The sequence below is a fragment of the Pseudarthrobacter sulfonivorans genome, from assembly GCF_001484605.1.
In the GTDB taxonomy this organism is placed as follows: domain Bacteria; phylum Actinomycetota; class Actinomycetes; order Actinomycetales; family Micrococcaceae; genus Arthrobacter; species Arthrobacter sulfonivorans_A.
The window spans coordinates 3,262,085-3,492,155 of the sequence record NZ_CP013747.1 but is presented as its reverse complement, the minus strand read 5'-3'; the positions used below and the strand labels follow the sequence as shown (position 1 = coordinate 3,492,155).

Below are 230,071 nucleotides of genomic sequence, written 5' to 3'. Positions count from 1 at the left end.
AGGCTATTGGATCCACGCATTGCCGCCTGGCCCACGGGGCCAAGTCGCTGCGGGCGTTTACGGAAGACGAACTCAGCGCCGTCGCCAGGGATTTCCGCTGTGCGGGGCTGACCCCGGCCGAAGTAGCCATGATGGAGTACGCCGAAAAACTCAGCCTCGACGCGACAGTCATGACCGACGCCGACACCCTGGAATTGCGCAACCACGGCTTCACGGACCGCGAAATCATGGACATCACCCTTGTGGCGACTGCACGGAACTTCCTGAGCCGCACGCTCCTTGCCTTGGCCGTAGACGTCGATGTTCCGCCAACCCTCAGCCCGGAACTTCAGGACGCTCTCCTGGCGCCGCTGGCCTCTCGCCGCCCCATGTAGCTCGCATTAATGTCATGCCATTAATCCATCAAATAGATGGCATTATGCCCTGACCTGCGGAAACACCGCAGACCTTGACAAAATCTTGAGGAATTACCCGGGTGTAAGTTGCGTCTGGTCCGGGAAGGTATCCATATCAGAGCCTGGGGGCTCGCAAGGTCGGCGGAATACCGCACAAATTCTAGGGGTCTCACATGAGCAAAATAATCGGACATAAGAAGCGCATCATCGTCACCACTGCTGCAATGCTGGCCATCGGCGGCGGCGCAGCCTTCGCTTACTGGTCGGCTGCGGGGACCAGCAACACCACGACGACCGCCGCTGCCGCTGCGGAGAACTTCACAGTCATCAGCTCGGTTGCAGGCACAGCACTCTCGCCGGGCAGCGCAGCCCAGACCGTCACCTTTACCGTCACCAACGACAGCGACGGCGGCCAGCGGCTTGCCAACGTTGCAGTCAGCGTCGCCAATGTGACCGGCGGCGCCTGGACGGCTGTTGCAGGCTGCTCCGCCGCCGACTTCACCGTCGGATCCCCCTTGGTTGACGGGGCACCGTTCGCTGCCACCGAGATCGCTGCCGGGGACAGCGTTACCGGCACCGTCACGCTTCAGATGAACAACCGGGTCGGAGTGGACCAGAACGGTTGCAAGAACGCTGCAGTGCCCCTGCACGTCGCAGCCAGCTGAAGAGAGTCAGGCCTGACGGTCCTGGTCCACACGGTCAGTCACATAGCCCGATGGTGACCTGACCAGTTCGCCCGTATTTGAGGCACACCCCGGAAGGTCCACATGTTCTGCAACACCAGCTCCCGCCAAGGTCCCCCCGGGCCTAGGCGGGGGCTGGCGTTGTTTGGCCGCATGTTGCGCCGCGGAGCTTTAGCTGTCATCGCCCTGGTGCTCTCCGTGCTTGTCGGGGCGGTCGCCGCTTTTGCCTATTGGCCGGCGTCGGGAACTGGAAGCACGACGGCGGCAGTCGCCACACTGGCGCCTCCCACCGGCGTTTCCGTCCCGGCGATCAGTACCTCCGACGTCTCGGTCAGCTGGACAGCTCCTACAGGCGCGTTGGCGCCCACCGGTTACTACGTCACCCGCATCACGAGCGGCACACCGGCACCGGCCTGCAGCTCGAGCCCTTCGGCGCTCATTGCGACGACGTCGTGCACAGACATTTCAGTGCCGACAGGTCCGCATGCTTATGTGGTCACCGCTGTTCACCATTCGTGGACGGCAGTGAGCACAGCCAGCAACAATGTCGGCGTCATCAGCGCGAGCAACCTCACTTTCGAGTCACAGCCCGCCGGAAATGTCACTGCGGGTTCGTCGATTGCCACGCTCCGCGTTGCAGCCCGGACCCTGTCGGGACTTGTCCCCGTGCCGGATGTCCCCGTGGCCATCAGCATCGGGGCAAACCCCGGCGGCGGCACGCTCTCCGGCACACAACTGGCCACCACAGATGCCACCGGCGTGGCCACTTTCAGTAACCTTTCCATCGATAAGGCGGGCGCGGGGTACACCCTGGTCGCCTCCAGCCAGGCATACTCCGGCGCTGTCAGCACGAGTTTCAGTGTCACCGCTGGAACGGCCACGCAACTGGTGGTTACTTCCCCGGCTTCGGTGATCGGCGTGGCCTCGGCGACAGCGAACATTGGGCCGATCTCCGTTGAACGCCGCGATGCCCACGGAAACCCGGCGTCAGGAGGTGCCGTAGATGTCTCGTTGGTCTCCGGCACATCTGGCATCGGCGTCTTTGCCACAGCGCCCGGCGGCACATCCGTAGGTTCAGTGACTATTTCTGCACAGTCCACGTCAACTTCGTTCTACTACGGCGACACCAGGTCTGGATCGAAGTCATTCACGGTCTCAGGCATCGGTCAGCCGCTATCCGTGCCGGTACAGATCACGGCCGCAGCCGCGAGCCACCTGAAGTTCGGTCCCATCAGCTCTCCGGTACTGAAGAGCGGGTTCAGTGTCACGGTCTCGATTCTTGATGCGTTTGAAAACCAAATCCAAAGCACGGCGACAGTAACGCTCACGTCCATAGGTCAACCGCCTACAGGGCCACAGAACAAATGCACCGTGCTGATTCCGCCTCCCGGACATACCAGTTCGGGTACGTTCACCGGCCTGACCGTCAACGGTGTGAAGCAGGACTGTCAGCTTAAGGCCAGCAGCCCCGGCCTCCCCGACGTCCAGTCCATTCTTTTTGCTGCCTCCTGACCTGATATTTCTTCCGCGGGACCAATATTGTCTTGCAATACTGTGATTATTGCAAGACAATATAGCGATGGGCATTGTCTGGGCGGCGAGTGCAGATAAACATGGCATCGACCACGAAGATGCTTTGTATGCCATCCTGAATCAGACCTACCACATACAGCATTTCGATGAACCTCGGGTCGATTCGGGTACCCGGCCCGACCTGTTTATTGGGCCCACCCGGGACAGGAGCGGGCTCCTTGAAGTCATGGTGGTGATCACGCCTCCGAACCACATCCTTATCTTCCACGTGATGGAAGCACGCAGGAAAATCTGGACATCGCAGAAAGGCAGGCTGGCAAGTGAACGAAACAAAAAAAGCCCAGGCACCCGAGGAACTCGATACCGAGGAGCGGGCCCGCTACGCAGAGCTGGCAACCTGGGCGGAGACCGCAGACATCGGGCCTGAAGCCCGCATCAGCAAGGCCGATGGTCCGGAGGCGGGTCGTTCCCTCCTCGAAGCCGCGCTTGGCTCCACTGAAGCAGTCCGGCGCGCCGTCGGCAAACCCTCACTTAGCGCAAAAGGAACTTCGCCGTCCCGTTCCCTCAGGCTGCCAGTGGATTTGGATGCAAAGCTGGTGGAGCAAGCTCAAAAGGAACACCGGAACCCGTCAGCCATCATTCGGGATGCCCTGGCCGAATATCTCGCCAAAGCATCCTGAGCAAAAGTCAGTAATTCCGCCGGTGCCTCAGCCGCGGCAGCACAACAGCAAACACACCAGCCGCCGCAAACCCAAAGCTTCCTGAAAGACCCACAGTGGACAAGTTCTGTTTGACACTAACGTTTTCTCAAGGGAACGTTAGTGCATGAGCACTTTAACCACTGGAGAGGCCGCAAAACGACTCGGAGTCACACAGGTGGCCGTTCGTAAGCTGATTGGCACCGGCCAATTGATCCAGGCCGGCACCGTTGGTAGGGCCATTTTGGTCGACACAGTGTCCGTGGACCAGCTAGCCCGGATAGGCACTCGCCATGGCCGTCCCTGGACGGCGGAAACCGCTTGGGCAGCTCTAACCCTGTTGTCCGGTGAAACGAAGGTCGGCTGGATCCGTTCCTCGCAAGCATCCCGGCTCAGGGAGAAATTGCGCACCATGGAACCCACGGAGCTCCCGATCCTGGCACGTCGTCGTGCCTGGGTGCGACACTTCCGGGGCACGCCCGACGTCGTGCAGCTGCTGCGCAACCACTTGCTTCTCAGTGGCGCTGCTGCCTTGCATGACGACGACATCGCCAAACGGTTCGGGCTATCCGGCGGCTCTGGAACTGCAGACGGCTACGCGCGGTCCGGCGACGCCGAAGCCCTGCAGGACGCATACGGCCTGATCGAGGATCGGGAGGGCAATGTAACGATCCGGGAAGTCACCGTCACTGGAGCATTCGCTGACGGAAAAGTCCCCGTTGCTGCGATCGCGCTGGACTTGCTCGAATCCCCAGCCACACGCGAACGCAGCGCTGGCCGACGTGTCATCAAGGAGCTGTTGGATGCCTGAGAACGATTCATCGATGGATCGTTCGCTGTGGGAGGCCCCGGCACCGCCCGGCGGATGGGGACGACCGTGGCCCCAATGCGTTGAGCTTGCCCGCGCGCTGCCCTCCAGCCAGTGGACACTCGTCGGGGGCCTCATGGTGCAGCTACATTCGGCCGTGGCCGGCCTGGTCGCCGATCACCTGGCACCGAAAATGATCCCCCCGCATCGGCGGACGCAAAGCATTCCAGGTCACCGGCGGCGCTCAGGCACTCCGGCGCACGGTGAACTGCCGAGTCGCTGTCGACGGCGGGGAACACGTACTCATCAGCATCCCAATGCGCTAGGAGCACTGATACTCAAGGGCGCCGCATACCTGGAGGACTCGCGGGACGTTGGACGACACCTCGACGACGCAGCTGTCCTTTTGGCCACCATCACCAGTCCGCTGACTTTGGTCGCCGATATGAAGGGCAGCGATCGGTCCCGGGTTCTGGCATTGAACCGGGCACTCTCGGACGCCGGTCATGAATCCTGGAAGGTCCTCGACATCACTGACCGGGCCAAAGGCGCCAGTAATCTCGCGGTGCTTTGCTCCAATCCGGACCGCCTCCCACCTAGGCGTTTGGGCACCTGAGTTATCCGGGCGGGGAGGCGGAAGGAAGGCCCTTAGTAGTTCCGCCGGTGCCTCAGCCGCGGAAGCACAACGGCGAACACACCAGCGGCGGCGAACCCCAGCAGGCCGGTGGCTGAGACCCCCGCACCAAGGTTGGCCAGCGCCGTCACCCCGGAGAGCAGGACGGGCCCGCCGGTGGATCCTGCATCGGCGATGAACCGCCACAATCCCAGGAACTGGCCGCGTCCGCGGTCGGGCGAAAAGTCGGCGCCGAGGGTCATGATCAGGCCGGAGCTGATGCCGTTCCCGAAGCCGATAAGCAGCGACGCCAGCAGCAGCCCGCCAAAGGACGCAGACAAAGGGATGAGCAGCATAGCGATGCCCATGATGATGGTGGACGGGATGGCCACAAACAGCCTGCCGCGGCGGTCCATCACCTTGCCCGCCGGGTAGAACACCAGCATGTCGATCGCCCCGGACAGTCCGTAAATCACCGAAGCCTGGGCCGGATCCATGCCCAGATGGTCCGCCCACAGCGGGATGACCACCTGGCGGGACGCGCGCAGCGCGCTGAGCAGCAGGACCCCCACACCCAGCGTCAGGAAGACGCGGGCATGCGAAACCGCCACATTCCGCAGCGTCGGCTCCGGACCCTTATGGCCGCCGTCGGGCGCTGGCGGGACCACCAGGTCCGGGATGGTCACCGCCAAAACGGCGGCCGCCGCCATGCCCACCACCCCCACCCAGTACGCTCCGGCGATCCCGGCGAACTGCATCACGCCGGCACCTATGAACGGCCCGATGAAGACGCCGATCCGGCTGACCCCGCCCAGCGTCGACAGCGCCCGCGCCCGGACCTGGACGGGCACCGCCTCGGTGAGGTACTTCTGCCGCGCCAGGCTGAAGACACTGGCGGCCATCCCGACGACGGCCATCGCCACCGCGAGCAGCCACAGTCCGTTAGGAATCATGGACGACATGGCGGCGGCCGCGAGCGCCAGGGCACCCACTGCGGCAGCGCCGACGATGGACCAGCGTTCGCCGAACTTGAGCGTGATGAGGGACGCGGGAAGGTTGAAAAACCACGAGCCGAGCCCGATCAGGGTGACGATCAGCGCGGAGACCGCCACCGAGGCGCCGAGGTCACGGGCGGAGAGGACCACTACCGGAAGGACCGCGCCTTCGCCGATGCAGAACAGCAGTGCCGGCCCGAACGCGGGTATGGCGATGCTTCGGAAGTTGAACGGCTGTGGGGTTCCGGGCGAAGTCATCAGATTTATCTTATGCCGCCGGAATTCGCCAGCTTTCAGGGGGTCACAAGCGGCCCCGCGAGGACTAACGTTTGCCTTGTGGGGCACTTTCGCCTGCCCCGCACAGCCAAGGAGGTCTCATGGGTGAAGTGTGGATCCGCACCATCAACAACGGTTTGGTCCGGGCCGACAAAGTTACGGAAATCGCGTCCACCCGGGGGTCTCTGCATGAGGACCAGGGTTTTGCGCTGAAGGTCATCGTGGACGGCAAGGCCCACGTCGTCATTGACGACGGCGATCGGCCGGGCAGGCTTCCCGAGCGGCTGGAGCACGCGCAGCATCTGGAGGATGCCCTGCTGTTCGCCCTCGACGAGGCCCGCGAAGCCGACGCATCCATGGTGGTCTTCTTCGAGCCGGAGAGCGACCGCTGGGCCCTCGCCGCGGCGGCGGAGCTGGCCGGCGGGATTCCCGCCGTCGGATAACCCCCGCGCGAACGGACACTTAAGCTCCGCCTTCGAGCGCGAACGGACAGTTAAGGCCCTTCGAAACAGGGCCCCGCCTTCAAGCGCGAACGGACAGTTGAGCCCCTTCGAAACAGGGCCTCAAGTGTCCGTTCGCGCTAAATGGAGTGCGGGTCAGGCTGCGGCGTGGCTGAACTCGGCCGCATGGGTGGTGGCACGGCGGGGCGCGAGGATGCTCAGCGTGCAGTGGGTCTGCTGCGGGTCAATCCTGGCGGGCAGGTGATGGGTCTCGGAGCAGACCTGAAGCTGCCGCAGGGCTTCGGGATCCACGCGGGCGTTTCGCACGTCCAATTCCAGGTCCAGGTTGTGCTTCAAGGCGTTGGCCCGTTTCACCACAACGTAGAGGGCCTGGATGCTGTGGACGGTGACGTGACCCTTGGCGAGAACCTGGGCCTTCGCGTGGTCGAGATCTACACGGACAAGAATGCTGAGCTTTTCGGACAAGATGATCATGCCTTCCTTGCTTGGCTGCGACGCTGCAGCCGGGGAGGCCGCGACGCTGCGGCCAATGGCCGCGCCTCTGCAGCCTCATCCAGAGTAGGCAACGAATGTGATGTGCGCAACATTTGAGCTCAGATATGTCGCGGACACCGCAGCGCGCACCGCGGCACCTGTGTCCCGCCTCGGTCTTGCTGGCAAAAATCTCAATGGACGTGGGAACCCATGAGTCTTCGTCCCGCGTCTCACTGTTCGACTTCATCTCGTTCGACGACCCGTCGAATCGCGCCCTTGGAAGCGAAGGTCGCTGATCACGGTTTTGTTTTCCGAAACGTCGTTCTGAGCCAGGGCCACCCGGGGGGCCATTGAAAAGTGACATTTTGAGTGCGCTTGTACCAGAGAACGACATTCTTGAAGTGGACTATCCCTGTCACGGCCTCGAAGATAATGTGATTCTCGCCCTCCGTCAGGTAATGACCAAGGAACGCCTCCTGAATGCAGCGGTCATCGCCGTCGGAAAGCGCCCTGTCATATATCTGCCGACCATTAACGGTGATCCTGAGCTGTGCACCTTCTGTCTTTTCCGCCACAAAGGAAAGCACAGGAATGTGAATCGACAGGCTCGGTGGAAGCACAAAGTGTTCATCGTGCGTAGTGCCATGTGAGGGCCCGATTTTTTCCCTCGACATCTTAAGTACCTGGTAGTCGGGCGCATCCTCAATTACATAGCCAGCCATGGAGTCATGGTATCGAAGCCAGCCTGCTGACGGAATAGGTACGCATTTGTCGCCGTTCATGTCGGCGCCCGCCGCGGCACAAGCCCGGAGAAGACGCTTTTTGTCACAGACGATTAAGAATGTTTGAACTTACTGACGCGCGGCTGGAATTAGTTGTCATACCGCCATAGCCTGAGGGTGTCATGCTTGGGGGCCAGCGAGACGCTCCGGATGGATTCGCTGGACGGACCGGGCAGCAGACACGAGTCGGCCTCACAGCAAGGGTCTCAGCCATGAAAACTCCTTCCTCGCGAACACTTAAAATTGCCTGCTCGCCGCAGGGCCGCTAGCGGTCCTGGTGGCCAGCAGCATGGTATGGCAAGGATCGCAGGCCGCTTTCACCGCCTCCACCCGCAACGCCGGCAGCTCCTGGAGCACCGGCAACGTGACCCTGTCGCCACAACCCGCGCGAACCGGCAGTTAATGACCTCAAATCCCGGATTTGGCGTCATCAGCTGCCAGTTCGCGCCTCAGTGGAGGGGCTTAACTGTCCGTTCGCGCTTAGTGGAGGGCCGCCCTGTTCAGGACCTTCCGGATCGATGCACGCAGGAGGCCGAATCCGGAGACGGTCGCGATCACGGCGATCTTCCGGCTAACGCCCTCTGGGTCTAAGCCACCGGTCAGGGCGTCGAGTTTCTGGATCTCGCGTTCGGTACGCCGTGCCCGCCTGCGCCGCCGCACTCTTCGGTAATTGCCTCGTTCCATGGTCAGAGACTAGGGATGTACAGCACACGCGCACACGAGTAGCGGCTACCTGTCTTCAGTGTGGCCGACCGCGGGCCGTAGGATCTGGAGCATGCATATTGCCGTTCCAGGAGGTACCGGGACCGTTGGCCAACATGTCGTCTCTATTGCCAGGGACCGCGGACATCTTGTGACAAGCCTGACCCGATCAGAAGGCGTGGACCTGTTCACCGGCCGCGGGCTGCACGAAGCCCTGCAGGGTGTGGACACCGTTATTGATGTCTCTGGAATCCAGACGATTTCCACCAGGAAGGCCGTGGACTTTTTCACCGCCGCCACCCGGAACCTCCTCGCTGCCGAGAAAGAGGCCCAGTCGAGGCACCACATTGCGCTCTCGATCGTGGGCATCGATAAGACTGCGTCGGGACTGTACGCCGGGAAGCTTGCGCAGGAGGATACAGTCCGGCACGGAGAAGTGCCGTGGACCATCCTGAGGTCCACTCAGTTCCACGAGTTTGTCCCCATGGCCATCAGCGCCGCCTCAATTGGCCCGGTGGTCCTGGTTCCACAGATGATCACGCAGCCGGTCGCAGCGCGGGAGGTGGCTGCGGCGTTGGTGGACGCAGCCGAGCAGGGACCCCGCGGACGGGTTGCTGATCTTGGCGGTCCCCGTCGGGAGCAGCTCTCGGATCTGGTCCGCAAATACTTGCGGAAATCCGGGCAGCGGAAGCTGGTGGTGAAGGTACCGGCACCCGGCGCCATGGGTCAAGCCATGCGTCGCGGTGACCTGGTCCCGGCGGCAGGCTCCGCCGTCGGGCGCCAGACATACCAAGAGTGGCTGGAAACCTGTCTTCCGATCCACTAGTGGCGCTGCCTATGGCGCATGACCGCCGCCGCGAGCCCCATGGTGCCCATAAGGGACCCGAGGATGATTGCCAGGCCTGTGAGGTATTCAAGAATGGTCATCGTTGACGCACCTTTCATATGGCTGATGCGCTGACGCTAGTGATTGATGCTCAGGATCAGCCAAAGATGGCAGGGTGCATTCCCGCAAGATTGTCGCCCACCCAAAGTAGGTAGCGGGGGGGAAGGGAAAAGCTACCGGTACCCGTCCACGATCGACGCCGCGATTTCCTTGTACGCCCGCCGCGTCTCGGGCTTCAGCACGTCCAGGGTGACCAGGTCGCCGTCGGCCACACCGCGGTCGTGCGGTACGGCGATGAGCTGGCGGCAGATCCCGGCCAGGTGTTCCTCGATGGCGTCCTTGTCCACGCGGGAGGAGACCTCGTCCTTGTCGGTGATGACCACCACGGCGTTCCGGGCCAGGTCCTCGTACCCGTGGCTCGCCAGCCAGTGCAGGGTGCTGCGGGCACGTTTGGCCCCGCTCACCGCATACCCGGCGGCGATGATCAGGTTGTCCGCCGACTGCAGGATCCCGCTCATCGCGTTGTGCGTCACGCCGGTGCCGCAGTCGGTCAGGGCCACGGAGTAGTAGTTGGAGATGAGCTTGCGGATCCGCAGGTACTCGGCGGCTGTGAGCGAGTCCGAGACCTCCGGGTCCTGCTCCCCCGCGATCAGGTGCAGCCGGCCGGCGTGGTGCATGTACCGGGCCAGGGCGGTGAGCGAGTCAACGCCCTCGATGTTCGCCAGCAGGTCCGTGATGGTGCGCGGGCTGGCCTGCTGGTAGATGCCCTCGCCGAGGGCGCGTTCCACGAGGTCGCCGGAGTCCGGGTTGGCGTCGATGGCGCAGGGCGGGTCGCCGCGGAATTCGGCCAGCGTCAGCCCCACGCCCACCGTGGTGGAGGTTTTGCCGATGCCGCCCTTGAGGCTCAGCACCGCCGTGTTGTAGCTGCCCTGCAGCTGGCGGGAAATGCGGCGGCCCAGCTCGTCCTCCTCGCGCTGCTTGGCGCTGGGGCCCATGTTCCAGGCCCCGCCCGTGAGCGAGTAGAGGGCGCCGCGGACGCCGCCCACCGGCCGGGGCTTCTGCTCCTTGACGAACAGGCCCGGGGAGCTGATGAAGTCGGGCATGGGGCTGTCGGCGATGATGTCCGCGGTGGTGGGGCGGATGCGCCGGAACGCCGGTGCCGGCTCCGGTGCTTCCTCAGGAAGGTACGACGACGGCGGCGCGGCTTCGTCGCCGTCGTACGCCAATGCGGGGGTGCCAAAGTCCGGCTCGGCCGGCTGCCCGCCCTGCGGCGTCACCTGCGGCAGCGGGGTCACCGGCGGCCTGGCGGGCCGGCGGGTGGGCGCCGGGACAGAGCTGATGGGAGCAGAGGTGATGGGGGCAGAGGGTGCGGGACTGGCCTGGTCGGCGGCGGCCGCCGCCTCCGCCCAGGAACTGCGGCGCGGTACCGGGGTGCCGGAGTCGGGCGTGCCGGCGTCGGGAGTGCTCGAAAGATCTGGCGTTACGGCTGGCATGGTTCCTGTCTGGGCATCCTGCAGCGCACTGTCGGCGCGACGGAGGTCACGGCGTCGCCGGGGCGGTTGCGGTAGCCCTGCATCTTCTGCGATGGGGCGTGCGTTCTGATCCGCCGGATCGGGCATGTCTGTCCCCCCAGGACTTTCGGCACAAGGTTCTGCGGCACTTTACGGACTGATTCAATCTGTAAGTCTAGGCGCTGGGGCGGAATTACGAGGTCAGCCGCGGGTGAGCGCGGCGATCACCACGACGCCGGTGAGGACCAGAAGCACGGCCAGGATGGCGTAGGCCTGCCATTTGGGGCGGCCTTTATGCGGGTTGATATCGATATAGGGCATGGCTAGCTGCGGATACTCCTCGTGGCGGTCACCCGCACTGCGCGTCGCTTCCGGCGCAGCACGTGGTACATCGCAGAGAAGGGAATCAGCAGTGTGCCCAACAGTGCGCACAGCGCCAGGACATAGTCAATGAGAGCCACAACGGTCTCCGAACGTTAGAGTGATCCCCCATGCGATCAGAGGTCACGCTATCGGTCCGTCACGGGATTGACAAATCGCGTCGTTGGCGCGGCGCGCTCCTTGACGATTCAGCTGCGGACGCGGCGACCTGAACGATCCGCAAAGGAGTCCAGGGCGGCAAGGATCTCATCCGAGCGCCAGTGGCGGCCACGCTTGAACTTGTCGAACCCCTGGACAACACCAGCTTCTTCCAAGACCTGCATCTGGCGCCAGATGGTTGCCGGCGAGATTCCAAGCCGCTCCTCTAACAACTCGGCGTTCACCACTGGCTGGCGAGCGAGGAGGTCAGCGATCGTCCACGCCGCAGCATCCTTGCGGGCCTTGATGGCCTCTTTCCACCGTTCTCGGGCCGCGGTGATATCGCCCGCCAATTGCCGGCCATTGTTAATTGCACGGAAGGTCGCCTCAGCGGTAAGCAGGATTATCGCGTCCGGTTCCCCCTTCCTGTAGGCGGTCAGGGCGTCGTGATAGCCACTCACGTCGTTGAGGAGGCCGGCCGACACAGGTACGGTTACCGTGCGCGTCAGGCCCTTGTTGCGGAGCATCGCGTGCAGTAGTGCCCGGCCCGTGCGGCCGTTGCCGTCGGTGAACGGGTGAATGGTTTCGAACTGGGCATGTGCTATCGCAGACTGGGCCAGGATCTGGACATCGTTCCGGCCGACATAATCCATCAGGTCATCCATGAGTTCAGGGACGCGGCGGGAATCCGGGGCTACGAAGTCGGCCCCGGCCGGGCTGAGGCTGGAAGTGCCGATCCAGACCGGCTCCTCCCGGAACCTGCCTGCACCCCGCGGATCCGCATGACGCATAAGGGCGCGGTGCATTTCCAGGACGGTCACCGTTTCCAGGGAGTCGGCGGCGGCCAAGGCGGCGTTCATCGCTGCCACATTGTCCACAACCAGGGTGGCATTTCTTTTGGAGTCATCACCCAGTTCCGCCATCCCGATACTGCGTGCATTGGCGGTGACATTCTCAATCTGAGAGGAGGACACGGACTCGGTGCGCAGCAATATGGCCGAGAAGGGGGCAACGTCACCGCCGAAGTCGTGGTCGAAGTCCCGGATGGCCAGGGCTGCATCTTCAACTGCGGCAGTCACCTCACCGGAGGGCGTGTAACGGATGGACGCGATGAACGGCGGGACCGCTGCCTTGTACGGCACGAATGGGTTTTCAGTCATGGTCCGCGGGCCGGCGCCGATCCTAGTTTCCCACTCCAGCCGTTCCCACCCCAGCGGCGGCCAGCCGCCGCCCGTCTTTGCTTCGACCGTGACGTCAGCCTCGGCGGACGGCGTGAAGTCTTGTTCTCCGAGCCTGTGTGGCTGTTCCACGGTCTCCTAACTCAAACTGAGAATCTTTGTTGCAATGTCTTTCACATCAATCGGAAGTGAAAAGGTCAACACTCAACTATTTCACTTCTTGCTGGATGTGAAAAGATCCGCGCCGAATAATTACAGATCTTTGCGGGACTCAAGCCCTGAGGTTTGCGACAGGACTTCGGCTGCCCCGTGGGCGACTGCACGGTGGCCGTGGCGGCCGAACAGCTGCCGCTCACCGGTTGAGCGCGAGCACCACCACCGCTGCCGCGGCCGCTGCCAGGGCGGCCAGCGCAACGTAGGAAACCGCCTGAAATCGGCGACGGCGGAGCTCACTCCGTGTGTCGCGCGCGTACTGTGTACCCCCATACTTACCCATGCCGCAAGGCTATGAACACTGGCTCAAGGTTTGCTCAAGTCGCGCCGAATGTGACCTCCGTGGCTGCCGGAGGCGCGATGCGGTTGACTGTCCAGATGGAATCCCACGGGTTTGCCGATCTCGCCAAAAAGGACGTAACGCCCGACGCCGGGACGGTCGCCGAGGTGCGTCCCGCCGGTCCTGCGGACCTGGAGGCGATCGCCGCGATCGAGCAAAGCAGCGGCCGCGGTCCGTTGAGCCCTACGGCCATGGCTGCCGCTGTGGCGGACCCGGACAGGCATGTTGTTGTGGCCACCGTTGACGGCGCCGTTATCGGTTGGGGAAAAACGCACCACTGGGACCACGACGACGGGCCGGCACCTTCCGGGCATTACCTCGGCGGGGTGACGGTCCTGCCGGCGTGGCGCAGGCGCGGGGTGGGCGCGGCGCTGACGGAGGAGCGGTTGCGGTGGGTCTGGGCCCGGGCGCCGCAGGCCTGGTACGTGGTCAATGCGGACAACCTCGTGTCCATCGAGCTGCACCGCCGCTGGAACTTCACCGAGACGGCCCGAGGGCCACGGTTCCACACCACCACATTCACGGGCGGGCTGGGCCTTCTGATGTGTGCCGCGGCGCCCGGAACGCCATCGCCACAGACCATACGCGGCAGTACAATCCGGTCATGACCTAGGCTGCAGGGCAACCCACCATGTCGTTCAGCGATGCGATCCTCGCGGGCTTCCGGCAGTATGCCGAGTTTGGGGGCCGCGCCGGCGTGGCCGAGTTCTGGTGGTTCATCCTCTTCGTGACACTGGTAACCAGCGGCCTTGGCGCCCTGAACGTGGCCACCCCAACGGAGTGATCGGTGTCGGTTCCAGCCTTGCCTCGCTCTGGGTGATCGGCACGATGATCCCCACGCTCGCCGTCGGCGTCCGCCGCCTCCGTGATGCCGGCCGCCGGTGGACGGAGCTCTTTTGGCTGCTCATCCCGATCGCTGGCCTGATCGTTATGGCCATTCGTATGTCGGAGCCGTCCAAGCAGTAGCCGTCCAAGCAGTAGCCGGGCGGCCGTAGTAGGGCGTAAGCCCTCAGGCTTTCAGTACAACAACACGCTCATAGTGCTCCACGGTGGGAAACGGCGCGTAGAAATGATGCAGGAGCGCGCGCCATTCCTGGTACTCTGCGGATCCACGGAAACCCTCGGTATGGTCCTCCAGCCGCGCCCATTCCACCAGCAGCAGGTACGTGGATGGGCTCTCGATGCAGCGGGACAGCGTGAGGCCTTGGAATCCGGGCATGGAGCCAATGATCGACTTCGCCTTGCCAAAAGCAGTCTCGAATTCCTCCTCCATGCCGGGCCGGACGGAGAGCAGTGCATGTTCGGTTATCACCCACCCATCATGCCTGAGGTCTCGCTGGGCAGGGGCTCGGTGAGGCACGGTCCGCGGGAGGGCCATTGGACTTCGCGGGAGACATGCTAAGTGCCACCCTCCTGTCCGGCAGCCCCGCCGCCTGACGTGCTCATCCCTCCCCAGGGTTAACGACGACGGCGGGAGAGTAGGTGCCGCCCTCTTGCCCCGTGCGAGGCTTGGATTCTTTGCCACTCCGCCGGGGCAACGGGCGGATGGCGGAGTGGGACAGTGACTTGTCAGGAGGGTTGTCGGCCAGTCACTGGCGGCAGGGTTCAGACTGCCCCGGCCCACTGGGGACCGTTAGCCGCCCGACGGATCACCGTGACACGAGCGCGCAGGTCGGCCGCTGGAATGCGCCGGACCTGATGGACCTGCGAACCCGAGATGTCAGGTGCCCCCGGCGGGGCCGCGTGGCTGGCCGTCGGGGAAAGGTCCAGAATCAGTCCCATGCCGGCGTACTCGCGCAGAGGCTTCGCGCGTGGAAGTCCCAGCGTAACGTCAGCAAACCATGTCAGAGTCTCTGATGCACGCTTGTTGCCACAATGCCCAGTCGGCGGGGTGGATGGTGGGTCTGCCCAGGAAGTAGCCCTGCCCGGAATCATGCCTAGTTGCGTGACGGCTGTGAGTTCCGCCTGAGTTTCGATGCCTTCAGCCACGATCTGGGCGCCGATCTGATGAGCGAATTCAACCATGGCTGCGCCGAGCGCCCGTTGACCCTGGTCGCCGTCGAGTCCGGCGATGAGGCTTCTGTCGAGTTTGATGATGTCGGGCCGGAGCTGCAGGACATGGCGCATGGATGCGAAGCCTGATCCGGCGTCGTCTACGGCTATCCGCAGGCCGCGCTGACGCATGGGTTTCAGGGAGGCCAGCAGCGGTGCGTATTCATCCACAGCCATGCGTTCGGTCAATTCCAGAACGATCCGGTCGAAGGCCAGACCAGATCGTTTCAGCAGCCCGGGCAGTCTGGGGTCCAGGCATGTGTCAGGTGAGAGGTTGAGCGCGACGTACAGGTTTTCGGGGGGCTTGGGGGTCTTGCGGAGTGCCGCTTCGAGTGTGGCGAATTCAAGGTCTCCGCCGAGTCCGACGCTGGTGGCTTCGTTGAACCAGTGGTCTGGACTTCGGCCGTCGTCGCTGGGGAACCGTGCCAGCTCTTCGACGCCGGTCATGGTTCCGGTGGTGAGTTCGTAGATGGGTTGGAAGGCCGTGAGGATCATTCCGCCCTGGACTGTGCTGTCGATGCGTTCCATGGTGCGCTTTTTGAGAAGTGCGCGGACCGTATGGGTGGGCAAGGGCCGGCTGGTTCCTTCGAATCCAGGACCCAGCCCGTCCGGAGTGGGGCGTGACCTGCCGGATACTTCCATCCAGACGGGTGCGCCGTTGCGGTGACGGCAAGAGACCGTGACCCCGGACCAGTCTGAACCGTGATCACCCAAGACCTCGGCGACTGCCTTGCGAGCGCCGGCGAGTTCATCCTGATCGATCACCATGCTGATGGGCCTGCCGATCAGCTCGGCAGGTTCGTAGCCGAGGAACGTTGCGCTGGCCCTGCTCGAGAAGGTGAAGTTTCCGTGGCCATCCACGGCCCAGAGCCATTCCTGGCTGGTATCCCATACGGTTTCCATGAGGTCGGACACGGCCAGGCTCCGGTCACGTTCCCTGCACTGGGTGCGTATGCCCCGCACCGCGGTCCACGCCGCAAGCAGGATCAGACCGCCCGCGATGGCGCCGAGTAAGCCGGCCACGGCTGGAGTCTCCGAGCGGCCACGAGTGCAGTGCGGTGACTATCGCGAGGGCGAAGGCGGTCTGCACGCTGAGCACGCAAAACAGCAGGTGGCTGCCGATGAATGACAGAATGTTTGCCTTGCCCACCGGCCCCATGTTGTTCATGCTAAGCGGGACCGGGTTACTCGGAGGCGGAGGCCCGCGGGTGCCGCATCCGTGATCGGTGCCGCTGACTGCAGGGCCGGGCGGGCTGCGGGCGTCATGGCTGGACGTCAACGAGGTGGGGCTGCGGTTCAGCCTGTGCAGGGTCGGATCCCGCGCGGTAGCGGTAGGTCATGTTTTCGTCCTGGACGACGAAGGTCTCCACGCCACTGCGGGACCAATGCAGGACGAGCAGTCCGTACCTTTCAGCAAGTTTCGCTAGGGTCGGGAAGGTGGTGACGTCGATGACGGGCCGCCCATGGGGCGCCGGCATCGGATGGACGCGCACCAGCAACGCGCCGTAGCGGCGGCGGATGGCCGCGCCTTCGTCGCCGGGCGTGGTGCGGCGCGCGAAAATCATGATGATTGCCCCGATGGCGAGGGCTGCCAGAAGGAGTACAGCTGACACGACGCGGGCCGCAGCCGCGCTGATGCGCGTCTCGTTCAATCCGAGCATGCGGGGCGCGAGGGCAGTCTGCTGCGTCGTGGTTGTGTCAGTGACGGTGAGGGTATCCGGCGCGCCGGCGAGGGTGAGCTGGAGGGGCGTGAGGTTGAGGTTGAGTTTTGGCCGGAATTCGGCTCCCGTCACTGTCGTGACTTGGGGCGTCACCGCGATGGTGACCGGTCCGACCGGGAGACCCGTGACGGCCGATGCTGCCTGTGCCTTGGCTTCGAGAGTGCCCAGGTCCAGCCGGATGCTTCCCTCATAGTCGTTGCCTTTCAAGGTGGCGGGCCCGTCAAGCGGGACGGTTGAGTGCCAGCCGCCCGGTGTGGACAGCTCCGCTGTCACGGACACCGTTCCGGGCTCGCCGTGGTAGGTGAAGTGGACATCAACGGTGTTTGCGAGTTTCCGGAAGACCGGCTCCGGCGAGTTCGCGGTGGTCCCGTCGTAGGCCGGGCTTTGTCCAACATCGGCGGTGTAGGAGAAGTCCATCCGCGTCCCGTTCTTAATCTGGGAGGTCGTGGGTTCCTCCAGTGGCCCGATCCAGGCCAGCACGCCGAGGGCAACGCCGGCGACGGCGAGGATCGTGCCGAGGGCGATGGAAATCCGCAGTGATGGCAGAAGGCTTGCCAGCGCCGGGTGTGTTGCGGGCCGGGTGCTGATGTGGCGGGACATGGCTGCTCTCCTTCGTTTGCGTCGGTGGCGGGTTGTTGCGGCGCCGCCTCCGGCCAGCAGGGCGAATGCCAGCAGACCCAGGACTGGAGGACTCGTGAGGGTTTGGAGCCACAGGCCGCCCTGCGGGATATGGAGCACCGCCCGGCCGGCGAGGTCGTCGCCGCGGGGCCGGAGGGGGTCAATGGACTGATTGTTATCGCCTTTGAAGACGAACGCGCTGTCGTCGCCCCCGATGATCCGGTGAAGGGCCACCTCGTCCTTGCCGGGAAGGTCGTAGGCGGCGATGTCGCCCACTGAGTAGGACGCGGCCCGGGCAACGATGACCAGATCGCCCTGATGGTAGAGGGGGTTCATGCTGACGCCGTGCGTGATGACCACTGCAGCCTGGCCGCTGACCAGGATAGTCCCTGCGCATGCCACCAGAACGGCTGCCGCCACAAAGGAGGCGGTGCGCAGGCGGTAGGTCAGCCGCTGTGCCAAGGCAAACCTCCTATCGGGACGGAAGGGACCGGGACAGGGAGAGCGGCCAGCCCTAATCGGGCCGGCCGCTCAAGGCACTGACTAGCTGACGGTGACGGCGGCGCTGGTCACGCCGGTCTGGCTCGTGGCTGCGGCGGCGTCGCACACGGAAACCCCTCCGGCGTCAATGGCACCGCAGGTGAATGTCGCTGCAGAGCCGCCGGTCAGGACCACCGTGGGGGTCTTGCCGAGAACGCCTGCAGCGAACGTGAGGGTCACCTGATCGACGGCTGTCTTGGTGGCGTCATCGACGAATCCGTATTCCAGGTTGGTAAGCGTGGCGCCAGTAACGGACTGGGTCACGGTACCGCCGACGAACTGGGCTGAGCCTGCCGTGGTGGCGAGACCCGTACCGGTGAAGGCAGAGCCGGCAGCAAGGGCGAGACCTGTAACGGACAGGGCGGTGATGATCTTTGCAGACTTGCGCATTAGATTTCTCTTTCGGTTTTTGGGAAGCCCGGCACCCCTGAGCGGGCCCCGCGGCGGTTGCAACCCCAGCTACAACTGGATGCCGCTGCCAACGAAGACACAGACCGGACTGCGATCCGCATTCCATCGACATCTCGAAGCTAACAGTGCGGAGGCCGGATAAATCCGTTCCTTGGACTAACCTGCGGAAACCCTTGTCAAGGTGCGAAGAATCAGGGGGAACACCAGCACGGCACGGGGGAAACTGCGGAACGGAGGGCAGTCGGTTATGCGCTCTGCTACACATGCTGGACGTGCATTCACCGGCAAGGGCAGATCCTTCACGCGCTCAAGGGAGGGCCAAGGTTTGCGCAGTATCACCCGAAGTCGGGGCTTTATCGTCGCCGGGGCCGTAGCCTCAAAGGATGGTCTTTTCAGCATCCGCCCCCTTCGGTACCGCAGGGGGTGCGAACTCCGCAAGTGCCCTCGAGACTTCCGCGCCGGCCGGAACTTTGACCCCGTTTCCTGGCAGTGAGGAGTTGCCGTTGGTGGACAGGACCGTTCTGCAAGCCTTGGAAGAACAGCTGGGGCAACCGGATATGGCACGGAACTTTGCGAAGGATTATTCGGCGCTATGGGGGCAGCGGGAGCGCCGCCTCGTCGACTCACTGGAGCGAGAGGATCAGGCCGCAGCGCTTGACGCGGCCATCAGCCTGAAAGTCTCCTCCGCCATGGTCGGCGGGTTACGCTTGGCATGTCTCGCTCAGATATTGGAGACCGCCGTCCGGCATGGCGACCTCCGTCGCGGAGCGTCAGCCCTGGCCCTGATTTCGATCCATGGCCCTGCCACGGTGAACGAACTCCAGCACCAGTACCTCCGGCAAGGACGGTAAGTCACGCCTCCGTCGCGGCGGCTGCGGTTACGCGGACCCGCCGGGCGTTGATGGGCTGGCCAGCCGGTAGCCCGCGCCGCGGACCGTCTGCAGCCACAGCGGCGATTCCGGATTATCGCCGAGCTTACGGCGGAGGTTGCCGATGTGTACCTCGACAGCGCGTTCATCGGAGTCACTGATGTAAGCGTCCTCGCGGTAGTACTCGCCCCGGGCGGCGCGGACGAGCTCAGCTCGCGAAAGGACTGCTCCCGACGCGCGGAGCAGTTCGTGGAGGAGATCAAATTCGCTTCGCGTCAGTTCCACACCTTTCCCGCCCACTGCGGCCGTCCGTCTCCGGTAATCCAGCGCCAACCCGTTGTGCCGGAAGACCGATTCCCCCACTCCGGCCTCGGGAGGCAAAGGTTCCGAAGGGGACACAGCCGCAGTAGTGTCCAGCGTCTGCGGACGTGGCCGGCGCAGCATCGCCGCCATCCGCGCCCGCAGCTCCCGGGGCCGGAACGGTTTGGTGATGTAGTCATCGGCCCCTGCCTGGAGTGCTTCCAGCAGATCGGGCTCCTCCGTCCTGCCGGTAAGCATCACGACATAGGCGTTGCTGAACTGGCGGATCCGGCGCAGAACCTCGAACCCGTCAATATCAGGCAGACCCACGTCCAGGGTCACGACATCCGGCCGTATTTCCCGGACCGCCGCTACGCCTTCTCTACCGTCGCTTGCCGTATGGACCTCAAACCCTGATTGACGGAGCACACCCACCAACAGGTTCCGCATGTCCAGGTCATCCTCTATTACTACAGCCACACCCAGGTCGCTCATGGCCCCCCCACGTCAATCTGAAGAATCCCTGTCAGCCCAGCGCTGGCGCGGTATTCAGACCCACAGTCCCTAAGCTACAAGGAACGCCAAGGATGTGCATGAACTTTCATCGATCAGGCATCCGTCGGCTGCTGCATTTTAGGGCCGCCGGCGCACGTATCGTACAGTAGGGCCGTAACCTGGGATGTCCCCCACATCCCGGGCCACATTTCAGAGTTCTTGGATGCGCCGCCAGCGGCCCCAGTCAGGTTCGCGTCCGCAGGTCGCTGTGGGCTCCACTGCTTCGGAGCTCAGCTGGAAATTTCGGCCGCCCAGGCCCTGATCTCCTGGGCGGTGAACCGCACTCCCGGGAGAAGAGTTTGAAGTCTTTCAGTCAATTGCGCTTCCACGGCGAAGAGCGGCATTCCGTTCGCGGTAGCTTGTGATTCCGCAAGCGCCCCTTCCAGCCGCCGCAGCAGAGCGTTCAGTATGGCGTTCGAGGGCAGACGGGGGAATGTCGGGCCAAGTAGAAACTGACTATGACGCGGTCCACCGGTGAGGTGCCCACAATGGCAGTGCGCGTCAGCGGCCAGGGCGCGGCAAATATTTCCCGCGCCTTGTGCTCCACGCCTTCCATTCTGGCCATGTCGACGAGCATAGGACGATGGCGGCCGGAACACAGGTACCTGACCTTGGCCATCACGGCGCGCGCGTCTTTTGCAGTCACCATTGCGCCAGGGGTCCAGCGAAGGTAGACGACGCCGTCGTGAAGTTCCACCGCGGCCTTCTCGCTGTCCAATGGGTGAATCCCCACAAAGTCTCCAAATAAAGTTCCCCGACCGTGGCGGTGAAAGCCACGGATACTCCGTTGGGAGCAACGCAAAGCAGTGATGCACTTCCGATCACTCTAGCTCCACACAATAGGCCAGCCCCGGCATATGGGAGAGAGGGATGGTCCGAATGGCCGGCATATCGCGGGCGTGAGAGCATTAAATTGCCGGACGGAAGTCCATTTGTCTGTGACGCTCCGGCTGGCTGGGCATCGTAATTTTTGGAGGTGGTGTGTTCGGTGGGTACTGAAGCGGAGATCTGGCGTGTCGATCCTGCGACGCTGCGCGATGTTCTGCTGGACAAAGCCGCGGTGGAGAACCGGCTTGAGGGATGTCCGGCCCTGGAACGGGTGTGGATCCTGTCCCTGCTCGGACGGGACGACGAAGCATTGGCCGAAGGACGCCGCCTTCTGGCGGGCTCGCATGACCCGCTTCGGCCGCTGCTCGTCCTTGCCCATGCCCACCAGCGACAGTACGGCTGGCATGAAGCGGCCACATTGCACGAACAGGCACTCCGCCTGGCCGCCACTCCCGCCCGCGAAGCGCTGGTCCGGCACCAGATCGGCCGACGCCTCTTCCAAGAGGCAAGATACTACGACGCCGCAGCCGAATTCGAGTGGGCATCGGACCTGTACAGAACCGCGGGCCGTGACAACCTCTCAAAGAGATCCCACCAGGCCATGAAACGTGCCCGGGAAGTTTGCAGCCTCAGCTGAGCCTACCCAGCCACGGAGACCGGCGAATTCCCGCCCGCGTCGAACTGTCAGTTTCCTGCGGCAGAGGTCATGGATCCTGCATGATTGCCCAAAGTTGGCCAGTCAGTGCAGCGGCCGTGTCTCCTGCAGGCGCTTGATGAACCAGCGTGACTGCTCCGGGCCGTAGGGCAGCACAGGGATGGCCTTCGTGGCGTCGGTGGGGGTTTCGCGGATGGACTGCTGGGCCTGGCGCACGGCTGTGGTCATGGTGTTGGCCATGGTCTTGACGAACTGGTCGCTGCAGGGCTGGCCGTGGCCGGGGATCAGGAACTCGTACCGGTGGCGCAGGGCCGAGATGTGGCGCAGGGAGTCGGCCCATTCCTCCGGGTAGGAGTCCTCGAAGGACGGGTGCGCGCCCTGCTCCACGAGGTCGCCCACAAAGAGGGTGGTGGGGGTGCCCACCAGGAGGTCGCCGTCGGTGTGGCCGCGGCCCAGGTAGAAGAGGGTCACGGTGATCCCGCCCAGGTCCACCAGCACGGGCTGGTCCTTGACGATGGCATTGGGCACCACCAGTTCCACGTTCTCACCCTCGCCGGTGGACATCTCCGGCTCCAGCGTTCCCACGAACCGGCGCTGCAGGTCCCCGTGGTCGTCGATCTCCTGGGCGCAGTTTTCGTGTGCCCAGAACTCGGTGGCGCCGTCGGATGCGAAGACAGCGTTGCCGAAGAAGTGGTCGTAGTGCGCGTGCGTGTTGACCACCACCAGGGGCAAAGAGGTCTTCTCCCGCACCGCGTCCAGGATCTCGCGCCCCTGCCGCGGCCCGCAGCCGGTATCGACCACCATGGCCCGCTCGGAGCCCACAATTAGGCCGGTGTTCAGCAGTGATCCTTCGGTAACCAGCACGTAGTTGTCCGCGCCGACGTCGAGCCATTCTGACATTGTTTCTCCGTACCTCCGGAAAGCGACTGCGTTCTTCTTGGCCCCGATTCTACCCGCGGGCCCTTGGAGTTTCCGGGATGCGGGACGCGGTCCGGGCCGCATGTGGAGATCCACATTCCTGGCCGGGATCTCGCCTTAAATCCATCGAACTGCGTAACATCTCGCTATGCAGACAAAACAACACGCGTGCTTCTGTGATCACTGCGGCAGGATCACGAACCACGTGACCCACTATGTAAAGGCCGACGGCGGTGGCCAGCTGATCGCGACGGTGCGGTGCGCTGAACATGCGGAGGAAGCCGTCTGACAGGACAGGTGCGATCTTGCGGGCGACCGCGCTTCCCGGCCCCGCGGTGAAGGCCATATGGGCCTCCTTACGGCCATTCAAGCAAGCCGGGCAGGGGTGAGGCGTACGACGGCGGCACGCGCCGCCGTCGTACCCCTCACCTCCTCAGCGGGTCATCTGTCCCGCCGTACGCGCTGATTATGAAGTCGCCTTTGCCTGCTTCTTTTCCGTGCCTGTGTTGTAGGCGCCATAGTTCATGACCTGCGATCCCGACAACGATGCCCCCACCGCTGTCACGCGAACGGATCCCTGCGGGATCTGCTTCTGACCGGTCTCAAATTCGTAACTGCTGGATGAGCCCGGTGCAATGTCTCCGAGGTTTTTTGCCCCAAAAAGACTGTCCAGTGAAAGCGATTTGACCTCGGATGAGGAGTTCGACACCCTGACTTCCAGGATCACCTTTCCAGATAGGAATTTCGGGGTTACAACAGCACTAATCCCGTCCGGAAGGACCTGGGGAACCACCACCTGGGACTGGAGAACCACAGGTGGTTTACCTGGAACCGCCGCGGTGGCTGTCACGGTCCCGCTCTCGGCTGTAGGAACGGGGATAACCGACTCGGCGTACCCCTGCGCATCACTCAGGACCTTGTATGTCTGCGAGCCTCCGGTGAAGGATGCCGGCCCCTCGATCCGGAACTCCACTTCTGCGCGGGCGACAGCCTTACCGGCGCTGTCCAGCAGCCTCACCGCGTACGGCTTGAGCAGGTTCTCGGGGGCAACGACCGTCTCCGGGATGATCTGCGCTACAGCCGCAGCCCAGCCAGCACGGACTTCAAGGGTGAGGAACCTCTGTCCCTGCCACGCGTGGCCGATCACTGACACCTGGAACTTCCAGAAGCCCGGCGGTACACGCCCGCTGACGGCTCCTTCGGGAGTGACCTTAAGCTCAACACCAGCAGGCAAAGGCCCGCCAGCGAGTTCCCAAAGTGCCGTGGCTCCCTCAAGCGTTTTGGTGGTGAATTGAGTCTGAAATTGGCCATTGCCTGCCGCTTCAATCCTGTGCGGGTCAGCCTCCGGAATTGCAACACTCATGAGCCGATCACGCATCAGACTCGCAAATTTCAGCAGTTCCGTTTCTCGCCTTTCCTTGTAACTCGTGTGCACGCCCAGTCCCTTGGTGATTTCAGTGCCGTCACGTTCAAGGGCAGCCTCTCCAACAGTTGCGACGGTGTCGCAGACCAAGTCGTTCTCATCGCACAGAGAAAATGTGTGATCAGCAAGGTGGATGGGAACTTCCGGCTGCCAAACAGGCCGTGCAATCCCGTACTTGTATTGGGCCGTACCCCACGTGCGCCCTCCAATGAATGGGCTGTTGGCGCCGTTCGCGAGGAGGAAGACCCCAGCGACTTTGCTCGATGGAACCAAGCCGGGAGACTCGGAAATGGCACGTGAGACAACGATGCCGCCCTGAGAATAGCCGCCCAGAACATACTTTTCGTTCACACAGTTCTTTTCTTGGCGATTAGCCAGGAAGCGCTTGAGTTCGATCACCCCAGATTCAATGCTGCTCATGTAATCTGGGGCGTCGACAGTTATGTCGCCGCCGACAAGCGGGACCGCCGCGGCAGGGTAGTCAACACGAACCGCCTCATATGTTCTGCCGGAGTCGCGTAGCTTCACCAGATCTTTTGCCACATCCTTCAGGGCCGATCCCAGCAACGTTTCGCCGGAACCAGCTGCACCTATAAACAGGACATCCTGGCATTGTAAATCCGCTGTGCTGTCAGAAATGCGGAGGTCGGGGTCTGTCTCGGGAGTATGCGGCGGAGGAGTCACCGGCATCTCGAGGACCCTGTGCATGGGTGTCACGTCGCCGTTTTCCAACTGGGTAACCACTGCATAGTATTTCCCCAGTTGGCTGCTGGCGGCAGCCAACTGGCGTACAAGGGCGCGCTCCGAAAATTGCCCCTCGGTCACCAGCTTCCACTCCCCGGACTCCAAGTTGTTGCGGGAGTACAGGAAGTATTGAGCGGCGCCCGTGCTGCGTTGCCAGCCGATGGTCAGCTCCCTGTCAAACCAGAGGCCTCCCCATATGCCATCCACGTTTGAATTCGGCGTTCGGGACGAGTGCGTCGCTACGGGTGCGTAGTCAACCTCCACGCTTCCACCGGTTGAGACTATGAAGCTCTTCCGAAGGTCGTCATCGTCAACCCCAACGTCTCCTGAGCCGCGCGAGTAGACAATAAAGTCCTTCTCCAGCACCTCACCAGGCAGGAGCGCGGCCGCTGACATCTTGTAGCTGACATCAGGAGCCAGAAGGTAATTCGTGCCCGCGGAAACCTCGAACGCCGGGTTGTAGACCGGTATCCCGGAGCCCTCCGGCGTTTGGTTGCGCAGCTTCACCGTGACGCGGAACGGGTGAAGTTCTTCCGCCGACGGATCGGCGATCACTTCCATCTCCAGTGCGGAGCCGCCCCAAACCTTCAAGGGCCTTTCCGTGCTGGCCTCGAGGCGGACCGGCGTACCTACAGGCTCCAGCACACCCGTGTAAGTAGCACCGATGTTGTATTCGCCTTCGGTGTCACCCCTGAGGGTCCAGTAGATTGTGGTGCTTTCGCCGCCCGGGATGTCCCCTGCCGGGACGAGGGCAGTCTGCAGGGCCGACGTGGGGGCAAGGCTGATCCCTGCGGGCAGGGCAATTTCAGCCTGTCCCTTGGTGAAGGTGAACGCCGCGTCCGAAAGGTTCTGGACAACGAGGCGGGCCTCAAAGAACTCCTTGAGGTAGCTGCCACGTGTCGGCACAATCAGCCACTGCACGATGCGCTGGCCGCCAACAGTCGTGGTGCTCGGAGCGAAATCGTAGTTTCCGATTGTGATACCGGTCGTGTTGGAGTTGACCCAGTAGACCGGCTGCGTTGGATCGCTTCGGACGCCGACCTGGTCGTCGAGGTTCCAATAGACCTGAAGTGGTGGCACCTCGGCAGCTTGTTCGCCGTTGACGGCAAGGTGGATTTCAGATTCGAACACCTGCTGGTTCTCAGGCGCCGCGGGGTCGATACCGAGGTCCGTTATTTCACCGATGGTCAACGTGCGCGTATCAAGAATTGCAGAACCGACATCCCCGGTTGTCAGTACCGCCTCTACGGCGCCTGTTTCGCCGCTAACAACCGCCTGCACCACAAGGGGAAGGTGGCCGCCGGCGGACACGAAGACACTGTGCCCGCCGTCGGGCAATCCTCGAAGGACGGCGATGCCGTCCGTACCGGAGGTGGCGGTAACGCGCCGGCCGTCGGAAAGGTTGGTGGTCACGACGGCCCCGGACAGGAGGCTGGCGCCCGACTTCACCGTCACCGCGAGCCCTGGCAGGACACTGGCCTGTTCGACTCTGACCGTCGTGGAGGAAGTGGCTGCCTCGCTGCCGTTACGGACAGTCAGCGAGACAACGAACTCGCCGGCTGCTGAGTACACGTGCTGGGCCCTCAATCCGCTACCTGTACTGCCGTCGCCAAAGTCCCAGTTGAATTCGTGAATCAATGCCAGTGGCTTGGAGCGGCCCGCATCAAACACCAACGGCTGGCCGGTCTCGGCCTGTTGCGGCTCGCCGGCGTCGGCTAGCAGAGGCTCCGGCAGGACTGCGCTGATCCTTGCCGTCGTGGAAGTTGACCCGGCAGCGTCCCGTACGGTGGCGTGCACCAGGTAAGAGCCGGCCTGGGTGTAGGCGTGGCTGATCGTCTGGCTGCTTGGATAACTGCCCTGGACGCCCGCGCCGTCGCCGAAGTCGATGGTGTAGGAAAGTGCATCACCATCAGCATCGGTCGCGTCGAGCGTGTACGTCACCGCCTTGCCAACCTCGACGGCGGCGGCTGAAGTGGACAGCTCAAGCTGCGGTGCCGTATTGGGATCTTTAATCGTGAGGTCGTAGGCGAACGGAGCAACACCGTCTGCTGTGGCAATAATCGACAACGTGCCGGCCGACGCCCCAGCATTTACCAAGGGCGAATAGATCCAGCCGTCCGCATTCGTCGTCCCCGTGTAGGTTACAGAACCGTCGGCGAAGCTTGACCCGCTCGAGTCGGTGACGGTGAAGGTGACGCTGACCTGCTCAGTCGGGTTGCCCTCGGCGTCCAGGGCACGAATGCCCAGCGGGACCGGGAAAACACCACGTGCGGTCGCTGATTGTTGGTTACCCGTGGCTTCGGTCAGGACCGCTGGCGTCGCCAGCGGCTCTGTGGTCAGCGTAAAGGTCTGCGGTGCCAAAGTTCCAGACGCCGCCGTTATGGTGGCTCCGCCCGTTTCGGTTCCTGCGGTGATCGCACCGGAGCTCGCCCGCCCCTGGCTGTCGGTGATGGCGTAGGTCCTGAAGGTTCCCGCGAAGTTCGCCCGGCTGGGTGTCTCGGCTGTGAAACGGACGCGTTGGTTGGCTACGGGATTTCCGGCGTCGTCCTTAACAACTACCTGTACCGGATCAAAAGTCTTGCCGACCTTCACAACCTGGCCATCGCCCGAGATTTTTTCCATGATTCGCGCGGAGCTGAGGACGGCCATGTCAAAGACTGCCGGAGATATTCCCTCGGCGGTTGCGGTAACCATGAAGCTTCCGCCTTGGCTTCCCGCGAAGAGTGCGGGTGAAACCACGTATCCTGCCGCGTCCGATGTAACGACGGCCGAGGAGGTTCGCGCGCCATTGTCGAGGACGAAGTACGCGTCTGTAGACCCTTCAATGGCCCAGGTGACGGGAACATTGGGGATGCCTACGGCCACATCCGCGTTGGAGACCCGGGCTGAGAGCCGTGAAGGGAAGCCAGCGTTTGGTTGAACGTTCTGGTTTCCTCCACCGGGATTGTCCAGCACGTTCGCAGCCGGGAATGCAAGGGCTTCAAGGCTGAAGGGCGTATAGATCTGGCCGCTGTGCTCCACAGTCACGTTGAATGGCCCGGTGGTGTTACCCACATAGACGCCGGCGTAGTGGGAGTATCCCGGTGCCGCTTCGCCGTTGGCGTCTGTCATAGCCGAAACTTCGGAGGACCAGGTGTAAGCGAACCGGTGTTCGAGCTCCGGTGGCAACCTGAAGGTCACCGCCTGGTTTGGAACGGCGTACCCGTCCGAATCCTTGGCCACTATGCGCAACCCGGACGTGTAATTGTTGGGGTAGAGCTTTTGACCGTCACCGGCTATGGCCGAGACGGTAGCGACCGGACCAACAACGCGAAGGCCGTCCCAGCGCAGCTCATTGGATTCGCCGCTCTTGGCTGTAACCGAGAACGTACCCCTGACTTCGCCTGCGGCGATCGTCGGTGAGGGCAGGTTGCCCCACCGGTCTGCTGTGAGGACTACCTGCTGCTCCAGGCTGACCGCCCCCGTTGCGGGGTCGGTGATCTTGAACCGGGCCTCGGTTTCTCCTTCGATGGCAAAGGTGACCTGGGCATAGCCTGCAGCATTGCCGCTGCTGTCACGTGCGTAGGCATAGGGGAAACCATAGAGGTCGTCGCCGGTCTTAATGTGGGGTGCGATTTGGGCCCAGGTCTCCAGGACAGCGGCCGCCGGGAACGCTTTCACTTTGAAGGTGAAGGATTCGGCCTGTATCCCAGCCGCGGCGACATCGACGATGACGTCGCCCGGGGCTTCAGGGCCAGCTTCAGCGCAAAGCGCCACGGACGTATATGCCTGCCCGAAGGCATCGCTCCTTACGGTTAGGGTTTTGTTGCCGCTTATCTGACCACCGCAGTAACCCCACCAGTACCCGGAGAATGAAGCGCCGCCTTCCCGGACAGTGAAGGTGACTTCCTCGTTGCTGACGGGGTTACCGGCTTCATCCTGGACACGGACACTGAGATAGCCAAAGCTGTCCTCGGGAAGTGCCTGAAGGCCATCCTGCGAAATCTTGGTGATGCTGCTGGCTCCGCCACTGACTGAAAGATTGACCTGTACGTCGGGAACGCTTGGTGCGGATACTTTCAGGTTGACACTTCCGGGTGTGTCGCCGGCCACGATGGTGGGGGCCTGCGCGTAACCGTAGCGCGACGCGGTGACAGTCACAGGCCCGTCCACCCGCTGGCCCTGTCCGTCCACAAAATAGCTTCCCGTGCTTCCGCCAAGCTCAAATGTCACGTCGGTGTAGCCGGCGTAAGGCCAGGTCTGGCTGTCGGCAAGGATGTCTACCGGCCCAAACATTTCACCCGGCTTCGCCGAGAGGCCTTCGCCGCCAACCACCAGCAGCTGCTTGACGGCCGGATAGCTCACAACCGTGTACGCCGCGTCAGCCCGCTGCCCGCCTGCAAGGGTCGCGCTGAGGGCACCCGGGCCGTAGGAAGTCTTCCCGGCGCCCGTGTAAAGAGCATCCCCTGCGTAGGCAACGCCGTTGGAGTCGGTGATGCCCGTGCGGCTCTTCTCACTGCCGTCGGTGCCGCGGCCAATCCCGATCGCGCCGCTCTCGACCGTGAAGGTGACCGTCTGGTTGCCCACGGGCCGTCCGTCGCTGTCGGTGACAACGGCGTAAGGCCAGCCGAGGCTCGAGTCGGGGTACGCCGTGGTGCCGGTCTCTGGATAAATCCGGATCGACGTCGGCTGCCCCACCACGTCGAGGTCGAAGACGAGTTCGCCCGCGAAATCGGGCGTGGTTGCTTTGACGCTAAACCCACCCACTGCCTCCCCGCTCCAGAGGACCGGGGAGGCAGCCCGACCGTAACGGTCCGCCTCGACCGTCAGGGACGTGACCCGGGCAGCATTCGGCCCTTCAAAGTAGGCACCGCCGCCGTTGACGATGCCGAAAGTCACGGGCGCATACCCCGCCGCCCGGCCTTGTTCGTCCCGGGCGTAGACACCGAGCGGCGAAGCAAAAGCTCCGCCGATGGCAGTGGTCTGCCCTCCACCGTATTCCTGCGTCAGGTTCCATGCCCTGGGCTGCTTGGCAACCTTGAGGTGGAAGTCTGTGGTCTTGCCGCCGCTCGAGGTGCCAACGGTAAGGGACGTGCCCGACGCCGCGTGGCCTGCATTTGCGCGGAGCGTGTACCTCGGCACGGTGACGGTGCCATCCCACTGGCTGGAGGTATCAAAGGCCTTCTGGGCCTCACCTGTGTTCGTGAAGCTGGCTTCACCGGTTACCAGAAACGTAGTTTTCCTGTAGGCCAAGGCCTGGCCGTGGATATCTCGAAGAACTGCTTGGAGCGGTTGATAAAAGTCTTCCCCTGCTACTTCCTGGTTGTCACCGGTAAGAATTTCTATGCTCTCGACGGGAGCCAACGGGATGGAAAACGGAACGGCGTCAGCGCCCGCGAGCCTCGCGTCAATTTCTGCAGCCACGGCATACCCATCAGGGCCGAGTCCGGATCGGAGCACCTGGTAGTAGTTTCCGCCCTCACTTGTGGAGGCCACGCCATCCTGATTGGTCGTGATCGTTGCGGTGGGATATGACCAGGCGAAATTTGCTGTGCCGTCCTTGGCGACAAACTCAATCTGGGTGTCAGGAACCGGATGACCGTCGCCGTCGACCGCGCGAACTGAGAGCGGCTTTATTACTTCGTAGGGGCTGTGAAGCTCCTGGTCGCGGCCTGCAACGTATTCCAGCCTTTCTGCAACCGTTGAATGGATCTGGTCGAAAGTGAAGGATGCGGAGGAGCCAGTCACGCTGGCCTCTACCGTGATGCTGCCCGCGTAATTCCCGCCCGCAACGAGGCCGCTCATCGCTTCGCTGTAGCGGCTGCTGGCAGACGCGACGCCTTCCGCGTTGGTGGCCGTCTCCATGGTGGTGGTGTTGGTCCGGTCAAAGAAGGCGTCGCCCGCGGTGACTTCGAACTTAATGGTGGCTCCCGCCACCGGAGAACCAGTTTCATCAGCCAGTCGCACTGACAAAACTTTGGGGCTGTAATTGCCGGGTCGCATTCGTTGATCGGTTTCGCTCTGGTTCTGCGCAACCATTGTCCAGGCAGGCAAGACATCGCCCAATGCAGCCGGTTCCGGCGCCGAGGGGCTTGAGGGTGCGGTTGAGGACTCCGACGGGGAGGGAAGGGGTTCCACCGCACCTGCTGGGATTACTGAGGCCGGCAGCAGGACCATGTATCCCGCCAGGAGTGATGAGGCGACACCTACAGAGACGGCGTGCCTCAGGCGGGCCATCCAGGACATGTTCGAAGCAGGACCTTGTTTCATGTTGTTCCCCCAAATGCGGCAGAAGCGCTATCGAATGGAAGATATCAGAAACAGAAAGAATTACGTCATCCGGCGATATAAGTCGGATTTACCCAAAAGAGCTTTCCTGGGCGCGTGTGACAGAAATTGTCACCAACTTCTTCTTGCTATTTTTGTTCCAGCGCTATTGCGTGACGAAAGATTCATACGGTGATTGATTTTTTGTCAGGTGTTCTCTTGTCGGCGGAAATCCAGCGGGCCCCCAATATGACCGCTGATTTCCCGCCTTTACTGAAGTAGCAACCGCAGGCTCGCTACCTGAGCTCAGTGGTTCTACTCGACTCTAAAGCCGGCCCGAACACCCGGCACCAGCAAAAGCAGGATGAATCCCGGCGGTGTCCCCGGAAGTGGGGACACCATGTAGCTTCGGGACGCGCCGGAAACTAACCGCGTCACAGTTGGAACATTTCATGTGGAACCCCAAACTGAAATTCTTCGAAGGCTGCCAGAAGACACAGGGGGCAAGGATGGAAACAGTACGAGCTGGGATTATCGATGACCACGAAGCTGTCCGGCTCGGGTTTGCGGCCTCGGCGACCCGTGAAGCCGAAAGCAAAACGCCCTATGTCCAGGTAATTGGTGGCGCCCCTACCGTTGATGCCTTTCTTAGTGCAGGACGAGACATTTGCGATGTTGTCGCCCTTGACCTATCCCTTGCTGACGGCTCCCAGCCGGGTGACAATGTTCCGAAACTGACGGCCGCCGGCTACAGAATCCTTGTCTTCACACTTGGGGACAACATCGGACAGATTCAGGACGCCATCGCGAACGGAGCTATGGGAGTGTCCCTGAAGTCCGAACCAATTTCCGAGACGTTTGCCAAGCTCCGGCGCATTGCGCTCGGCGAAACGATCGACAGCCAGGAGTTGGCTGCGGCCATTGAGATCGACACAGACTTCGTCGAAGCAAGCCTGTCGGACCGCGAACGCGAATGCATCGCCCTCTATGCCGCAGGCCTGGGCCAATATCAGGTGGCACGGCGCATGGGTATTGCCGAGAGCACCGTGAAGAAGAACATCGACCGTATCCGCGAAAAATATGAGGCCGCCGGGCGCCCTGCCACCACAAAGATCGACCTTTACAGGCGCGCCGTCGAAGACGGCATCCTCCCCCCTCTGCTTCCTTTGCGGAAGCGTTGACTCTCGTGCCCGCCCCCTCCCCAACTGGTATTTCGGCCAGAGACACCCACCGATTGATGGCCCGCGGCATCGCAGCCTTCGCGCTTCTGCTGCTGCTTCAGGCTGCCAGTTCCGTGACCAGCCAAACGCCGCAGGCTGCCACGTGGTGGAATAGCATGTTCCTGTGGCTGTTCCTCGCCCTGGTGGCGGCTTTCGCAGTCGCCTCCGTGCGGGGCCGTGGGCTGACGCCCATAGCTGGCACGCTCGCACTGCTGGTCCTTGCCGGTCTGGCACTTTGGCCCTTGGCCGTGCCGCAGTCTGTGCCGGAAAACTTCGGGACGCCCTGGCTGTGGTCCATGATCAATGTCGGCGCGGCGTGGTCTGCGTACGCTTTCGGAGCCCGCAAAGGGTGCCTCTACACGCTGATTATTGGCGGCGTGTTCAGCGCCGTAAGAACAACGCCACAGGGCGGATCCGGCGGGTGGCTGATTGCCCTCGAGGACGCTACATTCGCAACCGTGCTGGGGCTCATCATCTGCGTCGCGATCGGGATACTCCGCCGGGCAGCGGAGCGCGCAGATACAGCTGCGGACACAGCTATCGAGCATTACAGGGAAGCTGCGTCAGCCACTGCTCTCAGCAACGAGCGGCTACGCCTTGACGGCCTGCTACATGACAGTGTGATGACGGCGCTTCTAACGGCGGCCCACGCCGGATCTTCGGAGGAACGCTCGGCCAGCTCCAGGTTGGCGCAAAGCGCCCTAACTCGGCTCGACCAGCAAGCGACGGAAGCTTCAGAATCAACCCCTGCCGCGGTTGCCGAGATTGCTGCCCGGATCCGCTTTACTGTTGGGTCGGGTACGGCAGGTGCGATCGCGAGCGTCACTTGCGAGTCTCCGAAGCACCTGCTCCTGCCAGCCGACGTCGTGAGGGCTGTCCTCGAGGCGACAACGGAAGCTGTGCAGAATGCAGCTCGGCACTCCGGGGCTAACCGCTGCGACGTCAGCATCACCGGAAACCGTACTGACGGGCGCGCGAAACTGAGGGTTTCCATCAAAGACACCGGGTCCGGTTTTGATCCGGGCTCGGTTTCAGACCGTCGCCTCGGGATAAAGGTCTCAATTGTCGGGCGGATGGAAGCTGTTGGCGGCACAGCGAAAATCATCACCGCTCCCCGCGCCGGCACCGAGGTCCGGCTTGGCTGGGAAGGAGTGGAACCATGATTCGCGCCATATCCACCAAAGTCATGGCGGCCTTATGTGCCGCGTTCGTCGCCGTGCACATAGCACTGGGTTTGCTTTCTTTGGACATGGTGTCCGCGGTATGGCCCGTGCTGTTGGCCATGGCAATCTATCTCATTGCCGTCGTCGTCGTCCTCAGGCCCTGTTCGGGCCGGTTGCCCCTGCCTGCCACCGTCTTTGTGCTCATGGCAGTCACGGCACTCACCCTCCTCATCACCAGTGTCCTGCCCACGGACAGGTGGCCGGGGTATGCTTCGTGGCACCTTGCCGCGACATACACCGTGCTCGTGGCTATCAACATCCGTGGGCAAGTGCTGCTGTCATGGATCGGGGTACTGCTCTCCGTCGTTCTGAACACCCTATGGGCCTCGCAAACCACCATGGGATTCGTTGGCGGTCTAATGCTGAACATCGCCACGGTCGGGTGGGTAACCGTCAGTACAGGTATTGGGCATCTGCTGCGCACCAATGACCGCAAGGTAGGCCAATACCGGGCCGACGCCGAAGCTGCCGCCGACTGGTTCGCAGCCGAACAGGCTCTGCATGTGGCCCGAACAAATTGGCTGGAGCATGTCCGAACAGTCGCCGGTCCAGCCCTGGGCCAAATCGCGGATGCGAACCATGACATCACGGAAATCCACCGGATTGAGTTCCAACTCGCGGAGGCCCAGTTCCGTGATGAGATTCGCGGCCGTGTCCTGGCGACGGCAGAAGTGGTTGAAGCTGCCCGAAGGGCACGCCAACGCGGGGTCACGGTTCAACTCCTTGATGACCGGCGTCAAAACCTCACGCCACGAACGCTGGCCGCTGTCTCTGAACGCGTCGTCAGCATCCTTAACCAAGCTCGTACCGGCACCGTCACCGCCCGCGCCAGGCCGCAAGGCGGAGACCAGGCAGTCACTATCTATGCCGCCCCCGAGAACCCGGACGAGGCAACTTTCGTGGAGTTCACAGACAGGTCCCCCGAGCCCTAAGCCCGCCTGGGCGCCACAAAACACCGCACAGCCCAGCAGCGGTGGTGGTCCGCTTGCCGCTGCAATCCGGTGAGATGTCCCCTCTTCCGGGGACAACTGCTGCCAGGAGCGGACCGCTGCAGGCCAGATACCGTCTTGGCTCGCTAGGTTTATGACGACCGCGAACAAGACCTAGAACAAGGGGGAATGATGGGAAAAGTTCCAGAAGTCAAGATTGTGGAAGCTGTCAAAGGCCTAATTATTGCGGCAGGGCTCGCAACTAATGTCGCACAGGCAAACGTCAGCCAGGCAGCAGCAACGCTTGCCAAACAATACGGCGTATCGTCCAGCCGCGAAGTCGAAGCTGAAATCGCCCGCCATCTCCGTAACAAGGGATAGCTCCAGTAGCGCGAGCATTCACAGCTTTTCATCACGAAAGGAAGAGTCCGTGAAGACCGAATTAAGTTCGTATCCAGCAGGACTAACCTCGGCTGACATCGAGTACATTCTGCAAAATGACGCAGATGTAGTGTCGCTGGAGCGAATCGACGGCGCAAAATCGATGTGGAAGATGTCTGTTTCCGTTAACGGAGCGGAACCGGTTGAAATGATTGCCGACAATGGCATCAACGAGATCTACTTCCAAGTCCTGATCGCCATCGATACAGACCACATCTTCGAAGCCCTGACCGCAATCGCGCCCTACGCCGTCATGGGCATCTCCTTTGTTGGCGAAGGGGGCCTGTTCATGCGAGCTGCCTTCTACGTGGAGTTCTCCAATATGCACGCAATAACTAACACATACCGTGCAGCCGCACTAGCGTATGGGGCGTATGCGCAGGCAATCACGGCCTAGCTCCAGTAAAGCTGTTTGTAAAGAGGAAGGAGGAAAGCAATGTGCAACTGCAACTGTGCTTGGTGCCTTGAGGCCAAAAAGAATAACTTCTCAAACCACCGCTGCTCGCAACTCCCCAAGTGTCCAAAAACCAAGTGAGGTACAGCAAGCTGTCGGGGAGGCCCGGCCGATATCGCGGCCCAGTCTCCCCGGCCACTTGCGGAATCCTTCCGTTACCCAAGTCTTCTAAATCAATTGCTATCGCATGGGGGAAGCCCGAGTGGATATTTTTTCGGTTTTTTGTTTTTTGGTGATTGCCGGCGTCGTGGCAGCCAAGGTGATTCCCATGGTCAAGCGGCGGAACGCTGAGGCCGAGGCGCGACGAAAGAAGGAGGAATATGAAAATTCAATTCCCACTGCTTCTTTCTCCGTCGTCCACGATCCGCAGGAGATGTTGGGCGTAATCCTTCAGAACTTGGAAGTCGAAGACCTGCGCGAAAATGCTCCCCTGCTTGAGACGATCTACTTTAGCTCGGTAACCAGCGATTCATTGGTTATCACGGCCGGAAACAGGACCATAACGCACTGGAACATGACGATAACAGCCAAGCCGTCGAAATCCGGGGGGACCCAAGGTTTTATCACTTTGGACCGTGCGCGGAATAAGGTCCTTCGCTGGCAGAGCAACATAAATGACACATTTTTCAAGGTGCGATCAGTTGTCGCCGCCTCTGATGTGAACGGGACGTATGAAGGCGAGATGGGCTCTCCACTGGTCTCAAAGTAGCAGCGGGTACCTCAGAAGCGGGAACTGCATCCGTCCCTGTCTTGGAATTCTCTTAGCCGTTGCACCCGTAGCCTGGGTTCTCTTGATCCTCAAGATGAACCCGTACCTGAATCTGGCGCATCCCTGTCTGTTCCGCCAAGTCAGTGGGTACGCTTGCCCAGGCTGCGGTTTCACAAGGGCAACGCATAGCTTCATAACTGGCGACTGGGCCGGGATCGCCAGCATGAACGCCGGCTTTCCACTCTTTGGATGCCTCTGGCTGTGGTGCGTTTTGATGCTGCTGAGCAGGCAAGCGTTGCTCTCACACCGTATTGATGAAGCCATAACCGACGTCCTCATAGCCGCAATATTGGCATTCGGCGTCGTTCGAAATATCGCGATGTGGCCTTGGCCCCTACCCGGCTAAAGCCGGGGCTCCAGGACGAGCCCCGGCTTTCGGGTTTCCGTGGTCGAGCATCTGAAGCGGAGGATCCGGCCGCGAATTCCTGCGACCAGTGCGGAACAAGCCTGAGCCCCTACGCTGTTCCTTCCGGAGGTGCCTGTCTTAGATGTCAGCCAGCACCGACGCCGGGTTCTCAATCGCGTCGGCTACGAACCGCAGGAACCCGGCCGCTGTGCCGCCGTCGCACACGCGGTGATCGAACGTGAGCGTCAGTTCGGTGACCTTGCGGACCGCAAGTTCCCCGCCCACCACCCACGGCTTGTCAATGATCCGGCCAACTCCAAGGATTGCCACCTCGGGGTGGTTGATGATGGCTGCGGAACCGTCCACCCCGAAAACGCCGTAGTTGTTCAGCGTGAAAGTGCCACTCCCAGCTGCTCCGGCGTCGCCTTGCCCTCACGTACGACGACGGTGAGCCGGCGGATCTCCACGTCCAGTTCGCGGGCACTGAGTTTGTCCGCGTTGCGGATCGAGGGGACCATCAGCCCCCGGTCCGTCTGGGCCGCGAATTAGTTAGAACGACTCTCAGCTCGCTGCCGCGCAGTGCGCGACAACGTTCGCCATCGAAGCCTTCGCTGCGGAAGGCTGACCAGTAGCAACGCAGAAAACGGTCGGAAGGCAGCCACAAATCCGAAAGACGCAGCTTTGCCGTCGCTGGTCGCGGCGTTTCAGTGTCCCTTCGAAGGAAGATTGCCCCAGCCCTTGCCGAGCTACATAGGCCACTAGGAGAGGCTGACGCTACCTCCAGTGACCGGCTGAATGTGCCCGGCGGGTGATGGAATCAAGCCGATGCCAATGCCCAAGCACCCCGGCTTCCCGGCCGAGGGGAACAATCTGCCACTTATGTCCCCAAGTGGCGACCGCCGTTACGAGTGTCGGGGGCCGCTTCTTATCCTGTATTCGTCCGCAAATCCGCTCCGCAAGAGAATGTAGAGGGGCTTTGCGGCGGAAAGGGTTATGTGCGCCACTTCCTTAAGCTGACCGACTGGAGAGAGTCGCATTATCTCCGCTGGTATCTCCTCGGATAGGAACCAACGAGTGGGACGCCTTAGTGATTTTTCGACAGGGGTTGACGGAGTACCGGCGTGAACGCCGCCCTCAACGTGGCTTGTGAATTTAATGAGATCACGAACCGTAATGGGTCCAGCCGGGGTCACGCCGATTCTGTGCGTGAGCCATTTCCTTAGGTCGTACGAGCGAAGAGGCGTCTTGTCGTGTCCCGGCACGATAAACGCGCCCTGCATCCAGTAGGCCCAGTCCTTGCTGGCACTGTCTGGCCCATGAGGGTTCGTCTGCTTCAACTCGTGGGCGACGAAATTCATGGGCAACTTGAACTGACTGTTCGCCTGTTCCAAAAGTGGATGTCGGTCCATGAGCAATTTGCGCAGCAATGGCGCGCACCCCAAGAGCGTGTATCTGTCGTCTACCTCCTGCGCGGTACGTGCCTCAAGGTCCTCGAATGTATGGCAGAAGAGCCATTCGGATATGGCGATGTCGTCTGTGTTGTCGTAAGGCACATTTCCCCCAATTTTGATGGTCCCCAGTTGCACCATACGGATGAGCATAGGGGCCAATAAGACCGGTTAAGTTCCCTCGTCGCCCTACGTCGTTTACATGTCAGCGAGCACCGAAGCCGGGTTCTCAATCGCGTCGGCCACGAACCTCAGGAACCCGGCCGCTGTGCCGCCATCGCACACGCGGTGATCGAACGTGAGCGTCAGTTCGGTGACCTTGCGGACCGCGAGTTCCCCGTCCACCACCCACGGCTTGTCAATGATGCGCCCGACACCCAGGATCGCCACCTCGGGGTGGTTGATGATGGCTGCGGAACCGTCCACCCCGAAAACGCCGTAGTTGTTCAGCGTGAAAGTGCCGCTGCCCAGTTGCTCCGGCGTCGCCTTGCCCTCGCGGACGACGGCGGTGAGCCGGCGGATCTCCGCGTCCAGTTCGCGGGCACTGAGTTTGTCCGCGTTGCGGACCGAGGGGACCATCAGTCCGCGGTCCGTCTGCGCCGCGAAGCCCAGGTTGATTCCGGCGAAGCCAACTATCTCCTGGGCGCCGTCGGCTGCCGTTTCGATGCGGGTGTTCAGGTCCGGGAATCGTTTTAACCCGGCAGTGACAAAACGCGCGATGAACGCGAGGAGCCCCGGCGTATTGTGCGCATCAGACTTCTTGAGGCCTGCCCGGAGTTCCACCAGAGCCGTGGCATCCACGTCCACCCAGACGGTGGCCTCAGGGATCTCCGAGCGGCTGCGGGACATGTTGGCGGCCACGGCCTTCCGGACACCCTTGACAGGCGTCCGGGAGGAAATGCCCAGACCTGTGCGGGTGTCAACGCCGCCGTTGGTTGAGCCTGTCGAAACCTCAACCACCGGGCTCGCCTCAACCATCGGATGGATGACGGCTTCAACGTCCCGGCGCATGATCAGGCCGCTGTCCCCGGACCCGTGAATGTTGCCCAGGTCCACGCCGTGTTCCCGTGCCATGCGCCGGACGAGCGGTGAAATGACGGCGCCGAGCTTGCCGGGGACGCGGGTACGTAGGAGCGAGATGTCCACATCCGGGATTTCGACAGGCTCAATCACCGATGCGACGGGCGCAACCACCGTTCGGGGAGCCCTGGTTCGCCGGGCAGCGCCACTGCCGCCGGGAGTCCCGTACCCGATCAGCACGTTTCCGGACCCGGCTTTCTCCTCCTCGCGGTAGGCCTCAGCAGCAGCCGGCGCGGATGATGCCGCCCCGGGAGTGGCATCGGGCCTGTCGGAGCCGGACGGCATGCTGCTTGCAGCAATGCCGTCCGGCGAAGGGGCGGGGGCGGCATCATCCGCGCTGGCCACCCGAGCCCCCACCGGAAGCACGGAGATCAGCGGCTTGCCCACGTCCAGTGTCTGGCCGGGCTCGCCGTGGAGCACCGTGACAGTGCCGGCGTACGGGGACGGGACTTCCACCATGGACTTGGCCGTCTCCACTTCGGCGATGGGCTGGTCCACGCGGATCTCATCGCCCACGGACACGAGCCAGTTGACCAGTTCGGCTTCGGTCAGGCCTTCGCCGAGATCAGGGAGCAGGAATACTTTCGGTTCACTCATGGTCAGTTCTCCCACTGGAGGTCGTCTACGGCGTCGAGGATGCGGTCCACGCCGGGCAGGTAGTAGTGCTCGAGCTTCGGTGCGGGGTACGGGACGTCGAATCCCGTTACGCGGCGGATGGGCGCGGCGAGGTAATGGAAACAGCGTTCCTGTACGCGCGCCACGATCTCGGAGGATACGGACGCGAAGCCGTGCGCCTCAGCGATCACCACGGCCCGGCCGGTCTTCCGGACGGAGGCGCACACGGTCTCGTCGTCGAAGGGAACGATGGAGCGGACGTCGATGACTTCCAGCGAGCGCCCCTCCTCAGCGGCGGCAGCGGCCGCCGCCAGAGCGGTGGGCACGGACGGTCCGTAGGCGATGAGCGTGGCGTCGGTCCCGGGACGGGCGACGGCGGCCCGGCCTTCCGAGGAAGTCCCGGCTGCCGCGTTGGCGGCGTGCTGCGCCCCAAGGTCCTCAAGGTCCACCAGGTCCTTGGACCAGTAGAGCTTCTTGGGCTCCATAAACATAACGGGGTCGTCCGAATCGATGGCTTCGCGGAGCATCCGGTACGAGTCGGCCACGGTGGCGGGCGTGAACACCTTCAGGCCCGCGGTGTGGGCATAGTAGGACTCGGAGGAGTCGCAGTGGTGCTCCACTCCCCCGATCCCGCCGGCATAGGGAACCCGGATCACCATGGGCAGCTTTACCAAGCCTCGGGTTCGGTTGTGCATCTTGGCCACGTGGCTGACGATCTGCTGGAACGCCGGGTACGCGAACGCGTCGAACTGCATCTCCACCACCGGCCGCATCCCGTTCATGGCCATGCCCACAGCCATGCCCACAATGCCGGACTCGGCCAGCGGCGTATCGAAGCAGCGCTGCTCCCCAAAGGTCCTGGTGAGGCCGTCCGTGATGCGGAAAACCCCGCCCAGCAGGCCCACGTCCTCGCCGAAGACCAGGACGGACGGGTCCGCGTGCATGGCATCCGCCAGGGCCGTGTTGAGGGCCTTGGCCATGGTGACGGCCTGCGGTCCGGAAGCTTCAGCCACAGAAGCGGCGGAAGCCGCCGCCCGGGCAGTTGCTGCGCTGACGTTGCCGTTCGCCTCGGACGATGTGGTGATGGTCGGACTCATTTCGGCGACTCCTCAGACGACGCTTCGCGGGCAAGTTCATCGGCCAGCATGGCTGACTGTTCCTTCAGCTGCGGTGTGGGCACCGAGAACACGTGCCGGAAGAGTTCCTGGGGGTCCACCGGAACATCCTCACCCAGCCCCTCACGAAGTTGAGTGGCAACGTCCTCAGCGTGAGCAGCGATCCGCGCGGCGCCGTCGTCGTCCAGCAGTCCGCGCCCGGTGAGGTACGTCTTCATCCGGCTGATGGGATCCTTGGCCAACCACTCGGCCACCTCGCTGTCCTGCCGGTAGCGGGTGGCATCATCGGCGTTGGTGTGTGCCTGCATCCGGTACGTGTGCGCCTCCACCAGGAGCGGCCCGGAACCTTCCCGTGCGAGCTTCACCGCCCGGTCCAGCACGGCGAGGAGGGCCACCACGTCGTTGCCGTCCACCCGCTCGCCGGCCATGCCGTAGCCCACGGCCTTGTGGGCGAGCGACGGCGCCACGGACTGGTGCGCCAGCGGAACCGAGATGGCGTACTTGTTGTTCTGGACGAAGAAGACAACGGGCAGGTGGAAGACGGCGGCGAAGTTGAGGGCCTCATGGAAGTCGCCTTCGCTGGTGGCGCCGTCCCCGCACATGGCCAGGACTACTGTGTCCTCACCGCGGAGCTTTGCCGCGTGCGCAACACCCACGCCATGGAGCAGCTGGGTGGTGAGCGGCGTGCACTGGATGCCCACCTTGTGTCTGGCCGGATCGTAGCCGCTGTGCCAGTCGCCCCGGAAGATGGTCATGGTCTCCACGGGATCAACCCCCCGGGCCATGACCGCCACGGCGTCGCGGTAGGTGGGGAACAGCCAGTCGCCGTCGGAGAGGCAGAGTGCGGCTGCCACCTGGCAGGCTTCCTGGCCGTGGCTGGACGGGTACACAGCCATGCGGCCCTGGCGGACCAGCGCCGAGTTCTGGTCGTTGACGCGGCGGCCGACGACGAGTTGCTCGTAGGCAGCGAGCAGTTCCTCATCCGCGGGCAGGGGGTACTCGTGGCCGGGCTCTGTGCCCTGCTCGCCTTCTGCTTTGAGCTGCCCGTCCTGGTCCACCATCTGGATCTGGTGGCGGGCCGGCAGCATGTAGTCCTCCACCGTGATGCCGAACTTGCGCACCGCTTCCGATGCAGCATCTTCAGCCGGCAATCTTTGGGCCTGGTCCGGCGCAGTGTGGTCCGCGGAGATCGTCATTGGTCCGTCCTTCTGTAGCCACTAGTCACTCCCAGTATTGTCCTGAAGGAACTTTCGTATCCAGTACTTCGCCGAATCGTGGAAGGTTCGGCCGGATGGACCTAGTCTGGAAGACGAATTGGAATGTGATCTGGATAACGAGCGGGAGCGGTGGACGAATTGGCACGACTTGAAGGCGAGCCCGGCGAGGTGCCGCTGGACGACGTCGATCGCAGGATCATCGGCGAACTCACCCGGGACGGGAGGATGTCCGTGACCCAGGTCGCTGAGAATGTCCACATCTCCCGGGCCCACGCGTACACCCGCATCGCCAGGCTGACCGGCGAAGGTGTGCTGACCAAATTCACGGCCCTGGTGGACCCCATCAAGGCCGGGCTGAAGTCCTCCGCCTACGTGACGCTGAAGGTAAGCCAGCATTCATGGCGTGAGCTGCGCGAGCAGCTGCGCGCGATCCCGGAGGTCCACCACATCGCACTCGTGGGCGGCGATTTTGACGTGATCCTGCTGGTGCGCGCCATCGACAACACCGACCTGCGGCGCGTGATTTTCGATCAGCTTCAGGCGATGCCGGGCGTTCAGGACACGCAGACTTTTCTGGTGTTTGAGGATGTTGATACGCGTTAGTAGATGGTGTCCAGGAGGCATCGCCGCGTCCGCAGGAGGCAGCTCACTGAATCAGCGTGGCCCAGGACTCCAGGAACTTCTCTGCAAGATGCGCGTGCCCGGCGGTGTTCGGGTGCGCCCCGTCAAAGTCGAATCCCGGGCTGTTGGCACCCGTGAACCAGCCGGCCTCGTAGGCGTCGATGAACGGAGCACCGGCGGCTGCGGCCCCGGCGCGGACGGCGCTGTTCGCACCTTGCAGTTCCTCCGCTAACGGATGGGGGGCCGAGGGCCCAAGAACCACTACCTGGACGCCGGGCCACAACGTGCGGGCCGCCTCGATGGTCTGCGCCGTGGCGGTTTGGATTTCATCAGGGCTGGTGATCAGGGCGTCGTTCTGGCCGCCTTGCAGTATGAGGACGTTGGGGACGAAGGTCGGGTTCGCAGCGATTTCCTGCAACCGGACTTCGTATTCCTGGGCAAGGTTGTCCTGCTCGCCACCGCCCCACGCGAACCCGGTTCCGCCTACGCCGTCGATGTTGGTGGGGTATCCGAGTGCGTTGGCAACAACGTACGCCCACCCCTGGTCTGGCTGGTCCGCGCCGTCACCGGCAGTGTACGAATCGCCAAGAATCAGGAGGACGGGCTGGGCGGGGAGCTGGATTTTCAGCTGTTGGGCCGTTGCAGCGACTGTGGGTGCGGGTGTTGCCGTAGCAGTCGGCGTGGCCACCGGGGAGCTTGCCGTCACAGGGCTTACGGCTTCGCCCGGGCCGCGCGGATTCGTCAGGGCGATACCTGCCACCCCGAAGGCAACCACGGCCAGCAGAAAGAGCGCACCGTACTTGAACCATTCCTGCTTGGTCACGTTAAGTCCCCACCGTTTCTCGTCACCCGGCACATCATACCGGCGTCGTCGCGGTGCCAAGGAGCCTAGGTCCGTCCGGCGAGTTCCAATTCCCGAACGGGCTCCGGGACGGGACGGACGACGTCGGGCTCCAACCTTCAGGAGGCCCAGCGGCGGATGGGCCGCTCCACAAAGCGGAAGGACCCATACGCCATCAGCACGGACAGGGCTGCCGTCAGTGGTACGCGGACGGCGAGCGATGGGACGAGGGGAATCAGCAGGATAAAGACCGGCAGGTGCCAGAGGTACATTCCGTAGGACAGGTCCCGGCCGGGGCGGGACAGCCAGCGGTGGCCCAGGATCTTGGAGATGAGGCCGTCCGGCAGCAGGACAAGCCAGCCGATGACCAGCCCGGCCAGCAGTGCCAAGGCAGTGGGGCCGACGGTCCAGAAGACGTCGAACCAGGCTCCGGGTGTGGTGGGCTCCTTGAGCAGGAACACGGCGAGCAGCAGGGCGAGCCCCGCGAACGGGCCGCCGCGGCGCACACCGGTCTGCAGCGAGACATGGAGCCGCGAGCCCGGGCTGATGGAGCAGAACACGAGTGCCACGGCGCACCCCAGCAGCAACTCGTCAGCCCGTGTATCCGGCCCGTTGTACAGCCGTGCCAGTGATGCCCCGCCGGAGACCAGGAAGAACCGTGAAACCAGGAGCACGGGCCGGACCAGTTGAGGAACCGAAGGCGTTCGGCACATTCATAACATTAACGGTCGCGCAATACGACAATTTCCTAAATTGGGATTTGGGTCTGGTTCAGGAGACGAATGATCCAAGCTATGTCCCAGTGTTCTGCGTCTCGGGCGCCCACCACGGGACCACCAGCCTTCGGAGCAACACCATGGCTTAGGCGACCGGGCCGGACAACAGATATCGGAAGATCCGGAGCGACCGGAGCGCCGACGTAAACTACCAGGTCCGAAGGATCATCGTCGCCATGAGGTGACCGAAAGACTGATTCCGCGAATATCTGCAGGAGCTGGATCGCACGAGACTTGCTCAGGCCGAGCAGCTCTCGCTGGCCTGTCGCGCGAACAACTTCGACAATGCAGTCCTCACCATCCGGATACAGGTAGATTGCTCCACCGGCAATTTCTGCAACGTCTTCAGCCGTGCCGACAAATGCGGTCACCCCAGGCGAGGAAAACACCGGCCTGAGGCCTCGGATCAACCGCGAGTCGATCGCGATGCGACCGCTGTCCACGTCGGCGAGTCCGCGGGAAATGAGGGAGCGGGTACCGTCCAACACGAATTCCTGGAGAAGTTCCTGGTTTCCGTAATCCAGGCCAATTACCGCGGCGGGCCAGATTTTCCCGGAGTGCGCAGCGAGCGCAACAACCTCGGGGCCGCTCAGTTCAAGTCTCATCGGCTAAACAACCCTAATTTTGCGGGCCAAACATCCATAACGAGATTTGGGAGGAAATTCATTTCTGCTTCTACTACAGCATCTAAGGCATCCCACGGGTTTTGGGTAGCGTAGTCCACTACTTGAAGTCTTGCTTCCTCGGACCAATCGGCCTTGCTGGCTTCGTTGACCACATCAGTCCACACGGAAATGTTCGCGCCGACAAGGTAACCGACGGGACCGAAGTTCTTTATCGTGTCGCCGGCGGTCTTGGTGAGGACACTGGCCGCATCGCCCCACTCGCCGTGGCTGACCGCATCGACCAGATCGGCGGCGTCCACCACATATCCGGCCTTCTCAAGGAAACCACCGCCTATGATTTTCCCGACCATTACCGCCTCATCGGAAATGGTGAGGCCGCCAAGCTTTAGCTGCCTCAAATCGTGGTACATCTCTATCACGGCCCGCTCATCAATCGCGCCACCTTGGCTATCGCCGGGCGCACCGGACGCGGTCATCGACGTCTGGCTACCACCAGGAACAGAACCATGTGAGGATGCGCCGTTTGCTGCGCTGGCTTCTTGCTGTTCCTCGGCATTCCGAGCCAGCGCTGATGCTCCTTCAGTGAGAGCTTCGGCAGAACGCGTCACCGCGAGCCTGTCGCGTTCGTTCCAGTTGGAGCGGAAACGTTCGGCGTCAGGCCCCCGCCAAGCATCCGTGGAGTTGATGTAATGGTCCAAAGTTCTGATGACATTCAGCAAGTTGGAACCAGACGTTTCGAACTTCTTCGCCAAGGACCGAAGCTGTTCAACGTCAGCCCCATACATTCCAGCAGCCAAAACAATCCTCCTAAATTCGATTCAGGCCTCATTTGTTGTCCGGCCACTATGCGAGAGGACAACAAATGAAAAGAGACACAATTAGCGGGAGGCGTTTCCTACTCCATGGCGTTCTGCTGGGCCTTTTGTGAAGCACTATCACGTAGCTGCATCGTAGTATGCAGATCTATCTAAGACCCACCGCCTCGGCAACAATCTATCCGCATCTGTCACACGGTGTATCAGAAGGCCGACGACGGCGGCCAGTTAATTGCGACTGTGTGGTGCGCTGAGCACTCGGGTGAAGCCGCCTGAGCTTGGGCACGCACAAAAGCAGGGGGAAGGAACCTTGGGTTCGGCCTTACTTCCCGGATACCCCGGCAAGCTCCAGCTTCCGGGCGGGCTCCGGGACGGGACGGAGGACGGCGGGTTCCAGCCTTCCGGAGGCCCAGCGGCGGATGGGCCGCTCCACAAAGCGGAACGATCCGTAAGCCATCAGCACGGTCAGGGCTGCCGTCAGCGGTACGCGGACGGCCAGTGACGGGACCAGCGGAATCAGCAGGATATAGACCGGCAAGTGCCAGAGGTACATGCCATAGGACAGGTCCCGGCCCGGGCGGGAAAGCCAGCGGTGGCCCAGGATCTTTGAGACGAGGCCTTCTGGCAGCAGGACAAGCCACCCGATGGCCAGCCCGGCCAGTAGTGCCAAGGCAGTCGGGCCGACCGTCCAGAAGATATCAAACCAGGCCCCGGGCGTGGTCGGCTCTTTGAACGTGAACACGGCCAGCACGAGGGCGAGCCCCGCGAACGGACCGAACCGGCGCACACCGGTCTGCAGGGAAACTTGGAGCCGGGAGCCCGGGCTGATGGACGACAACACCAGAGCCACGGCGCACCCCAACAGCAACTCGTCAGCCCGTGTATCCGGCCCGTTGTAAATCCGGGCCAGCGATGCCCCTCCGGAGACCAGGAAGAACCGTGAAACCAGGAACCCCGCCGCCAGAACCGCGGTGATCCAGGCGACCGTACGGACCTTCCAGAACCGCAGCATAACCAGAAGGAGCACTGGCCAGACCAGGTAGAACTGCTCCTCGACGGCGAGCGTCCAGGCTGGGCTCAGCGCACCGCCGCCGGTCGAGGAACCGAAGGCTCCGAAGTTGGACAGGTTCATCACGTAGCCAGCGGCCGGAATGGCATCGGCTGCCTGGCCGCCCCACCCCGACGTTGGAAAGATCAGGCCGACCATAACCACCACAGCACAAAGAACCAGCAGCGCAGGCCAGAGCCGGGCAAGCCGTTTGGCGTAGAAAACTCCAACGCGCAACCGGCCCGTGGAACGGTACTCCTTCATGATCAGGAGCGTGATGACAAAACCACTGAGCGTGAAGAAGACGTCCACGCCAATGGATCCACCGGGGGCGAACCCGGTGACGGTGTGGAAGAGAAAAACGCCGGCCACCGCGATGGTGCGCAGGCCATCGAGCGCGTGCTGCCGCCCGGACAGCAGTCCGGATGCCGGCGCCACCAGGCGTTCCTTCATGTTCGGGATTCCGCTACTTGACCAAGAATTCACCCATCGAGCATAGGTAAGGTTCCATATGCCGAGCTGACTGAAGGCTGGGCGTCAGCTGGATGCGGTGAATCAAAACCTCTACCAAGAGGACGACGGCGGCGGGCCGCTGACTGCGCCCGCCCAATGGTATGGGATCTCAGCGCCGAATAGCGGAGACGCACGCGCCCTGGTTCGCGAAGCCGAATTTCACGTATCCGCCCTTTCGCAGTCCTTCTTGAATGTGGGGTGGACCGCCGGAAGTGCAGGGTTGGGTGACTCCGTGGCGTCTTGGGCGGACTGGCAGCCGGGATCGGCAGGATAATCCGTCATGCCGTCGGCGTCGTTGTCCGTTCCATCCGAGCACTGCGCCAGAGACACACCGGGGCCTACCGTCACAAGAATGTCACCGCTGGCCAAAGGGTGATTCGACCTCGTAACGCCAGTTGGAGCCGGTAATCAGCACACTAATGGCGGCATTGGCGCCGCCAGGACCGCCGTCCGCTACCGTCAGGGACATAGCCGAGCCAACGGGAAGGCTGGCGAAGTCGACGTGGTCACCGTCATGCCCATTATCGCCACGGCCCCTTACACGTCGAGGCAGGAGACGGCACTTTCGTAGGCGTGGGTGGACGAAAGGCAAGTGATTGATACCAGTCCGGTGGCCGTTTCCCGGTGGAACCTTGGGCCGAAAATGCCAGCTGGGCGTCGGAACCATCCGGACAGTGGGACCAAGCCACGATGACGGCCGAACCGGAAACGGCGTCTCCCGCCGTCGCCGACGCCGTGGTCGGCACAGCCAGCATTGTCCCGAATATCAGGGGCCGCAATAAGTATGAATCTGGTGCGCACGGCAATTCTCCCTAGGGTTCGAGTGAAAGAACACGATCGATTACTTTCAGGCTCCCCAGGATTTATCTACTTCGAGCCCAGAGTGGCACCCTACGCCCGGCCGGAGTGGCGGTCAACAAGCAACAATGGTGGCGCCGCCGGGGCAGCCGGTCATGGCCGCCGCGCTCGTTTACATGCAGGAAACTCGATCCCCCTACAATGCTCGATATGGGGACAAAACAACACAAAACCTTCTGCCCGTCGTGCGGCAAAACAACCAATCACGTAACGCGCTACCAAAAGGACGACGGCGGCGGGCCGCTGATCGCGACCGTCCGGTGTGCTGAGCACACGGAGTCCGTGGCAGCCCAATAGCCAACCGCAGCAACCTGAAGGCGGAGCGCCGTATCCGCCGGTCGAGGCCGAGATCACCTCGGAACGTGGGCCCATTCGATGACTCGATTTCGTAAAACAACTTGATTGAATGTCTGGACAGGCCGCAAGCGGGAGGACTAGGCCGAGCATCGCCAGCTCCGGATTCGGCAGCACATTCCGCTTCGCAATTTAGCTAAAGCGCGGCAAAGTCTCCTTATTCTTTTGCAGTTCTTGGAGTCAAGATGATTATCTCCCCCAGGATATTTGGCCCTCGCCGCTACCCGTCTCCTGGCTGGCTCCAAATGCAGACCAGGTCGAGCTCCGTATCCCGGCCACCGCCAGTCGCAAAGGCCTCGACAGCACCCCGGTCAACGAACCGCTTTGGAGCCCGCCACCGGTTTCCTTCACCTCCTAAGTCTTTCGGGTCGGTCTACCGCGCCCACCAATAAACGCACCGGCACGTCGACGCTGACGTAAGAGACAAGGAGCGAAAGGCATGGGATTCTTCAACGGCGGCAGGTTCAACCTGACCGTATCGCTGCGCTATATGCCGCAGCCGAACGAGATCGCGTTCCTGTGCGATCTGTTCAACCGCGCGTCGCGCAGCCTGCACGACGCGACGGACGGCACTCACTCGATCGGGACGGTGCTGTACGCGGCCAACAATTTCGGCGGCGCGGACGCCAGCATCTGGGTGCATCCCAACAGCGACGTCTGGCCCAATTCCACGTCCGCCCGGCTATGGCTGCCAACGGAGTCGACGGACATCTCGCAGGACTTCCTGATGCGGCCCACCATCATGGCCCACGAGCTGTCCCACTATCTCTACGACCTGCTACCGGCCCAGCGTTTCGAGTTGGTGTTGGATCGCTCCGGCAGCATGGCCGGAGCCAAGTTCAATCAGCTGAAGATCGGCGCGAACTTCTGGGTGGACTACGTGAATCCGATCGAAGAGCTCGGCTTGTCACCTATGCGGGAAGTCCCACCACGGTCGGGGCACGAAGCGAGGTGCCCGCGGCGGGACCGAACCAGACCACCTGGCGCAACGCTCGACACACTATCGTGAACAACCTCCTCCCGGGCGGCCAAACCGCGATCGGCGACGCTCTGCGGCAAGGACTGAACGCCATCATCGCTGCCGGGCGTGCGGCGAGCCAGGTCATGGTGCTGTTCACGGACGGGCTGCAGAATGCCGGAGCAGAGACCGCCGAGCAGGTGCTGCCAGACCTTCGCGCCAACGGCGTTCGCGTCTACACCATCGGCCTCGGGGGCGATCAGGACTCGGCCTTGCTCGAGTCGGTCGCCACTACGACGGGGGCCAGCTACCTCCCGATCTCGGGTAATCTCCCGGCAGCCCAGGCCGAAGCTGCGGAACCCTCCTGCTGAACATCAAAACCAAGACCAGCTGCTGCTGTCATCGCTTCGATGCCTCCAGGCTGCGAGCCGTTGACCAGTCGCCACCGAGGGTCGTGAGATCTTCGATGAAGGGAACCGTCCAGTGGAGCTTTAGGTCTGCCCGTAGCCGTTGCGGTTGGAGGACTGCCAGCGCCAATGGTCTTCACACATTTGCGCGAGATTTCGGCGCGCTGACCAACCAAGGTCGGCAAGCGCAGCGGATGCATCGGCATAACTAACTGCTGCATCGCCGGGCCGCCGGGGCACAAATTCGTACGCGATGGGCTGGCCAGCAGCCGTGCTAAAGGCCGCGATGACCTCCAGGACGGATGTTCCCTTGCCGGTTCCTAGATTCCAGCGGAAGGTCCCAGACCTGCTCTCAAGATAATCCAGAGCCGCTAGGTGCCCGCCGGCAAGATCCATGACGTGGATGTAGTCCCTTACCCCGGTTCCGTCCGGCGTTGGATAGTCGTTGCCGAATATCCTGACTTTCTCGCGACGTCCGACTGCGACCTGCGCAACGAATGGCAGCAAATTGTTGGGTGTTCCCTGTGGGTCTTCGCCAATGCGTCCAGATTCATGGGCGCCGACGGGGTTGAAATAACGAAGTAGGGCGACGCTCCAGCGGTCATCGGCTGCACAGAGATCCGAGAGGATGTCTTCGATTTGTTCCTTAGTCCGACCGTAGGGGTTCGTGGCGTCCAGCGGGGACTTTTCGATGAGGGGAACCTGTTCAGAGGCGCCATAGACCGTTGCGGAGGAACTGAAAACCAGTCTCCGGACGTTTGCGCTTTCCATACTTTCGAGTAGGTTCAAAGTCCCCACGACGTTGTTTCTGTAGTACCAAAGAGGCTTCGCGACGGATTCACCCACTGCCTTTAACCCGGCAAAGTGGATCACTGCGTCGAATTTATCGTCGCGGAAGACAGCGTCGAGAGCTTCGCGATCCAGCAGGTCGCACTTACGGAAGCCCAGCGTCCGAGCGGTGAGCTCCTCAACCCGCCGCATCGACTCCGCATTAGAGTTCAGTAGGTTGTCCAGAACCACGACCTCATGGCCGCCTTCGAGCAGGCAAAGCACAGTGTGTGATCCAATATAGCCGGCGCCCCCGGTCACCAATACCTTCATGCCGTTAGTCTAATTGGCAGCGGACAGCCCTCCCAACTGGTGCGCGTCACTCGGGTTAATGAGACGCAGGCTCCATCGTGGCAGCGACACAGTCTTAATTCAGCAGCTGCCCCAGTACCACATACATGCGGCATGGCGCTGGCATTCACCGGCGGACATGCACAGGCAGAATGTCAATCAGCCCAGGCGCCCCAGAACGTTTATATCTCCCGCGCTCACGGGCGCTCTGCTACCTAAGCATCCATGGCCAGCACCAAAACAAGCACACGCTTACGCGATTCCCCAAAAGTCATGTGCCGAAGTCTAGGGGGTACAAAAGACCGGACAATCCGCACCCTGTAAAGTTCCTACAGGCATCACGCCCAAACTCGCAGGGGGAAAGGTACAGACAATGAAGATAGTTCACCTCATGGGCGCATTGAAGCCGAGCGGTATGGAACGGATGTTCGTTTCGGCGGCGGAGCACTTCAGGGACGCGGGCCTGGACACCCTAATCGTCGGTCAGGGCACGGAGCACCCCTTCGCTCCCGAACTTGAATCGGCAGGCTATCAAGTCGCCGCAGTCCCGTCGCTCAGGACCGCTGCTGGCGCTAAGGCATGGGCCACCCTACTGAAGTCCGAGAAACCAGATCTGATACACATCCACACTGAGGGCGCATTCGGGCTCTCCACCCTGGCCGCCAAGGTTGCGCTTCCTAAGACGCCCATCATCCGGACCATCCACAGCTATTTCCGACCCCAAGGTAAAGCATTGTTAAGCCGGAGAGCCCAGGCGTTCGTCGCCGACAGGTTCGTCAAGCAGTTCATCGCTGTATCTCCGGACGTCCAGGACAATGAACGAGCCTTCAAACGGGACCCCACGCTCATTTTAAACTGGGTGGAGGATAGGTTCTTCACTCTGCGCGATGTGCGAACGAATCTCCCCAAGAGTGAAGCTGCCGCCGCTGTTATCGTCGGCAACTCATCGCACATCAAGAACCACGCCCTAGCGCTGCGAGCCGTCAAGGCCAGCAGCCTCGACCTGTACTTCCACGGCGACGAAACGGGAGCCACTGCGGAAGAAAAGGCCATCCTCGACGGGCTGCAGGCCGCTGGCCGTCTTCGCCACCGAGGTGTGAGCGATCCTGCGGAAAGCCTATTGAAGGCTTCCGTGTTCCTGATGCCCAGCCGCCACGAGGGGATGCCCATTGCCTTGTCAGAGGCACTGGTGGCCGGAGTCCCAGCCATCGTGAACCACGCCCCCGGAATGATGTGGGCTAAGGAGTTCCCCAACGTCATGAAGATCGGAGCCAACCAGGCCGAATGGAATCGGGCGCTGGAAATTTTCGGCCTCCCGGACTTCCGCGCCCAACTACAGCCGGCACCCGCTCCGCTCGACCTATCTGCACGCCGAGGCGTAGGCGAACTCGTCACCGCATACCGGAGCGCCGTAGCGGCTCCATAAGAAGGGACCACGGCGGAGCTGGCGGCGGCTGGTACCTTGCCCGCTACCGGGGCAGCACCAGGGGGACCTACAAGGTGTCGCTGAAGATCCTGTTCGGCTGGTGCGGGGCCTAGACATCGACGTACTGGAGGGCATGCGCCGGCCGGTGCTGGAACTCTTTGCCCGCTACCTCGAGGACGAGCGGAAGAACTCACCCTCCCACCGTGGCCCACCACCGCCCAATCATCCGCGGCTACTACAGCTTCGCGCAGATCAACGGCTACATCGATCGATCCCCTGCCGCTCTCATCCGCATGCTGCGGGTCTTCATCGACGCGTCCCGGGCGATGGGGCTGGATCGGATGGAGCTGTGCGCCGTCATCCAGTGCGCCCGGGCATCCTCGCGGTCCGATTCCGCACTCATCGCCCTGATGGGCATGCTGGGCTTGCGCGTCACTGAGGCGTGCAACGTGAAGATCGAGGACTACCAGGACATCGAGGGCGGCCACCGGGTGCTCCGCCTCGTCGGCAAGCCCGCCACCATCCCGCTAGCCGTCCCGGTCTTGCGCGCATTGGATGCAGCAGCCGGTGAACGGACGTCCGGGCCGCTGCTCCTACGCAACAAGTCAGGTGAGGCCGTGAACAATCCTACCCACAGACGCCGCGATCAAGCAGGCGATCACGACACCTGGCACCGAAACTGCATCGGCACTTTCTGCCACTTATGGGACGCCAAAGCTCGATAAGACTGAGGCGGCTACGACTTATGCTGCCATCGCATCCCCAGCCTCGGCGGACGCGACGGGAGCAGCCGAGGCAACGGCCGCTACACCATCCTCGGCGGCGGCGGTAACGCAATCTTCGTCCAGCCCGCGGCGGTCAACATCGTAGACCCTGTTATCACAGGCAACTACGTGGACCGCACTGATCAGGGGACAGGCATCGTTGAGGGTGGCATCAAAGTCCACAACCAAGCCGCGCTGACTGTCACCGGGTCGCGCATCACCAACAACAGGGTTATCCTCCCCATCGGACCAACCCTGGCCCCGCCCGTGTGCATCGAAATGTTCCGCCATCACCGGGAACACTGTCACGGGTGGACGCATCGGCATTAGCATCGCCAACGCCAAGGGCGCGGCGGTTGCCGGGAATACTTGCACATCCAATAAGGACTACGGCATTGAGTTCTCCGGCGCAGCCCGCTTCACGGCCAGCGGGAACACAATCGACGGCGGCGGTACTGGCTCGACGGGCATCTCCTGCAACTCGGCAGCTACCAACTGCGCCATCAGCGGGAACACCGTAGCCGGATGCACGGGCAGCAGCCTCAAAATTGAGGGCGTGTGCACCAACATCAGCGTTTCTGGGAACGTCGTCAATGCAGCAGCGCTCTACGCAGTGGAAGTAATCAACTCCACTCACCTCACCATCAGCGGCAACATGCTCGACGGCAACGCCACAGCACTCAAAGCGGTCATGCTGGACAAATCATTCCCGGCAACCGTCTCGGGCAACACGGCGCGGCGGTTCACCCAGAACGCCGTATTGGTCTCATCCAACGGCGCCCTCGGCACGCAGTTATCAGGCGGTGCAACTTTGGGGCCCGGTGTGCGAGCGACAGGGAACATGCCGTACACGGACATCCTCAATGCCGCCGGCGATGTTCGCCAAATATCCGGGGCCGGTTCGCCCGAGAGCGCATTCGGTGGTGGCCCCGGCTCCGTCTACCTCCGCACGGACACCGGCACGATGTACATCAAAAACAGCGGCACAGGCAGCACCGGCTGGAAGCTCGCGACACAGGCCGCTTAGCGCGGTTCGCCGGGGCCAGACACGGCGCTGGTCCTGGCGATGCGCTGCGCTGTCAACGCGCCCTCAAGTTTCGCAAGATGGGCGTCCTGACGTTCAGGCAGCGTTGGTTCAACGGAACCCGCAGCGGACCGAACAGTAGGCCCAGGAACAAGGATCGCAAGCAGCAGCGCGGCCAGCACCACCACGTAACTAAAGCCGTAGTTATGCAAGGTGAACGGGACTTCGGTCATCATGAAGAACAGGCACATGATGGTCACAGCCACATACGGCGCGTCCCGCGCTTTCGTCAGCGACCATGCGAGCGCGACGGCAACGCCTCCCATTAGGAGCAGCCCCACAGTTCCACCCTCAATCAAGGCTTCGAGGAACTGGTTGTGCGAGTTGTTGAAGAAAAGCGCTGACAGGGGGGAGCCTGTCGCGTTGTCGAAAGTGAAAGCTCCCCAGCCGAAGACCGGGCGTTCCGTCCAGTTGGCGGCAACCAGATCCCACACCAGAGTCCGGGAGTTCAGGGTGGTCACATCCGACGCGAGGGACGATTCATCGAACGAGGACACGATTGCGGGCCACAGGAAAACAGCAATGGGGGCACCGAAAATCGCTGTATTGATCGCCCGGACCATTCGGGACTTCCGGGCATTGACGATCCAATATCCGGCGCCAGCGACCAAAAGACCAACGGTGAGTGTCCGGGCCTCTGCAAGAAAAAGTATGGCAAGACACGCGAGGAGGTGAAGGAGCCAGAACCTGGGGCGCGCCCGCATCGTGAGGAAGAAGGCGATTGCCGCCGTGAAGGCAAGCAGATTGGCGTGGGGCGTCACCCCGGCTAGTCGGAATTCGACTCCAGGCAGGACGATCCTCCGTGGAAGGTCTCCTAGGGCGTGGGTTAGATCGACGGCGGCGTAAGCGAGACTCAGCCAAACTACGCTGACGCTGATTCTTCGGACGGTTTGCCGGATGCTTTCGCGGCTGGCGCTGGTTTTCCAGATCGCGAGAACGAGGCCTGGCAGGTAGAGCACCCCCAAGGCTACGCCCCAAGTCACTTCACCTATCTGGCCATTTATTACGGCAGACGAGGCGACAACACCTGAGAACGCGAGCAAGCCAGCCGGCACCAATGGATGGGCAGCCCTCCCACGGATCGCCAACGTTCCGAAGATCCCCGCCAGCATCACACAGGGGAAGGCAAAACCCGCGATCGCACTGATCGACCGCGACACGCCATGCAACCCTTGCGATTCAAGGACGCTGCAAGCCACGGCGGTAATGGCTACGGCCCAAAGCAACATGTGCATGGGGCGCCCTGCATGCTTGCCATCCAACGATGGCCAGGTCCGGATGGCAATGACCCCCCAAACGAGCGCCACAGCACCAACCAAGGCAAAAAGCAGCAGTGTAGACATAGTTCCCCCATACGGATTCGGTGGCGCCCGATGAGTCTACCGGGCAAACAAACAGGGGGCATGATTGATGTCATGATCGTCTCAACCACACTCATCGCACTCGGCTTCATCGTTGCCAACGTCGGGAGGGCGAACAGCGAGAACGACTCGATCATCTGGTTGGGTATAGCCTGTACTCGGCGGCGCCGCCCGGCGACGCCGCCGGGGGTGCGGCCGCAGTCCCGGCGCACGGACGGTAATCGTCAAACCCGCGGCGGCACCGGTCGCAGCATCCAGCGCAGGAGTGGGCGGACGATCCGCACCCAGCAGGGGTAGCCACCGGCACCAGCCCGCAGACAGCGAAAAGCAGCTTCAGCGCCGCCCTCGGTCAGCGGCACAACCCGGACAAATTGAACACTCGGCAACGCACCCCGGGAATGAGGGTCCGGAAACGCACGTCCCCGCCTCCGGCCGGCTCGGACACCTCACCGAGGAAAGTAACGAGCTGCTTATCCGCAAAGCCCCGCCCGCGGCATGGAGCAGAACGCCAGCCGCCGTGCGTCGCCGAGGTAGACGCGGTGCCGGGCAGCACCTAAGACGTAACAGCTGCCAGCGGTGTTCCCAATTGCTACATGTCCTCAGTGACTACGACGGGGAGCCCGAGTGCTTTAGTCCGTAGGCAGTGTCGTAGATACCGCGAATCCCTTCCACCCAAGGCGTTTCGCGGTATCTACGCTCGAACACATCCCGGCAGTGAGAACGCATCGACGGAAACGATGTGTCGGCTGCCTCAAGGGCACCGGCAAGCGCCCCACTGACCACGGCACCCGTACTATCCTCCCTAATGAAGGACGCCACAACAGAAGGCTCCCAGGCAAGAACCGGCGTACCTGCGGCGAGGGCTTCCATGTATACGAGCCCGAAGCCCTCCAAGCACCGCGACGGGAAGACGACGCCCACAGCGCCCCGCATGAGGTCCATCAGATGGTCACGCATAACAGCACCGAGCATCCTGACGTTCTTACCCTTAGAGGCAGCGGTAACTTCAGCTTCAAGTTCGCCTTGTCCCGCGATCAGGAGGGGACGCTCTGACGGCCACTCTTGGACAAGAGGCAGGATGCCCTTCTCGTGGGAAAGGCGGCCTCCGTAGAGCCAGTAATCGCCGCCAGACCCAGCGCCGCCATCCAGCGCGTCGGGCAGGAAGTGCGGAAGCACGTGCAGCCTCTCGGGGGGTACGCCGTAGGACGCATAGGTCGAACTCATCTGACCGCTGAGAGCCACAATCGCGGACGCCTCAGCCAGGAATGGATCGCGCTCGAACTTCTGCCCTAGCGCGACTGGAACGGACGCTATCCGACCCCTGTAGCAGCCATGCTGAACTGCGGGCAGGGAAGACTTGCTATCGGGGCAGTCAGTGCAGACCTTGCCGTCACGGTAAAACGTGCCAGCGGCGCACATCGGCCTGTAGTTGTGCAGAGACGAGATGACTGGCGCGACCGATTCTACGAGCCACTGCTTCCCATAATTCGGGAACAGGTTGTGCACATGAATGATGTCGGGGTTGAAATCACTTAGGCGTTGCGGACTCGGACCCCTACCTGTGGCAGCAGTCAGTGCCGCCTCTAATGGGTAGAGCCTACTTCGCTCCCTGTCGTCCGTGCGCTGAGCGAAAACCTCGACTGAGTAACCAGCTCGTCGGAGTGCGTCCGCCTGCTGTTGGACAACTACATTCTCCCCACTCGGCACTCCGGAAGAGTAGAAGCTGTGGACGACAGCCACGCGGTAAGAGTTGTTCCGGTCATCATCTGCAGCGCTAGTCGTCCCCATGCCCCCAATCATAGGGTCTTCGTACTGGCCCATGAAAACGCTGACCACTGGAGGCGCCAATGACTACATAACGCCGGCCAAGTGCGCCCCAGGCCCGTCAGCTCAACCAGGCCCGAACACAAGCGCTGCAGCCACGGCTACACTTCTACAACAACCACCGATCAGACGGCGGCCTCGGAGGCCAACCACCGATCAGCAGGTGCAACTCAACTACTGGCTGAGTAAACCTAGACCTGACCGGAACAACCAGTCATGGCATCCTGTTGCGGCAGATGATGCAACGCAGGTGTCGCAGATCATGCCACTCATGCAGGGCTGTTTCAGCCAGCGAGCTTCCCGGTGCGCTGACGGCTGCTTCTGCGCTCGGCGCTGCGCTGGGCAGTCCGGGGACGGTAGTTGCGGCGGATCTCCCTGCTCACGGTCCACCGACTTCGCCCGAGCTCCATAGCAATCGCACGGATACTGTGACCGGCGTGCAACAGGTCCGCGATGGTTATGCGTTCCGACTCGGAGAAAAACCGGGCTGAGATTACCGCTGGCCGCTGGTGGGAAATCGGAGGGTACTTCTTGATGTCGCCGGACTTGAGGACGACTTCGTGGCCGTGCCGCCAGCGAGTGCCCGAGCTACGGCTGATCCCTACGATCCGACAGGGTTCTGAATTGCCCATTCCCTGTTTCATCAGCTGATCATTGTGAGCCCGGCAGCGTTCTTGGAAGGGTGCCCCGGGACTTTCTTGGTCTTTTCATCTCTCCCAATTGCAACTCCTAAAAGCTCGGGTTTTGCAACGACTACTGGACGCCAAGCCGTCACAATGGCTCAGTTTTCGACCGTCACCGACAAGGCTACGGCCCTCGCACCTGGGAGCCAGCATGCACTCACGATAGAATCGTTCAGGCAAGGGGACTAAAGCGCACCAACTTCGCAACGGTTGCTGCAACAGTACCAATAGGATCGGGAGTTGTCGGCTAGTTGGCGCTGGCGTGGCATTCTGATATTTTTCCTCTTCCCACCACCGGCATGTTCGGATGTGCCGGTATTGTCGACCGCCGTCTCGAGATGGAGGGCGATACTCAAAACGAATCAAAGGGCTTCGAATATGCAGACTGTCGTAATTCTCCAAGAGTACGTTCCCCAATACAGGGTTCCATTCTTTGAAGGTCTGATTGCCCTGGGTGCGGCCAATTCTATTCAGATTAAGGTTGCTGCCGGACAACCAAACAATAAACAAAACAAACGACAAGACGGCGTTGCCGCGGGCTTTATATCCCCGATTCGTCAACGCGAATTTCGCTTAGGTAAACGTAGGATTGTTATCCGGGACACGCGCCCTGTCATTCAGTCCGCTGATTTGATCATCATGGAGCAGGCAAGGCGCAACCTAGATGCCTATCGGCTCCTACTTAGGCCTTGGCGCAGCCAAAAAGTCTGTCTTTGGGGCCACGGGAAAGACTTCGTTCTGAGCCCCTCCTGGTTCAGTCGCACCCTGTTGACGCGGCTTACAAACGCAGCAGATTGGTTCTTTGCCTACACGGAGGGTTCTCGTGCGGCTGTAGTCGGGGCCGGCTTCCCCGCGGAACAAACCACTGTCGTTAGGAACTCCATCGACACAAACGAGCTCCAGGAGCAACTGCTCGAAATCTCGAAAGAAGAAATAGCAGAGTTCCGCAGAAGATACCAGTTGACCAGTTCGACAGCTGTCTTCATAGGAGGCCTAGACGAGTCGAAACGTTTGCCCTTTCTTTTCAAAGCCGGGAGACATGCCTATGAGAAAGATGCAGAGTTTCGCCTGATTGTAATCGGAAGCGGACCTCAAAAGGACTACGTTGAGTGTCTGGCCAATGAGGAACCTTGGTTAAGGTACTTGGGACCACGATTCGGCAAAGAAAAGGCAATTGCTATAGCGTCCTCAGAGGTCATTTCCATGCCCGGTCGAGTTGGCTTGGTCGCCGTCGATAGTTTCGCTGCAGCACGACCAATCGTCACGACGACGTGGCCATGGCACGGACCCGAGTTTGAATATCTGGTTGACGGGCAAACATGTCTTGTCACCACCGACAACGAGGAAGCGTACGCGGATGCTTTGGTGGCCTTGTTGCAGGATAAAGGAAGATTGGCTGCCATGCAGGAATCTTGCCGCGATTCAAGGGCGGAGTATTCAATCGATGCCATGGTCTCTAGATTCTTTAAGGGGATTCAAATGGCGCTGGCGTCACTGGATTAGAACCCACATTTAGCCGTTCGACAAGCCGAGCCTAGGTTCGGGAGGCGCAAGATGGCGAGTCAAATGAACAGGACCTCCGCCCGGGCTCAAGGGCCCTCAAACCGACCACCTATGCCCCCTCTCGCACCTACTGCAGACACGGCGCCAGCGGATGAAACTTCCCTGTCCCGCCAGCGTTCTCGGCTCTTCGCCCGAAGAACCGGAGTTGCACCCCCTCAAGCAGGGCGTCCCCCAACAAAGGCTGGGAGCCGCACGCCTCGGCGACTAAGAACGCGATTTGTCTCGTGCCAGCGGAATGTCAACAGCCAGGCAAATGCGGATACAGTCCCGGCAACGCTAATCTGCACTGCAGCCTCTGTAAGTCGACCCGCTGGTGAAACGAGCCTGGCCGCCTCGAGTCCCGCGAGCAACCCAACGACGGATAATCCAGCAGACCACAGTGCAAGTGATGCCAGCCGCCGTACGAGGCGACTCCTCATCCTTACTCTGAGCCCGCTATGCGAGGTGGCCGACGATATCGCCATGACGAACAGGCCAACAAAAGAAGAGATAGTAACGGCCGCGGCGGCCCACCAAATCGCATGGGTTGTAAACAACAGAAAAAGCGGTATAACCAGGGAACCTGCCATAGACCACTGCGCACGTCGTACGTGCCTAAAATTGCCGCGCATTTCCTGACCGCTGGCCAAGCCACCGAACGGTACGGTGAGTCCAGCACCAATCGTTAGAAGAGTAGCTAGGGCCCCAGCTTGTTCCCAACCATCCCCCAGCCACAGATCCACAAGCGCCCCGGCATTCACGGCAACAATACCGAAAATCGGGAAGGCAAATCCCGCTGAAAGAGTGGCAGCGTCATTCATGGCTCTATCCGCAACGTGTGGCCGGGTAACAAGACGCCAGTATGGTTGCATGGCACGATTTAGTGCAGCACTAAGCGCAGTAGCTGGCATCTGGGCCAAGGAGGCTCCCCTGGTAAATTGACCCAAGGCGCTAGAACCCAATAAAGCACTCACGATCCACTCAGGCACTCGCTGTAGTAGAAAAAAACCGGTATTTTGAGCTGTTATTTTCCGCGTGAATCCCATTACGGTGCGATATAATATTGGGCTCCCCTGAACGCGTTTGTGGGATTGAAATAACCTAGAAAGAAACGCCAGCAGGAGTAACTGCAAGGCAACCACGACTGCCAATGTCCAGCTTTGTTTAGTATGTAAAGCCAAGAGGGCCCCGCACCCGCTAGCCAACATGAAGCTTATAAGTAGTGCAAGCGCGTCCTTCTTTGGCTGCAGTTCACGGCGAAGTAGCGCCGACTCGATAGACGCAGAGGGTCCTATGGCTTGGCCCACAGCGAGCAGAGCAATGTACATGTGACCTTCTGGGGCGCGCAGTATCAAGAGCCAACCTGGAACCAGGACCACAAAGACGACGGCCGATAAAATTCCTCCCAGGAGGCCGCACAGACGAATGGTTAGGACGGCACGGCCTCCGAGCTCAGATTCCTTCAATACGAACGACGGCAACCCTGTTGTCGTGAGAAGGGCGAGTAGGCCCATAAGGCTTAGAGCCGCCGCAAAGCCGCCAAATTCAGTAGGCGTAAAAAGCCTCGCAGTCAAGGCTGCATAGACCAATTGACCAGCGCTCATAATCATCTGAGCTGTCAACGCCCACGACAAACCCCGGGAGACACTTCGAAATCGGCTCACTTTACGGCCCTTGACGCTAGTTTCATCTCAATCTTTCTGCAGCGATCAGTTGGGCTTCGTTTATGAACGCATTGTTGGATGGCTCGACGGTATTTCGATCTGCCAAGACGCCCCCAACTATACGAAAAACGGCATCATAGCCGCTTCAAATAGCCATCAGTCAAATAGCGATGCTCGACGAAGCTCTTCCAAGTAGGCCGTAGTCACGTTCTGTTTGCTATGTCTGTCCGTGACCAAGCGCCGTCCATGCTCGACTAGACGATCAGCGAGAGGGGTGTTCTCGTGAAGATCGCGAAGCGCAGAAGCAATCACCTCTGGACGGGAAACATCAACAAGGAGTCCTGCCTTGCCGCCATCCAAGGTCCACGGCACTCCGCCCGCGCGGTAACCGCCTATAATAGGCACGCCCGCCGCCATCGCCTCTAAAAGGCACATCGGTTGGCTCTCCTCCAGAGAGGGATGACAGAATAAGGAGGCTTCGGCTAAATGACGAGCTATTTGAGAACGAGATTGCTTGCCAAAAAAACGAACCCCTTCGGACAAATTCCGGGCCGCAGCCCACCTCGCCATCTCGTCATCTTCCCCCAAACCTGGACCGACGAGTCGCAACTCATATCCGTGCACATCCCGGTTGAAAATGCCAAAGGCCTCGATAAGTCGCCGCACGTTCTTCAACGAACTACCATCAGCAATGTCAAGGATTACTGGCATTCGTCTCGGCTGAGGGTCGGCAATCGGCAACGGAGGCGTCATGTTCGGTATTACTCTAATGGCCTTTGGGAACAGCATCTGCCGCCGCCATGTCTTGGCAAGATACGGTGATACCGCGGTAACACAGGAGGCAGACAGTCGAACCCGGTAAGCCATAAGCGTTCTAATAAGACGGTAAGCATCCGGAAGGTTCCGGAGAATCGTCAGAGGTGCATCGTGGACACTGAGAACGCATGGTTTTCGAGAAGTAACACCCACCCAACCAAACTCATATGACCAGTGTGCGCTTACCACTTCGGCGTCACTGGATGCGAGCTCACGTGCCATCAGATTCCTCTCCTTGCGGAACAGATCGAGGGCACGCTCTTTCGCCCGATTCCTGAAAGGAACAACAGAAATGGAAAATTGGGGCCCCTCTCCCCGCCAGACAGAGGTCACATCCGGAGACGCACTTATCAGGTGAACATGGTGGCCCAAGTCCAGAAGTCCGCGTACAAGATCATTGATCGGCGTACCACCGAGCCCCTCCGGCAGGCCCGCACGAGACGACTCGATATCTCCAATAAATTCCGATGGCCGACAGGGACCAAGTACGGCAATCTTCACTACGCCGGCCGCTTAGAACGACGAGATGGAGAAACTCTAAGGAAGCCCTCGCGAAGGCGGCGCGCCCACCAGAGTCCATAGCTGGCCAGGTAGTAGGCTACCCAGCTTCGGGGGGCTGCCAGTCGGAGGATTTTCATCATGGACTTCGGATTGCCAGCCCCCTTCGGCCCCACGAAGTGCTTCCATTCCGTCGCTATGGAACGCCAAGGAGGGATAGGATTCCGCGCACACGTTCCGAGGGAACCGGGCGCCAGTTTTGCACCAATAGATTTCGATTTGGCCCGGAAGCCATAATCAATGTCAGCCAAAGCATGCGAGTATGCACCATCGATGCCGCCGATCGATTCAGCAGCGAATGCAGGCACCAAGACTAGGTTCCCGTTAAAGATCTCCACTGACTCGGGAATGGACGACATCGGGCACACCTCAAAACTTAGAGGATGGAGTCCACTTCTTCTTAGGCCGGAGTACGTCACTGCGGACGAAAGCGGATCTCGCATTGGACCCACCAAGATCTGGCCAGGATATTTCAGAGACAGGTCGTGTAGTCGCTCGAAGGCATCCAGATCAAGAACGACGTCGTCGTTTATCCACGCAACATAGGGATTCTCTTTGTTATCCCGCCGAATGGCGTTGAGAACCGAGGCCTCGGCGATTGCCATACTCTTGGCCCAATATTCTGACCCAGTTCCGGTCAGTATCTCCGTGTCTGGAAACCGCGCGGAAACGGATTCCGCCGTCGAATCGTGACTGCCATCATCATAGAGAGTTATCCGCATCCCCACGTCAGCCTTTTTAGCTGCATCGTGAGCGCTCTGAATGCACTGAAGCGTAGACTCTCGTCTGTTATGGCAGGCCATAATGATATATAGATTCACATTTGCACCTAAATTAAGACTAGAAATACCAAATTACAATATTCAATGAAGGGCAGGCTTAGGTTGCCTGACTGTGGTTGCCCTCGCCCGCCCAATGCCTTCATTAGCGAAACCAGACCACATAGAATTGGAGCTATCGTGTGCACTTGATACGCTGGCTCGCGCAGAGAATCTCCCTTGGTTTACCGACGTGCGTACCGCTCGCTGATAACAGTTCTGATAAACGTCACGTTTCCGAATACGTAGCGCCGCCAGAGTCTTCGTGGCTCGCTAAGCAAGCGGAACAGCCACTCAAACCCAGCATTTCGCACCCATGCAGGCGCCTCTCGAACCGTGCCAGCAGCGAAATCAAATGCTGCACCCACCGCCACTGCAAGTAGTCCTGTTGCTTCAACCAGGCGGCGAGCCTCAAAATCCTGCTTGGGCGTCCCTAATCCGACCCAAACAATGTGGGCACCAGACCTGACAATCCTGTCGTCTTGAGCCGCGTATTCCTTAGCGGTAAGCTGTCGAAATGGAGGACTCTCCATACCAGCAATTTGTGCGTCAGGAAACTGTTTCAGCAGGTTATTACGCAGCTTTAAAAGCACTTCTTCAGTAGACCCCAAAAGAAAGTGCTTGATACCAGCAGACTGACCAACGTCAAACGTGTCAAGAAATAATTGCGGACCGCGTATCTGCCGAATAACGGGGTTCTGCCCGAAAAGCTGTGAAGCCCATGTTAGCGGTTTACCGTCAGGAAGATTTACTGCGGGCTGCTGGAGGCACTCACGATAGACCTCGGATTGGCTGGCCAATGCAACAGTGTAGGCGTTCACCAAGTGCACGTGTCTGGGCGTTCCTTGGAGTGCCATACAACACAGCTCCGAGGCCGCTTCTCTTGGGCTTGTCGAAACTACGTCGATAGTCCCAAGAGAGTGTTTGGTGCGAAGCCGTGTGGCCCCACCCGATGTTTGGTTCATGTCAGTTTCCTGCGGTTCGGGGATACGGCGCTGATTCATCTCTTGGACAATCGGCCGGCCGGATACTTGGTCGCCGGTCTAGGACCGTCATCTTGTAGCACCTCAGAGCCAGCTGACGCTGCCCCATGTACCTTCCACCCACCATTCTGGTTGCCCCTAGCCCGACGGCGGCTAGTCCCATCGGCCGCCAATGGAGTCTCATCATTCGACAATGTTGCGTCATGACCGCCGTAGGAGTAAGAATACGCGTCAGGCCCCTTCGGCGGAAGCCTATTGAGAACAACTCCCAATAGATTGGATCCAACCAGTTGCAGAGCCGCAATTGACTTGACCAAATCTTGGTGCTTGAGCTTCTGTGTTCCAACTACAAGCACCACACCGCCTACGTGTTGCGAAAGTACTGCTGCATCCGTTACCGGCAGCAGCGGCGGCGCATCGATGATGATCGTGTCGAATGCTTGTTCCAGCCTCATAATGAGTTGCTTCATCTCGGTCGATCCCAGAAGCTCACTGGGATTTGGCGGAATCTGACCAGAGGCTAGGATAAACAGATTGTCATCGCCCCACGGCTGCAACAGATCGTCTACATCGGCAAGACCTACAAGTGCGGTGGTGAGACCTGCGCTCGCGTCGATACCCATGTAGTCACCCACCATAGGCCGACGAAGATCTGCATCGATCAGACAAACGGATTCACCCGCCTGAGCCAGGGCTATCGCCAGGTTTGTAGCAGTGGTGCTTTTTCCCTCGCCAGGCAAGGACGATGTAATTAGGACGGTTTTCGCGTGCCCCGACACATTAGCGAATTGAAGGTTCGTGCGTAGTTGGCGGAACGATTCTGCTCTTGGGCTCTGAGGTGCAACCTGTGTTAGGAGAGGCTTTTTGGTCGCCTCAGCGTCAAAGGAAATGCCGCCCAATAGTGGAGCATCCGTTATGTTGCGCATATCGGCTTCGCCCCTGATACGGGTATCCGTAAGTGTCCTCAGAACGGAGAGGCCGATACCCAACGCCAGCCCAACTACCAGGCCGAGGAGCAAATTTAGACGCGTATTCGGACTGGAAGGCGCATCTGGCGCGACTGCCGGTTTGATGATTGAAAGACTCACAGGGGATGTTCCCCCCGTCTTTGGCCGCTCAAGGGAATCGACCGCGCGAATCAGGCTGGTAGCTACCGCCTCCGCCGTTGCTGCTGCCCGAACCGGCGAACCGTCCTCAACAGTAATGTTGATCAGGACCGTATCAAGGTCACTGCTCGCCGTCACTACCCTTGATAATTGGGCGGGGGTCGTCTCGAGCCCAAGGGAATCGATAGCCGGTTGAAGCACCAGGGGCGACCCAACCGTCTTCACATAAGATTGAACTCGTGCCTGAGTAAAAGTGTTACCCTGCAGGAGTTCTTGGACTGACCCCGAACTATGAGTAGCTACAAAGAGCTCTGTATCGGCTTTGTAAATGGGTTTGGCTAGAACCGAAAACACCCCTCCGACGAGGAGACCAGCCAGCGTTGCGGCAACTACTAATATCCAGTTGCGGCGCAAAATGCGCAGGTAGTCGCGTAAATCCAAAACCGGAGTCCCCCTGTAAGTTTCTGGCGTTGCCCCCACCGGCATGCTCAAGAACGGCAACATTCGTCGTCTCGGTAATTATAGCCGCCCCGTCGGGGGGGCTCAGGCCGCCGTTGTAAATCGCCATACTTGGGTAGGCAGAGCAGCCCTTACCAGTCAGCCTTCGGGCAAGCCCCGCTGACTAAGCAAGCCGCCGACATGAAAATTTAGAGGAGTGAGGCCGGACGCCAAGACGTGACCTTGCGGCTGCGCAGTCCTTCTCTGCACCCCACGCTGCCGGCTTCCACTAGCGCGGAGCCGGATTTCATGGGATAAATCCTGTCGTGGACGCCCATGGTGAGCCCACGGCCGCTTCACAACTAACTCCGCTGAGCGATCGCGCCCCGTAGCATAACGGTGTGTTTAGCGGCTTGCGCGGCTGCCCACTATGATGAGGTCGGTATTCAGCCGAGCCATCAAGCGCCCGTGGGCGCAGTATCACTTGCATTGTGGGGGCATCATGACAAAACGCGCACTAATTACCGGTATCACAGGCCAGGATGGCTCTTACCTTGCCGAGCTTTTGCTGAACAAGGGCTACGAAGTTCATGGACTCATTCGCCGGGCTTCGACTTTCAACACGGCGCGGGTCGATCACCTTTACGTAGACCCGCACGATCCGAAAGCCAAGCTTTTCCTTCACTATGGAGACCTGAGTGACGGCGCCCGGTTGGTGACGCTACTGGCGGAGATAAATCCTGACGAGGTCTACAACCTGGCAGCCCAGTCTCACGTACGTGTCTCATTTGATGAGCCTGAACACACCGCTGACACCACGGGCGTTGGTACTATTCGGCTGCTGGAAGCAGTGCGAATGTCCGGCATCAACACGAAGTTCTACCAAGCCTCGTCTTCGGAGATGTTTGGTGCGACACCACCGCCGCAGAATGAGGAAACGCCGTTCTATCCCCGTTCGCCCTACGGAGCGGCAAAGGTCTACAGCTACTGGATCACCAAGAACTACCGTGAGGCATACGGGATGTTTGCAGTCAATGGAATCCTCTTCAACCACGAATCACCTCGTCGAGGCGAAACATTTGTGACGCGTAAGATTACGCGCGCTGTGGCGGCCATCAAGGCGGGCAAGCAGGACCTGCTGTACATGGGAAATCTCGACGCCGTGCGCGACTGGGGTTACGCTGCGGAATACGTCGAAGGGATGTGGCGCATGCTTCAGGCAGACGAGCCCGATGACTTTGTCCTAGCGACGGGGGGCAACTACACGGTTCGCGATTTCCTCCAAATTTCATTTGAACACGCTGGCCTAAATTGGGAAAACCATGTCCGCTTTGACGAACGCTACCTTCGTCCCACGGAAGTTGACGCTCTTGTCGGAGACGCATCGAAAGCCCAGGAGAAGCTCGGCTGGAAGGCCTCGGTTCATACACCTGAACTGGCCAGAATCATGGTCGACGCTGACATCGAAGCCCTTAAGCATGCTGGGAATCACTGGATCGACACGGTCGAGCTCGAAAGTTGGAAGAACTAGTGTCTGAGGACGGTGTATTCGAACCAACTGCGCTGGACAGGTCGTCAAAATTCTATGTGGCGGGCCACCGCGGTCTGGTGGGCTCCGCGATCTGGCGAAACTTGGAAACCGAGGGCTTCACTAATCTTGTTGGCAAGACATCATCGGAGCTCGACCTGAAGGATCGCGACGCCGTATTCGCGTTCTTTGCTGAGTCGAAGCCGCGCTACGTGGTTCTTGCTGCTGCCAAGGTTGGTGGAATCCTCGCCAACAATACTTATCCGGTTGATTTCCTCAGTGACAACCTCCGCATTCAAGTCAACGTCCTCGACGCTGCAAGGGAACATGGAGTTGAGAGACTCCTCTTCTTGGGATCCTCCTGCATCTATCCGAAATTCGCTGAACAGCCCATACGCGAAGACTCACTGCTCACCGGCCACCTGGAGCCAACTAACGACGCCTATGCAATTGCCAAGATTGCAGGAATCATGCAGATCCAAGCTATTCGCCGGCAGTACGGCCTTCCATGGATCTCGGCCATGCCGACTAACCTGTACGGACCTGGAGACAACTTCTCGCCCACGGGTTCCCATGTCTTGCCTGCTTTGATAAGGCGCTACGACGAGGCTGCAAAGTCAGGGACCCAGGTCGTGACTAACTGGGGAACAGGATCACCGCGGCGGGAGTTCCTGCACGTGGACGACATGGCGTCAGCCTGCCTTCACCTTCTGGAAAACTACGACGGCCCGTCACAGGTCAACGTGGGCACTGGAAGCGACGTCACCATTCGTGAGCTTGCCTCGATGGTTGCATCAGCGGTCGGCTACACAGGCGAAATCGCGTGGGACACCACCAAGCCTGATGGCACGCCCAGGAAGCTACTCGATGTCTCCAAATTGGCCGATGCCGGCTGGTCTGCGTCGATCGGACTTGAAGAGGGAATTCGCAGAACAGTCGAATGGTTCAGAGAAAATTCACTCTCCGTTCGCAGCTAAGCAGCTTTTGGGAATGGGGGATGCTCGGTGAGTGAGGACGCCAATTGGCGCAGGCGTTCTTCGCGGCGCTTACGGATAGTTGACGCCTTCGTCGTCGTTTGGGCTGTCGTGGGTGCGTTCCTGATACGGTTCGGACTTGACCCAGAATTTAGTTCTGCGGGCCAGGACATCCCGTACGTATGGTTTTCGGTGGTCCTCGCTGCCGCGTGGTGGTTGATGCTGGGCGCTTGGAATAGTCGTCAGAGCCGTATCCTCGGGTCCGGACCGGACGAATATAAACGCGTAGCAGCGGCGTCTCTTTGGCTGTTTGGCATTATTGCAATTGTTTCCTACGTATTCAGGATTGACACAGCACGCGGATACGTTGGTTTAGCGCTTCCCGTCGGGCTACTTGGACTCCTGCTTGGTCGATGGCTCATCAGGCAACACCTCAGCATCAAGCGCGGACAGGGCTACAGCATGTCCCGTCTTCTCTTGGTGGGCGGACCCGGTGCTGTCGCGCACCTGGCATCCTCATTGAAAAGCGCAAAGCATGCCGGCTACCTTCCCGTCGGCGTTTACATGCCTGGGACCGAAAGCGACCATGGAGTCGAACCAAATTCGGGACTTGCGATTATGGGGCACAAACCCGACACACGTTCCATAGTCGCCGCTTTAGATGCCTGCGGGGCCGATGCCGTAGCCGTCTCCGCAGGCGTTCAATTGCATCCTCAGACGCTCAGACAGTTGGGCTGGGAACTGGCTGCTCGGAATATCGGGCTGATAATGGCACCAGCGCTCACGGACATTGCTGGGCCTCGGATTCATACACAGCAGGTCGCAGGTTTACCTCTGATCCATGTCACGACGCCGACGCTTGAAGCAGGCCAACGTGTCGCCAAACGGCTTTTTGACCTCTTTGCAGCGGGCCTTCTGCTCTTGCTGGCATCACCCGCAATGCTCCTCGTAGTCGCCCTGATAAGGATGGATAGCGCGGGTCCGGTCTTTTTCCGTCAGGAACGAGTAGGAATGGAAGGGAACCATTTCTATATGCTCAAGTTCCGCTCTATGGTGATCGACGCCGAAGCCCGCCTTGCAGAATTAGCACGGAAGAACGAAGGCAGTGGCCCGCTATTTAAGATGAAGAATGACCCACGAGTGACGCGCATTGGCGGCTTCCTGCGGCGATTCAGCGTCGACGAATTGCCGCAGCTGCTAAACGTCCTCAGTGGATCAATGAGTCTTGTTGGCCCTCGCCCTCCTCTTCCCCGGGAAGTCGAAGCATATGAAAGCGACGTTCGTCGTCGTCTGCTGGTCAAGCCCGGGCTCACGGGGCTGTGGCAGGTTAGTGGCCGCTCCAATCTGTCGTGGCAGGACTCTGTCCGACTGGACCTGTACTACGTAGAAAACTGGTCGCTAGCCGGCGACCTCGTAATCATCCTCCGAACAGTCCGTGCTGTCTTTCGCAGCACTGGCGCCTACTAATCTCGCTGAGCTCGTTTCGACGCGACGCGGACAACTGACCCCTTGGGGAAGGAATCATCACAATGCGCATATCGGTAATCGGCTGCGGGTATCTGGGAGCTGTTCACGCGGCGTGCATGGCGAAGTTGGGCCACGAGGTGGTCGGCATCGATGTGGACGCGCGGAAAATCGAAGAACTGTCCGCAGCACGTGCACCCTTTTACGAACCGGGACTTGATGACCTCCTGCGGGAGGTTCAGGAAACGGGACGGCTATCGTTCACCAGCGAGCTCTCGGCCGCTGCGGGAAGCGCTGTGCATTTCATTTGTGTCGGCACGCCTCAGAAAAAGGGAGAAAACGGTGCTGATCTGACGTACGTGGATGCCGCCGCAACAGGACTTCTTCCCTATCTTTCTCCAGGTGACGTCGTGGTAGGAAAGTCGACAGTACCTGTGGGAACGGCCTCACGTCTGGCGGGCCTTCTCCGCGCAGAACAACCCGATGCGCACTTGGTTTGGAATCCAGAATTCCTTCGTGAAGGCCATGCCGTTGCGGATACTCTCCACCCCGACCGATTCGTTTATGGGGTTTTCGACGGTTCTGAGGACCATCCTGCCGTTGCCGTTCTGGATGACGTTTACGCGGCTCCGCGCGCAGCGGGCACTCCCCGACTCGTCACCGACCACCCGACCGCGGAACTCGTGAAGGCTGCGGCAAATTCGTTCTTGGCCACCAAAATTTCTTTCATCAACGCCATGGCTGAAGTATGCGAAGCGGCCGGAGCAGACGTTACCCAACTCGCTGACGCTATCGGCATGGATGATCGGATTGGTCGGAAATTCCTCAATGCGGGAATTGGCTTCGGCGGAGGGTGCTTACCGAAGGACATCCGTGCATTCATGGCCCGCGCCGGAGAGCTCGGCGCCGATCAGGCGCTGACGTTTCTTCGCGAGGTAGACGCCATCAACATGCGTCGCCGAACTCGTGTAGTAGAGCTTGCCCGCGACTTGTGCGATGGCTCCTTGCTTGGCAAACGGATCACGGTATTGGGCGCCGCATTTAAGCCTGAAAGCGATGACGTTCGTGACTCGCCGGCGCTCAGCATTGCCGCGCAGCTCCAATTGCAAGGTGCTGTGGTGACAGTGACGGACCCGAAAGCGCTGGCAAACGCCGCGCGCAGGTTCCCGGAACTCCACTACGAAACCGATGCGGCGACAGCCGTCCAGAACGCGGATGCTTTGTTGTTACTAACTGAATGGCAGGAATACCGAGACCTAGATCCCTACGCGTTAGCGAGGTCGGTCGCACTGCCTCGCGTTCTTGATGGCCGAAACGTCCTGGACGCCGATAAATGGCGTGCGGCCGGGTGGACCTACCGCGGCCTAGGGAGACCCTGACGATGACGGAAAACGTCGGTTCCAGCACTCGGAATCCTCCAAGGTCTCGCCAGAGGCACAACCGCCGACCTCTGCTGCTGCCTCTGGTGGCCGTGGGCGTCTTGTTGCTCATCACAGTTACGGGAGCGGCTTGGTTGGCAAGCAAAGCGTCCGCGATAGACTCCGAACTCAACGCGGCAACTCTTCTAATCCAGCCGCTGAAGGAGGCAATTACTGGTGACAACCCCGGCGACGCGGCTGCTACAGTCAAACAACTTCGCGCTCACACCACAGCAGCGAACGAAGCTGCCAACGACCCAATCTGGAAGTTAGCATCGAGCTTGCCCGGCCTCGGCTCCAACTTCAGCGCTGTGTCCGAGGTTGCACGCTCGGCGGATGACGTGACCAGCCTAGGTCTCGAACCGCTAGTGAAGGTTTACAGCACCCTCGATTGGCAGGCACTTCTTCCCAGCGGCACGGGTACTGACCTCGGTCCACTCCAGGCAGCGTCTCCAAGCGTCTCGGCTGCAGCGAATGCCGTCCGGTTGTCAGCGGATCGGCTAAATCAGATCGATATTGGCAAGCTGGTACCTCAAGTAGCGGACCCGTTGACTCGTGCAAGGGACCAGTTGCAGAACGCGACCGGGGCTCTCGACGCGGCCGCCAATGCCGCGAACATCGCGCCTGGAATGCTCGGCTCGCAAACCCCACGCAACTATCTCCTCATGATCCAAAACAATGCCGAGAGTCGGTCCTCAGGCGGCATACCTGGGGCGCTAGCCGTTCTCAGCCTCGACAAGGGCACGCTGTCACTTGGCTCACAGAGCAGCGCGAGTGACATCGGCGTCATGGCGCCAATAGTGCCGTTGGACCCGGAGCAGCAACAGATCTACTCCGGGCGCGTGGGCAAGTTTATGCAGGATGTGAACTTGACGCCGGACTTTCCAACAGCCGCCAGCACTGCTCAGGCCATGTGGGAGAGAAAGACCGGACAGCGTGTTGACGGTGTGATCTCCATCGACCCGGTGGCATTGGGCTACATCTTGGATGCCACCGGTCCCGTAACAATCACGCATCCGGAGCTCGTGGCACTCGCATCCGTAGGCTTGCCCACAGAGCTTACCGGCAAGAACGTCGTGCAGACGTTGCTCTCTGACGTATATGCAAAGATCGAGCAGCCCGCTCTCCAAGATGTCTACTTCGCCGGTGTTGCTCAGGAAATTTTTGCAGCCTTGTCGGAAGGTAGGGGGAACGCCACGGGCATAATCGCCGGGCTCAGTCGCGGGACCGATGAAGGTCGTGTTCTCGTCTGGTCCGGACTGGCGGCGGAACAGTCAGTAATAGCCAAGTACACCGTTAGCGGATCCATTGCTGGACCTAGCGTTGCCCCAGCCCAATTCGGTGTCTACTTCAACGATGGCACGGGCGCAAAGATGGATTACCACGTGAAGCGAACCGTTCAACTAGTGAAGGAATGCTCCAGAGACGGTTACGAGCAAACAACTGTTCGCGTTACGAGCACAAACACTGCACCAGCCGACGCCGCAACGTCGCTGCCGGCCTACGTCACCGGTGGTGGGGCTTTCGGCGTGCCCGCGGGATCAGTTCAAACCAACATCGTGGCGTACGGTCCCGTCCAAGCAAACGTAGAAACTGCCAAGGTCGACGGTCAGAGCACTGACTTCGCTCCATTCGTCCACAGCAACAGGCCCGTGGGCGTTCTGGCTATCAAGCTCGCCCCAGGCGAAAGCCGGACAGTCGAATTCACATTCGGCAAGATCGTGCAACACACCGAGCCCAACGTCGTTGTCACACCCACTGTCCAAGCTGTCAAGGATGTGATCTTGCCCACAGAAATTCTGCCATGCGGGCAATAGGTATGGACGGTGCGTTAACACTATGTAAACCGACTGGATTGAGATTGCTGGCTGCTCGATGCGGGTGGTAACGTCTCTATGGGATATATATCCGGGATTTCTGCACAGGTCTCGTGCGGAGAGGAACCTCCTCAATTCGGGTACACGAAAAAACTTAAACGTCTCCGGGGGGACAACAATGAAAAAAACGCTCGCAGCACTCGCACTTGCAGGATCTCTCGCACTCGTCGGCACCGCGCCGGCCATCGCCGCCAACTACCCGCCCATCCCGCCGCAGGCCGCCGTGTCTGACGGCACCGTTGGCCCGGGCGAAACGTTCGTCTTCCGCGGACGCGGCCCCTTCGCTGGCGAATCCCTCACCATCACCGTGACCCCGGGCAACCCGCCGGCAGCAAGCGGCGCCACCATCGGTGGCACTTCAGTATCGGCAAAGATCCCCGTCTTCCAGGCGCCGCAGACCTTCCCCGGTCAGGCGGACGCACAGGGCAACTTTTCCGTGCCGATCACCATCAACACCGCCGGCACTTTCTTCATCACCGCCACGGGTAACATCTCGGGTAACTCGACTGCCCCCATCACGGTTGTTGTGGACCCGAGCTTCGCCAGCAACGGTGCACCGCTGTCCAACACGGGCGGCGCTCCGCTCGCAAACACCGGAGCCGGCCTTGCCAACACCGGCGCCGACTCGGGCCTGATCCTGTGGACCCTGGTGGGCGCAGGCGCACTGGCTGCAGGCGCAGCCTCCGTGGTTGTTGTTCGCCGCCGCGCAAAGAACGAGGTTGCTGCCTAACCGCAGCACTCACTAGCACCAACGAGGGTGGGTGGTTCTCCGGGAAACCGGAGAACCACCCACCCTCTGCGTTTATGGTTTCGACAGGCTCAACCACCGGCGAGACAGGCTCAACCACCGAGCTGACAGGATCAAGCGCCGAACTAACAGGCTCGACCACTGACCCTGTGGTATTTATTAGAACTATGGGGAGACATTGGCGCAGAACACCATGGGAGTTCGATTTCTCTGTTCCCCTCCCACGACCTCAGGCGCTCCTCTACATACTTCTCGTAGTGCTGGCCGTAGCCGCCCTGGGAATGGCCACGCTGGCCCTGCTGAGAACAACCTGAGAGCCCGTTGAAAGGCCCATCTAACCCGAGGCTCTGGCGTGCTGTCCTGATAGGCATGTTGGTGCCGCTGGCGTTGATCGCATTCTGGCCCAGCCCCGTCGATCAACCCGTCCAGGGCGAGCTCTCCAGCGCCCTGGAATTCCTCCACGCCCACGGAATTCCTGCGTGGTTCAGTTACCAATTTGTCGAAGCATCCGCCAATGTAGCGCTCTTTATTCCGTTCGGCGCAGTTGCGGCCTTGGCGTATCCGAAAAAACACCTGTGGAAGATCGGGATTCTTGGGCTGATAGTCTCCAGCTGCATCGAACTGGGCCAGCTCCTGTTTCTTCACAACCGGTTCGCGAGCCCGTCAGATCTTGTCACAAACACCGGAGGGGCCGTAATTGGCGCTCTCCTGGTCGCTGCGGCCCTTAGACGCCTACAGGCCCACAGCTGGTCAGCGGCGGGCCTGTAGGGCGTCACAGAAGCATCAGGAGTTAGCCAACGAAAGCCTTCAGCCACGTCTTCAAGTCCTCGCCGAACTCCACTCGCTCGGAAGCCAGCGTGATGACTGCCTTGAGGTAGCTCAGCTTGTCGCCGGTATCGTAGCGGCGGCCTTTGAAGACCACGCCATACACGCCAGATCCTTCTCCGTCGCCGGCGGCGAGAGTCTGCAGGGCATCCGTCAGCTGAATCTCCCCGCCGCGGCCCGGTTCCGTTTTCTCCAGGACGCCAAAGACGGACGGGTGCAGCACGTACCGGCCGATGACGGCTAGGTTGGACGGCGCCTCGTCCGCGGCTGGCTTCTCCACCAGGCTGTTGACGCGGACAAAGTCCTCGCCCTCAATGGCCGTAATGTCAGCGCAGCCATACGCACTGATCTCTGAGGGGTCCACCTCGATGAGCGCGATAACCGAACCGCCGGTCTTCTGCTGCACCTCGATCATGGTGGTGAGGAGGGTCTCGGCCTCATCAATGAGGTCGTCACCCAGAAGGACGGCGAACGGTTCGTTGCCAACGTGCTGGCTGGCGCACAGCACCGCGTGGCCCAGGCCCTTGGCTTCGCCTTGGCGGACGTAGTGGATTGGACCAAGATCAGAGGCTTCGTGGACCAGGTCCAGGCGACCCTGATCGCCCTTCAGCTCAAGCGCGCGCTCCAGTCCGGGTTCACGGTCAAAGTGGTCCTCAAGGGCGCGCTTGCTACGCCCCGTGATCATCAAAATGTCGTCGAGGCCGGCCTTGACGGCTTCCTCGACGACGTACTGGATGGCCGGGCGGTCAACCACCGGCAGCATTTCCTTCGGCATTGCCTTGGTGGCGGGCAGGAAGCGAGTCCCCAGGCCGGCAGCAGGAATGACGGCTTTGGTAATAGATTTCCCCATTGTCATAGGTGAACCTTACAAATCGTTGGGGGAATCTCGCAATTGAGTGATTTGATTTCGGCAAGCTCAATCACCGGCTTGGGCGGGCGCAATCACCGACCTTCGAAGGCAGGCGCCCGCTTCTCTTGGAACGCCCTGAAGCCTTCGGCATAGTCCGCGCTTTTGCAGAGCCGGGCCTGCTCAGCGTTTTCCTCGGCCATGGCGTCCCACAGCCCCAGCCGCTGGTCGCGGATGTGTGCCACCAGCTCCTTGCTCGCCGTGAACGCGCCCGTGGCGCCGGCGGCAACCTTCGTCACAATTTCCCGGGTGTTGGCCAACAATTCATTCGCAGGCATCGCCCGGCTGAACATCCCCTGCGCCACGGCCTCCGTCCCGGACATGAGCTCTGCCGTGTAGATCAGGTCCAACGTCCGGTGCATGCCCAGTCGCTCCGTGAAGTACCAGTGCCCGCCCGAATCCAGTGTGGCGCCCAGCTTGGCGAACGGCGAGCCGAACTTGGCGTTCTCCGCCACGTACACCACGTCCGTGGCCAGCAGCAGGCCCAGCCCCACCCCCAGGCAGGCGCCATGTGCCGCGGCGAAGGTAGGTGCCGGGAATGCGCTCATCTTCTGCAGCAGCGGCTGCACCAGCCCGCCCAGGTACGCTTCGGCGTCGTCCGTCTCCGGCGTCACGGCCGAAATGTCACGGCCCGCGCAGAAGGCGCGGCCCTCTCCCCTGAGCAGCAGCGCCCGCACCTCACCGCGCGAGGCGGCGGCAGCGGCCTCGTCGTACGCCTGTGTTAAATCAGTGAGCGCCTGTTCGTCGAGCGAGTTCAGCTTGTGGGGCGCGTCCAGGACCACTTCGGCGACATTGTTGACGATGGAGAGGGAGATCAATGAGTCCTTCTTTCTTGGATTTCGACAGGCTCAATCACCGATCACACGTCGAAGTCGACTGTTACTTCTTTGCTCGTGGGGTGGCTCTGGCAGGTCAGGACGTACCCCTTGTCCAGTTCATCCTGCTCCAGCGCGTAGTTTTCGTCCATGGTCACGGTGCCGGTGACCAGTTTGGCGCGGCACGTGCCGCACACTCCCCCGGCGCACGCGAACGGCACGTCCGCGCGGACCCGCAGCGCGGCGTTCAGGATCGATTCGCGGGCGTGCGTGGGGCTGGCCACGTCGCCCTGCAGGCCGTCCAGCTTGAAGGTGATCTTGTACGTCTCCTGGGACTCGTCCACCACCACGGGGCGGCCGGCGTGGCCCTCTGGGCGGTCCGGCTTGCCCGACGTGAACAGTTCGAACCGCACGTGCTCCGGCTTCACCCCGCGCTCGGCCAGGGTGTCCCGGCACAGCTGCACCAGCTCGAACGGCCCGCACAGGAACCACTCGTCCACATCGTCCGCGTGGATGGCGGTGCCCAGCAGCTGCTGGAGCTTCCCGGCGTCGATCCGTCCGCTGAGCAACGGCGCGATCCGCTGCTCCCGGGACAGCACGTGGTGGATGGCCAGCCGCTGCGGGTACTTGTCCTTCAGGTCCGCCAGCTCCTCCAGGAACATCACGTCCATGGCGGCCTTGTTGGCGTAGATCAGGTCAAAGCGCGTCTCCGGGTTGGCGGCCAGCAGCGTGCGGGCGATCGCGATCACCGGGGTGATGCCGCTCCCCGCAGCGATGGCCACAAACGTGCCCGCCCCGTTCGACGCGGCCTCCCCCGCCAGCTCCTCCGGGTGGTTCATGGAGTTCATGACGTTCTGCTCCACGGCCTTGCCGTCCCGGCCGTGCTTGGACACAAAAGCGCCCATGGGGCTCATGACGTCCAGGGTGTCCCCCGCCTTCAGCTCCGCGTTGGCCCACGTGGAGAACAGCCCGCCCAGGTCCTGCTTCACAGCCACCCGGATCTCGCTGCTGCCGTCCGGGAACGTGCGTGGCTCGGCGCAGATGGAGTAGCTGCGGCGGATCTCGTGCGGCTCGCCGCTCTCATCCGGCAGCGTGGTGCGCAGGGCCACGTACTGGCCGGGCAGGTAGTCGAACTGGCCGGCGAGCTCTTGGGGGACGCCGAACGTGACCTCGATGGCGTCCTCGGTCAGGCGGCGCACCTCATTGACGGTCAGGGTGTGGAAGGACGGACGACGGCGGCCGCTGGCTAGCGCCGATTCGGCGGCGGTCTGGCGCACAACAGGCATGGGGCTTCCTTACAGGACTTTGAAGTAGTCGAACGGTTCCAGGCAGTCCTTGCAGACGTACAGCGCCTTGCAGGACGTGGAGCCGAAGCGGGTGAGCTCCTTGGTGTTCAGGCTGGAGCACTGGGGGCATTTCACGGCCATTTTGAGCCTGATGGGGCCGCTGTGGCCGCCGGCTGCTGCCATGCCCGACGGCGGCGCGATGCCGTACTCCTGCAGCTTCGCCTTCCCTGCGGCCGTCATCCAGTCGGTGGTCCAGGCCGGGGCGAGGACCAGGTCCACCTCTGCTTTGTAGCCTTCCTTGGCGAACGCCTTTTTCAGGTCATCGCGGATGGCGTCCATGGCCGGGCAGCCCGAGTACGTGGGTGTGATGGTGACGCGGACTCCGTGGTCCGCTGTGATCTGCACGTCGCGGAGGATGCCCAGGTCCTCGATGGTGAGCACCGGGATCTCGGGATCGCAGACCGTGGCGGCGATGTCCCACGCCTGCTGCTGTTGTGTCTGCTCACCCGCAGCGGTGGCCACGGCCGTCACCAGCTTGCTCCGGGGTACTCGCGCGCCAGCACCTGCATCTCCGCGAGGAGGTAACCTAGGTGCTCGGAGTGCCGGCCGTGCCGACCGCCGCCGGGGGCAGCCGGCCCGTCCGGCACCTCCAGCTCGGCTTCTTTGAGGACTTCGCCGGTCAGGCGGTCAAAGTCGGCGCGCAGGCTGGAAGGCTCGACGGCGGCGCCCGTTTCAGTCAGGCGGGTGGTCAACTCGTCGTCCTGAAACAGCTCGGCAACGTAGGGCCACATCTGCTTCAGGCCTTGGATCATCCGGGTGCGGGATTCGTCCGTGCCGCCGGCCAGGCGGAGGACCCACTGGGCGCTGTGGTCCCGGTGGTAGTCCACTTCCTTCACGGCCTTGGCGGCGATGGCGGCCAGGGTGGCGTCTGTGGATTGCGTGAGGCCGCGGTAGAGCTCGAACTGGTAATAGCTCACCACGAACTGCCGGGCAATGGTGGCCGCGAAGTCGCCGTTGGGCTGCTCAAAGATGGCCGCCGACCGGAACTCGTGCTCGCGCCGGAAGTACGCCAGATCATCCTCGGTCTTGTCCCAGGCGCCGCCAGCGTAGGTGAGGAAGCTCCGGGCATGGCCCAGCTGGTCCAGGGCGATGTTGCCCAGGGCCACGTCCTCCTCCAGCTCGGGGCCGCGGGAGATCCAGTGGCCCAGGCGCTGCGCGAGGATCAGGCCGTCGTCCCCGAGACGCAGCGCGTACTCGGCCACGTCCTCGGTGGGCCTGGCCAGGCCGGTGCGGACCTCCAGGGCGATGTCCTCCGGGCGCAGTGCGTTGCCGGGGGTGATGCGGGTGGCGGATTCGTTGCTCACAGGTGCTTCACCCCTTCGCTCTTGGTGTAGTACGTGGCGTGCCGGTAGTCCTTGCCCTGCGGGGACTCGAAGAATGAACCCTTGGAGTCGGGATCGCTGGCGGCGATGGCGTCGGCCGGGACCACCCAGATGGATACGCCCTCATTGCGGCGGGTGTAGAGGTCGCGGGCGTTGCGCAGTGCCATGGCGGCATCCGGCGCATGCAGGGATCCGGCGTGGACGTGGGACAGGCCGCGGCTCGACCGGACAAAGACCTCCCACAAGCCCCACGCCCTTTCGGTGGTTGAGCCTGTCGAAACCTCCGGGCCTTGTGTCTCGCTCATGCTGCGTATTCCTTTGTCTTCAGTGACTGTTTTGCTGCATAGGCCGCGGCTGCTTCGCGGACCCAGGCGCCGTCGTCGTGCGCTTCCCTCCGGCGCCCAAGGCGCTGGGCGTTGCAGGGGCCGCGGCCGGCGAGGACTTCGTGGAACTCGTTCCAGTCCAGCGGGCCGTGCTCCCACTTTTTGGTGTCCTCGTTGAAGCGGATCTCGCTGTCCGGGAGGGTGAGGCCCAGCACGCGGACCTGCTCCACCATCATTCCCACGAAGCGGCTGCGGAGTTCGTCGTTGCTGAAGCGCTTGATATTCCAGGCCATGGACTGGCGGGAGTTGGGCGAATCGTCGTCCGGCGGGCCGAACATCATCAGCGCCGGGGCGTACCAGCGGTTCACCGCGTCCTGGGCCATCTGCTTCTGCTCTTGGGTGCCGTGGGCTAGTTCCAGCAGGATCTCGAAGCCCTGCCGCTGGTGGAACGACTCTTCCTTGCAGACGCGCACCATGGCGCGGCCGTAGGGGCCGTAGGAGGCGCGGCACAGCGGCACCTGGTTGCAGATGGCGGCGCCGTCCACCAGCCAGCCGATCGCACCCATGTCCGCCCAGGTCAGGGCCGGGTAGTTGAAGATGCTGGAGTAGCGGGCCTTGCCGGCGATGAGATCGGCCATCATCTTGTCGCGGCTCTGGCCGAGCGTCTCGGCGGCGGAGTACAGGTAGAGCCCGTGGCCGGCTTCGTCCTGGACCTTGGCCATGAGGATGGCCTTGCGCTTCAGGCTGGGCGCGCGGGATATCCAGTTGGCTTCCGGCTGCATCCCGATGATCTCGGAGTGCGCGTGCTGGGAGATCTGGCGCAGGAGAGTCTTGCGGTAAGCGTCCGGCATCCAGTCTTTTGGTTCAATGCGGGAGTCTTCGGCGATCACGCGGTCAAAGTTGGCCTGACCGTCCGCGTCTTGGCTGTCCTTGGCCTGGCTGTCCGCGTTGCGCTGGGCGTTGGCTTCCATGGTTGCTCCTATGCACCTGCCTGGATTGGTTCGATTTATTTACCGACCGTTCGTTCAGGATATGCGCAGGGCGCGGAGGGCGTCAAGGAGGGTGCCGGTGGGTTGAGCTTGCCGAAACCGGGCCGCGGCGAGCTCAACCACCGGGCCGCGACGACGCGCATATCCCTTGTCGACTCGCATATCCGCTGACGCGGCCCATATTTCGCGCGCGTCAGAGCGGAGGCGCGTCGAGAGTAGACGTGCGTGTCGACCTGCGGCGTCAAAATTTCGACAAGCTCAATCACCGGGCGGACATTGCGCAATCGTCGCAAAAGCGAGGGAGGGATTGGGCAGCATGCTCACGAACAACAGGGCGCAGGTCAAGGCCGCAGTCCGGGCGACCGCCGGCCACCGCGCGGCGAGGGATCCTGCGACGCGTGGAGTCTCAGCTGGCTTCGTACGCACTGCTTTTCAGATGCCCTTCCACGACGTTGACGTCGGAAGGCGCCCATAAAGTGCAGAGAACCGTCCCGTCCCCCAAGGGGAACCTAGCCCCTTACCCGCACCTCCGCAACGGCCGCGGATGGCAGTGAGCGCAATTCCGGTAAACCTGCGCCGTGACTGCATCAACCCGAGGAATCATGTCAAGATGCGCGCGTGGCCGTCTTCGTGGAATCATTCGGAAGTGCGCGCGTGGCGGGCTTGGGTTTGGCGGCTTGTTTGCTGGTCGTGAGCGTCAGTAGCTCGGCGGTGAGTGCCTGGATCTGGCGTTGAATGGCTGCCGGGTTCAGGGGCTGGTTTTCTCGGCCGAGTCGGGTTTTGTCCGTTTTGCGGACCGTGCCCTTGTCGGCCAGAACTCGCTGGTATGGCGTGGCAGGTAGGTCGTACTTCTTCGTGGTCTTCGCGCCGTTGCGCTCCTTGAAGACGAGTTTTTGCTGGGGGCCGAAGTGGTTGGTCAGCAGCCGCTGCAGCTCCCAGATCCGGTTCAGCAGATCCAGTTCGCCGGGGGTGTCGTACCGGTGGTAACCCACGGTCTGACGGACGATGTGCCAGTTCTTCTGCTCCACGTGGCGCCGTCGTTCTTGTTCCCTGACCGGGACCGGGTGAAGGTCAGTTTCTCCTGCTCGCACCAGCGAAAAAGCCCCCAGTTGATGAACTCGGACCCGTTGTCCGAATCGATGCCCAGGACGGGAAAGGGGAACTTCGCGGTCGCCTCTTTGATCGCGGCGAACACCCACTTCTGCGCCTTGTTCCGCACCGATACGGTCTCCGTCCAGCCCGTCGCGATGTCAGTGATATCCAGGGTGAAACAGAACTCGCCCTGGGAATTGCCGCCCTCGTGACCGACCAGGTCGATCTCCACGAAACCGGGTCTAGCATCATCCCATTCGGCCCAGGTCCGCATCGGGATGGAGTCCTTCAGCAGCGTTCCCGGCTTTGTATGGGACCGGCCCCGCGGATCCAGTTTGGCCCGGTCCGCCTTGAGCCGGCGGTCAATGGTCGCCGGCGCTATCCGCAACAGCAGCGCCGCCGTCCCGTCCTCGATCTGAAGCTCCTCGAACCGGCGCAGACGCGGAACCAGATCAGGCAGGGCCGCCGCCAGCAGCCGCCCGCACGGCGTGCCCTGCACCGCCCAACAGAACCGCAGGGCGTCGATCACAGAGCTGTCATAGACCAGCGGCCTCGGCGGGCGGGGACGGACAACCCTGATCCTCAGGACCAGACCCAGCGCCTTGCGAGCATGACTGCGGTGCCAGCCCGTCACCGCGCAGATCTGATCCAGGATCTCGCCCTTCCTGGCCTTGGAAGCACGGCGGTATTCCGTGGCCAGAACCTTCGTGACAGCCCTGCGTTCGCTCATCGTCAGCTCCATAGCAGCAGCCCTACCCCCGCCAGCGAACCGGCAGCCGCAGACACCCCGCTACGCGCGCATTACCAAATGATTCTTCGATACCCACTACGCGCGCATCTTCTACGAGTCAACGCGATCAATTGACTTTCAACCGAAAGAGGCACAAAGTGACGCCATACACCACGCCGTTGGTGATATCCGTTCATGGTGGGGGCTACAGCACGGATTTCTAATTGCTCTCACGCGATGAGCCGGCCAGCAGGCCGGAAGCGGGAAACCAGCAAGCAGCTCTTCCCCGTGAACTTCCCGTGCGCCACAATCCCAGATCTGCAGGATCCAGCCGATGAAACAGGTGCCGATGCTTCATACGCCGGCCGTCCCCGAGGCCCGCATCAGCGGTGACCTGAACGGAACAATCACTGCCTGGAATGCCGGCGCCGCCGAAATGTTCGGCTTCAGCGCTGGCGAAGCAATCGGCCGGAACTATGACCTGCTGACCACCACGAACGGAACCATCCTCCACCGTGAGGTCCTGGAACATCTCCGGGCCGGAAAAGGCTCCAGCGCGGTCCGGGCGCGCTGGCGGCGCCACGACGGCCGGGTCGCCGAGGTTTCACTCACGCACTCACCCCGGTTCGACGCCGACGGAATCCTGATCGGCAGCACCACCATCGCACGGGACGTCACTGCGGTGGCGCAGCTGCAGGACGAGGCCGGCAACGAACGCGAACGGCTCATCGAAGCCCAGGAGATGGCCCATGTGGGGAGCGCCGAATATGATTTCTCCTCGGGCCGGTGGTGGCATTCGGAGGAATTTGGCCGTCTTCTGGACCTCACCACGGGCGAGAACGTCTCAGTATCCATGCTTCTGGAAAAAATCCATCCCCAGGACCGCGACGGTGTCAGGACCGACTGGCATTCTTTGGACGGGGCCGGTTCCCGGCATGTTGACCGGGAGCTGCGCCTCATCCAACCAACCGGTGACGTGCGTTGGATTCAGGCCAGTGTCAGGGTCACCGGCACCGGCATCCGGACCAGGGTGCTCATCACCGCCCTGGACATCACCGCCCGTAAACTGGCCGAAGCCGTCCTGACCCATCAGGCATCCCATGACGCCCTGACCGGGCTACCCAACCGGATCCTGATCAACACCATCCTCCATGACCTCCTGGGCCGCAAAGCATCCAGGGTTGTGGTGTTTTTCCTCGACGTTGACCGGTTTAAGACCGTCAACGACGCCGTCGGCCATGCCGCCGGCGACGCCATCCTCACTCAGCTCGCGGCCAGGCTCCGTCCCGCCATCCGTCCCGGCGACACCGTTGGCCGGTTCGGCGGTGACGAATTCATCGTGATCTGCCAAAATCTGCACGCAACGGGGGCTACCGCCGTAGCCGAACGGCTCCGCGCCGCTGTCAAAGAGGCCTTCACCCTGGGCGGCCGCCGAATTTTCCTGAACATCAGCATCGGCATTGCTCCTGCCGGCCCGGGAGACACCGCGGAGACCATCCTCGACGCAGCCGACATGGCCATGTACCAAGCCAAAAACGCCGGCGGCGACCGCATCGCGGTCCGTGACTCCCGCACTCAGGCCGCCGCCACAGCCCGGCTCAACCTCGAATCCGACCTCCGCGTCGCCCTGGACCGGAACGAGCTCAGACTCCACTATCAACCCGTGATCGACGTCAAAACCGGGACGCCGATCGGTCTCGAAGCCCTCCTGCGCTGGGAACACCCCACACACGGCCTGCTCCAGCCCGCAAGCTTCATCAGCCTCGCCGAAGACAGTGGCCTGATCGTTCCCATTGGTAGCTGGGTCCTCAACCGAGCCCTCCAACAGACCCAACAATGGCGCAATACCCTGCCCGGCGCCAAGGATCTCACGATCTTCGTCAACGTCTCCGTGCGCCAACTCCAGGACCTGCGCTTCGTGGACGCCGTCCGGGACGCTCTCCGCGCGACGGGCATCAGCCCAGCCGCCGTCACCCTGGAAATCACCGAATCCGTACTCATGGATCAACGCGAACTGCCCACCGCCATCATCCAAGGCCTGCATGCGTGCGGCGTCGGCCTGGCCATCGACGATTTCGGTACCGGATACTCATCCCTGAGCCAGCTCCGGTGGCTATCCGCCCACACCCTGAAAATCGACGGGTCCTTCGTGTCAGAACTCGGCTATAAAGATCCCAGCAGCGCCTCCATCATCCAACTCATCCTCGGCATGGCCCGCGTCCTGAACCTCCGCGTCATCGCCGAAGGCGTCGAAACACCGGCGCAGCTGAACGAACTACGCAGGCTCGGTGTCCGCCACGCCCAGGGCTACCTCTGGTGCGCGCCCCTCCCGGCCCACGAAATACCAAAGCAGCTACAAACACATGCACCGGAACCCCCACTTCACAACGCCCAGCCCCGCAAACTCCCCCGTCGTTCGGATCGTTGAACTCACGAAAGTGCAGCGGCCAGACCGTCGGTTTGGTTAAGAGATGGAGTAGGTCAGCGTTGCAGTGTAGGTGTCCACCACGGCATCGTTTGGCACCGGAACGGTCAGGCTTGCGTTCCAGGTTGCCGTGTTGTTGCCGGAGACACCCGTGGCGGTCTGAACAATCCTGGGCGTGGTCGGATCGGTTGCCGTGGATGCCGTCACGGTTACGGTGCCTGTCGTCGTGGCCGCCGTCGGGGTGTACGTGGCGCCGGTGGAGGAAAGGGCGGCTCCGGTCGCATTACCTGTGAAGTCGGTGAGGGCAAGTGAGGCGCTCCAGCCGGCGGTGCCGGCGCGGTTGTCGTTCACCGTGACGCCCTGGAGGGCCATGGCGGCTGCGGCGCCCGGATCGTCCAGACCGAACGAGACTGACGCGGGGGCTGAACTGAAGCCAAGCGAACCTGAAGACACCACGAGAGTGGACAGGGTATCCGCGGTGGTGGCAGGTGGCGCCGCCGCCCCTGCGAGGGCAGCCGAGAAGGCAAGGGCCGCCGCCGCCCGGACGATCCTTGTGGCCGTCCCTGCCGGAGTCCGCACGGATGAGCCAGCGCGTGTTTCCATTTGTCAGTTTCAGAAGCCGACTGCACGGAATGTCAGAAGTCATCTGCACGGACCGGACGGCGGACACTCCGTCGTAAGGCGAACCTTTATCGGGGCGGAAATTGATTCTCCGATACGTGTTGGGATTTTGACAGGTTTCGACCTGGTGAAGAATGAACGGCAGATACTCCAGCAACCGGGCTCGGCCCGGAGGATGGCGTTGTGGTTTGGTCCGATCTTGTCTCCGACTTCAGCGTCAGCGCTGATGACGATGAAGTTCTCGCCGTCGCGGGGCCTTCATCCATGATCCAGGGCCACACTTCGTCCACCGGCCGACAAGATCGAGATATCGTGCAGATGGGTCAGCGCATTTTGGGATGCGCCTGCTAGCTGGCCCGAACGAAGGGATTCCGCGGCGGAAGTTCAGTCTCCGACGGCTATCCGGCCTCGGCGCACGATCAGCGGGTCGGGGTCGTGGACAACTGCGGTGTTCTTGCCGTCGTAGTCGAACTGATTTAGGAAGTAGCGCATGGCGTTGATACGTCCGCGCTTCTTGTCGTTGGATTTGATGGTGATCCAGGGTGCGTGATCTGTGTCGGTGCGGAGAAAGGTTTGCTCTTTGGCCTCGGTGTAGGACTCCCACCGGTCCAAGGAGGCAAGGTCCACGGGCGAGAGTTTCCAGCGCCGGACGGGGTCGATCTGGCGGATGGCGAAGCGGGTGCGCTGCTCGTGGCGGGTCACGGAGAACCAAAACTTATTCAAGTGGATCCCGGAGTTGACGAGCATTTCCTCGAAGACCGGCGCCTGCGTCATGAAGGCCTGGTATTCCGCGTCGGTGCAGAATCCCATGACGCGTTCGACGTTCGCACGGTTGTACCAGGAACGATCAAACATCACGATTTCACCTGCCGTGGGCAGGTGCTGGATGTATCGCTGGAAGTACCACTGGCCCTGTTCACGGTCCGACGGTTTGCCCAGCGCGACGGTCCTGGCGGAGCGGGGATCGAGGTGCTCGGTGAAGCGCTTGATCGTCCCTCCTTTGCCCGCCGCGTCGCGGCCCTCGAAAACGATCACATTCTTGAAACCGCGGTCCTGGCCCCAGTACTGGAATTTGAGCAGTTCGATCTGCAGGAGGTATTTCTCCGCCTCGTAGGCCTCGCGGGTCATCCGCTCGTCGTAGGGGTAGTCCTCCCGCCACGTCTCAACAGCCGAGCCGCCGGGGTCGATGAGCTCCGGGTCCTCGCCTTGCCCGCCGCGGACTGTGTATCCCTGCTCGACGAGGCGGTCGATGGCTTGGCGAAGATTATCCCTGACCCACCACGGGTCCTCGGGGGTCCACGGTTGCTCTGCCTCCACCATCCGGGTCTCCCTATGGCGCCGCGAAGTGTCGCCCGCAGTCTAACAGGGCAATCCCGTACGAGGCCGTTCAGGGCAGCGGGTGCTGAACGGTTCCTTCCAGGAAGGTCGGGTCGCTAGGGCGCGAATAGTGAGTGAGAGGGTCAAGCCGCCGCGGCCGTGGCCGTAGCGCTGGGCGTGGCCTGGATGCGGTAGATCTCCAGTTCAGCCATGTCCAGGAGTCGGCGGCCTCCGGTCAGGTCATCGGTGATCCAAAACAGTCCGTGGTCTGGGGCCAGCTCTGTGACGCGTCCGCGGTGGACCAGGACGGCCTTGTAGGTGGCGATAATTTCATCGCCGAGGTTTAGTTCAAGGCAGGAGCTGATGGCGATCTTTTTCGTTGCAGTCATGCTGGGTCCCCTCTGAATGTCTGATGCCCGCAGTATGCGCTGTCGAGGTTGACGTAACGTGTCCGGGGCGTGTCTTCGGTCGTGACCGCTAGGCGCCTTTTGGAAGTCGTTCCGGGCCAGGGAGGTCCGGTAGTGCCCGCACGGGGCAGCGCAACACCCTCATCTGATCCAGATCAAGGAGTTGGCGGGTACCTGTCTGTGCGTCGACAATCCATAAGAGTTCAAGGTCGGGGATAACTGTTAGGACTCGGCCGCGGTAGAGGAGCCTGTCCTCGTACCGGGCTTCAATGCGGTCGCCGGGGCGAAGCTCCGAGCAACTGAGTACAACGGACGGTGATCTGGTCATGGTCGTGGAATGACTTTTCGGTGTCCGATGAAAAGCAGCAGCATTGCCCCGCACGTCCTGATCCCACGTGCGGGACGCTGCCCGGTAACGCCGGTGTTGGCGGCGGAATCCAGGGGGAAGGCCTCTCGAGCGGAGACGCTCATCCATGCCCACGAGCTCGAGCGTATGGACCGTCCTCACTGACGCCGCGAATCTCACAACCTGGAATTCCAGGATCGCGGAACATCGCTGTAGACATCCGTCATGGCGCCACCATCCGAGTCATGCAACGCAGCGTCCGGCTAAGCGTGCAGCAACTCCCGGGACAGGTCAGGCAAGGGAAACCGGTCTTCCGCTGGGGCTTCGCACCCGCGCCCGGTTTTTTCCTCACAACCTCAAGGCTGCTGACCGGGTTCCATTGAAAGAGGGCGTCAGCGGGCCTCTGCTCCTCCGATTGTCCCGGACGGCGCGACAGTGGTCCGTGCAGTCGCTTGGTTCGTCGCCGATGCGCTCCGGACCCGCGCCGAGCTGTCCGACCGCCGGCTCTGAGCGGGCCATCCACTGAGCATGTCTTGTTCTTCAATCCAACATAGTTGCAGGCTCCCGCCTGAGACTGCGGTTCTTCCACTCGATGTGTTCAGCGCCGCCGGGTAGCGTGAGATCGAAGGCCCTGCCGGTCCCCCATCGGCGGGGCTTTTGCTTGCCTCCAGACCCTCCCTAATCTTCTTGACGTCCTGAACGGGCAGACTCACACTGGGCTGGTGGATAACGAAACTGAAGAACATCTCGTGACACGTGTTGTGGAGCGGCTTGCGGCCCGTTACCCCGAGGCGTCTCGTACGCTAATCACCGAAATAGTCGGCGAGGAATACCATGGCCTGGATGGTGGGCGCATTCGTGCCTATGTACCGACCCTGGTCGAAAACGGCGCCCGCACCCGGCTGCACCGTACCCTCAAGAACAGCTCTGCTGACGGATAAACCCGCTGGAGCAGCAGCTGCTAAATCAGGTGGAACAAGCAAGGGCGAATGCCGCGTACTCGAGGGAATAACAGTTTCTGTCGTGCCCGGCGGCCGGGGACGTAAAATTTGCTATGGCCACAACACCGGTTGTTGAGATCGAACGGAAGTTTGATGTCGAGGACTCGGTCCTCCTTCCCTCATTCCAGGACCTGCCCGGGGTTGACCGCACGGACAAGCCCGGGGAGCACCGGCTGGAGGCCGACTACTTCGATACCAAGGACCTGCGCCTGGCATCTGCGCAGGTAACGCTCCGCCGACGAACCGGCGGCGAGGACGCAGGATGGCACCTGAAGCTCCCCTCCGCCGCGGACGAGCGGAGGGAATTCCACGAACCGCTTGGCAAGGTCGACGATGGGGTTCCCGAAGCACTCCTGAAGCTCGTGCGCGTGCACACGAGAGGGCGGGCCCTGAACCCGGTCGCGAGGCTGAAGACCCGACGCATCGTGCACCGTCTCCTGAACAAGAAGGGCGAGGTTCTCGCCAGTGTCAGTGATGACACCGTGGAAGCCGAGACCCTCACGCCCAAACGGGCTCTCCGGCGCTGGCGTGAGTGGGAGATCGAACTCGTCGAGGGCTCCCGGGACCTGCTTGATGCCGCTCAGGACCGGCTGGCAGCTGCGGGCGTCCGGCTCTCCGCCCATCCATCCAAGCTGGCCCGCGCGCTCGGCCGGGATCCGCAGGCCTCCACGAACTCAGCACCGAACCCGAAACCCAAGAGCCCAGCGGCGGATGTCCTGCTCGCCTATCTCAGCGAACAAGTCCGGGAGCTCAAGGCCCAGGACCCCCTCGTCCGGCTTGACGCCCCGGACGCGGTCCATAAGATGCGGGTAGCCACGCGGAGAATGCGCTCGGTGCTGGCGACGTTCAGGAAACTGCTGGGTGACGCCAACTTAGTAGGCGCCCTCCGGGATGAACTGAAGTGGCTCGCCGGCGTGCTCGGTGCGGCCCGCGACGCCGAAGTCATGCACGCCCGCCTCAAGGACATGGTCGCCGAAGAACCGGGTGAGCTTGTTATGGGCCCCGTCGCCCGCCGCATCGATCTTGAACTCGACGCCGACTACCAAAAAGCCCACACGAAAGTACTGAAAACACTGAACGGGCCGCGCTACTTCCGCCTCCTCGACTCCCTCGAAACCGTTCTTACCGGCCCGCCACGGTCACCGCTTGCGGCCAAACCGGCCCGCAAAGTGATCCCGCGGCTGGTCAAACGGGACGTCAAGCGCCTGCGTGCTGCAGTCCGGGACGCTAAGCGGAACCCGGCCGGAACCAGCGACCATCCAGCCCTGCACGAGGCAAGGAAAGACGGCAAACGGCTGCGCTACGCCGCCGAAGCAGCAACGCCCATCAGTCCCAAGAAGGCCGCCCGGCTCGCGGATGCGGCCCAGGATGTCCAGAAGATCCTGGGCGACCATCAGGACAGCGTCGTCACCCGGGACCTGCTGCGCAGGCTCGGAGCCGAGGCCTTCGTCCAGGGGGAAAACGGGTTCACCTATGGCCGGCTTCACGCGCTGGAGCAGGCCGCTGCGGTGGAAGCTGAAGCCCGTTTCCACCGTCAATGGAAGAAGTTCCCGGCCGCTTCCCTATAGAAGTGACGACCCATGCCGGTGCTGATGCTTCAGCGCGCGGCCCGAAAGGCTTCGACGAACAGCTGCGCCCGCTCTTGGATGTACTGCTCTACCGGGATGAAGCTCGGACGGGATTTGGGTTCATGGGCCCGGCTAACGGCCACGATGTAAAGCCGGGACGTTTCGGTGTCGAGAACGAGACGCGGCGGGGGGAATTCTTCTGTGGCGCCTTCCTCGTCGCCGGCGTCCTCCAGATCCTGTTCCCGCGCGAGCTGCACGTACCTGATGATGGCCTCCGTGAGAGGCACTCCGAGGCCAGTGCCGAGCTCCAGTTCTCCGGCCCGGGTGATAGTGAAGTACACCGGGCCATGCGGATGGCAGGTCAAACCCTCGGCCGTTGGGCGGAAGCGGGCGTCCGACACAGGGAAGGAAGCATCGGGCAGGGTAGTGAGTACCCCGGCCGCGGCGTACGTTTCAAGAGTCCGGTACCCGAGGGCCCGAAAGAACGGCACGAGCAACTCCAGCCGGCGCCTCAACTCCCTATCGTCCAGGTCACGCATGGCCCCGATACTACTCCCGGTGGTTCGGGTTGATACGAACAGAAATCTTCGCTGAAGAGGCTACTGATTAGGGCAGGAGCGTTCTGTCAGGGCCCTTTTTCGGCCACACTGGGATGGTGACAGCTCACCGCCCGCAGCTGGCCCGCGCTGCTGACGCCGCCCCGCCGCGCACCCTGGTGCAGATTCTTCTGGAAAGCGCTGAAGGGTTTCCGGATTCCTCAGCTTTGGACGACGGGCGCACCTCGCTCAGTTACGCGGAGCTGCTCCGCCATGTGAAGGTCTATGCCCGCCGCTTGCACCAGGCCGGAATTGGCGCCGGCGACAAGGTCGGCGTGCGGATCCCCTCGGGGACAAACGAGCTGTACCTGGCGATCCTGGCCATCCTGCACGTGGGCGCGGCCTATGTCCCGGTCGACGCCGATGACCCGGACGAGCGGGCACGGCTGGTCTTCGAAGAGGCCGGTGTTGCTGGGATCGTGCGGGCAGGTGAGATCATCACCTCCCCGGACCGGGTCCGGCCCTTCCCCGCACCCCGGCAACCCACACCCGAGGACGATGCGTGGGTGATCTTCACCTCCGGATCCACCGGCACCCCGAAAGGTGTGGCAGTCACACACTGCTCCGCCGCGGCGTTTGTCGACGCCGAAGCGCGCCTGTTCCTGCAAGCGGAGCCGATTGGGACCTCGGACCGGGTCCTGGCCGGGCTGTCCGTGGCATTTGATGCTTCCTGCGAGGAAATGTGGCTGGCCTGGCGCAACGGCGCCTGCCTGGTTCCGGCTCCACGGTCCCTGGTCAGGACCGGGATGGATCTGGGCCCTTGGCTGATCACCAACGGCATCACCGTCGTCTCCACGGTCCCCACCCTCGCAGGGCTCTGGCCCGCCGAATCCCTCGAGGCGGTGCGGCTCCTGATCTTCGGCGGCGAAGCCTGCCCACCGGAACTCGCAGCCCGTCTCGCGGTGGAGGAACGCGAGGTATGGAACACCTACGGCCCGACCGAAGCAACAGTGGTAGCGTCCGCGGCGCGGATGGACGGGACTGGCCCGGTGCGAATCGGACTTCCCCTGGACGGCTGGGACCTGGCCGTCGTCGACCCGGCAGGAATCCCGGTGGCAGAGGGCGGGACCGGCGAACTGATCATCGGCGGCGTGGGCCTGGCAAGGTACCTGGACCCCGCCAAGGACGCGGAAAAGTACGCGCCCATGGATACCCTCGGCTGGGACCGGGCATACCGCAGCGGGGACCTGGTCCGCTACGAACCTGACGGCCTCATCTTTGTCGGACGCGCCGACGAACAGGTCAAACTCGGCGGCCGCCGGATCGAACTCGGAGAAATCGACGCCGCCCTCCAGTCCCTGCCGGGCATCCACTCGGCTGCGGCCGCCGTGCAAACCACAGCAGCAGGCAACCAAATCCTTGTCGGCTACCTGGTGCCGGCACCAGGCACCGCCACGGACCTGTCCGCGGCGCGGCAACTGCTGGCCGACAGGCTGTCGGCAGCACTGATCCCCCTGCTGGCCGGCGTGGATTCCCTCCCAGTCAAGACCAGCGGCAAGGTCGACCGGAATGCCCTGCCGTGGCCGCTGGAAGCACAACCCGCGGGAGGATCAACTCCAGGCCTGGACCTGGACGACCGCTCCGGATGGATCGCGGATCAATGGACCGATGTCCTGGGCGCCGCCCCTGAGGGCGTGGACGCAGACTTCTTCGCCCACGGCGGAGGCAGCCTGGCCGCGGCCAGGCTGGTCTCGGCCCTGCGCGTGCGCTACCCCACCATCACGGTCGCGGACATCTACGACCGCCCACGTCTGGGCGCACTGATCGAACTGGCCCGCCTATCCTCCCCTGACGGCGGCAGCGAAGCGTCCGCCTCCCAGGTGCGCACCGTGAAGCCCCCAGCGATAACGTCACAGCTTTTCCAACTCCTTGCCGGGATCCCGCTGCACCTTCTGGTGTCCATGCGGTGGCTGACGTACCTGATGGCCATCAACAACGTCCTCGCGTCCACCGGGATCCTACGGCTGGCCCCCGCTGTGTCCTGGTGGTGGGTGCTGGCTTCCTGGGCAGTTTTCGTCAGCCCGTGGGGACGAATGGCGATCTCTGCCGCCGCCGCCCGGCTCCTGCTCCGCGCCGTCACTCCAGGCAGCTATCCACGCTCCGGGAACGTGCACCTGCGATTGTGGCTGGCCGAACAGATCTCGGACCTCTCCGGCGCGGTAAGCCTCGCCGGAGCACCCTGGGTACCCTACTATGCACGGGCCCTCGGGGCGAAGATCGGCAAGGACGTGGACCTGCATTCCGTCCCGCCCGTGACCGGGATGCTGAGCCTGGGCACGGGCTGCTCCATCGAACCCGAAGTGGACCTTTCGGGATGGTGGATCGACGGGGACCTGGTGCACATCGGACACATCCGGGTAGGTCCGGGCGCCACCGTAGGTTCACGCAGCACCCTGATGGCCGGCACAAAGATCGGCGCCGGCGCCGAAATCGCCCCGGGTTCTGCGGTACTGGGCAAAGTGAAGGCCAACCAGCGTTTCGCCGGCTCGCCGGCACAGCGCCTCGGCAAAGCACAGCAGCACCGGCCCGCCCCTCCCCCGTCCGGGGTAACAGCAATGATCTGGTTTCCCGCCTACGCGATGGCCTCCGCGGTACTTGCCACCATCCCTTACGTTTCGGCAGCCGCGGGAGCGCTGGTAGTGATCGCCGCAGTCCGCGGCCAGGACTCACTCTCGTCCTCCTGGCCCGTGCTGCTGTGGGCGGTCCCGGTGGCGGCGGTCATCTGGTTCGCCTCCAACATGATCCTGATCGCCGCCATCGTCCGACTCCTCGGACTGGGCCTGGCACCTGGCCACTACCGGGTCCGCAGCCTTACCGGCTGGCGGGTCTGGGCCACCGAACGCCTCCTGGACCTTGCCAGGGACCTCCTCTTTCCGCTCTACGCGAGCCTGTTCACCCCCGTCTGGCTGCGGCTCCTCGGAGCCACGGTGGGCAAGAACGTCGAAGCGTCCACAGTGCTGTTGCTGCCGTCGATGACCACGGTCGGAGACGGGGCGTTCCTGTCCGATGACACCATGATCGCCTCCTACGAACTCGGCGGCGGATGGATGAGCATAGGCCGGGCCAAAATCGGGAAACGGGCGTTCCTGGGTAATTCCGGGATGACCGGGGCGGGGCGCAGCGTCCCGAAGAACTCCCTCATCGCTGTCCTTTCCGCGACACCGGCCAAGGCCAAGTCCGGGACCTCCTGGCTGGGCAGCCCGCCGGTCCGGCTGCGCAGGGCACGGATGGACATGGATCAGAGCCTGACCTTCAACCCTCCGCTGAGGTTGAAGGTTTACCGGTCCTGCTGGGAACTAGGACGCGGCGTCCCAGTGATCCTGACCGCCACGATCGCCGCCGCGGTCCTGACCGTTCTTGACCTTTTGGCTGCCCGAGGCGGCTACGTCGTCGCGGCGCTGCTCGGTACGGTGGTGGTTTTGGCCGCCGGTGCCGTGGCAGCGGGGAGCTCCGTCGCCGCCAAATGGCTGCTCGTGGGCAGGATCCGTCCTGGTGAACACCCGTTATGGAGTTCGTTCATCTGGCGCAACGAGGTGGTGGACACGTTCATCGAAATGGTCACTGCCCCGTGGTTTGCCCGCGCCGCGGCCGGAACCCCGGCCCTGGTGTGGTGGCTGCGCGCCCTCGGCGCCCGCATCGGATCCGGCGCCTGGTGCGAAAGCTACTGGCTCCCCGAAGCGGACCTCGTCACGCTCGGCCCGAGCTCCACCGTCAACCGCGGCTGCGTCGTCCAGACCCACCTCTTCCATGACCGGGTCATGAGTATCGACACCGTCTCCCTTGACGCAGGGGCGACCATGGGCCCGCACGGCGTCATCCTCCCCGCCGCCCGGATCGGTGCCGGGGGCACCGTCGGACCCGCGTCCCTGGTCATGCGCGGTGAAACGGTCCCTGCGGGCAGTTACTGGATCGGCAACCCCGTCAGCCCCTGGACCAACCCGCCGGACACGTCGTCGGCCACGGTTCCTGCCCGGGAAGCCCGGGAGCCATGAACGCCGACCGCCAGCCCGCGGCCGGGGAACGAATCCGGACCCGGCCTGCCACCGCAGATCTCGTGGCTGCGGACTCCTACACTCCCGGGCACGGAAGCGTCGGCTACCAGGTCTCCCGCTATGAGCTGTACCTGGATTACCAGGTCATCACCAACCGGCTCGCCGGCCACGCCGCCATCACGGCCCGGGCCTCCACAGCACTTACCACGATCACATTGAACCTTGCCGGGCTGCGCGTGCTGAGGCTTCAGCTGGACGGGAAACGGTCACGGTTCATTCAACGCGGCAACCAGCTGATCATCACACCAAACCGGCCCCAGCCGGCCGGCAGCGGCTTCAGCCTCGACGTCCGCTACGGCGGCACCCCGGCGCCGTTGCGCGGCATCTGGGGCGCAGTCGGCTGGGAAGAACTCACCGACGGGGTCCTGGTCGCCGGACAACCTACCGGCGCCCCCACATGGTTTCCCTGCAACGATCACCCGGGCCAGAAAGCCAGCTACGGCTACACGATCACCACCGACGCCAACTATCGGGTCATCTGCAACGGCGTCCCGGTTTCACGCCACGCCAACGGCAGCCGCGAAACCTGGGTCTTCGAACAGCCAGAACCCATGGCATGTTACCTTGCCACCGTCCAGATCGGCCGCTACGACCTCCAGCCCCTGACCTTCCACACACATCCCCCTGCCCACCGGGCAGCCCGCCCCGACGGGCCGCGTCCGGTCCCCCAGTTCCTGGCAGCACCGCAAATCCTGATGACGAAAGCCCGGACCGCCCTGGCTCGCCAAGGGCAGATGATGGACACTTTCCAAACCTGTTTCGGACCGTACCCCTTCGCCACATACACCGTCGTGGTCCCCGCCGACGGACTAGAAATGCCGATCGAAGCCCAGTCCCTGTCCGTCTTCGGACCCAACCACCTCAACCAGGGCTGGGAATCCCAGCGCCTCATAGCGCACGAACTGGCCCACCAATGGTTCGGAAACTCACTCACCGCCGCCACCTGGTCCGATATCTGGCTCCACGAAGGATTCGCCTGCTACGCCGAATGGCTCTGGTCAGAAGCCTCGGGAAACTCCACCGCACCAACCCAGGCCAAGGCTGCATGGCGTGCACTGTCCGTCAACGCCCAGGACCTCGCCGTGGGCGACCCGGGCCCGGCCAACATGTTCGATGACCGGGTCTACACACGCGGCGCCCTCGCCGTCCACGCCCTACGCAGAGCCGCCGGCGACGCCCTGTTCTTCAGGCTCCTCAGAGCCTGGACCGACGAACACCGCCACGGATCCGTCACCACCCCCGACCTGTTCGCCACCGCCGACCGGATCTGCGGTGCAGTCCCGGGATTCGACGCCCGCACCATCCTCACGCCCTGGCTGTATCAGCTTCCACTGCCCCGACTCTGAGAGTTTCACGGCTAGTCTGAGCACTGTGGTCGACGTTGGGGCTCAGTGGCCCGCAGAATCTGCCCTTGGATCGTCCGGAGCTACGCACCTTGCCTGATGAGCAGTGGCCGGAAGGTCCGGTCGTACTCGGGACCGCCTGGGATTTCTCCGAGCAGCTGGTGAGCGCGGCAGCCTCTCTCGCCGACGGCCTGGATCTGCATCTCGTGTGTGCCTTTGTGGACCCGGCCACGTACCTGACCGAATGGGAGCCAGATGATGCCCGCGCAGCACACTCCCTTGATCCGGCAGTAAATGAAGAGGCACAATTTCCTTCCGGGCAGCTCCTGCGACGTCTCGAATCGGAGCTCGGACCGCCGGGACAGCGCTGGTCATTCCGCGTTCTCAACGGCGACCCTGCCAAGGCCCTCAGCCGTCTGGCGGAAAGCACCGGAGCGGCACTGATCATCGTCGGCGGTCCCCGGCCAGAAATCACCGCCCGTATGAGCCGGCTTCTGGAAGGCTCTGTTTCTGCGTTGCTGATTCGGCATCAGAAGCGGCCCGTACTGGTTATCCCCGACAGAGAATGATGGCGGGCCTCCGCCCAACCACCCCACGACCTACCGACCATGAGAGCTCCGCCGTCAAGAGCTGAAATCACGTAGCGTCCTGGGACCGACACGGTCCGCTAGGGCCAGCGCAGCCCGGCCGGTTGCCCGTGGTAAACCTTCACCTCGGCGATGGCCGGCTCCCAAATGCCGAAGGCGGCGGCGATGTCCGCGCCGTCCCTGCTTCCGATCAGGTCCCTGATCAGCCTCGGGCTCACCTCCGAGACCCCGTGCCCCGAGCGGGTTGCTCCGCTGAGTACGGAAGCGATCCGTTCAATCCCCGCCCAATTCGCGTCGGCGACGGACAGCGCCACGGCCAACACCGCAGGATCCGTGGCCGCCGGCCCTGGATAGTCACCCGATGGCGGACTGCCGGACAGGCCAGCCTGGTACAGCGCCCAGATCCACTCCGCCGCCTCCCGCACCGAGGTATCCGAACGGGTAGCCAGCACCGCCTCGGCTGCCGGACCGCTCCAGCAAACCACCGCCCAACTGAAACGATCAGACCCGCGCGTCAGGCCCAGCGGATTCCCTCGGCACACTTGCCCGGTGACAGCGGACTGCAGGGAGCGCCCGGTTGCCAGGCAGCCCAGTGCATGTCCGGCGTTGTGAACGGCGGCCACAAAGGGTTTTTCAGGGCTCTGATATGGCCCACTGGGCAAGTCCAGGATATTTCCTTATCTGATGCCGGTGCCGTGGCACGGCATTGAGACAAATTCCCCAGCACCTGGAACTTCTTCCGGCAGATGAGGGTGGGCCACCACCATCCGTGGAGCGCCGCTCGGCAGATGGGAACGTTGCCACCAAAAAGGTCAGACAAGAGAAGGTCCGCCGCACTGCAGACCAGGTGCAACCACGTGCCATCGCTCCGCGGCTGCCGAAATTATTCTAGACCTGACGGGACACCCCAGAAAAGCAGCCACCCACTGCCCTTGAGATCTCCGATTAGGCGCAACTCTAAATGCGAGACCCATGTCCGCAGTGGACTCGAGCAGTGGTCCTACTGACCCACAAGCCCCGCAAAAGCATTTGGAAACCCGTTGTGTCTCCGGTTCGCGACACGGGGCCGCAGTTGTCGGTGGCAGGCGCCCTCTTCCAATGGCATAAGTTTCGAGGCAAAGAGGTTATGAGACACAGCCGATGAGACGTCTCGCAACTCTTGGGATAAAAGACACTTAGGTTATGAGACACATCCGCTGGATGGGTGCGCCAGCTGGGGTCCAGGCTGCGCAGTTAGCTCACAAGGGACATCCGATCGCGGCGTTTCTGGCGCTGGACTACTGGATCAGGAACAGGTGCCGCAGCGAGCAGCCTCTGAGTGTAGGGGTGCTGCGGGTTGTGAAGGATGTCATGTGTGTCACCGATTTCTACCACTGTTCCCTTGTTCAGCACTGCCACTCTGTTGGAGAGCCTCTCGACGACAGACAGGTCGTGGCTGATGAAAAGGCAGGAGAACCCCATAGTCCTCTGCAGCTCCAGCAAGAGTTCCAGAACGGATGCCTGCACGGAGACGTCCAGTGCTGAGGTCGGCTCATCAGCCACCATGAGAAGCGGGTCAATGGCTATGGCCCTGGCGATCCCGATGCGTTGCCGCTGACCGCCTGATAGCTCGTGGGGATACCGGCTGGCCCAGTCAGTGGGAATACGGACGCTGTCGAGCAGGTCCCGGGCCTTTTGGTCGAGTTGCTTGCTGTTGAGCTCTGTTCCTGCCCAGCGGAGGGGGTCCGTGACGGTTCGCCCGATGGGAACACGCGGATTCAATGAAGAGGCAGGATCCTGAAAAACGATGGAAACGTTCTTCCTGATCGCTCGCTTCTTCCTTTCATCCGCCGATCCAATATCCGCTCCGTTGATCAGGATGGACCCTCCGGTGGCAGGGATAAGCCCGATTGCAGCTCTCCCGATAGTCGTCTTGCCGGAGCCGGACTCGCCCACAAGGCCGAGAATCTCGCCCTGCTTAATGCTGAATGAAACGCCATCGACTGCGCGGAAACCTGCGTGCCGCCGGCGCCCAGGATATTCGATGACTGTGTCCCTCAACTCGAGGACGGGGCTGGATTGCTCGTCTCCAAGCGTGCTCTCGGGTTCGTGGATGCGGGTTCTCCCGTTGCTCTTGCCCAAGTACGGCACCGCATTCAGCAGGTCCCGCGTGTATTGCGCCTGAGGGGCCGCAAACAGCTGTTCTGTCCTGGCATGCTCCACGACATTCCCGCTGGACATCACAAAGACGCGGTCAGCGACGTCGGCCACCACACCCATGTCGTGAGTGATCAGCAAGACCGCCATCCCCATCTTCTTTTGGAGTTCCAGCAGGAGGTCCAGGATTTCCGCTTGGACAGTGACGTCCAAGGCCGTAGTGGGTTCGTCGGCGATGAGAAGCTGCGGTTCGGAGGAGATAGCCATGGCGATCATGACGCGTTGCCTTTGACCTCCCGATAGCTGGTGAGGGTAGTGCTTGAGCTTCTTTTCCGGGCTGGGCATGTGCACCTGTTGCAGAAGCTTCAGGGCCAGCTCCGACGCGGCTTGCTTGGATATCTTCCGATGGCTCAGGATCGCGTCGCAGAGCTGGCTTTCGACCGTGTAGACGGGGTTGAGGGCCGTCATGGGCTCCTGAAAAATCATGGAGATTCCCTGCCCACGCAGCTTGCGGAGACGGGGCTCCGAGGCCGATAGCAGTTCCTCGCCCTGAAACTTAATAGACCCCAGGCGCCGGGCATTCTTGGGAAGCAAGTTGAGCACTGACATGGCTGTAACGGATTTGCCCGAGCCGGATTCTCCGACCAGCGCGATCGTTTCACCGCGCCGGATATCCAGCGAAACGTCAGACGTGACAGCCCTCCATCCTTTATGGGTCCGAAATTCAACTGAGAGGCCGCTAATTTCGAGTATTGGAGCGCTCATATTATTTCCTTGATTTCGGATCGAGATAGGCGCGGAGCCCATCACCGAGCAGGCCAAACGCAAGAATGGTTAGCACGAGTGCCGCGCTGGGTACCAGGAGGCCCATGGGGTCACTGGTGATGTAACGCTGCCCTTCAGCGACCATGGCTCCCCATGAGGGTTCGGGCGGGACAACGCCGAGGCCCAGGTAACTAAGGCCGGATTCCAGCAGGATCGCCTGTGCCATCGTCAAGGAGAATTGAACAATAATGGGGGCGGAAACATTCGGCAGGATGACTTTGAACAGGGTTACGGGTGTCTTAGCTCCGAATGCACGGGCAGCTTCGACGTATTCTTCCCGCTTCACTGAAAGCGTCTGGCCATAGGTGATGCGGGCGAAAGTGGGTGCGAATAGCACGCCCATCACCATGATCAAAGTGATAGGCCCGGGCCCATAGATCGTCACGGCGAGCAAAGCGAGAATGATGGGAGGGAAAGCGAGAATGACGTCGACGATCAGTCGCATCGTCACGGTCTCGGCTATTCCCCCGAAGAAACCACCCACAATGCCCATAAACGTTCCTGCGATTGCGGCAAAAACGGTGGCACCCAGGGCTATGAAAAGTTCGATCCTCGCCCCGTACATGATGCGTGTCAGGACATCCCGGCCCAGCTCGTCGGTGCCGAGGAGATGGCCTGGTGTGAAGACCGGCAGTCTCTTGTTCGCAATATCCTGAGCCAGCGGATCCGAAGGCGCTATGACAGGTGCCAGAATCATCACGATGATGATGACAACCACATAGACCAGGGCGGCACTCCGGAGAGGCCCCATGGCCTGCCTGAACTTGGTAGAGCGTATGTTCGGCGGGGCCAGCTTTGTGCTTGTCATTACTGCCTCACTCTCGGGTCCAGGAGGCCATAGACGATGTCAACCACAATGTTGATGAGAATGAACAACAACGCGATGATGATCACGATCCCCTGAACTACGGCATAGTCACGGTTCGAGACGGATTCAACGAGAAGGCTGCTGAGGCCGGGATAGTTGAAGACGCGCTCTACCAGGACGGTGGATCCAAGGAGCGTGCCGAAGCCCAGGCCGATGACGGTGGTCACCGGCGTCAGCGAGTTTCGGAGCACGTGGCGACGGAAAACTTTCAGGGGGCCGTGCCCGAAGGCTGTGGCTGTCCTGACCCAGTCCTGGCCCATGGTTTCAAGGACCGCAGACCGGGTCATTCGGGCGATGATAGCCGTGAACCCTAGCGACAGTGCGATGGCTGGCAGTATGAGCAGCTGGAAATGCCTGCCCGGATTCTGCTGCCAGGTCGTGAACCCGCCGGCGGGCAGCCAGCCCAGTGTCAGGGAGAAGACGAGGATCAGAAGCGTGCCGAGGACGTAGACCGGAAGGGCCACTCCCAGGCTCGTCAGGACGGTTGCAGCGCTGTCAACGAAACCGCCCCTGGCGGCAGCCCATGCTCCCAGTGGAATTCCAACGAGCATGGAGATAACTGTGGCAAATATAACCAGCTCGAGTGTCCGGGGTAGGCGCTGTGCAATGGATTCGGATACGGCGTCTCCGGTCCGGATGGATTCGCCCAGATCCCCAGTGAGGATTCCTGTCAGGAAGTTCCAGTATTGGACAGGCAGTGAACCGTTCAGGCCCAACTGCTCGCGCATTTGCTCCACTACTTCAGGACTCGCACTCGTATTGCCGCTGGACAGCAACAGCTCGACCGGGTCCCCGGGAATCAGCCGGATGGCTGAGAAGATCAGCGTCAGGACGAGGAAGACCAGTACGGCTCCCATGCCCGCCCTACGGAGGATAAAGGACGTCACGTTGGCTCCTATTCGGAGAGGGAGATATCGGCGAAGGAGTACCCGCTGTAGAAGCTCAGGAAACCGGGAAGGTTCTTGAATCCGCTGACTTTGGAGTTGAATGCGAAGGCTTGTTCGCGGGTGTTGATCGGTGCGTAGGGAACGTCAGTCTGCATGATTTTCAGCGCGTCGTTGTAGGCGGCTTTCTTAGCGGCGTCGTCCGTTGCCCTCAGTCCTTCGTCCAACTTGGCGTTCAAAGCAGGATTGTCGTAGCCGAAGCTCCGCAGGAAGCTGTTCGGCCCGGAAACGAGTCCTTTGATGTACGTCGGGTCAGCCACGATACCGGCACCGCCGGCGACGGCGAGGTCGTAGTCGCCCGAGTTGCCCTTGGCAACCCTCGTCGACCAGTCAGGAGCGTCAAGGGTGACTTTGATTCCTATCGCGGAAAGGTCTGCTTGGGCGGACAAAGCCGTATCCTGCAGGAACGTGTACTGGGATGTAGTCAGCATCTTGGCTTCGAAACCATCGGGGTATCCGGCTTCGGCCAGCAGCGCCTTGGCCTTTGAAACGTCGTAGCCGAAAAGCCCGGTGTTGGCGGGGTCGTAAGCAGGATTGTCCTCTGGGATTTTTACGCCCGCGAGTGGTTCGCCATGGCCTTGGAAAGCCGCCTCGACGGCGTTTTCACGGTTCAGGGCGTAGGCAACAGCCTGCCTGACCTTGGCGTCAGCGAAGGGGCCCTTCGTAACGTTGAACTGGATGAACTGGAGGGGGCCGGACTGCGCGTCGAGCGTCATGCCGCTCGTGCCGGAGACCCTATCGTAATCGGGCCACGGCACGTAATCGATGATGTCCACATCTCCACCGAGAAGCGCGTTGGTCCTTGCAGAGCCGTCGCTGTAGAAGGACATATCGATGCCGGGGAGCTTGACCTGGTCGGCAGCGTAGTACTGGTCGAACTTGTCCAGGACCAGGTTGACACCGCGGTTGTGTTCCTTCAAGGTGTAGGGCCCTGCGCCGATCTGGTTCGGGATGTCTTTTGCGAGGGACTTGTCCGGAACGATGGCTGCTGTGGGAATCGCCAGGTACTCCAGGAACGCTGAGTTCGGACCCGAGAGATGAATTACCCCAGAGTGGTCGTCCTTGACCTCGACGCTCTTAATGTCCTGCAGTCCGACGAACAACGTCGAACCGTTGGCCTTATTGGCGTAGTACTCCAGGGATGCCTTCACGTTATTGGCTGTAACCGGAGAGCCATCATGGAAGGTCAAATTGGGACGGAGTTTGAATGTGTAGGTAATGGGATCGGTCATTTCCACTGACTCGGCGAGACCTGCAATCACTTTGCCTTCCTTGTCATAGGACATAAGGCCGCGGTGGATGAGAGTCATCATGGTGTTGCCGACGGTGCCTTGGTCGACTCCCGTGATCAGGTTGGCGGGTTCGTTCGAGATGCCGAACCGCAGCGATTCCGTTCCCGCACCACTACTCTCCGTGCCGCCGCCACCCGCGCATGCGCTCAACGCCAGCACGCTGGCTGCTGCCAACGCGGTCAGACTAGCTACCTTTGAGAGGCGGCGGGTTTCATGGCCGGCCATTGCCGGCCGTGCGAACTTATTTCCAAACAATGTATGCCTCCGGATGTACTTGGGGTTTTCGAAACCGGACTCGCTCCGGTTGGGATGGACTTGGCCGTGTCGAAGGTGCTGGAAAACGGGGGCGACGACGGCGAGGAGTGTCAGTCGCTGGCTGCGACTTTGAATCGTCGAAGTTCCAGTGCTGGGTTCTTCAGCCGTACTTCCCGCAGGCGTTCCTCCGAGATGTCTGCGACGGCGACGGCTGTCTGCTCACCCAATGAAGCCAGGACGACGCCCATGGGATCAACGATCATGCTGTTGCCTGCGCCGGTGGGGGCGCACTGATCGGCGGCTGCCACGTAGATAGTGTTTTCAATAGCTCTGGCACGCAGCAGCGTGGTCCAGTGATCTTCCTTAAGAGGACCTGGCACCCACTCGGCGGGAAGAAGCAGAACATGGGCGCCGGCGTCTACGATTCTCCGGGTCACCTCGGGGAACCGAAGGTCGTAGCACGTCTGCATCCCGAAGCTGAAGCCATCAACCTCGAAGGTTTCTGGCTCTTCCACCGCGCCAGGCCGCACGAGATCAGATTCTTTGTAGCCGAAGGCATCGTAAAGATGCAGTTTCCGATACACCGCGACTACGTCGCCTTGTGGTCCGAGCGCTACAAGGGTGTTTGAGATCTGCTCTCCGCCCTCCAGTTCCTCATTGAGGCCGGCTACGACGAAGATATCCAGTTCTCGGGCAAGAGTCGCCAGATTCGTGACGAACGGTCCTGATAGTGTTTCCGCTGTCTCCAAGAAACTACGGTCCATTGACGGTGCGGTGAACATCGCATACTCGGGTAGAACGACGAGACGGGCGCCCAACTGCGCGGCCTCCCTCACGAGTTCGACAATGGTTTTTTCGTTCTGCAGCTTGTCAAGACCTGGAGCGAACTGGGCTACGGCGATGCTGACCATAAATTTTCCTTCTGAGTTATTTGGACTTGATCGATCAGGCAGGTCGAGGAGGCTCTGTTGCGTTATACGTGCGCATGGGACGAGCGCGAATCGGCAAGCGTGCGGGCCTGCTCAAACGGAGCGGAGAGACCCGTCATGAGGGCGCCGTGCTGCATGATGAGAGCCAGCTGATCAGCACCGTTTCGAAGCGCGAATTCCTTTTCCTCAAGGCTCCACGCCGGCAAGACCCAGGCTTTGCCCGCAGCCGCCGCTGCCTTGGCTACGCGCTCCAGGTCAGCAAAATCGCCTTCCTTACGCGAGTACGCACCCCGGTTTCGGCGCAACGAGAGATCCGACGGGCCGACAAACACACCGTCAACAGTGTCCAGGGCGAGGATGGCCTCGACGTCGTCCAGTGCGCCCGCATCTTCAATCATCGGGTAGCAGCGGGTCTTGGCATCCTGTTCAGCAACCCACTCGTCAGTAAATCCGCCGTAAGAGCTGGTCCGGCCACCAGCGAAGCTCCGGTCGCCCAGCGGCGGGAATTTGGCGAAAGCAGTGACTGCCCGTGCATGGGCAAGATTCTCAACGTGGGGAATCACCACTGCATTGGCACCGAAGTCAAGCGCCTGCTGGATTGGGCCGCGCTCCGGACCCAGAACCTTTGCAATGACATCCAAGTCCAGGGACTTAAGGAAGGGGATAAAGCGCTCAAGGTCAGCAAGGTCGAAAGAGCCATGCTCTATGTCCAAGACAACGGCCCCGTAGCCAATGCCGCGAGCTATCTCGGCAGCCGCAAAACTGGGGTCGGACAGCCATACGGCGAACTGGCGGTTGGGGGGAACTGCATACATGGATTACTCCTCATAAGAACTAGCCGACGTGTCCCGCGCCACATCCGCGGTCACTACAGAAGAACATATCCGTCACGTATACACAAGGGATACTTGAGATATGGCGAAAATAATGCCACTGTGAACGTGGCGCGGGTGAAGCCTAGTAAGGCTTGCCGACGCATTGCTTTAGGAAAGATCTGTTTTGCGTGACGCTGAGTATACGAGGCATATACACACGCTCGCCCACCGAAGAGAAGGTAACTATGACGGACATCGAGGTTCCTCCTCCCACGCAGGCCGGACCAGCTAGAATCCGCGTGTACGAGTGGCTGCGTGACGAAATCATCAGGGGCAGCATAGAAGCTGGTCGCTTCTTGGATGAGCAGTGGGTTAGTGAGGCTGTTGGCGTTTCCCGCACGCCAGTCCGTGAAGCTTTCCACCAACTGGCGGCTGAGCGATTCATAAGTTTGCTGCCGCGCAAGGGAGCACAAGTTCGGACTGTAACCTCCCGCGAACTGGAAGAGGTCTACCGGACTCGCCTGCTCATTGAAGGTCACGCCCTCAGTGTTATGTGCGCGCTAGAGCGTAGAGTGCCGGTCGAGATGTTTGGCCTGATTGAGCAGATGGAAGAGGCCGGCGACGCTCTAGATTGGTTCACCGTGTCTTACCTCGACCGGCGCTTTCACCGGGCCATGGTTGCTGCGGCTGACAACACGGTTCTCACGGAACTCTATGACACCCTACGCTCCCGTCAGCAGCGAGTCGCCGTCCGAGCCCTGACCGCCAGACCAGAGCGGGTGGAAATCATCAACAAGCAACACCGAGCCATTGTCGATGCCCTCTCGAAGCACGATGCGGCCGCCGCACTCCAACTACTCGAACTGCACCTTCGGCCCATCTCGGAAATTACCTCAGTTCTCCCCACCGACGACTGACAGCCGGGCATAACGGCAGCTCTTTCACCAGGGCAGGGACACCGCCGTCGTCCGTTCAGTGGAACTGATCTGGATCTACGACGGGAACACCGGCACACGGAAGTTGTTGGATCCCCGGGTCCTGGAGATCGCTCGCGTGGCGGCCCGAGCCGCGATCTGCCGCTGATTCCCGGTGGTTGAGACCGTCGAACCGGGATTACTGACAGGCTCGACCACCGAGGCCTTCGCGTGCTGACGACGCGCATGTTCACTCAGGACGCACAACCGCTCTGGCGACACGCGTATTTCTGTGTCCCCAAAGCGCTTGCGTAGCGCCAGGCCGTTTGCGCGTCGCTACGACCGGCGGGCAGCAGGTACTGAGTCCGTAAATGCGAGAATCCTTGCCGATTTCTAACACTTAGGCCTATAAAATGTCGCAGCTGAGCGCCCGGCGCCTCAGCCCGATAGGGCTCCAGAGGGGCAGCCAACCGGCGCGGGCTGCGGGGCGCCTGCCGCCGTCGGGCGTTTCTCCCCACTTCCTTCGTCCGGGACACGCAATAGCCCGGTGTGTCCCGGGTTTTGCCGTGGTCTTTGGAGCGCACCTGGGCAGGAGGGTAACCCGGCTCACCGGGCGGATAGGATCCGCCTCTTGGTGCGGCCGATGACCGTTGGCGCCAGGCTGCAGAGTGCCCAGTACGCGGAGCCTGCGGCCAATGAGGCCACAACGGCGAGGGCGGGACTGAGCTCAACCAGCAGCGGGTAGACCAGCCAATGCACCAGATAGATGTGCAGGGACGCGCTGGCCAGCAGAACGGTGAGGCGCCGGAGTCCGGCCGGGACGGGAATGCTGGGCAGCCAGAGAAGCAGGAGTATCCCGGCCAGGACAGTCAGTTCACGGGCGGGGTTGTCGAAGAACCCCGGGATGGTCAAAGCGGCAACGACACTGACGGCGCCTCGCTGAAGAATATGGCGGGCCCGGGCAACCGCCCATCCCAGCGCGAAAAGCCAGAATATGGGCGTTGTGTGCGGAATTCCCGGCTCAAAAAGCTCATAGCGGGTGAGCAGCCCGGCGGCGAGCAGCACGAGCGGAAAAAGGAACGGGAAGCGCTTTTCGGCACGGCTTGCCCAGGGCAGGGCGAGCAGGGCCGTCATGCTGACCAACACGTAGACGAGCACCTCGATGAACCAGAAATGCGACCGGGTGGTCACCTCTTCGGGTCCGATAATGGCGTTCAGGAGGACGATATTCGCCAGGCTGTATCTGTCGGTGATCAGGTAGGCGAAGCCGATGAAGACCATGCTGGGGACGATCACCCTGGCCAGGCTGGCCACTTGCTTCCGCAGCCGCGGCATGCGTTCCCCGGACAGCTGGAACCGTGCGAAGTTGAACCCCGCAACAGCCATGAGCACGTGGGCCGCACCCTGCCAGTGCAGGAATCCAATATGGGTGCTGACAATCAGGAAAATGGAGACCGCCCGCAGCACAATGCTGGTTTCAAGCCGGGCGAAGGGGCGGCGCTTCCGCGGCCGCGGCTGTTCAAAGCGGGCCCCCAGCACTCCCACCGGGGTGATATGCCAATCCGGGGGCAAATGTCCCAATGCCTGCTCAAGCCGCACGGACGCCGCCACATACGAAAGCGAGTCCCCGCCCAGCGAAACGAACGTGTCGTCGTCGGAAATGTCTTCCAGCTCCAGCGTGTCTTCAAAGATGCGCACCACACTGTCCCGCGGCTTAGCTCCGGAGTTCGCGCTGGAAGGCGCGTCTTGAACTGTGGGTTTGGCGAGGGCCAGGACGGCCGGGTAGTCCAGCTTGCCGGACGCCAGGCGCGGAAGCTCCCGGACCGCATGGACTTCCAGGGCAGCGCGTGGCAAGCCTATGCCCTGGGCGAGGAGCTTGCCCAGCAGCGCTGGGTCGTGTTCACCCTCGACGGCGACCACGAGTCCCTGGTCCGTGCCGGCACTCGCGGCCTGAATACCAAGGTCGGCAAGGATCCGTTCCACCTGTCCAAGGTCGACGCGGAGGCCGACGATCTTGACGAACCGGCTGCGCCTTCCCACTACCTCGTACAGTCCGTCAGCGGTCTGGCGTGCCAGGTCTCCGGTGCGGAGTTCATCCACAGTCCGCCCGAGGCCGAGGTCCTCCGGCGTCTGTGCGTAACCCAGCATCACGTTGGGTCCGGAATAGACCAGCTCCCCATGCTCCAGTCCAGGGACCGGGTCTATCCGGAAGGCGCCGCCGGGGACAGGGATTCCGATGGCGCCCGGCGACGTACCTGCCAGCCGGGGAGGGAGGTATGCCATGCGTGCGGTGGCCTCCGTCTGGCCGTACATCACAAAGAGATCCCAGCCGCTCCTTGCGCCCAGTCCGGCGTAACGCCGGACCAGGTCGGGGCCGAGCCTGCCGCCAGCCTGGGTCACATACCTGAGCGTGGGCAGATTCATCGCGGCGAACCCCACCCGCTCGAGCAACTCGAAGGTGTAGGGAACGGCTGCGAACGATGTGGCACCCTCGCTGCGGAACAGATCCCAGAAGCAGGGGTCCACCACGGACAGATCCGTCAGGACGAGGCTGGCACCACGCAGCAGGTGGCTGTTGATCACTGACAGTCCATAGCAGTAGGACATGGGCAGCGTGGTCATTGCCCGGTCGTACTCCGTGATGCCGAGGTATTCCGCGATGGACTCTGCGTTCGCCTGGAGGTTGTCGTAGGACAGCCGCACAAGCTTGGGTGACCCGGTGGAACCCGAGGTGCTCAACAGAAGGGCCAGGTCCGGGTGCAGGGTGTGTCCGGTGCCAGGCCGTCGCTCCTCCAGTACTGTCCGGCCGTTCGCGGAACTGAGGATAACGTCCGGATCATAGGCCGCGACCAGGGACTCCAGGGCAGCAGGCTTGTCCGCGGGCAGGAGGATCAGCGGATGACCGGCCGCCATGGCCGCCAAGTACCCCACCAGCGAGTCAACATCGTTACCGGCCGTCAGGGCCACCAGGCGTCGTTCGGTACCGAGTCGCCGGCCCAGCTCCTCAACACGGTCGGCCAGTTCCCGATACGTCAAGACACCATTGCTGGTGGCAACGGCAGTCCTGTCACCGTTGCTCGCGAGGTTCGAGGCAAGCGACAGGCGTTGAAGGTCAAGTTGGGTGCTCATAGCGTGTGGTCCATAGGTGTCTTCGGCGATTTAGGGAAGCCTAACCTTGGAAGAGTACACCGGGCGTTGGTGAATTAAGAAAACAAAATGTACCCTATTTCTCCACCTTCTGGCGTAAAGGGCCGCGTCCTGTCCGCGCCTAACTGCGGTTCGACGCCCGGCAACGGATCTCTACCCGGTTCACGCGACGCGCGTGGCACGGTCACTCGACAACAGTGTCGGCATGCCGATGGGCCACCTTCCATTCGCCGCCTTCGCGGCGATACACCTGCGTGGCACGCAAGGTGTAGCTTCGCGGCTGACCGTTGACGGAGGCGGAGGTTTGCTCCAGTCCGGCGGTATAGGCCATGTCATCCAAGACGTCATACGCCTGCAGTTCGAACGTGTACGACGTGCAGTCGGAGAAACTCTTCTCGAGGTCGGCGAAGAGCCCGTCCAGCTCATGCTGGCCATAGGCGTTGCGCCACGCACCCAGGATGCTCACGGGTTCGTTACGTGACCAGATTGCCCGGCGCGGGGCCGAATCGCCGTTGTGAAGGGCTAGTTCCGCTTCGTAAAGCGCGGACTTTACCCAGGCTAGGAAGTCGTCGCGGTCAGTCATGCCTCAGTATGCTCCATGCACAGCTGTCTGTCTGGCACGGCTGCCCGAGCATTTTCACGGCATATGCGTAGCGCCACGCTGCATCGTGACACGAATCGATCGCCAGGCCGGTTCCGTAGCGCCACGCCGTTTCCGCATCGCCGGGATTTCGACAAGCTCAATCACCGGGCGGACAGGCTCGACCACCGGGAGTGGGGCGCTACTAGACTTGCCTCATGACACCGCAGGAGCTGGCCAACCTGGCCCATTTGCGCCGGGCCCGGGACCTGATCGACCGCGAGTACGCCCGGCCACTGGACGTGCCCACCATGGCCGCCGGCGCCCTTATGTCAGCGGCGCACTTCTCCCGCCAGTTCAAGGCGGCCTACGGCGAAACGCCATACAACTACCTCATGACGCGGCGGATCGAACGTGCCATGGCGCTGCTGCGCGCCGGCGTTAGCGTGACCGACGCGTGCATGGAAGTGGGCTCCACGTCCCTGGGTTCGTTCAGCTCGCGGTTCACCGAGATCGTCGGCATAACGCCCAGCGCCTACCGGGCCCGCGAACACCACGCCGTGAAAGCAATGCCCACGTGCATCGCCCGGCAGCACACCCGGCCCTCGCGCAAACCGAGCAGGATTGAAGAAGCCTCTTCATAGCCACTCCCCTAGCGTGGGAGACATGAACATTTCATTGAAGTACGCACACGTCACTGTCAACGATCTCGATGAGTCCCTCGCCTTCTACCGTGACGCCCTTGGCCTGGAAGTCCGGAACGACGTCGGCTCGGACGGACAGCGCTGGGTCACACTCGGCAGTGCCGCCCAGCCCGACCTCGAGATCGTCCTCAGCCCTCCGCACGCCGGCCGCTCCCAGGCCGACGGGGACGCCATCCAGGAGCTGCTCACCAAGGGCGTTATGCCCATGCTCGTATTCAACACGGACGATCTCGACGCCACCTTCGAAACCCTCCGGGCGTCCGGCGCCGAGGTGCTCCAGGAACCCATCGTCCAGCCGTGGGGCCCGCGCGACTGCGCCTTCCGCGACCCGTCCGGCAACATGATCCGCATCAACCAGGTCTGACATTAACGTTCGACGTCGGCACCCAACCGGGGGCCGACGTCGTGCGTTCCTCTCCGGTTCTGTGACGCGCAAATTCGTTTTCGAGGCCGATATTCCACGACGCAGTCCGTATTCCGGGTGCGCCCGTGGAGGTGCGGGTCGGAAACGGACAAGCGCGTCGCCAGGACTTCTCCACATAGCGGCACCTACCCCTCGCGCCGAGGGCGCGCAGCTGGCATCTTCGCTACATGACGGATCTTCCACCGCTTCTCTTGGCCCGCGACCGCGTCCTTCACGGGTTGACCCCGGATGACCTTGCCAAGCGCGTAAAGGCCGGTTCCCTGGTCCGCGTCCGGCACGGCGTCTACACCGACGGGCCCACGTGGAAGGGGCTGAAGCCGTGGGACCAGTATCGCCTCCGCGTCCAGGCCGCTGCGGAAACGTTCGAGAAACCCACGGTCTTCGCCCGCCACTCTGCCGCCAGCGTGTGGGGAATACCCACCATCGGCCTGAACCACCCGGTCCAGGCCCTCACCATGAAGAACGACGGCGGCCGGTCACGTGCTGGAGTCCGCCGCCACTTTGCTGCGCCGGCGGGTCTGATGGTGGTCCGGCGGGAGGGCCTGCTCGTCACCGGCCGCATCCGCACTGTCCTGGACCTGGCGGCGTTCACGCCTTTCACCGAAGCTGCCGCACCCCTGGACCATGTGCTTCGACCAGACCGGACCCTGCGGCTGCCTGCCGTGACGACGGCTGAACTGGAGGCAGGTATCGGATCTATGTACTCCACGGCTGCGGGGCGGAGGATACTGACCGCCGTGGCTTTCGCGGACCCTTTGTCCGGTTCCGCAGGGGAGTCCTACAGCCGCGCCCTTATCCACGTGGCCGGCTTCGAAGCCCCGGTCCTGCAGCAAGCCATCCACGACAGGGACGGCCTGGTGGGCTACACCGACTTCTATTGGAAGCAGGCCAAGGTTGTTGGCGAATTCGATGGCGAGGAGAAGTACCTCAAACCCGAGTACCTCAAGGGCCGGACCGCGTCGCAGGCGGTGGTGGAGGAAAAGACGCGCGAGAACAGAATCCGGGCCACTGGGTTCAACGTGGTGAGGTGGGATTGGGCCGATCTGATGCAGCCCGGCAAGCTGGAACGCAAGCTGGCAGCGGCTGGCGTGCCCCGCCGTCGTACGCGTTCTGCGGTTTTCGACGCGCAAACCCGACCGTGACCCGCATATTCCTTGGCGCCACCGATATTTAGGTCTCGACAAGGAACCTGCGTAGCGCCAGAACGACGTCGGCACCCAACCCGGGTGCCGACGTCGTGCGTTTAGCGGACTTCGACAGACTCAATCACCGGGGTGCCGGCGAGCCGGAGCCAGGTGTCCACCACGGTGTCCGGGTTCAGGGAGACGGAATCGATGCCTTCCTGGACCAGCCACTCGGCGAAGTCCGCGTGGTCGCTGGGACCCTGGCCGCAGATGCCGACATACTTGCCGCGCGCCTTGCAGGCCTTGATGGCCATGCTGAGGAGCTTCTTGACGGCAGGATCGCGTTCATCGAAGCCGCCCGAGACAATCGCGGAATCCCGGTCCAGGCCCAGGGCCAGCTGGGTCATGTCATTGGAGCCGATGGAGAAGCCGTCGAAGTAGTCCAGGAAGTCGTCGGCGAGCAGGGCGTTGGACGGAATCTCACACATCATGATCACTTCGAGGCCGTTCTCGCCACGGACCAGGCCGTTCTCTGCCAGCAGCTCGATGACGCCGCGGGCCTCGTCCAGGGTCCGCACGAACGGGATCATGAGCTTGACGTTGGTCAGCCCCATCTCGTTGCGGACGAAGGACAGGGCCTCGCACTCGAGGTCGAAGCAGTCCCGGAAGGACGGCTCCAGGTACCGGGAGGCGCCGCGGAAGCCGAGCATCGGGTTCTCTTCGTGCGGCTCGTAGGCCGGTCCGCCGATGAGGTTGGCGTACTCGTTGGACTTGAAGTCGGACATGCGCACAATCACCGGCTCCGGCGCGAAGGCCGCCGCGATGGTGGAAACCCCTTCGGCCAGGCGCTTGATGTAGTAGTCGCGCGGGCTGCTGTACGCCGCTATCCGTTCCCGGATTTCCGCGGCCACGTCCGCCGGCTGGCTGTCCAGGTTCAGGAGCGCCTTGGGGTGGATGCCGATCTGGCGGTTGATGATGAATTCCAGCCGGGCCAGGCCCACGCCGTGGTTGGGCAGCTGGGCGAACGTGAACGCCTGCTCCGGGGTTCCGACGTTCATCATGACCTTGACCGGGGCGTCCGGCAGCTCGGTGATGGCGGTTTCCTCGACGCTGAAGTCCAGGAGCCCTTCGTAGATGGTGCCGGTCTCACCGTCGGCGCAGGAGACGGTCACTTCGAGGCCGTCGGAGAGGGAATCCGTAGCACTTCCGGTGCCGACGACGGCGGGGATCCCCAGTTCGCGGGCGATGATGGCCGCGTGGCACGTGCGTCCGCCGCGGTTGGTGACGATGGCGGAGGCGCGCTTCATGATCGGTTCCCAGTCCGGGTCGGTCATGTCCGCGACGAGGACGTCGCCGGTCTTGAAGGCGGCCATCTGGTCGATGGATGTGAGGATGCGGACGCTGCCGGCACCGATGCGCTGACCGATGGCGCGGCCCTCGGCCAGGACCCGGCCGCTCGCGTTGAGGCGGAAACGGCTGAGGCTGCCGGCGGCCCGGCGGGACTGCACCGTCTCCGGGCGTGCCTGCAGGATGTACAGGCCGCCGTCGGTCCCGTCCTTGCCCCATTCGATGTCCATGGGACGGCCGTAGTGGTTCTCGATGGCGACGGCGTGCCGGGCCAGCTGCTCGACGTCGGCGTCGCTGAGGCTGAAGCGGCTCCGCAAGGAGGCCTCCACCGGCACGAAGTCGATGGTCCGGCCGATCTCCTGGCTGTTGGTGTAGGTCATCTGGAGGGCCTTCTCGCCCAGGCCGCGCTTGAGGATGGCGGGGCGGCCGGCCTGCAGCGCGGGTTTGTAGACGTAGAACTCATCGGGGTTCACGGCGCCCTGGACCACGGCCTCGCCCAAGCCGTAGGACGACGTGACGAACACGGCGTCCTGGAACCCGGACTCAGTATCCATGGTGAACATAACTCCGGAAGCCCCGACGTCGGAGCGCACCATCCGCTGGATGCCCGCCGAGAGTGCCACCTCGGCGTGTTCAAACTTGTGGTGCACGCGGTAGGCGATGGCCCGGTCGTTGTAGAGGGACGCGAACACGTCCTTGATGGCGATCAGGATGTTCTCGATGCCGCGGACGTTCAGGAAGGTCTCCTGCTGCCCGGCGAAGGAGGCATCAGGGAGGTCCTCCGCCGTGGCGCTGGAACGGACGGCCCAGGAGAGGTCCTCGGAGCCCGCGTGCTTGTCCACCAGCTGCTGGTAGGCGTTCCGGATCTGCGCCTCGAAGTCCGGCAGGAAGGGCGTCTCGCGCATCAGCGCCCGGATTTCCTTGCCCGCTGCTGCTAGGGCCGTCACGTCATCGGTGTCCAGGCCCACCAGCCGGTCCGCGATCTTCTGGTCCAGGCCCGAGTCAGCCAGGAAGCTGCGGTAGGCGTCGGCCGTCGTGGCAAAGCCGTCAGGGACCTGGACGCCGGCGGAGGTGAGGTTCTGCACCATCTCGCCGAGGGAGGCGTTCTTGCCGCCTACCCGGTCCAGGTCCTTGAGTCCGAGTTCTGAGAACCACAGGATGTCTGTTGTCATATTTGCTGCTCCTTTGCAGGGATGATGGCATGCCGGGGCGCTGCCCGCTCGCGGCTGTGGCCGGTTGGTGGGCGCGGATCCTGTCTACAGTGACAGGTCTAGGCCACTCTTTCCAACATGATGTGCGCCACACCGGGCTTGTGAAAATTTTCCCTAATGTTTGAGGTTCATCCGCTGCAGGATGGTGGCGGCCATTTCCTCCACGGACACGGTGGCCGAATTCAAGTAAGGGATCCGGTGGGAGACGTATAGCTGCTCGGCGCTGCGCAGCTCGAAGCCGCACTGCCGCAGCGACGCGTACGGTGAGCCGCGGCGCCGCTCGGTGCGGATCTGGCTCAGCCGCAGGGGGTTGGAGGACAGCCCGAAACACTTCTCAACAAAAGGCCGCAGCGGCCTGGGCAGCCCTTCCCGTTGGAAATCCTCGTCCACCAGCGGGAAGTTCGCGGCGAAGATGCCGTGCTGCAGCGCCAGGTACATGGTGGTGGGCGTTTTTCCGCAGCGGGACGGTGCCACCAGGATGACCTGAGCCTTTTCCAGCGCCCGCAGGCTCTGGCCGTCGTCGTGTTCCATGGCGTACTCGACGGCGGCCATCCGGGACTGATACCGCTCCGCGTTGCCGAGGCCGTGGGCCCTGCCGGGTTCAGCGCTGGCCGGGGAACCGAGGGCTTCCTCCAGCTGTCCCACATGCGTCCCGATCAGATCCACGATGATCCCTTGGCACGTTGCAATGGCCTGTCTGATGTCGCTGCTGACGGCCGTGGAAAAGACGATGGGCCTCGGGCCGGTGGCGACCAGTTTGTCGATGGTGCCCACCACGGTCCTGGCCTGTTCGGCGGTGGTAATGAACGGGACCGTGATGCGGTCAAAGTTGTTCGCGGGGAACTGCGTCAACAAGGTGTTCCCGAGCGTTTCCGCGGTGATGCCGGTGCTGTCCGAAAGGAAGTAGACAGGCCGAATCTCGTCATTGGTCATGAAGGCATTCCACCATCCGGTGGTTGAGCTTGTCGAAATCCGGGCTTTTACCCGGCAGAAACACTGCGGCAACCTGGCCGGGGCATGCTGGGCATACGGGGACAACCAGCAGGGGGCACAGCATGATCACTGACAAGGTGCAGACGGTAAGAATCCAACTCGGCGACCACATCGAGGCGTGGCACAACGGCAAGCTCTTCCACAAGGGCCGGGTGACCGACGTCGTACATTCCCTGGACCTGATCTGGATCAGGGACGCGCGGACCGGCGCGCGGAAGCTGCTGGATCCTGACGCCCTGGAGATCATCAAAGTGGCGGCCCCGCAGGCGGCCGGATAGCTTGTGAGCGCCCGCCGTTCGGCCTAGATTTGGGCATGACCAATTCGCCCGAACATGAGTTGCTCCTGGAGCTGCAGGACCTGATTATCGGCACGGGATCGGTGGCTGATTTCCTGGGCGGGCTCTCGATCATCGCCGCGTCCGCACTGAGCCGCTCGGCCGGCGCCACGGTGGAGTGCGGGGTCACGCTTAAGCACGCCAGGAAAACCACAACGGTGGGCGGGAGCACCGAGCGCGCCGTCCATCTGGACCGCATCGAACAGGCCGTGGGCGACGGGCCCTGCCTCGCAGCGTTGAAGGCAGCGACCCCCGTGCTGTTGGCCGATGTCCGCTCCGACCCGCGCTGGCCGAGCTACCAGGAACGCCTGATCGAGGAGGGCATCCACAGCGTCCTGGGCGTCCCGCTTGAACTCGGCGAAAACGCGGCCGCAGTCCTGAACTTCTTCGCGCCGGCCACTGGCGTATTCACCGAGGAGACCATCGGCGAGGCAGCAAGCTTCGCCGACGTCGCCGGCAGTGCCGTCCGCCTGGCAGTCAGGGTGGGAACCGCAGAGAGCGCCGCTGATGACCTGAGCGCGGCGATGATGAGCCGTACTGCCATAAACCTTGCCTGCGGCATCATCATGGCCCAGAACCGCTGCAGCCAGACCGAGGCGATGTCCATCCTGATGAAGGTCTCCAGCCACCGGAACCAGAAGCTCCGGGACGTGGCCGACGAGATCGTCCGGAAGGTCTCGGGCGAGGAAGCCGCCACCTACTTCGACATGTAGCACTGACTTAGGGTTGTCCGCGCCAGCCAGGCGGGCGTCACCTCTTGTAGACCTCGCGTCGGTGCACGACCCGCACAACGAGGACGGTCAGAACGTCGTCATGGATTTCGTAGAGAACGCGATAGTCAGCAATGCGGACCCGCCAGGCGGTCTCTTCGCCAGCAAGCTTCTTGCATCCAGCGGGTCGCGGATCATTTGCCAGCCCCGCGACAGACGCCAGGATTCGCTTGCGCGTACCAGTCTCCAGTTTGCGGATTTCCTTGGCTGCTCCGGCGGTGAATTCGACCGCGTAGCCGGCCACGTTTAGAGTTCGGCCTGAAGTTCAGTCAGGCTCACTCGACGGCCATCGTCGTCGGCTTTGGCGGCCCGGAATTCGGCGAGATCCACGGCGTCTTCGAGTTCCTCCAGGCGTGCGAAGTCCTCGACGCCGATGAGGAAAGCCACAGGCTTACCGTGGCGCGTGATCTGAACTCGCTCATGCCCGTAGTTCGCCCTATTGACGACGTCGGGCAGATGCTCACGCAGAGCTCCGACGGTGACGGAGCTGGGTTCAGTTTCCACAGTCACAGTCTAGCGCCTGTTTTGTATAGAAGTATAAAAACGTACGAAACGCCAGAAACGCAAATCTTCGGCGGGCCCGCAAAAAGCGAGTACTCACTACTCGTGTGCCACCCCGGCCGGGCCTTTTACGATGAGGACGTACCGACACATGGGGGACTGGGGCATGATGATCGATCAACAGGTGGACTGGCGCGTCTCGGGGGTCCTGCTGGATATCCGCGGACACTCGGAAGCGGCATCGGCGTGCGCGCTGGCCCGGATTGCAGCGTCCGCCGTGAGCGAGATTGCCGGCCACCCCGTGGAGAGCACGGTGACGCTCGTGCGGCCGGACGGGACGCCCTTCACAGCGGCAACCACCGACGCCGCCGGCGGCCTATCCCGGTGGGACCAGCTCGCCGGACGGGGTCCCACCTCGCGGGCACTGGGCGGCCGCCTGACCATCATTCTCAATGATCACTGCCCGGACAAGCGCTGGGACGAGTACCCGGCCAGTCTCAGGTCAGCCGGCTTCCGCTCCGCTGTCGCCGTGCCCTTGCCGCTGGAACGCGGCTACCGGGCCGCACTCACGTTGTATTCGGCGGAAACGAACGTGTTCACCCCGGTTGTCGCCAGCCGGGCGCTGGCGTTCTCCGACGTGGCGGCCACGAGCCTGGTCCTGGCACTGCAGGTCCGGGCTGGCCTGGCCCAATCCGCGGACCTCCGCGCAGCCATGGCCAGCCGCACCGCGGTCAACGTCGCCTGCGGTGTGATCATGGGCCAGAACGGGTGCTCCTACGAGGCGGCGTTGCAGATGCTCACGCTCGCATCGAGCCATCGGAACCTGACCATCCGCGACGCCGCCGAAGGGATGCTGCGCACGCTCCCGGGCGGGGTTCCGCCCACACACTTCCAGCAACGCGCCTGAGCCAGCGCCCCGCCGTCGAGCACTACGCGGCCCGCAGCCCGGATGCGGCCCCACCCCACTCCCCCGAATGTAGGCGGGGACGGGCAGGAACGGTCAGCGCAGAACGACTGTGCGCCCGCCGTCGAGCATTACCCGGCCTTCACAGTGCCACCGGACCGCGTTGCTCAGCGCCTTGCACTCAGCGTCGCGGCCCACGCGCACCAGGTCATCGGCCGTGTACGTGTGGTCCACGTCGATGACCTGCTGGGCGATGATCGGTCCCTCATCCAGCTCCGCGTTGACGTAGTGCGCCGTGGCGCCCACGGTCTTGACGCCGCGGTCGTAGGCCTGGTGGTACGGCTTGGCGCCCTTGAAGCTGGGCAGGAACGAGTGGTGGATGTTGATGGTCCGGCCCGTCAGCTGGGCTGACAGCTCGTCGCTGAGGACCTGCATGTAGCGGGCCAGGACCACCAGCTCCACGTTGTATTCGTCCACGAGCTCCAGCAGTCGCGCTTCCTGCGCCGGCTTGGTCTCCTGTGTGACCGGGAGGTGGAAGAACGGGATGCCGTGCCACTTGACCAGTTCCTCGTGGTCCGTGTGGTTGGAGACCACGGCCACGATTTCCACCGGCAGATCGCCCGTGCGGGCCCGGAACAGCAGGTCGTTGAGGCAGTGCCCGAACTTGGACACCATCACCAGGACCCGGCGCTTGCGGCCGTGCGGCTCCAGCTGCCAGTTCATGGCCCACTCAGCGGCCAGCGGCTCGAAGTCCCGGCGCAGGTCCTCCGTGGTCAGCGGCTGCTTGCCGGATTCGAAATGCACCCGCATAAAGAACTGCCGGGCCTGGCGGTCACCGAAGTGCTTGGTGTCGATGATGTCGCAGTCGTGGTCCAGCAGGTACCCGGTGATCGCGTGGACGATCCCCGGGGACTCGGCGCAGTTGACGGTCAGAACATGTTCGGTTGCCACTTAGTTCTCCCGCGAAGCTTTCGCGTCGGCCAGCTCAGCGTCGGCCAGGGCCTTCTCCTCTGCCACTTCCTTCTCGCCGGCGAGGTCCTTCTGGAACTCCGCGTAGCGGGCCAGGTGGGACGGGCGCTTGCGCAGGATGATCCAGGCGACGCCCAGCAGGATGAACCAGATGGGGGTGACCAGCAGCGCCACCAGCGTGTCCGGCTGCGTGGTCAGTGCCCACAGGACGAAGGCGAAGAACGCGAAGACCACCCAGACCATGGGGACGCCGCCGGGCATTTTGTACTTGGATGACTCGTGCAGGTGCGGACGGCGTGAACGGAACTTCAGGTAGCTGGCCAGGATGATGGACCAGACAAAGACGAAGCAGACGGCGGACACGGTGGTGACCATGTCGAAGGCCTTGCCGATGTCCTTGCCGGCGTACATCAGGACGATGCCGGAGAGCAGCAGGATGCAGGAGAGGAACAGGGCGTTCTGCGGGACCTTGCGGCTGGACAGCCTGCTGAACACGGTGGGGGCGTCGCCCTCCTGGGCCAGGCCGTACACCATGCGGGACGTGGAGTAGATGCCGGAGTTGGCCGAGGACATGGCCGAGCTGAGCACCACCAGGTTCACGATGGTGGCCGCGGCGCCGAGGCCGGCCAGGGAGAACATGGCGATGAACGGGCTGTGGCCGGCCTGGAACTGGGTCCACGGGGTGACGGACATCAGGATGATGAGGGCGCCTACGTAGAAGAGCAGAACGCGGATGGGGATGGAGTTGATGGCCTTGGGCAGGTTCTTCTCCGGGTCCTTGGCCTCGGCGGCGGTGGTGCCTACCAGTTCAATACCCACGAAGGCGAAAACGGCGATCTGGAAGCCTGCTACAAAGCCCATGAATTCGTTCGGGAACATCCCGCCGTGGCTCCACAGGTTGTTGAAGGTGGCCGGGCCGGCGTCGGACTGGAAACCGCTGAAGATCATGAAGAGGCCCACAATGATCAGGGCCGCAATGGCGATGATCTTGATCAGCGCGAACCAGAACTCGGTCTCACCGAATGCCCGCACCGTTGCGAGGTTCAGGACCAGGAGGATCACCACGGTGGCGATGCCCGGAATCCACAAGGGCACTCCTGGCCAGAGTTCCTCCGAGTAGGCGGCGATGGCAATGACGTCCGCGATGCCTGTGATCACCCAGCAGAACCAGTAGGTCCAGCCGGTGAAGAAACCGGCCCAGGGGCCCAGGAGGTCAGCGGCGAAGTCGCTGAAGGACTTGTAGTGCAGGTTGGAAAGCAGCAGTTCGCCCATGGCCCGCATCACGAAGAACAGCATGAAGCCGATGATCATGTAAACGAAAATGACGGACGGGCCGGCGGCCGAGATGGTTTTGCCTGAGCCCATGAACAGGCCCGTGCCGATGGCGCCGCCAATGGCGATCAGCTGGATGTGCCTGTTGCTGAGCTGGCGTTCAAGGTGGGGCGTGTTGCCCGGGGTGGTGACGGTTTCAGTACTCACGTGCTGCTCCTCGAATCGATGCTGGCTGGAGTGCCGTTGGGGATGATGCGAGGCCCGCTTCGTTGGGGACCGCATCGAGGTTGTTGAAGCTGTAGAGGTGGATCCCTGCTATGCCGGGCTGGCTTTCGAGCCCGGCCACCAGGGTGTGAGGTGAGTAGCGATCGCCGCTGAGTAGCTTGCGCGCCAAAGTTCCTTTGCTGCTGAGGAACTTCAGGGAACTTCCGACGCCGATCTGCGAGGCAAGTGCCACCAGCTTGGTCCGCGGGACGGACCCCGCCACGCCCGCCCAGACGGGCAGGTTCACGCCTTCGCGGCGCAGAAGCGCCGCATAGTCGAGGATTTTGGGGGCGTCAAAGCACATCTGGGCGACCACGTGCGTGGCCAGGTGCTGCTTGTCCTGCAGGGCGTCGATCAGGTCCAGGGCCGCCACCGTCGGGTGGCCTTCCGGGTAGCCTGCCACGCCTGCCCGCATCCGGCCACCGGTGTACTGGGCGATGTCCTCGAGCAGCGGGAGGGCTGACTCGTACGGTCCGGCGGGCTGCTTCCGGTCGCCGCCGATCACAAACACCTCGCCGATCCCGGCGCCGTCGCACTCCCGCATGATCCGGGTCAGCTCGGCCCGGTCGTGGATGCTGCGCGCGGCCAGGTGCGGGATGACGGTGTAGCCGAGCGTGCTCAGCTCCACCGAGGCGCGCATGGTCCGCTCGATGCCGTGGTGCGGCAGGCACGTCATGGTCAGCGTGGTGGTCAGCGGAACCAGCGCCTGGACCTGGTCAACAATCCCGGTTGAGGGGATGATTTCGATTCTTGTAGGGAACATCTTTGGTCCTTTCTGGATCTCGGCTCTGAACACAGGAGCGGTCAGCTGGCGTGGGCTGCCAGCAATGAGCTGGCTTCCTGGCGGGTGCTGCCGGAGGACTCGATGTGGGCGAGTTCGGCGGGGATTTCCCAGCCCTTCTTGCGCATCGCGGTGGCCCAGAGCCGGCCGGCACGGTAGGAGGAACGGACCAGCGGGCCCGACATCACGCCGAGGAAGCCGATCTCGTTGGCCTCGTCCTGCAGGTCCACGAACTCCTGCGGCTTGACCCAGCGGTCCACCGGCAGGTGCCGCTCACTCGGGCGGAGGTACTGGGTAATGGTGATCAGGTCACACCCTGCCTCATGCAGGTCCCGCAACGCCTCGGAGATTTCCTCACGGGTCTCGCCCATGCCCAGGATCAGGTTGGACTTGGTCACCATCCCGAGCTTGCGGCCCTGGGTGATGACATCCAGGGACCGGTCATACCGGAACGCGGGCCGGATCCGCTTGAAAATCCGGGGCACGGTCTCGACGTTGTGCGCGAAGACCTCCGGCTTCGAATCACAGATCGCCGCGATGTGTTCGGGCTTGCCGGAGAAGTCAGGGATCAGCAGTTCGACACCGGTGCCCGGGTTCAGCTCGTGGATCTTCCGGACCGTCTCGGCATACAGCCAGACACCCTCATCGGCCAGGTCATCCCGGGCCACCCCCGTGACTGTGGCGTAGCGCAGCTGCATGGCCAGGACCGACCGGGCCACCTTCGTCGGCTCAAACATGTCCACCGGGGACGGCTTGCCCGTGTCGATCTGGCAGAAATCACAGCGCCGGGTGCACTCGGACCCGCCGATCAGGAACGTGGCTTCCTTGTCTTCCCAGCACTCAAAAATGTTCGGGCAGCCGGCCTCCTCACACACCGTGTGCAGGCCTTCCTTCTTGACCAGGTTCTTGAGCTGGACATACTCCGGACCCATCTGGACCTTCGCCTTGATCCACTCCGGCTTCCGCTCCACAGGTACTGCAGAGTTGCGCTGCTCAACGCGCAGCAGCTTCCGGCCTTCTGGTGCCAGTGTCATCAGTTCTCTTCCCTTAGCATTCCACTACGTTGACGGCGAGGCCGCCCATGGCTGTTTCCTTGTACTTGGAGCTCATGTCCCTGCCGGTCTCGCGCATGGTCACGATCACCTCGTCCAGGGACACCCGGTGCGTACCGTCCCCCCACAGCGCCATCTTCGCGGCGTTGATGGCCTTCGCCGCCGCGATCGCGTTGCGTTCGATGCACGGCACCTGGACCAGCCCGCCGATCGGATCGCACGTCAGGCCCAGGTTGTGTTCCATCGCGATCTCCGCCGCGTTCTCCACCTGCTGGGGTGTGCCGCCCAGCACCTCGGCGAGTGCGCCGGCCGCCATGGACGACGCCGATCCCACCTCACCCTGGCAGCCCACCTCGGCACCCGAAATGGACGCCTGCTCCTTGTACAGCACCCCGATGGCACCGGCCGTGAGCAGGAACTTGACCACAACGTCGTCGCGGTCTTCCTGCGTGGCCTTGTCCATGCCGGGTGCGAAATGCAGTGCGTAATACAGGACCGCCGGGATGATCCCCGCGGCGCCGTTGGTGGGTGCCGTGACAACCCGGCCGCCGGACGCGTTCTCCTCGTTCACTGCCAGGGCGATGAGGTTCACCCATTCCTGCCAGTACTTCGGGTCCCGGTCTTTGTCCTCCTTTTCGAGCCGCTCATGCCAGTCCGGAGCACGACGGCGGACCTTCAGTCCGCCGGGCAGCAGCCCCTCGCGCTTGAGGCTGGTTGCCACACACTCCTCCATGACGGAGTAGATGTGCAGCAGGCCTTCGCGGATTTCTTGTTCGGTGCGGGAAGCGCGCTCGTTGACGAACATGATGTCGCCGATGGACAGGCCCTTGGACTGGCACCGGCCCAGCAGCTCCGCGGCGGTGCGGAACGGCAGCGGCAGTTCCTTCTTGGACTCGTCGAGTTCCTTCAGGGCCGCGTCCTCTTCGCCTTCGCGGACGATGAAGCCGCCGCCGACGGAGAAGAACGTGGCCTTGTGCAGGACCTCGCCTGCCTCGTCAGTGACCGTGAAGGTCATGCCGTTGGTGTGCCGCGGCAGGACTGTGAGCGGGCGCAGGACCATGTCCTTGACCCCGTACGGCAGGGGCACGGAACCGGCGAGCTGGAGGGTGCCGGTTTCGGCGATGGCGGCGAGCCGCTCCTCCACCTCGGCCGGCAGGATCTTTTCGGGGTGGAAACCCTCCAGGCCCAGCAGGACGGCCGTCATGGTGCCGTGGCCGTGGCCGGTTGCCGCCAGCGACCCGTACAGGTCCACCCGCAGCCCGGCCACCTTGTCCAGGCTGCCGGAGCCCTTCACCTCCTCAGCAAACACCGCAGCAGCCCGCATGGGCCCAACAGTGTGAGAGCTCGAAGGCCCGATCCCGACGGAGAACAAATCAAAGACTCCAACGGCCATGTGCGTTTCCTAACTAAGTAATTCTTCAGAGATGTGCGCCCGAACACGGTGCTGCACGAGGGGCCGGCGGAGCCAGGCTTTTCGAAAGCGTGCGTCAAAGCGAGGTGGGCCCACGCCGGCCGGGTTCCCTGGCCGAGCTTGCGAGGCTAGGGAGCCGGTGGGGCGCAGCACGCGTGAAAAGTCCGGTCCGCCGGTCCCGGACGTTACCCGAGGTTGACGACTGACGGGTACAACGGGTGGGCGGCGGCGAGAGCTTCGACCCGGTGACGCAGGCCGGAAAGGTCCGCGTCGGCGTCGGCAATCAATGCCTCGGCGATGATGTCCGCAACTTCACGGAAGGCTGCCTCGCCGAAACCACGGGTGGCCAGCGCGGGGGTGCCGATCCGGAGGCCGGAGGTGACCATCGGCGGGCGCGGGTCGAACGGCACAGCGTTGCGGTTGACGGTGATGTCAATCGCGGCCAGGCGGTCCTCGGCTTGCTGGCCGTCCAACTCGCAGTTGCGCAGGTCAACCAGGACCAGGTGCACGTCGGTGCCGCCGGAGATCACGTTGATGCCCTTGGCGGTGACGTCCGGCTGGACCAGGCGGTCGGCCAGGATGCTGGCGCCGGCCAGGACGCGCTCCTGGCGTTCCTTGAACTCCGGCGTTGCTGCGATCTTGAAGGCCACGGCCTTGCCGGCGATGACGTGCTCCAGCGGGCCGCCCTGCTGGCCGGGGAAGACAGCCGAGTTGATCTTCTTGGCGATCGCGGGGTCGTTGGAGAGGATGATGCCGCCGCGCGGACCGGCGAGGGTCTTGTGCGTGGTGGAGGTGGTGACGTGGGCGTGCGGCACCGGGCTCGGGTGCAGGCCAGCTGCCACCAGACCGGCGAAGTGCGCCATGTCCACCATGAGGAAGGCACCCACCAGATCGGCGATCCGGCGGAACTCGGCGAAGTCCAGCTGGCGGGCGTAGGCCGACCAGCCGGCGACGATCAGCTGCGGCTTGTGCTCCAGCGCCAGGCGCTCCACCTCGGCCATGTCAATGGTGTGGGTGTCTTCGCGGACCTGGTACGGGACCACGTTGTAGAGCTTGCCGGAGAAGTTGATCTTCATGCCGTGGGTCAGGTGGCCGCCGTGGGCCAGGTTCAGGCCCATGATGGTGTCGCCCGGCTTGATCAGCGCGTGCATGACCGAGGCGTTGGCCTGGGCACCGGAGTGTGGCTGCACGTTGGCGAACTCGGCACCGAACAGGGCCTTGACGCGGTCGATGGCCAGCTGCTCGATGACGTCCACGTGCTCGCAGCCACCGTAGTAGCGCTTGCCCGGGTAGCCCTCGGCGTACTTGTTGGTCAGGACCGAGCCCTGCGCCTGCATCACGGCAACAGCCGTGTGGTTCTCGGAGGCGATCATTTCCAGGCCATTGCGCTGGCGGCGCAGTTCGTCGTCGATCTTGACGGCGATCTCAGGGTCCAGCACCGACAGATCGGTGTCCAGGCTCGCGGAAACTACCTGCTCAAAGACTGCTGTGCCTGCTGCAGCGGGGCTCACAGCTCGCCACCGTTTACTTCGGCGTACTCCTGGGCGGAGAGCAGCGGGCCCTCGGACTCGACGGTCACCTTGAACAGCCAGCCGGCACCGTACGGATCGGAGTTGATCAGTGCGGGATCGCCGACGGCGTCTTCGTTGATTTCCGTGACCTCGCCCGTCACCGGGGAGTACAGGTCAGAAACGGACTTGGTGGACTCGATCTCGCCGCAGGTCTCCCCCGCGGTGACCGTGGAGCCAACCTCGGGCAGGTCCACGTAGACGATGTCACCCAGCGCCTCAGCGGCAACAGCGGACACGCCAACAACGGACGGACCAGAGCCATCAAAGGCGATCCACTCGTGCTCGGCGGAGTATTTCAGTTCAGCGGCAACCTTAGCCATGTTGTGTTTCCTTACGTTTCGAAGTCAGTTGTGGTCGGGTTGGGAGGCTGGTGACCGAATTCCTCCGCGTGCTGGCTCGTTCCTCGCCTCTGACGCACGCTTCCGGAATCCGCTCACCGCCAGGGTCGGCGGCACTTCCTAAGCACCTAGGGGGACGGTCAACGCCAACCCCCGGGGAGGTTCCGTTGTGGGTGGCATCCGGCAGCGTGCGTCAAAGCGACGAAGGAGCAGCACGCAGAGGATGTCAGCCGCAACGGAACCCGTAGCACCCTACTTTTGGCGCTTGTAGAACGGCAGGGCGACAACCTCGAAAGGCTCTGCCTTGCCGCGCAGGTCGATGTCCAGGGCGGTGCCAATCTCGGCGTGCTCGACGTCGACATAGGCCATCGCAACCGGGTAGCCGAGGGTGGGGCTGGGCTGGCCGGAGGTGACTTCGCCAACCACGGCGCCGTCCTTGAGTATCGGGTAGTGCCCGCGGCCGGCGCGACGGCCCAGTCCCTTCAAGCCCACAAGCTTACGCTTTGATCCGGCTTCCTTGGCGGCTTCCAGTGCGGAGCGGCCCACGAAGTCGCCTTCCTTGCTCTTGAGCGCCACAACGCCACCCAGGCCGGCGTCGAACGGTGACCGTTCGAGGGAGAGTTCGTTGCCGTAGAGCGGCATGCCGGCTTCAAGGCGGAGCGAATCGCGTGAGGCGAGGCCGCACGGAACAATGCCGAACTCAGCCCCTGCTTCGGCGACGGACGCCCACAGGGAGGCGGCGCCGTCGTTCGCTACAAAGAGCTCGAAGCCGTCCTCGCCGGTGTAGCCGGTGCGCGCCAGGATGACGTTGTGGCCGGCCACGGTGAGCTCGTTGAACGCGTAGTACTTCAGGTCGGTGACGAGCGGGTGCTGGGCCTCAGCGGTCAGCTTGAGCAGGATGGCCTCGGCCTTGGGGCCCTGCACCGCGATCAGCGACGTGATGGCGGAGGCGTCCTCCACCTTCACGTTGAACGCCGTGGCGCGTTCGGCCAGGGCGACGGCGACGGTGGGGGCGTTGCCCGCGTTGGGGACCACGAGGTACTTCTCGTCGCCGAAGCGGTACACGATGAGGTCATCGATGATGCCGCCGTCGGCGTTGCAGATGAGCGAATACTTGGCCTTGCCGTCCGCGATGGCGGAGAGTTTGCCCACCAGCGCGTAGTCCAGGAACGCGCCGGCTTCCAGGCCGGAGACCCAGACCTCGCCCATGTGGGAGAGGTCGAACAGGCCGGCAGCGTTGCGCACCGCGTGGTGCTCGGCCAGCTCGGAGCTGTACTTCAGGGGCATCTGCCAGCCACCGAAATCGGTGAAGGAAGCGCCGAGTTTCTTGTGCTCTTCGTAGAGAGCGGTGTAGTTCTCAGTCATTGTGAAAGCCTTTCACAGGAATCTAGTTCGCGAATTCTTCGATGGGCGGGCAGGAGCAGATCAGGTTGCGGTCGCCGCCGGCGCCGTCGATGCGGCCGACGGGCGGGAAGTACTTGTCCTGCTTGAGGTGGTGGACCGGGAAGGCGGCCTGCTCACGCGGATACTCGCGGGTCCAGTCGGAAGATACGACGGCGGACGCGGTGTGGGGTGCGTGGCGCAGCGGGCTGTTCTCCACGCTGAAGTCGCCGTTGGCCACCTGGTCGATTTCCTTCCGGATGGTGATCATGGCGTCGATGAACCGGTCGATCTCCACGAGGTCCTCGGACTCCGTCGGTTCCACCATCAGCGTGCCCGCCACCGGGAACGCGAGGGTGGGGGCGTGGAAGCCGTAGTCGATGAGGCGCTTGGCCACGTCTTCCGCGGTGACGCCGGTCTTCGCGGTCAGGTCGCGGAGGTCCAGGATGCATTCGTGCGCCACCAGACCGCCCTCGCCCGTGTAAAGGACCGGGAAGTATTCGTTCAGGCGGGCCGCGACGTAGTTGGCCGCGAGCAGCGCCGACTTCGTGGCTTCGGTCAGGCCTTCGGCGCCCATGAGCTTCACGTAAGCCCAGGAGATAGGCAGGACACCGGCGGAGCCGTAGTTGGACGCGCTGATGGCCACGCCGTGACCGGCCTCGTGGGCTGCCTTGTTGGCGTCACTGGGCATAAACGGTGCCAGGTGCGCCTTGGCCGCGACCGGGCCAACGCCGGGTCCGCCGCCGCCGTGCGGGATGCAGAAGGTCTTGTGCAGGTTCAGGTGCGACACGTCGCCGCCGAACTTGCCCGGCTGTGCGAGTCCGACGAGGGCGTTCAGGTTGGCGCCGTCCACATAGACCTGGCCGCCGGCAGCGTGCACGGCGTCGCAGATTTCAGTCACGTCGGCGTCGTAGACACCATGCGTGGAGGGGTAGGTGATCATGATGGCCGAAAGGACGTCCTTGTTGGCCTCGATCTTGGCGTAGAGGTCCGTGTGGTCGATGCTGCCGTCCGCAGCGGTGGCGACCACAACGACCTTCATGCCGGCCAGGACAGCGGAGGCGGCGTTGGTGCCGTGGGCCGACGCCGGGATCAGGCAGACCGTGCGCTGGGCATCGCCGCGGGAGAGGTGGTAGCCGCGGATGGCCAGCAGGCCCGCGAGCTCCCCCTGGGACCCGGCGTTCGGCTGCAGGGACACCTGGTCGTAGCCGGTGATTTCCGCGAGATCAGCTTCCAGCCCGCCGATGAGTTCGCGCCAGCCCACGGTCTGGGAATCCGGGGCGAACGGGTGGATGGAGGCGAACTCCGGCCAGGAAATGGCTTCCATCTCGGCCGTGGCGTTCAGCTTCATGGTGCAGGAACCCAGCGGGATCATGGTGCGGTCCAGCGCCAGGTCCCGGTCGCTCAGCCTGCGGATGTAGCGCAGCAGCTGGGTCTCGGAACGGTGGGTGTTGAACACGGGGTGCTGCAGGTACTCGGAGGTGCGGAGCACCGAGTCGGGCAGTTCAAAGCCCTTCGCGTCCACAACCGGACCGGCACCGAAGGCGACGGCGATCGCGGAGAGGACATCCGTCGTCGTGGTTTCATCGGCGGAGACGCCGATGGTGTCCTCGTCGATGTGGCGCAGGTTGATGCCGCGTGCTTCGGCGGCGGCGATGACCTTGGCCGCCTTGCCCGGGACGCGGACGGTGACGGTGTCGAAGAAGGTCTCGGTGACCAGTTCGCGGCCGGCGACCTTCAGCGTGGTGGCCAGGGTGCGGGCGTTGTTGTGGACGCGCTCGGCGATTGCCTTGAGGCCGTCGGGGCCGTGGTAGACGGCGTAGAAGGAGGAGACGATGGCCAGCAGTGCCTGCGCGGTGCAGATGTTGGACGTGGCCTTCTCACGGCGGATGTGCTGCTCACGGGTCTGCAGCGCCAGACGGTACGCGGGGGTCCCGGCGTCGTCCTTGGAGACCCCGACGAGGCGGCCCGGCATGGAACGCTCCAGGCCCTTCGCCACCGCCATGTAGGCCGCGTGCGGGCCGCCGAAGAACAACGGCACACCGAAACGCTGGGTGGAGCCGACGGCGATGTCCGCGCCCTGCTCCCCGGGAGGGGTGATCAGGGTCAGCGCCAGCAGGTCGGCGGCGACCGTGACCAGGGCGCCGCGCTCCTTGGCAGCCGCGATCACCGCGGCGTGGTTGAAGACCCGGCCCGACACGCCCGGCTGCTGCAGGACGATCCCGTTGATAACGCCGTCGGGCAGGCCCTGGGACAGGTCAGCGACCTCCACCTCGAAGCCGAGGGCTTCGGCGCGGCCCTTGACGATGGCGATGGTCTGCGGCAGGCAGTCGGCATCCAGGACCGTCTTGCCGTCGCGTGCTTCCTTGTTCTTGTTTGCCCGGCGCATCATCAGCACAGCCTCGGCCACGGCGGTGGCTTCATCCAGCAGCGACGCGTTGGCGATGGGCAGGCCCACCAGGTCCTGGACCATGGTCTGGAAGTTCAGCAGCGCCTCCAGCCGGCCCTGGGAGATCTCGGGCTGGTACGGCGTGTACGCGGTGTACCAGGCCGGGGCTTCGAGGATGTTCCGGCGGATCACGGCGGGGGTGACGGTGTCGTAGTAGCCCTGGCCGATCATCTGCACAGCGGTCTTGTTCTTGGAGGCGAGCTTACGCAGCTCGGCAAGGACCTCAACCTCACTGAGGGCGTCCTTGAGGGCCAGCGGCTTGGCCTGGCGGATGGAGTCGGGGACGGCAACGTCCACGAGGCCGTCAACGCTGTCATAGCCAACGGCCTTGAGCATGGAGTCGATATCGGCCTGGCGGCGGGCACCAATATGCCGATCGGCAAAGGTGGAAGGGGACGACTGGATGGTCATGAAGGAACTCCATAATTCAGGTGGCGCGCTGGGTACGCCACATTGATTCGGGTTCCTCCCCGCTCTGTATTGGACCTGAGAGTTTCCGCGCCCACCTGCTTGCCGCAGGGTGACGCTTGCACCGTCGGTGAGCCCGTTGCCGGACTACTTTCCAGAGTTGCCTAACCGCGGCGGTACGTGGGCCTGAGAGATTCCTGGGGAGGATTTGCTCCTACGGCGCCTGCTGAACGTACCGGCAGGACTCTCCCGCCGCAGATCAAAAGCATGTGCCACTTTGTCCGTGACACGTCTCACAGGTTAGCCGGATTTCAGGCCGCGTGCAAGGCAGCGAGTGTGGATGCCAGTGCCACGTGGACGGCGGTTCCGCCGAGGACGCTCACGATGGCGTTGCGCCGCCGGAGGTGGAGGCCGGCGGTGGCGTTGAGCCCGCAGCGACTGCGGCGGCAACCGGCGTCAGGGCTACGGGGGTGTGCCGCACTGTGTAGAACGGGTGCCTCTGCGCCCACACGGTGACACGCGGTGACGTGGCGGATAGCGGTGCGAAAACCCCTGCCGCTTACATGGGAAAGTCACGGGAACCCGGCTCTTTCTATCCTGCGTCTCGACGAACACCCCATGAGGGCCTGCGGCGACGTAGCATCAAAGTAGGCGGCAGCCAGGAGTGTGGCGAAATGTTTGAGCGATTTACGGACCGTGCCCGTCGAGTAGTTGTGCTTGCCCAAGAAGAGGCACGCACGCTGAACCACAATTACATTGGTACCGAACACATCCTCTTGGGTCTGATCCATGAAGGTGAAGGCGTTGCCGCCAAAGCTCTTGAGTCCTTGAGCATTTCGCTCGACGGCGTGCGTGAGCAGGTGCAGGAGATCCTCGGCCCGGGCCAGCAGTCCCCATCCGGCCACATCCCCTTCACCCCGCGCGCCAAGAAGGTGCTGGAGCTGGCCCTGCGCGAGGCCCTGCAGTTGGGCCACAACTATATCGGCACCGAGCACATCCTGCTCGGTCTCGTCCGCGAGGGTGAGGGTGTTGCCGCGCAGGTGCTCGTCAAGCTCGGCGCGGACCCGGACAGGGTCCGCCAGCAGGTCATCCAGCTCCTCTCGGGTTACCAGGGCAAGGAGACCACGGGCGCAGACCTAGGCCCGGGCCAGCCGGAAGGTACTCCTGCCGGTTCCGTGGTGCTGGACCAGTTCGGCCGCAACCTGACGCAGGCTGCGCGGGAGAACAAGCTGGATCCCGTGATCGGGCGCGAATCCGAGATGGAACGCGTTATGCAGGTCCTGTCGCGGCGTACCAAGAACAACCCTGTCCTGATCGGTGAGCCCGGCGTCGGCAAGACCGCCGTCGTCGAAGGCCTCGCCCAGGCCATCGTCCGCGGCGACGTGCCGGAAACCCTCAAGGACAAGCAGCTGTACACCCTGGACCTGGGCTCCGTGGTGGCCGGTTCCCGGTATCGCGGTGACTTCGAGGAGCGGCTGAAGAAGGTCCTGAAGGAGATCCGCACCCGCGGGGATATTCTTTTGTTCATTGATGAGATCCACACCCTTGTCGGTGCCGGTGCGGCCGAGGGTGCGATCGATGCGGCTTCGATCCTGAAGCCGTTGCTGGCCCGGGGCGAGCTGCAGACCATTGGTGCCACGACGCTGGATGACTACCGCAAGCACATCGAGAAGGATGCCGCGCTTGAGCGCCGCTTCCAGCCGATCCAGGTTCAGGAACCCTCCGTGGCCGACGCGATCGAGATCCTCAAGGGCCTGCGTGACCGGTACGAGGCGCACCACCGGGTCACCATCACCGACGGCGCGCTGGTCGCCGCGGCGAACCTTTCGGAGCGTTACATCTCGGACCGCTTCCTGCCGGACAAGGCGATCGACCTGATCGATGAGGCCGGTGCCCGGCTGCGCATCCGCCGGATGAGCGCTCCCCCGGAGCTGAAGGCCATGGATGAGCGGATCGCCAAGCTGAAGATGGAGAAGGAGTCCGCGTTGGATGCGGAGGACTACGCGGGTGCCGCTTCGCTGCGCGACCAGGAGCAGAAGCTCGTCGCGCAGCGTCGAGAGAAGGAACGCCACTGGAAGACCGGCGGCATGGACGATATCTCCGAGGTGGATGAGGATCTGATCGCGGAGGTGCTGGCGAATGCCACCGGTATTCCGGTGTTCAAGCTGACCGAGGAGGAGTCCAGCCGTCTGCTGAGGATGGAAGACGAGCTGCACCAGCGCGTGGTGGGCCAGGATGAGGCGATTAGGTCGGTTTCGCGGGCCATCCGCCGTACCCGTGCAGGCCTGAAGGACCCGAAGCGTCCCGGCGGTTCGTTCATCTTCGCCGGGCCCACGGGCGTCGGCAAGACCGAACTCGCCAAGGCCCTGGCCGAATTCCTGTTCGGCGAGGACGACGCACTGATCACCCTGGACATGTCCGAGTACTCGGAGAAGCACACAGTGTCGCGGCTATTCGGTGCCCCTCCGGGCTACGTCGGTTACGACGAAGGCGGCCAGCTGACCGAGAAGGTCCGGCGTCGTCCGTTCTCCGTGGTCCTCTTCGACGAGGTGGAGAAGGCGCACACGGACCTGTTCAACTCACTCCTGCAGATCCTGGAAGACGGCCGCCTGACCGATAGCCATGGCCGGGTGGTGGACTTCAAGAACACGGTGATCATCATGACCACCAACCTGGGCACGCGGGACATCTCCAAGAGCGTCACCACCGGCTTCCAATCGGGCACGGACACGCAGACCGGCTACAACCGGATGCGCGCCCGGGTCACGGAGGAGCTCAAGCAGCACTTCCGCCCCGAGTTCCTGAACCGTGTTGACGACGTCATCGTGTTCCCCCAGCTGACCCAGGAGGAGATCATCCAGATCGTGAACCTGATGATCGGCCGCCTGGAGCAGCGCCTGGCAGACAAGGACATGGGTATCGAGCTCACCACCGCAGCCAAGGTGCTGCTGGCAACCCGCGGGTATGACCCGGCCATGGGTGCGCGGCCGCTGCGCCGCACCATCCAGCGCGAGATCGAGGACCAGCTCTCCGAGAAGATTCTCGTCGGAGAGATCCACCCGGGCGACATCGTTGTGGTGGACGTGGATGGCGACGGCGACGACGCGCAGTTCACCTTCGCAGGAAACACGAAACCCCGGATCCCGGACGCACTGCCGGCCGCGAGCTAACCAGGAAAACCACGTCTGACTACCGTCGAGGCGGGCTGAAGTCCGGTGTCACGGCCCGGAGAATCACAGGTCGCCTGGCGGCAGGTATTGGCTGGCTAAACGGCTATGCGGAGGAGTCGTACTGGCGCTGGATGAATGCTGCCATTCCAGGAACCGTGTATCGAGCACCGCGAAGAACTCATCCTTCTCCTGCTGCGTGTGCTTCCTGTTTCCCGGGCGATTTCTCTGTTAATGCGGCACGGTCGTTGCAACTCCCAAAATCTTTGGCACGATTGACCGGATCTGGGGACGCGCGTTTCCAGTTGGTGCGGGCCCGCATGGAACGGATTGACCGGGAGCTGCGGGCGTAGGCCCGGCGCCACCTCGGGGCCGCTACGTGACGGCGCTACTTGACGGCGTCGTCGAGCAGCTGCCGGAACTGGGCTTCGGTGTTCAGCGTGAGTTTTTCGCCGTTGAGGAAGAACGTCGGGGTGCCGGTGACGCCGAGGGTTTTGCCGTCCGCGATGTCCCGGCGGATCCGTTCCTTGGCGTCCTCGGCCGCAACGTCCTGATCGAACCGGGCCATGTCGAGGCCGAGCCCTTCGGCGTACGTCCGGAAGAGGGCGGCCTGGGAGTCCTGCTTTCCGCCCCACTCCGGCTGGGTCGCGAACAGCTTCGTGACCATGGCTTCGTAGTGCCCCTGGCGCGCGGCGGCTTCGACAGCGAGCGCTGCGGTGCCGGAGTTCAGGTGTCCGGGCAGGGGGAAGTAGCGGTGGGTGAACGTGATCCTGTCCCCGTACTCCTCCTTCAGCTCCGCCACCAAGGGCTCGGCGGCGCGGCAGGCCTCGCATTCGAAGTCCAGAAACTCGACCAGCTGGGCTTTTTCGGCCGGTGGGCTGGTGAGCCGGTGGCTGTCTTCCCTCGCCACCTGGGAATCAGCGGTCGCCGGCGGCGCGGGCGTGGCAGGTTTGTTTGCGGTAAACACGGCGAACCAGATCACGCCCCCAGCCACTAGGACCGCCATGACAGTCCAGATAGCGACGCGGACGTTGCGCGCGACAGTAACGGCACTCATCAGCCAGTGTTCCCCCTCAGCTCAGAACCCAGTACCTCGATCATAGCCAGCGCGCCACCGCGCCGGAGTCTTTGACCTGCGGCTACTCCGATTCGCGCGACGCGTCGCCGAGGCTTGGCTCGAGTGACCCGGCCGTAGACACCAAAGCCGGTCCGGGCATGATCACCTTCGCACATCACGCCCGGACCGTCTGGGTTGAGCCGTCAGAGAACTTTGGAGAGGAACTCCTGGGTGCGGGCCTGCTGCGGGTTGGCGATGATGTCACGCGGGTTGCCGCTTTCGACGACGACGCCGCCGTCCATGAACGTCAGGGTGTCTCCGACCTCCCGCGCGAAGCCGATCTCGTGGGTCACCACAATCATGGTCATGCCGGACTTGGCCAGGTCCTTCATCACGCTGAGCACTTCGCCCACGAGTTCCGGGTCCAGGGCCGAGGTCGGCTCGTCGAAGAGCATCAGTTCCGGTTCCATGGCCAGTGCACGGGCAATGGCCACGCGCTGCTGCTGGCCGCCCGAGAGCTGCGCGGGGTAATGGTTGGCATGGTTGCCGAGACCGACACGGTCCAGTAGCTCCATCGCGCGTGATCTGGCCTTCACCTTGGATTGCCGCTTGACCTGGGTGGGCGCCTCGATGATATTCTGCAGCGCCGTCCGGTGCGGGAAGAGGTTGAAGCGCTGGAAGACCATGCCGATCTCCCTGCGCTGGGCGGCGATCTCTTTGATGGTCAGGTCATGCAGGCGGCCGCGGGTCTCGCGGTAGCCGATCAGCTCTTCGCGGACGTGGATCCGGCCGGCGCTGATGGTTTCCAGCATGTTGATGCAGCGCAGCAACGTGGACTTCCCCGACCCGGACGGGCCGATCAGGACGGAAACCTCGCCCTGCCGGACCGTCATGTCGATCCCGCGGAGCACATGGTGCTCTCCGAAGTACTTGTGGACCCCGTCAATCCGGACGAGGGTCTCCTTCGTCATGACGTCGTTGGTGATGGTCACGGTAGCTCATCCTCTTGTTTGGGTGCTTTGGCTGCGGCGGCCGCAGGGGTCGGCTTGACCGGGGCAGGGACGATGTTGTCCACGCCCTTTCCGAAGTGGCGCTCAACGTAGTACTGGCCCACCATCAGGATGCTGGTGATCACGAGGTACCAGAGAGCGGCCACGATCAGCAACGGAATCGGCAGATAGCTGCGGTTGGCGATGCCGTTGGTTGCGAATGTCAGGTCCAGGGTGAACGGCACCGCGAGCACCAGCGAGGTGGTCTTGAGCATCCCGATGGTCTCATTGCCGGTGGGTGGCACGATTACGCGCATGGCCTGGGGCAGAATGATCCGCCACATGATTTTGGACTTGCGCATCCCCAGGGCCTCGGCGGCTTCCATCTGGCCGGAGTCGACGGACTTCAGGCCGGCGCGGAAAATTTCGGCCAGATAGGCTGACTCGTTCAGCCCCAGTCCCAGGATTGCTGCCATGAAGGCGGTGATCACGTCCTGGGTGCTGAAGCTGAACAGTTCCGGTCCGAATGGAATCCCCAGGGCGATCTTGGGATAAAGAACGGAAATGAGGCCCCAGAACACCAGCTGGGTGTAGACCGGTGTGCCGCGGAAGAACCAGACCCAGGTCCAGCTCACGCCGCGGAACAGGGGATTGTCCGACTGGCGCATGAAGGCCAGGAGAATGGCCAGCATGATGGCGATCGCCATCGAGAGAACTGTCAGCAGCAACGTCCAGCCGATGCCCTGGATGACGAGCACGTCCATGAAATAGGTGCCGACGATGTCCCAGCGGAAATTAGTATTGGTGACCAGGCTCTGGCCCAGCAGCGCGGCGAACAGCAGGATGAGGACGGCGCCGGCCCAGCGGCCGGGATGGCGGACCGGAACGGCGTCGATCAGTTCCGGTTTCCGGTGCGCGGCACCGGTCCTGCGGTCGCTGGTATCGGTGGGTGCGAGGGTGCTCAATTGCCTACCGCCGGGTTCACTTCAGACTTCGTGACGGCGCCCTTGGTGTTGCTCCAGGTGTCCAGGATTTTCCCGTAGGTCCCGTTGCTGATGAGTTTGTTCATGACGTTTTTCATGAGCTCGGACAGGGCAGTGTCGCTCTTGGCGACCGCGATACCTTGCGGTGCCGCAGCGTAGACATCGCCCAGGGCCTCCAGCTTGCCGCCGGTCTGCGAGAGGGCATAGCCGATGATGGGGGAATCGGCGGCCATGGCGTCGATGCTGCCGTTCACCAGACGGGTAGTCACATCTGTCTGCGTTTTCAAAGTGACGACGTTGACGCCCGGTTTTCCGGCATCCGTGCATGCCTTGGACCGGCCGGAGACGTCGGGGTCCTCTTGGGTGGTGCCGGTCTGCACCCCCACGGTTTTGCCGCAGATGTCATCGACGCTGAAATTCTTCGGGTTGCCCTTCTGGACGGCCCACAACGTGCCGGCATTGAAGTAGCTGACCATGTTGACGGCCTTCAGACGCTCCGCGTTGATTGTGAAGGAGGAGATTCCCAGATCGTACTTGGCACCGAGAGCGGGCAGGATTCCCGTGAATTCCGACGTCTGGACCCTGACCTTCAGGCCGAGGGTCGCACCGATGGCCTTGGCGAAATCCACGTTGTAGCCCACCGGGGTCTGGCCATCGGCGCCGCCCAGGGATTCGGCAGGTGCGTACGTTGTGTCGGCACCCACCGTGAGGGTGCCCTTGCTCCTGATGGCCTCAGGGACGCTCGCGGCGAGGGCATCGTCCCTGGCCACAGAGGCGGGATCAAAGCCAGTGGAACCCGGGGCAGCTCCCCCCGAGGTCTGTGATGCATTGGTGCAACCGGTCAGAGAAAGAAGGCCGATGGCGAGACTCGCCAGTGCCTTTGTCCTCTTGGACGGAGAAAACGACATTGTTTACCTCTTGGTTGGTGTGGCCCATGAATGGGATTGTTTTCTGACTGCCTGCACGCAGGTCGGCGTGCGGGCGCGCCTGTACTGGCGCTTGGTCGATCTCCCTACCTGCTTCCCGGTCGGGATAGGTGAAAGATCAGACCAGGGGTAGGCGGGAACCGTTGAGTTCGGCGGCGGACCTGCTGAACAGGGCGGCCGAAGCGGCTCCGAGATCCTTCACATGGGTGAATCCCGGGAATTTCCGGTCGGGCTGGGTAGCCTTCATCTTGTCGTCGACGAGGGCCTTGACCACGAACACGACGGCAGCTGACCGCTGCGGTTGCCGGTCGTTCGTGCTGCCGGATTGTGAGCTGCGGAAGCCGTCGGCCACCGCCAGCGTCCAGGCCTCGGAAGCGGCCTTGATCGCCGCGTAGGCGGCACCACCTGCGGAGGGATTGGCAGCTGCCTGGGCAGACACGATGGCCAGTCGGCCCGCCGGGGACTTTTCAAGGTCGTCGTAGAAGGCGCGGCTGGTGTTTCGCAGTGTCGTCAGGACGCTGGTGTGCAGGAAGTCCCAGTCGGAGTCCTCCTGCCCCGGTATGCCGTCGCCGCCGCGCCAGCCGCCCACCAGGTGGATCAGGCCATCGAGGGGTCCAAGGTCCCGGCGGACCGAGGACGCCAGTTCCCGGACGGCCGCGGGTTCTGCGAGGTTGCAGGTGTAGCCGGTGACGTTGGGCCAGGACTGTGCGAGGTTTTGCACGCGTTCAGTGTCCAGGTCCACGGCGGCGACGCGGAATCCGGCGCCGCTGAGGGCCGATACGACGGCGGTCCCGGCCTCGCTGGTGGAGCCGGCCACCATGACGGTCCTGGGTCCGTCGGGAGCCATCATGCCGCGTCCTTGCGGCTGTTGCCGCCGTTGGGCTCGCCGGTGATTCCGGCCGTCGATTCGATGACGTTTCTCATCTTTTTCTCCAGTGCTTCGTAGAACATTGAAAGTGGGAACTCGTCATCCAGCACCTGGTCGGTCAGGCCCCGAGGAGGGCCGTCAAGGGCCAGCGCCTCGGGCCCCTTGGCCCAGAGGGATGCGGGGTTCGGAGTGACTGTGGCGCTGATGAATTCATAAGCCGCAAGCCAGTGAGCGGTTTTCGGGCGGTCAATTGAACGCCAGTACAGCTCCTCGATCCGCTTCCCGAGTTCGATAACGACCTCGGGCGCTTCCGACCAGTCGATAGACAGTTTCGAGTCCGTCCAATGAAGCACCTTGTGCTGGTGCATCCAGGCGAAAAGGAGCTGACCGCCAAGGCCGTCGTAATTACGGACCCGGCTTCCTGTCATCGCGAACCGGAAAATCCGGTCGAAGATGACGGCATACTGGACGAGTTTCGCGTGGTTTCGCGCCTCCGGCGCCGCGTTCTCATCCCTCTCGATACGGACGGATTCGCGGAATGCCGTCAGATCGCACCGCAGCTCTTCCAGGGTGTAGAGAAAGTACGGCATCCTCTGCTTGATCATGAACGGATCAAACGGCAGATCCCCGCGCATGTGCGTCCTGTCATGGATCAGATCCCACATCACGAAGGTTTCCATGGCCAGCTGAGGGTCTTCAAGCAGCCGACGCGCTCCGTCGGGGAGAGTGAGGGACGTGATGTCGCTGGCTGCGGCCACCACCCTCCGGAACCGCTCAGCCTCGCGATCCGCGAAAATACCACCCCAGGTGAACTGCGGCGTTTCACGGACGGCTACGCTCTCAGGAAACAACACCGCCGAGTTCGTGTCATAGCCGGGTGTGAAGTCGATGAAGCGGATGGGTACGAACAGCTGGTTCGAATACTCTGCACCTTCGAGTTCAGCGATGAACTCCGGCCACACTACTTCGAACAGCACGGCCTCCACGAAGCGGTTGGGGCTGCCGTTCTGCGTATACATAGGGAAAACCACCAGATGCGGCAGTCCGTCGATTCGGTGCTGCTGTGGCTGGAATGCGAGCAGAGAATCCAGGAAGTCCGGGACCCCGAACGCGGAAGCAGCCCACCGCTCGAAGTCAACTTCGAGCCGGGCCAGATACTCCGCGTCGTGCGGGAACGAAGGGGCCAAATCCCTGATTGAAGCCGAGATCGTGGCGACCTCGTACAGGGCGCGGTCATGGTCCCGCCGATCAGGTATCGAGCCGTCCTTCACCTGGATCTGCTGCAGTTCTCCGGCGGCCCGTTTCAGCTCGGTCCAGGACGAGTTTGAGGCAAGCAGGGCCCCTATTGAGGAGCGGGATACGTTTTGTGCTTTTGTTGCAGTCATTGCTACGGCGTCCTTCCTTCTCTGTGACCCGCGTAACACTAGTGAACAGAAAGACATCTTTATCTAAAAACAAGAGCACAGTAAGCAAGTCTTAGTCTAGGTTCGGGAAATAGAGCTGGTGACCCAGAGTTTCCTGTGCCCCCCGCTCGAGGTTGGCCTGGACGTCACCTCCCGGCGTCGTGTCTACAATAAGTGCATAAGTACGCACATGTTGTTTCGATTGAGGGATCCTCATGATCGAAGTTCTGGCCGTCCGCGCCTACCGGAAGCTCTTCTCAGCCCAGATTGTTGCGTTGCTGGGGACCGGTTTGCTGACTGTGGCCCTCGGACTGCTGGCGTTCGACCTTGCAGGAGCGCAGGCCGGGGCCGTCCTCGGGACAGCGCTGACCATAAAAATGCTGGCCTACGTCTTCGTCGCGCCAGTCATGGTGGCACTCGTGGAAAAGCTGCCAAAAAAGCCGGTCCTGGTTGCCGCGGACCTGATCCGTGGAGGAATCGCCCTGATGCTGCCCGCGGTGGATCAGGCCTGGCAAATCTACGTGCTGGTCTTTGTCCTTCAGAGTGCTTCGGCTACGTTCACGCCGGCCTTCCAGTCCCTGATCCCGGTGGTGCTTTCCGATGAACGGCAGTACACGCGGGCCTTGTCACTCTCCCGTCTCGCGTATGACCTGGAATCCCTGGTCAGCCCGGCCCTGGCCGCAGGACTGCTGTCTGTACTTTCCTTCCACGAACTTTTCCTCGGCACCGTGGCAGGCTTTATGTTCTCCGCGGCCTTGGTGGTGACCACCAGACTGCCTGCAACACCGGCAGCCCGTCAGGAAGGATCACTCTGGCGGCGTACCACGCTCGGTGCACGGATCTTTGCGAAGACGCCGGAACTGCGCGGCCTCCTCGCTTTCAATCTGGCCGTTGCGGCCGCTACAGCCCTGGTGCTGGTCAACACGGTGGTATATGCCCGGGACCTGTTCGCAGGTTCCAACGCCGACGTCGCCATCGCCCTGGCCTGTTACGGCGCCGGCTCGATGGCTGTCGCGCTCAGCGCACCCAGGGCACTGGACCGAATAGCCGACCGTTCGTTGATGATGTCCGGAGCTGCGCTTATTGGCATTGGCCTCGCCGGCACGTTTGTCCTGCTGGCGACAGCCGGGCCGTGGCTCATGCTGCTGGGGCTCTGGGTTGCTCTGGGGGCCGGGACCTCGATGATCAGCACCCCTTCGGCCCGGCTGCTGCGCCGCTCCGCATCGGAAAGCACCCGGACCTACATTTTCACCGCCCAGTTCTCCCTCTCCCACGCGTGCTTCATCATCACTTACCCTGTAGCTGGCTGGATCGGCGCGTCCGCTGGCCAGCCCGCGGCCGCAGCAGTCCTGGCTGTGGTGTCTATGATCAGTACAGCAGCGGCCTTGAAATTCTGGCCGGCTGCCTCCAGAACCGGCTCAGAACCGGCCATCAGGAAAGGGTGATCCGGTGCAAGAGGCCCAGGGCGTCAACACACCGAGCCTTCACCACCCCAGGCTCCCCGATGCCCGCCGGCTGGATGCCGCGACGGCCACGTTCCGGATGCTCTCCGATCCCACCCGCCTGCACGTTCTCTGGCTCCTGACCCAGGAACCGGCGGACGTCACCACCCTGGTGGAACGCACCGGAGCCTCCCGGACCTCAGTCAGCCAGCACCTGGCCAAACTCCGCTTCAGCGGCCTCGTCAGCACGCAAAAGGTCAGCCGCAGGGTGGTCTACAGCATCGCGGACGGCCACCTGGCCCGGCTTGTCCTGGAAGGCTTGAACCACGCCGACCACACCGTCACCGGGGAACCCAGCCACGGCTGACTGAAGTGTGGGCACCGGCACATTGCAAGATATACCCCATGGGGGTATTCTCGGGGTGTTGCCAGTGAAGTGGTTTGTCCAGGCCAGCGCGATTCCGGCCCTCACAGCCGATCAACCCCAGCACCTCATCACGACCTCTCTTGCAAAGGACAGAACTGATATGCGTGCATCCGAGATTCGGACCGAACTGCCCATCGTTGCAGCTGAAAACGCAGGGTGCAGCTGCTGCTCCACCCCTTCGACGGAGCAGCCGTCACCCCAGGCAGAAGGGACGGACTACTCCGTCACCGGCCTGACGTGCGGGCACTGTGTCCAGACCGTTGAAAAGGCAGTCACCGCGCTCGACGGCGTGACGTCGGCCTCCGTCGGGCTTGTCGCCGGAGGGACCTCACGCCTGAGCGTCTCCGGACCCCACACGGAGGCATCCGTCCGGTACGCCGTCACCGCCGCCGGGTACAGCCTCAGCGGCAAATAGTCCACCTCCAGCCCTGAGGACAGCTTTGCTGACGCCGTCAGGGACGACTTCCACACCGGAGGGCAATAATGGAAAATCACCACGAACACCACGGCGGGGAAGACCACGCCGGCCACCAGGCACCGCAGACCCTACCGGGCCAGGCTACGTCGGTGGCAAGCCCGCCCACAGATCACGCCGGACACGCCCACCAGCAGCATGGTGCTCAGGACGATGACCATGCAGTCCACAGCCACGGGCAGCACGCCGGGCACAGCACCGCCATGTTCAAAAACAGGTTCTGGCTCACCCTGGTCCTGTCCGTGCCGGTGGTCTACTTCAGCCCGATGGTGGGCCACCTGCTTGGCTACATGCCACCGGCATTCCCCGGCTCAACCTGGATCCCGGCTGTGCTGGGAACGGTGATTTTCCTCTATGGAGGACAGCCATTCCTCAAAGGCGGCGTCCAGGAGTTGAAGAACCGTCAGCCGGGGATGATGCTGCTGATCGCCATGGCCATCACCGTAGCCTTTGCCGCGTCCTGGGTCACCACCTTAGGCATCGGCGGGTTCGACCTGGACTTCTGGTGGGAACTGGCGCTGCTGGTCGCGATCATGCTGCTGGGCCACTGGATCGAAATGCGGGCCCTCGGTTCCGCGCAAGGGGCGCTGGACGCCCTCGCGGCACTGCTCCCGGACGAAGCCGAACGTGTCACCGGCTCCGGCACGGAGACCCTGCCCGTGTCCGAACTTCGTGAAGGCGACATCGTCCTGGTCCGCTCCGGCGCCCGCATGCCAGCCGACGGCACCGTCGTCGAAGGCCAGGCCGAGTTCGACGAGTCCATGATCACCGGCGAATCCAAAACCGTTCCCCGCGCCCCCGGGGACTCCGTGGTGGCCGGTACCGTCGCGACAGACAACACCGTCCGGGTCCAGGTGACCGCCGTCGGGGAAAACACCGCGCTGGCCGGCATCCAACGCCTGGTGGCCGAGGCGCAGGCATCCTCGTCCAGGGCCCAGGCGCTGGCCGACCGTGCCGCGGCGTTCCTGTTCTACTTCGCGGCCGGCGCGGGCCTCATCACGTTCATCGTCTGGGCGCTGCTGGGCAGCGTCCCGGAGGCCGTCACCCGCACCGTCACTGTCCTGGTCATCGCGTGCCCGCACGCCCTGGGCCTGGCCATCCCACTGGTCATCGCCATCTCCACCGAACAGGCAGCGCGCGCCGGAGTGCTGATCAAGAACCGGATGGCCCTGGAACGCATGCGGACCATCGACGTCGTCCTCTTCGACAAAACCGGTACCCTGACCACGGGCGAACCGGATCTGAAGGACATCGCAGCCGTTGCGGACGGGGATACTGACCGCCTGCTGGCCCTAGCCGCTGCGGTGGAATCCGACAGTGAACATCCCGTCGCACGGGCCATCGTCCGTGCCGCACGCCAGCGGAACCTGACCATCCCCGATGCCACCGGCTTCTCGTCCCTCACCGGCCGCGGCGTCCGGGCCACCATCGACGGACGGACAGTTCACGTCGGCGGGCCCGCGCTCCTGCGCGAGCTCGGCGCCGTCGAGCCTGAACCGCTGGCCCGCTCCACCCGAACCTGGATGGACCGCGGCGCGGCCGTCCTGCACGTGATCGACGGGAACACTATCCTCGGAGCCGTCAGCCTCGAAGACGCCATCCGACCGGAATCCCGCCAGGCCGTGGCGGCCCTGCAGAACCGGGGCATCAAGGTGGCCATGATCACCGGTGACGCCCGCCAGGTGGCCCAGGCCGTCGCCGAAGAGCTGAACATTGACGAGGTTTTCGCCGAAGTCCTTCCGGCGGACAAGGACAAGAAGGTCGCCGAGCTCCAGGGCCGCGGGCTGAAAGTGGCGATGGTGGGCGACGGCGTCAACGACTCCCCGGCGCTGGCCAGGGCTGAAGTCGGCATCGCGATCGGCGCCGGCACGGACGTGGCGATGGAATCAGCAGGTGTGGTCCTGGCCGGCAATGACCCCCGCGCGGTGCTGTCCATGGTGGACCTGTCGCGGGCCAGCTACCGGAAGATGTGGCAGAACCTGATCTGGGCCACCGGCTACAACGTCCTGTCCGTCCCGTTGGCCGCGGGCGTGGTGGCCTTCGCCGGGGTGGTGTTGTCCCCCGCGGCCGGCGCCGTGCTGATGTCAGTGTCCACCATCGTGGTGGCGTTGAACGCCCAGCTGCTGCGCCGCGTGAAACTCAATCCCGCACAGGTACGTTAGAACCATGGCGATCCTCCACCGTGCAGTGCTGCTGACCGGGCTGCTGGCTGTCATCGCCGGGATTTTCGGGATGCACATCATGTCAGGCGCCCACACCATGCCCACGGCTTTCTTGGTCGGCACGGACATGACCCTGACGCAGATCCAGGGGCCCCACACCGGCCACGGAGGGCATACGGCCGCCCAGTCCTCCAACGCCGATACGCCGGCGGCACCGCTGGATCCAGCGGCACCGGTGTCCGGGACGGTGTCTCCCTGCACCACTCCCGGCAGCTGCCCGGCGATGGCGGGCATGGACGCGGCCTGCGTCCTATCCCCGGCCAACACCTCCCTATCGGCGCCGCTGCCCGGCACCACGCCGTTCCCTGCCCTTGACGTCATCGCCACAGCCCTGGCCACCGACAGCTATTCCTATCTGCCGGGCAGTCCTTCCCCCGGCGACCTCTGCATCAGCCGGACGTAGATCTGCCCTGCGCCGCGTCCTGCCCGGCGCCCCCACACACCCACACCGCACACATCCGCAACGGCGCCAGACGCCTGCTGATCCTTCGAAGGACCCTGATTCTCATGAAAAAAACCCTGACCTTGTCCGCACTCACCATCGCCGCAGCGATTGCCCTGGCCGGCTGCTCCACCGGTTCCACCGGTTCTGACGGAAGCAGCATGCCGAACATGACCCACGGCGGCTCCGGAATGCACTCCAGCTCCGCGCCGGCAGCTGCCGAGTTCAATGAAGCCGACGCCGTGTTCGCACAGCTGATGATCCGGCACCACGCCCAGGCCGTGGAAATGTCGGACCTGATGCTGGAGAAGGAAGGCATCCCAGCGACGGTGACCGACCTGGCCACCAGAATCAAAGCCGCCCAAGGACCCGAAATCGAGAAAATGACCGCCTGGCTCAAGAGCTGGAACCAGCCCACCGAAATGCCCTCCGGCATGGCTGGCGGGCACAGCATGTCCGGCATGATGGGGCAGGAGGACATGACCGCCCTCCGTGCAGGCCAGGGCACTGAAGCGGCCAAGCTGTTCCTGACCCAGATGATCGCCCACCACGAAGGCGCCGTCACGATGGCCAAGACCGAAAGCACCGACGGCAAGTACCCCGAAGCGGTCCAGCTGGCCAAAGACATCGTGACCGCCCAGGAAACCGAAATCCAGGAAATGAAGGACCTTCTGGCCACCCTCTAGCAGCAGCCCCTGAGGCGGCGGCACCAGCACGTGTTAAGTTGAAACGTACGACGGGCCGCACCGGGTCCGGCGCATCGGCTGGAAAGAGAAGTTCCGTGGAATCCCCCGCATCTGCCCCCGCACCCGTGAGGATCCTGACGGTCTGCACCGGCAACATCTGCCGTTCTCCCGTGGCCGAAAGGCTGTTGCAGGCCGGGCTGGACCAGGTGATGCCGGGCGGATTCGAGGTCACCAGCGCCGGAACGCGGGCCATGGTGGGCGACCCCATGCAGCCGCTGTCCGGCGACATCGTGCGCACCTTCGGCGGGAACCCGGACGGTTTCGTCTCGCGGCAGCTGACCGGCAAGATCCTGCGCGGCGTGGACCTGGTCCTCACCATGACCTCGGGCCACCGCGGCGAAGTGCTCCAGCTGGACGCCTCCCTGCTCAAGCGCACCTTCACCATCCGCGAGTTTGCCCGCATGCTCGACGTCCTGGACGAGCGTGCGGACAGTGCCGCAAACGTTCCGGTAGCGGACGACGGCGGCAGTCCCCTCAGTGCCAACACCGCCTTCTGGCGGGGGCTGCCCGCGCGCGCCGCGTCCGTCCGGCACCTGTCACTGCCCGCGGATTCTTCCGAAAACGACATCATCGACCCCTACCGGCGCAGCCCCGAGATCTACCACCAGATGGAGGACGAACTGGCCCCGGCCATCGTTTCCATTCTGCGGCATGCGCGCCTGAACACTCCCGCCTAAACGCTCCCGGGCAAGCCGGCGTTAGCGAGGGGCAGGCGCGGCCTCGGGAGTAACTTCACGCACTTCCACGAACGTGCCGTCTGCCTTCAGCCCCAAGGCAAGATGAGCCCGGCGCACCAAATGCCGGTGAAGAAAGCCGTTCCCGGCGTAGAGCACGAAGGATATGGCGCCGATCAGCAATGCCGTGTCGCTTGCCGCGCGGTACCAGTAGTAGCCCGGGTGGCCAAACGCAATGTCCCCTGCAACCAGGGGGAAGAGCACACCTGCCAGAAACAGCAGGCTGGCCAGGAATGGGATGAAGAGCAGCCCCTGGACCGTATTCAGCCGCTTGCCCATTCGCCTGTAACGCTCGTACTGCTTCTCCCAGGCCGCCCGGCTGGTGACAAGCAGAATCGGCTTCGTATTTTCCATCAGATCCCCCACAGATGTCCCTTTCCTGACCAAGAGCCTAGTCCGCCCCGCACTGCGGGGCTTTCCACTGAACCCGGCGAGCCGCCGTCGTACGTTACGGCTCGGAAACGACACGCTCCGCGTTGTAGCCGGAACCGGGTCCGAGGGCGGACACTAAGTCATGGCGAGCACCCCAAGCGGTCCTGATCCGATCGGCCCGGCCCCTTCCGGCCCCGAGCCTGCTGCGCTGAAACGGCGCCGCTTGATCGCGGTGGTGCTGTCGCTGGTGCTGGTGGCCGTCGTCGCGGTTTCAGCCCTGCTGTTCACCCGGCCTGCCGCGGAAGTTGCGGCCCCGGTGCCCACCATCACTGACACCGCCACCCCCACTCCGTCGGAGACGACACCGCCACCGCCCCCGGCACCGGCCCCTCCCCCGCCGCCCGAACCCATCGCGGAACTCCCCGCGGCGCCCATGAACATCCTGGTGATCGGCAGTGACAGCCGCGCGAACGCCCGGGAGCAAGCAGCCCACACCGCCGCCACGGGCGAATCGCAGGACCACCGCGCCGACACGCTCATGCTGGTCCACATCCCGGCCGACCGCCGCAGTGTGCACGTGGTCTCCCTCATGCGGGACCTGTACGTAAGCATCCCCGACTACGGCTTCTCCAAGATCAACGACAGCTTGCAGGTGGGCGGCATCCCGCTGGCCACGCGGACGGTGGAGTCCCTGATGGGGACCCACATCGACCACACCCTCATGATGGACTTCCACGGTTTCAAGACGCTCACCGACGGGCTGGGCGGAATTGACGTGAACGTCACCCTGCCGTTCCAGTCCACTCACGAAACGCAGCACGTCTTCACACCGGGGGTGAACCACCTCGACGGTCAGGCGGCACTGGAATTCGTCCGCGAGCGCTACGCCTTCGTCGACGGCGACTTCCAGCGGGTCAGGAACCAGCAGACGTTCCTCCGCGCCATCCTCGCCCGGCTCACCAGCGACGGCGCCCTGCACGACGTGACTGCGGTGCGGGCCCTGGTGAATTTCGCATCCGGCTACCTCACGGTGGACCAGGGCTTTGATCCTGTGGGCGTCGCGATCCTGGCCTACGGCATGCGCGGCATCGACCCCAACGCCGTTGTTTCGCTCACGCTGCCGACAGCCGGGGTGGGCACGGCACCAGGAGGGGCGTCGGTGGTGTTCCCGGACTACGGTGGGATCGCCCAGGTGGCCGCGGCCATGCGCGAAGGCCGGCTGCCCGAGTACGCGGGCGGGTAGTACGCCGGGCAACACGGTCCGGGTACTAGCGGGCACCAAGTGAAACGGCCCCCGGCTGTGCCAGGGGCCGTTTCATCGGTGACTTAACTCCGGGTGGGGTCCGGGCGCAACGGTGCCGGCCCCGGATCCGGGACGGGCAGCGGGCCTGGCGGTTCCGGCGTCGGGATGGGGCTGGGCCTGTCCGGTCCCGGGTGGCCGGGATGGGTGGGCTCCGGATTGAAGGGGTCCGGCCCTGGTTCCGGCGGGAACGGCTCTGGTTCGTGCACTGGCGGGATGGTCATGAAACTTCCCCTCTCACGCTTGGCGGGTGCGCCTTTGCGTGATCAGGATACGCCCGCGCGCCACCAACGCTCTCTCACTTCCTGCAGAAATTTCCCGAACGCTCTCTCAATCTGAACTGGTCCCCGGAAGTTGGACTGGCCAAATAGGATCCTAAGCTGCGAGGGCCTGGGCACGGTATTGCACCGGGCTTAGGCCCTTGAGCTTTGTTGAGATTCTTTTGGTGTTGTACCAGTGGATGTATTCCTCGATTGCAGCTGCCAGTGCGTCGGTGTTGAGGAATCGGACGCGGTGGAAGAGTTCTTCCTTGAGGTGGCCGAAGAAGTTCTCCATGACGGCGTTGTCGTAGCAATTGCCCTTGCGGGACATTGATTGGACCGCGCCGGCGTCCTCGATGAGGGTGCGCCAGGAGGTGTGGCGGTATTGGAAACCTTGGTCCGAGTGCACCAGCGGCTGCTGACCGGGCTGCAGGCAGGTCAGGGCCTCACGCAGGGAATCGTTGGTGAGCGCCAGGTTCGGCGACAAGCCCAGCGAGTAAGAAATGATCTGCCGGTCGAAGAGGTCCATGACCGGTGAGAGGTAGAGCTTCCGGTCGCCGACGCTGAACTCCGTGACATCGGTAACCCACTTCTGGTTCGGTCCGTCAGCCTCGAACTCTCGGTTCAGCACGTTGGGCGCTACCGCGCCCTGTTCGCCCTGGTAGGAGTTGTAGCGCTTCCTGCGCCGGACCTTGCAGGCCAGTCCGAGTGCCTGCATCAGCTTCAGCACGGTCTTCTTCGCGACCGTCCATCCTTGCTTGACCAGCTCCGTGTGGATGCGCCGGTGCCCGTACCGGCCATGGTTCGTCTCGAAGATCTCCGTGACCGCCGCTTTGAGCTTCTCTTGCGGGTCGGGCGCCTGGAGCCGGGCCTGGTGATAGAAGAACGTGGATCTGGCCAGCCCGGCGACGTCCAACAGGACACCAAGCGGATAGTCAGCCTTGAGGGAAACGACGGCTTGAACCTTTACCGACGTCCCTGTTCCCTCAAGGCCCGCAGTTTTCCCAGGTACGCCACCTCAGCGCGCAGCCGCTCGTTCTCCCGCCGCAACCGCTCAAGCTCGGGCAGCTCCGCGGGTGGCGGGGAATCGGGTTTCCGCGGTCTGCCTTTGGGCTTTGGCCGCAACCCGTCCTCACCGTCCAGCCGATACGCCCGGACCCACTTCTGCAGCAGCTCACGCGAGGCCAAACCCGCCTCGACTGCCAGAGCCGGGCCGGACTCACCCGCGAGGAACCGCTCGACCAGAGCGCGCTTAAACTCAAACGAGTACGACTTCGCCGGCCTGCTCACCAGCACTCCTTGCCCATGAATCCTCCACCGCCCATACAGGGCCCTAACCGGCACACGAGCCGCATCGAGCGACCGAGCCGCCGACCCATACCCCACACCCTTCTCAAACAACGCTACAGCCGCCTCGCGCTGCGCCTCAGACAATGAACTACGTGCATGCATAAAACTGCTCCCCGGAAGTCGGAACTGAATTTCTCAGTCCAACTTCCGGGGAGCAGTTCAATCCCTGCAGTGAGTGCGTTCTTGATTGGCCTGCTTCTAGGCCGGACGGCGCAGTCGGACCGGGCGGGAAAGCGGCGCCTTGGCTGCTTCGCCGGCTTCCCGCATCAGCGGGACGGCGAAGGTCACCACCAGGCGCGCGTTGGCGTCGTCCGTGGACCTGATGGTCAGGCTTCTGGTGCCGGGCGGCACGGACGGGGTGAATACCTGTAGGTTCCGCGAGCCCACACTGGCCGAATCTCGCAGTGTGTAGAGCGTGCCCCAATGGTCTTCGATGGCAATTTCCGGGATGGCCCTCCCGGCAGCGGATTCCACGTGGATGTTGACCACCAGGCACGTGCTCCAGACTTCGACGGAGAGCACCGTGAACTCAGCGCCCCGTGTCAGGTGCAAGCCGTACGTGGGTGGCAGGAGCACCTTCCGGAGGATGCCTTTCGGAATTAGGTTTCGCATCATCGCCCCCAAAAATTACTAAGAGTGCTTTCAATTACCCCGCGATAATGACGCCCTGTCAAGGTCCCGCTCAGCCTTCTGTGGCAAGCCACAACAGCATTGCCAGGGGCGCAAAAAGTGGTCCCCGGCGAGGCCGGGGACCACCGTATCGGAAGGGTCGCCCGCAGACTGCCGATGCGCTGGCTGGCGCTGTGGCGTGCCGAAACGGCTAACCGCCCTATGAGGCAGATGAAAAAGAACGCGTCCGGATCCTCCCGGTAATGCCGTTCTAGCACCCGGCGGAGGACGGTTCAAGGGGTTCCGGCCGGTAACTTAGCGGCCCGTCCGGCCCGGCTGCTCCGTTGATCTATCACTTACAGTCGCTTTGCCCCCGGTTTAGGGCCCATAAGTGATAGATCAACAGGGCAGGAGGGCGCTACCCCGGTAGCGAACGGCGGCCATTTTGTCCGCCCGGCTCTATATATTGAAGGCATGACCCAGACTCCGCTGCAGGATTCCGCCACTTCGTCCGCCGCTTCCTCCCCCACGCCCCCAGTGGCCAAGAAGGTCCCGCACGAGCGGACGCACCATGGCGACACTTTCGTGGACAACTACGAGTGGCTGCGCGAGAAGGAATCCGCCGAGGTGGTCGAGCACCTAAGGGCCGAGAACGCCTACCAGGAGGAGGTCACCGCCCACCAGGAGCCGCTGCGCGAGGCCATCTTCCAGGAAATCAAAGGCCGCACGCAGGAGACAGACCTGTCTGTCCCAAACCGCAAGGACGGCTGGTGGTACTTCAGCCGCTCGGTAGAGGGCAAGGAGTACGGCATCCAGTGCCGCGTCCGTGCCCAGGACTCCGGCAACCCCGTGGCCGACTGGACTCCCCCCGCAGTGGAGGCCGGCGTCGAAATTCCCGGCGAGGAAGTGCTGCTGGACGGCAACATTGAAGCCGAAGGCAAGCCGTTCTTCTCGGTGGGCGGCTCGGCCGTCACGGTGGACGGAACCCTTTACGCCTACGCCGTGGACAACTCCGGCGACGAACGTTTTACCCTCCGCATCAAGGACCTCCGCACGGGTGAACTCCTGCCGGACGTCATTGAGAACATCTTCTACGGCGTCAGCTTCTCCCCCGACGGCACGCGCATTTTCTACACCGTGGTGGACGATTCGTGGCGCCCGTACCAGGTCAAGTCCCACGTCCTGGGCACTCCGGTCTCTGACGATGAGGTGATTTACCAGGAGGACGATGTCGCCATGTGGCTGGGCTTTGAGCTCTCCTCTGACAGGCGGCACCTCGTGCTGGGCATCGGCTGCTCCGAGTACAGCGAGACCCGCCTGCTGCGTTTCGATGACCCGACGGCGGCCCTCACCACGGTGATTTCGCGGGACGAACGCGTCCTCTACGAGGCCGAGCCGTTCCTGCTCACCGGTCCTGACGGCGAAAAATCAGAACGCATTCTGCTCACCCACAACCGCGGTGCCATCAACTCCATGGTCTCCCTGGCGGACCCCGCCGAGCTCGCCAAGCCGTTGGCCGAGCAGCACTGGAGTACCGTCGTCGAGCATTCCGACGACGTCCGCGTCAATGGTGCCGGCGTCACCTCCACGCACCTGATTGTGTCCGTCCGCAAGGACACCATCGAGCGCGTCCAGGTGATGGGGCTGGCCGCCCTCGGTACGCCCGCGCAGGAAGCTCCGGTGGAGCCCGCGTTCGACGAGGAGCTGTACACAGCCGGCGTCGGCGGTTCGGACTACGAGGCCCCGGTCATCCGGCTGGGCTACACGTCCTACTTCACGCCGTCGCGCGTCTACGACTTTGTGCTGCCCACCCCGGCGCAGCCCGCCGGCGAACTGCTGCTCCGCAAGGAAAGCCCGGTGCTGGGCGGCTACGACGGCAGCGACTACGTGGCCACCCGCGAATGGGCCGACGCCTCGGACGGCACGCGGGTCCCACTGTCTGTGCTGCGGCACAAGGACGTGAAACAGGATTCGACGGCGGCGGGCCTGGTCTACGGGTACGGCTCCTACGAGCTGAGCATGGACCCGGGTTTCGGCATCGCGCGGCTGTCACTGTTGGACCGCGGTGTGGTGTTTGTGATCGCGCACATCCGCGGCGGCGGCGAGCTGGGCCGGCACTGGTATGAGGACGGCAAGAAGCTCACCAAGAAGAACACCTTCACCGACTTTGTGGACGCCACCGACTGGCTCGCCAACTCCGGCTGGGTGGATCCGTCCCGGATTGCGGCGCTGGGCGGCTCTGCGGGCGGTCTGCTGATGGGTGCCGTGGCCAACCTGGCACCGGAAAAGTACGCCGCGGTGGTGGCGCAGGTGCCGTTTGTGGACGCCCTCACCACCATCCTGGACCCGGAGCTTCCGCTGTCCGCCCTGGAATGGGAGGAGTGGGGCAACCCCATCACGGATCCCGACGTGTACGCCTACATGAAGTCCTATTCGCCGTACGAGAACGTGCATTCCGTTGCGTACCCCAAGGTGGCCGCGGTGACGTCCTTCAACGACACCCGCGTCCTGTACGTGGAGCCTGCCAAGTGGGTCCAGGAGCTGCGGAACAAGACCACCGGCACGGAGCCTGTGGTGATGAAGATCGAAATGGACGGCGGCCACGGCGGCGCGTCCGGGCGCTATGTCCAGTGGCGCGAGCGGGCGTGGGACTACGCGTTCATCGCCGATTCCCTCGGCGCCAAGGACCTGCTGCCGGGGGCCGGCCTCAAATAACCCATCGGTTGCTCCCCACCGGCCCCCTCGCCTCGCCAGCTCGGCCAGGGTACCCTGCCGGCGTGGGCCCAACCGCCGTTTTCAGCGCCCTGAAGGGCCGTTACGGAGCAATCGATCGGATCTCGCGGCTCAGCCGTCATCCCTGCCGTATTCGGGGTGCTCGGCCAGCAGTTCGGCCAGTGTCTCGAGGTTGGCACGGACGGTCCGGGCCTGGGCTTGTTCCACGAACCGGTCGGCCAGTTTCCCGAACACGCCGCCCAGGCCAGATGCCGCATCGATCCGGAAATTCAGGCGGGTCCCGTCACCTTCAGGTTCCAGGACATTCGTGACAGTGAATTCCAGCTTTCCTTCCACCGAGCTGGATACAAAGCGGGTCGGAGGCTGGAATTCGATAACCTCCGTTGTCCAGTCGAATTTCCTGCCCACCACCTTGCTGGCGCCCTTGACCCGGGTGCCGACTGCAACAGGCTCGGTCCCGACCGTTTCGGCATGGACCGCCGAGGAGTCCCAGACTGGAATGTTTTCGCCCTTTGACAGGAAATTGAAGACTTCCTGTGGCGGGCGGGCAATGTAGACGTTTTCTTCCACGGTGGGCATCGGATTCTCCTTGGACACGCCTGTTGCCAGCGCGGCACGGCCGGCAGCTAGGCACAGGAAAAGTCTGTCCCCGGCGCTTGAGGCCGTCAATGGCCATTCGTTTCCCTCACTGGCGCCGGGCCCGCCATTCGCCCTCAAGGATCGCGTAGACCAGCTCAGTGGCCCACTGGCCTTTGTAGTGCCACTTGTCCACCAGCCGGGCTTCCAACCGCATGCCCAGCCGTTCGCACAAGGCGGCGGAGGCGGTGTTCAAGGCGTCGAGCTTTGCCTCGATCCGGTGCATCCCCAGCTCCTCGAACCCCAGCTTCAGCACCGCATCCGCGGCCTCTGCCCCGTAGCCCTTGCCCCGCGAGGCCGGCGCCAGGGTCCATCCGACTTCGCCCTGGCCGCGCCCCGGAAGCCACTTCAGCACCACTTCGCCCAGCAGCCCCGGCGATCCCTTCGCCTCGATGGCCAGGCATACCCAGTCGTTCTCCTTCTCGTAGACGAAGTTGGCGTACTTGCCCACGGATTCCATGCACTTTGTGTAGCTCTTGGCTTCCCCCGGCAGGAAGCGGGCCGTTTCGGGCAGCGAATGGTAAGCGTGGAAGGCGTCCAGGTCCGTACTTTCGAACCGGCGCAGGATGAGCCGCTCGGTGCGGAGGGGCAAAGTGATCTCAGGCATGGACTGAGGCTACCCCGCAGCCCGGTTTCGACAGGCTCAACCACCAACGACGGCGGCAGTTGCCTCTGCGATGGCGCGCTCCTCGTCGGTGGGCACCACCAACACCGGGATGACGGACTCAGCCGAGGAAATCACCCGCGGTTCCTTGGAGCGCTGACTGTTCAGGCCGACGTCGAGCTCTATCCCCAGCGCACGCAGCCTGTCAGTCACCAGGGCGCGGAACTGGTGCGAGTTTTCGCCGATCCCCGCCGTGAACACGAGGGCCTTGGCACCCCCGACGGCCACGTGGTAGCCGCCGATGTACTTTGCCAGCCGGTAGGACGTGACCGCGAGCGCCATTGAAGCCTTGGCGTCGCCAGCCTCTGACGCCTCCACCACCGAGCGCATGTCGTTGTTCCCGGCGAGCCCCTTGAGACCCGACTCGCGGTTGAGCATGCTGTCGATGTCCTCCGGCGTCCACCCGTTCCGGCCGAGGAATACCAGGATGGAGGGATCGAGGTCACCCGAGCGGGTGCCCATCACCAGGCCCTCCAGCGGGGTGAAGCCCATGGACGTGTCCACCGAATGACCGCGGCGGATGGCCGTGACGGAGGCGCCGTTCCCCAGGTGGGCGATCACGCCGTCGAACTCGTCCACGGGCAGATCCAGCAGCGATGCGGCGCGGTGCGTGACGTACTCGTGCGAGGTGCCGTGGAAGCCATAGCGGCGGATGCCGTGGTTCGTGTAGAGCTCGTCCGGGACGGCGTAGCGCCAGGCGTGCTCCGGCAGGGTGCGGTGGAAAGCGGTGTCGAACACGGCCACCTGCGGCAGGTCCGGCCACTTCTTGCTGATGGCGCGGATGCCCAGGACATTGGCGGGGTTGTGCAGCGGCGCCAGCGGATTGAGGCGCTCGATGGCGCGGGTGATCTCGTTGTCGATCAGCACCGGCTCGGCGAAACGTTCGCCGCCGTGCACCACGCGGTGGCCCACCGCAGCCAGCTCAAGGTCGCCGAGCTCGGCATGGATCGCGGCATCTACCAGTTCCAGCGCCTCCGCATGGTCCCGGGGGCCCTCGATTTCGCCGTCGCCATCACCGCCGTTGCCCATGCCGATCTTCTCGATCAGCCCCTCGGTCAGCACAATGCCGGCGGCCACGTCACGGACCTGGTACTTGAGCGAGGACGAACCGGAGTTGATGACGAGCACAAGCATGGGGGCCTCCTGAAGCCTTGGTACCGCGGGCACAGCTGACGAGGAGTGGTGCCGGAGCCTGGCGCAGCGCTCCCTGGGATCCACTCTATAAGTTGCCGCGTCAGCCGCCGGCGATGTCCCGCAGGGTCTGCAGGTGCCCGTCCCAGGCCTTCCGCCCTTCAGCAGTCACGCTCGCCGAGGTCCGCGGCATCTTCCCCGCGAATCCCTTCTTGATCTTCACGTACCCGGCCTTCTCCAGGACGGTGAGCTGCTTGCTGAGCACAGAATCGCTGACCTGGATGGCGTCCCGCAGGTCCTTGAAGTCCATCGACTCCGCTCCTGCCAGCGCCGCCATGATGGAGAAGCGGACCGGCTGGTGGATGAGGTCATCGAGCCGGTGGCGGGGATGTTCCGCAGCGGCGCTCACGCGCGCAGCTCACGGAAGGCGGCGGCCAGGCCAACTCCGGCAAGTACGACGGCGGCGCTCACGTAGAACCAGATGTTCCCGTCGCGGAAGAGGCTGGCTCCCACCACCAGCGCGACGCTGTACAGAAAGAAGTAGGCAATCAGTGACGTCAGGAACCGCCTGGTATACCCGGCTTTGGTGGACGTCTGGAACATCGGCCAGATGCAGGCCGTTGCCGCTCCCCAGATGCCGACGGCGGTCGCCAGCAGCGGGGCGCCGTACCCTGTGTGGGACACGATCTGCATGCCGATCATCAGCATCGATCCCAGGATGGCCAGGCTGGTGAAGACCATGGCAACCGGCCACGACGCTGCGTTGATGGAGGTGGCGCCGATCCACTGGGCCTTCGCCAGGAGCTCCTGTGCCTGGGCGGGAGTGGGACTTTCCGTTGTTTCGTCCATGGTGTTGCCTTTCGCCGGTGCTGGTATTGAACTCATCTTAGGAAAGTACTTTCCATTGCGTCAAGTACTTTCCAACTAGTAGCGCCAGATTTCAGTGACTTGTTTTTGCGAATCATTCTCATTAGAGTGATCGGCATGCAACTCACTGTGATCAGCTCCCTGGACGCCCTGTGCCGCCAGCAAGCCTGCCAAGACGCGGCCGCGGCCAATCCCGGCGCCGTGGTGGTCCTGCACGACCTGCTGGAGAACGGCGTCGTCATCCGCAGGATCTTCAGCCAGTCCGGGCTCCTGGAGAGTGCCGAGACGCAGCTGGAACACGGCTGCCTGAGCTGCACCGTGCGGCTGGACCTGGTGCCCACCATCGAGCGGCTGCTGGAACGCGGGGAGACGCAGGCCATCATCGGGCTCCCTCCGGCCGTGTCCGCGGAGGCTGCGATCGGGGCGCTGCGGCGTGGTCTCTCCCGCCCGGTGACGATTGATTCCGCCGTCCTTGCCTGCGCCCCTGACACACTGGAGGACCACATTTGGGATCATCACACCCTGTTTGAATCCGGGTTCACGCCGGTCCCGGAGGACCAGCGCACTGCGGGCGAATTCCTTATCGGCGAGCTGTCGTTCAATGACACCGTCCTGCTGGCGGAGGTGGACCTGTTTCCGGCGGACCCCGCCCTGCGGGTTCGAGGCATGCAGCTGGTGCGGGAACTGGCACCGCACGCTGACGTGGTGGAAAACGCCGGCCTCATCCGCCCCGGCCGTCACGACTACCAGGACGCCCTGAGCCGGACGGTCCCCGGTTCGGTGCGGATCCCGGCGTCGTCCTCCATCTCACCGTTCACCACTGTCACGCACCGGGCCCAGCGTCCGCTGCACCCTGAGCGGTTCCGGCACGCCCTGGCGTCCCTCGCGGAGGGCTGCTGCTGGTTGCGGGGCCGCCTGTGGATCGCCGCCGCGCCGCAGTGCCGGATTGCCATCCAGGGCATCGGGCCGCGTGTCTGGCTCGAAAATACCGGGCCGTGGCTGGCAGACCAGGACGCCGGTGCGGCGCCCGATCCCCTCACCCATGTGGACGCCCACCTGGACTGGCATCCGGAACACGGGGACCGCGGAAGCGTGCTGGCCGCGACTGGAGAAGGCATGGACCCGGCGGAAATTGCGCAGCTGCTCTCCGCCTGTGAGCTCACCGACGCGGAAATGGAGGCCGGGTACGCCGGGCTGACCGATCCGTTCCAGCTCGATCCCGCCCCGAACTGAACGGCCCCGGCCGCACCCTGCGCCATCCGTCAATCGCCACCCACCCACCACCAACAACAAGGAGCAAGCCCATGAAAGTCAGAAACTCCCTCCGCGCCCTGAAGAAGGTTCCCGGCGCCCAGATCGTCCGACGCCGGGGCCGCACCTTTGTGATCAACAAAAAGAACCCGCGGATGAAGGCCCGTCAGGGCTGAGGCTGCGGACCGGCTCACGCCGCGCCTGCCGTTGCGTCAGCCGCCCGTTGCGTCGGCCGCGGCAGGCGCTTAGAGTCGGCGGACACGTTGCACTATGCAGAGAGGGACTTCCATGCCGAACGACACCACTCAGCCCAACAACACCGAACCCGATACCGCGGAATCTGACACGCCAGGCACCAAGGATCCCACCGGCGTCGAGGGTGCCAACCCGGCCCTGGACGATACCGGAAGCCCCAAAGCCGAAGAGGTGGGCGAGGCCGCTGAGCCGCCCGAAGATCTGCAAAACCTGGACCTCACGCCCCTAGGACTCTCCGATGAGCCGGCCAAGGAGGAAGACCCAGACAGCCTGGCCAAGCCGGAAAACAGCTAGGGTCCTTCAACTTTCCCGAGATGGCCCGCCGGTCCTCAACCGCCGGATAACACCTGACACCAACGCGGGGTCACTTAACGCCCAATATTCCCTTCAGAAGGGGCATTTAGTGACCCCGCGTTGCGCTCTCACGAGGCCGGCACCTGCGCCTGGATGGCGGTGATGGCCACCGTGTTCACGATGTCCTCCACGGTGCAGCCGCGCGAGAGGTCGTTGACCGGCTTGCGCAGACCCTGCAGGACGGGCCCGACGGCGACCGCCCCCGAGCTCTGCTGCACCGCCTTGTACGTGTTGTTGCCGGTGTTCAGGTCCGGGAAGATGAAGACGGTCGCCTGTCCTGCCACCGACGAGCCGGGCATTTTGGACTCCGCGATGGAGGCGTCCACGGCGGCGTCGTACTGGATGGGGCCTTCGACGGCGAGATCCGGGCGGCGTTCACGCACCAGTTCGGTGGCCTGCCGGACTTCGTCCACGGCCTCGCCGGAACCCGAGCCGCCGGTGGAGTAGGACAGCATGGCCACCCGCGGCTCCACCCCGAACTGCACCGCCGTTTCGGCCGAGGCGAGTGCGATGTCCGCGAGCTGCTCCACATTGGGATCGGGGTTCACGGCGCAGTCGCCATAGACCAGCACCCGGTCCGGCATGAGCATCAGGAACACCGAGGACACGATCTTCACGCCGTCGCGCGTTTTGACGAACTCCAGCGCCGGGCGGATGGTGTGCGCGGTGGTGTGGGCGGCGCCGGACACCATGCCGTCCACCACTCCCAGCTGGACCATCATGGTGCCGAAATAGCTGCCGTCCTGCATGATTTCCAGGGCCTTGGGCAGGTCCACGCCCTTGTGCGCGCGCAGCTCGGCGTACTTCTCCGCGAAACCCTGCCGCAGTTCCGAGGTGGCCGGGTCCACGATGTTGATCCCCGCGAGGTCGACGCCGTTGGCCGCCGCCAGCTCGCGGACCTGCGAATCCGGTCCCAGCAGGGTGAGATCGCAGACGTCGCGGCGGTGCAGGATTTCGGCGGCCTGCAGGATCCGGACGTCCGTTCCCTCCGGCAGCACCACGTGCCGGCGCTGGCCCCTGGCCCGTTCGATGAGGTCGTGCAGGAACCGCAGCGGGGTCATCCGCTCCAGGCGCGGCAGGTGGAGGCGTTCCACAAGTTCGGCCTCGTCCACCCGTTTGGACCACAGGCCCAGGGCGGAGGCCACCTTGCGGCGGTGCCCGGACCAGATCTCGCTGCGGACCTCGGAGACCCGCTTGGCGGTGGTGTAGGTGTCCTGGCTGGCGGCGAACACGGGGAACGGTGCCTGCGCCAGGAGCGGGTAGATGTTGGCGTCCGGGGACAGGCCGCCGGTCAGGATCAGCGCGGACGGCACCGGGAATTCCGGCGAGAACGACGACGCCAGGCAGGCCACCATCACGTCCGCGCGGTCGCCGGGAACGATCACCAGGGCCCCCTCGTCCAGCACGTTCAGGAAGTTGCCCACATTCATGGCGGCCACCTTGATGTCCCGCACGTCGCGTTCCATGTCCGCGAGGCCGGCGATCTGCCGCACGCCCAGGGCCGTGGCAACCTCGCCGGTGGTGGGCCGGGCGATCTCCTCCAGCTCCGGCAGGACGTACACGGGCCGGTTGGATGCACCAGGCTTGATAGCGGCCGCGATTTCCTCCATCAGGTCCGGGTCCGCGCGGTTCACCATGATGGCCAGCAGCGTGCACTTTTCCGCCACCAATTCCTTGCGGGCAACCTCGACGGCGGCCGCGGCCTCCGCGACGCTGAGCCCCTTGGCGCCCACCACGGCAACCACCGGCGCGGCCAGGTTATTGGCCAGCCGGGCGTTGAGGTCAAACTCGACGGCGGCGTCCTGGCCGGTGAGGTCCGTCCCCTCCACGATCACCACGTCGCAATGCTTGGCAATCTCGGCGAAGATCTCCACGCAGCGCGCATCGATGTCGGCGCGTTTTCCGTCTGCCAGGAGGGCACGCACTTCGGTGGACGTCAGGCCGCCACGGCAACGGTCGTCGTCGAGCGCGAAGCGTGATTTCATCAGCGCCACCATGGGGTCGCTGGCGGCGTCCGGGCCGTGGACCACCGGTTTGAAGAAGCCGATCCGGTCCGCGTGCCGGTGGAGCGTGTCCGCGAGGCCCAGGGCCACGAGCGACTTGCCCGACCCCGGGGTGGTCGCGCTGACGTAGATGCCTTTGGCCATGGTCCGCCCTTTGCTGTGCGTGGTGCCGGTCCCTCCATCCTTGCACTTCCGTGCCGGGGGTCCCACCGATCAGGGGTACCCAAAGACCGGTCTGCCCTTGACACCGGACCCGCATCTGGGATTACCTAATGAACATTCGGTAAATAAAGCTGGAGGCAATGACGCATGGCTGAAGCAGCACTCTCCGGGGCCACCCACCCCATCCTGGAAAACGACTACGCCTCCGAATGGATGGGCATCGAGGTCCTCGCCGTCAGCGACGGGCACGCCACCATCCGCATGACACTCCGGCAGGAAATGCTCAACGGGTTCGGCATGGCGCACGGCGGAATGATCTTCGCCTTCGCCGACTCCGCCTTCGCCCTGGCCTGCAACCCGGTCAATCCCACCCCGGAAGAGGCCGACAGCATCACCGTTGCCGCCGGCGTCGACATCAACTTCCTCAAGCCCGCCTACCGCGGCCAGGTGATCACCGCCGTCGCGGACCGCCGTTCCAGCTCTGGGCGCAGCGGGCTCTACGACATCCAGATTTTCGCCGCCGACGCCGACGCGCACCTCCGTGCGCAGGCCGATTCGCTACCCAGCTCCGGCAACCCGGGGGAACTCATCGCCGAGTTCCGCGGACGCAGCCGCACCATTCCCAAGAAGTAGGAAACCATGACCCTCCACGCCCCCGAAACGCCAATGCCCCAGCCCACCTCCCAGGGCACAGATCCCATCCTGGACCGCGAGGAAACGATCTCCCGCGACGAACTCGAGGCCCTCCAGCTCACCCGCCTGCAGCACACGGTGGCCTACGCCTACGACCGTGTGCCGCTCTACAAGCGCAAATTCGACGACGCCGGCATCCACCCCACGGACCTCCGCGAACTCAGCGACCTCGGCAACTTCCCCTTCACCACCAAGGAAGACCTGCGCGCCGAGTACCCGTTCGGCATGTTCGCTGTGCCGCAGAGCGAAGTAGCCCGCGTGCACGCAAGTTCGGGCACCACAGGCCGGCCCACCGTCGTCGGATACACCAAGCAGGACCTGGCCGACTGGGCCAAACTGGTGGCGCGCTGCCTCCGCGCGTCCGGCGTCCGGCCCGGCATGAAGGTCCACAACGCCTACGGTTACGGCCTGTTCACCGGCGGTTTGGGCGCGCACGCCGGCGCTGAGGCACTGGGCTGCACCGTCATCCCGATGTCCGGCGGGCAGACCGAACGCCAGATCCAGCTCATCCAGGACTTCCAGCCGGACGCCATCCTGGCCACGCCCACGTACTTGCTCACCATCGCCGACGCCATGGCCCACATGGGCATCGACCCGACGTCAACCTCGCTCAAGTACGCAGTCCTGGGCGCCGAACCGTGGACGCAGGAGATGCGGCACGAACTCGAAGTCACCATGAACATCAAGGCCTGCGACATCTACGGCCTGTCCGAAGTGATGGGCCCGGGCGTCGCCGGCGAGGCCGTGGAAACCCAGGACGGCAGCCACATCTGGGAGGACCACTTCCGCCCGGAAATCATCGACGCTTTCAACCCCGCAGTGGGCAAAGAGAACGTGCTGCGCGACGGCGAACACGGCGAACTCGTGTTCACCGCACTCACCAAGGAAGCCCTGCCGATCATCCGCTACCGCACCAAGGACCTCACCCGCCTCCTGCCCGGCACCGCCCGCCCCGCACACCGCAGGATGGGCCGCATCACCGGCCGCAGCGACGACATGATCATCCTCCGCGGCGTGAACCTGTTCCCGTCCCAGATCGAGGAAATCGCGCTGCGCATCCCCGAACTCAGCCCCCACTTCCAGCTCGAACTCACCCGCCCCGAGGGCCAGCGGATGGACCAGCTGACCGTCAAGATCGAGCGCCGGGACGCGGTGACACTTGAGCAGAGTACGACGGCGGCGCGCACCTTGCAGGAGCAGATCAAGATCCACGTGGGTTCTTCGTGCGCCGTTGACGTGGTGGAGCCGGGTTCACTGGAGCGGTCAAACGGCAAGCTGCGCCGGATCTACGACCTCCGTCCCAAGGCGTAGGGCCTAGTAGCGTCGTGGGCGAATGTGTTGGGCTGCGCCGCTGCAGGGATTACCGAACGTTCGTGGGAAAATAGCCGGTATGCCAACTACAGCAGTCCCCAGCAAGCGCGGCCGTCCCGGTTACGACCAGCAGTCGGTGCTGCTCATCGCCGTCGACGTCTTCAACCGGCACGGCTACGACGCCACCTCCATGGGCATTCTGGCCGAGAACCTGGGCATCTCGAAATCGGCCATCTACCACCACGTGCCGTCCAAGGGCGACCTCTTGAAGCTCGCCCTGGACCATGCGCTTGGTGGCCTGGAATCAATCCTCGAACAGCCCGGGGCGCAAAGCGGCGCGGCGGACGCACGGCTGGAATTTGTCCTGCGTCAGACCGTGGCCGTCCTGGTGGAGCGGCTGCCGTTTGTCACGCTGCTCCTGCGGTTGCGGGGCAACACTGACATTGAGCGCGACGCCCTGGAGCGCCGTCGCGCGTTTGATCACGAGGTGGCCGCCCTGATTTCCGCAGCCCGCGACGAAGGCTCGCTGCGCCAGGACATCGATCCGCGCACCGTCACGCGCCTGCTGTTCGGCACCATCAACTCAATCGTGGAATGGTACAAACCGGGCGGCTCCCTCACGCCGGAAAAACTGGCCGACGACGTCATCACCATCGCGTTCGACGGGCTCCACGCGCAGCACTAGGGAATGCTGCGGCCTGCTGAGTGCGACCTGCTGAGGCGGTCAGAGCTGGTATTCGGCCTGCATTCCCAACGTCTCGTGAACGCAGAGGATGTTGTGCTCCGTGTCCATGAACCAGGCGCATTTCTCGGAGTCCGTGGTGCAGATGTGGTTCTCGGTCTTGAGGTTGGGCAGGTCGTAATCCTGGAAACGGACGCCCCTGGCCTCCATGTCCTGCACGATCCGCTCAATGTTGCGCACCTCAAAACTAAGGGCGGTGTGCTCGGAGTGCTTCCCGTCCGAGACCGGCAACAACTGCAGCATCGGGCCGCCGTCGCTACCGAGTAATTCGCTTCCATTGTCTGTCATTCCGCGGTGCGGGAGGCCCAGTTTTTCGGTGTAGAAACTGTGGGCGCGCGCTGCGTCATCGACGGGCAGGATGGTTGTGGCTGTGTTCAGGGCTAGGTTCATTTGGCCACCTCCTACGGTGGAAATTTTACGCCGCAGCAACCCGGAAAGATCCAAACGCTCTCTCACATAATGCGGGAAAAACCCCGACGCTCTCTCACCTGTGCGAGAACGTCGCAGGAAACCGTACATTAAGCCTGTATGCCCCTTGCGGGGCGCCCGTTCCGGGCTGAAAATGTGCCTGTGGTCGCCTGCCGACGCCGTAGTCACTATGGTTCTTTCAGTCCGTCATTAAGCCGGGCGCCGGGGATCACGCCGTGGGCCCTTCACTGTTTCCTTTTACCGAGAACGAGGACTAGATTCCGATTTTTCCCGGTGATCCCCGCGGGCGGCCGCTTCGATAATCAGAAGTTCCGCTCTGTGAGGAGATGAGCAGTAGCCATGCTGGCTGAAACCCAGGATGAGGATCAGATCATTGCCAGAGTCGCCGCGATCGACATTGGCAAGGCCGAACTCGTGTGTTGTGTCCGGGTCCCCGCGGAAGGGGACCGGAGGAAACGGTTGCAGGAGGTGTCCACGCACTCCACGATGACGCGGTCGTTGATGGAGCTGGCCAACCATCTCGTGGACCTCCGGATCGAGCGGGTCGTGATGGAGGCGACTTCGGACTATTGGAAGCCGGTGTTTTACCTCCTGGAGGCGCACGGGCTCGAGCCGTGGCTGGTCAACGCCCGCGACGTGAAGCATCTGCCGGGCCGGCCGAAGACGGACGTGCTCGATTCCGTGTGGCTGTGCAAGGTCGCCGAGCGGCAGATGCTGCGGCCCAGTTTCGTCCCGCCTGCCCCGATCCGCCGGCTGCGGGACCTGACCCGGTACCGCGCTGATCTGGTCGGAACCCGGACCGCGGAGAAGAACCGGGTCGAAAAACTCCTCGAGGACGCGTGCATCAAGCTCTCCGTCGTCGCTTCGGATATTTTCGGGGTGTCCGGGCGGGAAATGATGGCGGCGCTCATCGCCGGCGAACGGAACCCGAGTAGGCTCGCGCAGCTGGCCCGGACCCGGATGCGGGGGAAGATCAGCGAACTTGAGGAGGCCTTCACCGGCCAATTTGATGACCACCACGCCTTCCTGCTGGCCCGGATGCTGGCAAGGATCGACGGCATCGATGCCGATATCGCCGCGGTCGATGAACAGATCGAGGGGCAGTTGGCCCCTTTCGCGGCGGCAGCGGAACGCCTGGATGAGATCCCGGGCATCGGCCCCGTCGCTGCTGCCGCTATTATCGCCGAAATCGGGGTAGACATGACCCGGTTCCCGACCGCGGGGCACCTGTGTTCCTGGGCGAAGTTCTCCCCGGGCATCAACTCCTCCGCGGGGAAGACCAAGGGAAACGGCTCGACCGGACACGGCAACCGCTATCTCGCCCGGGTCCTGGGCGAGGCCGCCGTCGGGGCCAGCAAAACTCACACCTTTCTGGGCGAACGCCACCAGAGGATCGCGCGGCGGCGGGGCAAGAAACGCGCTATCGTCGCCACCGGACGTTCCATCCTCGTGATCATCTGGCACCTGCTCCAAGACCCGGACGCCCGGTTCAACGACCTCGGCCCCGACTACTTCAGCCGCCGCACCGACCCCGAGAGCAGAAAACGAGGCCACATCCGCCAGCTCGAAGCCCTCGGCTACACCGTCACCCTCGCACCCGCAGCCTGACCCTACCCCGTCTTCATACCAACACCAACACCCGCCAGACCACGACGGAGTGCACCACAGTGCGCACCGACCGCGGTCACGTCCCCTCCATTTTCGGACTAGTGAGAGAGCGTCCGGGGTGGGGCTACTTTTCGACGAGGGTGAGGACGTCGTAGGTGGCCACGATGTCGTCGTTCTGGTTGGTCAGGAGCGCGTCCCAGGCTACCTCGCCGTACTCGTCGGTTTCGCGCGGCGTGATCTTCTTGGCCGTCAGGGTGACCCGGATGGAATCCCCGGCAGCCACAGGCGTGATGAAGCGGAGGTTCTCCAGGCCGTAGTTGGCCAGGACCGGGCCCGGTGCCGGTTCCACAAACAGCCCGGCGGCCCAGCTCAGCAGCAGGTACCCGTGTGCCACGATGCCCGGGAAGAACGGGTTGGCTTCGGCCGCTTCCTGGTTGGTGTGGGCATAGAAGGTGTCGCCCGTGGAGTTAGCGAACGCCGAAATGTCCGCCAGTGACACTTGACGCAGGTCGGACCGGACGGCGTCGCCGATCCGCAACGAAGCCAGCGACTTCCGGAACGGGTGCGTTCCCTCGGTCTCCACGGTAAAGTTCCGGTCCGCCCCGGCGTGCCAGAGGCCGGTGACGGCGGTGAGCATGTTGGGCGAGCCCTGGATGGCGGTGCGCTGCATGTGGTGCATGACCGAGCGGATGCCGCCGAGCTCCTCGCCGCCGCCGGCGCGGCCGGGACCGCCGTGGACCAGGTGCGGCACGGGTGAGCCGTGCCCGGTGGAGCTGCGGGCGTCCTCGCGGTTGAGCATCAGGACACGGCCGTGGTGGGCGGCGATCCCGGTGACGAGTTCGCGGGCCACGGCCGGATCGTTGGTGCACACCGAGGCCACGAGGGAGCCGCCGCCACGGGCGGCGAGGCGGACGGCGTCGGGCAGGTCCTTGTATCCGATCACGGAGGCCACCGGGCCGAACGCCTCCAGCGAGTGGATCGCGTCAGTCTCCGCGTCAGCCCAGCTCAGCACCACCGGCGACATAAAGGCGCCAGCATCCACTACGCCCGTGGCGCCGCCGGCAGAGGTGACCGACGGCGAATCCAGCGTTCCGTACGCGAGCTCACCGCCGGCGTCGAGCATTGACTGCACCGCGGCGCGGACGTCGGTGAGCTGCTCGAGCGACGCCAAAGCGCCCATCGTGACGCCGTCGGCGCGGGGATCCCCCAGCACCACACGCTCATCCACGCGCCTGCCGACAGCGGCGATCACCGCCGGCACCAGCTCATCCGGGACGATGGCGCGGCGGATGGACGTGCACTTCTGGCCCGCCTTGACCGTCATTTCGGTGACCACTGACTTGATGAACGCGTCGAATTCCGGCGTGCCCTCCACCGCGTCCGGACCAAGGATGGCGGCGTTGAGGGAGTCCGTTTCGGACGTGAACCGGACGCCGCCCTGCACCACGTTGGGATGCGATTTCAGGGACAGCGCGGTGGACGCGGAGCCGGTGAAGGCCACCAGGTCGCGGTAGTCCAGCACGTCCAGGAGGCCGCGGACGGAGCCGGAAATCAGCTGCAGCGAGCCCTTCGGCAGGATGTTGGATTCGATGATCGCCTTCACCACGGCCGCGGCCACATACCCGGTGGGGGTGGCCGGCTTGACGATGATGGGGACCCCGGCGATGAATGCTGGCGCGAGTTTCTCCAGCATGCCCCAGACCGGGAAGTTGAACGCGTTGATCTGCACGGCGACGCCGGGGATGCGTGTGTAGATATGCTCGGCCACGAACGAGCCGTCCTTGGACAGCACCTCCATGGGACCGTCCACCACTACCTGCGAATTGGGCAGCTCGCGCCGGCCCTTGGAGCCGAACGTGAAGAGGACACCGATGCCGCCGTCGATGTCGATCATCGAGTCGATCTTGGTGGCACCGGTCTGGGCCGAAAAAGTATAGAAGTGCTCGCGCCGGGCGTTCAGGTACTGCGCCAGCTCCTTGAGCTTGAGCGCGCGCTGGTGGAAGGTCAGCTTGCCCAGTTCCGTCTGTCCCGTGGTGCGGCCGTAATCCACGACGGCGGCAAGGTCCAGGCCGTCGGTGCTCACCTTGGCCAGGACTTCTCCGGTGCTCGCGTCCCGCACGGGGACAGCGGAAGCTGCCGAACCGGCGTCGGGAGTCCACCAGGAATCCTGCACAAAACTGGGAACGGTCTGGACGGTGTCGACTGTGGTTTCTGCAGTGGTGGTCATCGTTGACGGGTCCTTCCAAGGCGGGGACAAAACGCGGCCAGGGCTTTACTGACCGTCCGTTCGGTAATATGTCTACAGTACATGACTGTGCCGTGCCGCACACTGGAAGTTCAGCCTCGCCAAAGGAGACCCATGACCGCCCTATCCCCCGACGCCGCTGCGCCGGACACCACACCGGGCGCCACGCCGGTCGCCACACCGTGGAAGATCGTCCTCGGCGAGCTCGACGAGAAGATGGGCGTGAAAATCCTGGAGGAGTCGGTCGAGCGCGTGGTGGCGACGATGCCTGTGGAGGGCAACAGGCAGTCGTTCGGGTTGCTGCACGGCGGCGCGTCCCTGGCGGTGGGCGAGGCTGTGGGCTCCTGGGCGGCGGTCATCCATGCCAGCACGTTGGGGAAAACTGCCGTGGGGGTGGACGTCTCCGCGACGCACCACCGCTCCGCGCGCGAGGGTCAAATCACCATCACCGCCACTCCTATCTACCTCGGCGGCACACTGACCACGCACGAGGTCCTCATCACCAACGACGCCGGCCAGCGCCTCTGCACGCTGCGCATCACCAACCTGCTGATGAAGCCGAAGAAGTAGCCGCCGCTTCCTCCGGTTGCTCTATCACTTAGCGTCGCCATTCCAGGCTGATGACGACGTTTAGTGATAGATCAACTTGGGGTGGGGCGCTGCCGCTTCCGCCGCCGCTTCGCCAACAACAGGAGCACACCGCCGACGGCGAGCGCACCAGCCGCCAGGCCGGCAAACAGAATCAGCCCGGAGGCGCCGGTGTTGGCCAGGTGAGCGGCCCGGCTGTCACCCAGCGGACGTACGACGGCGGCGCTGTCACGTTTTGGGGGCAGCGCACCGTTCGCGGCTGGCACCGCAGCCGGGGGCTGAGATTGCGGGGCCGGCTGGGAGGGCTGGCTGACCGGGGTGAAGCCGAAGGCCACGGCACCGGATGTGCTGAATCCGTTGACCGTTGCGGCCGTGAAACGCAGCGGGCCGGCCACCGCGGGGGCAGTAAAGGACCACGCACCGCCAGCATCCACGGGAACCTCAAGAGGCCCCTGCCCACTCACTGTGATCCTGACCTTCGAACCCGCCGCGACAGCCGACGCCGGAGCCGCGGCCACCATGCCGGTGACGGTCTGGCCGGCGTCGAACGTCGCCCCCGGCGCGGGCGACGTCACCGTCGGCTTGTTGAGGAAGAGTTCCAGCTGGTAGCCGGGCAACACCGCCAATGAGTCCTGCAGCGTGGCGGCCACGGCGAAGTTTACCGGCAGCGCTTCGTTTGGTTTGGGTGCGTCTTCTCCTCCCGAGTGGGTGCCTACGGCGTAGTTGCCGCTGACCCAGGGCCCGCCGGAATCGCCGCCGCTGGACTGGACATCGAAGGACAGGAAACCGTTGAAGGCCCGCAGGTCTGTTGGCGCCGTCGCATAGTTGAGTCCGCCTGCCACATAGATCCCCACCTCGTCGATGGTTCCGCAGGACCACGCCGAGGTTCGGCCGGAGCGACAGACCGGCATGCCGATGACCGGGGCGGCCGTTCCGATGATCTTGACGTCCCCGCCGGCCTGCGAGGGATCGTTCCACGTGCTGGCGGCGGGCAGCGGGTCCAGGTCGGCGCGAAGCTGACCAATAACGGCGATGTCCGTGCCGACGTTGCCGGGGTCATCATCGTTGCCGGGGCGCAGGACCGTGGTGTTTCCGGGTCCGCCGAACTGGCTGAACCCGAAGGTCCCCAACAGGTCGCTACGGTTCCATTGCGGAAATTCCACGGTGGCCGTTGCCGCGGCCCCGTCATCAGTGCAATGTCCTGCGGTGAGGACGCCCGGCAGGCCTGCCGGGTCAAAAACTGAAAAGCCAGCGGAGCAGATTTCTCCGATGTCGGTGAAGTAGCCCTGGCCGCCGGAAAGGTCGGCCTGCGGCGCGAGCGGCGCCCCGGCGTCGAGCTGCACGTTGGCGTAGCGGGCCACAAACTCGGCGGGCGAGATCTTGCCGTCCGAGTTTGGGCTGGTGAGGCTCGAATTTCCGGCGTCGTCGGCCGAATCAGGCACTGTGGCCTCGGACCCGTTGATTCCGCCGGTACGAACTACGAACCTGGCCCCGGTGTACGCCACGGCCTGCAACCCAGCCGCGCCCACGTCGCGGAGGTATGCCTGGTACAGCTCATGGGTGCTCCGGGCCAGTTCGGTGCCGGTCGCCGGAGAACCGGTCACCGGAGTGCCCGTCGCGGCCGGCGCGTCAGTGTCCTCACTGGGAGCGTCCGACGGCGGCGCGTCGGGTGCGGTTTCAAGGTCGACGGCCGGGATCGTCGCGCTGAGCCGTGCCACCTCCGCTTCCAGCTCGGCGCCGGTGCCGGCAACCAAAATGCGGCCGTCGTGGATCCGTGTTCCGAGGTAGCCGGAGATATCCTGCAGGGCCGCCGCAACGTCCGCGGCCTGCTTGCCCAGCTGGCCCGCAGCCGCGAACTCGTCTGGGGTGAGGCCAAGATCGCGGAGGGCAGCTTCCCGAAGGCGGGCGTCGCCGGGGTGGGCGTCGCCGGGCTGCGCGACGACCGGCGGCGGCTCAACGGCCGGCTGCTCAACCGCCCAGGCCGGCACGGCCCCGAGCCCCACGGAAAATGCCACTCCGGCAGCCGCTGCTGCCGCAAATACGCGTTTCAAACTATGTGCCGTCGCTTTCGTTCTATTCATCTGCACCGCTCCGCCGTGCCATGTACGCGGCCACCACCGCGGCCAGGCACAAAACTGCCCCGCCCACCATGAGGAAGATCTGGCCCGGGAGCCACTCGCCGTCGACGGTCCCGTCGCCGAGCCCGAAGTTCTCCTCCATGGTCCCGAAATCTGAAGCGAGGACGGCCCAGAACGGCCCGGCGACAAGCATCACCACTCCCGCCACCGCGAGCGGCGCCGCCACGTACTTCATGGCGCCACCCGGCTGCCGAGCAGGCTCAGGACGGCGCCCAGTCCGGCCTCGGACAGGCCGTTCCGCAGCAGGAAGGTGCCGGTGTCCAGCTCCCGGACAAACTCCACCACGGCCCGGCCGCGCCGCTCCAGCAGGCGTGTCAGTTCGGCGTCGTCGATGTAGCGTTCGCCAGCATGGGGCGGGCCGTGCGTCCGGAAACGTTCGTTGATGCCTCGGGCGGCTTTGGCGTAGCCGTCCGCAATGAGCTGGTCCGGATCGCCGGCGAGGTCCTGCAGCATGGCCGCCACCATGCCGCTCCGGTCCCGTCCCGCCGCGCAGTGAATGACGACGGCACCGGCTTCGGCTGCCGCGACAGCGCGGAACACCGCCACGAACTTCTCCGGGTAGAGCCGGACGTTGTGCAGATAATGGGCGGGATCATTGAGGTACGGTCCGCAGACGGCAGTGAACCGCGGATCATCGGGTTCTTCAGTGGGTGCGGCGACGATCGTGACGCCGGACCAGGCCGCTTCGGTCACCGCAGGGTCGGTGTCCCGGCGCTGCGCTTCACGGGAGTTACGGAGATCAATCACCGTGCGGACGCCGTCGTCGTACGCATGCCGCCAACCTGCCTCGGTGAGCCATTCGCGGCGCCCCATCCGGTAAACGCGGCCGGCAACTTGCCAGGCATTCACGGCTCCGTCCCAGCTCACGGCTCCCCCTGTCGTCTCCACCCGGACAGCTAACCACACAGCCGCCGCCAGCTGCACGCACGGGACAGGTATCCGGGCAGGTATCGGCGCAGAAAATCGAGTACTCCGGGTCCGTGACCTGCCTTTGAGCAAGGCGTACGGTGGCTGTTACATGCTGTGTTATTTATTCAATTAGATAGTCAAAAAGGGGAAAATCGATGACGGCTTCAGCAGTACGACGACGACGCTCGGCTTTTGCAGCAGGCCTCGCCACCATAGCAATGGCTCTGGGGTTCGCGGCCATCCCAGCCGAAGCTGCGCCGCAGGCGAGGACGGACTATGTGGCGCTGGGCGATTCCTACGCCGCGGGAGTAGGCGCGGCCCCTTATACGGACCCCACCTGCGATCTAAGCCGTAAGGGGTACCCTGTGATAGCTGACAATCTCCGCAACGTGGAACTTACGGCAAACGCAGCTTGTTCGGGTTGGAAAACTTTCCAGGTCAGGGATGCTGCGCTCCTGAAGGTCACTGGTGACACCGACATTGTGACGGTGACGGCCGGCGGGAACGATCTCGAGTCCATCGCCATCCTGATGGCCTGCGTGCCTGCACCGGAATCGGTGGAGTGCGCCACCGCTCAAGGGGTCGCGATAGCAAAACTGACTGACGGCAGCCTCGCCACGGGCCTGGGAGAAATCGTGGCGGCCATCAAGTCCAAGTCGCCTACTGCCAAGGTGGTCTTCACCGGATACCCCTTGCTGTTCGACCCTGCCCACCCGTTCGCCGGGGTGGCAAACCCCTTGGCCGGAGTACTGAATCAGGTCATCGCAGGCGTGGCAGGAGGGACCGGGTCCACATACGTCAACGTCGCGCCCGCTTTCACCGGCCACGGCATTGGCTCGGCGGATCCCTGGATCAACTACAACCCGGCAAATCCGCTCGATAGTGCCAACTTCCACCCCAACGGTGAAGGCTATCGACACGGATACTTTGCATCCTTGGCCAGCCAGGATGCCTTCGTTGTGACGGCGCCTTAGCTCCACCCCGTACGATCTGCTCGCCAAGCATCGCTAGCGGTGCTTGGCGAGCCTGTGCTCCAGCCCGTTCCGGACCATGGGCCACTCGTGCTCCAGGATTGAAAACACCACGGTGTCGCGCACGACGCCGTCGCTGGTCCGGCGGTGGCTGCGCAGCACGCCGTCCTGCTTCGCACCCAGCCGGGCGATCGCTTCCCGCGACTGGTGGTTCAGCCAGTGCGTACAGAACTCCACGGCGACGCAGCCCAGTGTTTCGAACGCGTGCCGCAACAGCAGCAGTTTGGAGTCGGGGTTGGTGCCGGTGCCGTGGACGGACGCGGCGTTCCACGTGTAACCGACCTCCACACGGGGCGTGCCGGCGTCGATATTGCAGTAAGTGGTCATGCCGATGATCCGGCCCGGGCCGCCGGTGGCAGGATCGATCAGCCGGGTGGTGAACGGCAGCATGGACCCCTGCTCCTGCATGGCCAGCCTGCGGTCGATTTCCGCCGCCATCCCGTCCGGCGACGGGACGGACGTGTACCAGAGCTTCCACAGCTCGCCATCCTGTGCGGCCGCCACCAGGCCGTCATGGTGATCGTGCTTCAGCGGCTCAAGAATCACGTGCCGGCCGGTCAGGGTGATGGGTTCAAAGAGGGTCACCCGGAAATCCTACTCAGCCCAGTCGAAGAATCCCTTGCCGGTCTTCCGTCCAAGCTCTCCGCGGGCCACCTTATCCTTGAGGATCTGCGGCGGCGCGAACCGTTCCCCCAGTGTGGAGTGCAGGTACTCGGCGATGCCCAGCCGCACGTCCAGGCCCACAATGTCTGTGGTTCGCAGCGGGCCCGTGGGGTGCTTGTAGCCCAGGACCATGGCGGCGTCGATGTCCGCCGCGGACGCCACCCCCTCCTCCACCATGCGCATCGCCTCCAGCGCGATGGCCACGCCCAGCCGTGACGAGGCAAAGCCCGGTGCGTCATTGACGACGACGGCGGTCTTGCCGAGTGCCTCGACCCACCGTTTCGCCGCCTCAGCCAGGCCCGGGGACGTCTGCTCGCCGAGCACCACTTCGATGAGCGTGGAGGCAGGAACGGGGTTGAAGAAGTGCAGTCCGAGGAAGTTCTGCGGCCGCTTGAGTTCGCGGGCCAGGCCGTTGACCGACAGGGACGACGTGTTGGAGGCCAGGTAGGCGTCGTCGGCCAGGCGCTCCTCGATGCCGCGGAGCGAGGTGACTTTCAGGTCCCAGTCTTCGGGAACGGCCTCCACCACCAGCTGGCGGTCCTTGAAGTCGTCGTAATCGACCGTGACGGCGAGCCGCGACACCATCTCATCAAGATTGCCGTCGGTGGCTCCGCGTTCGATGCTCTTGGCGGCGGCGGATTCCACGCGTTCCCGGGCGGCTTCGGCGGACGCTTCGTCGCGCTCCACAACCAAGACGTTGGCACCGTTGATCAGGAAGGCGTGGGCGATCCCCGCGCCCATGCGGCCGCCACCGAGGACGCCGACGGTGGAGGGAAGGTTTGGGTTCGTCATGGTTTCGTCTTCTCTGATTTCTTGTCGAGGAAAGCCTGCATGCGGTCAAACTTGGCCTGGGATTCAAAAAGGATCCCCTGTGCCAGCTGGTCAATCAGCGGGTGGGCTTCGGCCGGGGCGTGGAACACGGACTTTGTAATCCGCACGGCCAGCGGGTCCTGGCGGCCGATCCGGTCCGCCAGGTTGTGCGCGGCATCCATCAGTTCCGGCGCCTCGTGGATTTCGGTGATGAGGCTGGCGGCCAGAGCCTCCTCGGCGCGGAGGACCAGGCCCGCGAGCAGGATCTGCTTGGCCAACGGCTCCCCCACCAACTCCTTGAGGCGCCAGCTGGCCCCGGCCGCAGCGAGGATCCCCAGCCCTGTTTCGGGGTTGCCGATCCGGACACTGGGCGTGCCGATCCGGAAGTCGGCGGCGTAGGCGAGCTCGGCGCCGCCGCCCAGGCAGTACCCGTCCAGGGCGGCAATGACCGGCATGGGCAGCTTCGCGATCCGCACGAAAATAGTGGAATTGATGCCCTGCAGCGCATCATCGCGGCGCCGCCCGCGCAGCTGGGCGATGTCCGCACCCGAGGCAAAGACGCCGTCGACCCCTGCAATGATCAGGACTTTGGGATTCTGCTCCAGCGCAGCGCAGACCACGTGCAGTTCGTCCACCATCTGCTGGTCGATGGCATTCCGGACTTCCGGTCGGTTGAGGAGGACCACCACACGGTCATCCCGCTCCTCGACCAGGAGGGTGCCGAATTCAACGGTGCTTAAGTGTCCGTTCGCGCTATCTGGGGAGGGGCTCAAGTGTCCGTTCGCGCTTTCTGGGGCGGGCATCAGACACGCTCCAGCAGCATCGCGGTGCCCTGGCCCACACCGACGCACATCGTAGCCAGGCCGATCCTGGCATCCTCGCGTTCCATCCGGCCCAGCAGGGTGATGGCGATCCGTGAACCGCTGGAACCGAGCGGATGCCCCAGGCTGATGGCACCGCCGTCGTTATTCACGGTGTCCGGGTCCAGCCCGAGCCGGCGCATGCTCGCGAGTGACTGCGTGGCGAACGCTTCGTTAAGCTCGACGGCGCCCAGGTCACTAGCGCTGAGGCCGCTCCGTGCGAGCACTTTCTGCGTCGCCGGGACCGGGCCGATGCCCATGATTTCGGGTTCGCAGCCGGCTGAGGCGCCGTCGATGATCCGAGCCCTCGGCGTCAGGCCCAGCCGGGCGATGGCGGCCTCGGACGCGACGATGATGGCCGAAGCGCCGTCGTTCAGCGTGGACGAGTTCCCGGCCGTGACCACGGACCCGCCCGGAACCACGGGGCGCAGCCCGGCGAGGACTTCCAGGGTGGTGCCGGCGCGCGGGCCTTCGTCAGTGTCCACCACAGTTTCGGCCTTGCGGGACTTCACCGTCACCGGGACGATCTCGTCCCTGAAGCGCCCTGCGGCAATGGCGGCGAGGGAACGCTCGTGGGAGCGGACCGCGAAGGCGTCGGCGTCCTCGCGGGTGATGCCGTCCACGCGTGCCACTTCCTCCGCGGTTTCCGGCATGGAGTAGGTCATCTTGCCGTCGCGGGCGAGCCCGCCCTTCTGGAAGAGGGGGTTGACGAAGCGCCAGCCGATGGACGTATCGAAGATCTGTCCCGGTTTCGCGAACGCCGTGGCGGGCTTCTCCTGGGCCCACGGTGCCCGGCTCATGGACTCGACGCCGCCGGCGATCACCACGTCCGCGGCGCCGGACTTGATCATGTGGCTGGCCTGGATGATGGCGCTCAACCCGGACGCGCACAGCCGGTTGACCGTGATGCCCGGGATGTGGAGGGGAAGCCCGGCCAGCAGGACTGCCATCCGGGCCACGTTACGGTTCTCCTCGCCCGCGCCGTTTGCGTTGCCCAGGATGACTTCCTCGATACTGTCCGGGTCGAGGCCCGCACGGGACACGGCCTCCCGGATCACCAGTGCAGCCAGATCATCAGGACGGACCGCCGACAACGCACCGCCATACCTGCCCACGGGAGTGCGGACGCCGCCAACAAGAAAAGCCTCGACCATAAGAACAAATCCTTTACGCCAGGGAGCCGGAAATCTTCGGGGCCGTCCAGTGACCGCCCTATTTACCGACCGTTCGTTCTATAAAGACTACACTCACAGGACAAGGACGCCGAGGTGCCCGGCAAGGAGCGGCGCCAGCAGGCTCAGCTGATAGTCGTCGATCACCACGCCGGCCAGGCTGCCGAGGCCGCTGATGGTCCGGAAATCCGTGCCGCGAAGATCAAAATCCTTCAGCCGCGAGCCTGTGAGATCCAGGGTGCCGATGGTGCAGTTCTTGAGCGCCACGCGCGTCCCGGAGGCGGAACCGAGGTCCAGTTCGTTGATGATGCAGTCGCTGATGACAACGTCCGTCAGCTTGGACCCGCGCAGATTCAGGAAGTCCAGCTTGCCGCCGTCGATCCGGACCGACTGCCAGCCGGTTTCATACAGCTCAGCGGAGCCCAGCCGGGGATTGTTCAGCTGCACGTCCCGCCACGTGGAGCGGGCGGCCCGGAACACCGGCGCGTACAGCTCGGACAGGATGCAGTCCCGGAACGTGGCCCCGCGGAGCTGGGTGTCATTGAAGGAGACGCCCTGGAACTCACACTCGGCAAAATCCGTGCCGCTCAGCTCCAGACCGTCGGCGGCCGCCCGGCTGTACCGGACGCCGTCGTACCTTTCACCACGCTGGAAGTCCGGGGCCGGATCATCCGTGACATCCTCCAGGCTGACCGGCGAGAGCCGGGGAGCCGTTACCTTGGGGGCCTTTGCCGCCACTAGAGCGATTCCGCTTTGGCGGCGATTTCCGCCAGGTCCTTCGAGAGCGCCTTGCGTGTCATGCTCATGCCCAGCTTGCCGAAGAGGGTCATGCTGACCTTGCTGAGCAGGGTGGGCTTGACGACGTCGGCGCCGAAGGTCAGCGTCAGGTCCGTCCCGCCGTCGCGCTCGGCCAGGCTGAAGCGCGACGTGTAATCGGCGCCGCCCTGGAGGGCCTTGACCGTGGTGCTGCGGGGAGGATCGGCCTGCGTCACCCACATCTCCACAGTTTCCGAGCGGCCCATCATGGTCCGCGTTTCCTTCCAGCGCGTTCCCTCGCCGTAGGGCCCGTCGCTGAGCATCTGCACGGCGTCGATGCCGGACAGGGTGGAGGCGGAACCCGGGATGTCCGAGATGACCGCCCAGACCTTTTCCGGCGTGGCATGAATGTGCTGGGTCAGGCTTGTGCTGTGTTCCATGCATCGAGCCTAGTCGGGGGCGCTGACATTCGACAGGCCGCCGGAAATCGGGTTCCCTTAAATGGTAAGCATGCTTTGTGTTAGGCTGAAAAAGCGATTGTCAGATCAACGGGAACGAAAGGCGGCCAGACTCATGGGCCTCGGAGACAAGATCAGTAACGAAGCAGAGCACCTGGGCGGCAAGGCCAAGGAAGCGGCCGGCAACGCCACGGACAACGACAAACTTAAGGCCGAAGGCCAGGCGGACCAGGTCAAGGCTGACGCCAAGAAGGTCGGCGAAAACGTCAAGGACACCTTCAAGGACTAGTCCTCCCATATTCGAACGGCGGCGGATTCCCATGGGGGATCCGCCGCCGTTCCCGTGTCCGCCGACCGCGTCGATGGAGGGGATCGACGGCGGCGGCTACCCTTGGCCCATGACTTATGTGGACCTGGGTGCCCAGAGTGCCGCTGCCGGCGGTTCGCCTTCGCTCGGCGGATATCTCGCCACGCCTTCCGGGCCAGGTCCGTTTCCCGCGGTCCTGGTGATCCACGAAGCCTTCGGCCTGAACGACCTGGTGCGCGGGCATGCAGACCGGATGGCCCGCGCCGGGTACCTGACGCTGGCCGTGGACCTGTTCAGCGACGGCGGCCCGCGCCGCTGCCTGGTCAGCACCATGCGGAGCATGCTCCGGGGAAGCGGCCGCGCGTTCACCGACCTCGCCACCGCCCGGTCCTGGCTGGCCACGTCGCCGCTGTCCACCGGCAAGACCGGGGTGATCGGGTTCTGCATGGGCGGAGGATTCGCGCTGCTGGTGGCCCGCGACGGCTTCGACGCGGCCTCGGTCAACTACGGCCGCCTGCCCGGCAATCTCGAGGAAAGCCTCCGCGGAGCCTGCCCCATCGTGGCCAACTTCGGCGGCCGGGACCTCACCCTTAAGGGCGCGGCCGGCAAGCTTGAGACCGCCCTGGACAACCTCGGCATCGAAAACAGCGTCAAGGAATTTCCCACCGCAGGCCACGCGTTCCTCAACGAATCCGACCTGGGCCCGGCGGTTTTCCGGCCGCTGATGCGGGTCATGGGCATCGGCCCCGACCCGGAGTCCTCCCCCGAAGCCTGGCAGCGGATCGAAGACCACTTTGCCCGGCACCTCAAGAGCGTGGACGCCAACCGGACCTGAACGCTCCAGCCCAGCTAGTCCCCCGGGTTCCCGTCGGCCGTGCGCGACGCGCCGGACTCTTGGGCGCGCCGGGCAAAGCACCTGGGCAGGAACACACACGGGTTTTGACAGGCTCCACCGACGACGACGGCGGGCCGCCCCCGAAAGGGTGACCCGCCGACGTCGGACTTCTTAGCGTCCGTCCGCGTAGCGTCCGGCTGCTGAGGCGAAAAGACCTAGCAGAAGAGCTCGCTCTTGGGCTCGTTGTGCTTGACCTTCTGCCAGCCCAGCCACAGGACCAGGGCGAAGAACGGGATGGTTGCCAGGGTCCAGAGACCGAGGTGGAATACCTCGCCGGTCTTGCTGGTCATGGTGTCGAAGCCGATGAGCACGGTGATGGCCAGCAGCGCAATGAGTCCGGCCCAGCTGCTCCAGGTTCCGCCGGGCGCGGGCAGGGAGGAGACCTTGCCCTTCTTGTGGCGCAGCGCGATCTGGCTGGCGAAGATGGCGCCCCAGGTGAAGATCACGCCGATCGATGCGGAGTTGAGCGCGAGGTCGAAGGCGTGGGAGCCGCCCAGCCAGATGTTCAGCAGAATGCCAACGAGGTAGACGGCCCCAATGGCCAGGATGGCGGCGTACGGCACGTGGCTCTTGGACATCCTGGTCAGCCACTCCGGGGCGTGCCCGTTGTTGGCCATGGTCCGGAAGATCCGGCCGATCGAGTACAGGCCCGAGTTGCAGGAGGACAGCGCGGCGGTGATGACGATCATGTTCATAACATCGCCCATCCAGCCGAGGCCCATCTGGCCGAACACGGTGACGAACGGCGAGGTGCCGGCAACGTACTGGTCCGAGGGAAGCAGCATCGCCAGGAGCGTCACGGAACCGACGTAGAACACCACGATGCGGAAAACGACGGCGCGGATCGCTTTGGGAACTTCCTTGGCGGGGTCCTGCATTTCGCCGGCCGTGATGCCGACGAGTTCAATGCCGTTGTAGGCGAAAATCACGGCGTTCAGGACCAGGATCATCACCAGCGCACCCTTGGGGAACATTCCGCCTTCGGCTGCGAAGAGGTTGTTCACCGAGGCGTTGCCGTCGCCCACCTGGGCGTTGGTGACCACCATGAAAGTGCCCACGGCCAGGAAGATCACGATGGCGCCGACCTTGAGGCAGGAGGCCCAGAATTCAAATTCGCCGAACGCCTTGACGCTCATGAGGTTGACGCCCACGAGCAGCAGCAGCGCTGCGACGGCGCTGAGTTCGACCGGCACGTTGGGGAAGAAGAACTGGAAGTACAGTCCGATCGCGATGAGTTCGGCGATGCCGGTCATGGCCCAGTTGATGAAGTACATCCAGCCGGACAGGTACGCGCCCTTCTTGCCGAACATCTCACCGGCGTAGCTGACGAAGGAACCCGACGTCTGGCGGTACATGATCAGCTCGCCCAGGGCCCGCATCAGCAGATAGGCGATAACGCCGGCAATGGCGTAGGAGAAAATGAGCGCAGGGCCAGTGGAGGCCAGGCGTCCGCCTGCACCCATAAAGAGGCCGACGCCGATGGCGCCGCCCATGGCAATCATGGTGACCTGGCGTCCGCTCAGGGATTTTTTGTAGCCCTCGGCGCTGAGGGTGGAGTCGACGACGGCGGATTGCGCCGTCGGGCTCACGAGTTCTGTGGGGGTACTTTGAGGCACAACAATTCCTTGTGGGTAGGGGATTGGCCGGCACCCTTGGCAGGGACTTCTCCATCCCGAAAATTCGGTTTCTTGATGTTTCAAGGAATTTTCTGTATGGAAAGTCACAGTGCGTCGAAGTTCGCGCGGCCTGTCTATCCTACAAGACTCAAACCGCAGCAAGTGACGCGGGCTACACCCGGGCCCGGTTAAGCCAAACTATTGCCACGAATATGGGGATACTTCAGAACAATGTTCTGTTCGGCATCCTCCTGAACGCTGTACGTGCGCAAAGGTTCGGCGCCGGTGCTGGAGCAGCCCGTTTCCAGGCTGAACGCGTGCTGGTGCAGCGGGCACATCACCACCTCCCGGTCTATGGTGCCGTCCGCAATGGGGCCGCCGCGGTGGGGGCAGACCGCGGACAGGGCGCGCAGGGTCCCGTCCCGCAGCCGGAAGACCGCCACTTGCTCGCCGTCCACCCCGAAGGCCCTCCCCTCACCGAACGGGATCTGGTCCACCGGGCCCAGGATGTGGCTGCTGGTGCTGACGGGTTCGGTGCTGATCGGATCGGCGCTCATCGGACCGGCACCTGGGGCAGGACCGTGAGCGGCAGGGACGTGCGGAACTGGCCCGGCGTGAGTGGATCGTCGCGTTCACTCCACGGGTCCACGTAGCTGTCCACGGATGCCTGCATGGCGGCGTCCAGTTGCGCGGCGACACCTTCGGAATCCTCCACGATGACCGCGCGGAGATGCTCGATGCCCACCCGCGGCACAAAGGAGTAGGTCCGTTCCAGCCAGTTGGCCTGCTCGCGGTAGTACTGCATAAAGCGGCCTGTCAGGACCTTGACCTCCTCGGGGTGGTCCACGGTGGCCAGCAGGTCGCCCTTGCGGATGTGGGCGCCCGCCGCTCCCCCGACGTAAAGCTCCCACCGTCCGCCCTCCACAGCCACCACACCCACGTCCTTGACCAGCGATTCCGCGCAGTTCCGTGGGCAACCGGACACAGCCAGCTTCAGCTTGGCCGGTGACTCGATGCCCTGGAACCGGGACTCGATCTCGATGCCCAGCTTCGTGGAATCGCCGGTGCCGTACCGGCAAAAATCCTTGCCCACGCAGGTCTTCACCGTGCGGAAGCTCTTGCCGTAGGCGTAGCCGGACGGCATGTCCAGGTCCGCCCACACCTGCGGCAGGTCCTCCTTGGGGATCCCCAGCAGGTCGATCCGCTGCCCGCCGGTCAGCTTGATCAGGGGCACGTTGTGCTTTTCGGCGACGTCGGCAATGCGGCGCAGCTGCTGGACGGACGTCACGCCGCCCTTCATCTGCGGGACCACCGAGAAGGTGCCGTCGCGCTGGATATTGGCGTGCACGCGGTCATTGATGAATCGGGCGTCGCGTTCGTCGATGTACCGGTCCGCGAGCATCATCTTCAGCAGCGAGGCCAGGCCCATCTTGGACTTCGCATCCTCGGCGCTCCCCGGAGCCAGGGCCGTGAACACCTGGGACACGGAGCGCAGGCCCTGTTTCCGGATGGCGGCCATCAGGGCCGGCTTGTCCAGCGGGATCCCGGGCACGTAGTAGCTGGCGGCCGGGTCCTCCTCCACCGCGCCGTCCGCGGCCCATTCCACCACCTGCCGGACCAGGAGTTTGCAGGAACCGCAGCCCTTGCCGGCCCGGGTGGCGTCCATAGCGCCGGACACCGTGGAGCAGCCGCCCTTCACGGCGTCCACCAGGGCCTTCTTGCTGACGCCGTTGCAGTTGCAGACCTGGGCGCCGTCGTCGAGCTCGGCCACGCCCACCGCCTCACCCGGCCCGCCGACGTCGAACATCAGCGCGATCCGTTCGTCGGGCAGTGGCAGCCCGCGGTCGTAGGCCTGCGTCAGGTAGGCCACCTTCCGGCTGTCGCCCAGGAGCGTGGCACCCACCATCTTGTTGTCGCGGACCACGATGGACTTGAAAATGCCGCGGCTGGGCTCCGAGAAGACGATGTGCTCGTCGGTGTCGAACTCGGGACCGTGCAGTCCCATGGATGCGACGTCGACGCCGGCAACCTTCAGCTTGGTGGCGGTCCGCGAGCCGAGGTAGGCCGCGGATGTGTCGACGCCGGTCACGTGGTTGGCAAGCACCACAGCCTGTTCCCACAGCGGCGCCACCAGCCCGTAGACCTCGCCGCGGTGCTGGACGCACTCCCCCACCGCATAGATATCGTCTTCGTCCTGGACCCGCAGCCGGTCATCCACCACAATGGCCCGCTCCACCGGCAGCCCGCTCAGCACAGCCACGTCCACGTTCGGCCGGATGCCCGCGGCCACCACCACCATGTCGCAGGCGATGTCCTCCCGGTCCCGGAGGCTGACGCCGCTGACCATGTCGCTCCCGAGGACAGCAGTGGTACGGCTGGACGTGTGCACCCGGATACCCAGGGCCTCCACGCTCCTGCGCAGCACCGCGCCGCCGTCGGGCCCCATCTGCGCATTCATGAGGTGCCCGCCGGAGTGCACCACCTCCACGTCGATGCCGTGGCTTTTCAGGCCGTAGGCCGCCTCGAGGCCCAGCAGGCCGCCGCCGATCACCACCGCCCGCCGGTGGTGCTCCTGCTGCGCATGCTGGACCATCCGTCGGGTGTCATCGATGGTGCGGAACCCGAAGACACCGTGCTTCACGGACCCGCCAGGTGTGTACAGTCCGTCCATCGGCGGCATGTGGGAGCGGCTCCCGGTGGCGATGATGAGGGTGTCGTACGGTGTCACGCGGCCGTCATTGGAAAAGACGTGCTTCGTGAACTTGTCGATCCGGTCAACACGGACCCCGGCGTGCAGCGTGATGCTGTTCTCGCGGTACCAGGGCAGGGCGTTCAGGAAGATGTCGGCGTCGCTTTCCTCGCCGGAGAGGACGTGGCTGAGCATGATCCGGTTGTAGTTGCCGTACGGCTCGTCGCCGAACATGGTGATGGTGAACTGCTCGGCGCCGCCGCGGGCCAGGATCTCCTCCACGGCCCGGGCGCCCGCCATCCCGTTGCCCACCACCACCAGCCGGCGGCGCGGCGCGGCGCCTGCGTGCCTGCCCTGCGGCCGGTCCAGCACGCTGGTCATCAGTGTTCCACCATGCCCAGGTCCACCACCACGGATCCCCCAACACCATCCGGTGCGGCGAGATAGAGCTCCACCACCGAGCCGCCGTCGATGTCCTCCACCACCCGCAGCGGCACATGGACGTCGCTCTTGGCGCCGATGGGGAAATAGCGCATGGGCACGCCGTTCCGCATCAGCACCACGGTGATGAGTTCACTGCTGGAATTGCCGCCCCGGAAGTAGAGCGTTTGGTTGATGACGCCGTCCGGAACGTAGTGCGAGAGCTCGCTGTGGATGGGGACGGGTTTTTCCAGCCCCGTGCCCACAAAAGGGAAGATGCCCTGCAGGAAAAGGTTCTTGGTGATCACGGACAGATCCTTTCGGCCGGCGGGAAACTGGCATAGGCCTATCTTCGGCCGCCGATGTTTCCGCCGGCCGGTCGGTGCGTAACTTTTCCTTTGCGCAAATCTCACCGTTTGCGGGCCGCGCTGGCTCCGCCAACGCAATTGCGTGGCTTATGCCGGCTGCGACAGCAAAGAAGGCCGGGAATCCAGGGGTCCGTGCCGGCGGGAAGGCTAATAGTTACGCATTTCCGTCGGCCCGGGGGCCCTGCGACTACATCAGGCCGGAGCCAGCACGCCCTTGTCCATCGAGTACCGGATCCAGCGCCCGGCGTCGTCCGTCCGCGAGGTGTCGCCCTTCTTCGCGCAACGGGCAAACCAGTCCCGGAGGGCGCGGTCGTGGCTGACCATGACCAGGGTCCCGGCGAAGCCGGCGAGCGCCTCTTCGAGCTGCTCCACCAGGACCGGCGCCAGGTGGTTAGTGGGTTCATCCACAATCAGTGTGCCGTAGCCGCCCAGCAGCAGCCGCGCCAAGGCAAGCCTGCGCTGCTGGCCCGCGGACAGGCTACCCACCGGGACGTGGAACTCGCTGGTGCGGAACAGCCCCAGGCGCAGGAGTGCCTCGGCGTGCTCGTCAATGTTGCCGCCGAGGCCCGCCGCGAAGGCCGGCAGCAGGCGGAGCGTGGGCCGTTGCGGCAGTTCGAGTTCCTGCTGCAGGTAGCCGATCCGCGCAGGCCGGTGAACGAGTCCTTCGGCGGGCTCCAGGGTTCCCGCCAGCACGGAGAGCAGGGTGGATTTTCCGGCGCCGTTCGGGCCGGTGATGAGGATCTTCTCGCCCGTGCCGGCCGCGAAATCAGTGACGCCCAGGCGGCCGGGAACTGCGACGCCGCGGGCCACGAGGACCGCCGACGCCGCCAGGAGGGAGTCGTCCCCGGATGCGGTGGTGGCCACGGAGGCACCCGAAGGAGCCTCCGGTTCCACGGCCAGCTCCGCCGCAAGCCGCAGCGGCACCGGCGGGCGGTCAATGGGGCTGGCTTCCAGCCGGCGGAGCCGTTCCTGCGCGTTGCGGACCTTGCTGGTGGCCGCTTTCTGCCAGGTGCCGGCCTTGAAGTCGAAGCCCATCTTGTCGTTGTCGCGCTTGCGGGCATAGCCCATCTTGTCGGTCACGGTGTCCGCCTGCCGCTGCTCCGCCTCCATCGCGTCGATCCACTCGTGGTACTGCTGGACCCAGCGCTGGCGTTCGGCGGCCTTCTCGCGGAGGTAGCCGTCGTAGCCGTTGCCGTAGCGGGTCACGGTACGGCGCTCGGCATCAACCTCAATCACGGTGCTGGCCACCTTGCGGAGCAGCACGCGGTCGTGGGACACCACCACCACTGTCCCGCGATGGGCGGCCAGCCGGTCCTCCAGCCAGGCGGTTCCGCGGGCATCGAGATGGTTGGTGGGTTCGTCCAGGAGCAGGATGTCCGCCGGATCGGCCAGGACGCAGGCCAGCGCCACACGTTCCTGCTCGCCGCCGGAGAGCGATCCCAGTGTCCGCTTCCGGTCCAGGCCGCCCAGGCCCAGCCGGTCGAGCGCCGCCTCCACACGGGATTCCGCAGCGTAGCCCTCGCGCAGCTGGTACTCGGTCTGCAGCCGGCCGTAGGTTTCCAGCTCGTCGTCCTCGGCATCGGCGAGGCCGGCCTCCAGCCGGTCAAGTTCGGCTTCGAGGGCGCGCAGCGAGGACAGGGAAGCGTCGACGGCGGCTCCCACGGTGAAGGATTCGGGCAGACCGTGCGTCTGGGCAAGGTAGCCCGCGCGGCCGTGACTGACCGCGGTTCCTTCGTCGGGCGCTTCCAGCCCGGCCAGGATCCGGAGCAGCGTGGATTTGCCGGCACCGTTTTCACCGACGATGGCAACATGCTCGCCGGCCGTGATGACCAGGCCGATTCCGTCGAGCAATTGCCGGTCGCCGTAGCCGTGGGAGACGCCGGAAAGGTTCAGGTGTTCAGTCAAGACAAGTCCTCGCAAGATTCCGCAGTGTGGCCGCCGGAACTGCTGCTCGACGGCGGCCCTGGATTCGGGGGAACAGTCCGGCATTGCCGGGCTGTTGCTCAGGACTTCATCGCTCCAGCTTCCCCGCCGGAAGCCGCAGCGTCAAGCCGGGACACCACTGATGACACCATTATTCGCCAGAAGGTCTTGACGTGACACCAATATGACGTCAGAATGGTGTCATGCAACTCAACCCATACGTATCCGCCGTCCAGCATCAGCTGGGCGTTGCCGCCGAAGCCGGTGGCCCTGAGGCCCGGGAACTCAGCGAACGCCTCACTGCCGCGCTTGAGTCCACCGTCCGGCTCGTCCTCCTCGAAGCCCTCTCCGACGCCGCCAGCGAGATCACCCTCGAGCTGGCCCCGGCGTCGGTGGAGGTACGGCTCCGGGGCCGCGATCCGGAGTTTGTGGTCACCAGCCCGCCCGCCGCCAGCGACTTCGAAGCCGTGACGGAACGGTCCAGCCAGCCGGCCCGGCAGGCCCCGGAAGACTTCGACGGCGCCAGCACCTCGCGCACGACGCTCCGCCTTCCGGACCACCTCAAGCAGCAGGTTGAAGAGGCCGCCGGCCTTGAAGGCCTGTCCGTGAACTCCTGGCTGATCCGGGCCGTCGCGGACGCCCTCAACGGCAGCCAATCCACGCACCGCACCATTCGCCGCGATCCCGGCGAGCAGAACTTCACAGGATGGGCACGCTGATGACAACCTTCGAGACCCCCCAACCAATCGCCGTCGTGGTGGACGTGTCCGTCCGTGCCGACATTCTTGTTGTCGCCGGCAACCGCACCGACACCGTGGTCAACGTCCGGCCCCGCGAAGCAACCCGGGCCCTGGACATCAAGGCGGCGGAGCAGACCACCGTGGACTATACGGATGGACGCCTGCAGGTAAGGCTGCGTCCGCAGCGCCGCCACACCTGGTTCAGCGACGGCGGCGCCGTGGACATCGCAGTTGAAGTGCCCATCGGCTGCAGCCTGGAGTTGAAGTCCGGAATGGGCGATCTCCGCTGCGAGGGCGAATTCAGCTCCGCGGAACTGAAGACGGACATGGGCCACGTCCACCTCGACCACTCCACGGAACTCCGGGTCCACACGGGCATGGGCGACGTGACCGTGGAACGCGTCGCGGGGCGGGCGGAAATCAAGACCGGCTCGGGCAAGATTCGGATCCGGGAAATCAACGGGACCGCCAGCGTCAAGAACGGCAACGGCAGCACGTACATCGTGGATGCCGCCGGTGAACTCAAGGTCAGTGCCGCTAACGGGGACGTCTCCCTGGAACGCGCCGGCGACTCCACCACCATCAAGGCCTCCAACGGCGACATCACCGTTGGCGAGGTGGCCCGCGGAACCCTCACCCTCCAGACCGCCGCGGGTTCGTTGGCCATCGGCGTCCGCGAAGGCAGCGCCGCATGGCTGGACCTCAGCACCAAGTACGGTCGCGTCCGCAACGGACTCGATGCCACCACCGGGCCAAGCGAGACGGACGCCAAAGTGGAGATCCGCGCCCGCAGCGCCTACGGCGACATCACCGTGCGGCGCTCCCCCGTTCCCACCCGGTAAACCACACCAGGTCAGACCACACCAGGTCGGACCCACATAGGCAAGACCTCAGCAAAGGAACAACGCGGGGTCACTTAACGCCCATGTTGCCCCTCGAATCGGGCAGTAAGTGACCCCGCGTTGCTGTGGACTCCCGGGCCTAGCCAACCAGAAGCGCGGCGGCCTTCCTGCGGCGGGCCTTCGCCAGCCGGGTGCCGATCAGTCCCTGCCGGGGGCTGAACAGGTAGACGGCGGCGAACACCACACCCTGCGTGAGCACCACCATGGCGCCCGAAGCCGTGTCCAGGTAGTAGCTGAAGTAGATGCCGGCGATGGAGCACACCGCTGAAATCACCGGGGCGATGACCAGCATCCGGTTGAAGCGGTCCGTGAGCAGGTAGGCCGTGGCGCCGGGGATGATGAGCATGGCCACCACCAGCACCACACCCACGGTCTGCAGCGCCACCACCGACGTCAGCGCCAGCAACCCCATCAGCAGCGCCCCCAGCCGTTTCGGGGAGAGCCCGATCGCGTGGGCGTGGGTGGGGTCGAACGCGTAGAGGGTCAGGTCGCGGCGCTTCAGGATCAGGATGACGAAGGCGACGACGCCGAGCACCAGCACCTGGATCAGGTCCGGGATGCTGACGCCCAGGAGGTTGCCGAAGATGATGTGGTTCAGGTCCGTCTGGCTGGGCGTGACCGAGATCAGCACCAGGCCAAGGGCAAACAGCGAGGTGAACACAATGCCGATGGCGGCGTCCTCCTTCACGCGGCTGGTGTTGCGGACGACGCCGATCAGGGTCACCGCGATCAGCGCGAACACCAGCGCACCGAGCGCAAACGGGGCGCCAACAATGTAGGCCAACACAACGCCGGGCAGCACGGCGTGGGAGACGGCGTCGCCCATCAGGGACCAGCCGATCAGCACCAGCCAGCAGCTGAGGACAGCACAGACAACGGCGGCGAGCGCGGTGGTGACGATGGCGCGGACCATAAAGTCGTAGCTCAGCGGTTCGAGCAGGATGTCGAGGAGGTCCATGGGTCAGCCCCTGCTCTCGGTGGTGGCGGGGTGGGCAGGTTCCGGGACATCGCGGTTCAGCACATCCAGGCCGAACGCCATGGCGAGGTTCTCCGGCTGGAGCACGAGTTCCGGGGCGCCGTGCATCAGGACCCGGCGCATGAGCAGCACGGCTTCGTCGCACAGGTTGGGCAGCGCGTGCAGGTCGTGGGTGGAGATCAGGATGGTGCAGCCGTCGGAGGCGAGCTCGCGCAGCAGCCGGGTGATGGTGGCCTCGGAGCGCTTGTCCACGCCGGCGAACGGTTCGTCCAGGAGCATCATGGTGGCACCCTGGGCGATGCCGCGGGCCACAAAGGCACGCTTCTTCTGCCCGCCGGACAGCTGCCCGATCTGCCGCTCAGCGTACTCGCCCAGTTCCACACGGTCCAGCGCCAGATCGACGGCGGCGCGGTCCGCCTTGGAGGGGCGCCGGGTGAAGCCCTGGTGCCCATAGCGGCCCATCATCACCACATCGCGGACGGACAGCGGGAACTGCCAGTCCACATCCTCGCTTTGCGGCACGTAGCCGATCCCACCCTCCTTGCGCGCCCTGGTGGGTGGCTGTCCGCCGATCAGCACGCGGCCGGCGTCGGGCTTGATCATTCCCATGATCACCTTGAACAGTGTGGATTTCCCGGAACCGTTCATGCCGATCAGGCCGCAGATCCGGGCGGCGTCCACGGTGAGCGAGGCGGAATCGAGCGCCAGGACCTCGCCGTAGTGGACGGTGACGTTTTCAACGAGGATGGCCGGGGAACTCATTACTTCGCCCCTGCTGGGGCCCCGGTGGAAGTGCCGGCCAGGGCCTTGGTGATGACATCGGCGTCGTGCCTGATCAGGTCCAGGTAAGTGGGTACGGGACCGTCGGCTTCGGACAGCGAATCCACGTAAAGGGTGCCGCCGAACTTCGCTCCGGTGGCGCCCACCACCTGCTGCATGGGGGCATCGGACACCGTGGATTCACAGAACACCGCGGGAACCTGGTTGGCCTTGACGTACTCGATGGCCCGGGTGATCTGCTGCGGCGTGGCCTGCTGTTCGGCGTTGACCGCCCAGATGTAGACCTCTTTGAGCCCTGCATCGCGGGCAAGGTAGGAGAAGGCGCCTTCGCAGGTCACCAGGGCGCGCTGGTTCTCCGGGAGGCCGGCGAGGCTTGCCTTCATCTCGTCCTGCACACCCTGCAGTTCGGCCTTATACGCGTCACCGTTGGCTTGGAATACCGCGGCGTTCTCCGGGTCAAGCTTGCTGAACGCCGTCACCATGTTGTCCACATAGATCTGCACGTTCACGGGTGACATCCACGCATGCGGGTTCGGTTTGCCCTGGTAGGAGTCCTCGCTGATGGACATGACCTCCACACCGTCACTGACCACGGCGTGCGGCACGTCCAGGCCCTCCACGAACTGCCCAAACCAGGCCTCGAGGTTCAGTCCGTTGTCCAAGATGAGGTCCGCCTTGGCTGCCTTGCGGATGTCGCCGGGGGTGGGTTCGTAGCCGTGGATTTCGGCGCCTGCCTTGGTGATGGACTCCACCGTGAGCTTGTCCCCCGCAACGTTCCGGGCGACGTCGGCCAGCACCGTGAAGGTGGTCAGGACCACGGGCTTGTCACTGTCACTGTTGCCTGACGCCGCACCCCCGCACGCGGTAAGGGAGAGGGACAGAAGGACGACGGCGGCGGCGCCGGCAGCGCGGAACGCCGCCGTTCCCCGGGCGAGGGTTCGGGCGGCGACTTTGGCGCGCCGAAACAAAAATTTAGGCATACCGAACATTCTACGCGACGCCGATCTGGCCCCGCAATGTGACGCCCACCCGCACCAGCCCGTTGCTCTATCACTTTTGGTCGCTTTGCCCCCGGCTTGGGGACCAAAAGTGATAGCTCAACGGGTGGGAAAGGGGGAGCTAGGCTGAAGACATGGCCATCACACACCGGAAACCACCCGCGCCGCAGCCCGAGCTTTACCGGTTTTCCGCCCTTGATTTCACCGCCGTCGGCCTCTATGTGGCCGCGGCCGGGCTCTTCGCCGTGGCCGGGGAACTGCTGGTCCCGTTTATAAGCCAGCTTGCCCCCAGCCCGGCCGCGGCGTCGTACGCCGTGAACCTCATCTTCTACGGCTCGATCGGGATCCTGGCGCTGGCCGCCGCCCGCCGGGTGGTGGCCCGGGACCTGCGCGTGCTGGCCACCCGTCCGTGGTTCACGCTGCTGATGGTGCCCGCGGCGGTGGTGGCCATGATGATCCTCACGGCCGTGGTGGTGTCGGCCGGCGGCGGAGTGGAGACGTCGGCAAACCAAGCCGGACTGCAGGCGCTCATGCAACAGGTCCCTGCCTGGCTGATGGTGCCGGTCCTGGTGGTGGTGGGCCCGTTTGTGGAGGAGTACATCTTCCGGCACCTGCTGATCGGTAAGCTCAGCCGCCGGCTCAACATCTGGCTGTGCTGTGCCCTCTCTGTGGTCCTCTTTGCCGGCATCCATATCGCAGGCCAGGAAGCCATAACGCTCAGTGCGTTGCTCCCCTATCTGGCCATGGGCGGCACGCTGGTGTTTGTCTACGTGTGGACCGGGAAGAACCTGATGTTCTCCTACTTTGTGCACGCGGCGAAGAACCTGCTGGCGGTCATCTTCATCTACGCCATCCCGCCCGAGCTATTCGAGCAGTTGCAGCAGGTCCAGCCCTGACCCAACCAACGCGGGGTCACTTAACGCCCATCCGGGCCCGTATATTGGGCGCGAAGTGACCCCGCGTTGCGGTGAGGGGCCGCGTACCCTACCCCGAGGGCAACGAGTTCTGCATCAGCTGACCCGATTACTAGACTTGTCCGGTGAGCAACCAAATTCCCGCCAAGGTGTCCGACGTCTTTGACCCCACCCGCTGGCGCACCGTGTCCGGTTTCGACGACTTCCAGGACATGACGTACCACCGGCAGGTGGAGCGGGACGCCGACGGCACGATAACCAGGGACCTGCCCACCGTCCGCATCGCGTTCAACCGCCCGGAAGTCCGCAACGCCTTCCGCCCCGGCACGGTGGACGAGCTCTACCGCGCCATGGACCACGCCCGCATGACCCCGGACGTCGCTACGGTCCTGCTCACCGGCAACGGCCCTTCCCCCAAGGACGGCGGCCACAGCTTCTGCTCCGGCGGGGACCAGCGCATCCGCGGCCGCGACGGCTACCGCTATGCCGACGGCGAGACCCAGGAAACCATCGACCCCGCCCGCGCCGGGCGCCTCCACATCCTCGAGGTCCAGCGGCTCATGCGGACCATGCCCAAGGTGGTCATCGCCGTCGTGAACGGCTGGGCTGCCGGCGGCGGGCACTCCCTGCACGTGGTCTCGGACCTCACCATCGCCTCCCGCCAGTACGGCAAGTTCAAGCAGACGGACGCCACGGTGGGAAGTTTCGACGCCGGGTACGGCTCGGCGCTGCTGGCCCGCCAGATCGGCCAGAAGTCCGCCCGCGAGATCTTCTTCCTGGCCCGCGAGTACTCCGCGGACGACATGGTACGCATGGGCGCCGTCAACGAGGCCGTGGACCACGAGCGCCTCGAAGAGGTGGCCCTGGAATACGCCGCGGACATCGCCCGGCAGTCACCCCAGGCCATCCGGATGCTGAAATTCGCCTTCAACCTTGCCGACGACGGTCTGGCCGGCCAGCAGGTCTTCGCCGGCGAAGCCACCCGCCTGGCCTACATGACGGACGAGGCGGTGGAAGGTAAGGAAGCCTTCCTGGAGAAACGCGACCCGGACTGGTCCCGCTTCCCGCACTACTTCTAGGCGCCACGTCTAGGCACAAACTTTCAAGCCGGCCGGCCCCAGGCCCCGGCTGACTTCAAAGGCAGGACGGCACATGAATCTCGGAACCCAGACCATCGGTCCCACGGACATCGACCCGGTGCTCAAAGCCCTGGCCGCCGCCCTCCACGGCGAGGGACCCGCCGTCGAACTTTCCGCGGGCCCCAACGGCGAACTGGTGGTGGGACACACCGAGACGCCCGGCTGCGATGACGCCGTGGCGGTGGTCCGCACGTCCGGCTCCACGGGCGCGCCGAAGGCCACCATCCTGACCGTCGAGGCGCTGGCGGCCTCATCCATGGCCACCGCCCTGGCGCTCAAGGGCGAGGGCCAGTGGCTCCTGGCCCTTCCCGTGCAGTACGTGGCAGGCGTGCAGGTCCTGGTGCGGTCACTATTCGCCGGCACGCGCCCGTGGGTGATGGACATGTCCGGCGGTTTCACCCCCGAGGCGTTCACGGCCGCCGCCCTGGAGCTGACCGACAAGTTCCGCTTCACCTCGCTGGTCCCCACACAGCTCCAACGCCTCCTGGAGGCGCCGTCGCCGGAGACCCTGGCCGTCCTGCGGCGGTTCAACGGCATCCTGCTGGGCGGCGCACCGGCGTCGGCCGGGCTGCTGGACGCCGCCCGCGAGGCCGGCGTCAGGGTGGTCACCACGTACGGGTCCGCGGAAACCTGCGGCGGCTGCGTGTACGACGGCGTGCCGCTGGAAGGTGTCCAGGTCCGGGTGGCCGACGACGGCCGTATCCTGCTGGGCGGCGACACCGTGGCCGCCGGGTATGTGGATGCGCCCGAAGCGACGGACACGTTTTTCGAGGAGGACGGCGTCCGCTGGTACCGCACCAATGACCTCGGCACGCTGGACGCGGACGGCCGGCTCACCGTGCTGGGCCGCGCCGACGACGTCATCATCACCGGCGGCGTCAAGGTCTCCGCCGCGCATGTGCAGGAAGTGCTGGAAAAGTCCGACGGCGTCGCGGCGGCTTTTGTGGCCGGCGTCCCGTCAACGGAATGGGGCCAGGCCGTGGCCGCTTTTATTGCGCTCGACGCCGCTGCCTCTGGCGCCACCGCGGACTCAGGTGCGGCCGGCACGCCCGCCGGGGATCACGCCGTCGTACTCAAGGAGGAATGGCACCGGCGGCTGGGCCTCCTGGCGCCGAAAACCGTGCTGGCTGCCCCGGAACTGCTGATGCTTCCGAACGGCAAGCCGGACCGCCTGGCGATGATCGACCGGCTCAACGCGCTGCATCAGGGAAAGTAGAGTAGAACTGCACCGGCGGCCCGTTCGCGGCCGCCACCACCGTTTCGCCGTTCTCCCGACCCAACACGAGGTACTGACCGTGGCCACAGCCGCACAATGGATCCAAGGCGCCCGCCTCCGCACTTTGCCGGCCGCCATCGCCCCGGTACTGATCGGCACCGCCGCGGCCTACGAGCTGGATTCGTTCCGCCCCGTTAATGCCGTGCTGGCCGCCCTGGTGGCGCTGCTGCTGCAGATCGGCGTGAACTACGCCAACGATTATTCCGACGGCGTCCGCGGCACCGACGAGGACCGCGTGGGACCGCTGCGGCTGGTGGGTTCCGGCGCCGCCCAGCCGGAACACGTCAAATATGCAGCGTTCGGGGCCTTTGCCGTGGCCATGCTGTTCGGCCTGGCGCTGGTGTTGATCACCCAGAGCTGGTGGCTGATCCTGGTGGGGGTCGGCTGCGTCATGGCCGCCTGGGGCTACACCGGCGGCAAGAACCCGTACGGCTACATGGGCCTGGGCGACGTTTTTGTGTTTGTCTTCTTCGGCCTGGTGGCAACGCTCGGCACCACCTACACGCAGGCCGGCCAGGTCAACCTGCCGGCCGTTATCGGCGCGATCGGCACCGGTCTCATTGCCTGCGCCCTGCTGATGGCCAACAACGTCCGCGACATCCCCACCGACATCCAGGCCGGCAAAAAGACCCTGGCCGTGCGCCTGGGCGACAAACACGCCCGCGAAAGCTACGTGCTGATGCTGGCCGTGGCCATCCTGCTGGTGGTCATCCTGGCTCCCGGGCGGCCGTGGATGCTGATCGTGCTGCTGCTGATCCCGGCCTGCCTGATGCCCGCCTGGCTGATGATCAACGGCCGCAAGCGCAAAAGCCTCATTCCCGTGCTGCAGCAGACCGGCCTGATCAACCTCGGCTACAGCCTGCTGTTCTCACTGGGACTGGTGCTCAGCCACGGATTCTAGGCCGAATCGGGGCGGGGTCCAGGACTCGGGCTCTAGGACTCGGGCGTCTTCGGGGCCGGTGTTCCGGTTTCGGGGGCCTTCGTTTCGGGTGCCTTCGGGCCGCTGTTCCGGATGGTGACATCCGGGTTGGCGTCCAGGAGGCTGTCCTCGGCTTCGGCGTCGGCCACCTCGCTTTCACTGCGCAGCGGCTTGGCCTTGCCGGAGAGCCGTCCGTGAATGGCAGCAGCGGCGGCGTCGCGCTGTTTCTGGAAGAAAAGGTAGCTGACCGCAAACGCGATCAGCGCTGCGCAGATGACTGACAGCACCGCCCCCAGCTTCAGGAACATAAAGAGCACAAAGAGCGGCGCAAACAGCGCCAGCCGGATCAGGGAGTATTTCAGAAAAGCCACGGTACAAGTTTAGCTGCCCTGCCTGAACGCCCCCGGCCTGCGGACGATAGACTTAATGGCATGCTCTTCCGTGTGGTTCTCGCCGTCGCCGTTCTCGTCATCTTTGTGTATGGCCTGGTGGACGTGATCCGCACTGACGGCCGCCTCACCCGCGGGATCTCCAAGCCGGCCTGGATCGTTGTGATGATTGTCCTGCCGGTGCTCGGCGCCATCCTGTGGCTACTGATCGGCCGTCCGCGTGACTCAGCCCCGGTCCGCCAACCACGCAGCCACCCCACGGCGCCGGATGATGATCCCGATTTCCTCCGCAACCTGGAGAGGCGCCGCCGGAACCAGGCCGAAGCCGCCCGCCTCAAGAAGCTCCAGGATGACCTCGAGGCGAAGGCCAAGGCCGACGGCGGTCCCGCTGGCACCGGACAGGACAACGACGGTACGCGGGGCAAGGGTGGGATCGGCCACGAGGAAGCCGGCGATGCCAGCACGGGAGACGCGGACACCCACGATACCGGCGACGTAAAGTAGCAGAAACATGGCCCAGCACCCCGACGGAGAATCCCAACAGCCAGTTGCACCCGCCGGGGCTGCCACGCCCCCTCTGCCGCCGCCACGGCCCGGGCTGTCCTACTCCGCGCCGGCGCCCATCGTTGTCATTCCGCCGGCACCGCGGAGCGTCCGCCTGGCGCGGACCTTTTGGCTGCTCAGCTTCGTTGCCGGCCTCGCCGTACTCATCGGTTCCTTCCTCACCCTCGACTCACACCTGGAGCGGCTCCGCACTGTGGTGGACCAGATGTCCCCCGGCGGCGGACCTGACGCTGTGACCACGTCCGCGGCCATTGTTTTCTGGGGTAGCCTGGGCGCCCTGCTGCTGGTGATCCTGCTCGAAGCGGCGGCGCTGGCTATTTTCTCAGCGCGCCGCGGCTGGTCCCGCTGGCTGATGATCCCGCTGCTGGCCGGGCAGGTAATGGTCATGGTGGTGGCCGCGGCTTTCCTCGTCCCCGAGGGCGACGCCGGCAGTTACGTTGTGATGCTCTGGGGAGCCCAGCTACTCCTTGCGTTCCTCGGCCTGGTGGCGGTTTTTGTGCCGTCGGCGGGCGGGTGGCTCAAGGCAGCGCGGATCCAGTCGGCGCAGGTCAGGCCGGCGCGAACGCGGCAATAAGGGCTGACCTCAGGCGGACTGCGGGTGGAGCTGCAGGGCCGAGCATTCAGCCACAACGCCCTCACAGCTGCGCATCACCACGCGGCAGGCCTCCACGGCTGAGCGCTCCGTCAGCGGGTTTTCCGATACCGTCCGCCACCGGTTTAGGAAGCGGCGGGCTTCGGCCAGGACTACGTCCGGTCCGGCATCCGGAGCCAGCCCCATCCTCAGGGCGGGCGCCGCACCCCAGCCGCCGACCAGCATTTCAGCCTCCGCCGCCAGTTCATCACTGAGGGATACCCCCGTGGTACGGATCGTGGCGAGCAGGCGGAGCTCACGGAACTCATGGGCGTTGGCCTGAAGGCGTTCCAAGGCTGCGGCCAGGCGGCCGGTCCCCTCCCTGGGCGCGCTGCGCAGCAAGCTTTCCACTCCCACCAAGGCAGTACGGGCTTTGAGGGCATCCCCGCGGGCCTGGAACTGCCGGGCCACAAGGTGCAGCAACGGGTCCAGCCCGCTGCGCCGGGCCAGTTCATGCGCCAGTGGCGTGGGTTCCGTGAAGCCACTCCGAATCAGCACTACGCCCAGCCGTATCCCAAACAGCCCGAACCGCTCAAGAAGGGAAGCCCGGGCTTCGGCGCCCAGGCTTTGCGGGACACTGGCCCTGATGAACCTGTCCGCCGAGAGCAGCATCCGCTCCCGGGCCGATCGGTCCATGCCGGCCAGGACCTGCATGGACTCGAAGTCCGACTGGCGCATGCTGCGTGCGCTTTGCGCGAGCAGCCCGGCCACCGGGACCACCCCCAACGCCAGCTTCCGCAGGCTGTGGTCCCGGCGGTACCGGTCAGCGATGTCACCCGCGGAGAGCAGCGAATCAATGCGGCCCGCACCGATCTCGTCGGCACGGGACAGCACGGCAAGGGCGTTCACGGTTCCCGACCTACCCGCCTCGGTATCCCTGAAGGATTCGAGGAACCGCAGGTCCGAGGCGTGCATGTGGCGCATGAGGTAGATGATGGCATCAGCCTCGGAGGGCGCGTCCACGGGGATGAGGAAATCGGTGGACCGGGCAGAGACGTCTTCGGACAACGAGGCAATTCCCGGGGTGTCTATCAGGGTGAGCTCGCGCAGGGCCGGCGAGGGCCACTCCACCACCAGCCGTTCCATGTCCTCGGCGCGGGCGTTGCCCAGGACAAACACCAGGCGGCCGTCCACGCGCTTCAGCGGCAGGATATGCGGTTCACCGGCAATGGGGTAGGCCGTGATCCGCGGCGTGTGCCCGTAGCGGTACCAGGTCACAATCTTTGTGCATTCCCCGGTGTCGGTCGGGGCGATCTCCTCCCCGATGATGGCGTTCAGCAGCGTGGATTTTCCCGCCTTGACCATGCCTGCCACAGCGAGCCTGAGGGGCTCGGACAGCCGCCGGGCATAAGTCTCCAATGCCGCAGCCGCAGCGGGGTCGTCCGCATACACGAGCAGGGCGTCCTGGATCAGGTCCGCCACTCCCGCGCTGATGGACTCCTTCATCTGCCCGCCGCAACCACCGGCGCCGTGCCCACCTGCTGGCTGCCCGTCGTCGGACTTCCCGACGTCGGACTTCCCGACGCCGGGCTTCCCGACGCCGGGTTTCCCATCGCCGGGTTTCCCATCGCCGTGCCGCGCCCGGCCGGAGACTGCGCGGCCTGCGGCCCCGGGGATTGGGCCACTTCGGCGGCCACCAGGCCGGCGGCATGGTGCAGGGCGTCCACCTTCTTGAGCTCGGCCTTGATCTCGCGGATGCGGATGTCCTTTTCCAGCGTGTACGTGGTGGCTGCCTTCTGGGCCGCCGCCACCGAATCCGCCAGGGAGCGATGGTGTTCGTCCGCGATTTCCGTGAAGTGGTCCCGGGTTGAACGCTGCACCAGCCGGAGCCGGTCCTTGAGCTGCTTGCCCACCTGGAAGGTGACATCGTCCAGCTGCCGGCGGACCAGCGCCTTGGCTTCGGCCTGCCGGCGCTTCAGCCGTGCTTCCTTGTCCTCGCGGTACGCCTTGCGGCCCAGCAGCAGGCCCGCGCCCACTGACAGGGGATTGATCAGGGCCATGCCGAAAATCCCGGTCAGGAGCCCGAACATCAGCACGCCGCCGTAGGATCCGCGCATGCCGATCAGGACCTTCTGCAGGGGGTTGATGTGCCCGTCGTCGAGCCTTGGCATGTTGTCCACCGGGTCCAACGCGTCGTCGGTGTCCGAGATGTGGAGCACCGGCAGGGCCACTTCGTCCTCTGAAAAATGCTCCGCCACTTGTGCGGCCAGCCACTGCGCGCGTTCGCTGGTCCACACAAACGTGTCCGAGATCGCGGCGGCGGCGCACTCCTCGAGCCACGCGGAAAACTGGGTCCAGGTGGGGCCGGGATCGCCCTGGTCAATAGCGGCCTCGGCTTCGCGCTGGATCCGCCGCAGGCGGTCCCGGAGGTCGTACTCCATGTCCGCGATCAGGTCGCCGATGCCGTCGTTGAGCGTAATCTGCCACCGGGCGGAACGTTTGCGCAGCTCATCGGCCTGTGACTTCGCCTCCTCCAGCCCTGCAATCATCCGCGGCGTCCCCTCAGGATCCTCAAGCGCTCCCAGCTCGGACCGCAGGGACAGGCGCAGGTTCTCAGTCACGGAGAGCAGGTCCTGGCTGACGGAGCGCCGTTGCAGCCGTTCCGCCTTGCCCGCAATTTCATTCCGGAGGTGGCCGATCAGCACGGGGAAACCCGACTCGGCGTTGAGTTCGCTGTCCTGCAGGCGTGCAGCCTCCAGCCGGAGATCCGAGGAAACCGCGAACAGCGGGATGTCCGGCGCCACCTGCGCGAGCTGGGCACGGTCCATGGCCTCCACACGCCGCCAGTCCGGATACAGGTCCGTTTTGGACAGGATGCCCGCAACGCTCGGCGTGATCCGCATGGCCTGGCGCAGGAACCGCATTTCGGGCTCGGTGTATTCCTGCGAGGCATCTGAAACCAGCAGCATGGCGTCCGCTGTGGGCAAGGCTGTGAGGGTGGTCAATGTGTGCGAGGAGCCCAGTCCCCCCACACCGGGCGAATCGATGACCGTCAGCCCGCCGCCCAGGACCTTGCGGGGCAGGAAAACTTCGGCCGCTACCAGCTTCTTGACGTTTCCGGGGTTGCCCCGCTCGGAAACGTAAGCCGCCAGGTCCACTATGTTGATGGGCTGCCGCTCCAGTGCGGCGTCGTCGCCGGGCTCTGTGCCGGCTTTGGGCAGCAGGATGGCGGCGGACGCGGGTTCCCCGTGGCGGACCACGGTGGGCACCGAGGTGGCGATGTCGTCGTCGACAGGGCACACCGGGGCGTTCACCAGGGCGTTGATAAGTTTGCTTTTTCCTTGCTTGAATTCCCCCACCACGATCACGCGGATACTCGGATCCTTCAGCCGGCGCAGGGTCTGGTCCAGGCGTTTCCGCAGGTCCGCGCGGTCCCCTGTCCCCACCAGCTCGATGCCCTGCTCCACCAGCAACGCCAGCTGGCCGGCGTTCATGGGCACCGGCGAACGTCCAGGGCCTCCCGGTCGTTGCGATTCAGCCATGATCTGTCCTTTACAGCAGGGGTGCGGGTGGGGCGGGGGATAATCCGCGAAGAGCCCGGCAGGAGGTCGATGGCCTCCTGCCGGGCGCTCCCGGTACCCGGAACTTGATGTTTATAGGCTGATCTCCGAATCTTCGACCACGACGTCGGTGTCCACAGCCACGTCAGTGTTCGTCGAGTTGTCCTCGGTGGAGTTGTCCTGGAAAGAATCCTCAACCACAACCTCCACCGGGTTGAAGGAATCAACCACCTCCACTTCGGTGGTCTCCGCCTGCGAGTTGTCGTTGAAGGAGTCCTCAACCGCAACCTCGGTGTTGGTGGTGTTATCCGAGTTGTCCTGGAAGGAATCCTCAATCGCAACATCGGTGGTGGAGTTGTCTTCGATGGAGTTGTCGTTGGTGGAGTTGTCTTCGATGGAGTTGTCCGAGTTGTCGTTGACTTCGACGGTGTTGTCCTCGGTGGAGTTATCGGAGTTGTCCTGGAAGGAATCCTCAATCTTCACCGAGTTGTCCACGGAGTTATCCGAGTTGTCAGAATTATCGGAGTTATCGGAGTTGTCCGAGTTGTCGTTGAACGAATCAGCGACATCAAGGTCAACGTCGGTGTTGAACGAATCGGCAACATCCAGATCGCGGTTGCCGATGTTGACGTCGCCGCCGGCGGTGATCGAGTTGTCCGTGGAATTGTCAGTGGTGTTGTCCGTGTTGTACGAGTCGGTGGTGTTGTAGGAGTCCCGGACGTTGTTGTCGTCGCCGGCAGCCAAGGCCTGATCGCCGGATGCGATGACAGCCTCGTTGTCGAACCACTGGTTCACGTCGCCGTCGGCCCAGATGTTCTGGTTGACCGACTGGTCCGTGATCGTGTCCCGGTCATCCACCGTTGAGGTGTAGGAGTAGTTGTTCACCACGTGGTGCAGCTGCTGGACGGCGTGGGCGTGATCGTCATGGTGATCGTGCCCCGGGGTGTGTCCTGCGCCGCCGCCTGCAGGAGGCGGGGTGTGGCCGGCGCCGCCGTTGCCTCCGGTCCACGAGGTGTTCCCGCCGGTGTTGTACTCCCGGTCGAAGGAAGAAGCGTTGACAGTGATGGGTGCGTAGTCCAGGACAACCGGCATAGCGGCGTCAACATCGGCGGAGCAGACTTCGCGCAGGCCGGCACCCTCGAGTGAACGCTCCGGATCGTTCAGGAACTCCTGTGCAGCGGCGGGGTTGTTGAACAGGCCCATCAGGAACTGAACGAGCTGGTTTGCGAGTGTAGGCATTGGATGGTCCTCAAATCTTCTCGGAGTTGTGGATCGCCAGGCCTCGGTGCCGGGCTTAAATCAAACCTAAGGTCCTTCGTAGGGGCCGGGCATCGGGTTGTGTCCCCGTACCCGGATGCCCCGCATTAGGGGTTTGCCTGTTTCGTGGCTAGGGGCAGCAGGGCTCAGTCCGGGCCCTGATGATCTGCACTTAGCGCCAGCCTCAGGCGCACCAGCAGATCGGAGCGGTTTTCGGCCCCAAGCCTCCGCCGCATCCTGGCAATGTGATGTTCAGCGGTCCGGGGGGAAATGTAGATGGCTTCGCCGATTTCCCGGTAGGTCTTCCCTTCCAGGACCAACCGCGCCACTTCCTTTTCGCGTTCGCTGAGCCCCGAGGCGTCAGGATGCGCGCCATGGTTGTTCTCGGCGGCGCTGCGGCGTACTTCCGGTAACAGCCCGTCGGGTGGCCCTGTAGTTCTGCCCTGCGGGTGGAGGTCCCTGGCGCAGGCAAGGAGCCGCATCATGTCCCGGCGCTCGTCTACCTGCGCGGCCGCATGTCCTGCCAGCCGGGCCCCTTCCCACGGCATGCCCACCATTTTCAGTCCCCGGGCAGCGTTCTCCACATCCGTCGCCTGGAACCGGCCGGCCAGGACGCTGACCCAGGCCTTGCCTGCGGCGGCGAGCACAGCGGCCATGTGACTGTAGTCCGCGGCCCGCACCAGCGCTGCCGCGTGCGGGGCAAGGTCGGCCGGGCTCTTGTTCAGCAGGGCAGCCTGGACCGCCGCCCAGTGAAGCGGAACGGCCCACAGGGGTGGCTCCCCCAGCTTGGTCAGCAGAGCCCACGCTTCATCCAGATAATCCGCGACGCGCCGTGTCTCCCGCAACCGGGCGGCAGCAATCATCAGTTCGCCCCACGGCAGAAGGCTGTAAAGGTCGACGGCGGAGTGCAGCATCGCTTCGCGGGCGCGCTCCCAGGCCATCACCAAGTCATGGACGTCGCCGCTACGCCGCGCAAGGCCCACTTCCAGGGCCGCGCACAGGAACTCGTCCCTGGGAACCAGCGGCCAGTGGTTGGCTTTGGAGGCTTCGTTGATGGCCAGCCGTGCTTCGCCAGCATCGTCCTGCTGCATGGCCGACCACGCCTGCAAGAGGTGGAGCCGTGGCTTGGCGGCGTCACCGCCCTGCCTCGCGGCGACGGCGGAGCGGATGATGGTGTCCGCGACGTGGGATTCACCGCTGTGGAGGGCCAGTAACGCGGCCAACGCTCCAGGGGTGTCCGGAAGGGGCAGCGCCGAACCAGACGCGTTGAGCATGTCCGAAGCATGGATCAGCAGGGGAAGGCCCTTGTGTGGATCCCGCTCCATCGACTCCATCACGCCCTTGCCCGTTTGCGAAAGCGCTACCGCCAGTAAGGTGGGCGACACCGGTGCCGACCCGGCGGGAAAGGCCTCTTCCGCGCCCGCCCGGTCGCCGCTGCCGATCATTGCCACCGCGGCAAGCGGGGCGGACCGGCCCATGTTCGCCGGACCAAGCCAGGCATAGAGGTCGGCACTGCGGACCAGCAGCCCTCGCTGTGCCCAGACGGAAGCAGCAACATCCACGCCAAGTCTGACATCCGGCGGATCAGAGCTCACCAGGAGCCCGTCAATAATCCGGCCGGCGGCGTCGAGGTCGCCCGTGGCGGCTGCGGCCTGGGCGCGGCGGGCAGCGATGCGCAGTTCGTTCGCCCCTGCCAGCAGCGCTTCGCTGTACAGCTGGGCGGCCAGACCGGGGTTGTGCTGCAGCGCTTTGTCCGCTGCGGCTTCGAGTTCGGCGGCGACCCTCGGGTCCGCCAGTCCGCCCCTCGCCAGCTCGCGGGCAAGGTCGCCGAAGGGCCGGCCCTCGGCCGAAACAAAACCGACGAGTTCCCGCTGCAATGCATGCACACGGGCTGTGGGCGTGCCGTTCAGGAGCGCGTGTTGCACGGGGCCGACGACGGTCCCATCGGCAAGCAGCAGGCCCGAGGCCTCGGCGCGGTTTACCACGCCGTCCAGGCCCGGACTGTCAGGGCTTTCCAGCTTGTGCGCCAGCTCACCGGGCAGCGGACCGGGCAAGGTGAACCCCACGGACAGCGCCAGCAGGAGTTCACGGACTGCCGCATTCTCGCCCCGCAACTGCTGTGCCATGTCAGCGGCTCCGGCGGGAGCCGACGTCCCTGCCTCGCGCAGTTCCCGTTCGGGCTGCGTATGATCGGCGGCCATGCCTCAGACCGCCGGTTCGGTGGTTGGGACAGGATCCGTGGTGGGGGACGGTTCCGCGAACGGGTCGGGCACCGGCGCAGGGTCCGTCGTCGGATCGGGCTCCGGCGCAGGTGCCGACGACGGCTCGGGAGCCGGGCCGGTGGTCGGATCGGGAGCCGGGCCGGTGGTCGGATCGGGAGCCGGGTCAGTGGTCGGATCCGGCGCAGGGTCGGTGGTCGGATCCGGAACCGGGTCAGTGGTCGGATTGGTGGTCGGATCCGGCGCAGGGTCGGTGGTCGGATCGGGCGCAGGGTCGGTGGTCGGATCCGGAACCGGGTCAGTGGTCGGATCAGGTACAGGATCGACGGGCAATAGGACCGGGCTCGGCGGCGGATCCGTCGTAGGGTTAGTCACCGGACCCGGGCTGGAGCCTCCGGAACCCTCTGCAGGCTCACCAGGAGTGCCCGGCCCGGCAGCGGCCCCACCGGCGGCTGGTTGGCCTGCTTCGGTAGGTGGCCGGCTGGTGGACGAGGCGGCAATGTCCAGTCCCGTGGAACTGGCCGGCGCGCTGCTGTCCTGCAGCTGGGCGCTGGCTTCAATCCCCTGCACGGGTAGCTGCGCCGCGACTGCTCCTGCTCCTGCCGCGCCTGCTCCTGCCGCGGGGCCACCGGAGCCAGGTCCGCCGGTTCCGTCAGGAGGAGCAGCGCTTGGGGTGTCCTTCGCCGCATCTGCCGGCGCGGCGAACATTGCCGAGAGGCTGCCGAGTCCGTCCGGGCTCTGGGCTGCAGTCGCCGTCAGCCCGGTAAGGAGCGCCGCTACCGCTGCTACCGCAGTCAGCCGCACGGTCGAACGGGGCCCGTGCGCGCCGCCCTTGCGCCCGGCAGCATGGGCGCCGGCGGCATGGGCACCGGCGGCGAGTGCTGCAGCACCGGCGTCGGCATGCCGGGACCAGCTGGCTCGTCGGCCGGCAGCTCCATGATGCCCGTCAGCCTGCGCGAGTACGACGGCGTCAGCCAGCTGTGCGGTCATGGCAGCGGGCTGCGCGGCCCCGTCCGGCTGAGCGCGAAGGGCGGCAACCGCCGCGCCGAGGCAGATGGATGACTTCGGATCCGCGTCCACGGCGATCGGCCGGTCCAGCTGCTCCGAAATCAGCTGTGCCACCAGGGGAATGCGCGATGAGCCGCCGATGAGAAGCACCGCGGACAGGTCGTCCGGGGTGAGCCCCAGGTCCTGCAGGGAACGCTCCAGGGCGTCCACTGTTTCCCGGATGGGCTCGCTGATCATCGCCTCGAAGTCGGACCGGACCAGCCGCACCTGCTGCTGGATTCCCGGCAGCAGCACCGAAATGCTCGCCTCGCTGTCCGCGGACAGCGCCTCCTTGGCTTCAACACACTCCCGCCGCAGGCGCGACAGGGCCGCCAGGGCGCCGGGCGCCGACGGGTCAAGATTGGCCAGGCCCTGCCCGGCGTGATCGGCAACGTACCGCAGGACGGCTGCGTCGAAGTCGGCGCCGCCCAGCCCCTCGATCCCTTCGGGCCGGCCCAGCAGTTCAAAGTGGCCGGCGTCCGTTTTCTTCAGGACGGCGGTGTCAAAGGTCCCGCCACCGAGGTCGTAGACGGCGATGGTACTGCCATCCTCCACCCGCACCTGGGCGGCGTAGTGCAGCGCCGCCGCTTCTGGTTCGCTGATCAGCGTGACCTTGGTCAGGTCTTTTGAGGCCAGGGCAGCGAGGATGAGCTGCGTTCGGTGCGCACCCCAGGAGGCAGGGTGGGAAAGGATAATGTCCGACGGCGGCGCTCCCTCGCGTTCTTCAGCCCGGTCTGCGACCCATCGCGCCATAGTGGCGAAGACGTCCTCAGCAGGGAGGGAAAGCGTGCCGACGGCAATGGGGACGTCGTCTCCGACCCGCCTTTTGAACTCCCGCACCACCCGCTCCGGGGAGTCAAGGCCGCGGCGCTCGGCCGCCTCCCCCACCAGGATGGGGCCTTCCTCGGGGTAGTAAACCACCGAAGGCACAGCCGTTCCGCGGAGCCCCAGCGGCAGGCTCTCCGGAACACGTGAAGCGTCGTGATTAATTCGAACTATGGCGGCGGCGGTGAAACTGGTCCCGACGTCAACGGCGAGAACATAGTTCATGGGCACCTCGGCAAACAACGCAGCTAGCTGTCTGCGAGCTTCATCACTGACAACTCCCACCAAGGTAGCATCACCGTCTGCGGGGCAACACCCTTATTCATACATCGATTGGCGTATCAGTCGACCGTTGCCAAGGACAGCCGGAGAAACCCCAGTTCAGAGGCCCGAATAGGAGTGCAGACCGTTAAAGAACTGGTTGACGATGGTGAAATTGAAGACCACGCAGAGGTAGCCGACGATCGACAGCCACGCGGCGCGGGTGCCGGTCCAGCCGCGCGTGGCGCGGGCGTGCAGGTAGCCCGCGTAGACCACCCAGATCACGAAGGTCCAGACTTCCTTGGTGTCCCAGCCCCAGAACCGGCCCCAGGCTTTTTCAGCCCAGATGGCACCGAACATGAGGGTGAAGGTCCAGCCGATGAAGGCGATGGCGTTGATGCGGTAGGACAGGTTTTCCAGGCTCAGTGCCGAGGGAACCAGGCGCATAAAACCAAGCTTGTCAGCACCACCGGCTGCCACCGTCTTTTGCCGGTGGGACTGCACCAGTTGCAGGGCGGACATGGCGAACGTGAGGGTGAAGAGTGCGGAGGAGAGCACCGCGATGGAGACGTGGATGATCAGCCAGTAGCTCTGCAGCGCAGGGACCAGGTGGCCCACGGGGGTCCAGTAAGCAACCGAGGCGGCCACCAGCATGATGATGGCCAGGCCCACCACAAACGTGCCCAGGAACCGCAGGTCGCGGCGGATCAGCACCAGCAGGAAAACCGCCACGGCCACAAAGGCACCGGTGGTCAGGAACTCGTACATGTTGCCCCACGGCACCCGGCCTGCACCCACGGCACGCGTGATGACGCCGGCGGCATGGATCAGCACGCCGAGAACGGTGAGGGCAACGGCGACCCGCGCCGGAACGCGGCGTTCCGCCGCATAGCGCATATCGGCGTCGGCCGTCTGCCCTGCCCCGGAAGCGTCGCCGCCCCGCTTGGCCACGGACGACGACGGCCGCTCGGCCCGGCCCACGGGTCCGGCCAGGTGCGAGTCCACCCTGTCCGTTACAACGCTGTCGGCTGCCGCGGCAGAACCGGCGGACGCACCGGCGCCGGCCATCGCGGGCACCTTGGTCCCGGCAGCCTCGGCCGCCTTCAGGTCAATGGCCCGCAGTGCCCTGCTGCTCTTCGCGAGGTCCCAGGCGAAGGCGATGAAGGCCACGGTGTACGTGCCGGCGGCGAGCAGCATAAACAGCTCGCTGTACTGGCCCATGGTTTCGTTGATGGCGAACGGCATTACTGGTCCTTTTTCGGCCCGGTGGGGCCCGCTGGGGTGGTGACAGAGTCTGCGCCATTATCGCCCTGGCGGCTGGGAGTTTGCTGGGTGACGCTGGAGTCGGAACCGTCAGCAGATTCGCCGGAATCGGAATCCGCAAGCTGCCACTCTTCGGACAGCAGCTTCCTGACGGCAACCGCTTCCGCGGCGAGCCGGTGGTCCTCACCGCGGGCAAGCAGGCCATATTCCACCATGGTGCGGCCGTCCTCGTGGGTCCCGGTCCGCACCCAGACGCGGCGCCGGTTCACGTAGAGCGAGACGATCAGGCCGCCCACGGCCAGCAGCGCGAAAATGAGGGCGTAGAGCTGGCCCGGGTTGTGGTGGATGTCCACGCCCACGTACCGCTTCACGCTGTCAAAGCTGATGCTGCCCTTGCCGTCCGGCAGGGTGTACGTGCTGCCCGGAGCCAGGGTAATGCCGCCGGCGTCCAGGTTGCGGGCGTTCAGCGGCGTGAGGTCCCTGACGTCGAGTTCAAAGACGTTCTGCGGCGAGCCGGCGTCCAGGCCTAGGTCCCCGAAGTACGAGTTCAGGGTCAGCTGCGGGTTGAAGAGGTCCGGATCGCCGCTGAAGGACACCCCCTCCTCGGTGATAAACGCCGTGGGCAGGAAGAACCCCACGAAGCCCAGCTGTTCGGGCCGTGCGTCGGGGACCTTGATCACCAGGGACGAGTAGTAGTTGTCGCCCTGGAGCTTGGCCACCACGGGACCCTGCATGGCCACGTTGCCGGCGCCGTCACGGATGGTCACCACGGGCGCGTAGCCGTTGCCGGTGAGGTAGATGCTGGTGCCGCCCAGGGTCACGGGGTCGTTGACCTTCAGTACTTCCTGCTTGGCGGGCGAGTCCGGGGTTTCCCGCGTGGTGACTTCGGCGTTGAAGTCGATGGGCTGGCCGATTTTTCCTGGTGATTCGCGGTCAAACAAGACGTCGAATTTGTCCAGCTGGATGGAATACGGCTGCAGCTGGCTGGACTGGAAGTTGGTGCCGGGGGTGAACTGGTCGTAGCCCACCAGGGTGTTCACGAAGGTGTCGCCCTCCACCAGGATGCGCTGGCCGCTGTAGCCGAACAGGCCGCCCACGGCCACCGAAACCAGCACGCCGATCAGCGACGTGTGGAACACCAGGTTCCCTACCTCCTTGGCAAAGCCGCGCTCGGCACCCAAAGACGGCCGCGCGCCGTCGTCGTCCCTCACGTCAACGCGGTAGCCGCGCTTCTTCAGCACCCCGGCGGCGCTGCGGATGGCGTCCGACGCCGGGAGGCCGGCGTCGGCGGGAACCACCAGGGTGCCGTACTCGGGGAGGCGGGAGAGACGTTTGGGGGTCCGCGGCGGCTGGGAGCGCATGGCCCTGTAGTGGGCGATGGCGCGCGGGACCACACAGCCGATCAGCGAGATGAACAGCAGGATGTAGATGGCCGAGAACCAGGCCGACGAGTAGACGTCGTAGAGCTGCAGGGTATCCAGCAGCTTCCCGTAGTCCGGGTTGTCCTTGATGTACTGCGTCACGATGGACGGGTTGGCCGGGCGCTGCGGGAACAGCGAACCGGGCACCGCGGCGACGGCCAGGAGCAGCAGCAGGAACAGCGCCGTGCGCATGCTGGTCAGCTGGGTCCAGGCCCAACGCAGCATTTCCACCGGCCCCAGGACTGGCAGCGCCGCCTCGGTTTTGGCGGCGGCAACGGGTGCCGGGGACTTTTTGTTTGCTTTCACGCGCTCGCTCATCAGATCGGCAACTTCACATCGGTTTGGAACCAGTACTGCAACTCGGTGACCCAGGTGCCCCAGACACCGCTGGCCATCAGCAGGCCCAGCACCACCAGGATCCCGCCGCCGATCCGCTGGATGGCCAGGCGGTGCGTGCGGAAGAAGGACATCACGCCCATGCCGCGTCGCACCGCCAGGGCGATCAGCAGGAACGGGATGCCCAGGCCCAGGCTGTAAACAAATGCCAGGAGGGCACCCTTGGCTGCGGAGGAACCGCCGGACAGGCTCAGGAGCTGGACGGCGGAGTAGGTGGGCCCGATGCACGGGGCCCAGCCCAGGCCGAACGTGAGGCCCAGCAACGGCGCGCCCCACAGGCCGGCCGGGGGCTTGGCATGGATCTTCGCATCACGCTGCAGCCAGCCGAAGCCGCCCATAAACACCACGCCCATGAGGATGACCAGGAGCCCCAGCAGCTGGGTGATCCAGGCATTCTGCGAGCCGGTGATCAGGGTGCCGAGCTGGCCGAACGCGCCGCCCAGAAGCACGAAAATCACCGAGAACCCCAGCACAAAAAGCCCGATGCCCGCCAGCATCCGGCCGCGCTTCTGCTTCTCCAGGTCCACGCCGCTCAGGCCGGTGACGTAGCCCAGGTAGCCGGGCACCAGGGGCAGCACGCACGGCGACAGGAAGGACACCAGGCCGGCGAGCAGCGCCACCGGGATGGCAAGCAGGAGCGAGCCGTTCAGGATGGTTTCGGCGAAGGGGCTGTTCACGGTCCGGGGCCGCCGCTACTCTGCCACGGCGGCGGTGATGAGGGCTTTGAGGGTGCCCTTCTGGATTTCGCCCAGCACGCGCGAGGCCACGCGGCCCTGCTTGTCCAGGACCAGCGTCGTGGGGACTGCCCCCGGCGGGACCAGCCCGGAGACGGCCAGGAGCACGCCGCCGTTCTTGTCGTCGAAGCTGGGGTAGGTCAGGTTGAACGTCTTGTCGAAGGCCTCTGCGGTGCCTTTTTCATCGCGGAGGTTGACGCCAAAGAACTGCACGCCCTGGCCCTTGAAATCCTGGTGCAGTTCTTCCAGGATGGGTGCTTCAACGCGGCAGGGTGCGCAGGCGGCGAACCAGAAGTTCAGGACGGTCACCTTGCCCTGGAAGTCCGCTGGGGCTATCTGGGCGCCGTTGAACAGCGTGCCGTTAATGGCGACGGCGGCCTTGCGGTCCGCCGCGGTGAACTCGGTCACCGAGCCGTCCCCGGCCACGTAGTTCTTGTTGTCGCCGGCTTTGGCCTGCTTGGCGAGGGCGTCTTCCTGCGCACAGGCGGACAGGCCCAGGGTCAGGGCGGTCAGGGCGGCGCCGCCGGCCGCGAGTACGGCACGGCGGGACGCTGTGCCTGAAATTGCGCGGGATGTTGCGCGAGGGTCAGTCATGTCAGGCTCCGGGGGTGCTGGCGGCACCGGGAAGAAGTACGGCAGCGGGCTCACTGTACTCAACGCGCAGGAGCGAGCCGTCGTCGTCGAACACCAGGGAGGTGATGGACGTCAGCGTGCACTCGCGTTTGCGCGGGTCATGCCACAGCGGCCTGCCTTCGGCGCTGAGGCGGGTGGCCCAGATGGGGAGCTGGTGGCTGACCATAATGGCTTCCGGGCCATCGGTTCCGTAGTCGCCGGCGGCCAGTTCGATGGCCCGGAGCCGGGCGTCCTCAACAGCTGACATGACGCGCGCGGCCTGGGCCTTGTACGGTTCGCCCCAGGACGGCCGGAACGGGTTGACCAGGTGGGGCCAGTGCTTGGGCTTCCGGAGTTCGGCCTTGGTGACCTGCATCCCCTGGAAGTAGTTTTCCGCTTCAATGATGCGGCTGTCCGTGTGGAGTTCCAGACCAAGCGCCTCTGCCGTGGGGGCCGCTGTTTCCTGCGCCCTGACCAGCGGCGACGCCGCGAGGTAGACGATCCTTGCCCCGCGCGCGGCACGCTCGGCGAAGTGGTCGGCGAGCATCTGCGCCATTTCCCGGCCCAGCTCGGAGAGGTGGAATTCGGGCAGCCTGCCGTACAAAACGCGGTCAGGATTGTGGACCTCGCCGTGGCGGAGCAGATGGACAGTGGATTGGGGCATGTTTACCAGTTTCTCAAAGATGGCGTGCGATCCGAAATCTTCTACATCCAGTAGAACTGAAATTTTTGGAAAAATGTTCCGGAACCGGGAACAAAACATGCAAACGCATGTTTATACTGGATGCAGCGGATAGTTGAGGATTCAACAGATGAAGCGTCAAGCTATCCGGAAGCACCACCCGACAAACCCAAGGAGAAACACCATGACTCTTCCCGCAGACGTCACCACCGGCACCTGGACCCTCGACAACGCGCACAGCGAGATCGCCTTCACCGTCCGGCACGCCGGCATCAGCAAGGTCCGCGGCCAGTTCAAGGATGCCGTGGCAACCCTGGACCTCGCCGACAACGTGGCCGATTCCAAGATCAGCGCCACCATCCAGACCGCCAGCTTCGACTCCGGCGATGTCAACCGCGACGGCCACGTCCGCGGCGAAGACTTCTTCGACGTCGAGGCCTTTCCGGAAATCTCCTTCGTCTCCAACGGCCTCGTGGCCAAGGGCAACAGCTACGAGCTGACCGGGGACCTCACCATCAAGGGCGTCACCCGCCCCGTTGCCCTTGAGACCGAGTTCAACGGCGTGGCCGTGGACCCGTTCGGCATGACCCGCGCCGGCGTCTCCGCTGAAACCACCATCAGCCGCAAGGACTTCGGCCTGACCTGGAACGCCGTGCTGGAAGCCGGCGGCGTGCTGGTCAGCGACAAGGTTGCCGTCAACCTGGAGCTCGCGTTCATCGCACCCGCAGCCTAGCTTTTCTTCCCGAAGCACCCCGGCCGCCACTTCCCCGGAATCTGGCGGCCGGGGTGCTTTGTTTAATCCCCTAGATACAGGCGGACACGCGGTCTACAGTGAGACCCATGAGCAACAGTGAAGTACCGCAGCCACAGCAGCCCCAACAGCCCGGTGCCGAGCAGCCCGGCGCCCAGCCGCCCGTCTCTCAGCCGCCTGTCAGCAACGTTCCTCCGGCCGGCTACCAGCCGCCACCCGCCTACCCGCAGCCGAGCCAGGCGTATGGCCAACCCGGGCAGCCATACAACCAGCCGGGCCAGCCGGGCGGCTTCCGCTTTGAGATGCCAACCGACGGCCCCCGCAACTTCAACGACGTTATGCCCAAGGCCGGGTTCTCCGGCATGTTCAGCGTGACCGGGCTGCCCACCGAGCTCAAGGTCTCCTACTGGATCTGGCTCATCGGCGGCATGCTGGGTGTGTTGGGCGGCCTCTTCGGAGTGCTTGTCACTCTTGCATTGTTCACAGTGGCGCCCGGATTGGCTGCGGTGATCCTCCTTCTGGTCCTGGTGGCACTGGCCCTCGCGGCGGCCCAGATTGTCCTGGTCCTGAAGATGAAGGAGGGCAAGGAATGGGCCCGCCTTGCGCTCACCATCGTGGCCGGCGTTTCGCTTGTTCTCGCCGTGCTCGGCGGCAGCGTGGGCGGTGGCGGCATGGGCCAAGGCATCGGCAACAACTGGCTGGGCTTCCTCATCAGCGCCGCAGCAACGGTACTCATGTGGCTGCCCAACTCGCAGGCCTGGTTCAACTCCGTCAAGGGCCGCGCGTAGACCGGATCCAGTAGAAACACAGACTTGCGCGACCCCCGCTGAGTTCTGTGGGAATACCTCTCCGGAATGATCCCCCGCGGCACCCGCCGGGGGTACGGTGGGAAGTAAGCCGTACTGGGGGCAGGCCAGTTGGACTGCACCCAACAGCCGAACTGACATCCGACCTGCAAAGGACCGCTCATGAGCACGCCTGTCCCGCCTCCCGTCCCAAACGAGCCCGAGCCGGGCAACCAGCCGCCAGCGCCCCGATACGGCGAGAACAGCCCGCAGTTCGGGCAGCCCACACCGCCGGCGCCACAGTACGGGCAAAACGCCCCGCAGTATGGCCAGCAGACTCCCCCGGCACCCCAGTACGGGCAAAACGCCCCACAGTATGGCCAGAACAACCCGCCGCAGTTCGGCCAGCCCACGCCTCCGCCCTATGGCCAGCAGCCGTACGGGCAGTCCCCTTACGCGCAGTACCCGTCCGAACAGCCGCAGGCCACGGGATCCAACGGGGTTCCCCAGCTGGTCAACATCTCGTTCTGGCTGCTGATTGGCGCGGGGGTTGTGTATGTCATCAGCCTGCTGATGGGCATTGGCATGCTCGATGACCCGGCGATGCGCCGCGCCTTCGAAGACGCCATGCGCAGCGGTGGCGCCACCGGCACGGAGTTTGCGTTCGACGATTTCAAGGGCATCCTCGCCGGGTCGCTCGTGGTCTTCGCCATCATCGGCGCCGGGCTGTACGCGCTGGTGGCGTTCTTCGTCCGTAAGGGCAAGAACTGGGCCCGAATTCTCGGCACCGTTTTCGCGGCACTGTCCATTTTCGGCCTCTTCGGACCACCGAGCCTCGGAACCGTGGGGACGCTGGCCGGGATCGCAGCGATCGTGCTGCTCTACCTGCCGACCGCGGCACCTTACTTCCGCAAGCAGCAGCCGTTCGCTAACCCGTACGGCGCCCCGGGCACCACGCCTGGCAACCCCTACGGGCAGTAGTACCAACGAGCCGCATCCACACCCTAACGGGCGTGGGCCCCATCAGCCGCCGACGAACTAGGCGGTCTGGTCCGGGGTCTGCGCCCGTTGTGCGTGATAGGCGAGGATCTGCAGTTCGGTGGCCATATCCACCTTGCGGAGGTTGACGCCCTCGGGGACCTGCAGCATAACGGGGGCGAAGCTCAGGATGCTGTGGACACCCGCCGCCACCACGCGGTCGCACACGGCCTGCGCCACGTGGGCCGGAAGTGCCAGGACCACCATGTTGGCGCCCGTCCGCTGCAACACGGCCTCCATGTCCGCAGCGTCACTGACGCGCAGCCAGCCCACCTCATTGCCCACCACCATCTGGTCGGCGTCGAAAATTGCCACGACGTCAAACCCGCGGGACTCGAAGCCGCCGTAACGGGCCAGGGCCTTGCCGAGGTTACCCGCGCCAACAATGGCGACCTTCCAGTCGTGGGTCAGCCCCAGGGCCGCGGAGATGTGACGGCTCAGGTACTGCACTTCGTAGCCCACTCCGCGCGTGCCGTAGGAACCCACATAGGAAAGGTCCTTGCGCAGGGTTGACGAGCTCACGCCTGAAGCTTCCGCCAGCGATTCCGAAGATACCCGTTCGACGCCGTCGGACAGCAGGGTGTTAAGGGCGCGCAGGTAGATGGTCAACCGGGCCACTGCTGCGGGCGGTATTTGCTTGGCGGCCTCTGTACCGTGGACAGGCTGTGTACTGTGGCCAGTTTCTGCACCTTGGACAGCCTGGGGAGTTGAATCCAGCGAAGTCACTATCCCCTCCATCCCATCGCGTCGTGACTCCACTCTAGAGCCCCGCCGCTGGTGCCAACAAAGCCGGTGTCATTCTGCGAGGCCGCTTGCCGATTGGGCCATGGCGCGTTTGAGGACGCGCTCCAGCCGGGCTTCGTCGATCTTCCAGAAATCGCGTTGGATTCCATCCACCAGGACTACGGGGATTTCCTCCGCGTACCGCTCACGCAGTTCCGGCAGCTCGTCCACCTGCTGTTCCGTCCACCCGAGTCCCAGCGATGCAGTAACGCGTCCGACGGCGTCGCGCGCCCCTGCACACAGGTGACAGTCTGCTTTGGTGATGAGGACTACCTCGGGTTTTGCCATGCATTAACCGTATCGCCCTTCAGGGCAGAGAACACTGGCCGACGGCGGGGCGTACGGCGACGCGGGTATCCGGGCGGGCACTGGCACTCACGCTGGCACTGAAATCTTGGTCACCGAGTATTGACTAGACTCGTGGACATGCCCGAGGAGAAGTACGTCGCTGTGGTGACCCAGCCGGATGCGTTGATGCAGACCGGCGAAGCCGCCTTCTTCGACGTCGATAACACCCTCATGAAGGGCGCCAGCCTCTTCCATGTTGCCCGCAAGATGCACCAACGCGGCGCCTTCACCCTGACGCAGGCTGCGGGGTTCGCGTGGAAGCAGTTCAAATTTGTGGCGCGCGGCGAGAACATGGACGATGTCCACGCTGTCCGCGACTCCGCCCTCACCCTCGCCGAGGGCATCACCGTGGAGGACGTCAAGGCCCTGGGCGAAGAGGTCTACGACGAAATGATCGCGTCCAGGATCTGGCCCGGCGCCAAGGCACTGGCGCAGCAGCACCTGCGCGTGGGCCGGCGGGTCTGGCTGGTTACCGCAACCCCCATCGAGGTTGCCGCGGTCATTTCCACCAGGCTCGGCCTGACCGGAGCCTTGGGCACCGTGGGCGAGGTTGCCGACGGCATGTACACCGGCCGGCTGGTGGGCGACATCCTGCACGGTTCCGCCAAGGCAGTGGCAGTGCAGGCCCTGGCCCACGCCGAAGGCCTGGACCTCAAGCGGTGCTGGGCCTACAGCGACTCATACAATGACATCCCGCTGCTGACCCTGGTGGGGCACCCGGTAGCCATCAACCCCGATGCCAGGCTCCGCCGCCACGCGCGGGACAACAACTGGCCGGTCTACGACTTCCGTTCCGGCCGCCGCGCCGCAACCCTGGGCCTCAAGGCAGCAACGGCCGGCGGCGTAATTTACGGACTTTGGAAAGGCTTCGCCCGCATCCGCGGCCCCCGCATTTAGGAACCCGACCCGCCAGCTGCTGCGTCTCGCGTAGGAGCGCATCGCGGCCGAACGCGGGACGAAGGTCGCCCAGCGACCGTAGGAGCGCCTTTCGGCTGTGTCTAAGAGCCTGTTCCTAAACCTGTTTGCCCAAGCGTTTGCTGGTGATTCTGATCATTGTCCAGCGGACCATGGCTTCGTGGTGGGCCGATCGCGTCGACAATGGCCCGGCGGCAGTGGGCCTCGGGTCGTCCGCCGGCGCCGTTGATGAAGGCCGGGTCCGGCAGCAGCGGATCGATCACCCTCCACTGCGCGTTCGTGGTGTCGGTCGGATACCGGCGTGCACGCGGTGCCGGGCACGAGTGGAAGGGAGCGAAGCGGCAACACCGGGCCGCAGCCTCAATAGCGCTTTCATCCTGGGTACGGCCCACTAACACGAAGGAACTCCCGTGAACCGGCGATGTAGACAATCACCGGACTAACAGGAGTTCCGCCTCATTAAAAGCCGCCACGCCGCACTACCGTTCGTCTCCGGGCGCCACAGGTTTGGGGAAAGGCTCTTAGCGGGGGCGGAAATCCGCATCTGCTGACGGTCCGCCCATCAGGAGCAGCCGTAGACGCCCTCGTTTGTTTGACCCGGATGGAAACGGAGGCAGAGGCACCGGCCGCGTAGATCTCCACGGCACACGATCCGTGGTTCATCGTCCATAATCAGGGGTTGAAAAACTCGTGAATAGATGCAGAACCGTTTCATTATCGTCGCCGAATCTTGCTGGTTTGCCGTCGTCTGGGAGCACAAACTGAACGCATCACACCGCACCGCGAACGGGAGCGGGGGTGCCATCCCACTACATGGCAATGAGGCCATCACGTCCAGTGGACGTCTTCACTCGCAATCCCTTGAGCAATCAGGATGTAAAAATGAGCATCAACTTCCGGGCACCGTGGGGACGGCTGCCCAAGCATTCCGGACCCGGAAACGGGATCCCCGCCCGCGGGACCATGTCCCAGACGCTGCCGAATGCAGCGCGACCAAAGCGCCGGCGCATCATGGCGAAGGTACCCGCCCTACTGGCGGTCCTGGCGCTGACCGCAGGACTGGGACTCGTTGTGCCCGGCACCGCCTCGGCGGCCCCCTTCTGCGGAATCACCTGGGGTTCGCTGGCCAAGTCGACCACCACGCTGGCGTTGGGTCCAAGCCAGGATCCGATCACCAATATCCGCTCCGGGCGCCACGCCTGCTTCGACCGCCTGGTGGTGGACGTCAACGGCGAGGTCCCCAGATACACCGTGCGCTATGTCAGGGCCGTGACACAGGACGGGTCCGGCTTCACCCTTCCGCTGCGGGGCGGCGCGTTCATCGATGTGACAGTCATGGCACCGGCCCATGACCAGAACTACAACCCGACCTACACCCCGGCGAACCGGGACGAAGCGGTGAACGTTGCCGGCTTCCAGACCTTCCGCCAGGTGGCCTTCGCAGGCACCTTCGAGGCGGTGACGGAGATCGGGCTAGGGGTCCGCGCACGGCTGCCGTTCCGGGTATTCACGCTGGCCGGCCCGGGCAACGGGTCTCGGCTGGTGATCGATGTAGCACACCGCTGGTGACGCCTGGGACCAGCCAGCCAGGGTGCTGAAGAACGACGGCGGCGCCCGGGTTCCGCATGAAGGCGATGCCGTTAGGGCGCGCACCAGGCAGTAGTTCTAAGGGTGGGGCTTGCGGGATCCGCAGCCCCCACTTTCCTGGGTGACCATAGGGGCGGCTACTCCCTTTGACCAAGGAACTGAGACGCCGACGTCATGCAGGATGATCTTTGCGGTCAAAGCTTCGTTTCCAGCCAGCGACTCTGCCTATGAACGTGAACCGATCGCATCCGCACCTGGGCGGTGACCCCGAAAGCAATTCAGTCCTCGGTCTGTCGGCCGATGAAGCCAGGACCTGGCGCGATATGCCCGCCAGGCGCCGGAGGTAAGCCTTCTCCGCGAGGAAGTCGATGAGCTCGTGGACTCCGTCAGCAGCGACGACCACGCCGGCATCGGATGGCCGTGGACCACCTCACGGCTCTGGGCCACCGCAGAATCGTCCTTGTCGACGGCGGAACAGCCGTGCGAACTGCGGTCCCTACGGACGTCTCTGTCCTGGGCTACGACGACAGCCAGTTCACCCGGCTCAGCTACGTGCAGCTGTCATCCATCAGCCAGGACGCGCCGCTGCTTGCCCCTGCTGCTGTGGACCGCACGGAACCCAATCGCCAGCCCATGTCGTCAGCACGCCTCACCTGGTAGTCCATAAAACCCACAGCCCCGCCCCGATCCCCGCAAGCTGCCGAAATGCCCGCCAGGCCGCTAGGCGCAGCACCCGGTGAGGGGTCGGCCTAGGCTAAGAGCCTGCCCCTACGGAGTTTAGGAACAGGCTCTAAGCGACGGCGAGACACAGCAGGTGGCGACCACACAGACAAAAAATGCCCGCTGCCGGAGAGGCAACGGGCATTTCACGCTTGTCGAAGTATCTCTACTTCTTATTGCGGCGCTGGTGACGGGTCTTACGAAGCAACTTGCGGTGCTTCTTCTTGGCCATACGCTTGCGACGCTTCTTAATAACTGAACCCACGAAAGTTCCTCACAAACTAGATGCAGTACCTGTCTGATGGAAATGGTCCGTGGACAGAGCTACAGACTGAAACAACTGACAGATTCTTACAATGACGTAAAACGTTCCTTAACAGGGTACCGCTTCTTGGCGATGCCCACTGACCGCAGGTAATGCTCAGGCGGTTTCGGAGTGCCCGTCCACCACAGCACCCTTGAGGTACTGCTCGACGGCGCTCTCCGGCACCCGGTACGACCGGCCGAAACGCACCGCGGGCATTTCGCCTGAGTGGACCAGCCGATAGACGGTCATTTTGGAGACGCGCATGACCTCGGCCACTTCGGCGACGGTCAGGAACTTCGCGTTCGAGAAGTTCTGTTCTGCGGACATTTCCCTATTCCTTTGCTGATGGATGACGACAATAACCCCAGCTGTGTTTCATTGCGGTGTGCCGATGCTGAGCCATCCACCAACCATGTGTTAGATACTCTAGAGGTTCATGGGGCTGTAGTGAAAGTCATCCGGGCAATCATTAAGCGGTCCGGCGCTTCCGGGCGGACGCCGCGAGCTGATCGAGGACCGAAACGGAGACGTCCCAATCCATGCACGCGTCCGTGACACTCTGCCCGTAGACCAGTTCCGCCCGGCCCGCCGCATGCTCGGTGACATCCAGGTTCTGGGCACCGCCCACCAGGAAGCTCTCCAGCATGACACCCGCGATGGCCTGAGCCGCCTCGCCGCCGTCCTCCAGCTGTGCGCCGATTTCCAGCGCCACTTCCGCCTGCCGGTGGTGGCTCTTGCCGCTGTTGGCGTGGCTGGCGTCCACGATCAGCCGGGGGTTGAGCCCCTTGCCGGCGAGCTTGGCGGAGGCGCTTTCGACGTCGGCCGCTGAGTAGTTGGGCCCCTTCCGTCCACCGCGGAGGATGACGTGGGTGTCCGGGTTCCCGGCGGTGGCCACCAGCGCGGCCCGGCCGTCGCCGTCGATCCCCAGGAATGCCTGGGCGGCAGCGGCGGCGCCGCACGCGTCGAGCGCTACCTGGAGGTCGCCGTCGGTCCCGTTCTTGAAGCCGATGGGCATGGAGAGACCGGAGGCAAGCTGGCGGTGGATCTGGCTCTCGGTGGTGCGCGCCCCGATGGCTCCCCACGAGATGAGGTCCGCCATGTACTGGGGACTGATGGGTTCCAGGAATTCGGTGGCCGTGGGCAGACCCAGCGCGGTGACCTGCTGCAGGAATTCCCTGGCGGTCCGGAGCCCGGTGACCATGTCATGGCTGCCGTCCAGGCGAGGATCGTTGATCAGGCCCTTCCAGCCCACCGTCGTGCGGGGCTTTTCGAAGTACGTGCGCATCACGATCAGGAGGTCGTCACGGTGCTTCTCGGCCTGGCTGACCAGCCGGCGGGCGTATTCCAGCCCAGCCTTGGGGTCGTGGATGGAGCAGGGGCCCACGATGACCAGCAGCCTGTCGTCCACGCCGTCCATGATGGCCCGGACTTCGTCGCGGCCACGTTCGACGACGTCCGTCACCCGGGCGTCCAGGGGCAGCTCGGCGATGAGCTCCTGGGGCGAGGGCAGCGGCGTGAATTCGCTGACGCGCAGATTGGACGTGGATTTCGAGGGAGTGGCTGTCGCGGTGCTCATGTTCGGGTCCTGTTCCAGATAGGAAGCGGGCCCAGATCAGAACCCGCCGGAGAAATGGCGAAGGGCAGAGAATGATCTCTGCCCTGTTGGCTCTGAAGGAAGATGGATGCGTGTCAGTTAGACGCGGGCTCCTCCAGAGCCAACGAAAAATACGCATACCAACGGTTTGTCATAGGCAAACCATAACCGCGGGCTGTGACAGCCGCAAAATCGCGGCCGTAACGTTGCGCGATGTCAGCCCAGGAGCTCGCGGAGGTACTGCAGCTGCCTGATCCAGTGGTGCTCCTGGCCGCCCTCGTGGTTGTTGAACCGGTAGACCTCGATCTCCTTTTGTGTCGCGGCGCCGCCGCCGTAGGCATTGAAGCTGGCGAACACCGTGGACGGCGGGCAGACATCGTCCATCTGTGCCACCGAGTAGAGGGCAGGCGTGGTGGCCGCCCGGGCCAGGTTGACGCCGTCAAAATAGTTCAGGACCGCGAGCATCGGCTCATACCGGTCCCGGTGCCTGCCCAGGAAAGCCGCGATTTCCGGATAGGGGCCGCGGGCCGCGATATCGATGGACCTGGGGAAGTCCTGCAGGAAGGGGACGTCGGGCAGCGCGGCGATGACGCCGTCGAGCCTTCCGGCCACCAGCCCCGCAACCGCCACCACAATGCCGCCGCCCTGGCTGATGCCCGCCAGGACCACGCGCGACGGATCCACCTCAGGGTGGGACTGCGCCGCTTCCACCGCACGGAACGCGTCCACGTACACGCGGCGGTAGTAGTAGTCCTCGCGGCTGCCGGCGCCCCTGGTCATGAGCCCCGCGTGGGCCACTTCGCCTGCTGACGGGTGGGGATCGGCCGTCTCGCCGAGGATCCCGCCATAGCCCTGGCCGCGGGTGTCCATGATGAAGTGGGCATAGCCGGCCTGCGCCCACTTGGTGTCCTGGTTGACCAGGCCGCGGCCGCCCGAGTAGCCGATGTACTGCACAACGACGGGCAGCCGGGTCCCGGGCCTACGGTTCGCCGGGAGGTGCAGCCAGCCCTTGATCGGTGAGCCGCCATAGCCTGCGAACGTGACGTCGAAGGTGTCGATGACCGACAAGTGGTTCTCAACGGGCTCGAACGTTGCGTTGAGCGGGAACGTCCGGGCCTCGTCGAGGGTGGCGTCCCAGAAGTCCTGCAGGTCGGCGGGCGGCGTGACCCTCGAGGTGTAGCCGCGGAGCTGGTCAAGGGGAAGGTCGAAGAGGGGCATACTGCTGTCCGGTCCTGTCTCGTGGGTGCTATCGGAGATCCTACGTCATATAATCCGCCCGGGGCACCGCTGCTGACGCGAAGGGACACTTGGGGCCTGCCTCCGGGCGCGAGCGGACATTTGAGGCCCCGACTCCGGGGCTCAAATGTCCTTTTCGCGCTGGGGTGGCGGGTGGTTACAGGCGGGAGAGCTGTGGCGTGAACGTCTGCAGCTCGTGCGATGACACCACCAGGCGGCGCAGTTCCGTGAGCCCTCCGGTGATGTGCCCGGCGGCCCGGGCTTGGACCAGGACATTCCCGACGGCGGTCGCTTCTACGGGTCCTGCCACCACCTTCTTGCCGGTGGTGTCGGCGGTGAGTTGGCAGAGGAGCCGGTTCTGGGAGCCGCCGCCGACTATGTGGACGACGTCCACGGTGCGGTCCGCGAGGCGTTCGGCGTCCGCGATAGCCCGCGCGTAGCCCGTGGCGAGGCTGTCCATGATGCACCGCGTGATGGCCACCGGGTCATCAGGCAGGAGGTCCCCGGTGTGGCGGACCGTGGCACGGATGCGGTGGGGCATGTTGTCCGGGGCGATGAACGCTGAATCGTCCGGATTGATCTGCGGGCCGCCCGGGGGCAGTGCCGATGCGGCGGCCAGCAGATCAGCGAGTTCCGGGGTGAAGCCCTCCGCGCCCCAGGTCCGCTGGCATTCGCTGAGCAGCCACAACCCGCCCATGTTGCGCAGGTAGCGGATAGTGCCGTCCACGCCGCGTTCGTTGGTGAAGTTTGCTGCCCTGCTGGCCTCGGTCAGGACCGGCTGATTCAGTTCCAGCCCCACCAGTGACCAGGTGCCGGAGGAGATGTACGCGAAGTCCTCGTCCTGGGCCGGGACGGCGGCGACGGCGGAGGCGGTGTCGTGCGAGCCGACGGCCACCACCTTCGTGCCGGTTGGCAGGCCGACTCTTGTGGCGATCTCCGGCAGCAGCGTGCCCACGGTTTCGCCGGGCTCGATCAGCGGCGGGAACAGCTTCTTCGGCAAGCCGAGGGCGGTGAGGAACTCTGTGGCCCACTCCCCCGCGACAGCATCAAAGAGACCGGTGGTGGAGGCGTTGGTGGATTCCGTGCGCCGCTGTCCCGTCAGCAGGAAGGCGATCAGGTCCGGGATCAGCAGCGCCTGCAGACCGTCCAGGTCCCGCTCGGTGGCCAGCTGGTAGAGGGTGTTGAACTGCAGGAACTGCAGCCCGGTGGTGGCGTAGAGCCGGGCAGGGTCCAGTTTCCGGTGCACGGGCGCGACGGCGGCGCGGCTGCGGTCATCGCGATAGCTGAACGGCTGCGCCATCAGCTCCCCGGCGGCGTTGACCAGGCCGTAGTCCACCGCCCAGGTGTCGATCCCGATGCTCGTGATCGTTTCGTCCTGCAGCTTCGCCGCGGTGCCGGCGGCGGTCAGGCCCGCCAGGACCTCGGCGAACAGGGCGTCGAAATCCCAGCGGAGGCCGCCGGGGAGCTCCACCACACCGTTGGGAAAACGGTGCACCGTCTCCAGCTCCACGCTCCCGTCCGCGGTAGCGGACGAGCCGTCCTTGATCCGGCCGAGGATGACCCGGCCGGAGGAGGCGCCGATGTCGACGGCGGCGAACACGTTGCTGGCAGAAGTACTTCCGCCGTCGACACCGTTTTCGGTGGTGCTCATCGGAGGAAGGCTGCGGCCACACCGGCGTCCACAGGGATGTGGAGTCCGGTGGTGTGTGACAGTTCGGCGCTGGTGAGGACGGCGGCGGCGTTGGCCACGTGCTCGGGCAGGACTTCGCGCTTGAGCAGGGTCCGCTGGGCGTAGTACTTGCCCAGTTCCTGCTCGTCCACGCCGTAGACCGCGGCGCGTTTGGCGCCCCAGCCGCCGGCGAAGATGCCGGAGCCGCGGACCACGCCGTCGGGGTTGATGCCGTTGACGCGGATGCCGTATTCGCCCAGTTCTGCCGCGAGAAGCCGGACCTGATGGGCCTGGTCAGCCTTGGTGGCGGAGTAGGCGATGTTGTTGGGGCCGGCGAACACGGAGTTCTTGGAGGAAATGTAGATGATGTCCCCGCCCATGTCCTGGGCAATCATGACCTTCGCCGCGGCCTTCGACACCAGGAAGGAGCCCTTGGCCATCACGTTGTGCTGCAGGTCCCAGTCCTTCTCCGTGGTTTCCAGCAGCGGCTTGGAGATGGACAGCCCGGCGTTGTTGACCACCAGGTCCAGGCCACCGAACGCCAGCACCGCTTCCTGGATCGCCGCGGCGATCTGCGCTTCGTCGGTCACATCGGCCTGGACACCGATGGCGACGTCCGCGCCGCCCAGCTCCGCGGCGACGGCCTGGGCGTTTTCCAGGTTCAGGTCGGCAATCACCACGCACGCGCCGTCGGACGCCAAACGGGTTGCGATCGCCTTGCCGATACCCGACGCCGCACCAGTCACCAGCGCGATGCGGGACGCGTGCGACTTCGGCTTCGGCAGCCGGGCCAGCTTGGCTTCCTCCAGGGACCAGTATTCGATCCGGAACTTCTCGGACTCCTCGATCGGGGCGTAGGTGGAGATCGCCTCGGCGCCGCGCATCACGTTGATCGCGTTGAGGTAGAACTCGCCGGCAACGCGGGCGGTCTGCTTGTTCGCCCCGTAGGAGAACATGCCCACGCCCGGGACCAGGACAATGGCCGGGTCCGCGCCGCGCAGCGCCGGGGAATCCGGTACCGCGTGGCGGTCGTAGTAGGCCTGGTAGTCCTCGCGGTAGGCGGTGTGGAGTTCTTTCAGCCGGGCGATGGAGTCCTCGATGGAGGCGTCCGCGGGCAGGTCCAGGATCAGCGGCTTGACCTTGGTACGCAGGAAATGGTCCGGGCAGGACGTGCCCAGGGCGCCCAGGCGCGGGTGCTCGGCGGCTGCCAGGAAGTCAAGCACGACGGCGTCATCACTGAAGTGCCCCAGCTGCGGTTTGTCCGTGGAGGCCAGGCCGCGGATCACCGGAGCGAGCGCGGCGGCTTTGGCGCGCCGTTCAGCCTCAGGCAGCGGACCGTAACCGGCCAGCCGGGGACCGAAGGGTTCGGCTTTGCCGTTCTCCTCGATGAACTTCTCGGCCTGTTCAATGATCCACAGCGAGTTCTGCTCGGCTTCTTCGCTGGTGGCGCCCCAGGCGGTGATGCCGTGCCCGCCGAGGATGGTGCCGATGGCCTGCGGGTTGGCGTCCTTGATCGCCGCGATGTCCAGGCCCAGCTGGAAACCGGGACGGCGCCACGGAACCCAGAGAACCTTGTCGCCGAAGATCTTGGAGGTCAGCGCCTCGCCGTCCACTGCCGTGGCAATCGCGATCCCGGAGTCCGGGTGCAGGTGGTCCACGTGCGCGGCGTCCACCAGCCCATGCATGGCGGTGTCGATCGACGGCGCGGCGCCGCCCTTGCCGTGCAGGCAGTAATCAAACGCGGCCACCATTTCGTCTTCACGCTCGACGCCGGGGTAAACGGCCTTGAGTGCCTGCAGGCGGTCCAGGCGCAGCACGGCGAGGTTCCCGGCCGTCAGCGTGCCCAGGTCCCCGCCGGAGCCCTTGACCCAGAGCAGCTGGACGTCCTCGCCCGTGACCGGGTCCTTCTCGGCGCCCTTGGCCGAGGTGTTGCCGCCGGCAAAGTTGGTGTTCCGCTTGTCCGCGCCGAGGCGGTTGGAACGCGCAATCAGCTCTTCAACAGTCGTGTTGCCCGTGTTCAGCGTCTCTGTGTTCTGTGCAGTCATGGCTTATGCGCCCCATCCGGCTTGCTGGCCGCCGACGCGGTCCGCGTTGATCTGTTTCTGGTAACCGCTGGCCTTGAACGCGGCCATCGGGTCCGCGGGCAGGCCGCGGGATTCACGCCAGTCGGCCAGGATGGGCCGGACGTCGGTGTAGAAGGCGTCGTTGAACACGCCGTTGGCGGCCAGGACGTCGCCGGTGCGCTGGGCCTCGCCCAGGGCGGCGGTGTCCACGAGCAGTGCGCGGGCCGTCATTTCCTGGACATTCAGGACCGAACGGATCTGCCCCGGGATCTTCTCCTCCAGATTGTGGCACTGATCCAGCATGAGGGCCACGCCGGAATCCTTGCCGAAGCCGCCGCCCCGGATAACCTCGTACATGATCCGGAAAAGCTGGAACGGGTCCGCTGCCCCCACGATCAGGTCATCGTCGGCGTAGAAGCGGGAGTTGAAGTCAAAGGAACCGAGCTTGCCCAGGCGCAGCAACTGCATCACGATGAACTCGATGTTGGTGCCCGGCGCGTGGTGACCGGTGTCCAGGCAGACCATCGCCTTCTCCCCCAGCGCCAGGGTCTGCGCGTAGGAGGTACCCCAGTCCGGAACATCGGTGTGGTAAAAAGCCGGCTCGAAGAACTTGTACTCCAGCACCAGCCGCTGGTGCTCGCCCAGGCCCGCGTAGATCTCCTGCAGCGACTCGGCCAACCGGTCCTGGCGGCCGCGAAGATCGTCCTGGCCCGGGTAGTTGGTGCCGTCCGCGAGCCAGACCTTCAAATCCTGCGAGCCCGTGGCGTGCATAATTTCGATGCACTCCAGGTGATGGGCGATGGCCCGGCGCCGCACCGACCCGTTCGAGGACGTCAGGGAACCGAACTTGTACTCGTCGTCCTGGAACGTGTTCGAGTTGATCGTGCCCAGGCCCACGCCGAGGCCGGCCGCGTACTCCTTCAGGGCGGCGTAGTCATCCACCTTGTCCCAGGGGATATGCAGGGCCACCGTGGGGGCTGAGCCGGTCAGCTCATGGACCTTGGCGGCGTCCGCGATCTTCTCCTGCACGGTCCGCGGGGTGCCCGGCGTGCCAAACACCTTAAAGCGCGTGCCTGAATTGCCATAAGCCCACGAAGGGACCTCAATGGCAAGCTCCCCGAGCCTGCCCAGCGCCGTTGCTACGTCATTCATGTTGGTTCTTCCCGGTCTTTAGTGATGTGGTCTGTTGTGCTGTGGACTTTGTATCGGCGGCCCGCCGACGGGGCCAGTGCGTCAGCTGCTGGTGTACTCCGCCGCCGCGAGCTGGTGGTCAAGATTGAAGACTTCCTCGAGGACCTGGAAGCTTTCGTCGGGCGCCTGGTCCGGATTGTCGAACAACGTGGCCATCTCGGCCTGCCAGCGAGTGTTGACCTCAGTCAAGGCCATCCGCGCCCGGACGGCGTCGAAATCGTCGCATTCCAGGTAGCCGATGAGGAGCCCGTCCGCGCCCAGGAACAGCGAGTAGTTGTGCCATCCCGCGTCCTGGAGCGCGCGGAGCATCTCGGGCCACACGGCCGCGTGCCGCCGTCGGTATTCGTCGATCAGCTGTGGCTGGACCGAAGAGCGGAAACACACCCTCATCTGCGCCTCTCCTGAACTTTCCATGTTTTGAATCGTTTCATTAGTACGATTCAAAGTACCCTTGAGACAAGAAGGTGTCAAGCAATTTCCCCGCAATGGTCCCCGGACCAGCGAAAAATACTGCACGCGGCATATCAACACGGAGAAACATGAATCGCTCAGCCAGCATCAAGGACGTCGCCAACCACGCCAGCGTTGCCGTGGGCACCGTGTCCAACGTCCTGAACTACCCGGACAGGGTTTCACAGCGGACCAAGGACCGGGTGCTGCGCGCCATCAACGAGCTCGGCTTCGTCCGCAATGACGCCGCCCGCCAGCTGCGCGCCGGCCACAGCAGGACCATCGGCCTGATTGTGCTCGACGTCGGCAACCCCTTCTTCACGTCGGTGGTCCGGGCCGCGGAGGATGCCGCGGCACTCCAGGGCAGCGCCGTACTGCTGGGCGACAGCGGCCACGATGCCAGCCGGGAATCCAACTACATCGATCTGTTCCAGGAGCAGCGCGTGCAGGGCCTCCTGATCTCGCCCGTGGGTGACGTGACCGCGCGTATCGACCAGCTCCGCGAGCGCGGTGTCCCTACCGTTCTGGTGGACCGGCTCGCCGATGAGAGCAAGTACAGCTCCGTTTCGGTGGACGACGACGCCGGCGGTTACCTCGCCGCCCGGCACCTGCTGGACACCGGCCGCCGTCGGCTCGCCTTTGTGGGCGGCCCCACCTCCATCCGCCAGGTGGCGGACCGACTCCAAGGCGCAGAACGTGCCGTGAAGGAGGAATCGGATGCCACTCTTGAAGTCCTCGATTCCGACGGACAAACGGTGCTGGCAGGCCGCAGAGTTGGCAACCTGCTGGTGGAGCGAGGGCCCGGCGAGCTGCCGGACGGCATCTTCTGCGCCAACGATCTGCTTGCCCTGGGTGTGATGCAGTCACTGACCATGACGCACACGTTGCGGATCCCGGAGGACATTGCGCTGATCGGGTACGACGACATCGACTTCGCCGTCTCCGCCGTCGTCCCCCTCTCCTCCATCCGGCAGCCAACCGAGGCCCTGGGGCGCACAGCCATCGAGCTGCTGGCCGAGGAACTCGAGTCCGAGAATCCAAAGCACCGGGCGGTCATCTTCACCCCCGAACTGGTGGTGCGCCAGAGCACCGCCCCGGCGAAGGGATCCTCGGCCGGCTAGGGACCTCCGCTTCCAGCAGCTCCGGATTCGAGCAGCTCCAGATTCGGGCAGTCCTGTATTCGAGCAGTTCTGGAGAAGCCTCCTTGACGCCCGGACACTAGCGTGGACCCCAAGAGACCACCAAGGAAGGAACCCGCAATGACGGACACGAACAAGGCCGGCACGAGCACCAAGTCGTACGACGGCTTCGATGCGGACGAACGGGCCGCAATGAAGGAACGGGCCCAGGAGCTCAAGTCCGCGTCGCGGAACGGTGCCCGCGCCGCTAAGCCGGATGGCGAAAGCGATGTGCTCGGGAAGATCGCCGAGATGTCGGACCCGGACCGCGCAATCGCCGAACGGCTGCATGCCATCATCACGGACAACGCCCCGGAGCTCGCGCCCAAGACCTGGTACGGAATGCCTGCCTACGCCAAGGACGGCAAGGTGGTTTGTTTCTTTCAGCCAGCGGACAAATTCAAGGCACGGTACGCGACGCTCGGATTCAGCGACCCGGCAAACCTCGACGACGGCAACATGTGGCCCACCTCCTATGCCCTGACCAAGCTCACATCCGCAGACGAAGCGAGAATCGCCGAGCTCGTCAAGAAGGCGGTCAGCTAGCGGCTCAGCTTGCCTCGGACGGGGCGCCCGGGCTCCCGGAATTTCCTCTTGTCAGTGCGTCCTCACGTGTGGGACTCTGCTGGAAGGAGCGAGAGGTCCGTGATTCCAATGACGCAAAGCACGGAGATCGACGGCGCTGCTGTCGATGAATTACAGGCATCCTTTCGGGGCGCAATCGTCCGCCCGGACGATGCTGCCTACGACGAGCACCGCAAGGTGTGGAACGGGTCGATTGACCGCCGTCCCGCCCTCATAACTCGCTGCACCGGCGTCGCAGATGTACGCGCTGCCATCCGGCTGGCCAGGTCGCAGGACCTGCTGACCGCCGTGCGCGGAGGCGGCCACAGCTTCCCCGGACTGTCCGTCTGCGACGACGGCATGCTCATCGATCTGGGCCCGATGAAAGGTATCCGCGTGGACCCGGAGGCGCGGACGGTCCGAGTCCAGGCCGGCGTTCTGCTCGGCGAGCTTGATCGCGAGACGCAGGAATTCGGCCTCGCTGTTCCATCGGGAATCGTCACCCATACCGGGGTTGCGGGCCTGACGTTGGGCGGCGGCATCGGCTGGGTCATGCGGAAGTACGGACTAACGGTCGATCAGCTGCTGTCCGTGGATGTGGTCACCGCCGACGGCGAGCTGGTCAGGGCGAGCGAGAACGAGAACTCCGACCTCTTCTGGGGCGTGCGGGGCGGCGGCGGGAACTTCGGCATCGTCACCGACTTCGAGTTCCGGCTGAACCCAGTGGGCCCGTACGTTATGGCCGGTCCGGTCTTCTGGCCGATGGAAGATGCCCCCGAAGTGCTCCGCTTTTACCGGGACTGGATCGCGGACTGCCCCGACGAGCTTATGACCATCGCCGTGCAGCGGAGGGCCCCGGCACTGCCGATCGTCCCGCCAGACCTGGTGGGCAAGCGCGTCCTTGCGGTCACGGCCTGCTACGCCGGACCGGTCGAGGATGGCGAACGGGTCCTGCGGCCGCTCAAGGAATTCGGTTCGCCCGTGCTCGATTTTTGCCGGCCCAAGCCATTCCTTGAGCATCAGAGGACGTTCGATCCGTCGTTCCCGCACGGCTGGCATTACTACGTCCGGTCATGCGACGTCGCAGCCCTCAGCGACGACGTCATCGACGTAGTGGTGGAGTACGGCAGCCGCATCACCTCGCCCGTCACGAGCGTCGCCTTGTGGCAGATGGGCGGTGCGGTGGGAAGGATCGACGACGGTGCTACCGCGTTCAACGGCCGCCAGGCAGGGTTCACATTCAACATCAACGGCAACAGCAAGACCGCCGACGGCTTTGACAGCGAGCGCCAGTGGGCCCGGGACTACTGGTCAGCCCTGGCGCCCCACCACACCAGCGTCTACGTGAACTTCCTGATGGAAGAGGGCGAGGAACGCGTCAGGCACGCGTACGGCGCCGCCAAGTACGACCGGCTCAAGGCACTCAAGCGCACCTACGATCCAACGAACTTCTTCAGGCTCAACCAGAACATCAGGCCCTGACTGATGACCTTGCTATCGGATCGGAGAACGTCATGCTCAAAACCCTGCTCTGCAAGATGAACCTGCGCCACGATTGGCACATCCAAACCACGGACGACGGCGGCCGCTACCGGCGCTGCACACGCTGCGGTAAGTACCAGGAAGGCGGCAGTGGCGGCCGGAACGGCAACTGGGCAGCGCCGCTGGGCATGTAACTACAGCCTGCAAGACGCACTGGACTATCACCATGGTTATGCCGCACACTGGATTCGGGAAAGCGCTTACCCAACCTTAGTGTCCTCCGGGGCAGGAACGGAGCCCCATGGCAACACCACCTTCCGCCGCGTCACAGTCCGGCCATCCCGGACACGCCGGACACGCGGCATCAGCGGCGAGGGTGGCGCTGGTAGGCGTCCACGGCTTCGGCGCCCACCACCTGGGCAACCTTGAACGGCTGCGGGCGGCCGGCGTCGTCGAACTCGTAGCGGTAGCCGATCCCCAGCCGCCGGAACCGGGGTCCGTGCCGGCAGCAGCCGCAGTGTTTCCTGGGCTCACGGAACTTCTGGCGGGCACCCCGGACCTGGACGTGATCATCGTGGCCACCCCCATCCAGACCCATGCTCCGCTGGGCCTCGCCGCCCTGGCCACAACAGCGGACCTCTATCTGGAGAAGCCCCCGGTCGCTTCCCTGGCTGATTTCAACATCCTGAGTGACGCCGCCCAGGCGTCCGGGCGCAGCGTGCAGATCGGCTTCCAGAGCCTGGGCTCGCACGCACTGGCGGCCCTCGAGGAACTCGTCGCCAGCGGCACCATCGGCACCCTCGAAGGCATCTCGGCAACCGGCCGTTGGGTCCGCGACAAGGCCTACTACAAGCGCTCCCGCTGGGCCGGGAAGCGGAGCATTGAAGGCATCGACGTGGTTGACGGGGTCGCCACCAATCCCCTGGCCCACGCCGTGGCCACCGCGCTGCGCATCGCCGGCGCCCGGACCACAGCCGACGTTGCGTCGGTGGAAACAGACCTGTACCGCGCCAACGACATCGAATCCGACGACACATCGGTGATCCGGGTCCGCACCGCGACGGGGCTGCCTATCACCTGCGCCCTGACCCTCTGCGCCAGCGAATCCGTGGAGCCCTATGTCACGCTGCATGGCTCGGCGGGCACAGCTGTGTTCCACTACACCGAAGACCGCCTCACCGTGACCACCCCTGCCGGGCAGACCGAGCAGGTCTTCGGCCGGGACGACCTCACAGAGAACCTGCTTGCGCACCGCCGCGAAGGCAGGGAACTCATCAGCCCCATCACGGACAGCGGCGCTTTTATGCTGGTTCTCGAAGCCATCCGGACGGCACCGCTGCCTGCCCTCATCGACGGCGCCTACATCCGCTGGGAGGGCGACGGCGACGCGGCCCACGCCGTGGTCATCGGCATCGAAAGCGCCCTGGAGCGTGCCACGCGTGAGAGCGCAACCTTCAGCGAACTCGGCGTGCCCTGGGCCGTTTCAGCAGCGTCCGCGCTGCGGGCCTCGGCCGGACAGGGAACCGGATCCTGATGGGTACGTTCCCCCGGCAGGAAACACCGCCCACGATGACCCGCCAAGGGGAACTGCAGGCGGCCGGCCTGCTGACCGACGGCCTGGCGCGCTGCCTCACGGCATCGCTGCGCCCCGTGTTTGGCTGGAGACTAAGCCAGCCGGAGGATGCCGACCCCGCCGCGGCCCGGCAGACAGGCTACGAGATCGCCGTCGAGGATTCGGCCGGAGCCGAGGTCTGGTATTCCGGGCCCGTCCCGTCGCCGCGCCAGTCCGGGATCCCGTACGGCGGTCCGGAACTGGCGGAGGACGCAGATTACAGCTGGCGTGTCCGCGTGAGCGACGCCGGCGGCCACCCCGGGCCCTGGTCCGAAGCCGTGCTTTTCGGTACCGGACTCTCCGACACCGGGTGGGGCGCCCATTGGATCCATCGCGCGCCGGGCGGCCGGGCTCCCTTGGAAATCCTGGACGGTGCCCTGCGGGTTGCCGGCTCACCCTTCCTGCCCATCCCCAGCCCACCCGTCCGCCAGTTCACTTTGGCGGCCCGCCTCCGGCCGGTGATGGGGTGGGCCGGGCTCCTCCTTCGCAGCACCGGAGCCGGCACCGGACTGCTGCTGGAACTGAACACGGCAGGCAACGTGGTGCTCCGGCGCGCCCCGGAATGGGAAATCCCCTCCCCTGCCACGCCGGCCACCGACGTGCTTGCCAGCGTCCAGGTGGAGCGCCACGCCGTGGCCAGCCAGGAACGGCTACCCGGCAAGGACCTGGTCCCCGGCAGGTGGCAGGACCTGACCGTCTCCGACGACGGCACCACCATCACCGTCAGCCTCGACGGCGTTGAGCTGCTCACCGTCAACGAGCCGCTCCCCGCCGGCTTCGAGGGTCGGCTCGCACTCCATCAGGGTCCCCGCAGCCAGGCGGAGTACGCCTCGCTTCGGATCACTGACGGCGCCCGCGCTGACACGACTCAAGCCGTCGGCAAGGTGCTGCTCGACCACCGGTTCAGCGCCGGCCCGGAAGAGGCCCGCGCATTCCTGGGCCACTGGGCACGCACCACGGCGCACCGGCAGCCCGATGAATGGACGCTCTTCCGCAGCACCGTCCTGATCACGGGAACTGTTGCCCGGGCACGCCTCTTTGTGGCTGCGAGTCATCATGCGCAGGTGGCGTTGGACGGCAACGCCTGCCTCAGCACCACCTCCTTCGGCTACCCCGGGGAGGGATATTACGACGCCGCCGACGTCACCGCGCTGCTCGCGACGCACTCCCCGGGTGCGCAGAAACGGCCGAGCCTGCCCGGCCAGCCCGGCCGGCAGGCGCAACAGCAGCCCGTCGAGATTCCCCTGACCGCCCTGCTTCACTGGTACGGCCCCGGCCAGGGCAGAGCCGCCGGCGTTCCCGGGCTGTTGGTCCGCCTCAGCGTGGACTACACGGACGGGCGCCGCGAGGTCTTCGGCTCCGGTCCGGACTGGACAGCCACCGAGGCACCGTACCGGCAAGCGGGCTACCGGAACGATGAGGGCGATCCCGTGGAGCACCTCGACGGCCAGGCGGCGGCCGCCCTGGATGCCGGCCAGGACATGCCCCCGGCCCTCAGCTACGGCCAGCACCCCACCCCCGAATTCCCCGCACTGCACGCCCGGCGCACGTCC

214 protein-coding genes, 2 pseudogenes and 1 riboswitch (2 of these 217 cut by a window edge) are annotated in these 230,071 nt (G+C 64.0%); of the genes and pseudogenes, 89 read left to right on the top strand and 127 right to left on the bottom strand.

Annotated elements, in window-relative coordinates; translation table 11 throughout:
- The 5 genes from AU252_RS15775 to AU252_RS24620 form a co-directional block, all read left to right on the top strand.
- Positions 1–374: the 3' portion of a carboxymuconolactone decarboxylase family protein gene (locus tag AU252_RS15775; protein WP_058931543.1), read on the top strand. The gene continues 211 nt to the left of window position 1, outside the view; 374 of the gene's 585 nt are visible here — the last part of the coding sequence; its start codon lies off the left edge, out of view; the stop codon is at positions 372–374.
- A gap of 194 nt (positions 375–568) precedes the next feature.
- Positions 569–1,060 carry a hypothetical protein gene (locus AU252_RS15770; RefSeq protein WP_058931542.1) on the top strand — a complete coding sequence of 164 codons (492 nt, stop codon included), beginning with the start codon at positions 569–571 and terminating at the stop codon, positions 1,058–1,060.
- Between the two features lie 171 nt (positions 1,061–1,231).
- Positions 1,232–2,590, top strand: coding sequence for a hypothetical protein (locus tag AU252_RS15765; RefSeq protein ID WP_083510440.1), 1,359 nt, complete (start codon positions 1,232–1,234; stop codon positions 2,588–2,590).
- Positions 2,591–2,931: 341 nt separating this feature from the next.
- The gene (locus tag AU252_RS15755; protein ID WP_058931539.1) at positions 2,932–3,291 is read left to right on the top strand and encodes a ribbon-helix-helix protein, CopG family; all 360 of its coding nucleotides are present in this window, start codon (positions 2,932–2,934) and stop codon (positions 3,289–3,291) included.
- Between the two features lie 430 nt (positions 3,292–3,721).
- Positions 3,722–4,120, top strand: a complete 399-nt coding sequence (locus AU252_RS24620; protein WP_240484203.1) for a hypothetical protein — start codon at positions 3,722–3,724, stop codon at positions 4,118–4,120.
- 645 nt (positions 4,121–4,765) lie between these two features.
- Here the strand turns inward: AU252_RS24620 and AU252_RS15745 are convergent.
- Positions 4,766–5,983 carry an MFS transporter gene (locus AU252_RS15745; RefSeq protein ID WP_058931537.1) on the bottom strand — a complete coding sequence of 406 codons (1,218 nt, stop codon included), beginning with the start codon at positions 5,981–5,983 and terminating at the stop codon, positions 4,766–4,768.
- Between the two features lie 119 nt (positions 5,984–6,102).
- Here AU252_RS15745 and AU252_RS15740 point away from each other — a divergent pair, with 119 nt between their 5' ends.
- Complete coding sequence (locus AU252_RS15740; protein ID WP_058931536.1) at positions 6,103–6,444, top strand: hypothetical protein; 342 nt, start codon at positions 6,103–6,105, stop codon at positions 6,442–6,444.
- Positions 6,445–6,597: 153 nt separating this feature from the next.
- On the opposite strand, the gene AU252_RS15735 is transcribed toward AU252_RS15740, so the two are convergent.
- The 3 genes from AU252_RS15735 to AU252_RS15725 form a co-directional block, all read right to left on the bottom strand.
- The gene (locus AU252_RS15735; protein WP_308292632.1) at positions 6,598–6,936 is read right to left on the bottom strand and encodes a hypothetical protein; all 339 of its coding nucleotides are present in this window, start codon (positions 6,934–6,936) and stop codon (positions 6,598–6,600) included.
- A gap of 296 nt (positions 6,937–7,232) precedes the next feature.
- A complete protein-coding gene (locus AU252_RS15730; RefSeq protein ID WP_058931535.1) occupies positions 7,233–7,658 on the bottom strand; it encodes a hypothetical protein in 426 nt (141 codons plus the stop codon).
- A 540-nt stretch (positions 7,659–8,198) separates the two neighbouring features.
- Positions 8,199–8,402 carry a hypothetical protein gene (locus tag AU252_RS15725; protein WP_157769003.1) on the bottom strand — a complete coding sequence of 68 codons (204 nt, stop codon included), beginning with the start codon at positions 8,400–8,402 and terminating at the stop codon, positions 8,199–8,201.
- Positions 8,403–8,493: 91 nt separating this feature from the next.
- On the opposite strand from AU252_RS15725, the gene AU252_RS15720 reads away from it, so the two are divergent.
- A complete protein-coding gene (locus AU252_RS15720) occupies positions 8,494–9,246 on the top strand; it encodes an SDR family oxidoreductase (protein WP_083510439.1) in 753 nt (250 codons plus the stop codon).
- Positions 9,247–9,479: 233 nt separating this feature from the next.
- Here the strand turns inward: AU252_RS15720 and AU252_RS15715 are convergent, their stop codons facing one another.
- The 4 genes from AU252_RS15715 to AU252_RS23905 form a co-directional block, all read right to left on the bottom strand.
- The gene (locus AU252_RS15715) at positions 9,480–10,799 is read right to left on the bottom strand and encodes a MinD/ParA family ATP-binding protein (protein ID WP_058931533.1); all 1,320 of its coding nucleotides are present in this window, start codon (positions 10,797–10,799) and stop codon (positions 9,480–9,482) included.
- 341 nt (positions 10,800–11,140) lie between these two features.
- Entirely contained in the window at positions 11,141–11,278 is a 138-nt protein-coding gene (locus tag AU252_RS23910; protein WP_157769002.1) for a hypothetical protein, read from the bottom strand.
- A 108-nt stretch (positions 11,279–11,386) separates the two neighbouring features.
- Complete coding sequence (locus AU252_RS24810) at positions 11,387–12,646, bottom strand: Fic family protein (protein WP_205630585.1); 1,260 nt, start codon at positions 12,644–12,646, stop codon at positions 11,387–11,389.
- A 220-nt stretch (positions 12,647–12,866) separates the two neighbouring features.
- Positions 12,867–13,010 carry a hypothetical protein gene (locus tag AU252_RS23905; protein WP_157769001.1) on the bottom strand — a complete coding sequence of 48 codons (144 nt, stop codon included), beginning with the start codon at positions 13,008–13,010 and terminating at the stop codon, positions 12,867–12,869.
- A 95-nt stretch (positions 13,011–13,105) separates the two neighbouring features.
- Here AU252_RS23905 and AU252_RS15705 point away from each other — a divergent pair, with 95 nt between their 5' ends.
- The 3 genes from AU252_RS15705 to AU252_RS24605 are packed head-to-tail and all read left to right on the top strand — an operon-like array spanning position 13,106 to position 14,033.
- Positions 13,106–13,675 (top strand): GNAT family N-acetyltransferase, encoded by a 570-nt coding sequence (locus tag AU252_RS15705; protein ID WP_083510599.1) that lies wholly within the window; start codon positions 13,106–13,108, stop codon positions 13,673–13,675.
- A gap of 23 nt (positions 13,676–13,698) precedes the next feature.
- Positions 13,699–13,851 carry a DUF805 domain-containing protein gene (locus tag AU252_RS24610; protein WP_240484202.1) on the top strand — a complete coding sequence of 51 codons (153 nt, stop codon included), beginning with the start codon at positions 13,699–13,701 and terminating at the stop codon, positions 13,849–13,851.
- On the top strand, positions 13,848–14,033 hold the full coding sequence (locus AU252_RS24605) for a DUF805 domain-containing protein (protein WP_240484201.1): 186 nt from the start codon (positions 13,848–13,850) through the stop codon (positions 14,031–14,033). The genes AU252_RS24610 and AU252_RS24605 overlap by 4 nt, the downstream gene beginning before the upstream one ends.
- 43 nt (positions 14,034–14,076) lie before the next feature.
- Here the strand turns inward: AU252_RS24605 and AU252_RS15695 are convergent, their stop codons facing one another.
- From AU252_RS15695 to AU252_RS15680, 4 genes are all read right to left on the bottom strand, one after another.
- Positions 14,077–14,379, bottom strand: coding sequence for an antibiotic biosynthesis monooxygenase family protein (locus AU252_RS15695; protein WP_058931532.1), 303 nt, complete (start codon positions 14,377–14,379; stop codon positions 14,077–14,079).
- A gap of 293 nt (positions 14,380–14,672) precedes the next feature.
- The gene (locus AU252_RS15690) at positions 14,673–16,142 is read right to left on the bottom strand and encodes a sensor domain-containing phosphodiesterase (RefSeq protein WP_058931531.1); all 1,470 of its coding nucleotides are present in this window, start codon (positions 16,140–16,142) and stop codon (positions 14,673–14,675) included.
- 239 nt (positions 16,143–16,381) lie between these two features.
- On the bottom strand, positions 16,382–17,920 hold the full coding sequence (locus AU252_RS15685) for a signal peptidase I (protein WP_058931530.1): 1,539 nt from the start codon (positions 17,918–17,920) through the stop codon (positions 16,382–16,384).
- A gap of 81 nt (positions 17,921–18,001) precedes the next feature.
- Positions 18,002–18,388: a hypothetical protein gene (locus AU252_RS15680; protein ID WP_058931529.1), complete on the bottom strand. Its 387-nt coding sequence runs from the start codon at positions 18,386–18,388 to the stop codon at positions 18,002–18,004.
- A 527-nt stretch (positions 18,389–18,915) separates the two neighbouring features.
- Here AU252_RS15680 and AU252_RS15675 point away from each other — a divergent pair.
- The gene (locus AU252_RS15675) at positions 18,916–19,260 is read left to right on the top strand and encodes an Hpt domain-containing protein (RefSeq protein WP_240484200.1); all 345 of its coding nucleotides are present in this window, start codon (positions 18,916–18,918) and stop codon (positions 19,258–19,260) included.
- A gap of 27 nt (positions 19,261–19,287) precedes the next feature.
- On the opposite strand, the gene AU252_RS15670 is transcribed toward AU252_RS15675, so the two are convergent.
- Together AU252_RS15670 and AU252_RS15665 are read right to left on the bottom strand one after the other, a co-directional pair.
- Positions 19,288–20,073, bottom strand: coding sequence for a response regulator transcription factor (locus tag AU252_RS15670; protein WP_058931527.1), 786 nt, complete (start codon positions 20,071–20,073; stop codon positions 19,288–19,290).
- 463 nt (positions 20,074–20,536) lie between these two features.
- Entirely contained in the window at positions 20,537–20,866 is a 330-nt protein-coding gene (locus AU252_RS15665; protein WP_083510438.1) for a hypothetical protein, read from the bottom strand.
- A gap of 255 nt (positions 20,867–21,121) precedes the next feature.
- Between AU252_RS15665 and AU252_RS15660 the strand changes: the two genes are divergently transcribed.
- Complete coding sequence (locus AU252_RS15660; protein ID WP_058931526.1) at positions 21,122–21,598, top strand: hypothetical protein; 477 nt, start codon at positions 21,122–21,124, stop codon at positions 21,596–21,598.
- A gap of 102 nt (positions 21,599–21,700) precedes the next feature.
- Here the strand turns inward: AU252_RS15660 and AU252_RS15655 are convergent, their stop codons facing one another.
- A complete protein-coding gene (locus AU252_RS15655) occupies positions 21,701–22,516 on the bottom strand; it encodes an MBL fold metallo-hydrolase (RefSeq protein ID WP_058931525.1) in 816 nt (271 codons plus the stop codon).
- A gap of 166 nt (positions 22,517–22,682) precedes the next feature.
- On the opposite strand from AU252_RS15655, the gene AU252_RS23900 reads away from it, so the two are divergent.
- A complete protein-coding gene (locus AU252_RS23900; protein ID WP_157769000.1) occupies positions 22,683–22,823 on the top strand; it encodes a hypothetical protein in 141 nt (46 codons plus the stop codon).
- A gap of 177 nt (positions 22,824–23,000) precedes the next feature.
- Here AU252_RS23900 and AU252_RS15650 read toward each other — a convergent pair whose 3' ends face one another.
- Positions 23,001–30,647, bottom strand: a complete 7,647-nt coding sequence (locus AU252_RS15650) for a PKD domain-containing protein (protein WP_167349839.1) — start codon at positions 30,645–30,647, stop codon at positions 23,001–23,003.
- A gap of 752 nt (positions 30,648–31,399) precedes the next feature.
- Between AU252_RS15650 and AU252_RS15645 the strand changes: the two genes are divergently transcribed.
- The 7 genes from AU252_RS15645 (at position 31,400) to AU252_RS25040 (ending at position 36,329) form a co-directional block, all read left to right on the top strand.
- Entirely contained in the window at positions 31,400–32,128 is a 729-nt protein-coding gene (locus AU252_RS15645) for a LuxR C-terminal-related transcriptional regulator (RefSeq protein WP_058931523.1), read from the top strand.
- Between the two features lie 56 nt (positions 32,129–32,184).
- Positions 32,185–33,330 (top strand): sensor histidine kinase, encoded by a 1,146-nt coding sequence (locus AU252_RS15640; protein WP_058931522.1) that lies wholly within the window; start codon positions 32,185–32,187, stop codon positions 33,328–33,330.
- The gene (locus AU252_RS15635) at positions 33,327–34,322 is read left to right on the top strand and encodes a hypothetical protein (protein WP_058931521.1); all 996 of its coding nucleotides are present in this window, start codon (positions 33,327–33,329) and stop codon (positions 34,320–34,322) included. Before AU252_RS15640 ends, AU252_RS15635 begins: the two co-directional genes overlap by 4 nt.
- Before the next feature lie 186 nt (positions 34,323–34,508).
- A complete protein-coding gene (locus AU252_RS15630) occupies positions 34,509–34,700 on the top strand; it encodes a hypothetical protein (protein WP_058931520.1) in 192 nt (63 codons plus the stop codon).
- 49 nt (positions 34,701–34,749) lie between these two features.
- Complete coding sequence (locus AU252_RS15625; protein ID WP_058931519.1) at positions 34,750–35,157, top strand: hypothetical protein; 408 nt, start codon at positions 34,750–34,752, stop codon at positions 35,155–35,157.
- A 259-nt stretch (positions 35,158–35,416) separates the two neighbouring features.
- Entirely contained in the window at positions 35,417–35,923 is a 507-nt protein-coding gene (locus AU252_RS15620; protein ID WP_157768999.1) for a hypothetical protein, read from the top strand.
- On the top strand, positions 35,886–36,329 hold the full coding sequence (locus tag AU252_RS25040; RefSeq protein ID WP_083510436.1) for a DUF2752 domain-containing protein: 444 nt from the start codon (positions 35,886–35,888) through the stop codon (positions 36,327–36,329). The genes AU252_RS15620 and AU252_RS25040 overlap by 38 nt, the downstream gene beginning before the upstream one ends.
- Before the next feature lie 138 nt (positions 36,330–36,467).
- Here AU252_RS25040 and AU252_RS23340 read toward each other — a convergent pair.
- The 5 genes and pseudogenes from AU252_RS23340 to AU252_RS15590 all read right to left on the bottom strand — a co-directional run.
- Positions 36,468–36,874 (bottom strand): annotated as a pseudogene (locus tag AU252_RS23340) (2-oxo acid dehydrogenase subunit E2); the annotation flags it as partial.
- Between the two features lie 357 nt (positions 36,875–37,231).
- On the bottom strand, positions 37,232–37,918 hold the full coding sequence (locus tag AU252_RS15605) for a hypothetical protein (protein ID WP_157768998.1): 687 nt from the start codon (positions 37,916–37,918) through the stop codon (positions 37,232–37,234).
- A gap of 57 nt (positions 37,919–37,975) precedes the next feature.
- Positions 37,976–39,454, bottom strand: a complete 1,479-nt coding sequence (locus AU252_RS15600) for a dihydrolipoamide acetyltransferase family protein (RefSeq protein ID WP_058931514.1) — start codon at positions 39,452–39,454, stop codon at positions 37,976–37,978.
- A 2-nt stretch (positions 39,455–39,456) separates the two neighbouring features.
- Positions 39,457–40,569, bottom strand: coding sequence for an alpha-ketoacid dehydrogenase subunit beta (locus AU252_RS15595; protein ID WP_058931513.1), 1,113 nt, complete (start codon positions 40,567–40,569; stop codon positions 39,457–39,459).
- The gene (locus tag AU252_RS15590) at positions 40,566–41,783 is read right to left on the bottom strand and encodes a thiamine pyrophosphate-dependent dehydrogenase E1 component subunit alpha (protein WP_058931512.1); all 1,218 of its coding nucleotides are present in this window, start codon (positions 41,781–41,783) and stop codon (positions 40,566–40,568) included. Before AU252_RS15590 ends, AU252_RS15595 begins: the two co-directional genes overlap by 4 nt.
- 159 nt (positions 41,784–41,942) lie before the next feature.
- Between AU252_RS15590 and AU252_RS15585 the strand changes: the two genes are divergently transcribed.
- Positions 41,943–42,407, top strand: coding sequence for an Lrp/AsnC family transcriptional regulator (locus AU252_RS15585; RefSeq protein WP_058932990.1), 465 nt, complete (start codon positions 41,943–41,945; stop codon positions 42,405–42,407).
- 43 nt (positions 42,408–42,450) lie between these two features.
- Here the strand turns inward: AU252_RS15585 and AU252_RS15580 are convergent, their stop codons facing one another.
- From AU252_RS15580 to AU252_RS15560, 5 genes are all read right to left on the bottom strand, one after another.
- Positions 42,451–43,248 carry an SGNH/GDSL hydrolase family protein gene (locus AU252_RS15580; RefSeq protein ID WP_083510435.1) on the bottom strand — a complete coding sequence of 266 codons (798 nt, stop codon included), beginning with the start codon at positions 43,246–43,248 and terminating at the stop codon, positions 42,451–42,453.
- Positions 43,249–43,385: 137 nt separating this feature from the next.
- The gene (locus AU252_RS15575; RefSeq protein ID WP_157768997.1) at positions 43,386–43,940 is read right to left on the bottom strand and encodes an acyltransferase family protein; all 555 of its coding nucleotides are present in this window, start codon (positions 43,938–43,940) and stop codon (positions 43,386–43,388) included.
- A gap of 74 nt (positions 43,941–44,014) precedes the next feature.
- Positions 44,015–44,647: a hypothetical protein gene (locus AU252_RS15570; RefSeq protein ID WP_058931509.1), complete on the bottom strand. Its 633-nt coding sequence runs from the start codon at positions 44,645–44,647 to the stop codon at positions 44,015–44,017.
- A complete protein-coding gene (locus AU252_RS15565) occupies positions 44,644–45,420 on the bottom strand; it encodes a WXG100 family type VII secretion target (protein WP_157768996.1) in 777 nt (258 codons plus the stop codon). Before AU252_RS15565 ends, AU252_RS15570 begins: the two co-directional genes overlap by 4 nt.
- Before the next feature lie 385 nt (positions 45,421–45,805).
- Complete coding sequence (locus tag AU252_RS15560; protein WP_058931507.1) at positions 45,806–46,984, bottom strand: acyltransferase family protein; 1,179 nt, start codon at positions 46,982–46,984, stop codon at positions 45,806–45,808.
- Positions 46,985–48,695: 1,711 nt separating this feature from the next.
- Between AU252_RS15560 and AU252_RS24910 the strand changes: the two genes are divergently transcribed.
- Positions 48,696–49,265 (top strand): hypothetical protein, encoded by a 570-nt coding sequence (locus AU252_RS24910; protein WP_058931505.1) that lies wholly within the window; start codon positions 48,696–48,698, stop codon positions 49,263–49,265.
- Positions 49,208–49,585: a vWA domain-containing protein gene (locus tag AU252_RS24905; protein WP_346425555.1), complete on the top strand. Its 378-nt coding sequence runs from the start codon at positions 49,208–49,210 to the stop codon at positions 49,583–49,585. Before AU252_RS24910 ends, AU252_RS24905 begins: the two co-directional genes overlap by 58 nt.
- A 120-nt stretch (positions 49,586–49,705) precedes the next feature.
- Here the strand turns inward: AU252_RS24905 and galE are convergent, their stop codons facing one another.
- Positions 49,706–50,722, bottom strand: coding sequence for a UDP-glucose 4-epimerase GalE (galE, locus tag AU252_RS15540; protein WP_058931503.1), 1,017 nt, complete (start codon positions 50,720–50,722; stop codon positions 49,706–49,708).
- A gap of 391 nt (positions 50,723–51,113) precedes the next feature.
- Here galE and AU252_RS15535 point away from each other — a divergent pair, with 391 nt between their 5' ends.
- Together AU252_RS15535 and AU252_RS15530 are read left to right on the top strand one after the other, a co-directional pair.
- Positions 51,114–52,166: a glycosyltransferase gene (locus tag AU252_RS15535; protein WP_058931502.1), complete on the top strand. Its 1,053-nt coding sequence runs from the start codon at positions 51,114–51,116 to the stop codon at positions 52,164–52,166.
- A gap of 203 nt (positions 52,167–52,369) precedes the next feature.
- Positions 52,370–52,891, top strand: a complete 522-nt coding sequence (locus AU252_RS15530) for a hypothetical protein (protein WP_058931501.1) — start codon at positions 52,370–52,372, stop codon at positions 52,889–52,891.
- Positions 52,892–52,909: 18 nt separating this feature from the next.
- On the opposite strand, the gene AU252_RS24185 is transcribed toward AU252_RS15530, so the two are convergent.
- Entirely contained in the window at positions 52,910–53,113 is a 204-nt protein-coding gene (locus tag AU252_RS24185; RefSeq protein ID WP_167349838.1) for a hypothetical protein, read from the bottom strand.
- A 16-nt stretch (positions 53,114–53,129) separates the two neighbouring features.
- Between AU252_RS24185 and AU252_RS23330 the strand changes: the two genes are divergently transcribed.
- A complete protein-coding gene (locus AU252_RS23330; RefSeq protein ID WP_083510433.1) occupies positions 53,130–53,957 on the top strand; it encodes a right-handed parallel beta-helix repeat-containing protein in 828 nt (275 codons plus the stop codon).
- Here AU252_RS23330 and AU252_RS15515 read toward each other — a convergent pair.
- Positions 53,954–55,357 carry an O-antigen ligase family protein gene (locus tag AU252_RS15515; protein WP_083510432.1) on the bottom strand — a complete coding sequence of 468 codons (1,404 nt, stop codon included), beginning with the start codon at positions 55,355–55,357 and terminating at the stop codon, positions 53,954–53,956. The two genes, AU252_RS23330 and AU252_RS15515, sit on opposite strands and share 4 nt — an antisense overlap.
- Before the next feature lie 60 nt (positions 55,358–55,417).
- Between AU252_RS15515 and AU252_RS15510 the strand changes: the two genes are divergently transcribed.
- Positions 55,418–55,672, top strand: coding sequence for a hypothetical protein (locus tag AU252_RS15510; RefSeq protein WP_058931497.1), 255 nt, complete (start codon positions 55,418–55,420; stop codon positions 55,670–55,672).
- A gap of 309 nt (positions 55,673–55,981) precedes the next feature.
- Here the strand turns inward: AU252_RS15510 and AU252_RS15505 are convergent, their stop codons facing one another.
- Positions 55,982–57,211 carry a glycosyltransferase family 4 protein gene (locus AU252_RS15505; protein WP_058931496.1) on the bottom strand — a complete coding sequence of 410 codons (1,230 nt, stop codon included), beginning with the start codon at positions 57,209–57,211 and terminating at the stop codon, positions 55,982–55,984.
- Positions 57,212–57,489: 278 nt separating this feature from the next.
- Positions 57,490–57,843, bottom strand: a pseudogene (locus tag AU252_RS15500) (helix-turn-helix domain-containing protein); the annotation flags it as partial.
- Positions 57,844–58,260: 417 nt separating this feature from the next.
- Between AU252_RS15500 and AU252_RS15495 the strand changes: the two are divergent.
- Positions 58,261–59,385: a glycosyltransferase family 4 protein gene (locus AU252_RS15495; protein WP_058931494.1), complete on the top strand. Its 1,125-nt coding sequence runs from the start codon at positions 58,261–58,263 to the stop codon at positions 59,383–59,385.
- Positions 59,386–59,600: 215 nt separating this feature from the next.
- On the opposite strand, the gene AU252_RS25035 is transcribed toward AU252_RS15495, so the two are convergent.
- From AU252_RS25035 to AU252_RS15490, 5 genes are all read right to left on the bottom strand, one after another.
- Complete coding sequence (locus AU252_RS25035) at positions 59,601–61,088, bottom strand: lipopolysaccharide biosynthesis protein (protein ID WP_430929448.1); 1,488 nt, start codon at positions 61,086–61,088, stop codon at positions 59,601–59,603.
- A 156-nt stretch (positions 61,089–61,244) separates the two neighbouring features.
- A complete protein-coding gene (locus tag AU252_RS24900; RefSeq protein WP_083510430.1) occupies positions 61,245–62,405 on the bottom strand; it encodes a glycosyltransferase in 1,161 nt (386 codons plus the stop codon).
- Positions 62,405–63,265, bottom strand: a complete 861-nt coding sequence (locus AU252_RS23315) for a glycosyltransferase family 2 protein (protein WP_083510429.1) — start codon at positions 63,263–63,265, stop codon at positions 62,405–62,407. The genes AU252_RS24900 and AU252_RS23315 overlap by 1 nt, the downstream gene beginning before the upstream one ends.
- Before the next feature lie 200 nt (positions 63,266–63,465).
- Entirely contained in the window at positions 63,466–64,101 is a 636-nt protein-coding gene (locus AU252_RS23310) for a WecB/TagA/CpsF family glycosyltransferase (protein WP_240484405.1), read from the bottom strand.
- 179 nt (positions 64,102–64,280) lie between these two features.
- Entirely contained in the window at positions 64,281–65,873 is a 1,593-nt protein-coding gene (locus tag AU252_RS15490; RefSeq protein WP_058931493.1) for a polysaccharide biosynthesis tyrosine autokinase, read from the bottom strand.
- Positions 65,874–66,309: 436 nt separating this feature from the next.
- Between AU252_RS15490 and gmd the strand changes: the two genes are divergently transcribed.
- The 7 genes from gmd to AU252_RS15455 all read left to right on the top strand — a co-directional run bounded on the left by gmd (position 66,310) and on the right by AU252_RS15455 (position 74,584).
- Positions 66,310–67,338 carry a GDP-mannose 4,6-dehydratase gene (gene gmd, locus AU252_RS15485; RefSeq protein WP_058931492.1) on the top strand — a complete coding sequence of 343 codons (1,029 nt, stop codon included), beginning with the start codon at positions 66,310–66,312 and terminating at the stop codon, positions 67,336–67,338.
- Complete coding sequence (locus AU252_RS15480; RefSeq protein ID WP_058931491.1) at positions 67,338–68,312, top strand: GDP-L-fucose synthase family protein; 975 nt, start codon at positions 67,338–67,340, stop codon at positions 68,310–68,312. The genes gmd and AU252_RS15480 overlap by 1 nt, the downstream gene beginning before the upstream one ends.
- Positions 68,313–68,339: 27 nt before the next feature.
- The gene (locus AU252_RS15475) at positions 68,340–69,776 is read left to right on the top strand and encodes a sugar transferase (protein WP_058931490.1); all 1,437 of its coding nucleotides are present in this window, start codon (positions 68,340–68,342) and stop codon (positions 69,774–69,776) included.
- A 62-nt stretch (positions 69,777–69,838) separates the two neighbouring features.
- Entirely contained in the window at positions 69,839–71,152 is a 1,314-nt protein-coding gene (locus AU252_RS15470) for a UDP-glucose dehydrogenase family protein (protein WP_058931489.1), read from the top strand.
- A 2-nt stretch (positions 71,153–71,154) separates the two neighbouring features.
- Complete coding sequence (locus AU252_RS15465; RefSeq protein ID WP_083510595.1) at positions 71,155–73,008, top strand: DUF4012 domain-containing protein; 1,854 nt, start codon at positions 71,155–71,157, stop codon at positions 73,006–73,008.
- Positions 73,009–73,186: 178 nt separating this feature from the next.
- Positions 73,187–73,798 (top strand): LPXTG cell wall anchor domain-containing protein, encoded by a 612-nt coding sequence (locus tag AU252_RS15460; RefSeq protein ID WP_058931488.1) that lies wholly within the window; start codon positions 73,187–73,189, stop codon positions 73,796–73,798.
- 387 nt (positions 73,799–74,185) lie between these two features.
- Positions 74,186–74,584, top strand: a complete 399-nt coding sequence (locus AU252_RS15455) for a VanZ family protein (protein ID WP_058931487.1) — start codon at positions 74,186–74,188, stop codon at positions 74,582–74,584.
- A gap of 22 nt (positions 74,585–74,606) precedes the next feature.
- Here AU252_RS15455 and galU read toward each other — a convergent pair whose 3' ends face one another.
- From galU to AU252_RS15415, 9 genes are all read right to left on the bottom strand, one after another.
- Positions 74,607–75,497, bottom strand: a complete 891-nt coding sequence (gene galU / locus AU252_RS15450; protein ID WP_058931486.1) for a UTP--glucose-1-phosphate uridylyltransferase GalU — start codon at positions 75,495–75,497, stop codon at positions 74,607–74,609.
- Positions 75,498–75,583: 86 nt separating this feature from the next.
- Entirely contained in the window at positions 75,584–76,366 is a 783-nt protein-coding gene (locus AU252_RS15445; protein ID WP_058931485.1) for an enoyl-CoA hydratase/isomerase family protein, read from the bottom strand.
- A gap of 41 nt (positions 76,367–76,407) precedes the next feature.
- Positions 76,408–77,649, bottom strand: coding sequence for a 1,2-phenylacetyl-CoA epoxidase subunit PaaE (gene paaE / locus AU252_RS15440; protein ID WP_058931484.1), 1,242 nt, complete (start codon positions 77,647–77,649; stop codon positions 76,408–76,410).
- A gap of 9 nt (positions 77,650–77,658) precedes the next feature.
- Positions 77,659–78,180 carry a 1,2-phenylacetyl-CoA epoxidase subunit PaaD gene (paaD, locus tag AU252_RS15435; RefSeq protein WP_058931483.1) on the bottom strand — a complete coding sequence of 174 codons (522 nt, stop codon included), beginning with the start codon at positions 78,178–78,180 and terminating at the stop codon, positions 77,659–77,661.
- Positions 78,177–79,013: a 1,2-phenylacetyl-CoA epoxidase subunit PaaC gene (gene paaC / locus AU252_RS15430; RefSeq protein WP_058931482.1), complete on the bottom strand. Its 837-nt coding sequence runs from the start codon at positions 79,011–79,013 to the stop codon at positions 78,177–78,179. The genes paaD and paaC overlap by 4 nt, the downstream gene beginning before the upstream one ends.
- Entirely contained in the window at positions 79,010–79,336 is a 327-nt protein-coding gene (paaB, locus tag AU252_RS15425; RefSeq protein WP_058931481.1) for a 1,2-phenylacetyl-CoA epoxidase subunit PaaB, read from the bottom strand. The genes paaC and paaB overlap by 4 nt, the downstream gene beginning before the upstream one ends.
- Entirely contained in the window at positions 79,333–80,325 is a 993-nt protein-coding gene (gene paaA / locus AU252_RS15420) for a 1,2-phenylacetyl-CoA epoxidase subunit PaaA (RefSeq protein WP_058931480.1), read from the bottom strand. Before paaA ends, paaB begins: the two co-directional genes overlap by 4 nt.
- 623 nt (positions 80,326–80,948) lie before the next feature.
- Entirely contained in the window at positions 80,949–81,335 is a 387-nt protein-coding gene (locus tag AU252_RS24310; protein ID WP_205630584.1) for a hypothetical protein, read from the bottom strand.
- On the bottom strand, positions 81,290–82,165 hold the full coding sequence (locus tag AU252_RS15415; protein WP_205630583.1) for an integrase catalytic domain-containing protein: 876 nt from the start codon (positions 82,163–82,165) through the stop codon (positions 81,290–81,292). The genes AU252_RS24310 and AU252_RS15415 overlap by 46 nt, the downstream gene beginning before the upstream one ends.
- A 334-nt stretch (positions 82,166–82,499) precedes the next feature.
- Between AU252_RS15415 and AU252_RS15410 the strand changes: the two genes are divergently transcribed.
- The gene (locus AU252_RS15410; protein ID WP_058931479.1) at positions 82,500–84,593 is read left to right on the top strand and encodes a putative bifunctional diguanylate cyclase/phosphodiesterase; all 2,094 of its coding nucleotides are present in this window, start codon (positions 82,500–82,502) and stop codon (positions 84,591–84,593) included.
- A gap of 36 nt (positions 84,594–84,629) precedes the next feature.
- On the opposite strand, the gene AU252_RS15405 is transcribed toward AU252_RS15410, so the two are convergent.
- The 3 genes from AU252_RS15405 to AU252_RS15395 all read right to left on the bottom strand — a co-directional run bounded on the left by AU252_RS15405 (position 84,630) and on the right by AU252_RS15395 (position 86,917).
- Positions 84,630–85,193 (bottom strand): hypothetical protein, encoded by a 564-nt coding sequence (locus AU252_RS15405; RefSeq protein ID WP_058931478.1) that lies wholly within the window; start codon positions 85,191–85,193, stop codon positions 84,630–84,632.
- Positions 85,194–85,595: 402 nt separating this feature from the next.
- Complete coding sequence (gene ppk2, locus AU252_RS15400) at positions 85,596–86,531, bottom strand: polyphosphate kinase 2 (RefSeq protein ID WP_058931477.1); 936 nt, start codon at positions 86,529–86,531, stop codon at positions 85,596–85,598.
- Between the two features lie 140 nt (positions 86,532–86,671).
- On the bottom strand, positions 86,672–86,917 hold the full coding sequence (locus AU252_RS15395) for a hypothetical protein (RefSeq protein WP_058931476.1): 246 nt from the start codon (positions 86,915–86,917) through the stop codon (positions 86,672–86,674).
- Positions 86,918–88,003: 1,086 nt separating this feature from the next.
- On the opposite strand from AU252_RS15395, the gene AU252_RS23300 reads away from it, so the two are divergent.
- Positions 88,004–88,222 (top strand): three-helix bundle dimerization domain-containing protein, encoded by a 219-nt coding sequence (locus tag AU252_RS23300; protein ID WP_083510425.1) that lies wholly within the window; start codon positions 88,004–88,006, stop codon positions 88,220–88,222.
- 113 nt (positions 88,223–88,335) lie between these two features.
- Entirely contained in the window at positions 88,336–89,850 is a 1,515-nt protein-coding gene (locus AU252_RS15390; protein WP_083510424.1) for a CYTH and CHAD domain-containing protein, read from the top strand.
- Between the two features lie 29 nt (positions 89,851–89,879).
- Here AU252_RS15390 and AU252_RS15385 read toward each other — a convergent pair whose 3' ends face one another.
- On the bottom strand, positions 89,880–90,389 hold the full coding sequence (locus AU252_RS15385) for a hypothetical protein (protein ID WP_058931475.1): 510 nt from the start codon (positions 90,387–90,389) through the stop codon (positions 89,880–89,882).
- A 113-nt stretch (positions 90,390–90,502) separates the two neighbouring features.
- On the opposite strand from AU252_RS15385, the gene AU252_RS15380 reads away from it, so the two are divergent.
- The 3 genes from AU252_RS15380 (at position 90,503) to AU252_RS15370 (ending at position 96,410) form a co-directional block, all read left to right on the top strand.
- A complete protein-coding gene (locus AU252_RS15380) occupies positions 90,503–94,438 on the top strand; it encodes a Pls/PosA family non-ribosomal peptide synthetase (protein ID WP_058931474.1) in 3,936 nt (1,311 codons plus the stop codon).
- Positions 94,435–95,844 (top strand): M1 family metallopeptidase, encoded by a 1,410-nt coding sequence (locus AU252_RS15375; RefSeq protein WP_083510423.1) that lies wholly within the window; start codon positions 94,435–94,437, stop codon positions 95,842–95,844. The genes AU252_RS15380 and AU252_RS15375 overlap by 4 nt, the downstream gene beginning before the upstream one ends.
- 65 nt (positions 95,845–95,909) lie before the next feature.
- Positions 95,910–96,410 carry a universal stress protein gene (locus AU252_RS15370; RefSeq protein ID WP_058931473.1) on the top strand — a complete coding sequence of 167 codons (501 nt, stop codon included), beginning with the start codon at positions 95,910–95,912 and terminating at the stop codon, positions 96,408–96,410.
- Between the two features lie 98 nt (positions 96,411–96,508).
- On the opposite strand, the gene AU252_RS15365 is transcribed toward AU252_RS15370, so the two are convergent.
- From AU252_RS15365 to AU252_RS15335, 7 genes are all read right to left on the bottom strand, one after another.
- Complete coding sequence (locus tag AU252_RS15365) at positions 96,509–97,051, bottom strand: hypothetical protein (protein WP_058931472.1); 543 nt, start codon at positions 97,049–97,051, stop codon at positions 96,509–96,511.
- Between the two features lie 610 nt (positions 97,052–97,661).
- Positions 97,662–99,329, bottom strand: coding sequence for an ABC transporter ATP-binding protein (locus AU252_RS15360; RefSeq protein WP_058931471.1), 1,668 nt, complete (start codon positions 99,327–99,329; stop codon positions 97,662–97,664).
- A gap of 1 nt (position 99,330) precedes the next feature.
- Positions 99,331–100,107, bottom strand: a complete 777-nt coding sequence (locus AU252_RS15355; RefSeq protein ID WP_167349836.1) for an ABC transporter permease — start codon at positions 100,105–100,107, stop codon at positions 99,331–99,333.
- Positions 100,108–100,196: 89 nt separating this feature from the next.
- Positions 100,197–101,144, bottom strand: coding sequence for an ABC transporter permease (locus AU252_RS15350; RefSeq protein ID WP_205630581.1), 948 nt, complete (start codon positions 101,142–101,144; stop codon positions 100,197–100,199).
- 8 nt (positions 101,145–101,152) lie between these two features.
- Positions 101,153–102,667, bottom strand: coding sequence for an ABC transporter substrate-binding protein (locus AU252_RS15345; protein ID WP_157768993.1), 1,515 nt, complete (start codon positions 102,665–102,667; stop codon positions 101,153–101,155).
- 191 nt (positions 102,668–102,858) lie between these two features.
- Positions 102,859–103,659 (bottom strand): carbon-nitrogen hydrolase family protein, encoded by an 801-nt coding sequence (locus tag AU252_RS15340; protein ID WP_058931467.1) that lies wholly within the window; start codon positions 103,657–103,659, stop codon positions 102,859–102,861.
- A gap of 62 nt (positions 103,660–103,721) precedes the next feature.
- The gene (locus AU252_RS15335) at positions 103,722–104,492 is read right to left on the bottom strand and encodes an HpcH/HpaI aldolase family protein (protein WP_058931466.1); all 771 of its coding nucleotides are present in this window, start codon (positions 104,490–104,492) and stop codon (positions 103,722–103,724) included.
- A gap of 245 nt (positions 104,493–104,737) precedes the next feature.
- On the opposite strand from AU252_RS15335, the gene AU252_RS15330 reads away from it, so the two are divergent.
- On the top strand, positions 104,738–105,409 hold the full coding sequence (locus tag AU252_RS15330; RefSeq protein ID WP_058931465.1) for a GntR family transcriptional regulator: 672 nt from the start codon (positions 104,738–104,740) through the stop codon (positions 105,407–105,409).
- Positions 105,410–106,012: 603 nt separating this feature from the next.
- On the opposite strand, the gene AU252_RS15325 is transcribed toward AU252_RS15330, so the two are convergent.
- Both AU252_RS15325 and AU252_RS15320 read right to left on the bottom strand, forming a co-directional pair.
- The gene (locus tag AU252_RS15325) at positions 106,013–108,535 is read right to left on the bottom strand and encodes an AMP-binding protein (RefSeq protein ID WP_058931464.1); all 2,523 of its coding nucleotides are present in this window, start codon (positions 108,533–108,535) and stop codon (positions 106,013–106,015) included.
- A 202-nt stretch (positions 108,536–108,737) separates the two neighbouring features.
- Entirely contained in the window at positions 108,738–109,136 is a 399-nt protein-coding gene (locus tag AU252_RS15320; RefSeq protein WP_058931463.1) for a nuclear transport factor 2 family protein, read from the bottom strand.
- A 215-nt stretch (positions 109,137–109,351) separates the two neighbouring features.
- On the opposite strand from AU252_RS15320, the gene AU252_RS15315 reads away from it, so the two are divergent.
- The 3 genes from AU252_RS15315 to AU252_RS15305 all read left to right on the top strand — a co-directional run bounded on the left by AU252_RS15315 (position 109,352) and on the right by AU252_RS15305 (position 111,403).
- Positions 109,352–109,777, top strand: coding sequence for a helix-turn-helix transcriptional regulator (locus tag AU252_RS15315; RefSeq protein ID WP_058931462.1), 426 nt, complete (start codon positions 109,352–109,354; stop codon positions 109,775–109,777).
- Between the two features lie 22 nt (positions 109,778–109,799).
- Positions 109,800–110,201, top strand: a complete 402-nt coding sequence (locus tag AU252_RS15310; protein ID WP_058931461.1) for a VOC family protein — start codon at positions 109,800–109,802, stop codon at positions 110,199–110,201.
- Between the two features lie 227 nt (positions 110,202–110,428).
- On the top strand, positions 110,429–111,403 hold the full coding sequence (locus AU252_RS15305) for a hypothetical protein (RefSeq protein ID WP_058931460.1): 975 nt from the start codon (positions 110,429–110,431) through the stop codon (positions 111,401–111,403).
- Between the two features lie 101 nt (positions 111,404–111,504).
- Here AU252_RS15305 and ppsA read toward each other — a convergent pair whose 3' ends face one another.
- Together ppsA and AU252_RS15295 are read right to left on the bottom strand one after the other, a co-directional pair.
- The gene (ppsA, locus tag AU252_RS15300) at positions 111,505–113,904 is read right to left on the bottom strand and encodes a phosphoenolpyruvate synthase (protein WP_058931459.1); all 2,400 of its coding nucleotides are present in this window, start codon (positions 113,902–113,904) and stop codon (positions 111,505–111,507) included.
- A gap of 153 nt (positions 113,905–114,057) precedes the next feature.
- The gene (locus AU252_RS15295; protein WP_058931458.1) at positions 114,058–114,876 is read right to left on the bottom strand and encodes a pyruvate, water dikinase regulatory protein; all 819 of its coding nucleotides are present in this window, start codon (positions 114,874–114,876) and stop codon (positions 114,058–114,060) included.
- Between the two features lie 122 nt (positions 114,877–114,998).
- On the opposite strand from AU252_RS15295, the gene AU252_RS15290 reads away from it, so the two are divergent.
- Positions 114,999–115,214: a hypothetical protein gene (locus AU252_RS15290; protein WP_058931457.1), complete on the top strand. Its 216-nt coding sequence runs from the start codon at positions 114,999–115,001 to the stop codon at positions 115,212–115,214.
- 35 nt (positions 115,215–115,249) lie between these two features.
- A complete protein-coding gene (locus AU252_RS15285) occupies positions 115,250–115,984 on the top strand; it encodes a GAF and ANTAR domain-containing protein (protein ID WP_058932987.1) in 735 nt (244 codons plus the stop codon).
- Positions 115,985–116,021: 37 nt separating this feature from the next.
- Here the strand turns inward: AU252_RS15285 and AU252_RS15280 are convergent, their stop codons facing one another.
- Both AU252_RS15280 and AU252_RS15275 read right to left on the bottom strand, forming a co-directional pair.
- Positions 116,022–116,285 carry a type II toxin-antitoxin system RelE family toxin gene (locus AU252_RS15280; RefSeq protein ID WP_058931456.1) on the bottom strand — a complete coding sequence of 88 codons (264 nt, stop codon included), beginning with the start codon at positions 116,283–116,285 and terminating at the stop codon, positions 116,022–116,024.
- Between the two features lie 2 nt (positions 116,286–116,287).
- Complete coding sequence (locus tag AU252_RS15275) at positions 116,288–116,545, bottom strand: type II toxin-antitoxin system Phd/YefM family antitoxin (RefSeq protein ID WP_058932986.1); 258 nt, start codon at positions 116,543–116,545, stop codon at positions 116,288–116,290.
- 163 nt (positions 116,546–116,708) lie between these two features.
- Here AU252_RS15275 and AU252_RS15270 point away from each other — a divergent pair, with 163 nt between their 5' ends.
- A complete protein-coding gene (locus AU252_RS15270) occupies positions 116,709–117,449 on the top strand; it encodes a GAF and ANTAR domain-containing protein (RefSeq protein WP_157768992.1) in 741 nt (246 codons plus the stop codon).
- 93 nt (positions 117,450–117,542) lie between these two features.
- Here the strand turns inward: AU252_RS15270 and purU are convergent, their stop codons facing one another.
- From purU to gcvP, 9 genes are all read right to left on the bottom strand, one after another.
- Positions 117,543–118,397, bottom strand: coding sequence for a formyltetrahydrofolate deformylase (gene purU / locus AU252_RS15265; protein ID WP_058931454.1), 855 nt, complete (start codon positions 118,395–118,397; stop codon positions 117,543–117,545).
- A complete protein-coding gene (cycA, locus tag AU252_RS15260; RefSeq protein ID WP_083510421.1) occupies positions 118,398–119,969 on the bottom strand; it encodes a D-serine/D-alanine/glycine transporter in 1,572 nt (523 codons plus the stop codon). It abuts the gene before it with no gap.
- A complete protein-coding gene (locus AU252_RS15255) occupies positions 119,884–120,714 on the bottom strand; it encodes a methylenetetrahydrofolate reductase (protein WP_083510420.1) in 831 nt (276 codons plus the stop codon). The genes cycA and AU252_RS15255 overlap by 86 nt, the downstream gene beginning before the upstream one ends.
- Before the next feature lie 41 nt (positions 120,715–120,755).
- Positions 120,756–121,766 (bottom strand): lipoyl synthase, encoded by a 1,011-nt coding sequence (gene lipA, locus AU252_RS15250; RefSeq protein WP_058931452.1) that lies wholly within the window; start codon positions 121,764–121,766, stop codon positions 120,756–120,758.
- A 13-nt stretch (positions 121,767–121,779) separates the two neighbouring features.
- The gene (locus tag AU252_RS15245) at positions 121,780–123,177 is read right to left on the bottom strand and encodes an L-serine ammonia-lyase (RefSeq protein WP_058931451.1); all 1,398 of its coding nucleotides are present in this window, start codon (positions 123,175–123,177) and stop codon (positions 121,780–121,782) included.
- A gap of 203 nt (positions 123,178–123,380) precedes the next feature.
- The gene (glyA, locus tag AU252_RS15240) at positions 123,381–124,706 is read right to left on the bottom strand and encodes a serine hydroxymethyltransferase (RefSeq protein ID WP_058931450.1); all 1,326 of its coding nucleotides are present in this window, start codon (positions 124,704–124,706) and stop codon (positions 123,381–123,383) included.
- On the bottom strand, positions 124,703–125,086 hold the full coding sequence (gcvH, locus tag AU252_RS15235) for a glycine cleavage system protein GcvH (RefSeq protein ID WP_058931449.1): 384 nt from the start codon (positions 125,084–125,086) through the stop codon (positions 124,703–124,705). Before gcvH ends, glyA begins: the two co-directional genes overlap by 4 nt.
- Positions 125,087–125,356: 270 nt before the next feature.
- Entirely contained in the window at positions 125,357–126,469 is a 1,113-nt protein-coding gene (gcvT, locus tag AU252_RS15230) for a glycine cleavage system aminomethyltransferase GcvT (protein WP_058931448.1), read from the bottom strand.
- A 22-nt stretch (positions 126,470–126,491) separates the two neighbouring features.
- Positions 126,492–129,344: an aminomethyl-transferring glycine dehydrogenase gene (gene gcvP, locus AU252_RS15225; protein WP_058931447.1), complete on the bottom strand. Its 2,853-nt coding sequence runs from the start codon at positions 129,342–129,344 to the stop codon at positions 126,492–126,494.
- A gap of 161 nt (positions 129,345–129,505) precedes the next feature.
- A riboswitch (glycine riboswitch) is annotated at positions 129,506–129,603 on the bottom strand.
- 412 nt (positions 129,604–130,015) lie between these two features.
- Here gcvP and AU252_RS15220 point away from each other — a divergent pair.
- Positions 130,016–132,511, top strand: a complete 2,496-nt coding sequence (locus tag AU252_RS15220) for an ATP-dependent Clp protease ATP-binding subunit (protein WP_058931446.1) — start codon at positions 130,016–130,018, stop codon at positions 132,509–132,511.
- A gap of 385 nt (positions 132,512–132,896) precedes the next feature.
- Here AU252_RS15220 and AU252_RS15215 read toward each other — a convergent pair whose 3' ends face one another.
- From AU252_RS15215 to AU252_RS15190, 6 genes are all read right to left on the bottom strand, one after another.
- Positions 132,897–133,565 (bottom strand): DsbA family protein, encoded by a 669-nt coding sequence (locus AU252_RS15215; protein ID WP_058931445.1) that lies wholly within the window; start codon positions 133,563–133,565, stop codon positions 132,897–132,899.
- Between the two features lie 203 nt (positions 133,566–133,768).
- Entirely contained in the window at positions 133,769–134,536 is a 768-nt protein-coding gene (locus tag AU252_RS15210; RefSeq protein WP_058932985.1) for an amino acid ABC transporter ATP-binding protein, read from the bottom strand.
- A gap of 17 nt (positions 134,537–134,553) precedes the next feature.
- A complete protein-coding gene (locus AU252_RS15205) occupies positions 134,554–135,519 on the bottom strand; it encodes an amino acid ABC transporter permease (RefSeq protein ID WP_083510417.1) in 966 nt (321 codons plus the stop codon).
- Positions 135,516–136,307, bottom strand: a complete 792-nt coding sequence (locus AU252_RS15200; RefSeq protein WP_240484197.1) for an ABC transporter substrate-binding protein — start codon at positions 136,305–136,307, stop codon at positions 135,516–135,518. The genes AU252_RS15205 and AU252_RS15200 overlap by 4 nt, the downstream gene beginning before the upstream one ends.
- Before the next feature lie 274 nt (positions 136,308–136,581).
- Positions 136,582–137,313 (bottom strand): SDR family NAD(P)-dependent oxidoreductase, encoded by a 732-nt coding sequence (locus tag AU252_RS15195; protein ID WP_346425554.1) that lies wholly within the window; start codon positions 137,311–137,313, stop codon positions 136,582–136,584.
- Complete coding sequence (locus AU252_RS15190; protein WP_058931443.1) at positions 137,310–138,716, bottom strand: DUF6421 family protein; 1,407 nt, start codon at positions 138,714–138,716, stop codon at positions 137,310–137,312. Before AU252_RS15190 ends, AU252_RS15195 begins: the two co-directional genes overlap by 4 nt.
- 233 nt (positions 138,717–138,949) lie before the next feature.
- On the opposite strand from AU252_RS15190, the gene AU252_RS15185 reads away from it, so the two are divergent.
- The 7 genes from AU252_RS15185 (at position 138,950) to AU252_RS15155 (ending at position 145,165) form a co-directional block, all read left to right on the top strand.
- Positions 138,950–140,179, top strand: a complete 1,230-nt coding sequence (locus tag AU252_RS15185; RefSeq protein ID WP_058931442.1) for an MFS transporter — start codon at positions 138,950–138,952, stop codon at positions 140,177–140,179.
- Positions 140,180–140,183: 4 nt separating this feature from the next.
- Positions 140,184–140,543 carry an ArsR/SmtB family transcription factor gene (locus tag AU252_RS15180; protein ID WP_058931441.1) on the top strand — a complete coding sequence of 120 codons (360 nt, stop codon included), beginning with the start codon at positions 140,184–140,186 and terminating at the stop codon, positions 140,541–140,543.
- A gap of 160 nt (positions 140,544–140,703) precedes the next feature.
- Complete coding sequence (locus AU252_RS15175) at positions 140,704–141,018, top strand: heavy-metal-associated domain-containing protein (protein ID WP_058931440.1); 315 nt, start codon at positions 140,704–140,706, stop codon at positions 141,016–141,018.
- Positions 141,019–141,086: 68 nt separating this feature from the next.
- Positions 141,087–143,240: a heavy metal translocating P-type ATPase gene (locus AU252_RS15170; RefSeq protein ID WP_058931439.1), complete on the top strand. Its 2,154-nt coding sequence runs from the start codon at positions 141,087–141,089 to the stop codon at positions 143,238–143,240.
- Positions 143,241–143,244: 4 nt separating this feature from the next.
- Positions 143,245–143,703, top strand: a complete 459-nt coding sequence (locus tag AU252_RS15165) for a hypothetical protein (protein ID WP_058931438.1) — start codon at positions 143,245–143,247, stop codon at positions 143,701–143,703.
- 104 nt (positions 143,704–143,807) lie between these two features.
- A complete protein-coding gene (locus tag AU252_RS15160; RefSeq protein WP_058931437.1) occupies positions 143,808–144,428 on the top strand; it encodes a DUF305 domain-containing protein in 621 nt (206 codons plus the stop codon).
- 95 nt (positions 144,429–144,523) lie between these two features.
- On the top strand, positions 144,524–145,165 hold the full coding sequence (locus AU252_RS15155; protein ID WP_058931436.1) for a protein tyrosine phosphatase: 642 nt from the start codon (positions 144,524–144,526) through the stop codon (positions 145,163–145,165).
- A gap of 21 nt (positions 145,166–145,186) precedes the next feature.
- Here AU252_RS15155 and AU252_RS15150 read toward each other — a convergent pair whose 3' ends face one another.
- Positions 145,187–145,588: a hypothetical protein gene (locus AU252_RS15150; protein ID WP_157768991.1), complete on the bottom strand. Its 402-nt coding sequence runs from the start codon at positions 145,586–145,588 to the stop codon at positions 145,187–145,189.
- A gap of 148 nt (positions 145,589–145,736) precedes the next feature.
- Between AU252_RS15150 and AU252_RS15145 the strand changes: the two genes are divergently transcribed.
- Positions 145,737–146,837, top strand: coding sequence for an LCP family protein (locus tag AU252_RS15145; RefSeq protein ID WP_058931434.1), 1,101 nt, complete (start codon positions 145,737–145,739; stop codon positions 146,835–146,837).
- Positions 146,838–147,269: 432 nt separating this feature from the next.
- Here AU252_RS15145 and AU252_RS15140 read toward each other — a convergent pair whose 3' ends face one another.
- The 3 genes from AU252_RS15140 to AU252_RS15130 all read right to left on the bottom strand — a co-directional run bounded on the left by AU252_RS15140 (position 147,270) and on the right by AU252_RS15130 (position 149,080).
- Positions 147,270–148,070, bottom strand: a complete 801-nt coding sequence (locus AU252_RS15140; protein WP_430929447.1) for an IS3 family transposase — start codon at positions 148,068–148,070, stop codon at positions 147,270–147,272.
- A 50-nt stretch (positions 148,071–148,120) separates the two neighbouring features.
- Positions 148,121–148,444 (bottom strand): helix-turn-helix domain-containing protein, encoded by a 324-nt coding sequence (locus AU252_RS25030; protein ID WP_430929446.1) that lies wholly within the window; start codon positions 148,442–148,444, stop codon positions 148,121–148,123.
- Between the two features lie 258 nt (positions 148,445–148,702).
- A complete protein-coding gene (locus AU252_RS15130) occupies positions 148,703–149,080 on the bottom strand; it encodes a hypothetical protein (RefSeq protein WP_205630580.1) in 378 nt (125 codons plus the stop codon).
- Between the two features lie 507 nt (positions 149,081–149,587).
- Between AU252_RS15130 and AU252_RS15125 the strand changes: the two genes are divergently transcribed.
- Positions 149,588–151,828: a S9 family peptidase gene (locus tag AU252_RS15125; RefSeq protein WP_058931430.1), complete on the top strand. Its 2,241-nt coding sequence runs from the start codon at positions 149,588–149,590 to the stop codon at positions 151,826–151,828.
- A gap of 129 nt (positions 151,829–151,957) precedes the next feature.
- Here the strand turns inward: AU252_RS15125 and AU252_RS15120 are convergent, their stop codons facing one another.
- The 5 genes from AU252_RS15120 to AU252_RS15100 all read right to left on the bottom strand — a co-directional run bounded on the left by AU252_RS15120 (position 151,958) and on the right by AU252_RS15100 (position 155,126).
- Positions 151,958–152,425, bottom strand: coding sequence for an SRPBCC family protein (locus AU252_RS15120; RefSeq protein ID WP_058931429.1), 468 nt, complete (start codon positions 152,423–152,425; stop codon positions 151,958–151,960).
- Between the two features lie 106 nt (positions 152,426–152,531).
- A complete protein-coding gene (locus tag AU252_RS15115) occupies positions 152,532–153,089 on the bottom strand; it encodes a GNAT family N-acetyltransferase (protein WP_058931428.1) in 558 nt (185 codons plus the stop codon).
- A 36-nt stretch (positions 153,090–153,125) separates the two neighbouring features.
- A complete protein-coding gene (locus tag AU252_RS15110; protein WP_058931427.1) occupies positions 153,126–154,280 on the bottom strand; it encodes an acetate kinase in 1,155 nt (384 codons plus the stop codon).
- A gap of 100 nt (positions 154,281–154,380) precedes the next feature.
- Entirely contained in the window at positions 154,381–154,686 is a 306-nt protein-coding gene (locus AU252_RS15105) for a winged helix-turn-helix domain-containing protein (protein WP_058931426.1), read from the bottom strand.
- The gene (locus AU252_RS15100) at positions 154,683–155,126 is read right to left on the bottom strand and encodes a hypothetical protein (RefSeq protein ID WP_058931425.1); all 444 of its coding nucleotides are present in this window, start codon (positions 155,124–155,126) and stop codon (positions 154,683–154,685) included. Before AU252_RS15100 ends, AU252_RS15105 begins: the two co-directional genes overlap by 4 nt.
- A 135-nt stretch (positions 155,127–155,261) precedes the next feature.
- Here AU252_RS15100 and AU252_RS15095 point away from each other — a divergent pair, with 135 nt between their 5' ends.
- The 3 genes from AU252_RS15095 to AU252_RS15085 all read left to right on the top strand — a co-directional run bounded on the left by AU252_RS15095 (position 155,262) and on the right by AU252_RS15085 (position 156,944).
- Positions 155,262–156,377 carry a GTP-binding protein gene (locus tag AU252_RS15095; RefSeq protein WP_058932982.1) on the top strand — a complete coding sequence of 372 codons (1,116 nt, stop codon included), beginning with the start codon at positions 155,262–155,264 and terminating at the stop codon, positions 156,375–156,377.
- A 71-nt stretch (positions 156,378–156,448) separates the two neighbouring features.
- Entirely contained in the window at positions 156,449–156,571 is a 123-nt protein-coding gene (ykgO, locus tag AU252_RS15090; RefSeq protein WP_058931424.1) for a type B 50S ribosomal protein L36, read from the top strand.
- A gap of 112 nt (positions 156,572–156,683) precedes the next feature.
- A complete protein-coding gene (locus tag AU252_RS15085) occupies positions 156,684–156,944 on the top strand; it encodes a hypothetical protein (protein WP_058931423.1) in 261 nt (86 codons plus the stop codon).
- A 128-nt stretch (positions 156,945–157,072) separates the two neighbouring features.
- On the opposite strand, the gene pta is transcribed toward AU252_RS15085, so the two are convergent.
- Positions 157,073–159,151: a phosphate acetyltransferase gene (gene pta, locus AU252_RS15080; RefSeq protein WP_058931422.1), complete on the bottom strand. Its 2,079-nt coding sequence runs from the start codon at positions 159,149–159,151 to the stop codon at positions 157,073–157,075.
- 165 nt (positions 159,152–159,316) lie between these two features.
- Between pta and AU252_RS15075 the strand changes: the two genes are divergently transcribed.
- The 3 genes from AU252_RS15075 (at position 159,317) to AU252_RS15065 (ending at position 161,858) form a co-directional block, all read left to right on the top strand.
- A complete protein-coding gene (locus tag AU252_RS15075; protein ID WP_058931421.1) occupies positions 159,317–159,802 on the top strand; it encodes a hotdog fold thioesterase in 486 nt (161 codons plus the stop codon).
- Between the two features lie 6 nt (positions 159,803–159,808).
- Positions 159,809–161,173 carry a phenylacetate--CoA ligase PaaK gene (paaK, locus tag AU252_RS15070; protein ID WP_058931420.1) on the top strand — a complete coding sequence of 455 codons (1,365 nt, stop codon included), beginning with the start codon at positions 159,809–159,811 and terminating at the stop codon, positions 161,171–161,173.
- A 79-nt stretch (positions 161,174–161,252) separates the two neighbouring features.
- Positions 161,253–161,858 (top strand): TetR/AcrR family transcriptional regulator, encoded by a 606-nt coding sequence (locus AU252_RS15065; RefSeq protein WP_056346431.1) that lies wholly within the window; start codon positions 161,253–161,255, stop codon positions 161,856–161,858.
- A gap of 39 nt (positions 161,859–161,897) precedes the next feature.
- On the opposite strand, the gene AU252_RS15060 is transcribed toward AU252_RS15065, so the two are convergent.
- The gene (locus AU252_RS15060) at positions 161,898–162,305 is read right to left on the bottom strand and encodes a VOC family protein (RefSeq protein ID WP_058931419.1); all 408 of its coding nucleotides are present in this window, start codon (positions 162,303–162,305) and stop codon (positions 161,898–161,900) included.
- A gap of 378 nt (positions 162,306–162,683) precedes the next feature.
- Between AU252_RS15060 and AU252_RS15055 the strand changes: the two genes are divergently transcribed.
- Positions 162,684–163,952, top strand: coding sequence for an IS110 family transposase (locus AU252_RS15055; protein WP_058930130.1), 1,269 nt, complete (start codon positions 162,684–162,686; stop codon positions 163,950–163,952).
- 124 nt (positions 163,953–164,076) lie between these two features.
- Here the strand turns inward: AU252_RS15055 and paaZ are convergent, their stop codons facing one another.
- Complete coding sequence (gene paaZ / locus AU252_RS15050) at positions 164,077–166,179, bottom strand: phenylacetic acid degradation bifunctional protein PaaZ (protein ID WP_058931418.1); 2,103 nt, start codon at positions 166,177–166,179, stop codon at positions 164,077–164,079.
- 234 nt (positions 166,180–166,413) lie between these two features.
- Between paaZ and AU252_RS15045 the strand changes: the two genes are divergently transcribed.
- The gene (locus AU252_RS15045) at positions 166,414–166,767 is read left to right on the top strand and encodes a PaaI family thioesterase (RefSeq protein WP_240484404.1); all 354 of its coding nucleotides are present in this window, start codon (positions 166,414–166,416) and stop codon (positions 166,765–166,767) included.
- Between the two features lie 71 nt (positions 166,768–166,838).
- On the opposite strand, the gene AU252_RS15040 is transcribed toward AU252_RS15045, so the two are convergent.
- The 3 genes from AU252_RS15040 to AU252_RS15030 are packed head-to-tail and all read right to left on the bottom strand — an operon-like array spanning position 166,839 to position 169,790.
- Positions 166,839–168,836: a S1 family peptidase gene (locus tag AU252_RS15040; protein WP_240484196.1), complete on the bottom strand. Its 1,998-nt coding sequence runs from the start codon at positions 168,834–168,836 to the stop codon at positions 166,839–166,841.
- 22 nt (positions 168,837–168,858) lie between these two features.
- Positions 168,859–169,098 carry a hypothetical protein gene (locus AU252_RS15035; RefSeq protein WP_058931415.1) on the bottom strand — a complete coding sequence of 80 codons (240 nt, stop codon included), beginning with the start codon at positions 169,096–169,098 and terminating at the stop codon, positions 168,859–168,861.
- Positions 169,095–169,790 (bottom strand): tyrosine-protein phosphatase, encoded by a 696-nt coding sequence (locus tag AU252_RS15030; protein WP_099093402.1) that lies wholly within the window; start codon positions 169,788–169,790, stop codon positions 169,095–169,097. The genes AU252_RS15035 and AU252_RS15030 overlap by 4 nt, the downstream gene beginning before the upstream one ends.
- A gap of 197 nt (positions 169,791–169,987) precedes the next feature.
- Between AU252_RS15030 and AU252_RS15025 the strand changes: the two genes are divergently transcribed.
- A complete protein-coding gene (locus AU252_RS15025) occupies positions 169,988–170,806 on the top strand; it encodes an SGNH/GDSL hydrolase family protein (protein WP_083510416.1) in 819 nt (272 codons plus the stop codon).
- A 33-nt stretch (positions 170,807–170,839) separates the two neighbouring features.
- Here AU252_RS15025 and AU252_RS15020 read toward each other — a convergent pair whose 3' ends face one another.
- The 6 genes from AU252_RS15020 to AU252_RS14995 all read right to left on the bottom strand — a co-directional run bounded on the left by AU252_RS15020 (position 170,840) and on the right by AU252_RS14995 (position 175,564).
- On the bottom strand, positions 170,840–171,448 hold the full coding sequence (locus AU252_RS15020; RefSeq protein ID WP_058931413.1) for a GNAT family N-acetyltransferase: 609 nt from the start codon (positions 171,446–171,448) through the stop codon (positions 170,840–170,842).
- 9 nt (positions 171,449–171,457) lie between these two features.
- A complete protein-coding gene (locus AU252_RS15015) occupies positions 171,458–172,318 on the bottom strand; it encodes a 3-hydroxyacyl-CoA dehydrogenase family protein (protein ID WP_058931412.1) in 861 nt (286 codons plus the stop codon).
- Positions 172,315–173,139, bottom strand: a complete 825-nt coding sequence (locus tag AU252_RS15010; RefSeq protein WP_240484195.1) for an enoyl-CoA hydratase/isomerase family protein — start codon at positions 173,137–173,139, stop codon at positions 172,315–172,317. The genes AU252_RS15015 and AU252_RS15010 overlap by 4 nt, the downstream gene beginning before the upstream one ends.
- A complete protein-coding gene (locus AU252_RS15005; protein WP_058931411.1) occupies positions 173,139–174,350 on the bottom strand; it encodes a thiolase family protein in 1,212 nt (403 codons plus the stop codon). The genes AU252_RS15010 and AU252_RS15005 overlap by 1 nt, the downstream gene beginning before the upstream one ends.
- A 93-nt stretch (positions 174,351–174,443) precedes the next feature.
- On the bottom strand, positions 174,444–175,106 hold the full coding sequence (locus AU252_RS15000; RefSeq protein ID WP_058931410.1) for a pentapeptide repeat-containing protein: 663 nt from the start codon (positions 175,104–175,106) through the stop codon (positions 174,444–174,446).
- Positions 175,106–175,564 carry an SRPBCC family protein gene (locus AU252_RS14995; RefSeq protein WP_058931409.1) on the bottom strand — a complete coding sequence of 153 codons (459 nt, stop codon included), beginning with the start codon at positions 175,562–175,564 and terminating at the stop codon, positions 175,106–175,108. The genes AU252_RS15000 and AU252_RS14995 overlap by 1 nt, the downstream gene beginning before the upstream one ends.
- Before the next feature lie 133 nt (positions 175,565–175,697).
- On the opposite strand from AU252_RS14995, the gene AU252_RS14990 reads away from it, so the two are divergent.
- Both AU252_RS14990 and AU252_RS14985 read left to right on the top strand, forming a co-directional pair.
- Positions 175,698–175,871 carry a CsbD family protein gene (locus AU252_RS14990; protein ID WP_058931408.1) on the top strand — a complete coding sequence of 58 codons (174 nt, stop codon included), beginning with the start codon at positions 175,698–175,700 and terminating at the stop codon, positions 175,869–175,871.
- A 109-nt stretch (positions 175,872–175,980) separates the two neighbouring features.
- Positions 175,981–176,724, top strand: a complete 744-nt coding sequence (locus tag AU252_RS14985) for a dienelactone hydrolase family protein (RefSeq protein ID WP_058931407.1) — start codon at positions 175,981–175,983, stop codon at positions 176,722–176,724.
- Between the two features lie 215 nt (positions 176,725–176,939).
- Here the strand turns inward: AU252_RS14985 and AU252_RS14980 are convergent, their stop codons facing one another.
- The 5 genes from AU252_RS14980 to AU252_RS14960 all read right to left on the bottom strand — a co-directional run bounded on the left by AU252_RS14980 (position 176,940) and on the right by AU252_RS14960 (position 183,782).
- Positions 176,940–178,400: an amino acid permease gene (locus tag AU252_RS14980; RefSeq protein WP_058931406.1), complete on the bottom strand. Its 1,461-nt coding sequence runs from the start codon at positions 178,398–178,400 to the stop codon at positions 176,940–176,942.
- A gap of 188 nt (positions 178,401–178,588) precedes the next feature.
- The gene (locus AU252_RS14975) at positions 178,589–178,957 is read right to left on the bottom strand and encodes a Rieske (2Fe-2S) protein (protein ID WP_058931405.1); all 369 of its coding nucleotides are present in this window, start codon (positions 178,955–178,957) and stop codon (positions 178,589–178,591) included.
- Positions 178,954–181,470: a nitrite reductase large subunit NirB gene (gene nirB, locus AU252_RS14970; protein WP_058931404.1), complete on the bottom strand. Its 2,517-nt coding sequence runs from the start codon at positions 181,468–181,470 to the stop codon at positions 178,954–178,956. The genes AU252_RS14975 and nirB overlap by 4 nt, the downstream gene beginning before the upstream one ends.
- Positions 181,470–181,817 carry a hypothetical protein gene (locus AU252_RS14965; RefSeq protein WP_058931403.1) on the bottom strand — a complete coding sequence of 116 codons (348 nt, stop codon included), beginning with the start codon at positions 181,815–181,817 and terminating at the stop codon, positions 181,470–181,472. The genes nirB and AU252_RS14965 overlap by 1 nt, the downstream gene beginning before the upstream one ends.
- 252 nt (positions 181,818–182,069) lie before the next feature.
- The gene (locus AU252_RS14960; RefSeq protein ID WP_058931402.1) at positions 182,070–183,782 is read right to left on the bottom strand and encodes an ABC-F family ATP-binding cassette domain-containing protein; all 1,713 of its coding nucleotides are present in this window, start codon (positions 183,780–183,782) and stop codon (positions 182,070–182,072) included.
- Positions 183,783–184,003: 221 nt separating this feature from the next.
- On the opposite strand from AU252_RS14960, the gene AU252_RS14955 reads away from it, so the two are divergent.
- Positions 184,004–184,519: a hypothetical protein gene (locus tag AU252_RS14955; protein ID WP_058931401.1), complete on the top strand. Its 516-nt coding sequence runs from the start codon at positions 184,004–184,006 to the stop codon at positions 184,517–184,519.
- Positions 184,519–185,382 (top strand): DUF4097 family beta strand repeat-containing protein, encoded by an 864-nt coding sequence (locus AU252_RS14950; RefSeq protein ID WP_058932979.1) that lies wholly within the window; start codon positions 184,519–184,521, stop codon positions 185,380–185,382. The genes AU252_RS14955 and AU252_RS14950 overlap by 1 nt, the downstream gene beginning before the upstream one ends.
- 139 nt (positions 185,383–185,521) lie before the next feature.
- Here AU252_RS14950 and AU252_RS14945 read toward each other — a convergent pair whose 3' ends face one another.
- The 3 genes from AU252_RS14945 to AU252_RS14935 are packed head-to-tail and all read right to left on the bottom strand — an operon-like array spanning position 185,522 to position 188,178.
- Complete coding sequence (locus AU252_RS14945; RefSeq protein ID WP_058931400.1) at positions 185,522–186,400, bottom strand: metal ABC transporter permease; 879 nt, start codon at positions 186,398–186,400, stop codon at positions 185,522–185,524.
- A gap of 3 nt (positions 186,401–186,403) precedes the next feature.
- Positions 186,404–187,180: a metal ABC transporter ATP-binding protein gene (locus tag AU252_RS14940; protein WP_058931399.1), complete on the bottom strand. Its 777-nt coding sequence runs from the start codon at positions 187,178–187,180 to the stop codon at positions 186,404–186,406.
- Positions 187,180–188,178 (bottom strand): metal ABC transporter substrate-binding protein, encoded by a 999-nt coding sequence (locus AU252_RS14935; RefSeq protein WP_058931398.1) that lies wholly within the window; start codon positions 188,176–188,178, stop codon positions 187,180–187,182. The genes AU252_RS14940 and AU252_RS14935 overlap by 1 nt, the downstream gene beginning before the upstream one ends.
- Before the next feature lie 152 nt (positions 188,179–188,330).
- Between AU252_RS14935 and AU252_RS14930 the strand changes: the two genes are divergently transcribed.
- From AU252_RS14930 to AU252_RS14915, 4 genes are all read left to right on the top strand, one after another.
- Positions 188,331–189,092 (top strand): CPBP family intramembrane glutamic endopeptidase, encoded by a 762-nt coding sequence (locus AU252_RS14930; protein WP_058931397.1) that lies wholly within the window; start codon positions 188,331–188,333, stop codon positions 189,090–189,092.
- A 143-nt stretch (positions 189,093–189,235) separates the two neighbouring features.
- On the top strand, positions 189,236–190,189 hold the full coding sequence (locus AU252_RS14925; protein WP_058931396.1) for a 1,4-dihydroxy-2-naphthoyl-CoA synthase: 954 nt from the start codon (positions 189,236–189,238) through the stop codon (positions 190,187–190,189).
- A 73-nt stretch (positions 190,190–190,262) separates the two neighbouring features.
- Positions 190,263–191,465 carry an AMP-binding protein gene (locus tag AU252_RS14920; protein ID WP_058931395.1) on the top strand — a complete coding sequence of 401 codons (1,203 nt, stop codon included), beginning with the start codon at positions 190,263–190,265 and terminating at the stop codon, positions 191,463–191,465.
- Positions 191,466–191,544: 79 nt separating this feature from the next.
- On the top strand, positions 191,545–192,426 hold the full coding sequence (locus AU252_RS14915; RefSeq protein ID WP_058931394.1) for a 1,4-dihydroxy-2-naphthoate polyprenyltransferase: 882 nt from the start codon (positions 191,545–191,547) through the stop codon (positions 192,424–192,426).
- Positions 192,427–192,458: 32 nt separating this feature from the next.
- Here AU252_RS14915 and AU252_RS14910 read toward each other — a convergent pair whose 3' ends face one another.
- Positions 192,459–192,815 (bottom strand): DUF4229 domain-containing protein, encoded by a 357-nt coding sequence (locus tag AU252_RS14910; RefSeq protein ID WP_058931393.1) that lies wholly within the window; start codon positions 192,813–192,815, stop codon positions 192,459–192,461.
- Between the two features lie 60 nt (positions 192,816–192,875).
- On the opposite strand from AU252_RS14910, the gene AU252_RS14905 reads away from it, so the two are divergent.
- Together AU252_RS14905 and AU252_RS14900 are read left to right on the top strand one after the other, a co-directional pair.
- Positions 192,876–193,337: a PLD nuclease N-terminal domain-containing protein gene (locus AU252_RS14905; protein WP_058931392.1), complete on the top strand. Its 462-nt coding sequence runs from the start codon at positions 192,876–192,878 to the stop codon at positions 193,335–193,337.
- A 7-nt stretch (positions 193,338–193,344) separates the two neighbouring features.
- Positions 193,345–193,971, top strand: a complete 627-nt coding sequence (locus AU252_RS14900) for a DUF6264 family protein (protein ID WP_240484194.1) — start codon at positions 193,345–193,347, stop codon at positions 193,969–193,971.
- Positions 193,972–193,980: 9 nt separating this feature from the next.
- On the opposite strand, the gene AU252_RS14895 is transcribed toward AU252_RS14900, so the two are convergent.
- The 10 genes from AU252_RS14895 to AU252_RS14850 all read right to left on the bottom strand — a co-directional run bounded on the left by AU252_RS14895 (position 193,981) and on the right by AU252_RS14850 (position 208,227).
- The gene (locus AU252_RS14895) at positions 193,981–195,474 is read right to left on the bottom strand and encodes a dynamin family protein (RefSeq protein ID WP_058931391.1); all 1,494 of its coding nucleotides are present in this window, start codon (positions 195,472–195,474) and stop codon (positions 193,981–193,983) included.
- On the bottom strand, positions 195,471–197,462 hold the full coding sequence (locus AU252_RS14890; RefSeq protein ID WP_099093401.1) for a dynamin family protein: 1,992 nt from the start codon (positions 197,460–197,462) through the stop codon (positions 195,471–195,473). The genes AU252_RS14895 and AU252_RS14890 overlap by 4 nt, the downstream gene beginning before the upstream one ends.
- Positions 197,463–197,621: 159 nt before the next feature.
- Positions 197,622–198,767, bottom strand: a complete 1,146-nt coding sequence (locus tag AU252_RS14885) for an IniB N-terminal domain-containing protein (RefSeq protein ID WP_058931389.1) — start codon at positions 198,765–198,767, stop codon at positions 197,622–197,624.
- Positions 198,768–198,931: 164 nt separating this feature from the next.
- Complete coding sequence (locus AU252_RS14880) at positions 198,932–200,986, bottom strand: LuxR C-terminal-related transcriptional regulator (RefSeq protein ID WP_058931388.1); 2,055 nt, start codon at positions 200,984–200,986, stop codon at positions 198,932–198,934.
- Positions 200,987–200,989: 3 nt separating this feature from the next.
- A complete protein-coding gene (locus tag AU252_RS14875) occupies positions 200,990–203,101 on the bottom strand; it encodes an Hsp70 family protein (protein WP_058932977.1) in 2,112 nt (703 codons plus the stop codon).
- Between the two features lie 156 nt (positions 203,102–203,257).
- Positions 203,258–204,382, bottom strand: a complete 1,125-nt coding sequence (gene ccsB / locus AU252_RS14870; protein WP_058931387.1) for a c-type cytochrome biogenesis protein CcsB — start codon at positions 204,380–204,382, stop codon at positions 203,258–203,260.
- A complete protein-coding gene (resB, locus tag AU252_RS14865; RefSeq protein WP_058931386.1) occupies positions 204,382–206,139 on the bottom strand; it encodes a cytochrome c biogenesis protein ResB in 1,758 nt (585 codons plus the stop codon). Before resB ends, ccsB begins: the two co-directional genes overlap by 1 nt.
- Positions 206,139–206,894, bottom strand: coding sequence for a cytochrome c biogenesis CcdA family protein (locus AU252_RS14860; protein WP_058931385.1), 756 nt, complete (start codon positions 206,892–206,894; stop codon positions 206,139–206,141). The genes resB and AU252_RS14860 overlap by 1 nt, the downstream gene beginning before the upstream one ends.
- Positions 206,895–206,909: 15 nt before the next feature.
- The gene (locus tag AU252_RS14855; protein WP_058931384.1) at positions 206,910–207,545 is read right to left on the bottom strand and encodes a TlpA family protein disulfide reductase; all 636 of its coding nucleotides are present in this window, start codon (positions 207,543–207,545) and stop codon (positions 206,910–206,912) included.
- A 1-nt stretch (position 207,546) separates the two neighbouring features.
- Positions 207,547–208,227: a histidine phosphatase family protein gene (locus AU252_RS14850; RefSeq protein ID WP_058932976.1), complete on the bottom strand. Its 681-nt coding sequence runs from the start codon at positions 208,225–208,227 to the stop codon at positions 207,547–207,549.
- 202 nt (positions 208,228–208,429) lie between these two features.
- Here AU252_RS14850 and AU252_RS14845 point away from each other — a divergent pair, with 202 nt between their 5' ends.
- From AU252_RS14845 to AU252_RS14835, 3 genes are all read left to right on the top strand, one after another.
- Complete coding sequence (locus AU252_RS14845) at positions 208,430–208,978, top strand: YceI family protein (RefSeq protein ID WP_058931383.1); 549 nt, start codon at positions 208,430–208,432, stop codon at positions 208,976–208,978.
- Between the two features lie 107 nt (positions 208,979–209,085).
- Positions 209,086–209,784 (top strand): hypothetical protein, encoded by a 699-nt coding sequence (locus AU252_RS24595; protein ID WP_240484193.1) that lies wholly within the window; start codon positions 209,086–209,088, stop codon positions 209,782–209,784.
- Positions 209,785–209,964: 180 nt separating this feature from the next.
- Positions 209,965–210,762 carry a hypothetical protein gene (locus AU252_RS14835; protein WP_058931382.1) on the top strand — a complete coding sequence of 266 codons (798 nt, stop codon included), beginning with the start codon at positions 209,965–209,967 and terminating at the stop codon, positions 210,760–210,762.
- A gap of 57 nt (positions 210,763–210,819) precedes the next feature.
- On the opposite strand, the gene AU252_RS14830 is transcribed toward AU252_RS14835, so the two are convergent.
- On the bottom strand, positions 210,820–211,545 hold the full coding sequence (locus AU252_RS14830) for a redox-sensing transcriptional repressor Rex (protein WP_058931381.1): 726 nt from the start codon (positions 211,543–211,545) through the stop codon (positions 210,820–210,822).
- Positions 211,546–211,614: 69 nt separating this feature from the next.
- Positions 211,615–211,890 (bottom strand): glutaredoxin family protein, encoded by a 276-nt coding sequence (locus AU252_RS14825; protein WP_058931380.1) that lies wholly within the window; start codon positions 211,888–211,890, stop codon positions 211,615–211,617.
- Between the two features lie 138 nt (positions 211,891–212,028).
- Between AU252_RS14825 and AU252_RS14820 the strand changes: the two genes are divergently transcribed.
- The 3 genes from AU252_RS14820 (at position 212,029) to AU252_RS24590 (ending at position 215,112) form a co-directional block, all read left to right on the top strand.
- Positions 212,029–212,847, top strand: coding sequence for an HAD family hydrolase (locus tag AU252_RS14820; RefSeq protein ID WP_058931379.1), 819 nt, complete (start codon positions 212,029–212,031; stop codon positions 212,845–212,847).
- A 1,029-nt stretch (positions 212,848–213,876) separates the two neighbouring features.
- A complete protein-coding gene (locus AU252_RS14815; protein WP_058932974.1) occupies positions 213,877–214,434 on the top strand; it encodes an AMIN-like domain-containing (lipo)protein in 558 nt (185 codons plus the stop codon).
- Positions 214,435–214,872: 438 nt separating this feature from the next.
- Positions 214,873–215,112, top strand: coding sequence for a substrate-binding domain-containing protein (locus AU252_RS24590; protein ID WP_240484192.1), 240 nt, complete (start codon positions 214,873–214,875; stop codon positions 215,110–215,112).
- 226 nt (positions 215,113–215,338) lie between these two features.
- On the opposite strand, the gene AU252_RS23285 is transcribed toward AU252_RS24590, so the two are convergent.
- The 8 genes from AU252_RS23285 to AU252_RS14775 form a co-directional block, all read right to left on the bottom strand.
- Positions 215,339–215,437 (bottom strand): 30S ribosomal protein bS22, encoded by a 99-nt coding sequence (locus tag AU252_RS23285; RefSeq protein WP_003792170.1) that lies wholly within the window; start codon positions 215,435–215,437, stop codon positions 215,339–215,341.
- Between the two features lie 156 nt (positions 215,438–215,593).
- On the bottom strand, positions 215,594–215,806 hold the full coding sequence (locus tag AU252_RS14805; protein WP_058931377.1) for a helix-turn-helix domain-containing protein: 213 nt from the start codon (positions 215,804–215,806) through the stop codon (positions 215,594–215,596).
- A 142-nt stretch (positions 215,807–215,948) separates the two neighbouring features.
- Entirely contained in the window at positions 215,949–217,055 is a 1,107-nt protein-coding gene (locus AU252_RS14800) for a 3-deoxy-7-phosphoheptulonate synthase (RefSeq protein WP_058931376.1), read from the bottom strand.
- A 234-nt stretch (positions 217,056–217,289) separates the two neighbouring features.
- Positions 217,290–218,291 (bottom strand): acetylxylan esterase, encoded by a 1,002-nt coding sequence (locus AU252_RS14795; protein WP_058931375.1) that lies wholly within the window; start codon positions 218,289–218,291, stop codon positions 217,290–217,292.
- Between the two features lie 175 nt (positions 218,292–218,466).
- A complete protein-coding gene (locus tag AU252_RS14790; RefSeq protein WP_058931374.1) occupies positions 218,467–219,960 on the bottom strand; it encodes a rhamnulokinase in 1,494 nt (497 codons plus the stop codon).
- Positions 219,957–222,023 (bottom strand): bifunctional rhamnulose-1-phosphate aldolase/short-chain dehydrogenase, encoded by a 2,067-nt coding sequence (locus AU252_RS14785; protein ID WP_058931373.1) that lies wholly within the window; start codon positions 222,021–222,023, stop codon positions 219,957–219,959. The genes AU252_RS14790 and AU252_RS14785 overlap by 4 nt, the downstream gene beginning before the upstream one ends.
- A gap of 3 nt (positions 222,024–222,026) precedes the next feature.
- Entirely contained in the window at positions 222,027–223,193 is a 1,167-nt protein-coding gene (gene rhaI / locus AU252_RS14780) for an L-rhamnose isomerase (RefSeq protein ID WP_058931372.1), read from the bottom strand.
- An 81-nt stretch (positions 223,194–223,274) separates the two neighbouring features.
- A complete protein-coding gene (locus AU252_RS14775; RefSeq protein ID WP_058931371.1) occupies positions 223,275–223,622 on the bottom strand; it encodes an L-rhamnose mutarotase in 348 nt (115 codons plus the stop codon).
- A 149-nt stretch (positions 223,623–223,771) separates the two neighbouring features.
- Here AU252_RS14775 and AU252_RS14770 point away from each other — a divergent pair, with 149 nt between their 5' ends.
- The 6 genes from AU252_RS14770 to AU252_RS14750 all read left to right on the top strand — a co-directional run.
- A complete protein-coding gene (locus AU252_RS14770; protein WP_058931370.1) occupies positions 223,772–224,803 on the top strand; it encodes a LacI family DNA-binding transcriptional regulator in 1,032 nt (343 codons plus the stop codon).
- A gap of 138 nt (positions 224,804–224,941) precedes the next feature.
- Positions 224,942–225,406 carry an iron chaperone gene (locus AU252_RS14765; RefSeq protein WP_058931369.1) on the top strand — a complete coding sequence of 155 codons (465 nt, stop codon included), beginning with the start codon at positions 224,942–224,944 and terminating at the stop codon, positions 225,404–225,406.
- Between the two features lie 108 nt (positions 225,407–225,514).
- On the top strand, positions 225,515–226,906 hold the full coding sequence (locus AU252_RS14760) for an FAD-binding oxidoreductase (protein WP_058931368.1): 1,392 nt from the start codon (positions 225,515–225,517) through the stop codon (positions 226,904–226,906).
- A 32-nt stretch (positions 226,907–226,938) separates the two neighbouring features.
- Entirely contained in the window at positions 226,939–227,100 is a 162-nt protein-coding gene (locus AU252_RS24180) for a hypothetical protein (protein WP_167349835.1), read from the top strand.
- A 107-nt stretch (positions 227,101–227,207) separates the two neighbouring features.
- On the top strand, positions 227,208–228,440 hold the full coding sequence (locus tag AU252_RS14755; protein WP_058931367.1) for a Gfo/Idh/MocA family protein: 1,233 nt from the start codon (positions 227,208–227,210) through the stop codon (positions 228,438–228,440).
- Positions 228,440–230,071, top strand: partial view of a family 78 glycoside hydrolase catalytic domain gene (locus AU252_RS14750; protein WP_099093399.1) — the 5' portion only. It continues 1,791 nt past the right edge of the window; only the first 1,632 of its 3,423 coding nucleotides appear in the window; it begins with the start codon at positions 228,440–228,442; the stop codon falls past the right edge of the window. The genes AU252_RS14755 and AU252_RS14750 overlap by 1 nt, the downstream gene beginning before the upstream one ends.

Coding starts and splice junctions, on each gene's coding strand:
- AU252_RS15770 (WP_058931542.1), top strand. CDS start 569: ATGAGCAAAATAATCGGACATAAGAAGCGCATCATCGTCACCACTGCT.
- AU252_RS15765 (WP_083510440.1), top strand. CDS start 1,232: ATGTTGCGCCGCGGAGCTTTAGCTGTCATCGCCCTGGTGCTCTCCGTG.
- AU252_RS24620 (WP_240484203.1), top strand. CDS start 3,722: ATGGAACCCACGGAGCTCCCGATCCTGGCACGTCGTCGTGCCTGGGTG.
- AU252_RS15745 (WP_058931537.1), bottom strand. CDS start 5,983: ATGACTTCGCCCGGAACCCCACAGCCGTTCAACTTCCGAAGCATCGCC.
- AU252_RS15740 (WP_058931536.1), top strand. CDS start 6,103: ATGGGTGAAGTGTGGATCCGCACCATCAACAACGGTTTGGTCCGGGCC.
- AU252_RS15735 (WP_308292632.1), bottom strand. CDS start 6,936: ATGATCATCTTGTCCGAAAAGCTCAGCATTCTTGTCCGTGTAGATCTC.
- AU252_RS15730 (WP_058931535.1), bottom strand. CDS start 7,658: ATGGCTGGCTATGTAATTGAGGATGCGCCCGACTACCAGGTACTTAAG.
- AU252_RS15725 (WP_157769003.1), bottom strand. CDS start 8,402: ATGGAACGAGGCAATTACCGAAGAGTGCGGCGGCGCAGGCGGGCACGG.
- AU252_RS15720 (WP_083510439.1), top strand. CDS start 8,494: ATGCATATTGCCGTTCCAGGAGGTACCGGGACCGTTGGCCAACATGTC.
- AU252_RS15715 (WP_058931533.1), bottom strand. CDS start 10,799: ATGCCAGCCGTAACGCCAGATCTTTCGAGCACTCCCGACGCCGGCACG.
- AU252_RS23905 (WP_157769001.1), bottom strand. CDS start 13,010: ATGGGTAAGTATGGGGGTACACAGTACGCGCGCGACACACGGAGTGAG.
- AU252_RS15705 (WP_083510599.1), top strand. CDS start 13,106: ATGGAATCCCACGGGTTTGCCGATCTCGCCAAAAAGGACGTAACGCCC.
- AU252_RS24610 (WP_240484202.1), top strand. CDS start 13,699: ATGTCGTTCAGCGATGCGATCCTCGCGGGCTTCCGGCAGTATGCCGAG.
- AU252_RS15680 (WP_058931529.1), bottom strand. CDS start 18,388: ATGCGCAAGTCTGCAAAGATCATCACCGCCCTGTCCGTTACAGGTCTC.
- AU252_RS15670 (WP_058931527.1), bottom strand. CDS start 20,073: ATGAGCGACCTGGGTGTGGCTGTAGTAATAGAGGATGACCTGGACATG.
- AU252_RS15655 (WP_058931525.1), bottom strand. CDS start 22,516: ATGTCAGAATGGCTCGACGTCGGCGCGGACAACTACGTGCTGGTTACC.
- AU252_RS23900 (WP_157769000.1), top strand. CDS start 22,683: ATGCAGACAAAACAACACGCGTGCTTCTGTGATCACTGCGGCAGGATC.
- AU252_RS15645 (WP_058931523.1), top strand. CDS start 31,400: ATGTGGAACCCCAAACTGAAATTCTTCGAAGGCTGCCAGAAGACACAG.
- AU252_RS15640 (WP_058931522.1), top strand. CDS start 32,185: ATGGCCCGCGGCATCGCAGCCTTCGCGCTTCTGCTGCTGCTTCAGGCT.
- AU252_RS15635 (WP_058931521.1), top strand. CDS start 33,327: ATGATTCGCGCCATATCCACCAAAGTCATGGCGGCCTTATGTGCCGCG.
- AU252_RS15630 (WP_058931520.1), top strand. CDS start 34,509: ATGATGGGAAAAGTTCCAGAAGTCAAGATTGTGGAAGCTGTCAAAGGC.
- AU252_RS25040 (WP_083510436.1), top strand. CDS start 35,886: ATGAAGGCGAGATGGGCTCTCCACTGGTCTCAAAGTAGCAGCGGGTAC.
- AU252_RS15605 (WP_157768998.1), bottom strand. CDS start 37,918: ATGGTGCAACTGGGGACCATCAAAATTGGGGGAAATGTGCCTTACGAC.
- AU252_RS15600 (WP_058931514.1), bottom strand. CDS start 39,454: ATGAGTGAACCGAAAGTATTCCTGCTCCCTGATCTCGGCGAAGGCCTG.
- AU252_RS15595 (WP_058931513.1), bottom strand. CDS start 40,569: ATGAGTCCGACCATCACCACATCGTCCGAGGCGAACGGCAACGTCAGC.
- AU252_RS15590 (WP_058931512.1), bottom strand. CDS start 41,783: ATGACGATCTCCGCGGACCACACTGCGCCGGACCAGGCCCAAAGATTG.
- AU252_RS15570 (WP_058931509.1), bottom strand. CDS start 44,647: ATGAGACTTGAACTGAGCGGCCCCGAGGTTGTTGCGCTCGCTGCGCAC.
- AU252_RS15560 (WP_058931507.1), bottom strand. CDS start 46,984: ATGAAGGAACGCCTGGTGGCGCCGGCATCCGGACTGCTGTCCGGGCGG.
- AU252_RS24910 (WP_058931505.1), top strand. CDS start 48,696: ATGGGATTCTTCAACGGCGGCAGGTTCAACCTGACCGTATCGCTGCGC.
- galE (WP_058931503.1), bottom strand. CDS start 50,722: ATGAAGGTATTGGTGACCGGGGGCGCCGGCTATATTGGATCACACACT.
- AU252_RS15535 (WP_058931502.1), top strand. CDS start 51,114: ATGAAGATAGTTCACCTCATGGGCGCATTGAAGCCGAGCGGTATGGAA.
- AU252_RS15515 (WP_083510432.1), bottom strand. CDS start 55,357: ATGTCTACACTGCTGCTTTTTGCCTTGGTTGGTGCTGTGGCGCTCGTT.
- AU252_RS15510 (WP_058931497.1), top strand. CDS start 55,418: ATGATTGATGTCATGATCGTCTCAACCACACTCATCGCACTCGGCTTC.
- AU252_RS15495 (WP_058931494.1), top strand. CDS start 58,261: ATGCAGACTGTCGTAATTCTCCAAGAGTACGTTCCCCAATACAGGGTT.
- AU252_RS23315 (WP_083510429.1), bottom strand. CDS start 63,265: ATGGCCTGCCATAACAGACGAGAGTCTACGCTTCAGTGCATTCAGAGC.
- AU252_RS15490 (WP_058931493.1), bottom strand. CDS start 65,873: ATGTTGCCGTTCTTGAGCATGCCGGTGGGGGCAACGCCAGAAACTTAC.
- gmd (WP_058931492.1), top strand. CDS start 66,310: ATGACAAAACGCGCACTAATTACCGGTATCACAGGCCAGGATGGCTCT.
- AU252_RS15470 (WP_058931489.1), top strand. CDS start 69,839: ATGCGCATATCGGTAATCGGCTGCGGGTATCTGGGAGCTGTTCACGCG.
- AU252_RS15465 (WP_083510595.1), top strand. CDS start 71,155: ATGACGGAAAACGTCGGTTCCAGCACTCGGAATCCTCCAAGGTCTCGC.
- AU252_RS15460 (WP_058931488.1), top strand. CDS start 73,187: ATGAAAAAAACGCTCGCAGCACTCGCACTTGCAGGATCTCTCGCACTC.
- AU252_RS15455 (WP_058931487.1), top strand. CDS start 74,186: ATGTTGGTGCCGCTGGCGTTGATCGCATTCTGGCCCAGCCCCGTCGAT.
- galU (WP_058931486.1), bottom strand. CDS start 75,497: ATGACAATGGGGAAATCTATTACCAAAGCCGTCATTCCTGCTGCCGGC.
- paaE (WP_058931484.1), bottom strand. CDS start 77,649: ATGCCTGTTGTGCGCCAGACCGCCGCCGAATCGGCGCTAGCCAGCGGC.
- paaB (WP_058931481.1), bottom strand. CDS start 79,336: ATGAGCGAGACACAAGGCCCGGAGGTTTCGACAGGCTCAACCACCGAA.
- paaA (WP_058931480.1), bottom strand. CDS start 80,325: ATGGAAGCCAACGCCCAGCGCAACGCGGACAGCCAGGCCAAGGACAGC.
- AU252_RS15415 (WP_205630583.1), bottom strand. CDS start 82,165: ATGAGCGAACGCAGGGCTGTCACGAAGGTTCTGGCCACGGAATACCGC.
- AU252_RS15410 (WP_058931479.1), top strand. CDS start 82,500: ATGAAACAGGTGCCGATGCTTCATACGCCGGCCGTCCCCGAGGCCCGC.
- AU252_RS15405 (WP_058931478.1), bottom strand. CDS start 85,193: ATGGAAACACGCGCTGGCTCATCCGTGCGGACTCCGGCAGGGACGGCC.
- ppk2 (WP_058931477.1), bottom strand. CDS start 86,531: ATGGTGGAGGCAGAGCAACCGTGGACCCCCGAGGACCCGTGGTGGGTC.
- AU252_RS15395 (WP_058931476.1), bottom strand. CDS start 86,917: ATGACTGCAACGAAAAAGATCGCCATCAGCTCCTGCCTTGAACTAAAC.
- AU252_RS15390 (WP_083510424.1), top strand. CDS start 88,336: ATGGCCACAACACCGGTTGTTGAGATCGAACGGAAGTTTGATGTCGAG.
- AU252_RS15385 (WP_058931475.1), bottom strand. CDS start 90,389: ATGCGTGACCTGGACGATAGGGAGTTGAGGCGCCGGCTGGAGTTGCTC.
- AU252_RS15380 (WP_058931474.1), top strand. CDS start 90,503: ATGGTGACAGCTCACCGCCCGCAGCTGGCCCGCGCTGCTGACGCCGCC.
- AU252_RS15375 (WP_083510423.1), top strand. CDS start 94,435: ATGAACGCCGACCGCCAGCCCGCGGCCGGGGAACGAATCCGGACCCGG.
- AU252_RS15360 (WP_058931471.1), bottom strand. CDS start 99,329: ATGAGCGCTCCAATACTCGAAATTAGCGGCCTCTCAGTTGAATTTCGG.
- AU252_RS15340 (WP_058931467.1), bottom strand. CDS start 103,659: ATGGTCAGCATCGCCGTAGCCCAGTTCGCTCCAGGTCTTGACAAGCTG.
- AU252_RS15335 (WP_058931466.1), bottom strand. CDS start 104,492: ATGTATGCAGTTCCCCCCAACCGCCAGTTCGCCGTATGGCTGTCCGAC.
- AU252_RS15330 (WP_058931465.1), top strand. CDS start 104,738: ATGACGGACATCGAGGTTCCTCCTCCCACGCAGGCCGGACCAGCTAGA.
- AU252_RS15325 (WP_058931464.1), bottom strand. CDS start 108,535: ATGAGCACCCAACTTGACCTTCAACGCCTGTCGCTTGCCTCGAACCTC.
- AU252_RS15320 (WP_058931463.1), bottom strand. CDS start 109,136: ATGACTGACCGCGACGACTTCCTAGCCTGGGTAAAGTCCGCGCTTTAC.
- AU252_RS15315 (WP_058931462.1), top strand. CDS start 109,352: ATGACACCGCAGGAGCTGGCCAACCTGGCCCATTTGCGCCGGGCCCGG.
- AU252_RS15310 (WP_058931461.1), top strand. CDS start 109,800: ATGAACATTTCATTGAAGTACGCACACGTCACTGTCAACGATCTCGAT.
- AU252_RS15305 (WP_058931460.1), top strand. CDS start 110,429: ATGACGGATCTTCCACCGCTTCTCTTGGCCCGCGACCGCGTCCTTCAC.
- ppsA (WP_058931459.1), bottom strand. CDS start 113,904: ATGACAACAGACATCCTGTGGTTCTCAGAACTCGGACTCAAGGACCTG.
- AU252_RS15295 (WP_058931458.1), bottom strand. CDS start 114,876: ATGACCAATGACGAGATTCGGCCTGTCTACTTCCTTTCGGACAGCACC.
- AU252_RS15290 (WP_058931457.1), top strand. CDS start 114,999: ATGATCACTGACAAGGTGCAGACGGTAAGAATCCAACTCGGCGACCAC.
- AU252_RS15285 (WP_058932987.1), top strand. CDS start 115,250: ATGACCAATTCGCCCGAACATGAGTTGCTCCTGGAGCTGCAGGACCTG.
- AU252_RS15270 (WP_157768992.1), top strand. CDS start 116,709: ATGATGATCGATCAACAGGTGGACTGGCGCGTCTCGGGGGTCCTGCTG.
- cycA (WP_083510421.1), bottom strand. CDS start 119,969: ATGCGGTCCCCAACGAAGCGGGCCTCGCATCATCCCCAACGGCACTCC.
- AU252_RS15255 (WP_083510420.1), bottom strand. CDS start 120,714: ATGTTCCCTACAAGAATCGAAATCATCCCCTCAACCGGGATTGTTGAC.
- lipA (WP_058931452.1), bottom strand. CDS start 121,766: ATGACACTGGCACCAGAAGGCCGGAAGCTGCTGCGCGTTGAGCAGCGC.
- AU252_RS15245 (WP_058931451.1), bottom strand. CDS start 123,177: ATGGCCGTTGGAGTCTTTGATTTGTTCTCCGTCGGGATCGGGCCTTCG.
- gcvH (WP_058931449.1), bottom strand. CDS start 125,086: ATGGCTAAGGTTGCCGCTGAACTGAAATACTCCGCCGAGCACGAGTGG.
- gcvT (WP_058931448.1), bottom strand. CDS start 126,469: ATGACTGAGAACTACACCGCTCTCTACGAAGAGCACAAGAAACTCGGC.
- gcvP (WP_058931447.1), bottom strand. CDS start 129,344: ATGACCATCCAGTCGTCCCCTTCCACCTTTGCCGATCGGCATATTGGT.
- AU252_RS15220 (WP_058931446.1), top strand. CDS start 130,016: ATGTTTGAGCGATTTACGGACCGTGCCCGTCGAGTAGTTGTGCTTGCC.
- AU252_RS15215 (WP_058931445.1), bottom strand. CDS start 133,565: ATGAGTGCCGTTACTGTCGCGCGCAACGTCCGCGTCGCTATCTGGACT.
- AU252_RS15210 (WP_058932985.1), bottom strand. CDS start 134,536: ATGACGAAGGAGACCCTCGTCCGGATTGACGGGGTCCACAAGTACTTC.
- AU252_RS15195 (WP_346425554.1), bottom strand. CDS start 137,313: ATGATGGCTCCCGACGGACCCAGGACCGTCATGGTGGCCGGCTCCACC.
- AU252_RS15190 (WP_058931443.1), bottom strand. CDS start 138,716: ATGACTGCAACAAAAGCACAAAACGTATCCCGCTCCTCAATAGGGGCC.
- AU252_RS15185 (WP_058931442.1), top strand. CDS start 138,950: ATGATCGAAGTTCTGGCCGTCCGCGCCTACCGGAAGCTCTTCTCAGCC.
- AU252_RS15175 (WP_058931440.1), top strand. CDS start 140,704: ATGCGTGCATCCGAGATTCGGACCGAACTGCCCATCGTTGCAGCTGAA.
- AU252_RS15170 (WP_058931439.1), top strand. CDS start 141,087: ATGGAAAATCACCACGAACACCACGGCGGGGAAGACCACGCCGGCCAC.
- AU252_RS15165 (WP_058931438.1), top strand. CDS start 143,245: ATGGCGATCCTCCACCGTGCAGTGCTGCTGACCGGGCTGCTGGCTGTC.
- AU252_RS15160 (WP_058931437.1), top strand. CDS start 143,808: ATGAAAAAAACCCTGACCTTGTCCGCACTCACCATCGCCGCAGCGATT.
- AU252_RS15145 (WP_058931434.1), top strand. CDS start 145,737: ATGGCGAGCACCCCAAGCGGTCCTGATCCGATCGGCCCGGCCCCTTCC.
- AU252_RS15125 (WP_058931430.1), top strand. CDS start 149,588: ATGACCCAGACTCCGCTGCAGGATTCCGCCACTTCGTCCGCCGCTTCC.
- AU252_RS15120 (WP_058931429.1), bottom strand. CDS start 152,425: ATGCCCACCGTGGAAGAAAACGTCTACATTGCCCGCCCGCCACAGGAA.
- AU252_RS15115 (WP_058931428.1), bottom strand. CDS start 153,089: ATGCCTGAGATCACTTTGCCCCTCCGCACCGAGCGGCTCATCCTGCGC.
- AU252_RS15110 (WP_058931427.1), bottom strand. CDS start 154,280: ATGCTTGTGCTCGTCATCAACTCCGGTTCGTCCTCGCTCAAGTACCAG.
- AU252_RS15100 (WP_058931425.1), bottom strand. CDS start 155,126: ATGGACGAAACAACGGAAAGTCCCACTCCCGCCCAGGCACAGGAGCTC.
- AU252_RS15095 (WP_058932982.1), top strand. CDS start 155,262: ATGCAACTCACTGTGATCAGCTCCCTGGACGCCCTGTGCCGCCAGCAA.
- ykgO (WP_058931424.1), top strand. CDS start 156,449: ATGAAAGTCAGAAACTCCCTCCGCGCCCTGAAGAAGGTTCCCGGCGCC.
- AU252_RS15085 (WP_058931423.1), top strand. CDS start 156,684: ATGCCGAACGACACCACTCAGCCCAACAACACCGAACCCGATACCGCG.
- pta (WP_058931422.1), bottom strand. CDS start 159,151: ATGGCCAAAGGCATCTACGTCAGCGCGACCACCCCGGGGTCGGGCAAG.
- AU252_RS15075 (WP_058931421.1), top strand. CDS start 159,317: ATGGCTGAAGCAGCACTCTCCGGGGCCACCCACCCCATCCTGGAAAAC.
- paaK (WP_058931420.1), top strand. CDS start 159,809: ATGACCCTCCACGCCCCCGAAACGCCAATGCCCCAGCCCACCTCCCAG.
- AU252_RS15065 (WP_056346431.1), top strand. CDS start 161,253: ATGCCAACTACAGCAGTCCCCAGCAAGCGCGGCCGTCCCGGTTACGAC.
- AU252_RS15060 (WP_058931419.1), bottom strand. CDS start 162,305: ATGAACCTAGCCCTGAACACAGCCACAACCATCCTGCCCGTCGATGAC.
- AU252_RS15055 (WP_058930130.1), top strand. CDS start 162,684: ATGCTGGCTGAAACCCAGGATGAGGATCAGATCATTGCCAGAGTCGCC.
- paaZ (WP_058931418.1), bottom strand. CDS start 166,179: ATGACCACCACTGCAGAAACCACAGTCGACACCGTCCAGACCGTTCCC.
- AU252_RS15045 (WP_240484404.1), top strand. CDS start 166,414: ATGGGCGTGAAAATCCTGGAGGAGTCGGTCGAGCGCGTGGTGGCGACG.
- AU252_RS15035 (WP_058931415.1), bottom strand. CDS start 169,098: ATGAAGTACGTGGCGGCGCCGCTCGCGGTGGCGGGAGTGGTGATGCTT.
- AU252_RS15025 (WP_083510416.1), top strand. CDS start 169,988: ATGACGGCTTCAGCAGTACGACGACGACGCTCGGCTTTTGCAGCAGGC.
- AU252_RS15015 (WP_058931412.1), bottom strand. CDS start 172,318: ATGACGAACCCAAACCTTCCCTCCACCGTCGGCGTCCTCGGTGGCGGC.
- AU252_RS15010 (WP_240484195.1), bottom strand. CDS start 173,139: ATGCCCGCCCCAGAAAGCGCGAACGGACACTTGAGCCCCTCCCCAGAT.
- AU252_RS15005 (WP_058931411.1), bottom strand. CDS start 174,350: ATGGTCGAGGCTTTTCTTGTTGGCGGCGTCCGCACTCCCGTGGGCAGG.
- AU252_RS14995 (WP_058931409.1), bottom strand. CDS start 175,564: ATGGAACACAGCACAAGCCTGACCCAGCACATTCATGCCACGCCGGAA.
- AU252_RS14990 (WP_058931408.1), top strand. CDS start 175,698: ATGGGCCTCGGAGACAAGATCAGTAACGAAGCAGAGCACCTGGGCGGC.
- AU252_RS14985 (WP_058931407.1), top strand. CDS start 175,981: ATGACTTATGTGGACCTGGGTGCCCAGAGTGCCGCTGCCGGCGGTTCG.
- AU252_RS14975 (WP_058931405.1), bottom strand. CDS start 178,957: ATGAGCGCCGATCCGATCAGCACCGAACCCGTCAGCACCAGCAGCCAC.
- nirB (WP_058931404.1), bottom strand. CDS start 181,470: ATGACCAGCGTGCTGGACCGGCCGCAGGGCAGGCACGCAGGCGCCGCG.
- AU252_RS14955 (WP_058931401.1), top strand. CDS start 184,004: ATGCAACTCAACCCATACGTATCCGCCGTCCAGCATCAGCTGGGCGTT.
- AU252_RS14950 (WP_058932979.1), top strand. CDS start 184,519: ATGACAACCTTCGAGACCCCCCAACCAATCGCCGTCGTGGTGGACGTG.
- AU252_RS14945 (WP_058931400.1), bottom strand. CDS start 186,400: ATGGACCTCCTCGACATCCTGCTCGAACCGCTGAGCTACGACTTTATG.
- AU252_RS14940 (WP_058931399.1), bottom strand. CDS start 187,180: ATGAGTTCCCCGGCCATCCTCGTTGAAAACGTCACCGTCCACTACGGC.
- AU252_RS14935 (WP_058931398.1), bottom strand. CDS start 188,178: ATGCCTAAATTTTTGTTTCGGCGCGCCAAAGTCGCCGCCCGAACCCTC.
- AU252_RS14930 (WP_058931397.1), top strand. CDS start 188,331: ATGGCCATCACACACCGGAAACCACCCGCGCCGCAGCCCGAGCTTTAC.
- AU252_RS14920 (WP_058931395.1), top strand. CDS start 190,263: ATGAATCTCGGAACCCAGACCATCGGTCCCACGGACATCGACCCGGTG.
- AU252_RS14905 (WP_058931392.1), top strand. CDS start 192,876: ATGCTCTTCCGTGTGGTTCTCGCCGTCGCCGTTCTCGTCATCTTTGTG.
- AU252_RS14900 (WP_240484194.1), top strand. CDS start 193,345: ATGGCCCAGCACCCCGACGGAGAATCCCAACAGCCAGTTGCACCCGCC.
- AU252_RS14895 (WP_058931391.1), bottom strand. CDS start 195,474: ATGAAGGAGTCCATCAGCGCGGGAGTGGCGGACCTGATCCAGGACGCC.
- AU252_RS14890 (WP_099093401.1), bottom strand. CDS start 197,462: ATGAACGCCGGCCAGCTGGCGTTGCTGGTGGAGCAGGGCATCGAGCTG.
- AU252_RS14885 (WP_058931389.1), bottom strand. CDS start 198,767: ATGCCTACACTCGCAAACCAGCTCGTTCAGTTCCTGATGGGCCTGTTC.
- AU252_RS14880 (WP_058931388.1), bottom strand. CDS start 200,986: ATGGCCGCCGATCATACGCAGCCCGAACGGGAACTGCGCGAGGCAGGG.
- AU252_RS14875 (WP_058932977.1), bottom strand. CDS start 203,101: ATGAACTATGTTCTCGCCGTTGACGTCGGGACCAGTTTCACCGCCGCC.
- ccsB (WP_058931387.1), bottom strand. CDS start 204,382: ATGCCGTTCGCCATCAACGAAACCATGGGCCAGTACAGCGAGCTGTTT.
- resB (WP_058931386.1), bottom strand. CDS start 206,139: ATGAGCGAGCGCGTGAAAGCAAACAAAAAGTCCCCGGCACCCGTTGCC.
- AU252_RS14855 (WP_058931384.1), bottom strand. CDS start 207,545: ATGACTGACCCTCGCGCAACATCCCGCGCAATTTCAGGCACAGCGTCC.
- AU252_RS14850 (WP_058932976.1), bottom strand. CDS start 208,227: ATGCCCCAATCCACTGTCCATCTGCTCCGCCACGGCGAGGTCCACAAT.
- AU252_RS14845 (WP_058931383.1), top strand. CDS start 208,430: ATGACTCTTCCCGCAGACGTCACCACCGGCACCTGGACCCTCGACAAC.
- AU252_RS24595 (WP_240484193.1), top strand. CDS start 209,086: ATGAGCAACAGTGAAGTACCGCAGCCACAGCAGCCCCAACAGCCCGGT.
- AU252_RS14835 (WP_058931382.1), top strand. CDS start 209,965: ATGAGCACGCCTGTCCCGCCTCCCGTCCCAAACGAGCCCGAGCCGGGC.
- AU252_RS14825 (WP_058931380.1), bottom strand. CDS start 211,890: ATGGCAAAACCCGAGGTAGTCCTCATCACCAAAGCAGACTGTCACCTG.
- AU252_RS14820 (WP_058931379.1), top strand. CDS start 212,029: ATGCCCGAGGAGAAGTACGTCGCTGTGGTGACCCAGCCGGATGCGTTG.
- AU252_RS14815 (WP_058932974.1), top strand. CDS start 213,877: ATGGCGAAGGTACCCGCCCTACTGGCGGTCCTGGCGCTGACCGCAGGA.
- AU252_RS14805 (WP_058931377.1), bottom strand. CDS start 215,806: ATGTCCGCAGAACAGAACTTCTCGAACGCGAAGTTCCTGACCGTCGCC.
- AU252_RS14800 (WP_058931376.1), bottom strand. CDS start 217,055: ATGAGCACCGCGACAGCCACTCCCTCGAAATCCACGTCCAATCTGCGC.
- AU252_RS14795 (WP_058931375.1), bottom strand. CDS start 218,291: ATGCCCCTCTTCGACCTTCCCCTTGACCAGCTCCGCGGCTACACCTCG.
- AU252_RS14790 (WP_058931374.1), bottom strand. CDS start 219,960: ATGAGCACCACCGAAAACGGTGTCGACGGCGGAAGTACTTCTGCCAGC.
- AU252_RS14785 (WP_058931373.1), bottom strand. CDS start 222,023: ATGACTGCACAGAACACAGAGACGCTGAACACGGGCAACACGACTGTT.
- rhaI (WP_058931372.1), bottom strand. CDS start 223,193: ATGAATGACGTAGCAACGGCGCTGGGCAGGCTCGGGGAGCTTGCCATT.
- AU252_RS14775 (WP_058931371.1), bottom strand. CDS start 223,622: ATGAGGGTGTGTTTCCGCTCTTCGGTCCAGCCACAGCTGATCGACGAA.
- AU252_RS14770 (WP_058931370.1), top strand. CDS start 223,772: ATGAATCGCTCAGCCAGCATCAAGGACGTCGCCAACCACGCCAGCGTT.
- AU252_RS14765 (WP_058931369.1), top strand. CDS start 224,942: ATGACGGACACGAACAAGGCCGGCACGAGCACCAAGTCGTACGACGGC.
- AU252_RS14760 (WP_058931368.1), top strand. CDS start 225,515: ATGACGCAAAGCACGGAGATCGACGGCGCTGCTGTCGATGAATTACAG.
- AU252_RS24180 (WP_167349835.1), top strand. CDS start 226,939: ATGCTCAAAACCCTGCTCTGCAAGATGAACCTGCGCCACGATTGGCAC.
- AU252_RS14755 (WP_058931367.1), top strand. CDS start 227,208: ATGGCAACACCACCTTCCGCCGCGTCACAGTCCGGCCATCCCGGACAC.